This window comes from Roseburia zhanii, from assembly GCF_014287635.1.
Classification (GTDB): domain Bacteria; phylum Bacillota; class Clostridia; order Lachnospirales; family Lachnospiraceae; genus Roseburia_B; species Roseburia_B zhanii.
On sequence record NZ_JACOPH010000005.1, the window covers coordinates 1 to 205,828 of the forward strand.

General features: G+C 40.3%; 174 protein-coding genes, 1 tRNA gene, 1 other RNA gene, 3 pseudogenes and 4 riboswitches. Of the genes and pseudogenes, 21 read left to right on the forward strand and 158 right to left on the reverse strand.

The features are described from left to right. Positions 1-176: 176 nt before the first annotated feature. The 34 genes and pseudogenes from dfrF to H8S17_RS07735 all read right to left on the reverse strand — a co-directional run bounded on the left by dfrF (position 177) and on the right by H8S17_RS07735 (position 44,021). Positions 177-672 (reverse strand): annotated as a pseudogene (gene dfrF / locus H8S17_RS07570) (trimethoprim-resistant dihydrofolate reductase DfrF). Positions 673-1,066: 394 nt separating this feature from the next. Next, the gene (locus H8S17_RS07575) at positions 1,067-1,204 is read right to left on the reverse strand and encodes a helix-turn-helix transcriptional regulator (protein ID WP_456300143.1); all 138 of its coding nucleotides are present in this window, start codon (positions 1,202-1,204) and stop codon (positions 1,067-1,069) included. A gap of 234 nt (positions 1,205-1,438) precedes the next feature. Further along, on the reverse strand, positions 1,439-1,576 hold the full coding sequence (locus H8S17_RS07580) for a Maff2 family mobile element protein (RefSeq protein ID WP_186866828.1): 138 nt from the start codon (positions 1,574-1,576) through the stop codon (positions 1,439-1,441). Between the two features lie 244 nt (positions 1,577-1,820). Further along, a complete protein-coding gene (locus H8S17_RS07585; protein WP_186866829.1) occupies positions 1,821-3,593 on the reverse strand; it encodes a VirD4-like conjugal transfer protein, CD1115 family in 1,773 nt (590 codons plus the stop codon). Further along, positions 3,590-4,066, reverse strand: a complete 477-nt coding sequence (locus tag H8S17_RS07590; RefSeq protein ID WP_186866830.1) for a PcfB family protein — start codon at positions 4,064-4,066, stop codon at positions 3,590-3,592. Before H8S17_RS07590 ends, H8S17_RS07585 begins: the two co-directional genes overlap by 4 nt. Positions 4,067-4,111: 45 nt before the next feature. Then, positions 4,112-4,330 carry a DUF5348 domain-containing protein gene (locus H8S17_RS07595; RefSeq protein ID WP_186866831.1) on the reverse strand — a complete coding sequence of 73 codons (219 nt, stop codon included), beginning with the start codon at positions 4,328-4,330 and terminating at the stop codon, positions 4,112-4,114. Between the two features lie 14 nt (positions 4,331-4,344). After that, a complete protein-coding gene (locus tag H8S17_RS07600; protein WP_186866832.1) occupies positions 4,345-5,259 on the reverse strand; it encodes a DUF6017 domain-containing protein in 915 nt (304 codons plus the stop codon). Positions 5,260-6,172: 913 nt separating this feature from the next. Beyond that, entirely contained in the window at positions 6,173-6,814 is a 642-nt protein-coding gene (locus H8S17_RS07605; RefSeq protein WP_186866833.1) for a hypothetical protein, read from the reverse strand. Positions 6,815-6,936: 122 nt separating this feature from the next. Beyond that, entirely contained in the window at positions 6,937-7,587 is a 651-nt protein-coding gene (locus H8S17_RS07610) for a thiamine diphosphokinase (RefSeq protein ID WP_186866834.1), read from the reverse strand. Positions 7,588-7,597: 10 nt separating this feature from the next. Beyond that, on the reverse strand, positions 7,598-8,251 hold the full coding sequence (gene rpe, locus H8S17_RS07615; RefSeq protein WP_178052279.1) for a ribulose-phosphate 3-epimerase: 654 nt from the start codon (positions 8,249-8,251) through the stop codon (positions 7,598-7,600). 19 nt (positions 8,252-8,270) lie between these two features. Next, on the reverse strand, positions 8,271-9,149 hold the full coding sequence (rsgA, locus tag H8S17_RS07620; RefSeq protein ID WP_186866835.1) for a ribosome small subunit-dependent GTPase A: 879 nt from the start codon (positions 9,147-9,149) through the stop codon (positions 8,271-8,273). A gap of 8 nt (positions 9,150-9,157) precedes the next feature. Next, a complete protein-coding gene (gene pknB / locus H8S17_RS07625) occupies positions 9,158-11,227 on the reverse strand; it encodes a Stk1 family PASTA domain-containing Ser/Thr kinase (protein ID WP_186866836.1) in 2,070 nt (689 codons plus the stop codon). A gap of 30 nt (positions 11,228-11,257) precedes the next feature. Further along, complete coding sequence (locus H8S17_RS07630) at positions 11,258-11,998, reverse strand: Stp1/IreP family PP2C-type Ser/Thr phosphatase (protein WP_178052281.1); 741 nt, start codon at positions 11,996-11,998, stop codon at positions 11,258-11,260. Between the two features lie 9 nt (positions 11,999-12,007). Continuing rightward, the gene (rlmN, locus tag H8S17_RS07635; RefSeq protein WP_186866837.1) at positions 12,008-13,045 is read right to left on the reverse strand and encodes a 23S rRNA (adenine(2503)-C(2))-methyltransferase RlmN; all 1,038 of its coding nucleotides are present in this window, start codon (positions 13,043-13,045) and stop codon (positions 12,008-12,010) included. A gap of 9 nt (positions 13,046-13,054) precedes the next feature. Beyond that, positions 13,055-14,374 carry a 16S rRNA (cytosine(967)-C(5))-methyltransferase RsmB gene (gene rsmB, locus H8S17_RS07640; protein WP_186866838.1) on the reverse strand — a complete coding sequence of 440 codons (1,320 nt, stop codon included), beginning with the start codon at positions 14,372-14,374 and terminating at the stop codon, positions 13,055-13,057. Next, on the reverse strand, positions 14,367-15,083 hold the full coding sequence (locus H8S17_RS07645; protein ID WP_186866839.1) for a zinc metallopeptidase: 717 nt from the start codon (positions 15,081-15,083) through the stop codon (positions 14,367-14,369). Before H8S17_RS07645 ends, rsmB begins: the two co-directional genes overlap by 8 nt. A gap of 13 nt (positions 15,084-15,096) precedes the next feature. Further along, on the reverse strand, positions 15,097-16,032 hold the full coding sequence (fmt, locus tag H8S17_RS07650) for a methionyl-tRNA formyltransferase (protein WP_186866840.1): 936 nt from the start codon (positions 16,030-16,032) through the stop codon (positions 15,097-15,099). 6 nt (positions 16,033-16,038) lie between these two features. After that, positions 16,039-16,512 carry a peptide deformylase gene (gene def / locus H8S17_RS07655; protein WP_178052272.1) on the reverse strand — a complete coding sequence of 158 codons (474 nt, stop codon included), beginning with the start codon at positions 16,510-16,512 and terminating at the stop codon, positions 16,039-16,041. A 52-nt stretch (positions 16,513-16,564) separates the two neighbouring features. Beyond that, positions 16,565-18,799 (reverse strand): replication restart helicase PriA, encoded by a 2,235-nt coding sequence (gene priA / locus H8S17_RS07660; RefSeq protein WP_186866841.1) that lies wholly within the window; start codon positions 18,797-18,799, stop codon positions 16,565-16,567. A gap of 21 nt (positions 18,800-18,820) precedes the next feature. Beyond that, on the reverse strand, positions 18,821-20,290 hold the full coding sequence (locus H8S17_RS07665) for a UDP-N-acetylmuramoyl-L-alanyl-D-glutamate--2,6-diaminopimelate ligase (RefSeq protein ID WP_186866842.1): 1,470 nt from the start codon (positions 20,288-20,290) through the stop codon (positions 18,821-18,823). 291 nt (positions 20,291-20,581) lie between these two features. Next, positions 20,582-26,002 (reverse strand): LamG-like jellyroll fold domain-containing protein, encoded by a 5,421-nt coding sequence (locus tag H8S17_RS07670; RefSeq protein ID WP_186866843.1) that lies wholly within the window; start codon positions 26,000-26,002, stop codon positions 20,582-20,584. A 712-nt stretch (positions 26,003-26,714) separates the two neighbouring features. Further along, positions 26,715-27,055: a transfer-messenger RNA gene (gene ssrA / locus H8S17_RS07675) on the reverse strand. A 96-nt stretch (positions 27,056-27,151) separates the two neighbouring features. Further along, positions 27,152-28,396 carry a right-handed parallel beta-helix repeat-containing protein gene (locus H8S17_RS07680; RefSeq protein ID WP_186866844.1) on the reverse strand — a complete coding sequence of 415 codons (1,245 nt, stop codon included), beginning with the start codon at positions 28,394-28,396 and terminating at the stop codon, positions 27,152-27,154. A 40-nt stretch (positions 28,397-28,436) separates the two neighbouring features. Then, on the reverse strand, positions 28,437-28,904 hold the full coding sequence (gene smpB, locus H8S17_RS07685) for an SsrA-binding protein SmpB (protein WP_186866845.1): 468 nt from the start codon (positions 28,902-28,904) through the stop codon (positions 28,437-28,439). Further along, the gene (rnr, locus tag H8S17_RS07690; protein WP_186866846.1) at positions 28,897-31,047 is read right to left on the reverse strand and encodes a ribonuclease R; all 2,151 of its coding nucleotides are present in this window, start codon (positions 31,045-31,047) and stop codon (positions 28,897-28,899) included. The genes smpB and rnr overlap by 8 nt, the downstream gene beginning before the upstream one ends. Positions 31,048-31,115: 68 nt before the next feature. Beyond that, on the reverse strand, positions 31,116-31,355 hold the full coding sequence (gene secG, locus H8S17_RS07695; protein ID WP_186866847.1) for a preprotein translocase subunit SecG: 240 nt from the start codon (positions 31,353-31,355) through the stop codon (positions 31,116-31,118). Positions 31,356-31,474: 119 nt separating this feature from the next. Beyond that, positions 31,475-32,827: a phosphopyruvate hydratase gene (gene eno, locus H8S17_RS07700; RefSeq protein ID WP_186866848.1), complete on the reverse strand. Its 1,353-nt coding sequence runs from the start codon at positions 32,825-32,827 to the stop codon at positions 31,475-31,477. Between the two features lie 118 nt (positions 32,828-32,945). Beyond that, positions 32,946-33,872, reverse strand: a complete 927-nt coding sequence (gene pfkB, locus H8S17_RS07705; RefSeq protein ID WP_186866849.1) for a 1-phosphofructokinase — start codon at positions 33,870-33,872, stop codon at positions 32,946-32,948. A 4-nt stretch (positions 33,873-33,876) separates the two neighbouring features. After that, positions 33,877-34,623, reverse strand: a complete 747-nt coding sequence (locus tag H8S17_RS07710) for a hypothetical protein (RefSeq protein WP_186866850.1) — start codon at positions 34,621-34,623, stop codon at positions 33,877-33,879. Between the two features lie 20 nt (positions 34,624-34,643). After that, positions 34,644-36,281 (reverse strand): CvpA family protein, encoded by a 1,638-nt coding sequence (locus tag H8S17_RS07715; RefSeq protein ID WP_186866851.1) that lies wholly within the window; start codon positions 36,279-36,281, stop codon positions 34,644-34,646. A 40-nt stretch (positions 36,282-36,321) separates the two neighbouring features. Beyond that, the gene (locus H8S17_RS07720) at positions 36,322-39,021 is read right to left on the reverse strand and encodes a translation factor GTPase family protein (protein ID WP_186866966.1); all 2,700 of its coding nucleotides are present in this window, start codon (positions 39,019-39,021) and stop codon (positions 36,322-36,324) included. 29 nt (positions 39,022-39,050) lie between these two features. Then, a complete protein-coding gene (locus tag H8S17_RS07725) occupies positions 39,051-41,660 on the reverse strand; it encodes a sensor domain-containing protein (RefSeq protein ID WP_243238009.1) in 2,610 nt (869 codons plus the stop codon). 63 nt (positions 41,661-41,723) lie between these two features. Beyond that, a complete protein-coding gene (locus tag H8S17_RS07730; RefSeq protein WP_186866852.1) occupies positions 41,724-43,214 on the reverse strand; it encodes a TRM11 family SAM-dependent methyltransferase in 1,491 nt (496 codons plus the stop codon). Between the two features lie 93 nt (positions 43,215-43,307). Continuing rightward, on the reverse strand, positions 43,308-44,021 hold the full coding sequence (locus H8S17_RS07735; RefSeq protein WP_186866853.1) for a peptidoglycan recognition protein family protein: 714 nt from the start codon (positions 44,019-44,021) through the stop codon (positions 43,308-43,310). Positions 44,022-44,201: 180 nt separating this feature from the next. On the opposite strand from H8S17_RS07735, the gene H8S17_RS07740 reads away from it, so the two are divergent. After that, positions 44,202-44,348 carry a hypothetical protein gene (locus tag H8S17_RS07740; protein WP_178051212.1) on the forward strand — a complete coding sequence of 49 codons (147 nt, stop codon included), beginning with the start codon at positions 44,202-44,204 and terminating at the stop codon, positions 44,346-44,348. Positions 44,349-44,353: 5 nt separating this feature from the next. Here H8S17_RS07740 and H8S17_RS07745 read toward each other — a convergent pair whose 3' ends face one another. The 4 genes from H8S17_RS07745 to H8S17_RS07760 all read right to left on the reverse strand — a co-directional run bounded on the left by H8S17_RS07745 (position 44,354) and on the right by H8S17_RS07760 (position 49,478). Continuing rightward, the gene (locus H8S17_RS07745) at positions 44,354-45,328 is read right to left on the reverse strand and encodes a DHH family phosphoesterase (RefSeq protein ID WP_186866854.1); all 975 of its coding nucleotides are present in this window, start codon (positions 45,326-45,328) and stop codon (positions 44,354-44,356) included. A gap of 74 nt (positions 45,329-45,402) precedes the next feature. Next, a complete protein-coding gene (locus H8S17_RS07750) occupies positions 45,403-47,280 on the reverse strand; it encodes an ABC transporter ATP-binding protein (RefSeq protein ID WP_186866855.1) in 1,878 nt (625 codons plus the stop codon). Continuing rightward, entirely contained in the window at positions 47,280-49,031 is a 1,752-nt protein-coding gene (locus H8S17_RS07755) for an ABC transporter ATP-binding protein (protein WP_186866856.1), read from the reverse strand. The genes H8S17_RS07750 and H8S17_RS07755 overlap by 1 nt, the downstream gene beginning before the upstream one ends. Positions 49,032-49,034: 3 nt before the next feature. Beyond that, positions 49,035-49,478: a MarR family winged helix-turn-helix transcriptional regulator gene (locus H8S17_RS07760; RefSeq protein ID WP_186866857.1), complete on the reverse strand. Its 444-nt coding sequence runs from the start codon at positions 49,476-49,478 to the stop codon at positions 49,035-49,037. Positions 49,479-49,680: 202 nt separating this feature from the next. On the opposite strand from H8S17_RS07760, the gene H8S17_RS07765 reads away from it, so the two are divergent. Beyond that, on the forward strand, positions 49,681-50,058 hold the full coding sequence (locus H8S17_RS07765; protein ID WP_186866858.1) for a metal-dependent transcriptional regulator: 378 nt from the start codon (positions 49,681-49,683) through the stop codon (positions 50,056-50,058). A 128-nt stretch (positions 50,059-50,186) separates the two neighbouring features. On the opposite strand, the gene dapB is transcribed toward H8S17_RS07765, so the two are convergent. From dapB to H8S17_RS07785, 4 genes are all read right to left on the reverse strand, one after another. Further along, a complete protein-coding gene (dapB, locus tag H8S17_RS07770) occupies positions 50,187-50,948 on the reverse strand; it encodes a 4-hydroxy-tetrahydrodipicolinate reductase (RefSeq protein ID WP_186866859.1) in 762 nt (253 codons plus the stop codon). A 73-nt stretch (positions 50,949-51,021) separates the two neighbouring features. Further along, positions 51,022-51,912 (reverse strand): 4-hydroxy-tetrahydrodipicolinate synthase, encoded by an 891-nt coding sequence (gene dapA, locus H8S17_RS07775; RefSeq protein WP_186866860.1) that lies wholly within the window; start codon positions 51,910-51,912, stop codon positions 51,022-51,024. A gap of 109 nt (positions 51,913-52,021) precedes the next feature. Then, a riboswitch (Lysine riboswitch) is annotated at positions 52,022-52,199 on the reverse strand. Between the two features lie 38 nt (positions 52,200-52,237). Then, complete coding sequence (locus H8S17_RS07780; protein WP_186866861.1) at positions 52,238-52,756, reverse strand: cob(I)yrinic acid a,c-diamide adenosyltransferase; 519 nt, start codon at positions 52,754-52,756, stop codon at positions 52,238-52,240. A gap of 161 nt (positions 52,757-52,917) precedes the next feature. Beyond that, positions 52,918-53,544, reverse strand: a complete 627-nt coding sequence (locus tag H8S17_RS07785; protein WP_178050347.1) for a single-stranded DNA-binding protein — start codon at positions 53,542-53,544, stop codon at positions 52,918-52,920. Between the two features lie 305 nt (positions 53,545-53,849). Between H8S17_RS07785 and typA the strand changes: the two genes are divergently transcribed. Further along, positions 53,850-55,679 (forward strand): translational GTPase TypA, encoded by a 1,830-nt coding sequence (typA, locus tag H8S17_RS07790; protein WP_178050346.1) that lies wholly within the window; start codon positions 53,850-53,852, stop codon positions 55,677-55,679. A gap of 93 nt (positions 55,680-55,772) precedes the next feature. Here typA and nifU read toward each other — a convergent pair whose 3' ends face one another. From nifU to H8S17_RS07835, 9 genes are all read right to left on the reverse strand, one after another. After that, the gene (gene nifU, locus H8S17_RS07795) at positions 55,773-56,204 is read right to left on the reverse strand and encodes a Fe-S cluster assembly scaffold protein NifU (protein ID WP_186866862.1); all 432 of its coding nucleotides are present in this window, start codon (positions 56,202-56,204) and stop codon (positions 55,773-55,775) included. Beyond that, positions 56,197-57,387, reverse strand: coding sequence for a cysteine desulfurase NifS (gene nifS, locus H8S17_RS07800; protein ID WP_186866863.1), 1,191 nt, complete (start codon positions 57,385-57,387; stop codon positions 56,197-56,199). The genes nifU and nifS overlap by 8 nt, the downstream gene beginning before the upstream one ends. A 178-nt stretch (positions 57,388-57,565) precedes the next feature. After that, positions 57,566-58,759 (reverse strand): S1C family serine protease, encoded by a 1,194-nt coding sequence (locus tag H8S17_RS07805; protein WP_178050343.1) that lies wholly within the window; start codon positions 58,757-58,759, stop codon positions 57,566-57,568. Positions 58,760-58,901: 142 nt separating this feature from the next. Then, positions 58,902-59,420: an anaerobic ribonucleoside-triphosphate reductase activating protein gene (nrdG, locus tag H8S17_RS07810; RefSeq protein ID WP_178050342.1), complete on the reverse strand. Its 519-nt coding sequence runs from the start codon at positions 59,418-59,420 to the stop codon at positions 58,902-58,904. 12 nt (positions 59,421-59,432) lie between these two features. Further along, on the reverse strand, positions 59,433-61,595 hold the full coding sequence (nrdD, locus tag H8S17_RS07815; RefSeq protein ID WP_186866864.1) for an anaerobic ribonucleoside-triphosphate reductase: 2,163 nt from the start codon (positions 61,593-61,595) through the stop codon (positions 59,433-59,435). A gap of 188 nt (positions 61,596-61,783) precedes the next feature. Beyond that, positions 61,784-63,013 carry a bifunctional folylpolyglutamate synthase/dihydrofolate synthase gene (locus H8S17_RS07820; RefSeq protein WP_186866865.1) on the reverse strand — a complete coding sequence of 410 codons (1,230 nt, stop codon included), beginning with the start codon at positions 63,011-63,013 and terminating at the stop codon, positions 61,784-61,786. Positions 63,014-63,015: 2 nt separating this feature from the next. Further along, the gene (locus H8S17_RS07825; RefSeq protein ID WP_186866866.1) at positions 63,016-63,858 is read right to left on the reverse strand and encodes a DegV family protein; all 843 of its coding nucleotides are present in this window, start codon (positions 63,856-63,858) and stop codon (positions 63,016-63,018) included. 262 nt (positions 63,859-64,120) lie between these two features. Next, on the reverse strand, positions 64,121-65,416 hold the full coding sequence (locus H8S17_RS16930) for a transglutaminase domain-containing protein (protein ID WP_186866867.1): 1,296 nt from the start codon (positions 65,414-65,416) through the stop codon (positions 64,121-64,123). 29 nt (positions 65,417-65,445) lie between these two features. After that, positions 65,446-66,735 carry a M18 family aminopeptidase gene (locus tag H8S17_RS07835; RefSeq protein WP_186866868.1) on the reverse strand — a complete coding sequence of 430 codons (1,290 nt, stop codon included), beginning with the start codon at positions 66,733-66,735 and terminating at the stop codon, positions 65,446-65,448. Between the two features lie 526 nt (positions 66,736-67,261). Between H8S17_RS07835 and H8S17_RS07840 the strand changes: the two genes are divergently transcribed. After that, positions 67,262-67,768, forward strand: coding sequence for a DUF5721 family protein (locus H8S17_RS07840; protein WP_186866869.1), 507 nt, complete (start codon positions 67,262-67,264; stop codon positions 67,766-67,768). Between the two features lie 86 nt (positions 67,769-67,854). After that, positions 67,855-68,058 (forward strand): cold-shock protein, encoded by a 204-nt coding sequence (locus tag H8S17_RS07845; RefSeq protein ID WP_186866870.1) that lies wholly within the window; start codon positions 67,855-67,857, stop codon positions 68,056-68,058. A gap of 183 nt (positions 68,059-68,241) precedes the next feature. On the opposite strand, the gene H8S17_RS07850 is transcribed toward H8S17_RS07845, so the two are convergent. From H8S17_RS07850 to H8S17_RS07860, 3 genes are all read right to left on the reverse strand, one after another. After that, positions 68,242-69,510, reverse strand: coding sequence for a peptidoglycan-binding protein (locus tag H8S17_RS07850; protein WP_186866871.1), 1,269 nt, complete (start codon positions 69,508-69,510; stop codon positions 68,242-68,244). A 276-nt stretch (positions 69,511-69,786) separates the two neighbouring features. Next, a tRNA-Gly gene (locus tag H8S17_RS07855) sits at positions 69,787-69,859 on the reverse strand. 162 nt (positions 69,860-70,021) lie between these two features. Next, positions 70,022-70,615 (reverse strand): HAD family hydrolase, encoded by a 594-nt coding sequence (locus tag H8S17_RS07860; RefSeq protein ID WP_178052121.1) that lies wholly within the window; start codon positions 70,613-70,615, stop codon positions 70,022-70,024. Between the two features lie 309 nt (positions 70,616-70,924). Between H8S17_RS07860 and H8S17_RS07865 the strand changes: the two genes are divergently transcribed. Together H8S17_RS07865 and asnA are read left to right on the forward strand one after the other, a co-directional pair. Then, positions 70,925-71,593, forward strand: a complete 669-nt coding sequence (locus H8S17_RS07865; protein WP_186866872.1) for an alpha/beta fold hydrolase — start codon at positions 70,925-70,927, stop codon at positions 71,591-71,593. 97 nt (positions 71,594-71,690) lie between these two features. Further along, entirely contained in the window at positions 71,691-72,701 is a 1,011-nt protein-coding gene (gene asnA, locus H8S17_RS07870; RefSeq protein WP_186866873.1) for an aspartate--ammonia ligase, read from the forward strand. A 62-nt stretch (positions 72,702-72,763) separates the two neighbouring features. On the opposite strand, the gene H8S17_RS07875 is transcribed toward asnA, so the two are convergent. The 22 genes and pseudogenes from H8S17_RS07875 to H8S17_RS07980 form a co-directional block, all read right to left on the reverse strand. Then, complete coding sequence (locus tag H8S17_RS07875; RefSeq protein WP_186866874.1) at positions 72,764-73,594, reverse strand: deoxyribonuclease IV; 831 nt, start codon at positions 73,592-73,594, stop codon at positions 72,764-72,766. A gap of 42 nt (positions 73,595-73,636) precedes the next feature. Next, on the reverse strand, positions 73,637-74,851 hold the full coding sequence (locus H8S17_RS07880) for an LL-diaminopimelate aminotransferase (RefSeq protein ID WP_186866875.1): 1,215 nt from the start codon (positions 74,849-74,851) through the stop codon (positions 73,637-73,639). A gap of 69 nt (positions 74,852-74,920) precedes the next feature. Continuing rightward, the gene (dapF, locus tag H8S17_RS07885; RefSeq protein ID WP_186866876.1) at positions 74,921-75,754 is read right to left on the reverse strand and encodes a diaminopimelate epimerase; all 834 of its coding nucleotides are present in this window, start codon (positions 75,752-75,754) and stop codon (positions 74,921-74,923) included. Between the two features lie 22 nt (positions 75,755-75,776). Beyond that, positions 75,777-76,322: an ANTAR domain-containing response regulator gene (locus H8S17_RS07890; protein ID WP_186866877.1), complete on the reverse strand. Its 546-nt coding sequence runs from the start codon at positions 76,320-76,322 to the stop codon at positions 75,777-75,779. Positions 76,323-76,336: 14 nt separating this feature from the next. Beyond that, the gene (glnA, locus tag H8S17_RS07895) at positions 76,337-77,668 is read right to left on the reverse strand and encodes a type I glutamate--ammonia ligase (protein WP_186866878.1); all 1,332 of its coding nucleotides are present in this window, start codon (positions 77,666-77,668) and stop codon (positions 76,337-76,339) included. 30 nt (positions 77,669-77,698) lie between these two features. Beyond that, positions 77,699-78,478 carry a phosphoribosylformimino-5-aminoimidazole carboxamide ribotide isomerase gene (gene hisA, locus H8S17_RS07900; protein WP_186866879.1) on the reverse strand — a complete coding sequence of 260 codons (780 nt, stop codon included), beginning with the start codon at positions 78,476-78,478 and terminating at the stop codon, positions 77,699-77,701. Positions 78,479-78,586: 108 nt separating this feature from the next. Next, positions 78,587-83,485 carry an immunoglobulin-like domain-containing protein gene (locus tag H8S17_RS07905; protein WP_186866880.1) on the reverse strand — a complete coding sequence of 1,633 codons (4,899 nt, stop codon included), beginning with the start codon at positions 83,483-83,485 and terminating at the stop codon, positions 78,587-78,589. Positions 83,486-83,674: 189 nt separating this feature from the next. Then, positions 83,675-87,037, reverse strand: a complete 3,363-nt coding sequence (locus H8S17_RS07910; RefSeq protein ID WP_408639440.1) for an ATP-binding protein — start codon at positions 87,035-87,037, stop codon at positions 83,675-83,677. Further along, entirely contained in the window at positions 86,979-87,647 is a 669-nt protein-coding gene (locus H8S17_RS07915; protein WP_186866882.1) for a DUF4194 domain-containing protein, read from the reverse strand. The genes H8S17_RS07910 and H8S17_RS07915 overlap by 59 nt, the downstream gene beginning before the upstream one ends. Beyond that, positions 87,640-89,067, reverse strand: coding sequence for a Wadjet anti-phage system protein JetA family protein (locus H8S17_RS07920; RefSeq protein WP_186866883.1), 1,428 nt, complete (start codon positions 89,065-89,067; stop codon positions 87,640-87,642). The genes H8S17_RS07915 and H8S17_RS07920 overlap by 8 nt, the downstream gene beginning before the upstream one ends. A gap of 384 nt (positions 89,068-89,451) precedes the next feature. Further along, positions 89,452-90,258, reverse strand: coding sequence for a polysaccharide deacetylase family protein (locus H8S17_RS07925; RefSeq protein ID WP_186866884.1), 807 nt, complete (start codon positions 90,256-90,258; stop codon positions 89,452-89,454). Between the two features lie 45 nt (positions 90,259-90,303). Then, the gene (locus tag H8S17_RS07930) at positions 90,304-91,512 is read right to left on the reverse strand and encodes an MFS transporter (RefSeq protein WP_186866885.1); all 1,209 of its coding nucleotides are present in this window, start codon (positions 91,510-91,512) and stop codon (positions 90,304-90,306) included. A 6-nt stretch (positions 91,513-91,518) separates the two neighbouring features. Then, a pseudogene (locus tag H8S17_RS07935) lies at positions 91,519-92,556 on the reverse strand (3-deoxy-7-phosphoheptulonate synthase); the annotation flags it as partial. A gap of 99 nt (positions 92,557-92,655) precedes the next feature. Next, positions 92,656-94,062, reverse strand: a complete 1,407-nt coding sequence (locus H8S17_RS07940) for an amidophosphoribosyltransferase (protein ID WP_178052477.1) — start codon at positions 94,060-94,062, stop codon at positions 92,656-92,658. Between the two features lie 79 nt (positions 94,063-94,141). Beyond that, the gene (locus tag H8S17_RS07945) at positions 94,142-94,330 is read right to left on the reverse strand and encodes a ferredoxin (protein ID WP_178052476.1); all 189 of its coding nucleotides are present in this window, start codon (positions 94,328-94,330) and stop codon (positions 94,142-94,144) included. A 120-nt stretch (positions 94,331-94,450) separates the two neighbouring features. Then, complete coding sequence (locus H8S17_RS07950; protein ID WP_186866886.1) at positions 94,451-95,731, reverse strand: N-acetylmuramoyl-L-alanine amidase; 1,281 nt, start codon at positions 95,729-95,731, stop codon at positions 94,451-94,453. Positions 95,732-95,817: 86 nt separating this feature from the next. Further along, positions 95,818-98,043, reverse strand: coding sequence for a glycoside hydrolase family 2 protein (locus H8S17_RS07955; RefSeq protein WP_186866887.1), 2,226 nt, complete (start codon positions 98,041-98,043; stop codon positions 95,818-95,820). A gap of 272 nt (positions 98,044-98,315) precedes the next feature. After that, positions 98,316-100,799 (reverse strand): immunoglobulin-like domain-containing protein, encoded by a 2,484-nt coding sequence (locus tag H8S17_RS07960; protein ID WP_186866888.1) that lies wholly within the window; start codon positions 100,797-100,799, stop codon positions 98,316-98,318. Between the two features lie 19 nt (positions 100,800-100,818). Then, positions 100,819-103,752 (reverse strand): LamG-like jellyroll fold domain-containing protein, encoded by a 2,934-nt coding sequence (locus H8S17_RS07965; RefSeq protein WP_186866889.1) that lies wholly within the window; start codon positions 103,750-103,752, stop codon positions 100,819-100,821. 16 nt (positions 103,753-103,768) lie between these two features. Beyond that, positions 103,769-106,171 carry a family 43 glycosylhydrolase gene (locus H8S17_RS07970; RefSeq protein ID WP_186866890.1) on the reverse strand — a complete coding sequence of 801 codons (2,403 nt, stop codon included), beginning with the start codon at positions 106,169-106,171 and terminating at the stop codon, positions 103,769-103,771. A gap of 273 nt (positions 106,172-106,444) precedes the next feature. Beyond that, positions 106,445-107,602, reverse strand: a complete 1,158-nt coding sequence (locus tag H8S17_RS07975; RefSeq protein WP_186866891.1) for a sensor histidine kinase — start codon at positions 107,600-107,602, stop codon at positions 106,445-106,447. Next, complete coding sequence (locus tag H8S17_RS07980) at positions 107,599-108,237, reverse strand: response regulator transcription factor (protein WP_243238020.1); 639 nt, start codon at positions 108,235-108,237, stop codon at positions 107,599-107,601. Before H8S17_RS07980 ends, H8S17_RS07975 begins: the two co-directional genes overlap by 4 nt. A 137-nt stretch (positions 108,238-108,374) precedes the next feature. On the opposite strand from H8S17_RS07980, the gene H8S17_RS07985 reads away from it, so the two are divergent. Genes H8S17_RS07985 through H8S17_RS07995 form a run of 3 tightly spaced genes read left to right on the forward strand, consistent with a single transcriptional unit; the run spans position 108,375 to position 110,342 of the window. Beyond that, positions 108,375-108,518 carry a CD1871A family CXXC motif-containing protein gene (locus tag H8S17_RS07985; RefSeq protein WP_186866892.1) on the forward strand — a complete coding sequence of 48 codons (144 nt, stop codon included), beginning with the start codon at positions 108,375-108,377 and terminating at the stop codon, positions 108,516-108,518. Beyond that, on the forward strand, positions 108,511-109,398 hold the full coding sequence (locus H8S17_RS07990; protein ID WP_186866893.1) for a 4Fe-4S binding protein: 888 nt from the start codon (positions 108,511-108,513) through the stop codon (positions 109,396-109,398). The genes H8S17_RS07985 and H8S17_RS07990 overlap by 8 nt, the downstream gene beginning before the upstream one ends. A gap of 47 nt (positions 109,399-109,445) precedes the next feature. Continuing rightward, the gene (locus tag H8S17_RS07995) at positions 109,446-110,342 is read left to right on the forward strand and encodes a TlpA family protein disulfide reductase (RefSeq protein WP_186866894.1); all 897 of its coding nucleotides are present in this window, start codon (positions 109,446-109,448) and stop codon (positions 110,340-110,342) included. A 76-nt stretch (positions 110,343-110,418) separates the two neighbouring features. Here H8S17_RS07995 and H8S17_RS08000 read toward each other — a convergent pair whose 3' ends face one another. The 14 genes from H8S17_RS08000 to H8S17_RS08065 form a co-directional block, all read right to left on the reverse strand. Beyond that, on the reverse strand, positions 110,419-111,282 hold the full coding sequence (locus H8S17_RS08000; protein WP_243238010.1) for a DUF4300 family protein: 864 nt from the start codon (positions 111,280-111,282) through the stop codon (positions 110,419-110,421). Beyond that, on the reverse strand, positions 111,266-111,622 hold the full coding sequence (locus tag H8S17_RS08005) for a hypothetical protein (protein WP_178051929.1): 357 nt from the start codon (positions 111,620-111,622) through the stop codon (positions 111,266-111,268). The genes H8S17_RS08000 and H8S17_RS08005 overlap by 17 nt, the downstream gene beginning before the upstream one ends. 149 nt (positions 111,623-111,771) lie before the next feature. Next, complete coding sequence (locus H8S17_RS08010; RefSeq protein WP_334298758.1) at positions 111,772-112,236, reverse strand: SpoVA/SpoVAEb family sporulation membrane protein; 465 nt, start codon at positions 112,234-112,236, stop codon at positions 111,772-111,774. Between the two features lie 44 nt (positions 112,237-112,280). After that, positions 112,281-112,601 (reverse strand): DUF3837 domain-containing protein, encoded by a 321-nt coding sequence (locus H8S17_RS08015; protein ID WP_186866896.1) that lies wholly within the window; start codon positions 112,599-112,601, stop codon positions 112,281-112,283. Positions 112,602-112,688: 87 nt separating this feature from the next. Further along, positions 112,689-113,117 (reverse strand): stage V sporulation protein AB, encoded by a 429-nt coding sequence (locus H8S17_RS08020; protein WP_178051926.1) that lies wholly within the window; start codon positions 113,115-113,117, stop codon positions 112,689-112,691. Beyond that, complete coding sequence (locus tag H8S17_RS08025) at positions 113,107-113,754, reverse strand: stage V sporulation protein AA (RefSeq protein ID WP_186866897.1); 648 nt, start codon at positions 113,752-113,754, stop codon at positions 113,107-113,109. The genes H8S17_RS08020 and H8S17_RS08025 overlap by 11 nt, the downstream gene beginning before the upstream one ends. After that, a complete protein-coding gene (locus H8S17_RS08030; RefSeq protein WP_178051924.1) occupies positions 113,751-113,906 on the reverse strand; it encodes a hypothetical protein in 156 nt (51 codons plus the stop codon). The genes H8S17_RS08025 and H8S17_RS08030 overlap by 4 nt, the downstream gene beginning before the upstream one ends. Positions 113,907-114,056: 150 nt before the next feature. After that, entirely contained in the window at positions 114,057-114,665 is a 609-nt protein-coding gene (locus H8S17_RS08035) for an ECF transporter S component (protein WP_186866898.1), read from the reverse strand. Between the two features lie 12 nt (positions 114,666-114,677). Beyond that, a complete protein-coding gene (locus H8S17_RS08040) occupies positions 114,678-116,825 on the reverse strand; it encodes a Tex family protein (protein ID WP_186866899.1) in 2,148 nt (715 codons plus the stop codon). Between the two features lie 324 nt (positions 116,826-117,149). After that, positions 117,150-117,380, reverse strand: coding sequence for a hypothetical protein (locus tag H8S17_RS08045; protein ID WP_186866900.1), 231 nt, complete (start codon positions 117,378-117,380; stop codon positions 117,150-117,152). Positions 117,381-117,439: 59 nt separating this feature from the next. After that, entirely contained in the window at positions 117,440-119,833 is a 2,394-nt protein-coding gene (locus H8S17_RS08050) for a fibronectin type III domain-containing protein (RefSeq protein WP_186866901.1), read from the reverse strand. Between the two features lie 163 nt (positions 119,834-119,996). Beyond that, a complete protein-coding gene (locus H8S17_RS08055; RefSeq protein ID WP_243238013.1) occupies positions 119,997-120,359 on the reverse strand; it encodes an ArsR/SmtB family transcription factor in 363 nt (120 codons plus the stop codon). A gap of 72 nt (positions 120,360-120,431) precedes the next feature. Then, complete coding sequence (locus H8S17_RS08060) at positions 120,432-122,300, reverse strand: heavy metal translocating P-type ATPase (protein ID WP_186866902.1); 1,869 nt, start codon at positions 122,298-122,300, stop codon at positions 120,432-120,434. Between the two features lie 27 nt (positions 122,301-122,327). Further along, the gene (locus tag H8S17_RS08065) at positions 122,328-122,546 is read right to left on the reverse strand and encodes a cation transporter (protein ID WP_186866903.1); all 219 of its coding nucleotides are present in this window, start codon (positions 122,544-122,546) and stop codon (positions 122,328-122,330) included. A 419-nt stretch (positions 122,547-122,965) separates the two neighbouring features. On the opposite strand from H8S17_RS08065, the gene H8S17_RS16735 reads away from it, so the two are divergent. Beyond that, on the forward strand, positions 122,966-123,091 hold the full coding sequence (locus tag H8S17_RS16735; protein WP_279287806.1) for a hypothetical protein: 126 nt from the start codon (positions 122,966-122,968) through the stop codon (positions 123,089-123,091). Positions 123,092-123,293: 202 nt separating this feature from the next. Continuing rightward, entirely contained in the window at positions 123,294-123,602 is a 309-nt protein-coding gene (locus H8S17_RS16935; protein ID WP_186866904.1) for a MobA/MobL family protein, read from the forward strand. Between the two features lie 87 nt (positions 123,603-123,689). Here H8S17_RS16935 and H8S17_RS08080 read toward each other — a convergent pair. The 7 genes and pseudogenes from H8S17_RS08080 to H8S17_RS16515 all read right to left on the reverse strand — a co-directional run bounded on the left by H8S17_RS08080 (position 123,690) and on the right by H8S17_RS16515 (position 127,743). Then, positions 123,690-125,001 (reverse strand): annotated as a pseudogene (locus H8S17_RS08080) (MATE family efflux transporter). Between the two features lie 180 nt (positions 125,002-125,181). After that, positions 125,182-125,346, reverse strand: a complete 165-nt coding sequence (locus H8S17_RS08085) for a hypothetical protein (RefSeq protein WP_186866905.1) — start codon at positions 125,344-125,346, stop codon at positions 125,182-125,184. A 46-nt stretch (positions 125,347-125,392) separates the two neighbouring features. Continuing rightward, a complete protein-coding gene (locus tag H8S17_RS08090) occupies positions 125,393-125,815 on the reverse strand; it encodes a PPC domain-containing DNA-binding protein (RefSeq protein WP_186866906.1) in 423 nt (140 codons plus the stop codon). 179 nt (positions 125,816-125,994) lie between these two features. Further along, positions 125,995-126,597: an alpha/beta fold hydrolase gene (locus H8S17_RS08095; RefSeq protein ID WP_005342549.1), complete on the reverse strand. Its 603-nt coding sequence runs from the start codon at positions 126,595-126,597 to the stop codon at positions 125,995-125,997. A gap of 54 nt (positions 126,598-126,651) precedes the next feature. Next, on the reverse strand, positions 126,652-127,074 hold the full coding sequence (locus H8S17_RS08100; protein ID WP_186866907.1) for a hypothetical protein: 423 nt from the start codon (positions 127,072-127,074) through the stop codon (positions 126,652-126,654). Positions 127,075-127,104: 30 nt separating this feature from the next. Next, entirely contained in the window at positions 127,105-127,392 is a 288-nt protein-coding gene (locus tag H8S17_RS08105; protein ID WP_186866908.1) for a hypothetical protein, read from the reverse strand. Between the two features lie 114 nt (positions 127,393-127,506). Continuing rightward, entirely contained in the window at positions 127,507-127,743 is a 237-nt protein-coding gene (locus H8S17_RS16515; RefSeq protein ID WP_243238014.1) for a DUF6061 family protein, read from the reverse strand. 253 nt (positions 127,744-127,996) lie between these two features. On the opposite strand from H8S17_RS16515, the gene H8S17_RS08110 reads away from it, so the two are divergent. After that, entirely contained in the window at positions 127,997-128,647 is a 651-nt protein-coding gene (locus H8S17_RS08110; RefSeq protein ID WP_186866909.1) for a DUF1836 domain-containing protein, read from the forward strand. A 10-nt stretch (positions 128,648-128,657) separates the two neighbouring features. Here the strand turns inward: H8S17_RS08110 and H8S17_RS08115 are convergent, their stop codons facing one another. Further along, the gene (locus H8S17_RS08115) at positions 128,658-128,957 is read right to left on the reverse strand and encodes a YerC/YecD family TrpR-related protein (protein ID WP_178051448.1); all 300 of its coding nucleotides are present in this window, start codon (positions 128,955-128,957) and stop codon (positions 128,658-128,660) included. 277 nt (positions 128,958-129,234) lie between these two features. On the opposite strand from H8S17_RS08115, the gene H8S17_RS08120 reads away from it, so the two are divergent. Further along, positions 129,235-130,203: an ABC transporter substrate-binding protein gene (locus H8S17_RS08120; protein WP_186866968.1), complete on the forward strand. Its 969-nt coding sequence runs from the start codon at positions 129,235-129,237 to the stop codon at positions 130,201-130,203. Positions 130,204-130,285: 82 nt separating this feature from the next. On the opposite strand, the gene H8S17_RS08125 is transcribed toward H8S17_RS08120, so the two are convergent. From H8S17_RS08125 to H8S17_RS08140, 4 genes are read right to left on the reverse strand one after another with little or no spacing between them, the layout of a single operon-like run. Further along, positions 130,286-130,540, reverse strand: a complete 255-nt coding sequence (locus tag H8S17_RS08125; protein ID WP_178051649.1) for an HPr family phosphocarrier protein — start codon at positions 130,538-130,540, stop codon at positions 130,286-130,288. A 45-nt stretch (positions 130,541-130,585) separates the two neighbouring features. Then, complete coding sequence (locus tag H8S17_RS08130) at positions 130,586-131,053, reverse strand: COG2426 family protein (RefSeq protein WP_186866910.1); 468 nt, start codon at positions 131,051-131,053, stop codon at positions 130,586-130,588. A gap of 12 nt (positions 131,054-131,065) precedes the next feature. Continuing rightward, positions 131,066-132,127 (reverse strand): histidinol-phosphate transaminase, encoded by a 1,062-nt coding sequence (hisC, locus tag H8S17_RS08135; RefSeq protein ID WP_186866911.1) that lies wholly within the window; start codon positions 132,125-132,127, stop codon positions 131,066-131,068. A 16-nt stretch (positions 132,128-132,143) separates the two neighbouring features. Continuing rightward, on the reverse strand, positions 132,144-133,334 hold the full coding sequence (locus H8S17_RS08140; protein ID WP_186866912.1) for a pyridoxal phosphate-dependent aminotransferase: 1,191 nt from the start codon (positions 133,332-133,334) through the stop codon (positions 132,144-132,146). 308 nt (positions 133,335-133,642) lie between these two features. Between H8S17_RS08140 and H8S17_RS08145 the strand changes: the two genes are divergently transcribed. Further along, the gene (locus H8S17_RS08145; RefSeq protein ID WP_186866913.1) at positions 133,643-134,098 is read left to right on the forward strand and encodes a DUF2752 domain-containing protein; all 456 of its coding nucleotides are present in this window, start codon (positions 133,643-133,645) and stop codon (positions 134,096-134,098) included. Here the strand turns inward: H8S17_RS08145 and H8S17_RS08150 are convergent. Beyond that, positions 134,095-134,469 carry a hypothetical protein gene (locus H8S17_RS08150; RefSeq protein WP_178051654.1) on the reverse strand — a complete coding sequence of 125 codons (375 nt, stop codon included), beginning with the start codon at positions 134,467-134,469 and terminating at the stop codon, positions 134,095-134,097. The genes H8S17_RS08145 and H8S17_RS08150 overlap by 4 nt on opposite strands. 220 nt (positions 134,470-134,689) lie before the next feature. On the opposite strand from H8S17_RS08150, the gene guaB reads away from it, so the two are divergent. Then, entirely contained in the window at positions 134,690-136,150 is a 1,461-nt protein-coding gene (gene guaB, locus H8S17_RS08155; protein ID WP_186866914.1) for an IMP dehydrogenase, read from the forward strand. Between the two features lie 79 nt (positions 136,151-136,229). Here guaB and H8S17_RS08160 read toward each other — a convergent pair whose 3' ends face one another. The 12 genes from H8S17_RS08160 to H8S17_RS08210 all read right to left on the reverse strand — a co-directional run bounded on the left by H8S17_RS08160 (position 136,230) and on the right by H8S17_RS08210 (position 144,522). Beyond that, the gene (locus tag H8S17_RS08160) at positions 136,230-136,721 is read right to left on the reverse strand and encodes a phosphatase PAP2 family protein (RefSeq protein WP_186866915.1); all 492 of its coding nucleotides are present in this window, start codon (positions 136,719-136,721) and stop codon (positions 136,230-136,232) included. Positions 136,722-136,836: 115 nt separating this feature from the next. Then, positions 136,837-137,193 carry a hypothetical protein gene (locus tag H8S17_RS08165; protein WP_186866916.1) on the reverse strand — a complete coding sequence of 119 codons (357 nt, stop codon included), beginning with the start codon at positions 137,191-137,193 and terminating at the stop codon, positions 136,837-136,839. Positions 137,194-137,297: 104 nt separating this feature from the next. Then, a complete protein-coding gene (spoVAE, locus tag H8S17_RS08170; RefSeq protein ID WP_186866917.1) occupies positions 137,298-137,654 on the reverse strand; it encodes a stage V sporulation protein AE in 357 nt (118 codons plus the stop codon). After that, positions 137,654-138,691, reverse strand: coding sequence for a stage V sporulation protein AD (gene spoVAD / locus H8S17_RS08175; RefSeq protein WP_186866918.1), 1,038 nt, complete (start codon positions 138,689-138,691; stop codon positions 137,654-137,656). Before spoVAD ends, spoVAE begins: the two co-directional genes overlap by 1 nt. An 84-nt stretch (positions 138,692-138,775) precedes the next feature. Continuing rightward, entirely contained in the window at positions 138,776-140,791 is a 2,016-nt protein-coding gene (locus tag H8S17_RS08180; protein WP_186866919.1) for a beta-galactosidase, read from the reverse strand. A 30-nt stretch (positions 140,792-140,821) separates the two neighbouring features. Next, on the reverse strand, positions 140,822-141,244 hold the full coding sequence (locus H8S17_RS08185; protein ID WP_186866920.1) for an EamA family transporter: 423 nt from the start codon (positions 141,242-141,244) through the stop codon (positions 140,822-140,824). 38 nt (positions 141,245-141,282) lie between these two features. Further along, the gene (locus H8S17_RS08190) at positions 141,283-141,516 is read right to left on the reverse strand and encodes a hypothetical protein (protein WP_186866921.1); all 234 of its coding nucleotides are present in this window, start codon (positions 141,514-141,516) and stop codon (positions 141,283-141,285) included. Positions 141,517-141,520: 4 nt separating this feature from the next. After that, entirely contained in the window at positions 141,521-141,796 is a 276-nt protein-coding gene (locus H8S17_RS08195) for a hypothetical protein (protein WP_186866922.1), read from the reverse strand. A gap of 52 nt (positions 141,797-141,848) precedes the next feature. After that, on the reverse strand, positions 141,849-142,076 hold the full coding sequence (locus tag H8S17_RS08200) for a hypothetical protein (RefSeq protein WP_186866923.1): 228 nt from the start codon (positions 142,074-142,076) through the stop codon (positions 141,849-141,851). A gap of 44 nt (positions 142,077-142,120) precedes the next feature. Next, positions 142,121-142,252, reverse strand: a complete 132-nt coding sequence (locus tag H8S17_RS16740) for a hypothetical protein (RefSeq protein ID WP_279287807.1) — start codon at positions 142,250-142,252, stop codon at positions 142,121-142,123. Positions 142,253-142,280: 28 nt separating this feature from the next. After that, a complete protein-coding gene (locus H8S17_RS08205; protein ID WP_186866924.1) occupies positions 142,281-143,228 on the reverse strand; it encodes a hypothetical protein in 948 nt (315 codons plus the stop codon). A gap of 40 nt (positions 143,229-143,268) precedes the next feature. Beyond that, entirely contained in the window at positions 143,269-144,522 is a 1,254-nt protein-coding gene (locus H8S17_RS08210) for an ATP-binding protein (protein ID WP_186866925.1), read from the reverse strand. A 332-nt stretch (positions 144,523-144,854) separates the two neighbouring features. Between H8S17_RS08210 and H8S17_RS08215 the strand changes: the two genes are divergently transcribed. Next, complete coding sequence (locus tag H8S17_RS08215) at positions 144,855-146,084, forward strand: M20 metallopeptidase family protein (protein ID WP_186866926.1); 1,230 nt, start codon at positions 144,855-144,857, stop codon at positions 146,082-146,084. An 84-nt stretch (positions 146,085-146,168) separates the two neighbouring features. Here the strand turns inward: H8S17_RS08215 and H8S17_RS08220 are convergent, their stop codons facing one another. From H8S17_RS08220 to H8S17_RS08230, 3 genes are all read right to left on the reverse strand, one after another. After that, a complete protein-coding gene (locus H8S17_RS08220) occupies positions 146,169-147,236 on the reverse strand; it encodes a branched-chain amino acid aminotransferase (protein ID WP_178050334.1) in 1,068 nt (355 codons plus the stop codon). Between the two features lie 209 nt (positions 147,237-147,445). Continuing rightward, the gene (locus H8S17_RS08225) at positions 147,446-150,025 is read right to left on the reverse strand and encodes a sensor histidine kinase (protein WP_186866927.1); all 2,580 of its coding nucleotides are present in this window, start codon (positions 150,023-150,025) and stop codon (positions 147,446-147,448) included. A 27-nt stretch (positions 150,026-150,052) separates the two neighbouring features. Next, entirely contained in the window at positions 150,053-150,745 is a 693-nt protein-coding gene (locus tag H8S17_RS08230; protein ID WP_186866928.1) for a response regulator transcription factor, read from the reverse strand. Positions 150,746-150,997: 252 nt separating this feature from the next. On the opposite strand from H8S17_RS08230, the gene H8S17_RS08235 reads away from it, so the two are divergent. Further along, a complete protein-coding gene (locus tag H8S17_RS08235) occupies positions 150,998-151,507 on the forward strand; it encodes a flavin reductase (protein ID WP_186866929.1) in 510 nt (169 codons plus the stop codon). Between the two features lie 129 nt (positions 151,508-151,636). Here the strand turns inward: H8S17_RS08235 and ilvN are convergent, their stop codons facing one another. The 5 genes from ilvN to thyA are packed head-to-tail and all read right to left on the reverse strand — an operon-like array spanning position 151,637 to position 156,199. Beyond that, the gene (ilvN, locus tag H8S17_RS08240) at positions 151,637-152,134 is read right to left on the reverse strand and encodes an acetolactate synthase small subunit (protein WP_186866930.1); all 498 of its coding nucleotides are present in this window, start codon (positions 152,132-152,134) and stop codon (positions 151,637-151,639) included. 12 nt (positions 152,135-152,146) lie between these two features. Then, complete coding sequence (gene ilvB, locus H8S17_RS08245; RefSeq protein ID WP_186866931.1) at positions 152,147-153,868, reverse strand: biosynthetic-type acetolactate synthase large subunit; 1,722 nt, start codon at positions 153,866-153,868, stop codon at positions 152,147-152,149. A gap of 15 nt (positions 153,869-153,883) precedes the next feature. Further along, the gene (locus H8S17_RS08250; RefSeq protein WP_186866932.1) at positions 153,884-154,834 is read right to left on the reverse strand and encodes an AEC family transporter; all 951 of its coding nucleotides are present in this window, start codon (positions 154,832-154,834) and stop codon (positions 153,884-153,886) included. A gap of 14 nt (positions 154,835-154,848) precedes the next feature. Continuing rightward, positions 154,849-155,340 carry a dihydrofolate reductase gene (locus tag H8S17_RS08255; RefSeq protein WP_186866933.1) on the reverse strand — a complete coding sequence of 164 codons (492 nt, stop codon included), beginning with the start codon at positions 155,338-155,340 and terminating at the stop codon, positions 154,849-154,851. Between the two features lie 10 nt (positions 155,341-155,350). Then, positions 155,351-156,199, reverse strand: coding sequence for a thymidylate synthase (gene thyA / locus H8S17_RS08260; protein WP_178050326.1), 849 nt, complete (start codon positions 156,197-156,199; stop codon positions 155,351-155,353). A 200-nt stretch (positions 156,200-156,399) separates the two neighbouring features. On the opposite strand from thyA, the gene H8S17_RS08265 reads away from it, so the two are divergent. Continuing rightward, complete coding sequence (locus H8S17_RS08265; RefSeq protein WP_186866934.1) at positions 156,400-156,639, forward strand: hypothetical protein; 240 nt, start codon at positions 156,400-156,402, stop codon at positions 156,637-156,639. A gap of 190 nt (positions 156,640-156,829) precedes the next feature. Here H8S17_RS08265 and H8S17_RS08270 read toward each other — a convergent pair whose 3' ends face one another. From H8S17_RS08270 to H8S17_RS08305, 8 genes are all read right to left on the reverse strand, one after another. After that, positions 156,830-157,444 carry a cytidylate kinase-like family protein gene (locus H8S17_RS08270; RefSeq protein ID WP_178050324.1) on the reverse strand — a complete coding sequence of 205 codons (615 nt, stop codon included), beginning with the start codon at positions 157,442-157,444 and terminating at the stop codon, positions 156,830-156,832. 11 nt (positions 157,445-157,455) lie between these two features. Next, positions 157,456-159,123 carry an amidohydrolase gene (locus H8S17_RS08275; protein WP_186866935.1) on the reverse strand — a complete coding sequence of 556 codons (1,668 nt, stop codon included), beginning with the start codon at positions 159,121-159,123 and terminating at the stop codon, positions 157,456-157,458. Further along, positions 159,120-160,475 carry a Na+/H+ antiporter NhaC family protein gene (locus H8S17_RS08280; protein ID WP_186866936.1) on the reverse strand — a complete coding sequence of 452 codons (1,356 nt, stop codon included), beginning with the start codon at positions 160,473-160,475 and terminating at the stop codon, positions 159,120-159,122. The genes H8S17_RS08275 and H8S17_RS08280 overlap by 4 nt, the downstream gene beginning before the upstream one ends. Before the next feature lie 280 nt (positions 160,476-160,755). Then, the gene (locus H8S17_RS08285) at positions 160,756-161,187 is read right to left on the reverse strand and encodes an FMN-binding protein (RefSeq protein WP_178050401.1); all 432 of its coding nucleotides are present in this window, start codon (positions 161,185-161,187) and stop codon (positions 160,756-160,758) included. Between the two features lie 78 nt (positions 161,188-161,265). Further along, the gene (gene pflA, locus H8S17_RS08290) at positions 161,266-161,997 is read right to left on the reverse strand and encodes a pyruvate formate-lyase-activating protein (protein WP_186866937.1); all 732 of its coding nucleotides are present in this window, start codon (positions 161,995-161,997) and stop codon (positions 161,266-161,268) included. 228 nt (positions 161,998-162,225) lie between these two features. Continuing rightward, positions 162,226-164,454 carry a formate C-acetyltransferase gene (gene pflB, locus H8S17_RS08295; protein WP_186866938.1) on the reverse strand — a complete coding sequence of 743 codons (2,229 nt, stop codon included), beginning with the start codon at positions 164,452-164,454 and terminating at the stop codon, positions 162,226-162,228. Positions 164,455-164,686: 232 nt separating this feature from the next. After that, a riboswitch (ZMP/ZTP riboswitch) is annotated at positions 164,687-164,766 on the reverse strand. Positions 164,767-164,808: 42 nt separating this feature from the next. Continuing rightward, the gene (locus H8S17_RS08300; protein WP_186866939.1) at positions 164,809-165,249 is read right to left on the reverse strand and encodes a hypothetical protein; all 441 of its coding nucleotides are present in this window, start codon (positions 165,247-165,249) and stop codon (positions 164,809-164,811) included. After that, on the reverse strand, positions 165,242-165,694 hold the full coding sequence (locus H8S17_RS08305) for a helix-turn-helix domain-containing protein (protein WP_186866940.1): 453 nt from the start codon (positions 165,692-165,694) through the stop codon (positions 165,242-165,244). The genes H8S17_RS08300 and H8S17_RS08305 overlap by 8 nt, the downstream gene beginning before the upstream one ends. Before the next feature lie 518 nt (positions 165,695-166,212). Between H8S17_RS08305 and H8S17_RS08310 the strand changes: the two genes are divergently transcribed. After that, on the forward strand, positions 166,213-169,815 hold the full coding sequence (locus H8S17_RS08310; RefSeq protein WP_186866941.1) for a leucine-rich repeat protein: 3,603 nt from the start codon (positions 166,213-166,215) through the stop codon (positions 169,813-169,815). A 44-nt stretch (positions 169,816-169,859) separates the two neighbouring features. Here H8S17_RS08310 and H8S17_RS08315 read toward each other — a convergent pair whose 3' ends face one another. The 27 genes from H8S17_RS08315 to H8S17_RS08445 form a co-directional block, all read right to left on the reverse strand. Continuing rightward, on the reverse strand, positions 169,860-171,233 hold the full coding sequence (locus H8S17_RS08315; protein ID WP_186866942.1) for a cobyrinate a,c-diamide synthase: 1,374 nt from the start codon (positions 171,231-171,233) through the stop codon (positions 169,860-169,862). Beyond that, positions 171,223-173,277, reverse strand: coding sequence for a precorrin-6A reductase (gene cobK / locus H8S17_RS08320; RefSeq protein ID WP_186866943.1), 2,055 nt, complete (start codon positions 173,275-173,277; stop codon positions 171,223-171,225). The genes H8S17_RS08315 and cobK overlap by 11 nt, the downstream gene beginning before the upstream one ends. Further along, entirely contained in the window at positions 173,243-174,004 is a 762-nt protein-coding gene (cobJ, locus tag H8S17_RS08325) for a precorrin-3B C(17)-methyltransferase (protein WP_178050393.1), read from the reverse strand. The genes cobK and cobJ overlap by 35 nt, the downstream gene beginning before the upstream one ends. Then, on the reverse strand, positions 173,994-175,031 hold the full coding sequence (locus H8S17_RS08330) for a cobalt-precorrin 5A hydrolase (protein WP_243238015.1): 1,038 nt from the start codon (positions 175,029-175,031) through the stop codon (positions 173,994-173,996). Before H8S17_RS08330 ends, cobJ begins: the two co-directional genes overlap by 11 nt. A 22-nt stretch (positions 175,032-175,053) precedes the next feature. Next, positions 175,054-175,836 carry a precorrin-4 C(11)-methyltransferase gene (gene cobM, locus H8S17_RS08335; protein ID WP_186866945.1) on the reverse strand — a complete coding sequence of 261 codons (783 nt, stop codon included), beginning with the start codon at positions 175,834-175,836 and terminating at the stop codon, positions 175,054-175,056. Next, a complete protein-coding gene (cbiD, locus tag H8S17_RS08340; RefSeq protein WP_186866946.1) occupies positions 175,800-176,930 on the reverse strand; it encodes a cobalt-precorrin-5B (C(1))-methyltransferase CbiD in 1,131 nt (376 codons plus the stop codon). The genes cobM and cbiD overlap by 37 nt, the downstream gene beginning before the upstream one ends. A 27-nt stretch (positions 176,931-176,957) precedes the next feature. Continuing rightward, positions 176,958-177,602, reverse strand: a complete 645-nt coding sequence (locus H8S17_RS08345) for a precorrin-8X methylmutase (RefSeq protein WP_186866947.1) — start codon at positions 177,600-177,602, stop codon at positions 176,958-176,960. Next, positions 177,595-178,626 carry a pyridoxal phosphate-dependent aminotransferase gene (locus tag H8S17_RS08350; protein ID WP_186866948.1) on the reverse strand — a complete coding sequence of 344 codons (1,032 nt, stop codon included), beginning with the start codon at positions 178,624-178,626 and terminating at the stop codon, positions 177,595-177,597. Before H8S17_RS08350 ends, H8S17_RS08345 begins: the two co-directional genes overlap by 8 nt. A gap of 6 nt (positions 178,627-178,632) precedes the next feature. Then, on the reverse strand, positions 178,633-179,619 hold the full coding sequence (gene cbiB / locus H8S17_RS08355) for an adenosylcobinamide-phosphate synthase CbiB (RefSeq protein ID WP_186866949.1): 987 nt from the start codon (positions 179,617-179,619) through the stop codon (positions 178,633-178,635). A 13-nt stretch (positions 179,620-179,632) separates the two neighbouring features. Beyond that, positions 179,633-180,259 (reverse strand): histidine phosphatase family protein, encoded by a 627-nt coding sequence (locus H8S17_RS08360; RefSeq protein ID WP_207723387.1) that lies wholly within the window; start codon positions 180,257-180,259, stop codon positions 179,633-179,635. Beyond that, positions 180,232-180,633 carry a bifunctional adenosylcobinamide kinase/adenosylcobinamide-phosphate guanylyltransferase gene (locus H8S17_RS08365; RefSeq protein WP_186866950.1) on the reverse strand — a complete coding sequence of 134 codons (402 nt, stop codon included), beginning with the start codon at positions 180,631-180,633 and terminating at the stop codon, positions 180,232-180,234. The genes H8S17_RS08360 and H8S17_RS08365 overlap by 28 nt, the downstream gene beginning before the upstream one ends. A gap of 10 nt (positions 180,634-180,643) precedes the next feature. Beyond that, entirely contained in the window at positions 180,644-181,408 is a 765-nt protein-coding gene (locus tag H8S17_RS08370) for an adenosylcobinamide-GDP ribazoletransferase (RefSeq protein ID WP_186866951.1), read from the reverse strand. Position 181,409: 1 nt separating this feature from the next. Beyond that, positions 181,410-181,958 (reverse strand): bifunctional adenosylcobinamide kinase/adenosylcobinamide-phosphate guanylyltransferase, encoded by a 549-nt coding sequence (locus tag H8S17_RS08375; protein ID WP_186866952.1) that lies wholly within the window; start codon positions 181,956-181,958, stop codon positions 181,410-181,412. Between the two features lie 4 nt (positions 181,959-181,962). Beyond that, a complete protein-coding gene (gene cobT / locus H8S17_RS08380; protein WP_186866953.1) occupies positions 181,963-183,054 on the reverse strand; it encodes a nicotinate-nucleotide--dimethylbenzimidazole phosphoribosyltransferase in 1,092 nt (363 codons plus the stop codon). Continuing rightward, on the reverse strand, positions 183,023-184,510 hold the full coding sequence (locus H8S17_RS08385; protein ID WP_186866954.1) for a cobyric acid synthase: 1,488 nt from the start codon (positions 184,508-184,510) through the stop codon (positions 183,023-183,025). The genes cobT and H8S17_RS08385 overlap by 32 nt, the downstream gene beginning before the upstream one ends. Before the next feature lie 12 nt (positions 184,511-184,522). Continuing rightward, on the reverse strand, positions 184,523-185,674 hold the full coding sequence (locus H8S17_RS08390; RefSeq protein ID WP_243238016.1) for an ABC transporter ATP-binding protein: 1,152 nt from the start codon (positions 185,672-185,674) through the stop codon (positions 184,523-184,525). Beyond that, positions 185,632-186,651, reverse strand: a complete 1,020-nt coding sequence (locus H8S17_RS08395; RefSeq protein WP_186866955.1) for a FecCD family ABC transporter permease — start codon at positions 186,649-186,651, stop codon at positions 185,632-185,634. Before H8S17_RS08395 ends, H8S17_RS08390 begins: the two co-directional genes overlap by 43 nt. Before the next feature lie 12 nt (positions 186,652-186,663). After that, complete coding sequence (locus H8S17_RS08400; RefSeq protein ID WP_186866956.1) at positions 186,664-187,845, reverse strand: ABC transporter substrate-binding protein; 1,182 nt, start codon at positions 187,843-187,845, stop codon at positions 186,664-186,666. Between the two features lie 10 nt (positions 187,846-187,855). Beyond that, complete coding sequence (locus H8S17_RS08405) at positions 187,856-188,785, reverse strand: iron transporter (protein WP_186866957.1); 930 nt, start codon at positions 188,783-188,785, stop codon at positions 187,856-187,858. A 23-nt stretch (positions 188,786-188,808) separates the two neighbouring features. Then, entirely contained in the window at positions 188,809-190,050 is a 1,242-nt protein-coding gene (locus tag H8S17_RS08410; RefSeq protein WP_186866958.1) for a sirohydrochlorin cobaltochelatase, read from the reverse strand. A 194-nt stretch (positions 190,051-190,244) separates the two neighbouring features. Further along, a riboswitch (cobalamin riboswitch) is annotated at positions 190,245-190,443 on the reverse strand. 33 nt (positions 190,444-190,476) lie between these two features. Continuing rightward, on the reverse strand, positions 190,477-191,340 hold the full coding sequence (locus H8S17_RS08415) for an energy-coupling factor transporter transmembrane component T (RefSeq protein ID WP_186866959.1): 864 nt from the start codon (positions 191,338-191,340) through the stop codon (positions 190,477-190,479). A 36-nt stretch (positions 191,341-191,376) separates the two neighbouring features. Continuing rightward, positions 191,377-192,015, reverse strand: a complete 639-nt coding sequence (locus H8S17_RS08420; protein ID WP_186866960.1) for an ECF transporter S component — start codon at positions 192,013-192,015, stop codon at positions 191,377-191,379. Then, complete coding sequence (locus tag H8S17_RS08425) at positions 191,997-193,676, reverse strand: ABC transporter ATP-binding protein (RefSeq protein ID WP_186866961.1); 1,680 nt, start codon at positions 193,674-193,676, stop codon at positions 191,997-191,999. The genes H8S17_RS08420 and H8S17_RS08425 overlap by 19 nt, the downstream gene beginning before the upstream one ends. Further along, positions 193,649-194,536 (reverse strand): energy-coupling factor transporter transmembrane component T, encoded by an 888-nt coding sequence (locus H8S17_RS08430; RefSeq protein WP_186866962.1) that lies wholly within the window; start codon positions 194,534-194,536, stop codon positions 193,649-193,651. The genes H8S17_RS08425 and H8S17_RS08430 overlap by 28 nt, the downstream gene beginning before the upstream one ends. 21 nt (positions 194,537-194,557) lie before the next feature. Next, positions 194,558-200,467: a leucine-rich repeat protein gene (locus H8S17_RS08435; RefSeq protein WP_186866963.1), complete on the reverse strand. Its 5,910-nt coding sequence runs from the start codon at positions 200,465-200,467 to the stop codon at positions 194,558-194,560. A 166-nt stretch (positions 200,468-200,633) separates the two neighbouring features. Next, positions 200,634-202,079, reverse strand: coding sequence for a DUF4430 domain-containing protein (locus tag H8S17_RS16520; protein ID WP_243238017.1), 1,446 nt, complete (start codon positions 202,077-202,079; stop codon positions 200,634-200,636). A gap of 170 nt (positions 202,080-202,249) precedes the next feature. Beyond that, a riboswitch (cobalamin riboswitch) is annotated at positions 202,250-202,376 on the reverse strand. A gap of 90 nt (positions 202,377-202,466) precedes the next feature. After that, the gene (locus H8S17_RS08445; RefSeq protein WP_186866964.1) at positions 202,467-203,498 is read right to left on the reverse strand and encodes a helix-turn-helix transcriptional regulator; all 1,032 of its coding nucleotides are present in this window, start codon (positions 203,496-203,498) and stop codon (positions 202,467-202,469) included. Positions 203,499-204,168: 670 nt separating this feature from the next. Here H8S17_RS08445 and H8S17_RS08450 point away from each other — a divergent pair. After that, a complete protein-coding gene (locus H8S17_RS08450) occupies positions 204,169-205,320 on the forward strand; it encodes an RtcB family protein (RefSeq protein ID WP_186866965.1) in 1,152 nt (383 codons plus the stop codon). Positions 205,321-205,828 lie beyond the last annotated feature (508 nt).

Consider the following 205,828-nt stretch of genomic DNA (forward strand, 5'->3'; position numbering starts at 1 on the left):
CTTGTCAGTTGCTGTTACCAACAACATCCCAAGACTCGCTATTATCTGGCTGGCTAGACCTTGGATAAATCGGATTCCCACCGACTTGGTTACACACCCTTAGCTGGGCGCACAACTGGAATTTGTCTTACAACAATTTATATATGCATAAAAAGCAATATATTTATGAAAACACCCTAAATCCAAAATTTACTCAATTCATTTTTTCCTTACATAAAATGTTCTCGTATATTTCACTTCCTCACCAAGTGTTTCCCCTATCAAAACTTCAAAATCATTGATATCAAATTCTGGAAAGAATGTATCTCCATCTTCAATATTTAAATCTACTTCTGTGATATACATTTTATCTACTATTTGCAAAGCTTCCTTAAATAGTCCATATCCACCAGATATGTATACATCTCGTCCTTTAGCCAATAATAATGCATCTTCTAATGATTTAACTGAAACTAAATTATCTCCTTGATACTCTGTTGTGGTGGAAACAACAATATTCATTCTATTAGGCAACGGATGACCGATTTCTTCATAAGACTTTCGCCCCATAATAACCACATTACCCGTTGTTAACTCTCTAAATTGCTTTTGTTCTCCCTTTATTTTCCATGGTATATTACCATTCTTGCCTATAACATTATTCTTTGACCTCGCAACAATCAAACCTATCATCTATTTCATCCTCCATAATATGATGTCGTACCTGTGATTCCATCAAGTGCACCACATCTTAACAAACTCAAAATTATCTCGAACTAACCAGCTCGACAAATTCCTTTTTTGTCTTCATCTGCATTATATCATATTGTTATAAGCATTGCCATTTCTTTTCTGCTTTTGAAAAGTTACTTATCAGCCTATGTTTTGTAAAGGGTGATATTCAGCATTTCTCACGCAACAAGCCCTTGACAAACCATAGACTAATAAGTTTTAAGGTAATCAAGCAGAAATGAAATAGTCTGCTGTTTCACGGCAACAAAAAAGAGATACCAACACACTTATGTAGTATCTCTTAGTCTAGTAGCAATATTCTTTTGTTTGCAAGCAGGTAAACATGGGCTGTTTCTTAATATCTTTTTGTTTGGGAAACACCACTTTCCCATTTTGAAATAGATTGTCTTGAAACATTAAGCTGCTCAGCCAGTTGTTCCTGTGTTAATTCTCTACTTTTGCGTAGTGTTATAAGTTTTTCTGCGAACTCCATATGTGTTCCTCCTTTTGATTTTGTGTATAAATCTTATCAAAATACTCATTTGCACTCTAGCAAGTAAGCTATACAATTACATGACAAACGGTAGAGTTTAAGTGCTTTCTTGTATATCTTGATTGTCATTCTACTTTATATGCCTATTTTAGCATAGAAAAAACGTTTTCTCTATTACTCCATTATTTTACGGAATAGTGGGCTGTCTTTCTTTATTTTAGTTGTGTTACTTTATCACACATGAGCATTTGCACCCGGATTGTCGTTGCCGTAGCCCTCCAAGAGGTTGATAACGCCCCAGATACCAAGACCTGCGCCAAGCGCGATTACCAAAGTCTGTAAAACGTCGATTGCAGAATTGAAAAATGCCATAAATTGTCCTCACTTTCTGCCGCGTTGCGGCTGTAAAAATATGAATTGTCTGATTTTGGGTATGAAAAAAGCCGCCTGTGTCTGATAGGCGGCTGTCCCCGCGTCGCTTCCTTGCTGCTTCGCGACGGTATTCAGTTGTCATTGCCCGCGGCTTCCTGCCACGCCTGCCCCATGAGTAGGGGCGCGTACCATGTAGCCTGTGTTGATATTTCTGATAATTTCCTCCTTTCGGCGTGTCTATGGGTTATTCTAAATCGGCTGCGTCCAGTTCGTAGTAGTCAAATACTTCGTCCGGCTTCACGATAGCAGGGCGGCGTTTGATATGATTTTCCATGTCAAAAGCGTTTTTCGGGTCAGCGTCAGAAAGGTATCTGTAATTGGGGTGCTTCGTTATATCGAATTTGTCCGAAAAGAACGGGCGCACACCGCGTAGCTGTAAGATACATTTTCCACCGTCCATAACGGCGATTTCGTCCTGTGTCATCAGCTCTTTTCCTAATTTCTGATAGTTCAGCCCGTAGGATTTCTGATTGCTGCGGCTTTCGGAAGTGTTGAAGCTGTCAATAGTTTCCTTTCCCAAAAGCTCCGACATTTCCTTTAGCGTAGTTTTCTCCTTGCCGCCCAAGAACAGGGTCGTATCGCAGTTGCCGACTATGGTATCGGCATTGTCCTTGTAAATCGCCTTTAGCTGTGACTGCGACTGCAAAATAATAGAAGCCGATATTTCACGGCTTCGTATGGTGGCAATGAGCTTTTCAAATTTTGGTATCTGCCCGATATTTGCAAACTCGTCAAGCAGGCAGCGCACATGAACGGGAAGCCTGCCGCCGTACACATCATCAGCCTTATCACACAAGAGGTTGAAAAGCTGCGTGTAGAGGATAGACACAACAAAGTTGAACGTATCGTCCGTATCAGAAATGATAACGAACAGTGCCGTTTTGCGGTCGCCTATGGTGTCAAGCTCCATTTCGTCGGTTTCCATTAGTTCACGCAGTTCCCGTATATCAAACGGGGCAAGCCGCGCACCGCAGGAAATGAGGATAGAGCTTCGGGTCTTTCCTGCGGACAGCAGGAATTTCTTATACTGGCGTACTGCAAAATGCTCCGGGTCTTTTTCCTCCAAGTGTTCAAACATGAGGTCAACTGGGCTTTGAAATTCCGGGTCATCCTCGCGGGCTTCCGACGCATTTATCATTTCAAGTAGTGTCGTGAAATTCTTTTCGGCTTCTGGGGCTTCATACCAGATATAGCCGATAAGGGCGCAGTAAAAAAGCCGTTCCGACTTCACCCAGAAATCCTCCCCGGATTTTTCCCCGTCGCCTTTGGTGTTGGCGATAATGGTATTTACCAGTTTCAAAATATCCTTTTCGCTGCGGAGATAGGCAAAGGGATTGTAGCGCATGGATTTCTTGAAGTTAATCGTGTTCAGCACCTTTATCCTGTACCCGCCACGCTGCAAGAGCTTTCCGCACTCCACAAGCACCGTTCCTTTCGGGTCGGTCACAACATAGCTGCTGTGCATTTGCATAAGGTTGGGCTTGACGAAAAAACGGGTCTTTCCGCTGCCGCTTCCTCCAATCACAAGGATATTTTTGTTTCTTGCATACTTTGGCTGCTTCGGTCGGCTGCTCATCATCAGCCGTTCCGTCTGTGTCAGCAATACGTTGTTTGCAAATACCGGGTCAATGTAGGGCTTTATATCCTCGGCGTTGCCCCAACGGGCAGAGCCATATTCTACGCCCTTACGGTATTTCTTTGCGTTCTTGCCTTTGGTGTAGACAATCAGCCGGATAAGGATAGCTCCGGCAATGCCTATCAGCATATCTACCGGGGAAAAGCTCGGCAGGGGCGACGCAAAAGCAGAAGTAAAGCCGTTCCCGATACCTAAGAGCTTGCCGGAAAGGTCTGCGCCGGGGGCAAGCCGTACCGCCTGTGCTGCTTTGTCAAAGAGATACACAAAGAGGATATAGGGCAGATTTGGGATAATCCATTTTTTCAGATTTTGGTTGTTCATCGTTCACGCCCCCTGTCTTTGTTTTTGACCTGTTCCCGCTGCACGTTCAGTGCTGCCGCCTTTTGCCTAAAATCAGACAGCAGCTTTCGGATAGAAGGCTTTTTGTCCTGTGTCAGCTTCTTTGCGGAAAATTCTTGAAAAGCTGCGGTCAGCACGTCCGCGTCCCGTCCTTTGAAAAACACAAGATAGCGGGGCGGGGTTTCCGTTGTGTCCTTTTTCAGCGCAAAGTCGATATGATACTTTTTCGCGGTGCTTTCAAAGGCTTTGATATTTTCCCCTGTGATTTCAATGTTGGAAACGCCTGCGTTCTGCTTCATAAGCTGCTTTAGCGTCTGCTTGCCGTGGGGTGGGCGGTCTGCCTGCTTTTTCATCTGTGAAAGCAGCTTTTTCATAGCCCGTTGCAGCATTTCAGCGGTCAGCTTCCCGGTCTTGATGTAAAGGGCTACGGTTTTCTCGTTTACCTGTTCCTGCATTTCTTCCTCCTTTCATGGGATAGTCGTTTCGGGCAGTCTGCCGCATTAAATCCTTACCCGCAAGCCGTTCAAGTCCTCGGCGCGGATACCTACCAGATACCAGTTTTCGCCGTACTCGATACGGGTCGGCTTCCATTTGCCGCCCGCAAATACTTCCATGCACTCGCCGCAATGCAGACCGCCGTAGTAGTCGGCAAGGTCAAAGCGAATGTCGTAACGGTCGGTCTGCTCGTCAAAAATCAAAGCTCCTGTTTTCTGTGCCATGTGGTAATCCTCCTTTAGATTTTGCCGCTTGCCATATCATGCGACACAAGTGACGTATAGTAATTGCCGATAGTGGACGGAGCATTGAACAACGCCGCCTTTAGATACTGCTTGATATTGCGGATTTTGGTTGTGTTCTCCCGCATACAGTCAAGGACAAAGCGGATATGTTCGCTGTCAAGTTTCATAAATTTGCTTTTTACAAGCTCTGCCGGGTAGTCGTCCCCGGCAACACGGATTGTCTTTCTTCTGGTGCAGACCGTTTCAAGGATAAGGTCAACGATTTCGTCCAACCTGTCCCGGTCAGCCATATCCTGTATGAGAATGTCATAGTCGATATTGTCCTTGATAATTTCCTCATACACGCGGTATGCGTCGTTCCTTTCCGTTCGTTTCTTTTCCGGCGGCTCCGCCGCACCCTCACCGTAAGGCAGGGGATTTAGGGAATGGATAGGAATGGAATGGGTACTTGATAAATCCGTATTTGATTTTTCTTTGTTTGGTAAGTTAGTCTTTGATATATCTTTATTTAATTGCGTTGGATTTTCCGATGTCGGATTACCCGGTATCGGATTTTCCAATATCGGTTTCCCCGGTGTTGGATTTTCCAATCCCGGTGAATGGCTTCCGGGTGACTGCGGCTGCTCATAAATGGTGTATTCAATCGCTGTCATTTTTCCTTTCTCGTCGCGTCCCTGCCGCCTTGTGATATATCCGGCTTTTTCAAGCTCCCATACCGCAGTACGGATAGCGTCGATACTTTCCCGGTTGATGTAGGACAGCCCCGCAAGGGTATAGTCCCAATCCTCCGGCAAGGACAGCATTTGTGATAACAGCCCCTTTGCCTTTAGGGTCAGCTCTTTGTTGCGTAGGTGGTGGTTGCTCATTACGGTATAACCCGTATTGCGCTCCACACGGAAAACAGCCATAGTTTCATCACTCCTTTGCTGCGGATTTGTTACGCAGTAGAACGGCGATTTTGCGGGTACAGGGATAAATCCCTGTCTGCGCCAGAAACGCGCCTACAAAGCCGCTGATAGCAAGGGCTTTTATGCCCCTATTGCGTAACAGTAGGTATAAAAAAAGCGGCGTTCCTGTTCTTCCTGTTTCGGAAGTTAGAAACGCCGCCTGTGCGGTACATTATTCTTATGTTGGGAATGTCAAGTGGTCTTATCCGTAGAACTTTGGAAACGTATTATTTACAGTAAAATTTGCGTTGGACTCTGATTTTCAAAAACCAATCTACGCCCATTTCTACGCCCAAATGACATGAAATTGTGTGATTTTATATGGAGCTTTATGTTTGCACGATTTCAAGAAACCTTGTAACCATGCGGTTTTACGGACTTATATAGGAATATATAGATATATGAAAAAAGGCTAATTTATTACGATACCTAGTTTCATTTTATCTTTTACCTGTCCGAAAATGCCCCTTTTATAAGGGATTTTCACCTTTCTAATTTTTTCTACACAAATTCTGTACACATATTTTCTTATATATCTTTGCTTAGGCATATGCTAAAAGATCTGGCTGTGTACAGTTAATTTTTTATTTTAAGCTGCTCCTTCTGCTGCGTAAGCATGGGAAGTTTTATACAATTTATGATTATATCATAAAGCTAACAGTTTTGAAACCTTAAATATTGTAGCATTATATGACGAATTTAGATATATTTCGTAAAACTTATCCGTCAACTTTAAGATCTGATAATCATTTTCTGGTAAATTTATTCAATTTTCTCCTTGGAAATTAACTACTCGACTGAGTAAAAAGAAACGAGAGACTTTTTAGCCTCTCGTAATCTGCTTCATCAAATACGATGAAGAACATCTCTGCTCTTATTGTTTATATTCAAAAAACAACCTCATATACATCGCGAACTTATCCATAAAATTCATTTCCGTATCTGTCTGAACCTCCACATGACAGGCATCTGAAAAAAACGAATCCATATCGGCATATCCCTCCCCGATCACATTTCCATCGTAATCATACAGATATCTGCCTTTTTCCTCTGCAAGATAATCTTCCCTCGGATTGCCTTCCGCATCTAAAAAGACCATATAATAATCTCTCTCTAATGCATCTGTTTCTATAATACGATCCTGTGCATATCCCAGACAATTATCATCCATGTCATAATATCCATAAGTACTTCCAGAGTTCACACCTTCCATATTATTGATCGGCTCATCGGTGACATATTTGACATAAAACCAGTCCTCTCCATCGACAGATACTGTCCATTTCGTGTCAAAAAAACCACTCTCTATTACATATGCAGCCACTTTATCATCTGCAAGAATATCTCCCTGCTGGTTGACCTCCTCTAAATCACCTTTGACCACAACGCTTGATGCCGTACTTAAAGCTTCTTTTGCGTCCTCTATACTGTCAAACTCGATTGGTGATGCAGTTCTCCCACATCCTGCCAATACAATACATGACAATAAAAGTCCTATACATATCCTCTTTTTCATCTTTCCTCCCTCTTACATCCCATTTCCTATAATCATGCTTTTTATAAGCTTTCAATATGAAATGATTATAAAGGAGTTCTGTTTTTTCTGTCAACTGGCCAAAAGATTAGTATTTTTATCCTTTAATCTCTCGTTTCTAATACTAATAAAACTCCACTTTTAAATGAGATCTCTGCTTTTTCATCTATGATCTCATTACTGATGCCAAGCGAATTATAGCATACCAATGAAAAATCTGTCAGTGGATATTTCATGCCTCTTAATGTCAATCCTGTTACTTCCGGTGTAAACGGGATCAATGAAACATACTTTCCATACTGTTCTTTTCTGCCAATCTCAAATGACTGGTTTTCCATATGTATACGGTTATGGCTGTCTACTAAATACATCTTGATCTGCTCTTTGAAACCGATGCCTAAGAGTTCTATGTTACCTAATACATGATCTAATCTGCTGCCGGTTCCTCCTAAAATGTGAATCTGTGTACATTCTCTGTCAACTGCCTGATAAATGGCGGCTTCTGTATCCGTATCATCTTTTTCCGGTATCAGACGTTTCCATTCAATGCCTTCCTGCTTTTCAAAAAAAAGTAAAATTTCCTGATCTACAGAATCAAAATCTCCCACAATGATATCCGGTTTCATTCCTGCTTCATAAAAAAACTTCATACCGGAATCAACGGCGATCACAAGATCTGGTTGCTGAACCTTGATATACTCCATACAAAATACTGTTTCCGCATATCCTCCTGATACGATCACTGCCTTTTTCATTTATCTGCTCCTATTCTGACATATAAGATAAGAACTGTCTGACATTGTCTTCCACATCTCCATGGAAGATCGCACTTCCGGCAACAACAATATTTGCTCCGGCATCCATGACTTTACCGACATTGTCTAAAGTAACTCCGCCATCCACTTCTATATCTGTTTCTAAGCCCATTTCATTTATCATCTGTTTTAATTCCCATACTTTATCGATCGTACCCGGAATCAGTTTTTGACCTCCAAATCCCGGATTGACCATCATCACAAGAACCATATCGACTTCTTTTAAGACACCTGCAATCTGTTCTACCGGTGTCGAAGGTTTGATCGCTACCCCTGCGATGATCCCTTTTTCCTTGATCTTTTGTATGGTTCTCTCTAAGTTCGTACATGCTTCTGCATGAACTGTAAGCAGATCTGCCCCTGCATCTACAAACTCATTGATATAACGTTCCGGTTCCTGAATCATCAGATGTACATCAAAGATTCTATCTGTCAGCGGACGGATCGATTTCATAACCGGAAATCCCATAGAAATACTTGGTACAAACATACCATCCATAATATCAATATGCACATACTGTGCCCCTGCCCGATCGAGCAGTTCCACCTGACTCCCAAGCTTTGAAAAGTCTGAAGCCAGAATTGATGGTGATAAACAATTCATATCACAGTTCCTCCATACACTAATATCTTCTGTTCTCCCTTAATTCCCCATATAAACTGACATAATTTTCATATCGGTTCGGATGAATCCTGCCCTCTTTTAAGGCTGCTTTGATCCCGCAGTCCGGTTCATGGATATGGCTGCACCCCTGAAACCTGCAGTTTTCCTCATAGGGTAGAAATTCTTCATAATATTTCCACAGATCTTCTGCTGAAAGTCCGGGAATATTTAATGAACTAAATCCCGGTGTATCCATAATATAGGTATTTCCCTCTATATGGATCAGTTCAGAATGTCTGGTCGTGTTTTTTCCCCGTTCGATCTTACGGCTGATATCTCCGGTTTCCATATTTGCATCCGGCTGCAAGAGATTGACCATGGAAGACTTTCCGACACCGGAAGGTCCTGCCACTGCACTTGTCTTATCTTTTAAAAGACTTTTTAACGGTTCAATCCCATGCTGCTTTTTCGTGCTTGTAAAAATAACCGGAAAGCCGCAGTTTTCATATATCTTCTCTATCTGTTCTACTTCTGTTTCCTCTAAGAGATCTGACTTATTAAAGCAGATCGTCACCGGCACTTTCTGATAACGCATCATCACTAAAAATCGGTCTAATAAGTTATAGTTCGGTGTCGGTTTTGCTGCTGCAAAGATCAAAAGTGCCTGATCGATATTCGCAACTGCCGGACGGATCAGTTCATTTTTCCGTGGCAGGATTTCTGACACATTCCCCTTTTTTTCTCCTTCATCCAAAACATCTATGATCACATTATCTCCTACAAGAGGTTTCATCTTCCGGTTACGGAAAACTCCTTTTGCCCTGCATTCATAGACTCCTGATCCGACTACATGTACATAGTAAAAACCTGCGATTCCCTTAATGATCTTTCCCTGCATAATCCTTCCTACTGCTTGGTAAACATGACATTTTCTGTCTGCTCTTTTGAACTTCCGTCTGACAGATACCAGACGATCCTGATAGTTCCGCTGTCAATTTCTTCAATATCAGAAGCTGATATGGTATATGGAAATTTAGAGATCTTAATTCCACTCCAGCTCTGGATCGTTGTTCCATTAGAACCTTTTAATGAAATGTCTGCTGATACGACATCATCATTATCCGGTGCTGTCACTGTTGCCTTACAGGAGTAGTAATTCTTCTTGCTGCCGAGACTGATAACAAGTGTCACACCTGAGCCTTTCTCGACATACTTGCCTGCAGCAACACTCTGGCTGATGACTTTTCCTGCTTCTACGGTATCACTGTTCTCTGAAGTTGTACTTGATACAACAAGACCTGCCTGTGTCAACATGCTTGTTGCTTCTTCCTGTGTCCGGTTATAAACATCCGGTACGGTCACTGCTTCTTTTCCCTGACTGACAACTAAGGTAACAGTGTCGCCTTTTTTGGCTGATGCATTTGCATCTGGTGTCTGGGAAATGACTTTGCCCGATGCAACCGTATCACTGTATGCATAATCACGCTTTGGTGAAAATCCCTGATCGGTCAATGTGTTCATTGCCGCATCACTGTCATATCCTACGACATTTGGTACTTTCACTGTACCTGCACCGCTGCTGATATAGACATTGATCGTCGTATTGACATCTACGGAAGAACCTTCCTCTACGTCCTGTGACATGACCTGACCTTCTTCATAAGTATCTGATGCCTGTGTTCCAGCATTCCAGATGCCAAGTCCTAACTTATGCAGTTCACTTTTTGCTTCTTCATATGTCATGCCTGTTACTTTGATCATTGTAACAGAATCTGCCTTTTTCTTTTCTGTATTGATCACTGTATGCTGTTCTTCGGTATCTGTAACACTGTCTTTTTTGCTCTTTTTTGCACCGCCAAAAATACCTAGTACACTTCCAAGCAGATAAAGAACAAGACATACGATCAAAACGGCTGCAACAATCCCACCGATCGTAATGGCTTTTTCCATCTTCGGATTTAAAAATCCGTCGTTATCATCATCTTCGCCGTCATCCACCGGTTCTTCATATACTTCCCTTCGTTCCGGTCTGTGTTCTTCTTTTGTTTCACTTGGCTGATAGACTCTTGCATTTTTGATCTGACCTACTTCTTCTTCACTGATCACTCTTGTCTTGCCCTGACTGCCATTCGGAATCATTGTAACAAAATCATCATTCGGGCTGATCAATACTTTCTTTAGATCGATCAGAAGATCGCTGATATTTTCATACCGGCGGTCCGGACTTTTCTGTGTACATTTTAGAATGATCTTTTCAAGGCTGACCGGCAGGTCTGGTGCGTAGGCACTCGGTGCGACCATTTCTTCCTGTAAATGCTTGATTGCAACGGCAACTGTTGTATCTCCGTCAAACGGAACACGTCCTGTCACCATTTCATACATAACGATACCTAACGAATAAATATCACTTTTTCCATCTACAAATCCATTCCGTGCCTGTTCTGGTGATGCATAATGCACCGATCCCATTACATCTGCACTGATGGTATTACTAGAAACTGCCCTTGCGATTCCAAAATCAGTAACTTTTGCCTTACCTTCTGTAGAAATTAAGATATTCTGCGGTTTGATATCTCTGTGAATGATATGTTTTGCATGGGCTGCCTCCATGCCCCTGCCTACCTGAATGGCAATACTGACTGCTTCTTTATAGGTCAGTCTGCCTTTTTTCTCGATATAGGTCTTAAGTGTCACTCCCTCTACATATTCCATGACAATATAGTGGAGTCCGGCCTCACTTCCTACATCATATATATTTACAATGTTCGGATGCTCTAAGCTTGCTGCTGACTGTGCTTCTGTACGAAACTTGGTAACAAAATTCACATCCTCACTAAATTCCTGCTTCAATACTTTTATGGCAACAAACCTGCCTAAGATATGGTCTCTTGCCCGATATACGTCTGACATTCCGCCAGCGCCGATCTTTTCCATGATTTCGTAGCGATCTGCTACAAACATTCCTGCTGCTAACATATTATCCTCCATTCTGTGCGTGCACTACCCTTAACCGTTCACTTCATCAGAAAATGGGTCAATGACTACTACTGTTATATTATCCTTCCCGCCATTTGCATTGGCAGCTAAAATCAATCTCTCTGCCTTTTCAGCGGTATCTCTCTGTCCTTTTATAATTGTACGGATCTCACTATCCTCCACCATGTTCGTCAGTCCATCGGAACATAGGAGAATCTCATCTTCATGCTTAAGTTCTGTTTCAAAAAAATCAATCTCTATTTCTTTCGTGGCTCCTACTGCCCTTGTAATGATATTCTTATCGGGATGCTCTCTTGCTGTTTCCTTGTCAAGTTCTCCCCGTCTGACCATTTCTTCCACATAAGAATGATCTCTTGTAATCTGTCTGATCTCTCTGTTTACAAGATATAAGCGGCTGTCACCTACATTTGCAACATAGAGTTTATGATCTAAAACGGATGCTGCGACAACCGTCGTTCCCATTCCCTTCATGGAAATATCTTCTTCGGCTTTTTTAAGTATTTCTTCATTGGCAGCTTTTATTGCTTCTTCTAAAATAGATGCCGGCTGTGTCAAATGGGATGCTTTTGCAAATTTCACCATTGTTTCTACAGTATGCTTCGAAGCATATTCGCCTGCATTATGGCCTCCCATGCCATCAGCAACAATAAAAAGATTCGGCAGATTACCTACCGGCATCTCTGATGTATAAAAATAATCCTGATTCATTTTCCGGTGTATTCCAATATCTGTAATTGAAAATGTTTTCACGTAATCCACCTACCTCTCCATATATCTTTTTCGTAATTGTCCACAGGCACCATCAATATCTCTGCCCATTTCCCTTCTTATAGTAACATTTATCCCATATTTTTCAAGTTCATTTTTGAATGCTGCGACTGCATTCTCATTTGGCTGGGAAAAATCGCGTTCCTTGATCGGATTGACCGGAATTAAGTTTACATGGCAGTTGATGTCTGAAACTAATCCTGCCAATGCACTGGCATCTTCCTTTGTATCGTTGACTCCGGCTACTAAACTATATTCAAATGTGATCCTTCGTTTCGTCTGTTTAAAATAATATCTGCATGCATCTAAAACTTCTGTGATCTGATACTTATTTGCTACAGGCATCAACTGTTTCCGCTTTTCCTGCGAAGAAGCATGCAGGGAAATCGCCAATGTCATCTGTAATTTTTCATCTGCTAACTGTCTGATCTTTGGTACAAGTCCACAGGTTGATACAGTTAAATTCCGCTGGCTGATATTCAGACCATTTTCATCTGTCAAAAGTTCTATAAATTTTAAAAGATTCTCATAATTATCAAGCGGTTCTCCTGTTCCCATCACAACCACGTTAGAAACACGCTCTCCGATATCCCGTTCGATCCGATAGATCTGGTCTAACATTTCAGAAGGTTTCAGCCCTCTGACTAAACCGTCTAAGGTCGATGCACAGAAACGGCAGCCCATACGACAGCCCACCTGTGAGGAAATGCACACGGAATTACCAAATTTATAACGCATGAGTACGCTTTCAATGACATTTCCATCTTCTAACTGAAACAGATATTTTCTCGTACCGTCCTGCTTCGAGATCTGTACATCTACCTGATGCAACGCTGTATAAGTACAGTTATTTTTTAATTTTTCTTTGAATGCATTCGAAAGATTTGACATTTCATCTATAGATGGGGACAATTTCTGATGCATCCACTGATACAACTGCTTTGCACGAAATGGTTTTTCACCTGATTCCGTTACATAAGCAGTCAGTTCTGTTAAATTCATGGATTTGATATCTATTTTTTCTGTCATATTATTTCTCTATTTTCGAATAAATTTTGCCATATAGAATCCATCGCCTTCTCCCGCATCAGGAAAAATCTGACGTTCTAATAACAATGTAAATTCAGGATGGTTTGCTAAAAACCATGCGGTATTTTCTTCATTTTCCATCCGGTCGATCGTACAAGTCGAATATAAAAGCGTGCCGCCATCTTTTACATATTCACAGACAACCGACAAAATCTGCCGCTGTAAGGCTGCAAGGCTTTTCTCTTTTTCCTCTGTCATACGGTAACGGATATCCGGCTTTTTCCGCAGGACACCAAGACCGGAACAGGGAAGGTCTGCGATCACTAAGTCTGCTTTTTTTATGGAGGCTTCATCTAGTATACAGGCATCCATCTGTTTTGCACAGATATTTTTCATGCCGCAGCGGCTGATGTTTTCTTTGATCAGATCCACTTTATATCCGGTCAGATCTCTCGCCTCAACCATACCTTCGCCCTGCATCAGTTCTGCCGCATGAAGGCTCTTGCCTCCGGGAGCACTACAGACATCGATCACATAATCTCCTGCCTTTGGTGCTGCCACATGCGTCACTAACATCGAACTTACATCCTGTACCGTAAAATCTCCCTGCACAAACTCCGGTATTCCTGCTAAATAGTCATATCCTGTCAGATACATCGCATAATCAAAATCCGGATATTCTTTTAATACAACCGGTTCTGCCTGAATTCCCTGCTTACTCAAAGATTCCATCAAGGCTTCTTTCGTGGTCTTTGTCAGATTGATTCGGATCGCCGTACCTTTTTTCGTCTGAAAAGATTCTGCGATCGTTTTCGCTTTATTCAGACCATAATCTTTGCTCCACTGTTTTAACATCCACACCGGTACAGAAGTACGGACAGATATGGCTTCGTATGGATATTTTTTCTCATCGGGATATTCGATCTTCTCTAAATTCCTGCTGATATTCCTTAAGACTCCGTTGACAAAACCTTTCAGATTCCGAAAGCCTTTCCGTTCTGCTAACTTAACCGCTTCATTACATGCTGCCGATGCCGGTACAGAGTCCATATATTTGAGCTGATACACACCCATACGCAAAATGCACCGGATCACCGGTTTCATCTTTTTTACTTTCGTATTGGAAAACTGATCGATGATATAGTCTAGTTCGATCATATTTTCTAACGTGCCTTCACTGACTCTGGTGATAAAACTTCTTTCCTGCTTCGTTAAATACTGGTGCTTTTCTAAAACGGAAGATAATGCAATATGGCTGTATTCTTCTTCTTTCGTTACGGCAAGCAGAATCTCAAGAACTAATTCCCGTATATTGATCCCATCAGTCATCTCTGTTTCTTCCTCCAAATAAGATCACCAGTCGAAGAAGCTGTAAAATAGCCGCTGCCGCACTTGCCACATAAGTAAACGCTGCTGCTTTTAAGACTTTTCTTGTCATCGGAAGTTCCTCGGAATTTAAAATCCCTGTATTTCCTAATATTTTTAATGCCCTTCTTGATGCGTTAAATTCTACCGGAAGCGTCACAAGCTGAAAGATCACTGCAAACGAGAAGCACAAAATTCCTAAATTGATCAGGAGTGTTCCTGTATTACTCGTAAAAAATAGTCCGATCAGAATGAGTGGCCATGAGATCGTTGAACCGAAATTTGCCACCGGAACTAATGCCCCGCGAATCGTAAGTGGTGCATAATTTTTCTGATGCTGGATGGCATGTCCACATTCATGTGCTGCAACACCGACTGCCGCAACAGATGTGGAGCCATAGACACTGTCTGATAAATTGAGTGTCTTATTTCTCGGATCGTAATGATCTGTCAGATTCCCTGATACATGGCGGATAGATACATCATAGATCCCTGCTGAATTTAAAATACGTTCTGCCGCCTGTGCTCCTGTCATATTGCTCATACTGCGATAACGTGAATATTTGCTGTAAGTACTTTTCACTCCTGCAGATGCGATCAGGCAGATTATGGCTCCGATCAGAACCAGAAAATACGTTGGATCCCACCAGCTGTAAAGTCCATATCCATACATAATAATAACCTCCTTACTCCATTGTTAAGATTGTCTGTTCCATAACCTCATATCCCCGTAAAAAGGCTTCAATATCCATCCTCTTTTTTCCTTCTAACTGTACTTCTAACAGGGAAAGTATGCCATCACCTGTCTGTATCTTTAATTCTTTTTTATTCACCATGACCACTTTTCCTGCATCTTTTGCATCTCCACCGGCTTCTACTGCTGCACGCCAGATCTTTAATGTCTTTCCGTTTAATTTTGTATAAGCACTTGGCCATGGATTTAACCCACGGATCAGACGCTCAATCGTAACTGCCGGCTGCATCCAGTCGATATTTCCCATCTGCTTTTTAATCATGCCTACATGGGTTGCCTCTGCTTCATTCTGTTTTGTATAAACAGCAGTTCCATCTTCGATCGCCTGTATCGTATGCACACAGAGTTTTGCTCCCACTTCCGCTAAACGGTCAAACAGACTGCCGCCTGTTTCATCTTCTGCTAATACTACTTCTGCTTTCTCGATCATGTCACCGGTATCTAACCCCGCGTCCATACGCATGGTCGTCACTCCCGAAACTGCATCTCCGTTGATGACTGCCCACTGGATCGGTGCTGCCCCGCGGTATTTCGGAAGCAAAGAAGCATGTACATTGACACAGCCGTACTTTGGCATCTCTAAGATCTCTTTTGGTAAAATCTGTCCAAACGCTGCCACGATCATGATGTCCGGCTGAAATTCTTTTAAATAAGCAATACATTCTGCTTCTCTGATACGGACCGGCTGGTAGACAGGTATATGATGTGCAGCCGCACACTCTTTTACCGGTGGAGCCTGCATGGATTTTCCTCTGCCCTTTGGCTTATCCGGCTGTGTCACTGCAAGCACGACTTCATGTCCGGCTGCAATAACTGCTTCTAATGTTCCTACTGCAAAATCCGGTGTTCCCATAAAAATAACACGCATAAATGTTTATTCCTCCTCGTCATAAGAAACATCGTAGATATCGCCTTCTACAAGTTCTGTATACATATGACCGTCTAAATGATCTAATTCATGGCAGATTGCCCTTGCTAAAAGTTCTGTTCCTTCTACTTCAAATTCTTCCATATTTTCATCGAAAGCCCTTGCAATGACATGATTCGGTCTTGTCACCTGTCCGGCTTTACCCGGAAGACTAAGACAGCCTTCTCCTCCTGTCTGCTCTCCATCGGCTGCAATGATCCTTGGATTGATCATTACAAGCGGGCCTTCTCCGATATCGATCGTAACGATACGTCTTAACACACCGACCTGTGGAGCGGCAAGTCCGACTCCGTTTGCATCATACATGGTTTCTAACATATCATCAATAAGCATCTGTATCTTTGGTGTTACTTCTTTCACTTCCCTGCAAACTTTATTAAGTACAGGATCTCCCTGTAATCTGATTGTTCTAAGTGCCATAGTTTCTCCTTTATCTATCTTTTCAATCCTATTTTTCCTGTTAAAAATGCTTTTACAATCCACTCATCGGATTAAAATCAAAGGTAATATTGACCTTTGTAAAATCTCCTCTTTTCTTCAAAAACAGTTCTATCCGGTCTTTTAGATCTACTAACTGTGCATAGTCATCATGCTTTAAATAGATCACTTTTCGGTAAATGTCATGGATCTTTGAGATCCTGCCGTCTGCCGGTCCTATCATGGTCAGTCCCGGAATCTGTGCCTTTTGGATCAGTGCCGCTATGTAGGCAGCTGTTTTTTCTGACAATTCTTCCTGTTCTGATGTAAATAAGATTGCTGCCATATTTGCAACCGGGGGGTAAGAAAGCATTTTCCGTATTGCCATCTCATGATTATAAAAGGCTTTATAATCCTGCATTTGTGCGGTCTGGATACTGTAATGTTTCGGGGTATATGTCTGTATCACCACTTCTCCTGCTTCATTTCCTCTGCCTGCTCTGCCTGCCGCCTGTGTCAGAAGCTGGAATGTCCGTTCTGCTGCCCGGTAATCATTGACATACAAAGACATATCTGCAGCAAGTATACCGACTAACGTGACATCCGGAAAATCATGTCCTTTCACGATCATCTGCGTACCGATCAAAATATCCGCATCATGACTGGAAAATGCCGATAAGATCTCTTCATAGCTGTTTTTTCCACGAGTGGTATCATAATCCATCCGTAAAATCCTCGCTCTCGGATAACGTTTCCGAATTACCTGCTCTACTTTCTGTGTACCTGCCTTAAAAGAGCCTAAATATTTTGACTTGCATTTCGGACAGGCTTTTACGATATCTTCTTCATAGCCACAGTAATGGCAGACCATTTTCCGGTTCTTATGCAGACTTAACGAAACATCACAGTGCGGGCATTTGATCACATATCCACAGGAACGGCAGGATACAAATCCTGACATTCCACGCCTGTTGATAAAAAGCATGACCTGTTCTTTTTTATATAAGCGGTCTTCTATCAGTGCTTCTAATGTTTCACTTAAGATGGAACGGTTTCCTTTGTATAATTCCTTACGCATATCCACAACTTTGCAGACTGGAAGCTCTCTTTCTGCCACACGCTCTTTCATCTCTAACAGTTGGTATTCACCCTTAAGTGCTTTGTAATAACTGTCAACAGATGGTGTCGCAGATCCTAAGACAACTGATGCTCCTGCCATTCTCGCCCGCTCTATCGCTGTTTCCCTTGCATGATATTTGGGAATGGTTTCACTTTTATAACTGCTCTCGTGTTCTTCATCAATGATGATCAGGCCCAGATTCTGAAATGGTGTAAACAATGCAGATCTAGGACCGATCATGATATCAATCTCTCCATTTTTTGCACGCAGGAACTGATCGTAACGTTCACCTGGTGCCAGTTTGGAATTGATGATCGACACTCGGTCTGCAAATCTTCCATAAAACCGTATCACTGTCTGATACGTCAATGCGATCTCAGGGATCAGAACGATTGCCTGCTGTCCTTTTTCGATCACATCTGCGATCAGTTCCATATAAACTTCTGTTTTTCCACTGCCGGTCACACCATGTAAAAGATATGTCTTATGAATGTCCTCCTGCATATCTTTTCGTATCTCATCGACCACATGCTGCTGTATCTCATTGAGTTTTTTGTGATATCCCCGGTTTTCAATCTGTCCGACCGGATTTCTGTATGCGGCTTCAGATACTACTTTTATCATGCCTGCATCTTCAAAAAAACGGATCACCTTTGCCGAAATATTCAGCCTTTGTGTGATAACTTCATAAGAAATCTCAGGACTTTCTAATATGGCTTCTAATAATCTTTTTCTTGCCTTATAAGTCCCTTTCTGCTGATAAATGGCTAATTCTTTTTCAACCTGTTCTCTATCCGTAGTAAGTACGATCGTCTTCTTTTCTTTATTCTTGATCTTTCGTTTGATCGGAAGTACAGTCTTTAATGCCTGATTCATCGTTCCGCCATAGTTTTTACGCATCCATACAGCCAATGCGATCAACTGTGTTTCCACGATAACAAGGTCTGATGCTACAGAATCGATTTCTTTAAGTTTTTTTTCATCATATTCTGCCTGATCTGTCACTTCTATGACAAATCCGCTGACCATCCGGTTGTTTTTCCCAAATGGAATGTTCACCTGTACTCCCGGATAGATCTGTGCAAACAGTTCTTCCGGTATCCGGTACTGGAATGTACGGTCTAATTTTCCTGTTGATATATCTATAATGATATTGGCATAATATGCCATCTTATCACCGCCTGCTTATACTCATTGTGTCTGTAATTCCTGCAATACTTCTGCAATCAGATTCCTCTCATCCATCGGATATTTTACACCTTTGATCTCCTGATAATCTTCATGCCCTTTTCCCGCTAAAACTATAACGTCCCGCGGTCTGCCATGCTCAATCGCATAACGGATCGCTTCTTTTCTGTCAATGATCTCTACATATTTGCCATCGGTCTTGCTGATACCTGTTTTGATATCATCAATGATCGCCTGCGGATCTTCATATCTTGGATTATCAGATGTGATGATCGTAAAATCTGCCATCTGACCGGATACTTCTCCCATCTCAAACCGTCTTGATCTTGCACGATTGCCGCCACAGCCAAATAAGCATACTAATCTTCCCGGTTCATATTCCCGTAACGTAGAAAGCAGGCTCTTTAAACTCATGGCATTATGTGCATAATCGATCATCAGCGTAAACTCATCGGATACTTTAATCATCTCGATCCTGCCCTTTGTCTTTGCACATTTTAATGCCTTTTTCATTACATCAACTTCCACTTTAAAATGACGGCAGACTGCGATCGCTGTCAGTGAATTATAAACGCTGAACTTGCCCGGAACATCAATCTCTACATCAAAATCTAAAAGTCCCGATACATGATAAGCAACTCCTAAATAGCCCGGTTTATGGATAAGCTGCATATTTTCTGCACGCAGATCGGCTTCTTTGGAAAAACCGAAAGTTTCTACCGTACAGGTATGGTCTTTTAAAATATCCTGATAATGTTTATCGTCTGCATTTAAAATACCGATCTTACACTGTCTGAACAATAAGGATTTACATGCAAGATATTCTTCAAAAGATGCATGTTCATTTGGCCCGATATGATCTGGTTCAATATTCGTAAAGATGCTCATTTCAAAGGTGAATCCTGCTGTTCTGTGCATCATCAGTCCCTGTGATGATACTTCCATGACACAGCAGTCACAGCCGATATCTGCCATTTCCCTGAAATATTTCTGGATCAGATAAGATTCCGGTGTTGTATTTGCAGAAGGAATGACTTTATCACCGATGATCGCTTCAATCGTACCGATCAGTCCTACTTTATATCCGGCTCCTTCTAAGATTGACTTAACCATATAAGTAGTCGTCGTCTTGCCCTTCGTTCCCGTAATTCCGATCACTTTTAACTGTTCTGCCGGATAGTCAAACCACGCTGCGGATAACAACGCCAATGCATAACGTGTATCTGCCACTTTTATCACCGTCACTGTTTCAGGAACATTGACATCCTCTGATACCACAAGCACCGTTGCACCTTTTTGTACCACATCTGCCGCAAAACTATGTCCGTCAACCGTTGTTCCCTTTACGCATACAAACAGGGAATCTGTCGCTGCTTTTCTCGAATCATAGACTAAATCTGTGATCTCTTTGTCCAGACTTCCCTGCACACATTCATATTCTAAACGTTCTAAAAGCTGTTTCAAATTCTTCATTCTATCATACGCCTCTTTTCTTCTGCCGTATTATAGGTATCTAGCATCATTCATTTTATTATATGATAGAATTTCAGATTTTACAATACGAAAAAAGGATTCCAGTCCATGTCGGTCTGGAATCCGTTACAGTTCACACAGCAGACAGACATTTACTGTCTGGCTGCGTAAGAAAGTGATTCAGGTGGTGATTTTTGCTTCGCAAAGCGAACTTTCATACAAAAATCACGAGTTACTGCTCACGGAGTGAACAGTAACTGGAATCCTTTCTTGTTCATTTAAGAAGAACTATTATTTTTTAATTTTGATTTTAATAGCTGCTTTCTTGTTGGTACCATCTGTAGATTTTGCTGTGATCGTTACTGTCTTGCCTGCTCCAGCTTTTGTTGCTTTTACAACACCCTTCTTGTTTACAGTTGCATATTTCTCATTAGATGATGACCATGCTAAAGTTTTATTTACTTTCTTACCGGTTGTAGTAACTTTAGCCTTTACAGTTAACTTCTTACCTGCTTTTACAGTTTTTCGTTTTGCAGTAAGTTTGATCTTCTTAACTGCATTTTTCATAATGGTAACTTTTACATTTGTTGTTACACCGCTGCCATCTGCTGCTGTCACTTTAATTGTAACACTCTTGCCTGCTCCGGCTTTCTTTGTGGTAACAACGCCTTTTTCATTTACAGTTGCATATTTTGTATTGGATGATTCATATGTAACTGCTTTGTTTGCTGCATTTTCCGGTGCAGTTTCCGGTGTGATCGTTACTTTCTTGCCTGCTGCGATCTTGTAACTCTTAGCTGCAACTTTAATGCTGCTTACTTTTACTGATTCTGGTGCAGGTGTCTGGTTCTGGTTGTTGTCACCAGTTGTTGTTCCACCATTTGTGTTGTTATTGTTGTTAGCGTTATTATTGTTGTTATTGTTGTTATTATTGTCAACTGGTTTCTCTGCTTTCTTTAAGCCTGCGGCTGCTGTCTGTAATGCTTCTGTTGCTTTTGTGATATCATCTGCAGATGCATCTGCTGCAATATTCTTAGCTGCCTGTAATGCTTCTGTTAATACTTTCCAGCTGTCTGCTGTGTAATCAGCTTCATTTAAGCCTGCGATCTGTACTTCTGCTTTTGCAATTTCAGCATCTAATACTTCTTTTGCTGCTGCAGCTATAGTTACTAATTTTTCTGTTGCTCCTGTTAAATTCTTAATTGCTCCTGCAACATCTGCTTCTGACGCTTGTGCATCTGCATCTGTTGTTTCTGCTGCTGCTAATGCTTCTTTAAATGCTTTGAAAGATTCTGCTGTGTAATCAGCCTCATTTAATTTTTTTGCTACTGCGATAGCTGCTTTTAAGTCTGTCTTGTCACCAAGTCTTACAAGTGCACTTACTGCATCTTTTAAAGCTTTTTCTGCATCTGCTACATCTTTTTCTGTTGCATCTGCATTCTGGTTTACTGCAGCAGCTGCTGCTAATGCTGTTTTTACATCTGCAAAACTTGCTGTTGTATAAGCTGTTTCATCTAATGCATTTGCTTCATTGATCGCTGCCTGAAGCGCTTTCTTATCACCAAGTTTTTCAAGTCCGTCGATTGCTGCCTGTAAATCTTTTGCAGCTGCCGTGATTGCACTTTCTGCTGAATCTAAATCAGCTGCTACTGTTTTTGCTACTGCCAGTTTTTCTGTTAAAACTTTCCATGATGTTGATGTATATGCACTCTGTGTATAATCTGTTTCAGCTTTTGTGATCAGTGCCTTTAATGCAGACATATCTGCACGTTTTACTAATGCTTCATATGCTGTTGTTAATTTTTCAAGAGCTGCTGCTACTTTCTCATCACTCTTTGGTTGTGCAGACTGTGCATTTGCTTCTTCTAAGGCTGTCTTAAATGCTGCCCATGTAGCAGTTGTATATTCTGCTTCTTTTAATCCTGCTGCTTCGATTTCAGCAATCTTGTTGTTTAATGCTGTTGTATCAATATCATTGCGGACATATACCTTACAAACGATCTTAACTTCTGCTGTTTCGCTGCCCTTTGTAATGGTTGCTGTTAATGTTGCTGTTTTAGCAGCATCGTCTGCGCTTTCAGGTAATGTAACTGCACCTGTTTCTGCATTAATAACAGCTGCATCAGATGACTCCCATGTAACTGTTGCTGCTTCGCTATAGTCCTTACAAGCTTCTGTTGGAAGTGTGATCCTATCTGTTGTTACGTTTAAGGAAACTGTTCCATCATCTGCAACAGTTGCTCCTAATGCATTGATAATGTCAGATTTTGCATCTTTCATCGGAACGGAATCCATGTAGTTGTAAACTGCTTTTACCTGATCTGCTGCAAGTGTTGCATCATATACACGGAAATCCCTGACGCATCCGTTGTAATCCCAGTCACCATTTACTGCATATACACAAGTTCCGATTGTTGCAAGTGTGATCTCTCCTATTTCAGAAACAGACTGTGAAATTGTCTTTGTTCCTACTAATTCGCCATCCTTATATACAGTTAATGTATGTCCATTTAAAACGGCTGTGATATGTACCCATGTTTTAGTAGCAAGTGCTAATTCTGATGATTCGCCTGAAAAACCATCTGGATTTTTCCAGCCTGTCGGATTCATACTAACACGGAAATATCCTGCCGGATCATTTGTATTTACATAGAACTGTTTCATATTATTAACATTTACTTTATTAGGATCTGCCCAGCCCTTTCCATCTGTTCCATTTGAGAAACCGAATACATTAGACTGTTTTCCATCTCTGTCATCATATGCCCAGAAAGAAATTGTCATCTGGTCTTTCTGATTGAATAATTCTGTCGGGATATCAATATAAGATGTAAATTTCGCTGTACCATTAAATTCTGCACCATTTTCTCTGCTGAATGTAACTCCGGTTGCTGTTCCGTCATTTCCATGATCTGTTGCATCTGTTGCATCTGCTGTTAATGGATACCATGCTGCTAATGCACTGTCTAATTCATCAAGAGATTTCAGTGTCAGTTCTTTTGCCATTTCTACGTTTAATGCATCGGTCGCACCCTTTACATCTACAGATGTTGTTGTACTTCCCTCAACCTTTTCTGTATCTGCAACTTTCTGTGCTTCTGCGATCGCATCAGACCATACTTTTAAAGATGCATCTGTATAAATGTTTTCTTTGCGGGCACTTCTTAATTTCTCATTCGCTTCTTCGATTGCTGTCTTTAAACCTGTAAAGTTTACACCGTCTGCTTTCTTAACAGTTACGTCAAAAGTCTTAGTATCTGTATAAGAGCCTGCGGAAATCGTTGCTGTCAATGTTACGTTTGCATCTTCTTCATCAACAGATGGACGAACAACGACACCTTTGTTTGTGATTGCTGCTGTATTCGATGATTCCCATGTTATCTTTGTTCCTAATCCTGCTCCTGCTTCTTCCCCCGTTGCCGGAAGTACAAGATCACTCGTAACAGCTGTCGGATCATAGGATAATGTTGTATCTTTATAAGTAACGGTTAATGCATCTTTTGTCTTTGCAAGCTGTGATTCATATAAGGTAGGATCACAGATTCCTTTTACTTCATCAGCTGTTAAAGCTGTATTGTATACTGCAAATTCATCGTATGCTCCAGCGAAATCAATATCAGACCATGTTGTTTTTCCTAAGTAATTTAAACGGCCACTCAGATCTGATGCATGAACATCTACATCATTACTATAGGCATACTGCACACCATTCACATACATCCATGCTTCATTCGTTGATCCCTTTGTTACAAGAGTAATGTGTGCCCACTCGCCGGTTCCGGTTGCTGTACTTGGATCTGCATTTACTTTTCTGTCTGTAGCAGTTTTATTATTATATTCTGCCCACAGCCCATTATTCTGTCCACCATTTACATCAAAGATTGCAATATGATTTTTTCTGCTTGCTGTATTCCATGATTCATATGTTACATCTGCATGTAATAACATTGCAAACGAATTCTTTCCGGCAAGGTTTGCATCACGTCTTACAAACATAGACACTGTAAAGTCATCCTGTACTTTTCCATCTGTATCTTCTAAAAGATTTTCAGGGAGTTTGATAGATCCTGCATTCTGCTTCTGTCCCGGAATCTGTACTGCATTTCCACTCAAGCCCGGAATCGTTGTTACTGTATCTACTGCTTCTGCTGCACTCTTATGATTTGATGCATCAGCATATCCGCTTGTACCATCTGCTTCATCAAAGGAATAAGACGCTAACAGGTAATCACTTACTTTCTTAACGGTTACAGTAGCCTTTACAGTTACATCTGTACCTGTAAATTTACCTGTTGCTTCAAATGTTCCTGCTTTTGCATATTGATCAGCTGTAATCTCATCCCATGTAACAGCAGTTTTTACATTATCACCTACTGTATATTTAGCAAGTACTTCTGCCGGCAATACAGGTGCGATTCCCTCACGGGTTTCTACTGCAACAGTTTCTGCCTGTTCTGAAACTGCTGATTCTAGATAAACTAATGTAATATCATTTGCATCCGGTGCTCCTAAAGCATCAATTGTCAGAACACTATTGGCAGAGTCTAACACATAGGTTTTTCCATCAGATGTAGTATATACCGCATCTTTCGATGCATCATATGTATAGGAAGTATTAGCTTTCAAAGAATCAATCGTTTTAGTATCAAGCACTGTATCTGTTCCTGAAACGATCCATTTTACCGTTGCGCTGGTTGCCAGTGTAACTTTCTCTGCTACGATTGTTTCTCCATTCACAGCTGCTGTCAATGTAACTGTACTTCCATCTTTTACTTTTACTGTACCATCTGTGTCGATCTTGTCCGGAGCTGAACTCGTCCATGTAATATCCACACCGCCGATACCTGTCAGAAGCTTCAGATTATCAGTTACGCAATCCTTATCGACATCCTTCAGCCCTGCTTCAATCTGAGATATCAAATAAGCTTTCTGTTCTTCATCTGATGCATTTGCCAGATATACAGAAGCTACCTGATCTGAAGTCAGTGCTCCATCATAAACCGTAAAGTCATCAATTAAACCTGAATAATATTCTCCATTACCCCAGTTAGCTTTACCGATCTGAAACGCACTGCTGCTTCCCAGAATATCTGCAAGCAATGGCTCATCTTCCAGTGTCTGTATCTTTGCTCCATCAATATATAATGTAGTAGCATTGTTTTCCATCACAACGGTGACTAATTTCCAGCCTTTCAGAGCATTTGTATAGGTAATTGTCGGTTTTCTTGCTCCGCTATTATTCCATCTCTGTTCTTCTATTCCCGTTGATTTATCAATAATTCCAAGATAACATTCTTTTTTATATGTATTCGATGTATCTTTAGAAATATGATATACCCATCCAGCATTATCTGCTCCTACTTTACTGTAATAAGAAATTGTGATTTCGTCCTTACCTGTAATCGGATTATTGCCATCTGCATCTTTGACGGTCAAGTAGGATGAATTGCTTAAATCCAATGCACCGTCACCTACTTTTTTGTCTGCAGAAGATATTGTTGCATTCGTTCCTCCCGCTAATGCTGCTGTTGCTACATCACCAGCTGATGAGATAGCTGTATCAAAACTCAGATATACCAGTTTATCCGGCAGAACATTTGATGTTGTACTTTCATCTGCAATAACAGACTGTACCGGTATAAGTGTTACTACCATCGCCGCACTCATAACCAGTGAAGCAGCTTTTTTCAAAAACCATTTTCCTTTTCCCATTATTTTTCTCCTTTTTACCTGATTGTATCTTTCTGGCAATCTGCCTTTTCCTCCATTTTCTCTGGCAGCTTACCTGATAAAGCCGTATTTTCCAGCTTATATCCTGCTATCCCCCTCTCCGCACTGTCTATGTGCATAATCAATTTAATTTATTTTACCATTTTTTATCTATTTTATCTATACTTTTTTAGTCTTTTTTATAATTTTTCATAATTAAGGTAAGATTTCTCTTGTTATTATATGAAATTTGCTCATTTTTTACAATAACAAAAAAATCTGCCGATGTATTCCATTTTTCTATACACCGGCAGATATTATATTTTTAGTAAATTTTTACTTGCTGTCTGATTTTTTAATTTTAAGTAAAAAAAAAGCAGCCTTTCGATCGCTGCTTCTTTTAGGAGAAGGTATTTTTACTATGGGGTATAGCAAAAACTATATATAATGTATTGGGGGTTTTTACGAGAATTATAGTACCATAGTTATCTCAATAAGTGTTCACAAATGTTCTAAAATTGTCACTCGTTTTTTGTGCATACTGCACATAAATTTATCATTTCATCCTGGCCACCGCCTCCATGAGTAACATTCTGAACTATTTTAGAATGCATTGCTGCCCACGGAACGCAGAGTGAAAATTATTGGAATAAACAAAAAGCACCTCAGACCATTGATTCCATATACCAGTCAACGATCCTTGGCACTCTTAACAGAATGGACTAGACGAGAATCGAACTCGTGTCCGAAAGAAAATCCCCTGTCCTTCTACGAGCGTAGTTTATCCTTCATCATTCCCTCCACCACTCAGGGACAAACAACCGAGTGATTTTAGTAGCTTCATGTTACGCCCATATGCTCAAAGCTTTGCATAAGTCGTTTCTCACATAGTCGAAGCCTGGATCCTAATGTGTGAGTGCACTAGGTCAGACTGCTGCAACTAGGCAGCGTATGCTAAATTATCTTCAGCGTTTAATTTTAAATCGGTCATTTAACGCATCACCATACGGCTCGCTTCTCCAGCTTCAGTTCCCCCGTCGAAACCTTTACTAGCCCGGATATTTAATTGTACGATCTTACAGACCATATATAAAATAACATATTTTCAATCTTCCATCAACTGTTTTTTGACATGATCATCAGCTTACCCTCTTATTTAAACAAGATATTTCGGATTTTTGACCGACTGACAGCATCATCATATGTGACCGCTTTTCTGCAATTTTTTTTATTTTTAAAAAGATTTCCCTGAAACAGGATTCCATCACACTTCGAAAGAATGATATCATTTTCCGGATTGCCTCTTGAAAAATTATTTTTTATCACTTCACACTGACAGACGACTCCTGTTTTCTCATCATTCGTCCAGCCACCGATACGAAGACCGCAGAGTTGATTATCATATATAATATTTTTTTTGATTTTTATATTCCGCACACAATTACTGTCTGTGTAATAACTGCGCCATTCTTCTGATCCAACTTCAATTCCATAGGGATTTTTATATACTTTGTTACCTTTGACCAATATATCCCTGCCACCATCAATATAGATACCAGCATTTTCCGAAAAAGGACTTTTGCAATTATAAACTGTATTTTGTGTACATTCACAGTTTCTAGGCTGATCTAACAGTGGTTCCCGGCAATATTCTGCATTTCCATAAAAATCTATTCCTATATTGGTATTGTTATATACTTTGTTTTTTTTCACATAAATATATTCACAATTACCGGCAACGGAAATATTTTCTGACCATCCATTGACATTATCATGTACTTTATTATTCAAAATATATATATGATGTATGCTTTTTTTCTGTTTTCCAAGCAATAACACTGCATTTGCTCCACCTTTTGGAGTCAAAGCATTTCCAGGCTGTGTCGTATTGATATTCTTAAATTCACAATTTCTGATCGTTATATGATGTTCACTCTGCTGCATACGTATACCGCATGCATCTTCTGCATCAATATTGCCGATCTGAAGCTTTTCTATCCTGATATAACTGCAGCCATTCATCTGGAATGCTACAGCAGTTGTTTTCTTCGGCTCTGTAATCATGACACGCTCATTTTTATATGCGGAAACTGTGATATGACCACCTTTCTTGTTTCCTGACTTATGAAAAACAAAAGGTCCTTTGTAAGTTCCTTCCCGCAGATAAATAACTGTACCTGCCGATGCCCTGTCCATTGCTTTCTGAAGAGATTTTAATGGATGTTTCCTGTTTCCTGATGCACGGTCATTTCCTTTTTCTGATACGTATATGATCTGTCTGGCAGTCTTTTGGCCTGCATTTGCATCCATAACACTGATATCCGCATAGACCAGAAGCAGAAAACATAGAGCACTTACAATCTTTATCATTTTTCTTATTTTAAAAAATTGCCTCATATACGCACCTGTCCCCCTTTCACATACATTCAAATACTGTTTAATACAGATTCTTCACTTTAAAATCACGTTCGGATTCTCTCCTCTGGTCTTTTTTCGCAATATCCTGCCGTTTATCATATAACTTCTTACCTTTGGCAAGTGCGATCTGTACTTTTACTAAACTTCCTTTGAAATATACTTCTACAGGTACAAGTGTATAACCTTTCTCTGCCATCTTCTGCTGTAATTTTAAGATTTCTTTTTTGTGCATCAGAAGTTTCTTTGGCCTGAGTGGATCTTTATTAAAAATGTTTCCCTTCTCATATGGTGAAATATGCATTCCGTATATGATCACCTCACCGTTTTCAATACGGACAAATGCCTCTTTTACACTGCATTTGCCCATACGAAGGGATTTAACTTCTGTACCATGTAAACTGATCCCTGTTTCATATAATTCTTCTAAGAAATAATCATGTCTTGCTTTTTTATTATTCGCAATTAACTTAATGCCTTCTTTACTCATCTTCATCCCCCTTTTTTGTTTCATCTGCCAGTTCAAAATCAATCGTTCTAAGCAGTGCATCAGTTGCTGTTACTACAACTCTGACTTTCTGTCCCAATTTGTATCTGTGGTTTGTGATCTGTCCCACTAATTCATAAGTACTTTCAGAATAATCGTAATAATCATCTTTTAGAGAAGTGACATGCACCAGACCTTCGATCGTATCCGGAAGTTCCACATAAAATCCCCATGCAGTCACGCCTGAGATCACGCCTTCAAATTCTTCCCCGATGTGGGCAGACATATACTCTACTTTTTTCATTTTTTCGGTTTCACGTTCTGCTTCATCTGCCCGCCGTTCCATATCACTTGCGTGTTTTGCGACTTCCGGCAGGATCTTATCATAATGTGAGATACGTTTGTCATTCATCTTTCCACGCAGACATTCCTTGATGATCCGGTGGATCTGCAGATCCGGATACCTGCGGATCGGCGATGTAAAATGACAATAGTAATTTGTTGCCAGTCCAAAATGTCCGCTGCTGATCGTCGAATATTTTGCCTGTTTCATAGAGCGGAGTGTCAGTCTGCTGATCAACGGTTCTTCTGTGGAGCCTTCGATCTTTTGTAATAATTTCTGTAATTCTTTTGGATGCACTTCATCTTGTCCGATATGGATCGAATATCCGAAATTGTTGATAAATGTCGCTAATTTATGGATCTTTTCACTATCCGGATTATCATGCGTACGATAAACAAACGGTACCTGCTGCCAGAAAAAATCTTCTGCTACTGTTTCATTTGCGATCAGCATAAAATCTTCAATGATCTTCGTTGCTACATTTCTCTCATAAGGTTTGATCTCTACCGGATGTCCTTTATCATCTAATAGGATCTTCGTTTCCGGAAAATCAAAATCGATTGAGCCACGCTGCATTCTTTTTTTTCGAAGTATCGCTGCTAATTCTTTCATCAGTCCAAACATCGGAACAAAATCCTGATATTCTTCGATTGTCTTCTCGTCTTTATCTTCTAAGATCTTTTTTACGGCAGTATAACTCATTCTTCTGTCCACACAGACAACGGTTTCTGCAATCTTATGTCCGACTACTCTGCCTTTTGCATCAATATCCATCATACAGCTTAATGCCAGACGGTCTTCTCCCTGATTCAAAGAACAGATGCCGTTTGAAAGTGTATGCGGCAGCATCGGGATCACCCTGTCTACCAGATAAACACTCGTCCCACGTTCTTTCGCTTCTTCATCTAATGCGCTGTACTCCTGCACATAATTTGTCACATCTGCAATATGCACACCCAGTTTATAGATGTCCCCTTCTTTGCTCAATGTGATCGCATCATCTAAATCTTTTGCATCTTCCCCATCGATCGTAACGGTCAAAAGATCCCTGATATCCATTCTGCCAGCCATATCTGCTGTAGAAACCTCTTTTGCTACACGTTCTGCCTGATTCAACACTTTTGTCGGGAACTCAACCGGAAGTGCAAATGCACGGACTAAAGAGATGATATCTGTTCCCGGATCATTGATATGACCTAGGATCTCTACAACTTTTCCTTCTGGTTTCCGGTCTTTTTTACCATAATCGGTAATCTCTGCGACTACTTTATGTCCACTGACTGCACCCTTAGAACGTTCTCTTGGTACAAATATATCTTTATTGATTTTTGGATCATCCGGTACGACAAAACCAAAATTCTTACTATTCTCATAAGTTCCTACAACCTGTGTGATCCCATGGGAAAGGATCTTTACAACTTTTCCTTCCCTGCGTCTGCCTGTAACAGCTGAACTGACCGTAATCTGTACCACATCTTTATGAAAAGCTCCGCCCGTATCTTCTGCCGGAATAAAAATATCCTCTTCTTCTCCCTCTATAGTAACAAATCCATAGCCTCTCTGATGGCTTGTAAATGTTCCTGTGATATAATTGCCTTCTGCCTTTGTATATTTGCCCTTTTTAGATACTTCGATCTTACCCTCTGCGATCAGTGCATCTAATACTTCCTGTAATTCCTGCCTTTTCTCTTTTGGTACAGAAAGCAGTATCGCCATTTCCCTGATCTTCATCGGTACATATAATTCATCACAGATCAGCTCATATATCATTTTTTTCCGTTTTTCAAATTGTTCTCTATCCATAATTCTCCTATAAACTTACTGAACCAGAAAAAAGGCTGCCGTTTTCACGACAGCCTCTGTTTTCATAATTAAAAACTTCCGATATTCAATATTGCAGCTATCAGCATAAATAAGATTACTAACACTCTGGTAATCTTAACAAGCATACCCTCCATGGAACGTCCTTTATTCTTGCCCCAATAAGTGTCTGCTGCACCAGCTATTGCTCCTAAGCCTGCTGATTTTCCTTCCTGCATCAGAATAATCACTGTCATTGCCAGACATATTAAAATAAATACTACTGTTAAAATCGTTTTTACTACTGCCACGAGTAATCCCTCCTGCAAATCTGTTTATTTATCACATCCGGTAACTATTCTATACTTTCGCAGTTACCACGCTTCACAACTTATACTAGTATAGCATATGCCTGTTTCTTTTTCAACTATTATTTTTTATCTATCCGTATCCCCTGTAAGCTATAGCCTGTGGCTAATTCTTCTTCAATACGGAGTAACTGGTTATACTTTGCAACACGGTCCATCCTGCATGGTGCACCAGTCTTGATCTGTCCACAATTAAGTGCTACTGCAAGATCTGCGATCGTTGTATCTTCAGTTTCGCCGGAACGATGGGAAATAACGGCTGTATATCCTGCACATTTCGCAGTTTCGACCGCTTCCATGGTTTCTGTCAGTGTTCCGATCTGGTTTAATTTGATCAGAATGGAATTTGCACAGCCAAGTCGGATTCCCTGCTTTAACCTTCCGGTATTTGTCACAAACAGATCGTCCCCGACAAGCTGTACTTTTGATCCTAACCGCTGTGTCAGCTTTGCAAATCCTTCCCAGTCTTCTTCGTTCAGACCATCTTCTATCGAAAAGATCGGATATTTACTGCACAGATTTTCATAGAGTCCGATCATATCATCGGAAGTCCGCATCACAATACTTTCCTGTTTGTCTGTTCCCATCTGATGCCGGCGTAATATCTCACTTTCACCCTCAAAATAATACATTCCGGTTTCTTTATCATATAATTCTGATGCTGCCGCATCCATGGCAAATACGATATCTTTGCCACATTCATAGCCGGCTTCTTTGACTGCTTTTGTCAGATACTCAAATACTTCAAATGCATCTTCAAGATCCGGTGCAAAACCGCCCTCATCTCCAACGGCTGTGGATTTTTTATCCTGCTCTAACAGTTTTTTTAAAGCATGATACACTTCGGAACCCATACGGAGTGCTTCTTTAAATGTAGCTGCTCCTGCCGGCATGATCATAAATTCCTGAAAATCCACTGTATTTTTAGCATGTTTTCCGCCATTTAATATATTCATCATCGGCACCGGAAGCCTATGTGCATAGACACCTCCTAAATACCGGTACAATGGCAGATTTAAGGCTTTTGCAGATGCTTTTGCAACCGCTAAAGATACTCCTAAAATTGCATTAGCCCCTAACCGTTTTTTATTCTCTGTTCCGTCTAATTCGATCAGTCTTTCATCTATTTTTTTCTGATTCAGTGCATTTTTTCCGATCAGTTCTTTTGCGATCTTATCATTGATATGGGAAACGGCCTTTTTTACGCCTGCTCCACCATATCGTTTATCTCCATCACGTAATTCAACTGCTTCATATTTTCCGGTAGATGCTCCTGATGGTACGGACGCTCTGCCCACTACAGTCTGTCCCGTTTCATGGCTCTTTACGACTACTTCAGTTTCTACGGTCGGATTACCCCTCGAATCCATGATCTCCCGTCCATATACTTCTACGATTTCCAGATATGCTTTCATGCATGTTCTCCTTTTCGCCTGCCATTGCGTTATCTTTCTTCAATGACTAAACTTACACTTTTTTCTTAGTATTTACCGGAAATCCCAAAATATACGCAGCTATTTTATGTCCTCACTTTTACCCATAAAACTTCTGCAAGATCGCCTCTATTGTTTCACGATCCGGTGGATTGGTTCCTGCTGTTACGACTGCACCTGCGGAAACTGCCATCGCTAACTGTACCATCTTTTGCATAGGCAGTTTCTTTTCCTTGGCATAAACTAATGCTGCTGCCATTGCATCCCCTGCCCCTACGGTGGAATGGACTTCTACCGCTAATGCATTCTGGTATACCAGCTTTTCTTCACCGGCATCAGCAAAGACTGCACCACGACTGCCCTGCGAAACGACAACCGTTTCTATTCCTATATCTGACAGGCGTTTTGTAAGCTGCAGGATCTCCTCTTGCGATAATTCCCTACGGATGCCAAAATATTCTGCTAATTCCGCTTCGTTTGGTTTTATCATATCCGGAACTGCTTTGATTGCTTCGATCAGTGCCCTTCCATCAGCATCAACAAATACTTTTGCACCTTTTTGATGCACTTTTGTTATGATACGTGCATAGATATCCACATCTACACCTTCCGGAATACTGCCGGATAACACAAACCAGACATCCTTCGTGGCATACTGTTCGATCTTTTCTAACAGTTCTTCCACTTTTTCCCTGGCAACTGTCATTCCGGGCTCATTTAATTCTGTTAAAGTGCCGTCTAATTCCATCAATTTGAAATTTGTCCTCGTAATTCCTTCACAGGATATGAAATCGGTCTGTATCTGTTCTGCACTTAAGACATCTAAGATAATATCACTCCCTGCTTTACCTAAAAAACCGGTTGCAATGGAAGTTTCTCCTAACTTTTTCAATGCCTTAGACACGTTGATACCTTTTCCTCCGGCATCTGTCACCGGATATCCGATACGGTTTAATTTTCCCGGACAAAAATGATCGACCTCTACCGTTTTATCGATCGCAGGATTCATCGTTACTGTTATGATCATCTTTTTACTCCTCTGTATAGATCAAATACTGTTTATGGTTCTTATTAAGATAGGATCTGTGGCTCTCTAACTTATCTCTCTGCCGTGGTGTCAATTCTCCTAAGGCTGACAGATATTCATATGCCTGTTTCTTATTCTGATATTCGATCAAAAACATTTTCTTATTATATTCTTCTGCAACTTCCCGTCTGCGTGCTTCATCTGTCTGACCTTTCAGTACCCGAAAAACAATCGTTCCTAATGACCTTGCATCTTCTAACGGATCAAATTCATGCACAAATGTGATCTGACAGATATAAGCATATTTTTCAAGGCTGATATCATATTTCATCGACAGTTCTTTTGGCAGGAATTGGATCGCATCGCAGAATGTCCATGCTAAAAGGCTCTGCGATACAAATTTTTTGAGCAGGTCTTCATCCTGCTTACCAAAAGATATATAATACTCTGGCTGATATTTTTCATGGCAGTCAAATAATTCCTTTGTTACCTGCTCCATTGTCTTTCCCTTTTGCTGCAGCAATCCTTCACTATATCCTATATAATCTAACTGTTCCTGCCAGAGTTTTACCTCATCACTATACCAGATCAGTGCATCATAAGTTCCGATTTCTTTTTCCCCCAGACGATAACTGACTCCGATCGCGATCGGTACATTGTGTCTGCTGATACGCTCATTGCAAAATTCCAGATCAAAATATGCCACGACCGTATCTTGTATTGTATTCTTAAAATCCATTTTTTCTGTCATTTTCCTAATTACCTTTTCCACTATCTGATCGACATGACTGTACAGATCCCGGTTTCTGCCATCTCATATTCAAACGAGATCTTGTCCTGTTCTTTATATTTTACAATATCGACCAATGTTGTGTCTGCTACATTTACATCGAATATCTCGTCAGATTCTTTCAGACAGATATAATAATGGGTATTTCCATCAATCACAACCGGTGCGATCGATGTGATCGTTCCGCTGATACTTTCAAAAACTCCGCTTTCTGCACTTTTGGTAATGCCATTTGTCACTAAAAGTTTCACATATGCTTTTTCACACTCCGCAACGGTATCTCCGATCGCTACCCACTGATATTTCTGCACATTGACCATCGCATATTTTTTAACTAAGCCGGCTCCGTCTTTTAATGCCATAAAATAGGTAGGTTCTCCTGATATATTAAGCAGTAATGGGAATGTTGCCTGATATCCTAAGTTCTGTACCTGACCTTCTGCGGAGGACATTGCCGAATCCTCGATTGCACCCTCTACAGTATAAAACTTTGTTTCCATTGTTCTCTGGTTCATTAACACAAATCCGACATTCGACTGATCTCCGCTGACCGATGTCACACCTGTATATACCCAGACATCATCATCTAAAGCAATATAATTGTAACCGTTTGTCGCCTGCAGACAGTCTTTCTGTCCTAAAATGCTGTTAAAATATCCATGTTTTAGTGTTCCATAATAATCATAAAGCTGTGTCAAAAGTTCTGCAGAGTATACTTTGTCCACCCATGTCGGGATATTGTCAACATTGTATTCCACGCACTCTCCGGTGACAGCATTGCAAAGTACCGCCTTACCGACAGTCTGACCGCCAAATAAACCTATGTTAAATTTTTTCACAGGACATACCCAGTATGGTGTGCCTTCTTCATCGATCTCAAAAAAGATCTGGTCATCAAAAATATAGGTCGGGTAATGGAAACGCAGATGTCTGTAAATGTTCCGGTTAAAATATTCGGATTTTGAATAACGGATCTCATCTGTCAGCTTGACACATTCTGTATCCTGTGTTGCCATATCGATCATAATATATGCCGGTATTCCCTTACCCTGATTGGTCAGCCACTTGATCCCATTTGCATAAACTAATGGTGTGACGCGTACCGGTCTGTCCTTATAATTGATCTGTGTATAATCATTTCCGACTTCAAACTGGGAAACCATATCCACCATACTGCCCATCTTCCGGTTTCCTAATAATTCTGCGGAACTTTTATCTAATAATGGGATCGTATTAAAACTTACTTCTTCAATATCCGATGAAAAATCTCCATCTTCCACTGTAAGCAGTTTCTGGTATTTTGCTGCATTTACGATCGGAGACGACAAGATCGCACCTGCCGCATAAATAACTGCAAGCACTCCGAATAGAATAATCCCTGCTTTTACAAGGTTTAGCTGTTTCCATATTTCTTTAAACTTAAAGCTCTGTCCTTTTTTTAATTCCTTTTTGGATTTTGCTAATGCATATGCTGCGATCAGGACTAACAGAAAAACTAACAGAAACTGCCAGAAGCCCTGTGAATGGATATTAAATGCCGGAAGCGTGATATAGTAATAAATGCCTGTAGCAAGTAATACTGCTAATACGATCAGTATTTTTCTGCCTGTTTTTTTCATAATATTTCCTCTCTTTCATTGTTTGATATTATTGTAACTATTACTCGATATTTTTCAACTGCTCTGCAACTTCTTTGGAAATATCGTCTAACAGGTACTTCCGTCCTGTAGGCGTATCTGTCATATGCTGTTCTTTCATCTGCTCTTTTACAATGCAGATTTCCTCTGCAAATTCCTGTGCAGATAATAACTGACAGCCTGCCCCTCGGATAATGATCTGTTCTAATCCATCTGAAGTTGCAACTGTCACATGATATTTCCTGCCATGCTCATGTGCAAATTTTTCAATATAGGCATCTGCTGTTTCTGCCTCTTTTGTATAGACTACATGAATATTATGATAATCTAAAATCTCTGTTTTATGCCTTGCCACACGATAAGCGTCAAAAACTGCGATCAGTTCACATTTTTTCATTCCCTGATAGTCGCATAAGATATCGAGCAGTCTGCCTCGTGCCCCATCCATATTGACTTTTGACAATTCTTCGAGTTCTTTCCATGCATGGATAATATTATAACCATCCACTAACAGATAGGCATCTTTCCTGTCTTCTTTTTTTGCCGGACGGTATACCATATCTTCTGCTCTTGCAGATACGATACGTTTGCTTGTCTTATACCCTTTCTTTGGGATTGACTTATCACGCTTATTTGCATCAAATGTCTTTGCTAAGATCGCATCTACTTCTTCTACTGCAAGAAATTCCTCTTCGCGATGAGAAGATACCGGATATCGGATCTGATCTGTCTGTTTCTCTGTACCACTCTTTTTTAAAATACTTTCTACATGCATATATTCAGGTACTTTATCCCATTCCACGATAAAACCTGCACCATGTGCACAAAATACTGATCCTGTAGGGTTTAATAAATCTGCCTCCGGATCATATGCTGCTGCCTCTATCACTTCATTTGGATTATGACAGACATCATAACCACCATAGCTTAAAAACAGTTTCCCTTCTCCTGCTGTATAAGCAGTTACTTCTTTTACATATTCTGAAAGTACCGCCACCGGTGCCTTCCCCGTCAAAACAGCCTTTCCTTCCTGTATAAACGGGCCTTCCATTGCAGCGTGCATCAGTTCTAAATCAGTCATTGCCTTTCCGATCGCACTCTCCGGCACCTCTAGGCGGTACTCATAATACGGTTCTAGTAAAACAGAATGTGCACGCATAAGTCCCTGTCTGACTGCCCGATAGGTTGCCTGTCTGAAATCTCCGCCTTCGGTATGTTTCTGGTGTGCCCTTCCTGCAGCTAATGTGATTTTAATATCCGTAACTGCCGCACCGGTAAGTACACCTAAATGCTGTTTTTCTTCTAAATGTGTTAAGATCAGCCTCTGCCAGTTCTTATCTAACACATCTTCACTGCAATTAGTGGTACATACCACTCCGCTTCCCCGTTCTCCCGGTTCTAACAGAAGATGCACTTCTGCATAGTGGCGTAATGGTTCAAAATGTCCGACTCCCTCTACGGTATCTGCGATCGTTTCCTTATATAAAATATGTCCGGTATCAAAAGCCACTTCCACACCAAATCTGTCATAGATCTGTCTTTTTAAAACTTCTGTCTGCACTTCTCCCATCACCTGCAGCAAGATTTCCTGATGTACTTCGTTCCAGACAAGATGAAGCATCGGATCTTCTTCCTCTAACTGCCGTAATTTTAAAAGCATCTGCACCGCATTACACTCTTCCGGCAGAATCATCCGGTAAGTTAACACCGGCTCTAAGATCTGCTCTGTTTCTGTCTGCTCACTTCCTAAGCCTTCCCCTGCATAAGTATTACTTAATCCTGTGACGGCACAGATAGTTCCGGCAGATACCATCGGTACAGTTTCGTATTTTTCTCCTGAATAAATACGGATCTGATTAACTTTTTCTTCCCAGATCTCCCTTTCACCGAGCTGCTCTGTGTTGGCATTACTAAGCAGATCTTTCACGCTAAGACTTCCTCCGGTCACTTTTAAATAAGTCAGCCTGTTGCCATCTGCATCTCTTGCGATCTTAAATACTCTTGCGCCAAATTCTTTTCCATATTCTTTTTCTGCCGTAAATGCAGAAAATCCATGCAGGAATTCTTCCACTCCGGTCAGTTTTAATGCCGAGCCAAAATAGCAGGGAAAGATCTTCCTCTCTTTGATCATGCATTGCATCGTATCTAATGCGATCGTTTCGCTTTCTAGGAACTGTTCTAAAGCCGCCTCATCACACATGGCTGCTTCTTCATAAAATGCCCTGCTGTCTGTATCTGTAAAAGCTATACAATTATCGGAAAGCTGCTGTTTTAATTCAAAAAGGCAATGTGCCGCATCTGTTCCCGGCTGATCCATTTTATTGATAAATAAAAATACCGGAATTTGATATTTTTCTAATAAATGCCACAAAGTTCTGGTATGTCCCTGAATGCCATCTGCACCACTGATCACTAAGATGGCGTAATCTAAGACCTGCAGTGTCCGTTCCATTTCTGCAGAAAAGTCCACATGTCCGGGCGTATCTAATAATGTAACTGTCATTCCATCGAATGTTAAGACTGCCTGCTTGGAAAAAATGGTGATCCCGCGTTCCCTTTCCATCGCATTTGTATCCAGAAAAGCATCCTGCTTATCCACTCTCCCTAAATTTCTGATCATGCCCCCAGTATACAAAAGTCCCTCGGATAGTGTTGTCTTACCTGCATCTACATGTGCAAGCAGACCTGCACATATCTGCTTTACATGTTTATCTTCTGCCATATCTTTCAATGCAAATGCTCCTTTCGGGTTTACACGTATTTCTCTTCAAACAGTTCCGCCTGCATCGGTCTGTCATAATAAAATCCTTGGATCTGCTGAATCCGCATCTTAGAAAGTGCTTCATACTGTTCTTTTGTTTCAACACCTTCTACGCAGACGATCACACCGATCGTTGCTGCTAATTCGGCTACCATTTTTACAAAAGATTCTGAAAATTCATCTTTTCCTATATCAATGATAAAGCAGCGGTCGATCTTGATGATATCTAATGGCATTTCACGGATATGATTTAAGGAAGAATAACCTGTTCCAAAATCATCTAATGCCACACGCACGCCAAGTTGTTTGATCTCTGCTAAGATCTGCTTCATACGTGTCATATCATTGACTGCAAGTCCTTCTGTTACTTCCAATACAAGATTGTGCGGTATGATCCTGTTTTCTTCAACTACCTTTTTGATCTTATCTACAATATCATTCTGCAATAACTGTACGACCGATAAATTGACATTTACCTGATAATCCGGATGTCCCATATCATTCCAGTATTTTAAATGGCGGCAGGCTTCTTCTAAGACAAAATCTCCGATCGGATGTATCAGTCCTAAATATTCTGCTAACGGGATAAATTCTGTCGGTGAGATCAGCCCCATGCCTTCTGATTTCCAACGGATCAAGGCTTCTGCACCCTGACATTCTCCGTCCACGCCCACGATCGGCTGAAAGAAAACCGTAAATTCTTTGCAGGCATCTAATGTGGCACTACGCATTTTATTTTCCAGATCCAGCCGCTTGATCGAGGTCGATTCGATCGTTTCATCATAATATTCGATCCGGTTCTTTCCGGTCTTTTTTGCCTGATACATGGCAATATCCGCTTTGCGTATCAGTTCATCTACCCTGTCACCATCCATCGGGAAGCAGACCACACCCATACTCATTGTACAATAATAATCTCTGCCTTTTAAAAACCATGGCTTCATAAAGATACCGCGGATCTCCTCTAAGATATTTTTTAACATATTGTACTGTGAATGTGTGACAATGATGATAAACTCATCCCCGCCCATACGGTAACAGGTGCTTTCAATCCCCGGTATCCTCTGCAGGTTGTGGGAAACCGCCTGCAAAAGCACATCTCCGTACTGATGTCCAAGTCCATCATTGATATGTTTAAAATCATCAAGGTCAATATATAATAAAGCTCCCTGTCCACCGATCTCTTTCGTCTGTTTTATGAAATGCTGCAAGTCATGTTCACAACGCATACGGTTATAAAGACCTGTCAGGAAATCATTATTCGCCTGACGCTCTACTTTCTGCTGATACAGTTTCTTATCTGTCACTTCGTAAATCGTATAAAGTACAACGGTTCTTCCATCTACCCACTGGATCTTCGAACTGCGTACGTCAAACCAGCGACTGCTGTCTGGTACATAATATTCAGTATAAGCACATCCTCCTTTTAAGATACGCATCAGTTCTTCTTCTTTTTCTTCTGTCGGGAAAAATTCATGGAATGACTGGTTCGCATAGAGAATCTTATTCTCTTTCGGGTCCCATACATAAATCCCACAGCCCACATTTTCTAAGATGGCATCCAAAGAAGCATAGGAACTTGCTAATGAATTCTGGGCAATCCGCTTTGTCAGGACACTCTGGATGATACGTTTGACATCATTTACAAATTTGATCTCATCCATGCTCCAGTTCCGCTTTTCTGACCGCTCACAGAAACTTAAATACATTTCCGTGTGGCCATTTACTTCGATCGGAAGATATATGGCTGCCTGTATAGCTTCTTTTGCAAAGAATTGTTTAAATGCTGCTTTTAAAACAGTATCCGAAGATATCATATAAGGCTTTCCTGTAAAATACGGACAGTCCTCAGCTGCACCGATCTTTTCTTTTTTGATACGTTTGCTTTCTGTATCTTTGGAATTTTCATAAGTACAGATGATCTCAAGAGTATCATCTTCTTTATTTTTCCGGATAAGTTCCGCATCGGTCAAACTTAAATACCCACAGGTTTCCTTTAAGATTTCTTCCACGGTCACAATAAAACTTTCTTCAGATTCTAACATACGGACAATATTTGTCATTGTAAGACTCCGTTTTAGTTCTGTCTCCATGATCCGTTCAGAATCCCTGCTCTTGCGGAATTCTTTCATCAGCATCAGCTCACCTAATTTTGCGGAAAAATACTGTCTTGATATCGTATCTAAAAGCTCTAGGGATTTATAATAATGTTCTTCCGTTGTCGTCATGATACCAGCCGGAATCTCATCGTCTGCCTGCATCTTTTCCCTTAAGAAACCGATCACGATCCATACTGCTTTCGTCTTGTCACTAAGCCTGATAGCAAGTCCACAGACTTTTGCATATGGGCAGTCCGTAGTCTGTTCTAATACATTCTCAATCCCATCCCCTAACAGGCTGTGCCAGAAATCTTCATATCCCTTTGTCCCTAGCTGTTCCCTGATAAATTTCCAGTCTTCTTCTGATCCATATGCCTTTGTCACAGCTTCTTTTGTCTGTCCCATGCATACAGCATATACATGATCTGCGCCGCAGAACGCATCCTGCAGCATCTGCATCATTTCTTTATCTAATATCTCCCCATCATAGTTTTCATTCATATCCATTCCCACCTTTTTTTGCCAATACTGTAACCTTTCAGTACCCTCATAGTTATCCAATACCTATCTATTTCTAAGTCCGATAATATATAAATAAAACTGCTCTTTTTCGATGATCAGATATTCCTGATATAATTTATATTCCGGATGCAGTCTTAATTGTTTTTTGATAAAACCATTTTCGTTCGAATATAAAACCATCACACCGCCCGGTGCTAATATTTCTTTCGATTTATCAAAAAATCTCTTATAAAACAGATCCTGTTCTTCCTTTGTCTTTTTTCCCCGTACAGGAAGATTCGTAATGATCTCATCAAACAGATATTTATGTTTAAAATCCATATAATCCCTGTGGATGAAATTCACCAGAAGTCCTGCCGCATCCGCATTGATCCTCGCTTTTTCGATTGCTTCTCCGAAAATATCAATCCCATAGATCTCTCTTGCTTTTACAAGTTCATTCCGCTCGATCAACATGGTTCCGACACCACAGCAGGGATCCAGAATCTGTGCATTGTCTTTTAAATATGGCTTTGCAAGTTCTACAAGCAATGCTGCCGCTGATGAACGGATAGAAGCGGAAATACTCTCTTTCCGGTAAGCAAACCGCTCCATCGGTATGGTATACATTTTTAAAAATACAAATATTTTCCGGTCTTTATTAAAAAACAGACGGATCTCAAATTCGTATTCATCTTTTGCATTGAGCAGTTTCCTTCCGCTTTCTTCCTCTATAATGGCTGCTGCCCGCTTGATGTAACGGCTACGTTCTTCTAAGGATAGGCCACCTTTGATATCGATCCTGAAATAATATGGTGCCGGTTCTTTATGGGATACCTGTAATATCTGATATAATTTCGACTCTGCAACTGCTTTTGCAAAGGCTTCCGGTCCATCTTCATAGTGGATTTCTTTTTTTAAGGCAATCGGAAATAAAAGTTCCCGGAATGTCCTGATTTTGCAGATTTCCCTTAAATTGTCCACAACCGCTTTTACACCTAAGGAAGTGACTGCTTTTTTATCTGCATGGACTTTCTCTGCTGTCAGATCTGCATATGCCTGATTGGTTGTAAGCAGGATCGTATATTTCTGATCCCATCCGGTAAATGTATGGATAACTTCTTTTCCTTCTTTCCGCAGAATACGTTCTAATACGTGCAGTTCCTCTCGGATATGTTTCTTATCCTGTTCTTCGGCTTCTTTTTCACATAAGGCTTCATACCGTTCCCTCAGTTTCTCTAAATACGGATATGCGTTCGTATCTTCTAGTGCTTTTAGCAATGTTCCTCGTACAAAAAGTGTCTGTTCTTTCTGATATGCTAAAAATAATGCATCTGACAATTCTGTCAGTTCTAAATCCCCGATCAATGCTGCTGTATTTTTACGCACTTTCGCATCTTCTGACATAAGAAGTGGTCTTAACACCTCTCCATCTCCTATCAGATCTGCCGCTCTGCTGTAATTTTCATCTTCTTTGATAGCTGCACGCAGTCCGCTCAACGCTGCCCGTACATCCTTCTGCTGTCTGATCTGTTCAAAAAGTCCGTCTATCATATTCTTCCTTTCTTTCAGCCATATCTTATGTAATTTATTTTACTTTATTTTGTATGCTTTGACAAGATAAGCCTGCAAACCGTAAGCACATGATCACGTTCCGTTTTTTTCAATATAAGCACTGATATCTGCTTTCATCTGCTCCCATGCAGATGGATTTTCCACATAATATTTCGGACAGTCCTTGCCTGTCACATCATAATGCCGGATCACATCATCAATCGTAAGGTCATATCTTCCTATCAGCCATGCCGTAAGATGCAGCAGAGTATCATAAGTTGCATCCGTAAATCTGCCTGTTTCATCCGGTATGCAGCATTCAATGGCTATCGTATCGGCGTTTCTGTCATTCGATGCATAGGCAATTTCATTGCACGGTATGCACTGTACGATCTCGCCATCTATGCCGATCACAAAATGACTGCTCGCAGAAGTTTCCCCTGAAAGACTGAGTCCTTCAAAATAATCTCTGTTCTGTTTTGCTGTTGTCCCCGGATTTGCTGTATAGTGTATCACAATTCCATTGACCTGCTCTAATGCAATCCCCGGTCTTGAATAGGGATTCACTGTCAGAAGATCTACGGTATATTCCGGTGGATCAGCAACTTTTTTCTCATCTTCCACATATTCCTGCACAACAGGTTCTGCTGCTTGTCCTGCCCTGACTGTCTTTACGATCCTTTCGACTGTAATACCGGCGATCAGCACAAGCACTACGACCAATGCCATCCGTATGTACATTCTCTGTTTGTATCTTTTCCGCTTTAATGCGCGGGCGCCTGCCCTTCTTTTGTCTGTGTTATTCATGGGGTATCCTTTTGTATCATGTATCTCTCATTTGCTTATAACTTATCATATCACAAAACTATTTGAATAGTGAAAAAACTACACACAATTTTTCACATTTTTCACATTTTTTACAATCCCATGGTTCTATTTTTTCATTTGCAGCATATAATAAAAGCACCCCCAGAAAGGAGATGCTTTATGATGTCAGCAGAAACAATATTACCTGAAAACGAAATCGCAGGTTATGAAATCCTGCTCGAAGCTTACGCATGTTACTGTAAACAGGCTGAACTTGAACAAAAAACTCCGATATCTTTTCTCAGTTATATTGCCGCACTCTTTTAACGGTATTATAACGTCTTTATTTCTTCCAGAATTCTTTCCTGTGCCACATTTATCAATTCTTCGGCACATCCACTCTTATCCGTAAATGGGATAAATCCTCCAGCCATTGCGGCATGACCGCCTCCGTTACCAAATCCCTTTAATGCCCTGCTGATGATCTTGCCTGCATCATGCACGCCTTCTTCACTTCGGACAGATAATTTGATTCCATTGTGCTGTATCGCATAAACAACAGAAAAATCTACTTCCACTAATGCTAACATAAAATCCGACACACTTGCGATCAGCGCTTCCGGACAATTCTCGCCTGTACTTGTAAAGCTGACCGTTCCATATACTTTGATATTCTCGATCGCTCTTGAATATGCCATCAGATCTTCAAAGTACAATTCACGGTTTTCAAGCATCTGTATCATACCCTGATCACTCATATCATACATCCGGTACAACATTTCCATATCTTTCTTACAGGTTCCTCTCGAAAGCCGGTCTGTATCGCTGCGGATTCCATAACTCAATGCCGTTGCAGTCCTTGTATCCATCGGGATGCTGCTTTCAAAAAAATATTCTGCGATCATCGTCGCACATGCACCATATTCCGGTCTTATATCTGCATATCTGTATTCTGCTTTTTCATAAGTCGGATGATGGTCAATACAGATGATCTCTGTTCCGGTCATATCAATGATGTTCGAATTGCCCTTTTGCGCATCTACTAAAATGACTTCGTCATCTTCTTCTAAATCTGCCTCGATCTTTTCTAAGTTCTCTAAATGTATCTCTAATAATTCGATCAGCTTTAAGGTATTATATCTGTCAATCTTGCCTTTGTAGCAGATAGTTGCGTCAATATTCTTATGGGCTAACAGCTTCTGAAGCCCGAAAGCACTTGAGATAGCATCCGGATCCGGAAAATTGTGCGTCTGTATGTATACATGGCTGCACTTGATATGTGCAATGACTTCATCTATTTTTTTCATTCATAAGCTCCTCTGTATCAAACTAAGCATAAGTGTACTACCTTTTTCTGATTTGCGCAACATTGTTCACCATTCTAATTTCCCGTATAAAGCTGATAATATTTTCCTTTTTCTAAAAGCAGTTGCTCATGTGTGCCTTTTTCAATGATGCATCCATTCTCTAAAACTACGATACAATCACTATTTTTTACTGTGGAAAGTCTGTGTGCGATAACAAATGTCGTTCTGCCTTCCATCAGCTTATCCATACCATCCTGAACGATCTTCTCTGTTCTTGTATCGATCGAACTTGTTGCTTCGTCAAGGATCAGCACCGGTGGATCAGCAACGGCTGCCCTCGCGATCGATAAAAGCTGTCTCTGTCCCTGGCTAAGGCTTGCACCATCTCCATGCAAAACAGTCTGATAGCCATCCGGTAAACGACGGATAAAACTGTCTGCATTCGCAAGTTTTGCGGCTGCAATGACTTCTTCATCGGTCGCATCTAATCTTCCATAACGGATATTTTCCATAACGGTATTCGTAAATAAATGCGTATCCTGTAAAACCATGCCAAGCGAACGTCTTAAATCTTCCTTTTTGATCTTATTGATGTTAATCCCATCATAGCGGACTTTACCATCGGAAATATCATAGAAACGGTTGATCAGGTTTGTGATTGTTGTCTTTCCTGCTCCGGTAGAACCTACAAAGGCAATTTTTTGTCCCGGTTTGGCATAGAGTTTCACATGATGGAGTACGATCTTATCTTCTGTATAGCCAAAATCCACATCATCTAATACTACATCCCCCATCAGACGGATATAGTCTGTTTTACCGGTTTCCTTATGATAATGTTTCCATGCCCAGATTCCGGTACGTTCCTTTGTTTCTACAAGACCTGCCTCTGTTTCTTTGACATTGCAGAGCGCAACATAGCCATCGTCTGTTTCGGTTTCTTCATCTAACAGTTCAAATATTCTTCCTGCTCCGGCTAAAGCCATAATGATACTGTTTACCTGCTGGCTGACCTGATTGATCGGCATATTAAAACTCCTGTTAAACGTTAGAAAACTTGCCAGTCCACCGATTGTAAAACCGGAAACATGATTTAATGCCAATGCTCCACCGACTAAGGCACACAGCACATAACTGATATTTCCGATCTGTGCATTGATCGGACCTAAGATATTTGCATATTTATTTGCCTGATAAGCGCTGTCAAACAGTTCTTCATTTAATTCTTCAAACTTCTGCATACTTTCCTGTTCATGGCAGAATACTTTGACTACTTTCTGTCCTTCCATCATTTCTTCAATGTAGCCGTTGACAGTACCGATATTTTTCTGCTGTGCCACGAAATAGCTTCCACTGAGTCCTGCTGCTTTTTTCGTTGCATACAGCATGATTGCTACCATACATAATGTCACAACCGTAAGCGGTACATTTAACATGATCATGCTGACTAATACCGATACGATCGTGATCGCACTTGATAAAAGCTGCGGCATACTCTGGCTGATCATCTGGCGTAAAGTATCAATATCATTTGTATAAACTGACATGATATTTCCATGGGAATGTGTATCAAAATATCTGATCGGCAGTTTTTCCATATGTGCAAACATATCATCACGGAGCTGGCGTAAAGTTCCCTGTGTGACATTTACCATGATCCGGTTATATGCATAAGTTGCAGCCACTCCGATGGCATAAAATCCGCCTACTTTTATGATCGCATGGATCAGGTTTGAAAAATCGGGGACATCATGCCCGATAAGCGGTATGATATACACATCGATCAATGTCTTTAAAAACATGGTTCCCTGCACATTTGCCAATACGCTGATAAAAATACAGACTACGACTGCAATACAGGATATACGATACTTTTTCATAACATAGGAAAGCAGTCTTTTCAAAAGTTTTCCGGGATTTTCGATCTTCATTTTTCCTCTGACTGGTGCCGGCATTATAACTCACCTCCGTTTTCATCAAAATCACCGCTTCCACCCATCTGTGATCCATAAACATCACGATAGATCTCGTTTGAAGCTAATAATTCTTCATGTGTGCCAAATCCATTGACTTTTCCATCATCCATAACAATGATCTTATCTGCATTCTGGATACTTGAGATTCTCTGTGCGATGATCAGTTTCGTTGTACCAGGAATTTCTTTTGCAAAGGCTTCTCTGATTTTTGCATCAGTTGCTGTATCTACGGCACTGGTGCTGTCATCTAATACCAGGATCTTTGGTTTCTTTAATAGTGCCCTTGCAATACATAAACGCTGTTTCTGACCACCGGAAACATTACTTCCTCCCTGTTCGATATATGTATCGTACTTATCCGGCATCTTCTGGATAAATTCATCTGCACAGGCAAGACGGCAGGCATATTCACATTCTTCCCTTGTTGCATTTTTATCTCCCCAGCGAAGATTTTCTAAGATTGTTCCGCTGAATAAGACATTTTTCTGCAATACGACTGCGACCTCGTTTCTGAGCGTTTCAAGATCATAACCTCTGACATCTTTGCCACCGACTTTCACGCAGCCTTCGGTCACGTCATACAGACGGCTGATCAGATTGACAAGACTCGTCTTTGCACTTCCGGTCCCGCCGATGATCCCGATCGTTTCGCCGGAATGTATCGTAAGGTTAATATCTGTAAGAACTGCCTTTTCTTTTTCTTTCTGATATCCAAAAGACACATGCTCAAATTCAATACTTCCATCCGGTACGACGGTATCTGCATCTTTAGGATTTGTAAGATCAGCTTTTTCATTTAACACTTCTGCAATACGTTCTCCACTTGCAATACTAAGTGTTACCATAACAAATACCATGGAAAGCATCATAAGGCTCATTAAGATATTCATGCAGTATGTCAAAAGACTCATCAGTTCACCTGTAGTCAGTGTACTGCTTACAATCATTTTTGCTCCAAGATAACTGATCCCAAGAATACATGCATAGACGGTGAACTGCATGACCGGTGCATTAAATGCGATCAATGATTCTGCTTTTACAAACATGCGGTATACATTGCTGCTTGCTGCATGAAACCGGCTGGTTTCGTAATCTTCCCTTACAAATGCCTTAACCACGCGGATACCTGTTACATTTTCCTGTACACTCGCATTTAATTCATCATACTTCCGGAATACCGTATCAAAATATTTCATTGTCTTTTTGATGATTGCAAATAAAATCCCACCTAAAAATAAGACAGCCACTAAATAGACGGTTGCTATTTTTGCATTGATAAAATAAGCCATGATCAGTGCACAGATCAGACTTGCCGGTGCACGCATACACATACGCAGGATCATCTGATAAGCATTCTGGATATTCGTGACATCTGTTGTCATTCGTGTTACTAATCCCGCTGTACTGAATTTGTCAATATTGGAAAAGGAAAATGTCTGGATATTTTCATACATGGCATTCCTCAGATTCTTTGCAAATCCTGCAGATGCCTTTGCCCCATATTTTCCACCCATAATACCTGCAAACAGACCGATGGCTGCCATAACGACCATGATCGCTCCCATTTTGTAAATGTGATGGATATCTCCTTTTTCTACACCATTGTCTACGATAGATGCCATAAGTAACGGTATAAATGTTTCCATAATGACTTCTAAGATCATATACGCCGGTGTTTTTAAGGAATCTTTCTTATATTCCTTAATCTGTGCCATAAGTGTCTTTAGCATAAATCATGCCTCCTTCAAATTTGATTTTATTTTATCTAACAATCGGAAAAATTCTTCTTTTTCTTCTTTGGAAAGATCTTTTTCTAACTGCTCATGGAACCGATCGATTTCTGAACGTACCCGTTTCTGCAGCTTACGTGCCTTTTCTGTCAGTTCGATCTTTTTTAACCGTGCATCTTTTTCGATCTGTGTGCGCCGGATATAGCCCCGCTGTTCTAGTCCCTGTAACATGACTGTTGCACTTGACCTTCTGATATTAAACTCCTCCTCGATATCCTTCTGAAAAATATCCTGTGTTTCCTCATGATCCATAATATAGCCCATCATCGCATTCTGTGCACCTGTCAGTCCATCAAATTCCGGTGACGAAAATGTCGTATCTAATTTTCTGCGTATCATATTTGATAAGCATTTGATCTCAAATCCGATTGCTCTCTGCTGCTTCAAAATCGTTCTCCTTCTTTTGTTAGTTTTCTAACTTGTTTGTTAGGTAACTAACAATATTGTACTCAGTTTTCTTAAAAATGCAAGTATTATTTCCGTATTTTTTTCCGATAAGACATGAAGTGAAATATTACTTTCTTTTTAAAAAAACTGTGCTATAATAAATGTAGTATGCGATAAAATAGAATTGAGGGGGCATTATTATATGAATATAAATGAATCTGCTGAAAATTACTTAGAAACTATTCTCGTCTTAAGCAAACGGCTTCCTGTCGTTCGTTCGGTAGATATTGCTGTTGAAATGAATTTCAAAAAATCAAGTATCAGTGTTGCCATGAAAAACCTGCGTGAAAACGGATACATCACAGTCAGTGATGCCGGTTTTATCACTTTAACAGACAAGGGACATGAAATTGCCGACATGATCTATGAACGCCACACATTTCTTTCCGAATGGCTGATGGCTCTTGGCATTTGTGAAGAAACGGCTGTCGAAGATGCCTGCCGTATGGAGCATGTGATCAGTCCTGACAGCTTTGCCGCTATTAAGAAATATGTTGCCGATTCCGGTTTAAAAAAATAACAATAATATTTATCATCAATTAATAAAACAGCCGGTATTGTCAGATGTATCTGATCGATCACATTTCTGACAATACCGGCTGTATTTCTAACATTCGATTCTTAAGATCCTGTATCATGCAGCCAGGTTTAATTTCCTGCTACTACATCCTGCATATCATAATAACCTGCTTTTTTATCCTGAATATATTTTGCAGCTTCTACCGCACCTTTACCAAATACGGCTCTTGAATATGCGGTATGCTTGATCTCGATCACTTCATCTTTTCCGGCAAAAATGATCTCATGCTCTCCGACGATCGTACCGCCGCGGACTGCTGAGATTCCGATCTCATTCTTCTCTCTCTTTTTACGCTCCTTGCTTCTGTCATAAACATATTTGTATGCCTGATCCATGGCATCATTCATTGCATCTGCCAATGCAAGAGCTGTACCGCTTGGTGCATCTAATTTCTGATTATGATGTTTCTCCACGATTTCAATATCATAACCTGCCGGAGCGAATACTTTTACAGCCTGTTTTAACAGATCAAATAAAACATTGATACCCAGTGACATATTTGCTGATTTTAATACCGGAATCTTTTTACTTGCTTCGTCTGCTTTCTTTAACTGTTCTTCACTTAAACCTGTGGTACAAAATACCAGTGGAAGATTCTTCTCTACACAGTAATCTAATACTGCATCTGCTGCTTTTGCATTTGAAAAATCGATCATCACATCTGCATCTACATCACATGCTGTAATATCCGTAAATACCGGGTAGGCATTTTTTCCTTCATCTGCAATATCAATTCCTGCAACGATCTCTGCATCTGCATCTTCACTACAGATACCTGAGATCATCTGTCCCATCTTTCCATTGCATCCATGCATGATTATTCTTGTCATTTTCTTCTCTGCTCCTATTTCTCTTGACTTGTATTTGATATACGAATCACTTGCCTGCTATAAAACTATGCACTTATGCCAACTTGATTCCGTATGCTTTCATGGCTTCTGCTAATTTCTTTGCATTTTCCACGCCCATTTCGCAAAGTGGTGCACGAAGTGAACCAACATTCATTCCCATCAGATTTAATGCTTTTTTCACAGGGATCGGGTTGACTTCTGAAAACAGTGCATCCACTAACGGTTCTGCTTCTAACTGCATTTTTGCTGCACCTGCAATATCTCCTTCAAAGAATTTCATGCACATATCATGTACCTGCTTTGGTGCAACATTTGACCATACGGAGATCACACCGATTGCACCAAGTGACATTAACGGAACAACGATCCCATCTTCACCGGAATACATATCAAGCTTACCATCTGTTAAATACATGGTTCTTGCAGCCTGTGCCACATTACCTGTTGCTTCTTTTAAACCTACGATATTTTCTACATGTTCAAATAAATGTGCTGCTGTTTCCGGTAAAATATTACATCCGGTACGTCCCGGCACATTATACATAATGATCGGAAGTTTGACTGCATCTGCGATCTGTGTGTAATGACCGATCAGACCTGTCTGTGTGGCTTTATTATAATATGGAGTAACAACTAAAAGTCCGTCTGCCCCTGCTTTTTCTGCCTCCTGTGAAAGCTGGATCGCTGTTGCTGTACAGTTAGAACCTGTTCCTGCAACGACCGGTATTCTGTGATTGGTAAATTTGACTGCTGCTTTGATCACATCAAGATGTTCTTCTATGGATAAAGTAGAGCCTTCTCCGGTCGTACCTGCGATCACGATACAATCCGTTCCTTCTTTTACCTGAAAATCGATCAGCTCCTCTAATTTTTCATAATTTACATCCAGATTATCTTTCATTGGGGTTACGATCGCAACACCTGCTCCTTTAAAAATTGACATTTTATTTCCTCCTGTATCTTTTTAGTTTCCTATAAATCTCTAACTCTTTGCATCTATTTCCTGCAAAATAAAACCGGCTCCTTATGTGAGCCGGTCATAGAGTTTCCATTTATACGATAGCGCACCATCTTGCTATGAAGATGACAGTCATACATCTCTTAAATGTATACCCAAGAGAATCCTCACAGGAATGATCCTCTTTCGGCGTTCTCCCCTTTTGCTTATCTTCTTCTGCACCTGCTGCATCCGATAAGTTACTGATGAATCACGCAACCTCTATCCGGTACTTTTATTCACTGTTATATGAAATATAACACTCTGCTATTTAATTGTCAATATCCTTGCCCTGCTTTTCCGGTATCTTTTCCGGTATCAGATGATAAATCTCGTCGATATAAGGACGAAGTTCATCACTTAACACCCAGCCGGTCATGATCAGATCGGTATCGTCTAATCTTGCACCGATCAGTGTTTTTAATTCTTCTGCAGCGATCAATCCATGATCTACCAGTCCTAATACTTCATCTAAGATCACAAGATCACATTCTCCGGTAGTCAGCACTTTCTTTGCAAAATTGATCCCATTTTTAATATTTTTAACTTCTTCTAACTGTTCTTCTTCGGAAAGTTCGCTAAAATATTCTTCTGATTTTTCAAAACGGAAAAACTTGATCTCCGGTTCTAACCGTTTTAAAAACTCCATTTCCTCATCCGATTTTCCTTTTAAAAACTGAATGATAAAAACGGTTTTTCCTTCAGCGGCAGCACGTATTGCCCTTCCTAATGCTGCAGGTGACTTTCCCCTGCCTGCGCCATAATATACCTGTACGCTTCCAGTTGCCATACTAACCTCCCCTGCCTTAAGGCAGTCATCTCTTATCTTCCGTTATACATATATTTCTATCCCCAGATTTCAAATGATAACGATCCAAAATCATTTCCTTAAAATACCAATGCAATTTCGAATAGTTACAAAATACCACAAACTCTAAAAAAAAGCAAATTTTATTCCAAACGCTCTACTTTACTTACAGATACTTCATATGCAACTCTTTTCTCAGTGACTGTTTCAGCGATCTTTTTCACATATTCCCTGCTCTGTATCCTGCCCCAGATCTCTACATGGCTTCCTACTTCAAAACCTGATGCAAATCTCGCATTTCTTCCCCAGCAGATACATGGTATGTAATCTGATTTTCCATAAGAACGGTTGACTGCGATCAGCAGGTCAGCGATTTCCCTTCCAAGCGGTGTTTTCCGGTAGATCGGTTCTTTGCACACATATCCGTCTAAGTAGATCTGATTGCTCTTATACTCTTCTTTTTCTTCTTCCACAAACTCGATCTCTCTTGCAAATACAGAGAGCATCAGACGATTTTTCTTTTCCTCATGTCTGTTATATGAACGGAACTGTCCCGTCACATGTATCATCTGTCCCTCATAATTTTGTGTAGTATCTGCCAGTCTTTCAGAAATCATGATCGGAATGATATCTGCAAAATCACTTAATCGGTTTACAGAAACATCTACCATATAAAAGCCTTCCCCATAGACTTCGTGGCTGTACCGAAAATCAGATATGATAGTTCCTACAATAGATACTTGGTTGTTTTCAAAAATTTTATCTGCCATGAATTTTTCTCCCTTCCTCTTTCCCGGTTTATTTTATCCGGTGAACTGTACATCGATGGCATATCGATCTGTTACACTAATATATTTATGCAAAAGATTTTCTTTTAGAACTCCTCTGCAACGACCACTGCCTATTTTTACCATGTTTATTTTACAAAAATTCGCTTTTTCTGTCGATAAAAATGCGGTTTCTAATTTGCACTTGATAAATGCCCAAAATATGATAAAATAAGTAGTCGGGCTTTTGCCTGTTTTATATCCGGTAACTAAATGATAGTTTTTTATACAGAAAGAAGGATTATTTTATGAAAATGAAAAGAGAGGACGTTCGTAATATCGCGATCATTGCCCACGTTGACCATGGTAAAACGACATTAGTTGATGAACTCTTAAAGCAGAGCGGTGTTTTCCGTGAAAACCAGGAAGTTCAGGAACGTGTCATGGACTCAAACGATATCGAAAGAGAACGTGGTATTACCATTCTTTCTAAAAATACTGCTGTATTTTATAAAGATACAAAGATCAACATCATTGATACTCCGGGACATGCTGACTTCGGCGGCGAAGTAGAACGTGTCTTAAAAATGGTGAATGGTGTTATCCTCGTTGTAGATGCTTTTGAAGGTGTTATGCCACAGACAAAATTCGTATTGATGAAGGCACTCTCCTTAGAGCTGCCGGTTATCGTCTGTGTCAATAAGATCGACAGACCGGAAGCACGTCCAGATGAAGTTGTCGATGAAGTGCTAGAATTATTTATGGATCTCGATGCATCTGATGAACAGTTAGACTGCCCATTTATCTTTGCTTCTGCAAGAAATGGTTATGCGATGAAAGACTTAAATGATCCTAAAACAGATATGATGGACTTATTTGATACGATCGTGGATTATATCCCTGCACCGGAAGGTGATCCTGATGCCGGTACACAGGTTCTGATCAGTACGATCGATTATAATGAATATGTCGGACGTATCGGTGTTGGAAAAGTAGACAATGGCTGTTTAAAAGTCAATCAGGATGCCCTGCTCGTCAACCATCACGAACCTGACAAGCAGCAGAAAGTCCGCATCAGCAAGTTATATGAATACGATGGTTTAAATAAAGTAGAAGTCACGGAAGCTAAGATCGGTTCTATCGTGGCAATTTCCGGTATTGCAGACCTTCACATCGGAGATACGATCTGTTCTCCGGATCATCCAGCTGCGATCCCGTTCCAGAAAATTTCTGAGCCTACACTTTCAATGAACTTTATCGTCAATGACAGCCCGCTTGCCGGACAGGAAGGTAAATATGTCACTTCCCGCCATATCCGCGACAGACTGTTCCGTGAATTAAATACAGATGTCAGCCTTCGTGTAGAAGAAACCGACAGTCCTGACAGTTACAAAGTATCCGGACGTGGAGAACTCCATTTATCTGTCCTGATCGAAAATATGCGTAGGGAAGGTTATGAATTTGCTGTAAGTAAAGCAGAAGTTTTATACCATACAGACGAAAACGGCAAGAAAACAGAACCGATGGAATTAGCATATGTCGATGTTCCAGATGACTTTACAGGTGCTGTTATCTCAAAATTAAGTACACGTAAAGGAAATCTTTTAAATATGAAGAGCATCAGCGGCGGTTATACTCGTCTGGAGTTTAAGATCCCTTCCCGCGGACTGATCGGTTATCGTGGTGAATTTATGACAGATACAAAAGGAAATGGTATCATCAATACGATTTTTGACGGCTATGAACCATACTGTGGTGACATTGCATACCGTAAACAGGGTTCCCTGATCGCATTTGAAAGCGGCGAATCCGTTACTTACGGTCTGTTCTCCGCACAGGATCGTGGTACTTTATTTATCGGACCGGGTGAAAAAGTATATTCCGGTATGGTCATTGGTTCTTCTTCAAGAGCAGAGGATATCGAGATCAATGTCTGCAAGAAAAAACATCTGACAAATACACGTTCTTCTTCTGCTGATGAAGCACTAACCCTTGTTCCACCAAAGGTATTAAGCTTAGAGCAGGCGATCGATTTTATTGATGTAGATGAACTTCTTGAAGTTACACCGGAAAGTCTTCGTATCCGTAAACGTATCTTAGATCCGACACTCCGTAAGAGAGCAAGTTTCAAAAAATAAAGATCTTGATGAAAATAAGGACGATATCCATTTGGTGATATCGTCCTTATCTTTTAATAGTCCATTACTTTTACTGTTACACTAAACAATGATTTATTCAGCATCTACTCTTTCTTCGATATCAGATACCGGTTCTTTTAATCCTTCGATCACGATACCGTTTTTCTTTGCATAATCCCAGAGTGCCGCATGGATTGCTTCTTCTGCAAGCAGGGAACAATGTACTTTTACAGGTGGAAGTCCGTCTAAAGCCTCCATAACTGCTTTATTGGTAACTTCTAATGCCTCCTGAACAGTCTTTCCTTTGACAAGTTCTGTTGCCATGCTGCTGGTTGCGATTGCTGCGCCACAGCCGAAAGTCTTAAATTTTGCTTCCTGAATGATACCGTTATCATCAATATCTAAATACATCCGCATGATGTCACCACATTTTGCATTTCCAACAGTGCCGACACCACTCGGGTCTTCGATTTCTCCAACATTTCTGGGATGATTAAAATGATCCATTACCTTTTCACTATACATTTGCTTTCTCCTTCTTCAAATAGTCTTCGTATAATGGTGACATACTGCGCAGACGCTCAATGATTTTCTTAAGCTCGTCCACTACCTTGTCGATTTCTTCTTTTGTATTCTTCTCTGATAAAGTCAGACGCAGGGAACCATGTGCGATCTCGTGCGGTCTGCCGATGGCAAGCAGTACATGGGAAGGATCAAGAGAACCTGATGTACATGCAGAACCACTAGAACCACAGATACCTGCCTGATCTAATAAGATCAGCATGGATTCACCTTCGATAAAGCGGAAACAAAAATGGATATTGTTTGGCAGACGTTTTGTCCGGTGTCCGCTTAATACTGCAAACGGAATCTCGTTTTCAATACGTGAGATCGCATAGTCACGCAGTTTTGTTTCATATTTAATATTGCTCTCTAAATTTTCTTTTGCAATCTTAGCTGCTGCTGCAAGTCCGACGATTCCCGGTACATTATGTGTGCCGGCACGTTTACCACGTTCCTGTGAACCTCCATGGATAAATGCTCCGATCCTGACATTCTTACGGATATATAAAAATCCGATTCCCTTTGGTCCATGGATCTTATGTCCGCTTGCACTTAACATATCGATCCGCATTTCTTCTACATCGATCGGAATATGCCCAAATGCCTGCACGGCATCTGTATGGAAGAAAATTTCATGTTCTTTGGCAATCTTACCGATCTCTGCGATCGGCTGGATTGTTCCGATCTCATTATTTGCTGACATGATCGAAATTAAGATCGTGTCTTCCCGAATGGATTTCTTTAACTGCTCTAAATCGATCAGACCATTTTCGTCTACATCTAAGTAAGTCACTTCATATCCTCTGCTCTCTAAGTATTCGCAGGTATGCAGAATTGCATGATGTTCGATCTTAGAAGTGATGATATGTTTTCCTTTTTTTGCATAAGTTTCTGCTGTTGCAACAAGTGCCCAGTTGTCAGATTCGCTTCCGCCACCGGTAAAATAGATTTCTTCCGGCTTCGCATTTAACATTTCTGCAATTTCTTCTCTTGCACGTTCTACTTTGTTCTTGCTTTCCTGTGCAAACTGGTATACACTAGAGGGGTTTCCATAATATTCTGTAAAATACGGCTTCATTTCTTCAAAAACTTCCGGATAGACCTGTGTGGTTGCTGCATTGTCTAAATAGATCAGTTTTTCCACGTTTGATTCCTTCTTTCTGTGATAGATTTTATATTTTTCCCATATGTTTTATATGATATATGTTGTAAAGAAAAGGTCTGCCTTTGATTTCGACAGACCTTTTTACTGCTTACCTTTATGACATATCAACAGTAATACTCATCTGTTGCATACAGCTTATCACGCATTTCCTAGTATGTCAATAGGTTTTATTCGTTAATGTTACGGAAATTTGTTTTTCTGTATAAGAACCGCCATCTGCGATCTGTACGGTAACTGTTACAGTATCTCCAACTTTGTATTTATTGATACACTCTTTTAATTCTTCCATGGAACCGACTTCTGTATCATCTACCTTAGTGATAATACTTCCTGTCGTAATACCTGCATTTGCTGCACCGCTGCCATCGACGATCTGTGCTACATAGACACCTTCCGGCATATTGTACTGTTTTGATACATCTTCTGTTACATCAACACCATAAATTCCAAGATAAGGACTTCCGGTTGTCGTTGTCTTTCCATTGGCGATCAGATCCTCTAAGATCGGTTTTGCAGTTGCCATCGGGATCGCAAATCCCATACCTTCCACGCTTGTGTCTGAATATTTCGAAGAATTGATTCCAATGACTTCACCTTTGACATTTAATAATGCACCACCACTGTTTCCCGGATTGATCGCTGCATCTGTCTGGATCAGGCTGTTAGAAATGCTTTCGCCTGTTGTTTCGTCCTGAATCGTAACTTCTCTGCCTAATGCACTGATAACACCGGTCGTAACGGACTGTCCATATCCTAATGCATTACCGATCGCAATGGCTGCTTCACCAACAGCAAGCTGGTCGGAATCACCGATCGTTGCGATCTTTATGGTATTTAATGTATCTTCTGACAGATCAGATAATGCCACCTGTACGACTGAAAGATCATCAGATGGATCTGTACCTCTTACTGTTGCCGATGCTGTTGTTCCATCTGAAAACTGTACAGTCAACGCTGTAGAACCCTCTACAACATGATTATTGGTTGCGACATATAAATAATTATCATCTTTATTTACAAGGATACCGGAACCGCTGCTTTCATTCTCAACGATCTGTCCCTGTCCGAAGAAACTTTGTACTTCCTGCTGTGTCATGCTTGTGATCGCAACGATCGATGGCATTACCTCATCTACCACATCGGATATATCGGAAGAACTTACACTTGCTGCCGTACTCGTCGGCTGTATCTTCGTTACGGCTGTATCAGAACTTTCTGTCTGCGTGCTTTTTGGAAACTGCTGCCCGATAAAGTAACTAGCTCCCGAAAATGCGGTTCCGCCAACCACACCAAATACCAATGCCAATGCTGCACATTTTGTCATCTTCTTAAAAAAACTCTTTTTACTCATAAAAAAACAACTCCTTTCAACTGTTGTTATTATTCTCTTTTTGTAAGTGTTTTGAATAATGATCTCTATCTCATTTACAAGGAGTAGTTTAGTGCTGATTTATGTTCCATTTTTGATAAAATTATGAACAAAGTATGTCTTTTTACATAATTTCTATGATCTCACCTGTTTCCATGAAATGTTTGCAGTCGATCACACGCTGGTTCTTAGAGCCTTTGAATTTCAACATGATGCTGTACTCTTCTTCCACAAATGGACCATCTACAAGCACATCGATCAATGCGAGCATCGCATCGGTATCTTTGGTATGACATGTACCGCCTGCGATCAGGTCACGATCTAATATATATCCTGTATATGCCCAGATATCTTTTCCGGCACATTCTTTTTTGATACGCTCTAAAAAAGGCAGTAACACTGCCTGATTTTCCGGTTCCATCGGATCACCGCCTAATAAAGTAAGTCCTTTGATATAATCCGGTTCTAAAGATGCCATGATTGCATCTTCTACTTCTTTTGTAAATGCTTCTCCATGGGCAAAGTCCCATGTTTCCGGCTGAAAGCAGCCCTTACAGTGGTTTCTGCAGCCGGAAACAAATAAAACTGTACGTACTCCTGTGCCATTTGCAATATCGCAATATTTAATTGCAGAATAATTCATTGTATTCTCCTTTTATAAGTGCAGCACCCGGTCTTTGATCTCCTGCGTACGTCCCTGATTCCAGAACTGTGTGCCAATATATCCACAGGTTCTCCGTGCCACGTTCATTTTATCCTGATCCCTGTTCTTACAGTTCGGGCATTCCCAGACTAATTTACCGCTTTCATCGGTCACGATCACAATTTCTCCATCATAGCCGCATACCTGACAATAATCACTTTTCGTATTTAATTCTGCATACATGATATTGTCATAGATATACTGCATCACCGAAAGTACTGCTTCTATATTATTTGTCATGTTAGGCACTTCCACATAACTGATCGCTCCACCCGGAGATAATTTCTGGAACTGCGATTCAAATTTCAATTTTGTAAATGCATCTATTTTTTCACTGACATGCACATGATAACTGTTGGTGATATAATTCTTATCCGTCACACCCGGAATGATACCAAAGCGTTTCTGCAGGCATTTTGCAAACTTGTATGTTGTGGATTCTAACGGTGTGCCATAAACACTGAATCCGATATTTGTTTCCTGTTTCCATTTTTCACAGGCATCATTTAAACGCTGCATGACTGCAAGCGCAAACGGTGTCGCTTTCGGATCTGTATGGGAAAGTCCTGTCATATAATAAGTACATTCTGATAATCCTGCATAGCCTAAGGATATGGAAGAATATCCATCATACAAAAGTTTGTCGATCGGCTCTCCTTTTTTCAGTCTGCCTAATGCCCCATACTGCCATAAGATCGGTGCAACATCTGAAGCTGTTCCCTTTAAGCGGTTATGGCGGCACATCAGGGCTTTTTTACAGAGTTCTAACCGTTCGTCCATGATCTCCCAGAACTTATCCATATCTCCATTTGAACTGCACGCTGCATCAACGAGATTTAATGTGACCACTCCCTGATTGAATCTTCCATAAAATTTATATTTTCCATTTTCATCTTTATAAAGATTTAAAAAGGAACGGCAGCCCATACATGGATAACAGTTTCCGTCTTTTAACTCTTTCATCACTTTTTCGGAAATATAATCCGGCACCATACGCTTTGCGGTACATTCTGCTGCTAATTTTGTCAGTTCAAAGTATTTGCTGCCTTCTTTGATATTATCTTCTTCTAAGACATAGATCAGTTTCGGGAATGCCGGTGTGATCAGAACGCCTGCTTCATTTTTTACACCATAGATCCTCTGTTTTAAAACTTCTTTGATCACAAGGGCTAAATCTTCTCTTGTCCTGCCTTCCGGTACTTCATTTAAGTACATAAAGACAGTCACAAACGGAGCCTGTCCATTCGTCGTCATCAGCGTGATGACCTGATACTGGATCATCTGTACTCCGCGGGTGATCTCCTCTAATACCCTTGATTCCACAACATGACTCAACTGTTCTTCATTTAATTCAATGCCTGCTAATTCAAATTCTTTTTTCACTTCTCTGCGGAATCTGTGTCTGCTGACATCAACAAATGGTGCTAAATGTGACAGGGAAATGCTCTGTCCACCATACTGGGAACTTGCGATCTGTGCAATGATCTGTGTCGCAATATTACATGCAGTAGAAAAACTGTGCGGTTTTTCGATCATCGTACCGCTGATCACAGTTCCATTCTGCAACATATCCTCAAGATTTACCAGACAGCAGTTATGCATATGCTGTGCAAAATAATCGGAATCATGGAAATGAATGATTCCCTGCTCATGCGCTTCTACTACATCTGGTGGCAGAAGGAAACGGCGCGTGATGTCCTTGCTGACCTCTCCTGCCATATAATCACGCTGTACACTGTTGACTGTCGGGTTTTTATTGGAATTTTCCTGTTTTACTTCTTCATTATCACATTCTAACAGACTTAAGATCTGCTCATCTGTAGAATTTGCCTTACGCACTAAGGCTCTCTCATAACGGTAGGTAATATAATTGCGGGCGACGGTAAATGCCTGCTGCTGCATGATCTCATTTTCTACAAGATCCTGTATTTCCTCTACATTTAATGCACGGTTCATACTGCTGCAGACTTCTTCGACATGCTCAGAAATCTCCTGCATCTGCTCCTCTGATAATTTTTCACTTTCGACTACAGAATTATTCGCTTTTAAAATTGCCTTTTCTATTTTTGAAATATTAAAATCTTCCTCTGTCCCACTTCTTTTTATGATTTTCATAATTGCCTTCCGCACCTCTCTATCTTGTATGGTTCTTTTGTTAAAAGCAAAAAAATTGTACCACATATAGTATATTACGTCAATGTAAAATCTACATATGGTACTTTTTCTTACATTTTCTACAGATTTCACAGATGTCCTGCGAACTCTTTCCATTTCTCTGTTATTATCTGTCAATTTCCATTTTATTATGCCAAATGAAAAAGTTTTCTGATTTCTCCTATAAAATATAAGGAACCAAACGCAACTGTTTTATCTCTGATCTGTAAAAAAGCCTCCTGCATCTGCTCTGTATTTTCTGCAAAAACCCCATAACTTCTGATATATTCCGCTAACGTTTCTCCCTGCAATGCCCTGCCGCTATCCGGTGTGACTGTCGTTACACTTTCTGCTAACGGAAGGATCTCCTTTACCATCTGTTTATAATCTTTATCTGCAAGCACCCCCATAATAAAACGAAACTTTTCATTCGGATATAATTCCTTTAAACTTTCGGCTAATGCATGGACTCCATGACCGTTATGCGCACCATCGATCAACAGGTACGGCTCTTTGCTGATCAGTTCCATCCTGCCATTCCATGTGGCATTTTCTATTCCCTGCGAAATCTGTGCATCGGTAATCTCAAATCCATATATCCGCAAGGCTTCTGCTGCAAAAACAGCAACCATGGCATTTTCTCTCTGGTGCATACCAAGCATACGCATCCGATAACTGCCCTTTCCTTCGTAAGAAAATCCATGGTCAACTGCCTTTATCTTCTCTGCTTCTACAAACTGATAAGAAATCCCAAGTTTACTGCAACAATCTTTTAAAACTTTTTCTGCCGGCTGTTGCTGGCTCTCTGATACCATGAACGTATTTGGTTTTAAGATGCCTGCTTTTTCCGCTGCGATCTGATCTAACGTATCACCTAACACTTCCGTATGGTCATATCCGATCTTCGTGATCACACTGACAAGTGGTGCAGAGATCACATTCGTGGAATCTAATCTGCCGCCAAGCCCCGTTTCTAAGATCACAAGCCGGCAGCCCTGCTCCCTAAAATACAAAAGTGCCATTGCCAGGCAGTAATCAAACATGGTCGGATGCACTTCAAGATCCAGATTTAACAGCATTTCCCCAAGTCTTGCTGCATCTTCTTCTGGTATCTGTCTGCCATCTACCTGTATCCTCTCTGTAAAATCGATCAGATGCGGTGAGGTAAACATTCCTGCCCGGATACCTGCTTCTTTTAAGATTTCACGCAAAAAAGCTGCCGTAGAGCCTTTTCCATTCGTTCCTGCAATATGGATAAACGCAAGATCGTTCTGTGGATTGCCTACAGCAGCCAGTAGCTTCCTGCTGACTACAACGCCCGGCAGACTGCCGAACCTTCTTTTATTTTCAATCGTATGAATAATTTCCTGATATTCCATAACTAAACCGCTATAATTACTCCGCCATCATTTGCATACATACTGCTGATACCGGCGGTATCTGCAATAATGATCTTTTTAAACTTCGTAATCCTTTCAATTTCTTCTTTGACCGATTCTGCACGCATCGGACAATTACAGTGAGAAATTGCTAAAATTCTCTCCCCGCTGTCATCTACTTTAGAAATTGCTTCTTCTACCATTTTCTTTAAAGCTTTATTCATTCCCCTTGCCTGTGCTAACTGGCAGATGGAACCTTCCGGTGTAGATCCCATGACCGGTTTAATATTCAATGCATTTGCAACAAATGCTTTTAAGTTGCTTAACCTGCCATTTTTCCGCAGGGTTTCTAATGTTTCAAGGACAAAATAAGTATGCTGCGTACCAATATATGCCTCTACAACTTCTACAATCTTATCAAATTCCATTCCGGCTTCTTCACATTCCTGTACGCGGATACCGATCAAAGTCTCTCCGATCGATGCAGAGCGGGAATTGAATACATAGATCTGCTTTTTTTCTTTGCCATATTCTTCTTCATAGAGATTTTTTGCAAGAACAGCACTGTTATATGAACCACTTAATTCCTTTGACAAAGTTACTACATAGATATGCTCTGCCTCTCCTTTAAATGCTTCCATATACCGTTCCGGTGAAGGGCAGGAGGATTTCGGGCCAACCGGACTTTCTTTGACTTTTTTTAAAAAATCCTGCTGGTCAAATGTAGCATCATCCACAATACGGTGTCCATTCACTTCCATTTCTAACGGCACAGACTCATAATGTCCGTCTGCTTTTAACTCTTCTGTCAGTTCTCCACAACTATCAATGATAATCTTATACATCTACTACCTCCATATCAGACATCTATGTCAAATATTATTCTTTTCTATTTTATGTAGTATTCATTACCAGATGTATCTTATCACAAATTATCTGTATTGTATAGAGTGAATTGTTATTTTATACTTTTTTAATGACTATTCAGTTACTGTTCAGACGCAAGCTTGACACCGCACTGTCAAGCTATGCACCATAGTGTTAATTATTGTGTGATTACAGCCTCTGTCTCGTAGAGGCATTTTAAATGGGCTGTTAGCGAAATCATTAAGAAAAGTGAAACGTCAGCACATACAGTTCTGTATCTTCCAGATAATATACGGAAGAAATATTTTCACAATAATCTGCTATATGCTCTTTCGTAATAAAATAGTCTAATGCCTGTTCATATAACTCTGCTGCAGAAAATTTAACCGCCACAGCATCTTTCTGAGCATCCCATGCCTCTTTTAAAATGGCTCCGACTGCTTCCGGCTGCCAGTCCGTAAAATAGCTCTGTTCTCTTACAAAATAATTATCTTCCATACTGCTGCATTCCGGCAGCGGAAAACTGACATCTGCTGTATGTGTCCGGCTGATCTCCTCCGAAGTAACTGCTAAATAATTATAATTGACATATTTTGCAGTCTGGCTCGCATCATCTAAATATCTTGAATTGCCCCATGTCGTATCCATATAATAGTAATTTCCATCTAATTTTACCAGATTCCATGCATGGGATTCCCCATTGGCAGTCCCTGTTACGATCACGCTCTCCATACCAAGCATTTTTAACAGATACTGCGTTGCACAGGCATATCCCTGACACACCGTAGCCCGGTTTAAAAACGCACTGATGATATTCTGGTTATTATCCACAGATGAATCATAATCTACATTCTGCACTAAGATCTCAAAAACGTATTTTGCCTTGTCATAATCAGAATCCGTAACTGAAATACCATCTAGCAATTCTTCCGTCGATGCGTCGATCTGTGCCTGCAGTTCCATACGTTTATCATAGTCCATCGTATATTTTGGGGAAAAATCCATACTGATCAGCTTACCCCCTCTGGTATACTGCGTATAAGCATAACCGGAGATCCAGAACAGTCCTCCATAATCTGCACAAACCGCTTTGTATGCCTGTTCTAAGACCTGAATATCTGTCGTGGATACTTCTACTTTTTCTTTTTGTAAAAGTATCGCCGTCAAAACTTCATCATACACCTGCTTCGTCTGTACATCTAATGCCACATAGGCATAATTTTTCGCATAAGGATCACTTCCTTCTATGCCAGATGCCGTATCAGACGTTTCTGTATCTTTTGTTTTAGAATCGGAAGTTTCTTGTGATGCTGTATCTATGGATTCTGTTTCCGACAACTTCGCATCTGAAACATGTCCGGCTTTTTCTGTGTCAGCGTTATCTTCCCCACAGAAAAACTCATCAACAGCTGCCCCCTCCTGTGAGATCTCTGTCCTGATATTTTCATATAGTTCCTTCATCTGACAGCCGGACAACAATAACATGCTGCTGACTGCTGCCAGAAGAAAACAACTTCTCTTTTTATTTATTTTCACAGTTTCCTCCATTTATCAAAAATGTACCATTACTGCATACCATACCATGCCCGAATGCAGGCAGTCAGCGAACCGATATCATTTGTGCCCATCATTTCCCTTGCAGAATGCATCGCGAGTACCGGAATGCCAAGGTCCACTGTCGGCACAGGCAGTAGTGCAGATGCGATTGCGCCTAAGGTACTGCCGCCTGCGATATCAGAACGGTTGACAAATTTCTGGTAAGAGATCCCATTCGCTTCGCAGATCTGTTGTACAATGGCAACTGCTTTGCAATCTGTCGCATAGGACTGGGAAGATGCTTCTTTCAGGCAGAATCCTCCATTTAATACCGGTTGGTTCGTCACATCCATTTTTCCCGGCTGGTTCGGATGCAGTGCATGTGCAACATCTACAGACAATAACATACTCTGATAGAGTGCCGTCTGCACTTCTTTAGCATCTGCTCCTAATGCAGTTACAATCCTGCTTAAAATATCCCTTAACAATAAAGATGCCGCCCCCTGTTTACTGCGGCTGCCGATCTCCTCATGGTCAAAAAAGATTGCAAGATTGATCCCACCAGCACGCCATTCCTGAGTGATCCCCTCTAAAAGAACATAGACAGAAGTCAGATTATCTAATCTCGGACTGCTGATAAATTCTTTTTTGGCACCTGTCAAAACCGGTGTTTCTGCCACATAGACAGTCAATTCATAATCGAGGATATCTTCTGTTTCTACCTGCAATTCTTCTGCAAGCAGTTTTAAGAAAAATTTTTCCTGCTTCATATCTTCCGGTATGCAGGCAAGTACCGGCATCAGATCGATCTGACGGTTCAATTCGATCCCTTTATTGACTTCCCGATTCATATGGATTGCTAAATTCGGTATCACGAGCAGCGGTCTTTGAAAATCTACAAGCCGGATCTTCGGTGCAAATACATCATCGCTTTTTAATGCCACCCTGCCTGCAATGGATAATGGTCTGTCTAACCATGTATTCCAGATGCCGCCTCCATAACATTCTACATTGACTTTTCCATATCCATGCGTCACTACTTCCGGATTCGGTTTGATCTTAAAACATGGAAAATCTGTATGTGCAGCACCGATACGGATCATATCATTCATCTGATACTCCCCGCCGACTGTAAAAGCCGCTAACGTCGTATCGTGATGTCTGATATAATACTTTCCACCCCGCTCTATTTTCCATGCCTGTTTCATGGAAAGCGGAAGAAATCCATTTTCCTTTAAATGTGCTACTGATCTATCTACGACATGGCAGGAAGAAACGCCTGCCGATAAAAATTCAAATAATTGTTCTGTTGTATTCATGTTATGCCTTCTTTCCTGATGATGTTGAGCCCGCGTAACCAGTACATCGTTTCGTAAATAACTATACCGATCATGTAGGATGCGGATTCGAGTGTGCAGGTAAAAAACGCGGGTGTAGCGGGCTACGCCGAGGCTTTTCTACCTGTACGATCAGATTCGCAGGCAAGTGAATGGTGCAGTTATTTCGAAAACGATGTACTAGTATATAACCCCTTCCTCAATTATTCTACTATAATATTTGTATTTTTCAAAGAACCTGTGCTAAAATATATTTCAGTTCACACGTAACTATTCAGAACCCTTTAGAATCATAAAAATTGATACGTCATGCTTGCATGTAAGTAGCAGTTTTTATGATTCGTAAGGTGGCTCGAATAGAGTCACCGCCCCATATATGAACAAAATAGCTGCAAAGCAGCGGTAAAGCACGATTTATCGTGCGGTTTTGCGAATATATGAGAGGGGTTCTGAATAGTTACGTTCACACAACAAATTATGACTGTACAATTCTGAAATGAGGTTTTTTATGATAGCATTAAAACTTACAGATAAAAAAGCTTTTATGAACCAGCTTCTTTGCACAGAAGTATTTGACCACTTTCTTTTAGCAGAAGCAACGGTCACAAAAGATGCCGCTTTTACGATCGACGGACATTTCAATGCCTCTTTTTATTCTGCTGAAGAATTAGAAGATGAGGGACTTGCCGATTGCAAAATACTTCCCTATGCAAGGCTGCGTCCTATCTGTTACCAGCTTATCCGAGGAAAGCACACACCGGTTTCTTTTAAATTCATTTTAATGCTTTCCCCTGAAAATATGGCAAATACGCTTGCACGTTCTGCAAGCGGTTTTACCCCAAATGATATCAAAGGTATCCTTATAAATATCACCTTTCAGAATGGACAGCTTCTTTTAACGACAGGTATCTCTTATGCAGCTTTTTCAACTACCCATACACTTGACCATGAATGGGATGCAATGATCCAAAGATTTCTGCGAAAAAACGAAATATCTTATGAAGAACTTTCATAGATTTGCTTTACTTTTCAAACTCCTTGTGCTATATTGATTTTATGTTGCACGGCAACATAGATTATTTATTTTTTGGAGGTACTATAATGAACAAAGGTACAGTAAAATGGTTCAACAATCAGAAAGGTTACGGCTTCATCTCTGACGAATCCGGTAACGATGTATTCGTTCATTACTCAGGACTTAACATGGACGGCTTCAAATCTTTAGAAGAAGGTGCTGCTGTTGAGTTTGAAGTAGTTGACGGAGCAAAAGGACCACAGGCAACCAACGTAACTGTAGTAAAATAATTTACTACCTAATTAATCAGCAACTTTTCAACGTACCTTTCTCATAATATATAAATTTCGATTTTTTATTAGGATTAAGATAGTGAAACAGGAAATGATTAAAAAAACTGTCACAACATTTGTGGCAGTTTTCTTTTTACTATTTAACTATTCATTTTCCTGTCCGTTTTCATATCAATCTGCTCAATACAATTCTGCGATCCTCGTAACGGCAACATATATTTCCGAGATCTTATACCATGTGGAATAATCAACGACTCCGGTTACCGGAAGTCCAAAGATCGACTGGAAAACTTCTACCGCTTCTTCTGTTGCAGGTCCATAAATACCGTCTGCAGCTATCGTCGGAATTGCCGGATATGCTCTTGAGATCCTTGCTAACTGGCTCTGCATCTGCCTTACTTTTTCCCCTCTTGAACCGAGCGCTAAATCTTCTCTAGGCCATGATGCCGGAATCCCTGCGATCTCATCTGCTTCATTCACATACATATCATTTCCATAGTAATATCTTAAGATCTCGATAAAATTATAGCCCCGGTCACCTAAATTTTTCGACCCCCACTGGCTCATCCAGTTCGGGCAGCTTACCCGCTGGCCATCACAGTATTGTGTTAAGATCGGCTGTTTTACATTTGGTCTGGAAAGATAATTCTGGAAGATCTCATCAACGATCAGAGATATATTTTCAAAAATATTTCTTCCATACACCCATTTATGGTCAAAAGCTGTGGATGAGGTGATCGTAAAATCGTATCCTTTGTTCCGATACCATTCCGTAAAGACACGGTTTAACGTAAATGACATGATCGCCAGAATATTTGCCCGCAACGCTGCATCCGGCCATGTCGCATAAATCTCACTGGAGGCTACATTTTTTATATAATCTTTATAAGTAACATAATAGTCCCTTGCTGTACTATCCGATGGAGCTCCATCATGTACAATAATATATTCAGGCACGACCACTCTGCTCAAAACGATCTCTCCGGATTCTTCTATCGGTTTGATCTCTGACTCTGGAATTTTGGAAGGGAAATCACCAAACAGCGTATTTGCCGGTATCACAATATGATCTACCGGATTTATCCTGGTCTTCTGTGACACCAAACTGACTCTCTGCACAGATGTTTCACCGGGAAGTACTTGTATCCCCGAAACATTTACCGGAATATATCCTTTTGCACTGACCTGTATCGTATATTCTGCATAAGGCTGCTGTTCTGACGGCTCCATGCTGTATTCTAATGGCGGTGTCCGTAATCTTACCTGTTCTGTCTGTCCGGAAGAATTTGTGGAAACTTCTTCGATCGTACTTTGTGGTTCACCTGTATAGGAAATGGTTACTTGTGCATCTTGGATCGGCAGCCTGCCGGATGGCGTTTCCACATTCACCTGCAGACTCCCTTCATCTGTCGTATTATTTTGCAGATATCTGATATTTTGTTTCGGCATAAAAATTCCTTATAAAACTTCTCGGTCATAGTATATGCTGATGATTTCTTTTTTGTACCTGTTTGTTTCTTTTATATATTCAGAAACATAATTTACTATATTGAATTTTCATAATCCTGTAACTCATGATACATACCCTCAATAATCACTTGTGACTTATTCAAACGATATACAAACAGATATCTATGCCTGACATGTCAATAAACAACAACATTATTTCCAATAAAAAATCTCAAAAGCCTTCATCCACAAGACTTTTGAGATTCTCTCTGTTAGAGCGATAGACGGGGCTCGAACCCGCGGTCTCGACCTTGGCAAGGTCGCGCGTTACCAACTACGCCACTATCGCATATCTGAAGTTTTCTCTGTGCTTTTCTGTATCTCTCAAGCACAATACATATATTACATGATGAATTGTGTTTTGTCAACATATTTTTTAAAAAATTTCAAAAATTTTTTCAAATCCATTTTTTTACGATATTTACACCGGAAAACTTCAATTTCTGTTCTTCTATTTTTCTATGTATTCTGCAATCTTATCATAATTGTTTTCAAAGACTACTGCCTGCATTCCTGCCTTTTTTGCTCCTTCTACATTTTCCGGACGGTCATCGATAAACAGACATTCTTCTGCCTGCAGCTGATATTTTTCTAATAGATGCTGGTAGATCCTGATATCCGGTTTTATCATATGTACATCTGCGGACACTAAAATTCCATTAAAAAAATCAAACGGAAGAAATTTGGGAAAATATTCATAAAATTTATCACTGGCATTTGAGAGCACATAGACACCATAGCCGGCAGCTTTTACCTTCCGGCAAAACTCTCTTGCTCCTTCTATGGGTTTTAAACAGATATCCCATGAATAGGAACATTTCTTTAATGCCGGATGCATTTCCTTTGGCACACGTTCTTTTACCAGATCATAACGGTCTGCATCCCTGATCGTTCCCATATCTCCCTGTACCCATTCCGGTCCTTCAAATAATTCCCGTCTGATCGCATCTTTTTCTTCTTCTGATCTGCAGAACTCATTCAGCGGTATCTCAGGATCATAGTCTAACAATACATTTCCCATATCAAATATAATATTTTTCAGCATATTTATGGCACACTCCCTCATTTATCATCTGACTTTTTAACAGCTTTTTTGATCATATCATCTCTATTATACATACTAATCTCTTCTTTTTCCAGTCTGCAAGACCAAATAACCCTGGGATCATGTAAAACTGCAACGTGCATTTTTTTCCTCAATATGGTATGATACGGTTACTGTTCAGACGCAAGCTTGACACTGCGCTGTCAAGCTATGCGCCATAGTGTTAATCATTGCTGGTCACACTGTCAGGTGTAAACAGTAACATGATACAAGCGTACATCCAATAAAAAGAAAGGACTCCTGTCAACTATGTATATGCAATTAAACGGACAAGTCATTTACTATGAAAAAAGCGGAGAAGGTTCCCCTGTGATATTAGTACATGGGAATGGAGAAACACATAAGATATTTGATGTTCTGATCGCAGAACTTTCCAAGAAACACACCGTATATGCCATGGACAGCCGTGGTCATGGGCAGAGCGCTGCTGTAACGGAATTTCACTATTCGGATATGGCTGATGATGTTTTTGAATTTGTACATGCCCTCGATTTAGTAAAACCTGCTTTTTACGGTTTTAGTGACGGCGGCATCATCGGACTTCTCGCAGCATCGAAACACCCAACACTGTTTTCTGCACTTGCCATTAGTGGTGCAAATCTGACACCTTCCGGCGTAAAACTGCCTTTCCGCATCAAAGACCGTCTGCATTATTTTAAAAGTAAAGACCCTCTTTTACATCTGATGCTGACAGAACCTCATATTTCAAAATCAGATCTTGCTAAGATCACGATTCCGGCTTTAGTTCTTGCAGGTGAAAAAGATATGATAAAATTGTCCCAGACACGCCAGATTGCAAAATTTATACCGGATTCCACTTTAAAAATCTTACCTGGCGAAAATCATTTCAGCTATGTGATCAAAAGTCCGAAATTATTTCCGCTGCTTGACGACTTTTTTTCTAAACATTGTTATTGAAAAACCGCTTTGGTATGCTATAATAAATAGGATTGATAGTTGTCTGGCAAATGATCACAGACAGTCACTACGTTAATACATAAGGAGCATATAAATCATGGAAAATTTAATCATTCCGAAAGATTACCATTCCGAACTCAATCTGCATGATACACAGATTGCTATTAAAACTGTTAAGGATTTCTTTCAAAATCTCTTATCCTTGCGCTTAAACCTGACTCGTGTATCTGCACCGCTTTTTGTAGATCCGACTTCCGGTTTAAATGATAATCTAAACGGTGTAGAACGTCCGGTTTCCTTTGGGATCAAGGAACAGAACGAACGTACTGCCGAAGTAGTACATTCACTTGCAAAATGGAAACGTTTTGCTTTAAAAAAATATGGTTTTTCTGTTGGTGAAGGATTGTATACCGATATGAATGCGATCCGCCGCGATGAAGAAACAGACAATATCCACTCTATTTTTGTTGACCAGTGGGATTGGGAAAAAGTTATCCGCAGGGAAGACCGGAATTTAGAATTTTTAAAAGATACGGTACGCACTGTATACAAATGTCTGCGCAAAACAGAAAAATATATGTCTATCCAGTATGATTATATTGAAGAAATCCTTCCACCGGATATTTTCTTTATTACAACAAGTGAACTAGAAGAAATGTTTCCTGACCATACTCCAAAGGAGCGGGAATATTACATTGCAAAGACCAAAGGTGCTGTCTGCATCATGCAGATCGGTGATACTTTAGAAAATGGCAAACCACATGATGGTCGTGCACCGGACTATGATGACTGGGCATTAAATGCTGATATCGTGGTATACTACCCGGTTTTAGACATTGCATTAGAATTATCTTCCATGGGAATCCGTGTAGATAAGAAAGCTTTATTATCCCAGCTTGAAAAAGCCGGCTGTCCGGAACGTGCAGAACTTCCATTCCAGAAAGCAGTCATTAACGAGGAACTTCCATTTACGATCGGCGGTGGTATCGGTCAGTCACGTATCTGTATGTTCTTCTTAAGAAAGGCTCATATCGGAGAAGTCCAGTCTTCTCTCTGGCCGGATGAAATGATGCAGGCTTGTGAAAAGAATGGTATTCCACTGTTATAATGATAAAACATCAAAAAAGAACCGTAACTGTTGTATTTCAGTTACGGTTTTCTTATGATACGTCATTCATGCTGACTTCTTAATAATGCAATTTCTTCCGTCCAGCCTGCATCATCATTTGGAGTTTCTAAAATGACCGGAAGTCCCTGCAATTTCGGGTGATTGATGATCCGCCTCATGGCTTCTGAGCCGATCTGGCCTTTTCCGATCTTTTCATGGCGGTCTTTATGGCTGCCGAGCGGATTCATACTGTCATTCATATGGATCGCTTTTAAATATTCCAGACCGATCACATGATCAAATTGATCTAATACGCCATCCAGATCATTTACAATATCATATCCGGCGTCCCAGACATGACAGGTATCTAAGCAGACACCCATCTTATCTTTTAAAGTTACCCGCTCTAAGATCGCAGCTAGTTCTGCAAACTTACACCCTACTTCCGAGCCTTTTCCAGCCATGGTTTCTAACAATACCGTAGTCGTCTGTTCCGGCAACAGTACTTCGTTAAGCAGATCTGCGATCATGGCAATGCCGGCATCACTTCCCTGCCCTACATGGGAGCCGGGATGAAAATTATAATAATTTCCGGGTGTATATTCCATCCGCTTAAGATCATCTTCCATCATTTCTTTTGCAAAAGAACGTATTTCCTCTTTTGCTGCACAAGCATTCATCGTATAAGGTGCATGTGCGACCAGCCTGCCAAATGCATGTTCCTCTGCGATTTGCAAGAACTTATCCACATCTGTCTGATCGATCTCTTTTGCTTTTCCACCTCTTGGATTTCTGGTAAAAAATGCAAATGTATTCGCACCTAATTTTAGAGCCTGCTTTCCCATGGCTGCATAACCTTTTGCAGCTGAAATATGGCTTCCAATATATAACATATGCTATTCTGTAACTATCTCATATATATAGTTACTTCTCTCCTACAGATTTTTGATTCTCTCTAAAGCTGCTACTGTGTTTTCATAACTTCCGAATGCAGTCAGTCTGAAATAGCCTTCTCCACTTGGTCCGAATCCTGAACCCGGTGTTCCTACAACATTCGCATTTTCAAGCAGATAATCGAAAAATTCCCATGAAGTCATCTGATCCGGTGTCTTTAACCAGATATATGGTGCATTCACACCGCCGAATACAGTATAACCTGCTTTCTGTAAACCTGCTTTGATCGTAGCGGCATTCTTCATATAGTATGCAACCTGATCTTTCAACTGTGCTTTTCCGGCTTCTGAATAAACAGCTTCTCCGGCACGCTGTACGATATAAGGTGCTCCGTTGAATTTGGTTCCATGACGTCTTGCCCACATATCATGTAAAGATACTCCATTGCATTTTAATGCTTTCGGCACTACCGTATATCCTAAACGCACACCTGTGAATCCTGCATTTTTAGAAAAACTCTTTAATTCGATCGCACAAGTCTGTGCACCTTTGCACTCGTAAATGGAATGTGCAACATCTGATTCTGAAATATATGCTTCGTATGCACCGTCATAAATGATCACTGCACCTACTTTATTCGCATAATCTACCCATTCCTGTAACTGGGATTTTGTGATCGTTGTTCCCGTCGGATTATTCGGCAGGCACAGATAGATCATATCCGGTGTTTCCTTTGGAAATTCCGGTACAAAATTATTTTCTGCGGTACATGGCATATAAATGACATTGCTCCACATCTCTGTTTTCGGATCGTAAGTACCGGTTCTTCCTGCCATAACATTAGAATCTACATATACAGGATATACAGGATCGCAGACTGCAATACGGTTATTCTCTGAAAAAATCTCCTGAATATTACCGGAATCACTCTTTGCACCATCTGATACAAAGATCTCATCTGCTTCGATCTCACATCCTCTTGCTTTATAATCGTTTTCTACGATCGCTTTTCTTAAAAATTCATAACCAAGATCCGGTGCATAACCATGAAATGTTTCTGCATGTCCCATTTCATCTACTGCTTTATGCATTGCTTCAATGATAGCCGGTGCGATCGGCTGTGTAACATCACCGATTCCTAAACGGATAATGCTCTTATCCGGATTTGCACTAGAATAAGCTGCTACTTTTTTGGCAATCGTGCTGAATAAATAACTGCCCGGTAATTTTTGATAATTCTCGTTAATCTGAAACATTTTTTTCTCCTTCGATCTATTTTATACTTGTAACCATTCAGTACATTTATCGTACCAGACTGTTACATTTTATACAGTTTCCCCGTCAAATACAATCGTGGCAGGTCCTGTCATAAACACAAGATTCTGTTCTCTGTCCCAGCGGATCTGTAAGTTACCACCTAATAATTCTACTGTGACTTCTTCTTCTGTCAGCCCATTTACAATGGCTGCTACTGCTGTTGCACACGCACCGGTACCACAGGCTAAGGTTTCTCCCGAACCACGTTCCCAGACACGCATACGCAGCGTTTTTTTATCTAATACATTGACAAACTCTGTATTGATCCTGTTTGGAAACTTTTCATGGTTTTCAAATGCAGGTCCGACCGCAGTAAGGTCAAGTTTCCTTACATCTTCTTCCATAAAAGTAATACAGTGCGGATTTCCCATGGATACACATGTCACATCATACGTTTTTCCATTTACCAAAAGCGGCTGTGCGATCACTTCTTTTGTATCTGAAATAACCGGGATCTTGTCTGCCAAAAGTTCCGGTGCTCCCATATTTACCCGCACAAGAGAAACTTTTCCGTTTTCTACAGTCAGATCGATATACTTGATACCGGCTAACGTTTCTATGCTCAAAGATGTTTTATCTGTCAGCCCTCTGTCATAGACATATTTTGCGACACAGCGGATGCCGTTTCCACACATCTCACCTCTTGAACCATCTGCATTATACATTGCCATTTCAAAATCTGCAACCTTTGACGGTTTAATTAAGATCAATCCATCTGAACCTACGCCAAAATGACGGTCACTGATTTTTACTGCCACTTCAGAAGGATTCTCTACGGTTTCTTCAAAGCAATTCACATATACATAATCATTGCCTATTCCATGCATTTTTGTAAATTTCATGCCGTTTCCTCCATTTATAATACTATACTTTCATTAAACTCAAAACCATCTGTGCTGTTTCCACAAGACCTGTTCCATTCTCCATGCTTCGTTTCTGTAAATATCTGTGTGCTTCTTCTTCTGTCATATTATTACGTCCCATCAGCAGTTCCTTTGCATCTTTTAACAGCTGTTTTTCTTCTTTTGTACGCTCTTTTGGAATCTTTTTTGTCTTTTTCTTCCGTCTTATGACCTCGCCGGACATCATGTTCATCGTCTGTATCAGTTCATGTACCTGTAATGGCATCCTAAGACACAAGATATCTTCCCGCTCCCTGCTGTCGCAGACAGTTGCAGATGCGACTAAAAGCATCTCAAACTGTGGCGGCAGATAATCATGGAGTTCTTCATACATCATATCTGCAAACCGGTAGCCACAGACCACGATCCCGCCTGAAAGACTGTTTGCCAGCTGTAACACCTGTGCTCCTGTGGTGCAGACTGCATTGACTTCATAACCGTTTTGCATGAGAATCCGCTTTATATTCTGACCATTTTCTATCTTTGGAAATACAATAATTACATTCATGGCGTTCTACCGGATCAAATTTTATATAAATACTCGTTAATTTCCCATTCAGTTACCTGTTTGCGGTAATTTGCCCATTCCGCTTTTTTCGCTTCTACATATTTCCGGCTGATATGCCCGCCTAATTTTTCCTGAATATAAGTATCCTTTTCAAACTCTGCGATCGCTGCACCTAAATCTTTTGGAAGCGATTCAATACCGAGTTTTTCTTTATCTGACAAACGCATTTCAAATACATTTTCTTTGATCGCTGCCGGCGGCATGATCTGATTGCGGATACCGTCAAGTCCTGCTGCAAGGCATACAGCTAATACCAGATATGGGTTAGCTGCCGGATCAGGACAACGCAGTTCTACTCTTGTACCTGCACCTCTCGAAGCAGGAATACGGATCAGAGGACTTCTGTTTGTTGCTGACCATGCAATGTAGATCGGTGCTTCATAGCCCGGCACTAAACGCTTGTAGGAATTGACGATCGGATTGGTGATCAGTGCCATTCCTTTCATATGCCTGATGATTCCACCGATAAAATAGCAGGCTTCTTTGCTGATACCAAATTCCCCATCAGGATCATCAAAGATATTTCTTCCGTCTTTTGACAGTGACATATTGATATGCATACCGGAACCATTGATACCATATTTAGGTTTCGGCATAAAGCTTGCAAACAAGCCATGACGTTTTGCGATCGTCTTGACTGCTAATTTGAACGTCATGATATTATCGGCTGTCACTAATGCCTCATCATATTTAAAATCGATCTCATGCTGTGCCGGAGCAACCTCATGGTGGGATGCTTCGATCTCATATCCCATATCTTCTAATGTAAGCACCATATCACGTCTTGCATTTTCGCCAAGATCCACAGGTCCCAGATCAAAATAACCAGCCTTTTCATGGCTGATCGTTGTCGGCTGTCCGTCGTCATCGGTATGGAACAGGAAAAACTCACATTCCGGTCCTACATCAAAACGATAACCTAATTTCTCTGCCTCTTTGATCATTTTCTGTAAAATATATCTGGGATCTCCTAAAAACGGTGTATGATCGATCGTACAGATGTCACAGATGATTCTTGCCACTTTTCCCTGCTGCGGCCGCCATGGGAAGATCACAAAAGTATCAGGATCGGGATGTAAATACATATCAGATTCTTCAATCCTTACAAATCCTTCGATGGAAGAACCATCAAACATACATTCATTATTTAGTGCCTTCTCTAACTGACTCGATGTAATGGCTATATTTTTTAAAGTTCCAAACATATCCGTGAACTGCAGACGGATAAATTCTACATCCTCTTCTTCTACCATACGGATAATATCCTGTTTTGTATATCTGCCCATACCTAAAACGCTCCTTTTTTATCATTTTATTTATGATCTCACAAAGTCTAATACCTTCCGGTATTCCATATTTCCGCCAAACAGATCGAGTGCACTTCCTATTGTAACATTTAAGTGATCTTCCCCTTTTTCTTTTAACAGGGCTAAATCCTCAAAACTGCCGACACCTCCGGCATAGGTGACCGGAATCTTACCCCATGTTCCAAGCAGGCTCACCAGTCCGGTTTCAATTCCCGACGCCTTACCTTCTACATCAACTGCATGGATCAGAAATTCATCTGCATAACCCATCAGATGATCTAACAGATCATGCGTGACTTTTTCATCTGTAAACTTCTGCCAGCGGTCTGTTACAATATAATATCCACCATCTTCTTTTTTTCTGCAGCTTAGATCTAAAACCAGATGTTCTCTGCCTACCCGATGCTGTAATTGTTCCAGATTCCGGTAATTTACTCTGCCATCTGAAAAAACATATGAAGTTACGATCACATGGCTTGCACCTTTCTGCAGGAACTCTTCTGCATTATCAGCATGAATCCCTCCACCGACCTGCAATCCGCCCGGATATGCCAAAAGTGCTGCGAATGCCTGTTGTTTTGTAGCTTCATAATACCCGCTGCCAGCCGGATTTAAAAGTATGATGTGTCCGCCGGATATACCGTCTTTCTTATAAAAATCTGCATAAAAGGCTGCATCCTGTGTAGATACAAAATTTTCCTCTGCCTGGTCACCGGCATCTTTTAAACTGCTTCCTACGATCTGTTTCACTTTTCCATTGTGAATATCTATACATGGACGAAATTCCATCTTATGCAACTCCTTCGTATTTTATAAAACGACGAAGTCCGCCCTTAGTCAGAACTTCGTCGTTCAGTATTTAGAATATCACATATGTTATAGAAATGGAAGTAAAATTTATTTCTTAACAGTAACTGTTACAACTTTCTTCTTACCATTGAATGTCTTAACAGTAATCTTTGCTTTACCAGCTTTTACACCGGTAACTTTTCCGGTTGTATCTACTTTTGCAACTTTTTTGTTACTGCTTGTAAATGTGATCTTGTTACTTGCTGTATTCTTCGGAAGCTGTACCTTGATCTTAACACGGTTTCCTTTCTTAACAGTAAGTTTTGTCTTTTTAATGATCACTTTCTTTGGTGCTGCTTTTACTGTGATCTTGCAGGTTGCAGTCTTTCCATCAGCAGTTTTCGCTGTGATGGTTGCTGTTCCTTTCTTCTTAGCTGTTACTTTTCCGTTTGCAGATACAGTTGCTACACTGCTCTTGCTTGTAGAATAAGTAACTGCCTGACCTTTTGCTGCACCTTCAACAGTGGCTTTTAAGTTATATTTTTCTTTGACACCTAATGTTAATGACTTTTTGTCTAACCGGATCGTTGTTTCTGCTGCCGGAGTTTCATTCTGCGTTCCATTTGTATTCTGGTTTCCGTTTGCATTCTGATCCCCATTTCCATTCTGGTTTCTGTCTGTAGTCTGATCTCCAGATGGATCTGGTGTAGGAGTCGGTGTTGGTGTAGGATCTACTGCCTGTTTTGTTTCTACAGTGATCTCTGATTTTAACTCTTTCTTGTTACCATCATCATAAGTGATCGTTGTTGTGATCGTTGCTGTTCCTGCTGCTTTTGCAGTGATCGTACCATTAGATGCTACAGATGCTGTTGCTGATCTGCTGCTTCTGTATTTAATGGATGCAACGCTCATCTTAGCTGCTGCTAATTTTTCATCTAATCCTTCCGGATAATTGATCGTAATCTTTTCTGTATCTCCTGTATATAAAGTTTTAGATGCCGGTGTTACAGTGATGGAATCGATTGCTGTTACAGCTTCTTTTCTTGCTGCTTCTACTGCTGCACCATCTGCAAGTTTTCTGACTGCAAGACCTGCGATCACAGGATCTGCACTGCCGCTCTTTGTAGAGATCAGATGTACTTCTGTTGCATCTGCTACGTTTCTTACATCAAATGTCAATACTGCTTTTACATTTGCGGAAGCATCTACATCTGCTGTTACAAGTTCTGATTTTACAGTTTTACCACTGTCATTTGTATAAGTTGCATAGAAGTTCATACGACGGAAGCTTCCAGCTGACCACCACCACTCGGAGAAGTAGCCGGTTGCTTCGTATGTTCCACTCTCTAATGGAAGGACATATTCACAATCCTGATTTGTTTTTGCCCACCATCCATTTGTATAAATGGAATCTGTTGCGGATGTTCTGTTGCCTACTGCGGAATCTACACCTACGATACCCCAGTTTCCTTTTGTACCATCATATTCCTGATCCGGTACTGTATTACGAAGTGTAACACCATCTACTTTAGATACTTTGTTATAATCCCCAGACTCCGGACGGTCTTTATTCCAGCTTCCTACACCGGAATCGATAAAGTAGATAAGATCAGGTGCAACAACTTCTACTGTTTTCTTAACGGTACGGTTATTCAGGGATGGAATTGTTCCTTCAACTGTAACTGTTCCGGTTTTCTTGAATGCATCGTTTGTTGTTGTCCATGTAACATCTGCTTCATTTGTTTCGCCTGCCATTGTAACTTTTACTTTGGAAGGAAGTTCATATCCTGTCTTTACATAATCAGGAATGCTGTCATCATTGATCGTTGCTGTGCCATATCTGTCCATCAACGCCTGATATTCTGCTGTTGTGATCGGCATTACTGTACCATGACGAGGTATCTGTTTACTTGGTAAGTTTGCATCAAGTTTTGTAAATTCCACATTATCTGCATTTAAATTACTTGTTACGATAGGATAATAACCGCCTGCTCCAAAATTATCTAACAGTAAGCACCACTGCGCCTTTGCATTTTCTCTATCATCAGAGTTAAATCTGAAGCAGCATGGGCCTTCTACCCACTGCTCATTGTATAAGCTTGTAGATTCTACTGGTGTCCATTCCCCTAACATGGATTTTGATTTTTCCATAAATATACGTTTCTGATCACCGTTTTCATTCTTTGTGAAACGATAATATGTACCGTCATCATCACGTACAACGGTTGTATCGATCGTGCTGATTCCATCCATATCGATCCATACTTCCGGCTCTGTAAAGGAATAGAAATCTCTTGTCTTTGCGTAATATATTCTCTGTTTGCTGTAATCATCGTCTTCTACTTTTGATGCCCAGAACAGGATATATTCACCGGTCTTATCATCATAATATGCTTCAGGAGCCCATGTGCAGCCTGCATCGAGATCTGCACTGACTGTTACCATACGCTGATCGCTCCAGTTTACTAAATCTGTAGACTCCCATACCATGATTGCCTGGCTTCCGGCTGTCTGTGCAGCTGACCAGCCTTTTCCGGCGCCGATACATAAGTCCGTTGCGATCAGATAGAATTTATCGCCTTCTGCGGAACGTAAGATGTATGGATCACGAACACCTTTTTCGCCTAATGTTGATTCTAACATCGGCTGTGCGTCATTGATCTCTTCCCAGTTTAATCCGTCACGACTGGTCGCAAAATAGATCTTCTCCTGTCCTGCACCATCACCAACGAAATAAGCCATCATGTAATCTGTAAGATCAGTTTCTTTTACTTCTTGTGCTTTTGGTAATACTGTTACAGTGATTTCTTTCTTAATATCAGCAATACTTTCAATGCTTGCTGTTAATTTGACATCTGTTTTTTCAGCAGGTCGTGTAACAACACCTGCCGGTGTACTGTCATAACCTTCATTTGCTTTTTCTGTTACATCAATGATCTCCGGATGATCAGATTCCCATTTGATCGGTGTTCCATAAGGTGCTGTTGCAGGAAGTGTGATATTTCCGCGGATTGCATCTGCATTTGGAATGGTAATGGATTCTAATGATTCTGCATCTTCACGGAGTGCACTCTCTACTGTGATCTCAATATCATCTTTAAATACTTCTGTTCCCTTATAAGAACCTGTTAATGTGATTGTGATCTTCTTAGCATCTGCTCCTGTATATACATTCTTGCCTTCATCATTGATAACAGTTGTATCAGAAGATTTCCATGTAAGATCGATCTGGTTTTTCTGAGTTGTAAATGTCAGTGGAGAAATAACGTTATCTGTGCTGTCATTGTCTCCAAGCATCAGTTTTTCTACTTCTGTCTTTGTTCTGTTATAAAGATCATTTACTGTAACTGCTGATGGAAAGTTGTTATAATACTCTGACCAGATCTCGTCTTCGCTTAAAGCTTTATCGTATACTTTCACTCCGTATACACCGCCTTTATAGAAGGCATCATTATAAGAAGAACGTCCGATAAATGCTGTTAAGTCTGTTCCAAAATCTGTTGTTGTCTTTGTTTTTTCGTCACTACATACTTCTACACCATTATAGTAACCGGTAATGCTTGTCGGTGTGATCACTGTTGTATATAATGACCATTCATCACTTGTCCACTCACCAGATTCTACTGTTTCTGTATTGTATGGTTTTGATGCATTATCACCATCTGTCCATACAGATTTGAAACATCCATCTTTAGATGGATTTAACAGCCAGTAATTTACCGGCATTGTTGCTGAAGAATCAGCATCAACATATTTTGTCTTTGTTCCAAAGAACATTGCTGCATAATCGCCATCATCGATTTCATCTTTTAACCATGTTGTGATCGTAAGTGTATCTTCTTCCTCGAATAAATCTCCCGGAAGTTCTACATAAGCTGCATCAGATCCTGCTTCGCCACCCGGAAGTGTCAAAAGACCATTTTCTACAACAGCTCCGTTTCCTTTTACAGTTCCATCATAGCCATTTCCACTGATATCTTTTGCGGTAACTGTGGAATCATCTGCTGCAAACTGATAGGATGCGATCAGATTACCTGTATATTTCTTTACAACAGTTACTGTAAAATCTTTTGTTACTGAATTATCTTCATCTGGTGTAACATCAGCTTTTGCGATCGTAGCTGTTAATGTTGCTGTTTTATTTGTTTCTGCTCTTGTGATCACACCAGCATCTGTTACGACTGACGGATCATCAGATTTCCATGTGATCACTGTTCCATGTAAACCTGCAGCCGGTAATGTAATATCATGTTTTAATGTCGTTGGGATCGTTAATGCATCTGCTGCTGCCTGTACCGGATCAGTTTCTTCCGTTACTGTAATTGCAAGGCTTGGTGCATCAGATCCTTCGTTCTGCATAATGAAACCTGAAAGTACAGTCTGGATCCTAAAGATTGCATAGCTGTCATTGTTCTTGATGGCTGCTTTTACCCAGTCTGTAACATCAAATGTTTTCTTTCCAAGGTTATCTGCTGCAATCTGCTCGTTGCTGTATACAGTAGAAGCATAATCATATTGATTGCCTGCTGCAGGATATGTAGATGCTGCATTATCAGAAGTATCACTTTTCATGCCATCGTAATAAGAAGGATCTACCTGAAACAATCCTGCTTTTGTAAATCTCTCCCCGAGGTTTTTATTGACACCTGTTACTGTGATCGTAAGTTCTGCTTTGGTGATCGCATCTGCATCGATCTTGGCTGCTGTTGGTAATGCAAATGCCATACCTGCAACTCGTGCGGAACCAAGATTACCTTCCTGTGAGGAACCTGTTTCACCTGTTACTAACGCTGCTGCTGAATTATTTCCAGATGTTCCACAATTATTTGTGGCAACCAGCACGCCTCCTTTAATATCAGTCTGTGCACCGGATACTACGACTTTACTTACACTGATATTCGTCGTTTTTCCGATTTCTTCTGCTTTTGCTTCCACCGGCGGAAGCAATGTGAGTACCATAGCCAGTGATAAAACCGCTGCTAAGTACCGTTTTACTCTGTGTATCATATTGTACCTCCCTTAATAAATATTTCAGACAACTGCTCTTGTACAGACAATTATCTTCTTATACAATACTCTACCTTCTTTTAGTAAATTTTTCAATTTGTTTTAGTAAATTAGCTTTACCGAAAATCATTTTCGTTATTTTCGTTCAATATCAAGTCGGATTTTTGTGCAATTTTCCTTAAGTGTCTCCTAATCTTCATTTTCCTGCAGTTCAGAAAAATCCGTTTTTTCAAATTCCTGAATGGAAATGCTTTTCTTATTCGGATTTGCATAAACAAAAGTCTTATCCACATTCTCTAAATAATTCTGGATCTTGTCATTTGTTGCACTGATGATCGCCTGAAAACCAAGTCCGCGGATCAGTTCGATACAGCTTGCTACTTTTTCCGCATCCATTTTAGAAAAGGCTTCATCTAAGACAACTAAACGGATGGTCGGTCTTCTCTGTAATTTTGACGGCTGATTGATCTTATATGCCTGTGCAAAACTTGCAAGAAGTGCCACGTACAATGGGTTTTGTCCTTCTCCACCGGAATTTTTCCTGATCATTTTGCTAAGTCCGATGACTAAACGTTCCTCCCCTTCTATGATCTGCTCCATTTCAAAAGAAAGATAGGTACGGTAATCCGCATAACGTTCCATCATAAGCCTTGCTTCTTCCTGTGCTTTTGCATCTGCATCTTCGGGTGGTATGAAAATATGGATCAGTTCATTGATCAGTTTTCCATAACGGTTTTCATGTTCCATGGAAAACAGATTGACCTGATGATCCATCGAAACAGACAGGCTGTCCGGTGAAACCTCTAAAGATTCATCCATAAACATATCATAATATGCACCGTCGCTGCCTTTGCTCTTTGTGATTTTAAACTGGTATCGGTCTTTTCCGAAATTTAAGTTGCGGATGATCCTGTTTAATTCATCCCTTCTTACATATGCCTCTTTGATCGCACTCCGGATCTTATAGACAAAATCTTCTTTGAAATGTCCGATCGCTGCTTTTGCCTGCTCGGTTGCCTTTGCTTCATATTCTAAGATCTTATCACAGGCTAATCCATCTAATAATTCCTGATAATCGTCATTGCTTTCTTCACTTGCGGAAAATTCCCTTGCCGGATGCTGTTTTAAATAGGTACTTCTGACATCTACTAAATGATTCTTTGCCTTTTCTTTTTCCTCTCCTGCCTGCTCTAAATCTGCTGCCACACGAAGGAGCTGTTTTTCATAAGAAATTACTCCTGCCTCTTTTTGATATTGTTCAAAATCTTCCTCTAATGCTTTTGATGATAAAAGTTCATTTTGTTTTTCTATCAAAAGTTCATTCAGTCTTATATTTTCCTGTTTCAGATCACTGACCGCATTTTCCTTATCATGGATCTTCAACTTCCGGTCGTCCATTTCGCCTTCTGTATCCCGCAGTTTCTGCCGTACCTGCTGTAATTCTTCTTTTAAATGATCTACGGCATCTGCGCTGATCTTTGAAAGTCGTTCCTCTATTTTGCGTTTTTGCCCTGCTTTGACTTCTTCCTCACGCAGATCCTGACACAGTTCCATGTATTCTTCGGTTTCCCTGCTCAGATACTCATAGCCTGACAGCCTTCTCGCATCATCGATGACTGCATCATATTCTTCTTTCTCACGATACAGTTCTTCTAAATGTTCCTGCAGTTCTTTTCTCCGCTTCTGCATACTCTTTTCCCCGATAAATGCCTGACGGGTATAACTGTCCGGATTTAACCTGCGAAGCTGGAAATTGCGGTAGAGCATACATTCCGCAGTCACACCGATCTTCTGTTGTCTTAGATTCTCAATCGAATCACATTTGATGACATTCCCTAACAGGAAGTGGATATATGCTTCTACATAGGCTTCTTCTGCAATGATCTCCTCTGCAAGTGCACCTTTTCTTAACGGATAGTTTCCTTCCATCAGCCGTTTGGTATCGACAAGGGAAATATGATAGATTTTTTTTGCATCTAACGATTCGTAGACCTCCATTGCCGCCGCCGTATATTCCGGTGCAACAAGCAGGGAAAGTTTATTCCATCCTAAATATCCCTCGATCGCATTTCTCCATTTTTCATCATGGATATCGATCCTGTCTGCTAAGATATGTACCGGGATCGTCTTTTTATATTTCTCGTATAAACCTCTCTGGATCAACCGCCTTGCTTCTTCAATCTCTCTTGGATATGCTTTTTTGCCCAGACGGAGCTCTGCTAATTCTCCTTCGATGATGTCAATTTCTTTCTTTAGGCTTCTTGCTTCGGCTGCTGCCTCCTGCCTTTGTTTTTCCACATCTTTTTGTACATCGGAAAGATTATGTTTTAAACGTGCGATCTCCTCTCCTGTGATCTTACCGCTTTGGAATTTTTCAATATCCCAGATGACCTGATTCGATGCGATCTCTTCATCTTCCCATTTTCCTAATTCTTCGGAAAGGTATTGGAAACGCTTTCTGCTTCTTTCTAACCGGTGTAAAAATTCTTCTAAGCCCGCAAGTTCTTTTTCTAATTCTGTATATCCGCTTCCTGCAATCTGCCGGTTGATCTCATCGTAACTGCTCTCATATTCCTGCCGTTTTGTTTCTAATTCTAAAAGGCTCTGCTGTAATTTTTCTATATCTTCTTCTTTTGTCTTTACTTTCTCAATGGATTCCTCGATCGATGCTCCTACAGAAAGTATCGACAAGCGTTTTTCCCGATAAGAAAGTGCTTCTTCCTGCTTCTTTTTATTGCAATATTCCTCATAAGCTGCCTTGATCCCATTTAATTCTTCGATCTCCATGCGGGCAGCTTCGATCTTACTGCGCATTCTGCCATAGAGTACAACGCTTTCTTTCATATCTTCCATATGGATATCCTGTTCCATACAGATATATTCTTTTACAAAATCTTCTAACCGGATATTCATGCGGAACGGGATCGCCCGCTTAAATAAACGTGGAAATTTTTCCATATCCAGTCCGCCTAAATACACATCATAAAGATTTCTGCGGAACCGTTCATTATTCGATGTATAAAAATAATCTTCTTTTTCAAAATGATGCTGCAGATAATCTCTCAATTCACTGATCGCCATTGCCCTGCCATCCATGCGGTATTCATTTTCAAACAGACTGCCCCTGTGCCAGAAAAACTGCCGGTTGATCTCATTTGTCGTAGTATCGACATCAAACACGACTCCCACACATTCCGTTTCTTTTGTCTGCGACTGTGTCAGTTCTAACACGATCGTCGTGGAAAAATTGCGGTTTCTCTTATAGGTTGCCTGATTATTTTCACCAATATTGATCATTCCACGCAGATATTCGATCAGATTACGGTCGGAATCATCTGCAGCTGCTTTATTAAAGAAACTTCTTCCGTCTGTATTTGCGTACAATACGATCTGAATTGCATCAATGACTGTCGATTTTCCGCTTCCCGAATGTCCTGTAAAAAAGTTGATACCGGAATTTAGGTGCAGTGTCTTACTATCTATGTAATGCCAGTTATTCAGACAGATCCTCGTGATCGCTTTGAACGCCTGTTTCGCCTGTTCCATCTTCATTTCCTCCATCTGTGGTCTTATCATCTTCCCCGAAATACTGTAATAATTTCAGGATATCCTCACGCATCAATACAACATGGATCGTCGGATAGATCACAATCCTCGTATGTTCATTTATTTCTTCTAATGCATCTAATAATTCGATCATCTGGTATTTTTTCAAAACTGCTAATGCCCGTCTGATCTCGGTGATTGACGAAAGTCCCTTCACCAGACCAAATTCTCCGACTTTTCCATTTAACTGTCCAAATGTTGTCACGATATTTGTACTTGTTGATGCAGCTGCCATCTGTTCATCATAGATCAGTTTCAAAAGCAGTAAGTAGATGGTTGCTAACTTTGGCAGTTTTTCCCCTAAAGTTGCCTCTCCCTGTATGTAGATCGTGCCTAAATCTGTATTCTGATATAATAAAATTCCTGCAATCGCAAAATATTCTTTCAGAAACTCCATGTGTTTCTCACAAAAATAGAAATCCTGATTCAATACCATCCTGCCGGCATGTTTATCATATTTCCGTTCTAAGATATATGTCTGGCGGAAAAGCTGTTGTATCACGCTTTGCAGTTTTTCCTGCTCCTGACCGGATAATTCTTTATAATACTCAAACATTTCGTATGTCCTTTCCTTTATTTCTAACAAAAGCCATCACCGGATAACTGTAACGTCCATCCGTAACTGTTCTTTCTTCGACCATAACTTCAAATGGACTGTTCTTACGCATTGCAAGATCATATGCAAGGATCAGCTTTTCAAATTCTGCGTCACCGGATAAATGCAGATCTTCGGTATAACAGGTATCCCCTGTCATATGTTCCTCTAAAAATGAAATAACTTCTTCCTTACTGAAACGATGCATGATCCGGTTGATCTTTAAGATATCTTCTTTGGATAATTCTTCCTCTGCATCATCAGCCGCTAATTCATCGGTAAACTTTTTTCTTCTCCTGCGTTTAAACAATGGATTTTCACTCAGTATTTCAAATGCTGACAGATTCATATGCCTTGCAATTTCTTCTATTTTTTTCTCATTACCATCGGCATCATCTGATTCCCGCAGCTGGTTCAAAAGTGAGATCAAAAGACCTTTTCTGTCGCTTTCTTCGCTGAGCAGGTAATTTAAACGTGTCACTGTGGCACGAACGTATTTGCTGTGCTCTTTATCCATATTTGCGATCCTATATTCAATATCTTCAAATCCCCGCTCAATCTGGTCGATCAGGTCTAGCACATCTTCACTCCGCTGGTTTTTGTAATAGTTATCTTCTTTTCCATTCTCTTTCGTGTGTTCTCTCCTGGCTGCCTCTTTCTTTCGGATCAGTTCGATCCGTTCATCATCTTCCCTCAGTTCCCTAAGGCAGTGCCTGATATCGGTTTTATAGATATAAAAATTATCACTTGTCTTTAGGATATGATACTTTTTACGCACAACTTCTTCCACATATCCTTCTAAATGTTCTTCTAGCAGCCCTTCATAGGTTGTCCTCTCTAAGAGCCTGCTAAAAAACTTATCCATATTATGAAGCATATCCTGCAATACTTTATTCAGTTTCTTTGTATTGACTAATGCTGTTTTTAACATGGCTGTATTCATTTTTTGATCGTGTGAAAACGAATAGAGTGTTGCATAGACATTCTGTATATAGATGTTAGTATCATCTTCCGGCTCACTGGCTAACTGCTCAAATGCATCGATCATGATGGCTGCATAGTCCGGTATGATGATATTGGTCGTCATGGTTGTATAATCTTCTGCTTTTCTAAGCCATTTTGTCCGCACCAGCCAGTTTAGGATTCGCCTTGGCACGGATTCTGAGGCTTCTTCTTCGGTTTCTAATTCTTCCCTCTCCATCTGGTATCGTCGCCGGCTGCACATATCCAGAAGGATCTGGATACAGGTTTCCCTGCTTAAGAAGTAGTTATTATACTGGTATTCATCCTGTATGGTTAAAAGTGCCTCAATATAGATTTCCCGATTTACGGAACGAAACAGCCCCCAAAAGGAGGCTGGTATGTCATATGTGAATTTCAATTTCTTTTTGTTCTCCTCGTCTGTTTCATGGTTCTGTATTGCTTGTCATGTGTTGGATATTACCGGGTTTAGGACATTAGTATAACGGATTTTGGGGGAAATTACAAATGTTTCTCTATATGTAACGAGCCTGTGTTACTGTTCAGACGCAAGCTTGACACTACGCTGTCAAGCTATGCGCCATAGTGTTAATTATCGTGTGATTACAGCCCCTGCCTCGTAGAGGCATTTTAAATGGGCTGTAATCGTTGCTGGTCACACTGTTAGGTGTGAACAGTAACGAGCCTGTGTCTGTAACTATTTTGGTAAACTACCACAGCATCCGTATCCTGCCTGCAGTTTGTCAAAACCGTAACTTGACACAGGCTTCATAACCCTCACATTCTACGGATTTGCAATCAACTCCTCCAGTGACGCAAACGTATACCCCATATCTTCCCACTTCGTTAAAAGTTCATCTAAAATCTCTCCATTTGTTTTAGAGGTACTATGCAATAATACGATCGCACCGGGATGGATTCTTGGAAGAAGTTTTGCATAGGCTTCTTCTGCTGTCGGCTGATTATCCTGATACCAGTCCACATAAGCAAGGCTCCAGAAAAACGTATGATATCCCAACTCCTTTGCCATCGAAAGATTATCCGTACTATATTTCCCCTGTGGCGGACGATATAATTTGATCATTTCTTCTCCGGTGATCTCTTTGTACAGATTTGCCACATCATCCATTTCTTTTTGGAATGAAGCCATATCACTGATCTTCGACATATCAGGATGGTGATAGGTATGATTTCCTACCAGATGCCCTTCTTTTTGCATACGTTTCACAATTTCCGGTGCTGTTTCCAAAAAATTTCCAACCACAAAAAAAGTTCCTTTTGCATTGTGTTTTTTCAATGCGTCTAAGATTGGTTCTGTATTTCCATTTTCATATCCACAGTCAAATGTAAGATAAATGACTTTCTTTGTCGTGTCTCCAACATAATAAGCATCATACTGTTTTAATTCTTCTGCACTGACATTTCCTGTCGGAGTACTTCCTTCTGCTCCAAATCCTAATCCCCAGTTTTCGGTTTCCTGTGAAACAACATGAGAGCTGCTAAAAACATCGACGATTTTAGCAGCTCCCACGCCCGCCCCATACATCACCAGAAAAAGCAGTACCAGTAATAGTGTTTTTTTATATTTCATAGCTTTACCTAACCAGCTTTTTTCTAAAATATATGAGGATATTCTTTATTGTATTCCTAATGAAGGATTTTCTTTATTCTCAACCACCTTCCGGACTGCCATCAGCCCCGCTAAAAGCAGGATCGGGAACACGCAGGCAAACAGAATGCCCTGTTTCATATTCCCATCTGACAGGGAAGTGACTGTACCGACATAGGTAGGCCCGACGCTGCATCCTACATCTCCTGCAAGTGCAAAGAATGCAAACATCATCGTTCCACCGCCTTTGATACCAGCGGAGCCAAGACTGAATGTTCCCGGCCAGAGGATTCCCACGGATAGTCCGCAGAGTCCGCATCCGATCAGGCTTGGCACCGGAACCGGTGAAAGCGAGATCAGAAGATAACTGCAAAGGCATAGTACCCCGCTTATTTTCATAAAGCGTACCAGATCCATCTTATCACCATATTTACCATAAAAGGCTCTTGAGAGTCCCATCATAATGGCAAAAAACATCGGTCCTGCTAAATCTCCTGCTGTTTTGCTGATGCCAAGTCCCGCCTCTGCAAAGGCTGATGCCCACTGGCTGACTGCCTGCTCACAGGAACCTGCACACAGCATTAACAGCATCAGAAGCCAGAATACTTTATTTTTTAATAATTCCTTAAAGGAAAGTCCCTGCCCTCCTTCTTCGATGATCGGTGCGATCGGCACTTTAAAAAATGCAAGCATATTCAAAAGCGGAACTAATGCCCATAAACAGGCAAGTATTTTCCAGTGCCCGATTCCGACAAAACGGAAAAACATGGTTGATAAAAGCACAACACCTACATGTCCCCAGCAGTAAAACGAATGCAACAGGCTCATTGCTGCTTCTTTATTGTCTGTCGGACATGCCTCAACGATTGGGCTGACAATCACTTCCAACAAGCCGCCGCCTACAGCATAAACGACTACGGAGATCAAAATACCTATAAACGGATCTTTCGTCAGTTCCGGCAGAAATGCCAGCATACAAAGTCCCAACGCTGCCGATGCATGTGCTGATAATGCCGATGCACGATATCCGATCTTATCTACAAATTTTGCTGCTAAAAGATCGATCACTAACTGTATGGAAAAATTAAACGTGATCAAAAATGTGATCTTCGATAATGGAATCCCATACTGTGACTGGAATGTTAAAAATAATAATGGAACAAAATTGTTGACGACTGCCTGTACAATATAGCCGATAAAACAGGCATTGACCGTCTTTTTATAATCTGCTTTCATATATTTTTACCAGAGATCTGCCAGTTCATAGATCAGTTTTTCTGATTTTTCCCATCCTAAACATGGATCTGTGATTGATTTTCCATAGCAGTGTTCACCGACCTTCTGACTTCCATCTTCAATATAACTTTCTACCATAAGTCCTTTGACAAGACGATGGATATCATCAGATACTTTACAGCTATGCATGATATCTTTGCAGATACGGATCTGCTCGATAAATTTTTTACCGGAATTTGAATGGTTCGCATCTACTACAACTGCCGGATTTTTAAGATCATGCTCTCCATACATTTCTAAAAGATTCTGTAAATCTTCATAATGATAGTTTGGAATACTTCTGCCAAATTTATCGACATATCCACGTAAGATCGCATGTGCATAGTCATTTCCTTTTGTCTTGACTTCCCAGCCGCGGTAAATGAATGTATGGCTGCTCTGTGCTGCGATAATGGAGTTCATCATAACGGTGATATCACCTCCGGTCGGATTCTTCATACCTACCGGAATTCCTGTACCACTTGCTGTCAGTCTGTGCTGCTGATCTTCCACAGAACGTGCTCCGATTGCTACATAAGACAACAGATCGGATAAATATCTGTGATTTTCAGGATATAACATTTCATCTGCACAGGTAAATCCTGTTTCTTCTACTGCACGGGTATGCATCTGACGGATGGCAATGATGCCTTTTAACATATCAGATTCCCTCTCTGGATCCGGCTGGTGCAGCATTCCTTTATAACCGACACCGACTGTCCTCGGTTTATTGGTATAAATACGAGGTACGATCAAAATCTTTTCTTCTACCTTTTCCTGTACTTTTTTCAGACGGGAAATATAATCTAACACTGCGTCCTCATTATCTGCGGAACATGGTCCGATGATCAGCAGCAGTTTATCGGAATTACCTTCAAAGATCGCTCTGATTTCTTTGTCTCTTGCATCTTTTATCTGTTTTACTTTCTCACTGACCGGGAACTGTTCTTTGAGTTCCTGCGGTGTAGGAAGTTTTCGTAAAAATTCCATTTCCATTTTTTCATACTCCTCTTTTCTCCGTCACTTTAACGCTTTAAATCGTCAGTGACTATTATGTAGCAAAATGATCCCTCTGTCAAGAGGAATCATTTGATAGTCCGACTTTTATTCTTTTCCGTCCCAGCAATATGTACATAATTTACACTTGTCAATTCCGACAGAATCTAACATATCATCTAACCGGTTAAACCTTAATGATGTAAAATTCAGTTCCTTGCGGATCTCCTCTACCATCTGTTCATACTTCTCTGATTCAGGATCTGCATATTCCTGTAAGATCTCATCTGTTACATTCCCATTTTCCAAACGGTCGATGACTCTCCTTGTGATCAGATCCATTTCAGAGGAAGAACGTGAAAAATTCAGATATTTACAGCCATATAATAATGGTGGACATGCCGGACGGATATGTACTTCTTTTGCTCCGCTCTGGTATAAAAATTCTGTTGTTTCCCGTAACTGCGTACCTCTTACGATAGAATCATCGATCAACAGCAGGCTCTTATCACGGATCAGTTCTTCTACTGCTAACAACTTCATCTTTGCGATCAGATTTCTCTGGCTCTGCACTGTCGGCATAAAGGAACGCGGCCATGTCGGTGTATATTTGATAAATGGTCTGGAAAATGGGATCCCTGACTCATTTGCATAACCGATCGCATGGGCAATACCGGAATCCGGTACCCCGGCTACGATATCCGGTTTTACATGATCTCTCTGTGCCATCTTCTGTCCACAGGTATAACGCATCTGCTCGACACTTGTTCCTTCATAGGCACTTGCGGGATAACCATAATATACCCATAAAAATGTACAGATCTTCATTTCTTTTCCCGGATTGACAAGTGTGACGCAGTTTTTATCTGTCACGACAACAACTTCTCCAGGTCCAAGTTCTTTATAATCAGTATATCCTAAATTTTTATAGGCAAAATTTTCAAAAGACAGACAATAGGCATCTTCTTTTTTGCCGACAACGATCGGTGTGCGTCCGAATTTATCTCTGGCTGCATAGATTCCCTGCTTATTTAACAGCAAGATAGATACAGAACCATCTACCATATCTAATGCATACCGGATACCTTCGATCAGATTTTCTTTCTGATTGATCAATGCTGCGATCAGCTCTGTTGCATTGATATCCCCACCGCTCATTTCAAGGAAATGGGAATGTCCATTTGCAAAAAGCATCTTTGATAATTCTTCCATATTATTGATCTTGCTTACGGTACTTAATGCATAAGTACCATGATGGGAACGTACGATCAACGGCTGTGGTTCAAAATCAGAAATACAGCCGATGCCGAACTTTCCTTTCATTTCCTGCATATCCCTGTCAAATTTCGTACGGAATGGGGCATTTTCTATATTATGGATCGAACGGTTAAATCCATCCTCTCCATATACCACCATTCCGCCTCTCCTCGTACCTAAATGAGAATGATAATCAATTCCAAAAAATAAATCAAATACGCAATCCTCTCTGGATGCTACGCCAAAAAAGCCTCCCATTGTCTAATCCTCACTTTTTCTTTTGATGTATGCCATAGCGGCACCTTTTTTATCATTAGCGGAAATGCAAAAAACAGCTTTACATTTCCGAATGAATCGCCTCTGTCGGACAGCCCTCAATACAGGCTTCTACCGAGTCCTTATTTTCCTCTGTTGTATCTGCGACACTGACTGCCTTTCCATCATCGTCCATTTCAAAGACTTCCGGTTCTGTTGCAATACACAATCCACAGCCAATACAGGCATCCTTATCAACTACTGCTCGCATATAATTCCTCCTAGACATAAAATATTACAGTTCACTATTTTTTGCAAACTGTAATATAAGTCTTTCCAAGATCAGGTATTTTATGCGTTACTTTCCACATGAGATGCAGTCACTGACCTTCTATTTGCTGCCTTTCCACTTGACTTTACTGTAAGAACTATATGTATTTCCATTGATCCCGCTTCCTGCTGCCCGTACTTTATAGTAAGATTTCTTACCTGCTTTGGTATCTTTAAAGGACAAACGGTTCTCCACTACTGCGATCTTCTGGTATTTTCCATCTTGTGCTGTACTCCGGTATATCTCATATCGTTTTGCTCCGCTAACTTCTTTCCATTTGATCTTGACCTGTGAAGATGATAATGTTCCGATCGAAATAATAGGTTTCTTGATCAGCCTTACTTTCTGTGCTTTGCTAAATGATGCTGTCATTTTTTTATTTCCACTCATACAGTAAGGACGCACTTTATAAAAATAAGTCTTACCTGCTTTTACGGATTTATCTGTATAGGCTCCTGCATTACGTTTTTTGATCGCTGCGACCTGCTTATAGCCACTGTATCTTGAAGTACTTCGATAGATCTCATAGCCATTTGCACCATCTACCGTATCCCATTCTATATATGCACTAGAAGAACTCTTTCCGGTCAGTTTTGTGATCTCTGTCTTCTCTAAAGAAGCCGTAGCAGATCCTGTCTTTTTTAAACCATAACAGGCTGCGATCCCTTTTGCATCTGCTATGCCTAACTGCCTTAATGCATAATTGCCTGCCAGATGTTCTTTTGCATCTGATGCATTGGAAATAAATGCATGTTCTACGATAATACCCGGATAGCCTGCTAATTTTGCCCCGCGGATAATTCCATAATAATCTGCGGCAGAACCATCTGAATAGGTATTTCCACTCATGGAATTTAATGTCTTAATCCCTCTGTTCCTAAGTCCTAAATTCACAAGATTTTTCTGGATCGCAGAAGCTAACCTCTGTCCTTTACTTCCACAGAAAGGTCTGTAGTTGGAATTTGGATAATATACTTCTGCTCCTTTTGCATCTGCTGATGGTGCAGAATTGATATGTATGCTGACAAGCACATCTGCTTTAGCTTTCGTAGCTTCTGAAATTCTCCTATTGATACTGATAAAAGAATCATTTGAACGTGTCATATAGACAGAAACGCCATTATATTTTTCTAACTCTGCCTTACAATACTGTGCGATCTTGTAAGTAAGCTGTTTCTCCTGAAGTCCGTTTCCTGTTGCACCTGTATCATAACCGCCATGACCGGCATCAAGTACAACGACTAAATCAGTCTTTGTCTTAGCACTCTCCTCCTGTGCTCCTGAAACGACAAAAATGGCGGTCATAAGCAGAACCGCCATCAATTTTTTCATATATTTCATGATACCCCTCCGCTGTGTTTTCTTAATTCAATCTAATCTATTATAACACTGATATAAATTGACTTCAAGAAAAAGCTCAGGAGTTTTTAATCCGGTTTTTTTATCAGATTTAATTTGTGGTTTAATTCTAAAAATTCTTCTTTGGTCATTGCAGAACCGATTGCTCCAAATGTATTTAACAGGCGGATCAGCGTAAAACTGCCCATCATTTTCATAAGTGCCTCGGTATTTTCAGAGGAAAAATGATCTTGTGACTGCATCAGCCCTAAAAATAATGTTTTTGCTTCTTCTGCTTTCATCAGGTCTTCTATCGTATCATTCAAAGAATAATATCCTTCTTTTTCTGTGATATCAAACCAGTTTAAAACGGCTCCTGTTTCTTTTAACCGATAGCTTTCATCAAATTGATCGACTTTGCAGATCGTTGATGTATCTGTACATGCTCCCGCAGCAGCTTTTAATACGGATGTTCCTTCATTCGGCACATCAAAATAAAAGAAATGTTCGCGGCTTTCCTGCTTGCCAAGACTGTTTCCATTGACAAACAATTCCACTTCCGGCTGATTTGAATAAACCGTTACTTTTGTCACCGGCTCCATGCGGTTGACATAACGTTTTCCACAGATATGCACAAATGGTTTTTCTGACAGCCATGCTTTATATGCATAAAATGCATCTTTTTTATATTTTCTGTCAAAGGTTACGAGTCCTTTATGGTTCTGTCCGTTTTCCCCTCCTTCGTTTCTTGCATCTGCACCAAAATCAAACATATTCCAGACATATGTTGCCCAGAGATATTCTCTGGTAAAAAGCTGTTTAATCAGTTCTTCGTGATAATGTGCCTGATATTCTTCGGTATAATCTCCCTGTTTTGGCTCTGATGTATGCCAGTTTAACGCTTCGCAGCCATACTCACTGACTCCGATCGGGATATCCGGAAATTCTTTATGGAAGTTATCAAACCATGGTCCATTCATGGAAGTATCTCCGCCATACCAGCCAAAATAGTGATTATAGGAAACCACATCCGGTATCTGTATATATGCGTCATGGATATCACACATGGTCACTGCTGCGATCGTTGTCAGCCTTGTCGGATCTAATTTATGTGCCAGTTCATTTAACAGATGGTGATTTTCTAACATATCTTCATCAGACTTTCCCTGCGCCATTGTAATCTCATTTGACAATCCCCAGACCACGATCGATGGATGGTTATAGTTCTGAAGGATCAGTTCTTTCATCTGTGAGACCGTATTTTCCCTGCCGTCTTTCATATGTGCAGAAATATAGGGAATTTCTGCCCAGACTACCATTCCCTTTTCATCACACAGATCATAAAAATACGCATCATGCTGGTAATGTGCCAAACGGATCGTTGTTGCTCCTAATTCACAGATCAGATCCATATCTTCCCTGTGATGCTCTTTTAACAGTGCATTTCCGATCCCCCATCTGTCCTGATGACGGGAAACGCCACGAAGCGGATATGGTTTCCCATTTAATAAAAATCCTTTTTGTGCATCAATCTCAAAAAAACGGCAGCCAAATCTTGTCAAAACCTGATCCACAATTTTTTCTTTTTCTAAAATAGAAACTTCTGCTGTATACAGATACGGATCTTTTCTTCCATTCCATAAATGCACCTTAGGAATCGTAAAAACTGTTTTTGTTTCTGTGACTGGCTGTACCTGTTCTGCAACCATAAGACCTTCCTGATCTTTGATCACATAACGGAGCTTCTGTCCTTCTTTTGCATCTGTGAGAAATACTTCTACTTTGACATCTGCATCATTCCCTTTGATCTCCGATGTCACCATGATACCGGAACTTCCACGGTACATAAGATCAAAATGCGTATCATCTACAGCAATGATATTCACGTCCCGGTACAGTCCGCCATAAAATGTAAAATCTGCATTCTGTGGATATATTGTATCATTCGCCTGATTATCTACGATGACTGCAAGCAGATTTTCTTCTTTTAGTTCTCTAGTCAGATCTACCCGGAATGTAGAATATCCGCCATCGTGATGTGCTAATTTTTTTCCATTCAGATACACATCTGCTGAAGAATTGGCTCCGTTGATCTCTAAATAATATTGTTTCTGTTCCGGCAGATCGATCTTATGGATCTCTTTTAGATAACAGCAACTTCCCCGAAAATAGTCCGCTCCGCCATCCTGTCCATCGATCGCATTCCATGTATGTGGAAGATTGACAATGTACCATTCTTTGGGGATTATATCCGGCATCTTGCTAATACCTTTTTGAAATGCCCATTTGTGATCTATATTGATAACTTCTCTCATTTCCATTCCTCCTGATATATTTTTCTGGATTATTATGCACTTTAATCTGTTCTCATATCATATCTTCTCTGTTTTCTTGCGATTCTATCACGCAGAATGTTTCTGCAACAGAAAATATTATAGGAAAATACGGAAATTTCTGTTAATAATTACATGTATTTCAACAAGTCAGAAATCTTATCCTGCAAGCAGGAATGATTTCTGACCTTTTGACCCTTGTATCAAAAAAACTGTGCAGAATTGCTCTGCACAGTTTTTTACTTTTGTGAAGATTAAACTTCTTTTAATTTCATTGGTTTCTTGAATCCGGCACTGCTCTTTAATGCTTTCTTCACTCTTGTATAATTATCGGAAGATACTTTAAATACTGCTTTCTTGTTGATTCCCTTAAATGCCTGTTTTCCAATGCTCTTAACGTTATCACCAAGTGTGATAGTCTTTAATTTTCTGCATTTATAGAATGCTTTTGCATTGATCTTATCAACAGCAAATGTATAACCTTCGATTTCAACTTCATCAGGGATAACTACAGATTTTGCTTTCTTATTTGTCATTCCTGTTACGGTTACGGTACCGTTTGTTCCATCTGTATTATATTCATCTACTTTTGTGATCTTGTAATTTACTTTACCAACCGTATGTGTAGAATTCACTGCCGGAAGATCTGTTACTGTTTCACCTGCATCAAGAATAACCTCAGCTTCTTTGACCGTATCTGCCGGTATGGAAGGAACAGTCTGTTTCTTATTTGCTAACAGTTTATTTGCGCGTTTTGTAAGATTTGTGATCATAGCTGTTGTAACATCTTCATCTGCACTTAAAGCATCTGCTTTATCTGCTAATGCTTTCATCTGTACGATCACACTGCTGCTGTAATCGGATGTTTCCGCTGCTGCTTTTAATTCAGCTGATTTATCTGTCAGCGCACGTTTGTCGATCTGGATATGTTTGATCGGATGATAATTGTTAACAGTTGTATCTGCATTATAAGTATCTACCAACGCATTATATTCTTCAACAGTGATCGGGATCATACCGCCATGTGTACCGATATCATTGTTTGTTCTTCCGTAAGTACCGGAAGCTGCTTTCTGGATACTATTCGGTTCTGACAGATCAGTTGTCAGATACGGCTCATAACGGACAGTCATATTACCATAGTAGTCGATCATAACACACCACTCATCTCTGTCAATAAACTTAAACATGGTAGCTCCTTCATAAGCTCCCTTGTATTGTTCGATCCCTGTCTGACTGATCTTGGTAAAATGATTACCAACAGAATTATTCTTAAACCACTCATTGACAATTTCTGCTGTCTTGATCTGGTTTGTGTCGCCTGTTAATTTTTCCAGTGCCTTTAAACTGTCATATGCTGTACCATCTAACGTATAGGATGTGATCTTATGCGGTTCAGATGCATCATAATCAACCGATGGATCTAATACGGTCTTTGCTGACTGTAATTCGATATGGTTATTTGTTTCATCTTTTACAAGACGATATAATGTACCATATGGATTCTTGATGCTGCCATCTTCATTTAAGATTGTCTTACCGTTATCATCTTTTTCCGGTACCCAGAGCTGGGAAGTATCAATGTTACCATATCCACTGTTATTAGATTGTCCATTCGGAAGATAGTTTTTATAGAATGGTTCCTGCTCATATAATTTTGTCGGTCCAAATGTAACAAAATCAGATGTTTCATTACAGTAGAGCCTGTCTCTTGCACGTCCGTCATCTGATGTACGTGCTGACCAGTATACTAAATAATTATCTTTTTCCGGATTATAGATTGCTTCCGGTGCCCATGCCATACCACCATTGATAGCAGATGCTACATCAACATAACGTCTGGTCCAGTGTACCCAGTCTTCGGTTTCCCAGATGAATAAATTTGTACTACCTTTACCGATCTGTGTGGTTTCGCCCCAATTACCTAATTTATCATTTTCTTTGACTCCGCCATACTTCTCATCATGTGTATTTAAGTCAGTTGCAAGCAGCCATACTTTATTGGCATCACTTCCATCTGCTTTACAGCCACGGATCAGATATGGATCGCGGACACCCTGATCATCTCCCTCAAACGGATATAATACAGATGCATCTCCGGTAACTGTTTTTGCAAGTTCTGTTTCATCAACTCCACTTGCGATCTCATAGTTGTTCTGGGATACTTTTACAATGTCATCTGCGTAATCCTCTCCTGCAAGGAATGCCGGATTACAGCCATTTAATGCTGTCCAGTTCAATCCGTCTTCACTTAAGAAGAAGTGGATCTGCTGTACATCTTCGTTATTAGCTTTATTTACCGCAAAAGATACATATACATATCCTGCATAGGAATCTTCTGATAAACCTGCCCAGATCGTGAGCGGGAATTCTTTGGTATAAGTTTCTCCATTTGCTTCTACTGTTGCATATAAAGTAAATGTATAATTATCTTCTCCTGCATATGGGCGTGTGATCTTTAATCTCTTGTTGTCTACTACAGATACATACTTAGGATCTGCTTTACCAACACTATATGTGATCTTCTCCCCTGTTACTCCACTGATGGATGTAGGAAGTTTTAAATCTTTTGTCAGCCACTGATTGATCTTAGATGCTTCGATTGTCAAATTCTCATCCACAATATCTGCAAGATCTGTTGCAGCCTGCACTTTCAGGCTGGCAGCCGGCAATGTGCCGACTACCATAGCCAGAGTAAGTGAAGCAGCAAGCAGACTTTTTACAATTCTTTGCTTCATATCTGTCTACCCCCGATTATTATTTTTTGATTGTAATAGTCTTTTTCATTGTGTAATTTCCAACTTTTGCTGTTACAGTTACTTTACCTTTTTTCTTAGCCTTTAAGACACCTTTGCTGCTGATCGTAGCAAGTTTCTTCTTATTTACGGACCATTTTACTTTACCGGAAATTCCTTTGACACTTAATTTCAAGGATTTCTTAACTTTTACAGTGCCTTTACCGGAGATATCACCTACATTTACAGTTACTTTTCTAACTGCTTTTTTGCCATTTACGATCACTGTTGCATATACAGTACCTGTTCCGCCTTTTTTACCTGTAATTGTACCTGTACTTGTAACTGCTACTGCACCTTTTGCACGATAAGTTACTGTTGCACCTGCCGGGGCTGTTACAGTTACCTGTGTAGTCTGGCCTTTTACGATCGTAGCATCTTTTACTGCTGCTGTTACATTGATCACCTGTGGTTCCGGTGTAATGACTTTTCCGGTTGGTGTACCTACAGTTACAACTGTCTGGTATTCCATTTTAAATCCGTCATATTTTGCTGTTACTGTCGTTACAACGGATGCATAACCATCTTTAAGACCTGTTACAACACCGTTTGCATCAATGGCTGCAATATCCGGATTTGCAGATGCATAAGATACGGTTACAGTATCTTTGATGCTGTCCGGAAGCGTAAATACTCTTGCTGTTCCGCCTGCTGCAACTGTTGCTGTCTGTGAATAGCTGCTGCTGTTGATATATTCAAATGGATTTACATAAGCATCAACATATTCTGCTTTATTCATTGCTTTGTTGATCTTTTTAACTGCTTTATCAACATCTGACTGTGTAGCTGCTTTGTCTGCGTCAGCGATGGCTGTCTGTACTGCGGATACAGTATCTGCTGCTACATATGGATTTGAAACTAATGCCTGTGCTTTTTCAATGGTTGCTGTTAATTCCGATTTATCTAATGCTTTTACAGTAAATGTAAAGTCTTTATCTGCTGTTAAAGCACCAGATGTAATCGTAGCTGTTAAAGTTACTGTAGTATCTTCTGCGCCATTTTTTACAATACCTTTTTCAGAGATCACTTCCGGTTTATCAGAAGTCCATGTTACGTTGATCTCATTTAAAGTTGCCGGAAGATTTAAGTTATATTTTACTTCAGATGCAGATGCATTGCTTGAAAGGATATCTGCTACTGTAAGATCTTCTAAGTTCTTTTCAAGTGCTTCCTGATATTTTGGATCTGACAACTGGATCTCTTCATCTGTCATTGCTTTGTCATAGATCTTAAAGGATGCTACTTTACCCTGATAATTCTTATCCGGTGCCCAGCAGGATTTACCAATGTATCCTAAAATACCATTTTCTGTACCCGGTGTTACGACATCATCCATAATACTGTAACCTGACTTTAATTCTGTACCATCATCACCTTTGATCAGCTGACCATTCCAGTATAATTTCACAGTGCCTTTATTGAATACCATATCTACTGTATAATAAGTATCGACTGCCGGCTGGATAGATGTTCCAAATAATTTTTCAGTACCACTGTCTTTGATGCCTGCTCTTAATGTTTTTGATTCAAAATTTGGTGATAAAAACATATAGTTAGTTCCTGAATTCTTTACTTTAGAACCAAGGCAGAATAACCATGCATTGTTACCACATGCTGAACTCTTTGCAAATGTTGTTTCGATTGTAAACTGCTCTTTATCTGTCAGGGAATCCATAATGCTTAATGGAAGTTTGATATAAGAATCATTGCTTGCCATTTTCATAACAGTCTTTCCATCTTCTTCTACGAAACTGATACCGGATTCTCCTTCAACTGCTGCATCATTGCCACGACCGGAAACGTCTTTTAATTTTCCATCTACGATCTGTGTCAAGTCATATTCAGCTGCGATGCCTTCTTTGAGATTATCGCTGCTTTCAACAGTAACTGTTGTATCTTTTGTTAATGTTGTAGCACCTACTTTTACAGATGTTGTAATTGTTGTTTCACCAACACCTACACCAGTTACTGTTCCATTATCTACAGTTGCAACGTCTTCATTCTTTGATTGGTAAGAAATCGTTGCATTCTCTGCTGCGACTGCAGATGGTAATGTAACTGTAATTGTTCTCTTTTCTTTCTGGAACATCGTCAGTTCATCTGTTACTGTAAATCCTTCCTCTTTGAAAACAGTTTCTTCATCTTTTCCATCATATAAGTAACGTACTTGTGTTGCTGTTAATGATCTGTTATATACAGATACATCATCCATCTGACCAGTAAACAGATCATCCCAATTGTTTACACCAAGATCGATTGCTGCGTTTTCTCCATTCATGATATCAGGAGCGGCAGCTGTTCCTACCAAATTACCATTCAGATACATGGATAGCGTACCTGCGGTCTGTGATAATGTAACCATTGACCACTCTCCTGATGGAATTGTCATATTTCCTAATGTTTTCCATGCAAATTTGTTATTCACTTTATCATTAGCCCATACTTTACATGCATTTGTACCGCCATCTCCAGATATAGCAGTCCATAATTCTGGTGTATGGTATCCTAATGCTATCACCGGCATATTATTAGCAATTGTTCCATCTGGTTTTACCCAGCAGGATACTGTATATTCTGTTCCAATGTTCTTCTCTGCTAATTCCAGTCCATAACTGCCAAGCTGCACTGCTTTATCATCTGTATCACTTGTAATCGCTGCATTTCTGCCCGCTACATAAGTAATATCACCAGAATATGCACCATACTTTTTGGCATATGCTTTTGCTGTTGCACCTTCCTTACTGGAAAGCGTACCATCGAATGTATAGGTAGCTACCGGTGTCGGCATGGATTCTCCTACTGTTGCTGCATTTGCTGTCATGAAATCTCCTGTAAATACAGAAGTAGTAATGATCGCAGATGCAAGTAAACCACTTACAATTTTTTTACATTTCATTCTTCATTTCCCCCTCTTAAATTTCTTTGATCTTCATTGTTTTCTTTGCAAATCCTGTGTTACTCTTTAATGCTTTTTTGACTTTTGTATATGCATCCGAAGATACTTTAAAGGTTGCTTTTCTATGAATGCCTTTGAATGCATTCTTGCCAATGCTCTTTACATTGTCACCGATCGTAATGGTTTTTAATTTTTTGCAGTTATAGAATGCTTTGCTTTCAATCTTATTAACTGCAAAAGAATATCCATTGATCTCTACTTCATCAGGAATGGTCACTTTCTTTGCTTTTTTATTAGTGATCCCTGTAACGCTTACGGTTCCGTTTGTACCGTCTGCATTGCTTTCATCTACTTTTGTGACTTTATATTTTACTCCGCCTGCTGTTGCAGTATCACCTGCTTCCGGAAGATCTTCCATAGCTGCTTCTTCGCCTGTGATCACGATATCAGCCTGTACCGGTGTTTCTGTCTTCTGTTCTGTTGTATAAACAGTGACCGGAACATCATAAGTCTTTGTCACACCTTTGTCTGTATAGCTGATCGTCAGTGTCTTTGTTCCTGCAGTTGTCATATTGATCGCAGATGCATTTGTTGTAAATCCATCTGTTTTCCACTGTGTTGTACCATCTTCATAAGTCACTTTCAAGCGGATATCGTTTGTACTTAATGCAGAACCTGCTTTATAAGCACGGGTTGTCTTCTGTGCTGCGATAGAGACTACATTTTCTTTTGATGCGATCTCAAATACGCATTCATCAGAATCATAATAATCTACAAGTACTAACTTTCCATCTTCCACTGCCATATAATTTCTCGGATAAGCAACGCTTTCAAATGTAACGCCTTTACCATTGTATCCTGATAATGTACGGAAAGTCATATTCTTAGAATCAGCTGTGATCCCATTTGCATCTGATTTGGTATCATTATTATGGTCACGGGATAAAACGACTTTTTTTCCTGCTCCGGTAGCTTTCAGATACATACCCGGTTTGTTATAAGATTCAATTGAAACATAAGCATCTTCATTCTTATCGCTCTTACCTTCTTCAATCTCCCATAATGCATCTGCTTTTGCAGCATCTTCACTTGCTGTAACTGCTACATTTACTTTCGGATAATTATATTCTTTATCCGGATCACCGATGCTGTTATTGAATTTTGTATGTGCAAGCGGTGTAGATGTTGAATCTAAGATCTGGTTTGCTGTTCCGCTGATTCCGGTAGAAGTTTCCTGAATATACTCAATGGAACCATCTTCGTTAAACTGCATTTCCTCAATACAGATCACACGACGGTAACCGCTTCCACCCGGAAGGGAACCATTATGATAAATAAAATATGTTTTTCCTTCAAAATCAAAGACTGCCGGATGGTTCGTATTGGATGTTGCTGTCGGCTCCATCAGATGTCCGTAGCCTTCTTTTCCGCCACCATACACCCATTTGCTGTCATTTCCAAATGTATCCGGGCTGCAGGTAGCGTATGCCATTTCCTCACGCCAGTGTGACGCAAAGAATACATAAAAATCTCCATAATAATTGCCATCTGCATCCTGACGGCGGTATAACCATGGTGCTTCTGTATAGTCCACACCATCAATCTTCTCGATGCCGCTGATATTCTGATACCAGATATCTGCATTTACACCCTGTGTGATCTTTCCATCACCATTCTGATCCTTAATGGAAAGCATATCATCTGTCAGTTCACACATCCACAAGTTTGAATTTCCCCACATCATATAGATGTGTTCTTCTCCGTTTTCATCTGTATCGTACCAGAGAGTCGGATCGATATCTTCCCATCCAAAGGATGCTTTTCTTCCATATAAAGCACCTGCTGTTGTGATCTCTCCTGTGTCTGGATTCTTTACTTCACATGTCGATGTATTTGTCACTGTTTCATGGAAATAAGGCTCAGCCTGTGGTACAAACGGTCCTGTCGGGCTGTCTGCAACTGCAACACCGACTTCTTTTCCGTAACTTCCTTTGTTTTCTGCACAATAAAGCATATAATATTTACCATTATGCTTTGTGACCTGTGCTGCCCATGCACTTCCGTTGTCTGACCATGCAACATCTGCCATATCCATAACAACGCCTTCGTATTTCCACTCTTTTAAATCCTGTGTGGAATAGCAAAGGTAATCCGGCATCGTATAGCCGCCTCCGCTGCTGGTGTCGTCATGTCCGACATACAGATATACGGTATCCCCGTCGACTAAAATATTCGGGTCACCCGCATAGGTAATCTCGCCATTTTCATTAAATCCGGCGATAGGATTTCCAAGTGTACTCTTATCAAGTACGATCTCGGTTGGTTCCGCTGCTGCGGATACTGTCTGTGGTGGCAGGATCACAGTGCTCATCAACATAGCTGCTGCTAATATGCCTGACAGTAGTTTCTTTTTGTTCATTTTGTGTACCCCTTTCTTAAGTGTTACAAAAAGCTCCCTTTTATACATATTTTCATATTGTTCACAAAAAAATACAATTCAGTAACTTCTCCATTTTGTTGATAATTTTATTTTCACTTTTAGATACATAATTTTTTTGCACTATTTTATGAATTATGTTAAATTTTGTACGATTTTACTAAAAACATATTATTTTTAGCTTTTTTACTGTATATTTTTTATTACAAACGATATGAAAAGGGGGTACTGAACCGGTAAAATCCCTAATACCATTTAAATTGACCGTTGAGCGAAGACTACCTCAAAAACCGTTCCTCCTGCAGGGTTTGACCTGATCGTAATGCTGCCATCATGCACTCTCACAATTTCACGGACAAGAGCAAGTCCGAGCCCTACGCCGCCAAGTTCGCGGCTTCTGGATTTATCCACACGAAAAAATGGATCAAACACCCTCTCCCTTAACTCTTCCGGAATTCCGCTTCCCGTATCCTCTACCGACAGATAAATACGCTTTTCTTTCTGATATACGGTTACTGTAACTAATCCGCCCTCATGATTATATTTTATGGCATTCTCAACCAGATTATATACAAGCCTGTAAATAAGGATATCACTTCCTGTCATGGTGACATCCCCACATTTTCCACTGAGTTTGATTTTGTTTTTCTGTGCAAGAGGTTCTAAATCTGCTAAAGCCTCTTCCACAATGGCATCCATGATAATCCTGTCATCTCTCCCTAATGTCTCAAGTTCACTCATATCAAGAAGTGCCTTTACCATCCTGCTTAATTTATCATTTTGTTCCGTGATCATCCTGATCGTCTGTAATGTGTCTTCATCATTTCCCGGATGCCCGGTAGAATTGTACAGATCAAGCTGCACCTGCATTAATGCTAATGGAGTGCGAAGCTCATGTGCTGCATTTGCAGTAAACTGTCTCTGTATCTCAAATGCATCCGACAGTCGTTCAAGCATCTTATTATATGAAATACTAAGCTGGTTCAGTTCCTTAACGTTATTTTCCTCTATTCGTGAATCAGACAGATTTTGAGCCTGCACTTCTTCAATTTTATCTGAGAACTCCCTGATCGGTCTGAGTGCATGCCCACTTATAAAATAGGCAGCAACTCCACCTAAAAGTGCCAGTAAAACCGAAATTATCAAACTGTTTCTTTTGTAGTCAGCCTTATTATTGTACACCTGGACTGAAAACTCATTTGTAAACTCATCCCACTTATCATCCGGAATGCTGATATATATTGCATCGGATCCGTTCACATCATCATCTCCCTGAGACTCTACAGCATCCTGCAGGGAATCAATGTAATACACACCGTTTTGATAGACAAACATAGTCAGGCATCCGCATATCACGACAATACACAATGCAGTTATACATGTAATCCTCCACTGCAGCGACATTCTTCTCATCTGTCAGACTCCTCCCGTATTTGATAGCCTTCTCCCACTTTGTTCAGAATGGGGTCGTAGCCAAGTTTCGACTTAAGCTTTCTTCTAAGCGAAGACATATGTACCCTGACTGCTCCACTAAAACTGTCTGCCGAAGCATCCCATACATGCTCTATCAGTTCCTCCTGGCTTACCGGTCTTCCCAGATTGATCAGTAAATATTCCAAAATGCCATTTTCTTTTCTTGTCAGTGGAACAACTTCTTCCTTTGCATATGCCTCACGTTTCATCGTATCAAACTTTATTTCTCCACATTCCAGACAGACGTCCTTCTGCACAAATTTCCTTCTTGTCAGACTTCTGATACGTGCCTCAAGCTCCTGCAGATGAAATGGTTTTTCCATATAATCATTCGCTCCTGCATCCAGCCCTTCCACCTTATCTGCGACCTGTCCTCTTGCAGATAATATGATCACTTTAGTCTCATCATTGTACCGCCTGAGTTCCTTAAGGATCTCCATCCCATCCATGCCCGGCAGGTTCAGATCCAAAACAACCAGATCATAATCCTCTGACAGAATGCATTCAAGAGCTTCTTCCCCGTCATAACAGGTATCTACCTCATACCCTGCAGCATACAGGCTTTTTGCAACCATGTCACATATTTGTTTTTCATCCTCAACAATTAATAATCTCAAAATTTTCCCCCTGTTTCTTAACAATAATTTTACAACATATATTGTATAATACCTGTATCAGCTGGTCAATAATACAACAGAAAAGGAGCATCCATATGTTAAAATGTAAAAAAACATATCAAATTGTCCTGCTCATCCTGGGTATCACCATGATAAGCTATGGTGCAGTCAGAGGTGAGGCGGCTGCCGTGCTTGGCAAAGCAATAAAATTATGTCTGGAGTGTGTCGGAATTGGATAAGAAAAAGAATATGCTATCAAAAAAAACAGCAAAACTACGTGGTTGGATACAGGCTGCAGCAACACTGCTGACTAATATCCATATTCCTAATTTATTTCAGGGTAAAATATATCAGGGAAATGCTAAAACCGTATGCGTACCCGGACTAAACTGTTATTCCTGTCCTGCCGCAGCAGGAGCATGTCCCATAGGTGCCTTTCAGGCAGTGATCGGATCATCCAAATTTAAATTTTCATACTACATAACCGGATTTTTTATCTTATTCGGTGTGACACTCGGAAGATTTATATGTGGTTTCTTGTGCCCATTTGGATGGTTTCAGGATCTGCTTCATAAGATCCCGGGAAAGAAATTTTCCACAGCCAGGCTAAAACCGCTTAGATATCTGAAATATATCATTCTTATTGTTTTCGTTATACTTCTACCGATGCTGGCCACGAACTCCATAGGAATGGGAGATCCGTTCTTCTGTAAATATATTTGTCCACAAGGTGTTTTAGAGGGTGCTATACCACTCTCTATCGGAAATGCTGCTATCCGTTCGGCTCTGGGAAAGCTTTTTTCTTTCAAATGTATTATTTTAATTTCAGTAGTTGTTCTAAGTATTTTATTTTACAGGCCATTCTGTAAATGGATCTGTCCTCTTGGAGCAGTCTACTCATTATTTAATAAGGTCAGCCTTCTCAATATTACAGTTGATAACAGTAAATGTGTCGGATGTGGCAAATGTTCCGAAGTATGTAAGATGGATGTCGATGTGCGCAAGACCCCGGATCATCCGGAATGCATACGGTGCGGAGCCTGTATAAAGGCTTGTCCAAAGGATGCAGTCTGCTATCAGTTTATGGGAAGATCCTGTCAAAAGCAGGACAACCGATAACATTTTAACTTATTACATAATCATTATTTTAAAAGGAGCGATTACTTATGAAAACAAAATTATCATTTATTTCTATTCTTACACTTTGTATAACATTATCACTTACAGCATGCGGCGGAAAACAAACTGCCGCAACAGATCCTAAGGATACGCAGACTACAACCGCCACAGAGGCATCTGATTCCAGACTGGATGATTTATATCAGCAGGAAAATCAGCTTTTTGCAGACCACGCTGATGCATGGAACAAGGTGTTTGCCATGATGGATAAAAGTGATGCTGATCCAAACGGAAATTATGCTGATTATCTTGCTGATACTGTAGAATCAAACAAAACTTCATTTACAGATGATGAACTGAAAACACTCACTGAGGATATTGAGAGTATACGAAAAATCGATGAAGAGATAGCAGAGATTGAACAGAAAAACTCATTATCAGACAACAGCAGCCAGAAAGATAATTCCGAATCCGCATCTGTATTCAGCAATTTTTCCGGTCAGGATTTTGACGGTAATACGGTAGACAGCAGCCTTTTTTCCGGTAATGCAGTAACAGTCGTCAATTTCTGGTTCACCGGATGCAAGCCTTGTGTTGCTGAGTTATCCAAGCTTAACGAATTAAATGATACGATCAGATCAATGGGCGGAGAAGTAATCGGCATCAACACAGAAACTTTCGATGAAAATAAAGATGCTATAAAAGAAGCTGCCTCCGTTCTCGAAAGCCAGGGAGCAAAATACCGCAATATTTCCATTGACTCCTCCTCCGCTGCCGGTAAATATGCCTCAGAAATCATGGCATTCCCTACAACGATATTAGTTGATAGAAACGGTAATATCGTAGGTGACCCAATGCTCGGTGGGATTGATAATAAGGATAATTACGACGCTCTGATGGAGCAGATCCAGTCCGTGATTGCTGCCGACAGCACAAATAAATAAACTGTATATAAAAAAGCTCCTGTGCACTGCACAGAGAGCTTTTTTTGCTGCAACAGCGTAATACTCTTACAGCCTGTCAATGATTCTTTTTTAATGTTCCAACATATTCTCCGTTATTATATACAAATGGTCCGGCTTCTCCTTCTTCTCCAAAATACTCAGACCGCTGCGAAAGGATACTTAGCAATTCATCCATATTATGCACCTTTACTGCCTGATATGGCTGTTCAAATGCAATCTTTTCTACAAAAAGATAATAGTCACTGTACTTTATCAGTAAACCGGTATGTCCTACAAAAATAACATCAGAATCCGGATCATATATCGCTATGCTAAGAAGTGATATCCTGTCACTATCTATTTGGAATCCGTACTGCTCCCAGCTATCAGAAAATGTCCTTTCAGGATGTTTATCATCTGTAACACTCTTTTCTCCATATAGTGTAGTAAACATATCCTTATTCCGCTTTATGATCTCATATCTGTCTGCATTGTCTATCGCTTCTGTATCAAACATTAAATACGTGCCGCTATAACCGGCTTCTGTTGTTTGTGCCCAAAGGAGTCCATCCAACAGGAGAAAAGCTGTCATTCTGCAGTCGGCATCTGAATAGTCATGCTTTGTTTCCCAGCCATCCATACATTTACCGATATCTGCTTTCATCTTCTCCGGATCTGACCAGCTATCCTTTAGTTCTGCATTCTTCCCTGCAGAGTCTGCAAAATCAGCCACCCATTCCTGAAATATATCCACATTCGAAACACCTGCTGAACGAAGTTCTTTGCAGATTTCTGTAATCGTATTGTTTCCTCCCATATAAGTTGCAACCGGCAGTTTCTGTTTCTTCAGTGATCCTGCGCATCCACCCAGCATCATAGAAGAACAAAACACACATGCAGCTAATACAATAACTGCATATCTTTTATTTTGTCTTTTCAACAGATATGACCTCTCCATTAAATGGATCTACTTCAGAAATTGTTCCTGTATATTTTACAGTCACAGTATCTCCGTTGCTGACATCTTCTAATCCATCCGGCTTTTCTTCAAATGTAAAACTATATGGCGTATCCTTATCGTCCGTGATAACAAACTGGAAGTCCTTAATCTCGTCAATTGTTCCAGTCATCTCCTTTTCTGTTTTAGCATCTTCCTTCTCAGGTGCTTCGGTGACACTTGTTGTAACATTCTCCTGGGCTGTATCTTTATTTCCACAACCTCCGAGCAATCCGGCACCAATCATCATACTCATTACTATCGTGATCATTTTCTTTTTCATTTTCATTTTCCTTCTTTCATTTAATTTAGTACTCTCTTGTACTTTGTTCAGAATACCTCACTGCTTATCCCATGTAAATAGCATAACAGCAAACTTAAAGAAATCTTTATTTTTTCATAAGATGTGTTTCCTTTTACCTGAAACTTCACCTAAAAGATCCCGGATATCCGAAGCAGCCAGTAAATGATCCCCAGCACCCACGAGCTAAAAATACCATATAATATCACAGGTCCTGCGATCGTAAAGATCTTACAGCCTATTCCAAAGACCTGTCCTTCTTTCTTAAATTCGATGGAAGGTGCCGCTACTGAATTTGCAAAGCCGGTGATCGGCACAAGTGCTCCTGCGCCTCCGAAAACAGCGATCTTCGGATATATATTAAATCCTGTCAGAAGGACGCTTAAAAGTACCAGTATCAGACTGCACCAGCTCCCTGAAGTATCTTTATCCAGTCCGATATTCGCACAATAGGATAAAATCCCCTGTCCGATCACGCAGATGATCCCGCCTGTCAAAAATGCTTTTGCCATATTTTTCGGCAGGGAATGGGTAGGCGTGACTTCTTTTACATATTCATTGTACGCCTTCTGTTCCTCTAATTTCTGTTTATCGATATTCTTTTTTTCCGCCAATGGTTTTCCCTCTCTTCCTATATATATCAAGATACCAGAAACATATGCTCTTCGCGAAGCCCCCATAAAAGCAATTCTTTCATCTGCTCATCATATTCTTCTAATGCTTCATAGTTTGAAAGCATTTTTACCAGATATTTTTCTTTTTCATCTTCTCCTGAAAACGTCTTTAATTCCGGTGCGATCTTTTCTGCTAATTCCTGCGGTTTTATATCTTCTTCGATACCGATTCCACAGATCTTTCCAAACAGGCCTGCTGCATAATAAAACTCATAATTTCCGAGTAACACCGATGCCTGCATATTACATTTTATGATCACACTCTGCCTTGCGATTGAAGTTACCATATCCTTATCCCTCTTTTGTCCTGTCAAAAATCTGATTTTATGCCCTTTATTGTACTCTGCCTGCCATTTTCCGTCAAATACATATTTTTAGGAGTTTCCCATCCGATGATAAAAATAATAAATCCCACCTGCTGCCTTTCCTGCTGCCATTGCTGTGATCACCCATGCCATACCTGTTTTTAAGTTCATGCGGCGGAACATGATCGGAAATACATCCATGATCTCTGCTAATGCCATGACAAGACAGCCTACCTGTATGCCGCAGCACAACCCATATAATATGAGAAACGGACTTCCTAACGGAATCCTTAAATCTGTAAATACCGTAACGATATTTCCAAAGATCCCACCCGCAATGATCATATTTTCATACCGGATCACCTGATCTGCGGTATTGCTCTTGCCGATGATCCTCGGCATGATCCGAAGTGTGACAACTAAGGCAAATGTTCCGGCTGATACGGCAAGTCCACTGGTCAGTCCGGTCAGTCCTAATAACAAATGCTTACTCCACATCGATTTCTTTTCCCCCTCTTGAAGCATTTTCAATAAAGGTCATATCTACATCCTGTTCATATTTCCGAAGCTGTACCTGGATCGGAGTCGGGTCCGGTGTGATCTTCTTTTTGCCAAAATGATTAAAAAAGACCATGATGCCAATCGCAAGTCCGATGCAGTAACTGACCTCTAACTCTGTCATGCCATCGGATTTTACTCCGGTCACCTGATAATAAAACGTTTTAAATAATTCCGTGATCCCGATATCATTATTAAATGACATGATCGTAAATGCTGCCCCGAAAAATATCAATACACAAAGTACGATAATTTTTACGTTTATCCAGCCTCTTTTGGGACTTTCTTTGGTATATTCTATGATAAAATCTTTTTCACCCTGATTTTCCACTTCTGCATGCGGATAGTCTTTTTGGATCAGCGAAATAATCTCTAATATCGAAAAGATCTTTCTCTGTATCTTTTTGTCCGTCTTAGATTCCGGCAGAAAGCTGTATACTTTTTTCTGTTTTAACTGTCGTACCATGGCTTCATTTGAACTTGTGATCGATGCAATATCCGAAAGTGTTACATTCCGGTCATGTACTAAGACGTTCTGATCGATCTTTATATAAATCGTTTCGTCGTTTGCACTCATGCCACTTCACCTCTGGTCATTTCATTTAAGACAAATGTCCCATCTTCCGGCTGGGTATTCTGATTTTTCGTAAAACTGTAATACCAGATACCAAAACCTATGGCAATTCCAATGACTACAAACAGACAGACTCTGTAAATCTTCCGGTTCATACGACTCACTTCCTTTTCCGATTGTTTTTGTAATACTTATGCTTGCAATTTTCAAATTTCAATGTGAGTAGTATGCATCTTTTTCTAAAAAGTATGCAAAATAAAAAAAGACCGCGAAAGAATTTCTTCTCCCATGATCTTTTTTTGTACTTATCTCTGTTTCCCTTTTAAAACCGGTGAAATATGTTTATAGATCAAAAATGTGATGACCACACTGATCATTCCCTTTAGAAATGTAAATGGCATATTAAATACGATCAGACATTCTAACAGACCATTGACTCCCGGAAAGATTGCCTGATACATAGCAATGATCTCATCCATCGGCAAAAACGCCGTATAAAACGGATACATCACAAAATAATTCGATACCACACTGATCAGTGCCATCAGAACCGCTCCGGTCAATGATCCGATGATCGCTGTTTTTCTGCTCTTTTTTCTCTTATAAATAAATCCTGCCGGTAATACAAAGGCAGCTCCTAATACAAAATTGGAAAGTTCCCCTACTCCGCCTGTCGTTGTGATCAGAACATGAAGGAGATTTTTTACCAGACACACCAGCACTCCGCACAGCGGTCCCATTGAAAATGCTCCGATCAATGCCGGAAGCTCTGATAGATCAAGTTTTACAAATGCCGGCATAAATGGCACTGAGAACTCAAAAAACATTAAAATAAATGCTACAGCTGACAACATGGCTGTTACTGCCATATAACGTATATTCACAGGCTTTTGTATTGTATGCTCGTTCATCATATCTTCCTTTCTTTATCCGTTCAGTTTCATCGTAAGCTGGATCCTCTGCTTTTTCAGATCAACACTCATTACTTTGACTTCCACAATATCTCCAACACTGACAACTTCTAACGGATGCTTGATATATTTATCACTCATCTGTGAAATATGGACCAGTCCGTCCTGATGTACACCGATATCGACAAATGCCCCAAAGTCAATGACATTACGCACTGTTCCTTTTAAAACCATTCCCGGTGTTAAATCTTTCATTTCTAATACATCGCTGCGCAGGATCGGTTTTGGCATATCTTCTCTTGGGTCTCTTGCAGGCTTTTCTAATTCTTTTACGATATCTTCTAACGTCAGCTCCCCTACTTCAAGTTCTGCTGCAAGTTTCTTCATATCCGTGATCTTTTTTGAAATACCTTTTAAATTTCCCTCTCTGATATCTGCCGGTATATAACCGGTCTTTTCTAACAGACGTTCGGCTGCATCGTAACTTTCCGGGTGGACGCTTGTAGCATCTAACGGATTTTTTCCATCTGTGATCCGCATAAAACCTGCACACTGTTCATAGGCTTTCGGTCCTAATTTTGCCACTTTTAAAAGCTGGGAACGGGAAGTAAACCTGCCGTTTTCTTCACGGTATGCCACAATATTTTTTGCAATAGCCTTGCTGATACCGGAAATATATTCTAACAGGGATGCTGATGCCGTATTTAAGTCCACACCTACTTTATTTACGCAGTCCTCAACGACACCGCCTAATGCTTCGCCTAACTTCTTCTGGTTCATATCATGCTGGTACTGACCGACACCGATCGATTTTGGATCGATCTTTACTAATTCTGCCAATGGATCCTGCAAACGTCGTGCGATCGATGCTGCGCTTCGCTGTCCGACATCAAAATTCGGGAATTCTTCGGTAGCAAGTTTACTTGCCGAATATACCGACGCTCCGGCTTCATTGACAATCACGTACTGTACTTTCTGCGGGATTTCCTTTAACAGATCCACGATAACCATTTCTGATTCCCTTGATGCCGTACCATTTCCGACGGAAATCAGGGTGATGTTATATTTCTCGATCAGACGTTTTAAGATCTTTTTTGATTCTTCTACCTTATTCTGCGGTGCAGTCGGAAAGATTACAACGGTATCTAAGACTTTTCCGGTCGCATCGACAACTGCTAATTTACATCCTGTCCGAAAAGCCGGATCCCAGCCAAGCACTGTCTGGTTTACGATCGGAGGCTGCATCAGTAACTGTTCTAAATTCTTGCCAAATACCTTGATCGCACCATCTTCCGCTTTTTCTGTCAGATCATTGCGGATCTCACGCTCGATCGCCGGAGCGATCAGACGTTTATAACTGTCTGCGATCACATCTTTTAATACCGGCGTTGTATAAGGGTTGTCCCTGCTTATGACTTTCTTTTCTAAATAACGGAGAATATCTTCTTCCGGTGCTTCGATCTTAACCGTCAGGATCTTTTCTGCTTCTCCACGGTTTAATGCCAGCACACGATGTCCGGCTAATTTTGCCAATGCATCATCAAATTCATAATACATTTCATAAACAGATTCTGCTTCTTTATCTTTTGCCGTAGATGTGATCCTGCCTTTTTTCATGGTCAGTGTACGGATATACATTCTGTAATCTGCTTCATCGGAAATAAATTCTGCAATGATATCTTTTGCCCCTTCAATGGCTTCTTCTGCTGTATTGACTTCTTTTTCTGCATTGATATATTCTTCTGCTGTCACTTCAAGCGGCTGGTCTGTCATCTGCAAAGAAATGATATTTGCAAGCGGCTCTAAACCTTTTTCTTTTGCAATGGTTGCTCTTGTCCTGCGCTTTGGACGGTATGGACGATAGAGATCGTCTACCACTACCATGGTTTCGGCTGCTAAGATCTGCGCCTTTAAGTCCTCTGTCAGTTTGCCTTGTTCTTCTATACTGTTTATTACCTGTTCTTTTTTCTCCTCTAAATTTCTCAGGTAATTTAATCTGTCATATAAATTACGGAGTACTTCATCGTTCAATGCTCCGGTTGCTTCTTTTCTGTATCTTGCGATAAATGGGATCGTATTTCCCTCATCGATCAACTTTACAGCTGCTTCTGCCTGCTGCTTTTTTATTCCTAATTCTTCTGCAAGTACTGCAATGATCTCCATATACTTCTTCCCTTCTGTGCTTCTGCTTCATATGGGACTTATTATAGCGAATTTACAGGGAGGCTTCAAGTGTTTCTTTTGTTGACTGCATCGACTTCATTGAGCCTGTGTCCCACTACTTTATCGGAAACTGTCATAGCGGTATACGTAATGTTATGTTATATTACGCAGTTCAAAAGTGATACCGCTTTCGTGCATATGTCACCATCTGACTAGATACACACAAAAGCTGTTTAGTAAAAATGATCGTTAAGATGTGAACATTCTCCGATAATCTACTTACATATATGATGGCACGGTTAAGGAACATCAATGGCTCAATCCTTAAATTTCATCAACAAATTTCCAGACATATGTAAAAAATGAAATCCTTAAGCGTACATTGTCTGTGTCCTTCACTGTGTACCTCAAGCCTGTCGTAAACTCATCTGCATTTCTGTGAATGATCACTGACCGGTCTAACACATCATAAAGATGCAGTCCTGCGTCATAAAAAGCAGGAGCATCCAAACTGCCGCGATCCGGCAGTCCGAATACTTCTGCTTCTATTAACAATCCTCCTGATGGAACCTGATAAAAATAAACCATTCCCCGTAATGACGGATAGATAAGCATTATTTTGTTTTCACTTTAACAGTTTTGCTCCATGAAGATGCGATCTTTTTCGTTTTTCCATTTACCTTTACATTCTTATAAGTACGAATACGAACATAATAAGTTTTCTTTGCAGCACAGCCTGTAATTTTCTTCTTGGTAGTGTTCTTGCTCTTTACAGTTACTGTCTTTGCCTTGGAAAAATTCTTTTTTGTTCCATACTGGATCTGATAACCACTAATCTGCTTTTTCTGCTTCTTCCATTTAACAGTAAATGCTTTTTTCTGACCACTCTTTGCTGTCAATTTTGTACCCTTTGGCACAATCTCAAATGTGAGTTCTTTTGTACCGGTATATTTGCCCTTTAATGTAACACAAACCGTATACTGACCGATACTCTTTCTGTTGCCTGTATAAGTCACTTCATAATCTGTGCCTTCCTGTAATACAGTTCCGTTGCTGTCTTTTACAATAACAGCAGGTGTTTTCACTTTTCCATTGTAAGTATAAGAGATCTGTGAAAGTGCGATCTCTGAAACCATTGGAATTGTTGCGGTTGATAATTCTTTTCCGCAGACAGCACAGGAAGTTACACTTGTTCCTGTTTCTGTAGTCACTGTTTTCTCTGTATGTGCTGCTTTATCTAAGATTGCTCCACATTCGCAGGTTCTCCAATGATTCGTTCCATCGGTATGCCAGCCTGTTGCATCTGGTTTATGTGTCGTTTTATCTAAAATTTCTCCACATTCGCAGGTTTTCCAATGATTCGTTCCATCGGTATGCCAGCCTGTTGCATCTGCTGTATGTACTGTATTTTTGGCTATTACTGTATCAGCTAATGTAATTTCCTGTGATCCTGCTTCATCTTTAAAATATTTCTTGCAGATCTGACATGTCCAGTAAGCAATATTTCCTTCTGTCAAATGTGTCGCTTCTTTTGCTTCTGTTTTTTCTAATATATGATCCTTCTTTTTGATCACTGTCACATCTGTTTTATTCTCACAGCGTTTACAGTGATGGGACTGACTTCCTTCTTCTGTACAAGAAGCTTCTTTATCTACTGTCCATTCTGTTTCATACTCATGTCCGCCATAATAATTTTCGCAGACATCCGCAAGAAGTTCACTACTTTCTTTTCCTTTAATATCATTACTGCCTTCTTTTTCGATAGCACCAACTGCACTTAAGGCTGAATTTTTCGTTTTATCATAATAACAGGATTCTGTTGTACCACTGACATCATAGCCAACAAATCCACCTGCTGCGGCATATTCATTAGAACCGGTCACTGTGCCGGCTGCATAACAGTTCTTGATATTGCTATTTTCATTAGTTCCAACAAAACCTCCTGCCTTAGCTTTGTTAACTGTCAACTTTCCAGTGACATCTCCTAATGCTACACTATCTGTGATCTTAGTTTTTCCTAAAAGATATCCACCAAAACCGCCGACATTCCAATCACCTGCTTCAACATTTCCTGATGCGATACATTTCTCAAATGTACTGCCTTCATCTGCTCCTGTAAAGCCACCAGCACTCCATCCGGTATCCACTACCGATGCTGCTGCTTTATTATTTGTAAAGGTACTTGAATTAGAATATCCTACAAAACCTCCACCACAATATCCTTCACACATAACAGAACCTGCTGCCTGATTATTGCTTATAGTACTGCCCCATATATAACCTGCAAAACCTCCACTACAGGATGATCCTGTTACATCAACATCTGCTACACAGTTTGTTATCTTACCATAATTTGACATTCCTATCAAACCTCCGGCATACATTTTAGAATCTACCTTTCCATAGCATTTGCAATTTTCTATTGCCAAATAGTTGGCATTACTGCCACCGTTTATTGAGATCGATCCTATCAAAACACCTGCACCGTAGTGAGCCTCTGATTCATTTGTTTCATTTCCAGCATATACTTCCGCATCTTTAATGATAATATTTTTCAATACCGTTTCATTCGTGGAGGCTACCGCAACACCAAACAGACCAGCAAAACAATTATTACCACGTTCATCTACATACAATCCTGTGACTGTATGACCTTTGCCATCAAAATAACCCTGAAATGGTTTTGCAGCTTGATCTCCATAACCGATCGGTGTCCATGTCTTTCCACTCAGGTCAATATCATTTTTCAGTTCAAAATACTCACCACAATGATACTTATTATCATCCGGCACACCACTGTTTACATCTACTGCCAGTTTTGCAAGCTGTTCTGCCGTGGCGATCTGATAAGGATCATCTTTCGTACCAGTACCACTTTCAAACGACTCTGCTACATAATCTGACCATTTTTTGCTTTCTTCTTCGGTAGTTTCTGCCTTAGCTGTCATCGGTATCATCCCTATGACCAGCCCCAAAGACAGAAGTACGCTTAATACTCTCTTCTTCATTTTTTAATCTCCTTTGCGAATTTTATACCTAATTTATGATCATAAGCATTATAGCACAAAAAATTTTCTTTTCAAATTCTATACAGCAAAAAAAGTTACAATTCACAGATACCTGCAAACTGTAACTTTTTCAACTGTTGCCACTATTCTTTATAACTACTGATTACCCTTCTTCAATATGTTCCCTGCCCTGTGCGATCACAGTACGCACATGCTCATCTGCCAGAGAATAGAAAATAGATTTTCCTTCCCTGCGGCTTTTTACTAATTTATTCTGTTTTAAGATCCGAAGCTGATGTGAGATCGCTGACTGCGTCATATTCAAGACTGCTGCCAGATCGCATACACATACCTCTGCTTCAAATAAAACAAACAGGATACGGATCCGTGTAGAATCTCCAAATACTTTAAACAGTTCAGCCAGATCATATAATTCTGTTTCCTCCGGCATGGTTTCATTGACGATCCTTAACAGATCCTCATGCACCTCCTGTTTTTCACAACACATTTTTTCATCTTTTTCCATATCTTCACCCTCTTATAACTTAACGATTCCATAAGTATTGCATAGCCTGTATTTCATTTTTTATTCTGCCTGCTACAGTTTCTTTACAAATAAAGCACGGATCGCATTTAATACCGCAATGACCATAACTCCTACGTCTGCAAAGATTGCCAGCCACATATTTGCGATCCCAAGTGCACCTAACGCCAGACATATGATCTTAATGCCGATCGCGAAATAGATATTTTCATAAACGATACGGATACATTTTCTGGAGATACGGATTGCTTTTGCAATCTTTAACGGGTCATCGTCCATCAAAACGATATCAGCAGCTTCAATCGCTGCATCAGATCCTAATGCACCCATTGCAATTCCGATATCTGCCCTTGATAATACCGGTGCATCGTTAATTCCATCTCCGACGAAAGCAAGTTTTTCTTTTTCACCTTTTTTGCTCAAAAGTTCTTCTACCTTAGATACTTTATCTGCCGGAAGCAGTTCACTGTAAACATCTGTGATCCCTAATTCTCCTGCGACCTGTTTTGCAACCGTATCTGCATCACCGGTCAGCATGACTGCTTTTTTCACACCGGAACGTTTTAATTCTGCAACTGCTTCCTTTGCATGTGGTTTCAGGCGGTCAGAGATCAAAATATGTCCTGCATACTTACCTTCTATCGCCACATGGACAACGGTTCCTACATGGCTGCACTCTGTATACTCGATGTTCAATCGTTTCATCAGTTTGACATTACCAACTGCGACTTCTTTTCCATCCACTTTTACAACTACGCCGTTACCGCTGATCTCTTCCACATCGGATACTCTGTTCTTATCAATTTCTTTCCCATATGCTTTTTTCAAACTGATACTGATCGGATGGGAAGAATACGCTTCTGCTAATGCCGCATATTCTAATACCTTTTCGTTTTCTATCGTATTGTGGTGGATCCCATTGACCTCAAATACGCCCTGTGTCATTGTACCTGTCTTATCAAATACGACATACTTTGTATTTGCAAGTGTTTCTAAATAGTTAGAACCTTTGACTAATACACCTTCACGGCTTGCCCCACCGATTCCGGCAAAGAAACTTAATGGAATACTGATCACAAGTGCACACGGACAACTGATGACTAAAAAGGTAAGTGCACGGTAGATCCATTCTCCCCAGTTTGCCGCTGCACCTAAAAATAACAGATTGACAACCGGCGGTATGATTGCTAATGCCAGTGCCCCATAGCAGACTGCCGGTGTATAATATTTTGCAAATTTGGAAATAAAATTCTCAGAGCGTGATTTCTTTGAACTGGAATTTTCTACTAAATCTAAGATTTTAGAAACGGTAGATTCTCCAAATTCTCTTGTTGTACGGATTCTCAGCACACCCGTCATGTTGATGCAGCCACTGATCACGTCATCTTCCTCTTTTACTTCTCTTGGAAGACTCTCACCTGTTAAAGCACTGGTATTTAATGTAGATGTTCCTTCTACGATCACACCATCGATCGGAACTTTTTCACCCGGACGTACCATAATGATACTTCCGATTTCCACTTCATCAGGATCGACTTTTTCTACCTGACCATTGCGTTCCACATTTGCATAATCAGGACGGATATCCATCAATTCACTGATATTCTTACGGCTCTTACCGACTGCATAACTCTGGAACAGTTCACCGATCTGATAGAACAGCATAACAGCTGTACCTTCCTTATAATCACCTAATGCGATTGCTCCTACGGTTGCAACTGCCATCAGGAAATTCTCATCAAAGATCTGACGGTTCATAATACCTTTGAATGCCTTCTTTAAAATATCATATCCAATGATCAGATATGGGATCATAAATAATGCAAATTTTAAATACGGATTCACTGATATTTGGGAAAATACAACTAAAAGCACCGCTGCTGCTATAATCCTTACAAGCACTTTCTTCTGTTTTTTATTCATGTGCCGCCACCTCGCTTATTCATCAGATCAAAGATAGATCTCACAATCATCTTCTACCTTTTTACAATTCTTCAATACGTCCTGCATAACTGCCTTTGGATTGCTGCCTTCTTCAAATTCTACATTCATCTTCAATGTCATAAAGTTTACGGTCGCATCCTTTACGCCTGCTGTATTCTTTGCAGCGTCCTCCATTTTGTTTGCACAGTTTGCACAGTCTACCTCGATTTTGTATGTCTTTTTCATAGTCTTGTTCTCCTTTCGATTCTTCACGTTATCATATGAACATTTATTCATATGTTTGTTTTTATTATAGCATCTATTTTATGGATGTCAAGCAGTTTTTATGATTTTTTGCTCTCTTGACTTACTATTTTTAATCACTTTATGTTATACTTAACTACGCAGTCGGAGGACGTGTTCTCATTCGTTCCGAGCCTTACGGAAAGGATGATGATTATGGTACTCTATTTCTGAACCCACCTTTTCTTTTTCGGGCAATGCCTGATATTCCCGCGCTATGGATGGCACACTTTCTTCTTTATAGCGGATAATATAATCCCATCCATTATCCGTACAGATTTGTATCACTTTCCTGCTGACATACAATATATCCGTTGTTATTACAATTGGCTCTGAAGCTATGCTGCATACAAGCAATTTGTATGGGTAAATCAACCAAAACCTATGAAGGAAGAATACAGGAGAAGGATTTAAGGATCGAGAAGCTTGCACAGGAGCTGAAGCGTTATGAGACACAAAAGAAGCAGCTGGAGAAACGGAAAAAGTAGGAAGCTAATGGCAAATTTTTCTCCAAAGCAATGCAAAAAGGTCCGGATACGGACATGAAAAGAGAGGAATGTGGGGAGTCGGGAGTTTCCTGATTCCCTTCTCTTATTTATGAGAGGGGCTCACTTATAGACAGGCAGAGCCTGTCTCTTTCGCGCGCTCTGCGAGGCAAATATGCATCATACACGAAGGAGGATATGCACTATGGCAATTTATCATTGCAGTATTAAGATCATCGGCAGGAGCGATGGAAAATCGGCAGTTGCTTCTTCTGCCTACCGCTCCGGCGAAAAGCTCATGGATGACCGCACCGGTCTTATCCATGATTTTACAAAAAAACGTGGTGTGGTATTCAAGGAAGTTTCTCTTGACTTATGTATTGTCAACGTAACTTTGGCATTGATTGCCGTAAAGTATATTCCAATGGATATCAATGTAATGAGTTGGTGGATTGGCTTTTCTGTGATGCTAAATCTTTTGTATCATAGTTATTGTAATAATAATGGCTATTAAGGCATAAAAATGCTCACGCAGGCAAATGTAAATCTGCTTGTATGAGTATAATAAAACAGGGTTTTAGTTGAATGAGCCTGTTAATTTTTAAGCCAAAGTATCCTTAGGCCAGGATTTTCTTAGTGCCACATAAGAAATGACAAAGTTTGCAAGCCAGCCTGCCGGTACAGCAAGCCAAACAAAGGCAATATCGAAACGGGGCGCAAAAATCAATGCTACGGACAAACGAATTGTAAGGTTAACCATATTTGCAATTAAAAACGGTCGCATATTTCCGATTCCACGAAGAACACCGTCTGTTACCAATTTAATGCCCAAAAGTATGAAAAAGCAGCCAATCCATTTCATATAATCACCGGACACTTGATACGCTAATTCCGTTCCGTCTTTTCCTAAGAAAAGTGAAGAAATTTGTGTGTGCATTGTTTCAATAACTATAAAGGCAAGAACGGCAAAGCATGCATCCAACAGTAATGCGGCTGATTTTTCCGGCACCGAGATTTTGCGAAACAAATGGCGACACGGCATTTCCGATGGATACAAATATCAGTGAAAAAACATTTTCAACTCTCATCGTTGCCGCATATCCTGCGAGTGCTTGCGTGCCAAACGGATTTACAACCGCTTGCACAATCATCATACCGATTGATACGGTTGATTGTTGAAGGATAGACGGAACGGCGATTTTAAGCATTGTACGCAGTTCTTTTTTGTCAAACCAATGAAACAAACTTGCATATTTTCGCATACGGTAAAGAAAAATCAAAAGCGAAAGTACGGCTGAAATACCTTGTGCAATAAGAGTGGCAAAAGCTGCACTGAATACTCCGAGTTTAAGACCTCCCACCATCAAAAGGTCCATAATGATATTCAAAACAGACGAAAATATTAAAAGCCATAACGGGATTTTTGATTCACCGATTGAAGTGAACATGGTTGACAGAATATTATACATAAATAAAAATGGAAAGCCAACAAAATAGATACGTAAGTACAGCACCGCATCTTTCATTATATCCGCAGGCGTTTGCAGTATGCTCATCATCCAATGAGAAGTGCAAAATCCAAAAACACCGAGAAATACGCTTAAAAGCAAAAAACTTATTAAAGAAGTAGAAACGATTGTTTTCATCTTCCCGTAATCCTGAGCACCAAAATAACGGCTTACAAGTACACCTGCGCCTACACCTGCACCGAGTGCTATGCAAATAAAAACATTCGTAAGTGCGGCACAGGCACCGACGGCCGCAAGCGCAGATGAGCCTACAAATTGACCGACGATGATTGAATCAGCCATATTGTAAACTTGTTGAAAAAAGCTGCCTAAAATCATAGGCATTGCAAAAACAGTCAACGCTTTTAGGGGTGGGTCTGTTATTAAATATTCGTCCTTTGTCATTTTTATATTCTCCTGAACTTTGCTTGAATTATTTCTGTATAAGTTTGACTGAAATCACATCAAAAAACAATTATATTATAAAAAAGCCGAACAAGCTGCTACTATCTCAGTCTGCACCCTGTTCGGCTTTTGCTTTTTACTGAACAATCTCTCCCTAAACAAACGTTAAAATTATATCGTTTACTTGCTTTTCTTCTCTTTGCTGCGTCTCACTAATGCGATAAATAGTTCAATGACTCCGCCACATAGCCATATGATACCTAACGCAATATTTTCTGCCCAGAACCAAAACGGTGACATAACAATCCATGTAATCGCTAAAATAAAAATACCCTTGCTTCTCATGATTTCCCTCCTGAAACTCCCGATTCTTCACATGCGTTCAACGCATCTAATCAAACTTAAATACATTAAGCCCTGTTTCTTCATCATAAATTCTGTCAACTTTTCCATCAATGACCGTAATTACCATCTCACAGGTTGCACTCACGACAGCTCTGTTCAGATGCCCTCCAAACGCTTCACCTTTCTCATTTCCGACACTCATATGAAGATGCGCATAATATTCTCCATCCATTGTATTGATCGTACCTGTCAGTGATGCAATTTCATAATACCCTTTAAAACTGTTTGAGTAATATTTCTTCTCATCTGTCTTATATACTCCGATTGTGAAATCATTGATAGCTCCAAGAGCATTGATACTGGCAAGCTTTATATTCTCATTTATAGCAATTGCTTTCAGTTGCTCTAAAACCTCCTCCCCTTTGTCAATTCTCGCTATTATTACATTATCAAATTTTCTGTATTCCATTTTGTTTCTCCCATCTGTTAGTATCTTATTACTGCCTGTATTTTTTTCAAGAAATTCCGATTGTTGCTTACATTATACTTCGTCCATCTCTCTAAGGACAGTGGGATGTTGTGATGAAAGTGAGAGAGATCGCTTACCTGTCAGACAATTTATCTTACTATATTTTTTGCACGATAAATTTACTGATTTAATATCTCTGCAATCGTGTTTGGTGCATATTTATTGAGTTCATGTCCTGCATTTGGAACGATGTGCAAAGTAGCTTGGGGTAGCAATTCTTTTAGTCTTTTAGAAGCCTTTAGATTGGCAGTATCCTTTTTGCCACACAAAATTGTTACTGGACAACGAATATTATTTAATTGCAAAGTAAAATCCAATGACCGCATAGAGTGAGCCAATTTTATGGTGCTGCTTTTTGATAGTCCCATACTTTCAAAAACCTTGTTTGGCATACAACGGAAGATAAGATTTTGAAAATCTATCAGTAAACTTGGAACTTTATATTGTGCGCCAATCAAAACCAGCGAATCCACTTTTTCCTCATGTCGAATAGCAAAATCAATCGCAAGAAGCGCACCTAACGAAAGACCGCAGATACGAAGCGGCTCTTTTACTTCTGAATACCTCTGTTCTAAATCACCCAAAATCTGCGAATAGGATATTTCATCTTCTGTTGAAGAAAAAAGTTCTGGGCAATCGACATCAGAAATTGATAGTTGTTGGACTACTTCTTTCCAGTCCTGTGCCGTTTGTCCCAACCCATGTAAAAAAACAGTTTTCATTAAACGCCTCCTAAGCTCAAGATAACCATCAATGCACAAACAAACTTGAATTTCTTAAATTCGATATATCATATCACCTATATTCCAAATTCTCATGATTCCAAAAAGCGAATCGTTCTCTGCTTGCCAAATGTATCCCTGAAATGTTATATCATATCCGCAATATCCCTCTGTAACGATTTCAAATTCTGCATTAGGGTATAGCTTCTTAAATTCATCAAAAGATAATTCTTTACCAGAAAAAGATTTCACTTCGTTATACCCGTATGGAGCGTTAAATACCATAATATTGCACTCTTCTTTATCAATATTTGTAAATTCAATGATTCCCTTATACCACTTTTCTTCATTATCAGTATATTGAAATATTCGATCCATATTTAAGGATAATTTATCTTCATTAATTTCAATCTGTAATATTCTGCTATCATGTAAGCTAAATGAAATATTACTTTTTCGGTCTCTAATATAATCCATATCCTTAATCTCCGTAAATTCTGATTCTGCTTATTTGTTTTTTGCTTTGGCTAATGCAACAAGATTGAGAATCATTGTAATGGAAACCAATGCGACAGAAGCAATCAAAACCGCACGAATAGTATCTTCAATAGCGGCATAATCACCAAGAAACACTCTGCTATTTATCTCAAATAATTGAAATACAAGAGAAATTGCACATAGTCCAAAGCTTACCAAGGTATTTTTATGGGATGTATATGCTTTCGGTGTTGCAATCGCCAAGCCTGCAAACAGCCAAGCACACGCACCTAAAATAAGGCTTCCAATGTTCAGCATACAACCACTCCTTTGTCAAATTCTAATTTGATAGTCTCTTGAACAAGGCTACCATATGAGTAATTTTACCATATATTCATCCATAAGGCATCTAAAATTTTCACGATTGATTTATCACACATCTAAACAATCTTCCGCATTCACCCAATCTTGCATCTCACCCGTCAAAGCCAACCTGGCATACCCTATAGAGTTGTCAATGGCAAGAGCATTTAATGCACACTGAGAATTAGGCGTGGTCTTCAATCCATCCTCTGCCTTATTACAGTCAATTCGTAAAAACATATTATCAAAAGCGGTTATATCAATGCTATTGCAATGTTGATTATATGTAGCATATATAAATCTCATTGCTTATCAATATGGACTTCCCCCCTATACTGATAGCTGAACGCATCGATGACACTGTGGAAATGGTCAACCGGATTTATGGTCATCTGTACCCCAGCAGACACAGAGAAGTAGCCGATCAGTTAGAAAAACTGATTTTCTAGTACCAAATTAGTACCAAAAAAGGCTTATTCACGAAAAATATCCCGATGAATAAGCCTTTTTCCTTGTCATATAGTTTTAAATACTATATAATGTATTCCGAGGTGATAAAATGTCAAACGATATCCATGAATTTTTAAGAGAAGTACTTGATAAACTTCAGAAAATTGATTATGTAAAACCGGAGGAATTACCAAACATTGATTTATATATGGATCAGGTCACTACTTTTATGGACTCCCAGTTAGCTTCTACCAAACGGCACGAAGATGATAAGATTCTGACAAAGACAATGATCAACAATTATGCAAAGAACAATCTTCTTCCACCGCCAGCGAAAAAGAAATATTCCAAAGAGCATATCTTAGCACTTTTATTTATCTACTATTTTAAAAGCCTGCTAAGTATCAGCGATATCCAGAATATTCTAAATCCGATCACGGATAAATATTTCGGCAACACAGACGGGCTTTCTTTACAGGATATTTATAATGAAGTATTCGGTTTAGAACATGAAGAGATCCAGCATATTTTAAAAGATCTTGCAAAGAAATATAAGACAAGCTTAAAGACATTTAAGGATGTTCCGGAAGATGAAGCAGAACCATTACATAAGTTTGCTTTTATCTGTATGTTAAGTTTTGATGTCTATATCAAAAAAATGATCATTGAGCAGACGATCGATAAACTCGCTGCTTCTTCTGATACCACAAAGAAATCAAAAAGAACTTCTTCGAAAACAATGCATAAAGAAAAGGAATAGGCAAACCTGCCTATTCCTTTTCTTTATGTTCTAACCGTTCAAATACCATATCATATCCATCATTTCCATAATTTAAGGAACGGTTCACCCTGCTGATCGTTGCTGTTGATGCCCCTGTTTTTTCCGCAATGTCTAAGTAGGTCTTTTGTTCCCTTAACATATGTGCTACTTCGAATCGCTGGGACAGGGAAAGCAGTTCATTTACCGTACAGACATCTTCAAAAAATGTATAACACTCCTCTTTATCTTTAAGACTTAATATCGCATCAAACAAATGATCCACTTCTTCGGTTCTTATTTTTTTGCTCATGCCCAATCTCCTTTTTATATCTTCTGTAACAATCTGATCTCTTTCAGGTTACAACGTTTTTCTCTTTTAATTTTAGCACATTAAAGCATGGACGTAAACAGGAAAATATCCTGCAGCATGATGATAAATTTTAAAGATAAATTTTAGCACATTTTTCCCATGTATTCATATAGTATTCTATAATCTGTTTTTTAGGGAGGATATTCCATTGTCATTTCATATTCATTTTTATAAGCGTAAAGTATCTGTGCTTATTGCTGTTGCACTCTGCATCTCTATGCTTGCAGGGTGTACCGTTTCCAAAGAAAAAGATGCCGTTTCAAATGGCGAAGGTGAAAAAGTTGTCTTAAACGAGGTCGCACATTCTATTTTCTATGCACCTATGTACGCAGCGATTGAAAATGGTTATTTTAAAGATTCGGGTATTGACTTAGAACTTGTGACCGGATTTGGTGCTGACAAAACCATGACGGCTGTGATCTCCGGTGAAGCAGACATCGGTTTCATGGGTCCGGAAACAACGGTCTATGCTTATAATGAAGGTTCTGCCGATGTCGTCAAAAACTTTGCACAGCTTACCCAGCGTGCCGGAAACTTTCTGATCGCAAGGGAGCAGGTCGAAAACTTTTCATGGAGTGACTTAAAAGGAAAAACTGTTCTTGGCGGCAGGGCAGGTGGTATGCCGGAAATGGTATTTGAATTTGTTTTAAAGAAAAATAATATCAATCCTGCCGCAGACCTTACGATCAACCAGAATATTGATTTTGGTTCTACTGCTGCTGCATTTTCAGGCGGACAGGGAGATTATACGGTTGAATTTGAGCCGAGTGCGACTGCCCTTGAATCCGAAGGCGCCGGCTTTGTTGTGGCTTCTTTAGGTGTCGATTCCGGCTATGTTCCGTATACTGCTTTTTCTGCAAAAGAAAGTTATATCAATGAGAACTCTGATCTGATCTGTGCTTTTACAAGTGCCCTGCAAAAAGGTATGGAATATGTCAACAGCCATGACAGCACAGAAATTGCAAAAGTGATCGCACCACAGTTTCCTGATACAGATGAATCAGTGATCGCAGCGATCGTTGAACGCTACCATGCACAGGATACATGGAAAACAGACCTCATTTTTACCGAAGATGCTTATACACTCCTGTTAGATATCTTAGAAGAAGCCGGTCAGTTAAGTGACAGACCTGCATATGAAGATCTGATCACAACAGAATTTGCCAATAAAGCAGCAAAAAAATAAATCATAGCCTAAAAACCGCCGGAACCGGTCATTTTGTCACCTGTTCCGACGGTTTCTTATTGTCCGCTAGGAATCACTGTTTTTAACATTCATATGCCACATCCATATATGTAAATTCTTGTAATTCTGCCACGATTTCATCTAAAATATCTCCGTCTGCCTGAATATGCAGCATCATCGGACGCTGTAATGACAGGCTGTACAAACCTAACAATGATTTTGCATCAACATAATTATGTCCGACTTCAATATCAAAATCACATTCATATTTTGTGATCTTTTTGTTGAAACGCATAATATCCTGTGTAGAACGTAGTTGAATCTTCATATCTTTCATAATATACCTGCTCTCCTTCTCTGCAAACCTGCAGTTTATACTCTCTTACATAAATAATCCGACACCTGCCACACTGACAAGCAACATAATGATCCCTGCAAGAAGAACCCCTAACATAACAGCCAAAATACTGGATTTAAAATCCATGTCTAAAATACTTGCTGCTAATGTGCCTGTCCATGCACCTGTTCCCGGAAGCGGAATCCCTACAAATAACAACAGTGCCAAAAATAATCCTCTTCCAGCTTTCGCCTGCAGTTTCTGTCCACCCTTTTCGCCTTTTTCCAAACAAAATGTAAAGAACTTTCCGATGACCAGCTTATCTGCGCCCCACTCTAATACTTTTCGTGCAAACAGATAAATTATCGGAACCGGCAGCATATTTCCAAGAATACAGACCATGTAAGACGGTATCAATGGAAGTGAAAGAATCTGTGATACCGGAATTGCTCCTCGCAGTTCAATCAGCGGAACCATGGAAATAAAGAAAATATACAAATACTTTTTTAACATCTGTTTCTCCTATCATCTGGTGATATACTGTTTCAAAACGGCAAACAATTTTTCCATCTCATCCCTTGTACCAATCGTGATACGCAGATATTCTGAGATCCTCTCCGGTTTTTTGAAATGTCTGACATAAATATCTGCCTTTCGGAGCATCTCAAATAATTCCTCTGCCGGATAGTCTTTATGTCTGACAAATACAAAATTACTCATGGAATCTTCAAAGCAGAAGCCAAGAGCAGTAAACTGTTCTTTTGCCCACTCTCTGGTATCTATGATCTTCTGCGTACATGTCCTGAAATATTCCTTGTCGCAGATCGCTGCTACACCTGCTGCGATCGCTGTCTGGTTCATCGTATAAGAATTAAAAGAATATTTACAGTCATTGATATATCGGATAAGTTTCTCATTTCCAAGCAGATAACCGATACGCATACCTGCCATGGAACGGGACTTGCTAAAAGTCTGCGCAATCAACAGATTATCATACTTTTTCAGTAAAGGCAATGCAGAAACTCCTCCAAAATCAATATATGCTTCATCTACGATAATTATGACATCAGGATTTGCTTTTATGATATCTTCGATTTCATCTAACGGTTTTAACACACCTGTCGGTGCATTCGGATTTGGAAATACGATACCACCATTTTCTTTTTTGTAATCATCCGCACAGATCTTAAAATTTTCATCTAATGGCTGTACCTCATATGGTATCCGTAACAGATTTGCCCATACATCATAAAATGAATAGGTAATGTCTGGAAATAAGATCGGCTTATCGGAATTAAAACAGGTCAAAAACGCCATTGCCAGCACATCATCTGATCCTACGCCGACAAACACCTGACTGCTCTTTAGTCCATAAAATCCTGCGATTGCATCCACTAATTTTCCTGCTGTCGGATCAGGATAACGGCGGAGCAGATCCATATCCATATGCTGTAATGCTGCAACCACACCCGGTGCCGGTGGATATGGATTTTCATTTGTATTTAATTTGATAATGTCCTTTTTCTGCGGCTGTTCTCCTGGTACATACGGAACAACCTTACGAATGTTATTTTCCCATGCCTGCATATTTTTGTATTTCTCCTTATCCTAAGCCATACTCTTTTGCTAATTTTGCAAAAGCGTCCAATGAACGGACAACTTTTTCATTGGAAATGCAGTATGCCAGACGGACATAACCGCCACAGCCAAACGCACTTCCCTTTACTAAGATCAGATTATATTTCTTTGCTGTTTTTACAAATTCTTCTTCATTTGCTATCGGTGATCTCATCCAGAGATAAAATGCTCCCTGCGGTTTTACACAGGTAAATCCAAGTTTTGTCAGACCTTCGTATAATACTTTCCGGTTCTTGTCATAAAATGCAAGGTCTGTTTTTTCATGTACACAGCAGGCAACGGCTTTCTGCATCAGGGACGGTGCATTGACAAATCCAAGTGTCCTGTTTGCAACTTCGATGCCGGCTAACATGGTTTGTGCATCTGTTACTTCATCGGGTACGACTACATAACCGATCCGTTCTCCCGGTAAGGATAATGATTTACTAAAGGAATATCCAACGATCGTATTATGATAATATTTTGTCAGGAAATCTTCTTGTACTCCATCATAGACTAATTCACGATATGGTTCATCTGAGATCAGATAAATTTCTTTCTTCAGTTCTTTTTCTTTGCTATTTAAGATCTCTCCCATTTTCTGCATTGTTTCTTTGGAATAGATCACACCTGTCGGATTGTTCGGTGTATTGACGATCACGGCTTTTGTCTTTTCTGTGATCGCTGCCTCAAATGCTGCAAGATCCGGCTGGAATGTATCATAATCCGGTGCAACTGCGACGATCTTTGCATCAAAATTCGCTGCATAACTCTTATATTCACCAAAGAACGGAGCAAATACGATCACTTCATCTTCCGGATCTAAGATCGTTTTAAAAACAATATTTAAACCGCCCGCTGCTCCTACTGTCATAACGACATTGTTCCATGTGAAGTTTGTTGCAAACCTGCTGTTAAGATTTTCTGCGATGGCTGCTCTTACATCTTCATAGCCTGAATTTGACATATATCCGTTTAATGTTATCGGATCTTCCTTATCGATCAGCTCTTTGACTGCCCGGTTAAAAGATGCTGGCGGTGGTGTAGCCGGATTTCCAAGGCTGAAATCAAAAACATTTTCTGCACCGACTTTTTCTGCTAATTCTTTTCCTTCTACGAACATGGCACGGATAGCAGAACTGCCCGCTAATGCTGCCTGTATCTTTTTTGAAAGCATGTTATTCCTTCTTTCTCTATTATGTATGAACTTTAGCTGGCATAACTATGTGATACCTTTCATAGTTACACATTAACGTACTAACTTATAATGTACTATATTTGATTCCGCTTGTAAACTATAACTTCCATTGAATTTTCGTAGTGAATTTCCGCAGTTTTATCCACAGAAGCATCCTGATCCTTGTACTGTTATACCGCCTTATCAGTCTTTCAAAATTTGACAGACCAATGGCATTATCAGGATAAATATGATAAAGTAGACAACGTACTGAAAATAGATTTTTGTCTTTGCAGCAGGTGTAAAATATGAAAACAGATAAAAGAACACAGTTAGAACATCAGTTATATATCACAGGACTCTGCCTTCCATGTGTAGGAATTATCATATGGATCTTATGGCAGGATCTGCCGGATGTTATTGTACACAGACAGCAGCTGCCATGCATATTTCATGCAGTTACGGGACTGTATTGTCCCGGATGTGGTGGAACACGGGCAGCTGCGGCTTTTTTTAAAGGAAAATGGCTGCTGTCTTTTTGCTATCATCCGGTCGTCATCTATGGATGTTTTGTATATTTCTGGTATATGTTATCACATACGATAGAATGGGTATCCCAGCAGAACCTGCGAATAGGTATGCGTTATCGGGAGATTTACCTCTGGCTTGCATTAGTGATCGTAGTCATCAATGCAGCGGTCAAGAATATCGCCCTTGTGGCATATCATATAGATTTATTGAAATTATTAGATGGGATTTCCTAATAAGGAACTCCCATCATCTGATACAGTTCCTCGATACTGTCAACACCATAGAAATTTAAGGATTCCTGCATAAAACCGTCGAAACCGCCATAAGTTTTCAAAACATAGAGAAACAGTCCGATATACAGCAGGAGCGTAAAGGCAAGCCCAAGGCTGCTTAAAACAAGCCCGATCTTACCGGATGTATTCATTGTCAGGGAACCACCTTTTGATAAAAGGGCAAATATAATGCCTAACGAGGCACAGACAACAGCAAAATAAATACATCCGCAGGTTAAAAGAGCAAGCGTTCCTAAGATCAAAGAAGCAAGCGCCATGTTCTGGGAATGCGTATTCTGATAAGGTGTCTGCCCATCTGGTTGATAATCCATAAAGACCTCCTCATAATAAATAAAAGCACATGTCAGTTCAACAGATACCATCCGCAAAGCTGCATCTGCCGGCTGAACTGTTTTGAATGTATTTTACCATTTATGTTTATCAAATACAATATGGGAATTTCTTGACACTTTCTTTTTTTCTTGTTAAAATTGTTTAATTAAAGCACTTCAGTACTACTTAATAAGAAAAAAGAAAGCGAGGATTTCAAAAATGGGTACAATTATCGGCGAAGGAATTACTTTTGACGACGTGTTATTAGTTCCACAATATTCGGAAGTAACACCGAATATGATTGATCTGACCACCCATCTGACAAAAAAAATCAAATTAAATATTCCTATGATGAGTGCCAGCATGGATACCGTTACCGAACACAGAATGGCGATTGCCATGGCAAGACAGGGCGGTATTGGTATTATCCACAAAAATATGTCTATTGAGGCGCAGGCTGATGAGGTCGATAAGGTAAAACGTTCTGAAAACGGAGTTATTACAGACCCATTTTCACTAAATCCAGAACATACACTGCAGGATGCGGAGGATCTGATGCGTAAGTTCCGTATCTCCGGTGTTCCGATTGTAGAAAAAGGAAGCAAGAAATTAGTCGGCATCATTACCAACCGTGATCTGAAATTTGAAAAAGATTTCTCTAAAAAGATCAGTGAGTCCATGACTACAGAAGGACTGATCACTGCTCCGACAGGTATCTCTTTAGAAGATGCAAAAGAGATCCTTGCAAAAGCCAGAAAAGAAAAACTTCCTTTAGTAGATGAGAATTATAACTTAAAAGGACTGATCACGATCAAGGATATTGAAAAACAGATCAAATATCCATTATCTGCAAAAGATGATCAGGGACGTTTACTCTGTGGTGCAGGTGTCGGTATCACACACAATATGATGGAACGTGTAGATGCTTTAGTAAAAGCACATGTAGATGTGATCGTATTAGATTCCGCACATGGCCATTCTAAGAATATCATTGTTGCTTTAAAACAGGTCAAAGAAAAATATCCTGATCTTCAGGTGATTGCCGGAAATGTTGCAACTGCTGACGCTACAAGAGATCTGATCAAAGCCGGTGCAGATGCTGTCAAAGTTGGTATCGGACCGGGATCTATCTGTACAACACGTATCGTTGCCGGTATCGGTGTTCCACAGATGACTGCTGTTATGGATTGTTACGAAGCTGCCAAAGAATCTGGTATTCCGATCATTGCTGACGGCGGTATCAAATACTCCGGTGACATGACAAAGGCATTAGCCGGTGGTGCAAATGTATGTATGATGGGAAGTATCTTTGCAGGCTGTGATGAAGCACCGGGTACTTTTGAATTATATCAGGGAAGAAAATACAAAGTTTACCGTGGTATGGGATCTATCGCTGCCATGGAGAACGGAAGCAAAGACCGTTACTTCCAGGAAGATGCCAAGAAATTAGTTCCGGAAGGTGTAGAAGGACGTGTTGCTTACAAGGGCAGCGTTGAAGATACGATTTTCCAGTTAATCGGTGGTATCCGTTCCGGTATGGGTTACTGTGGATGTCCTACGATCACAGAACTTCACGACAGAGCAAAATTTGTAAAAATTACTGCTGCTTCTTTAAAAGAAAGTCATCCGCATGACATTCATATCACAAAAGAGGCTCCAAACTATTCGATTGATGAATAATCACTGTCTGGTACAGATAAAAAACAGAGAGTCAGTCACTTTTCATGGTGACTGGCTCTCTGTTTTTTTGGTAAAACTTCTATATAATGTAATACATCATCCCGCATAAAATCCCGGTCACTGCTCCTGCGACCACATCTTTTGGAAAATGTACCCCACCGACCACTCTGATATATGCCATTGCGATTCCCATGATTCCGATCACAATACCTATGGGCTTTGCTATGTAAAAAAATGTCATGCCTATGATAAAAATAGAAAATACATGGCGGCTCGGAAACGATCTTCCTTTTGTATCTTTTTCGATCAACGGCTCAATATCTAATAGTTCATATGGCCTTGGTGCCGTATAACATCTGCGGAATACAGATACTATTACAAAAGAAACCGCCGGAACCAAAATCGTCTGCATCAGTTTTTGGTTATTTCCTGTAAAAAGAAGATAACCTAACAGAATGGGATAGGCAAGAAAGACAATTCCTGTCATACATTTATCTGCTGTTATAATGATCTTTTTTCCTTTTGTATTGCGATATGGCGATGACCAATACTCATACTGTTGTTTTGTCATAAACGTTCTCCTGATTGATTAGATTTTATAATAAAAAAATTTCTTTCCATTAAATTTAAAAAGTAGTTACAGTCCACAGAATCTCCTGCGAACTGTAACTGAAACTTTCTGCTCCTTATTTTGCAGCTGCATTATTGTCATTTGCATTATCTGTAGTATTTGCTGTATTGCCATTGTTCTCTGTCATATCATCGACCGCATTTTCTACATCATTGCCAATGTCCTCTGCTCCGTCTAAAACTGCATCACCGGTATCTTCTACTGCATCTACGGCATCATCCACAACACCATTTCCGTTGCCTGTGTTATTTGTGCTGCCCGTATTGTCTGTTCTGTTATTATCTGCAGCTGATTCCGTATTCACGCTGTTCTGGTTATTATCTGTTCCATTATCATCTGTACCACACGCTGCCAGCCCTGACAGACATACACACATCATGCCGCACAGCAATAATTTTTTTGGCTTTAACATGGTAATTGTTCTCCTTTCCTGTCCGTATGAATATCCATACTTACCACTCCAAGGATAGTCTGTGCAACTTTTTATTTTTCTATGCAGAACGATCCAGATACCATTTATGATTTCATTTTTGGCTCAAAAATAAGACTTGCCAAATATCCAAATACCAGAGCTGCACAGATGCCTGCGGCACTTGCTTTAAAACCGCCCATAAACGCACCGAGAAGCCCTTCTTCTTCTACTGCTTCTTTGACACCTTTCCATAGGGTATTGCCAAAACCCAGCAGCGGTACGGACGCTCCAGCTCCAGCGTAATCGATCAAAGGCTGGTAAATCCCTACTGCTCCCAATACGGCACCGGTGCATACTAACAGCACCATGATCCTGCCCGGTAACATTTTTGTTTTTTCCATTAAGATCTGTGTCAGTGCACAGATCACACCGCCAACCCAGAAAGCATTGATATAATCCATTACTGCACCTCCTTATCCACATGCTCTAACACAACACCATGTGCGATTCCGGGCACATTCTGTCCTTCATTAAAGCTGACAGTCGATAATAATGCCCCTGTCGGTACAAATAAAATCCTCTTTAAACTTCCTTCTTCTAACATCGGCAGATAATGTGCACTTAATGTAACCGCCGCACAGCCGCAGCCGGAACCACCAGAACCGGTATCCTGTTCTTCTTTATCAAATATCAAAATCCCGCAGTCTTCATGCACCTTTGAAATATCGATCTTTTGTTTTTGCAATAAATTGATCAAAATCTCCTGTCCCACATATCCTAAATCCCCGGTCACGATCTTATCATAATCTTTCGGACTCCGCCCGAAATCTTCTAAATTCTGTGCGATCAGATCTGCCGCTGCCGGAGCCATGGCTGCACCCATATTCATAGAATCTTTGACTCCCATATCGACGATCTTACCGGTCGTGATGCCGGAAACTCTTACATTTCCCCTTTTGCCGGACAATAGAAAGGCTCCGCTCCCTGTGACTGTCCAGGTAGCTGATACCGGTCTTTGATTCGCATATTCCAAGGGATAGCGAAACTGTTTCTCTGCACTCGCAAAATGGCTCGAAGTAAGGGCTGCCACTGTTTTTGCATAGCCTGCCCCTACACACATAGATGCTAATGAAATGGATTCTCCTGCAGTAGAACATGCTCCATATAAGCCAAATAACGGGATCTCATAATCCATCAGTCCAAATGAAGTTGCGATATTCTGTCCTAACAGATCACCTGCAAATAAATATCTGACATTTTCCGGTTCTACATCTGCTTTTCCTAATGCTAATGCCAAGGCTTCTTTTTGTAATGTACTTTCTGCCATTTCCCAGTTGTCTTCACCAAATCTGTCATTATCGCAGATCATATCAAAAGCACCGCCTAACGGTCCTTCGCCTTCTTTTTTTCCTACAACAGATGCGGAAGAAATGATATATACATCTTTCGGAAAAGTGAGGCTCTGTTCTCCAATATAATAAGTATCTTTTCCCGACATGATAAAATTCTCCTGTTACTATTTTTTACAGATAGTATGCCGGTTTTTTTATAAATTATGCGAAACGGGCCAATAACAAAAATGTTATAAATTTTTCTTTAAAATCTGTACTTCATAAGGAGATATTCTGCCTGCTGTTTCTCCTTTTATCATGTGATATTCCGTATCTGGAAGTTCGTATTCCCTGCTCTCATTTGAATGATTCAATATAAACAGATACCTTGATGTTTCATTTTCCCTTGTCATAAATTCGACTTCTGTCACTTTATTTGCAAGGGCAGAGATCTCTGCCTGCTTACAGATATCCTCCATGAGTGCCTGCATCAGTTCTTCTTTCGGTTCTGTTCCTATATAATAGCAGATACCTTTTCCATAAGGATGTGCCGTCACACATGGCTCTCCTGCATAAAATTCACTTGCATAAGATGCCATCGTTTTCGTATGTTCAGAAACCAGCTGCATCAGATCACTCCAGACTACACCTTTGTATACCTGATCCTGATAATTGATCTCCACTTCTGTATCCCACAGGCAGTCATAATCTAAGACCTCGATACCTGCGATCTCACTAAGCCTTCCCGGAAGTTCACGGTCAGTCATACACAGATTATGTTCATCTTTCACACCTGTACGCATGGTTAAAACTAAATGTCCGCCATTTTTTACATAGGAAATATATTTTTCTTCTAATTCTGGATTCATCAGATACTGTAATGGTGCAACGAGCAGTCTGTATTTTGCGAAATCACCGCTCTCCTGCACAAAATCTACCGGAATATTCTGCTCATAAAATGCCTGATAGTATTTTTGTACCTGATGGATATAATTCAGGTCCTTATGATGCGGCTGTATCGTAAATGCATAGTCCTGATCAAATGAAAATACGATTCCGACCTCTGTTTTTGGCATACTTCCTTTGATTTCTTCCATGATTGGACTCATAGTCTGGATCATATCTTTTAATTCTGCATAACGCCTGCCCGGATTTCCGCTATGTGGCAGGATTCCATGCCAGTACTGCTCCGTTCCCATTGCACAGGTTCTCCACCGGAAAAATACAACTGCATCTGCCCCATGTGCAACTGACTGCAGTGCCCAAAGTGACAGTTGTCCCGGTGCCGGTGCCCTGCCCATGACTTCCCAGCCGGTAATGCCTGACTGCTGTTCCATGATCCAGAATGGCATATTTTTATAACTTCTGACAACATCTAACGTTGCCGCTAATACATGATTTTTTTCATGTGGTGTTTCCTCTAAATAAAATCCCTGCGGATACTGGTCATGCGCAACGAAATCTAAGATCTCACTGAGTTTATAATAATCCACTTTATCTGCAAATCCCATATAATTATGTGTTACAAACTGATCTTTGGCATATTTACGGATAATATCTGCCTGTTCTTTTGCAAAATCCACGATCAGATCTGAACAGAAACGTTTCCAGTCTAACATTGCAGACGGATTTTCTCCTGTCACTGTAATGCGTGGTGTATGAATTTCTGAAAAATTATTATATTCCTGACTCCAGAATGCCGTTCCCCATGCTGCGTTTAACTGGTCTGTCGTATGATATTTTTCACGCAGCCATGTCTGGAAACGGTTCTTACAGTGATCGCAGGTGCATAGATCCTGATGACTGTTTCCAAGCTCGTTATCCACCTGCCAGCCGATGATATTTTCATTCTCCCCATACTGTTTTGCTAAATTTGTGACCATCTTTCGGATATAGGAGCGATAGGTTGGATTCGACTGGCAGTCATGGTGTCTTCCGCCAAATCCGCGCACCCGTCCTTCTCTGTCGATTGGAAGGATATCGGGATGTTTTTGTATCATCCATGCCGGCGGTGCCGCACTTGGTGTACCGAGTATCGTTTTGATCCCATAGTCTGCCAGCAATGAAATTACATCATCTAACCATGTAAAATCATAGCGTCCTTCCTCCGGTTCTAATTTATGCCATGAAAATTCTGCCATACGGACAACCTGCATGCCCATGTCCTGCATCAGTTTTGCATCGGTTTCCCATCGTTCCCGTTCCCAATGCTCCGGATAATAATCTACTCCGAAATGGATGTTTTGTGCCTGTCTGGTTTTTGTCATCTGTTTTTCCTCCTTCTCATAGGTATGTACTTACCGGTTGATAAAATAAATTCCTGCTATACAAAGGATCACACCGACTACTTTACTTGGTGTAACTGCCTCATGGTAAAGAACCGCTCCTACAACAACAAGTGCTGCTGCTAAAAAAACACTCTGCACAGTAGATGCCGTACTAACTGCCCATCCTGCTTTATAAGCATATATAAATCCCACTTCAAGTCCTACCACCGATACCCCTAACATAATCGTGGCAAAATTTATTTTACGAAATTCTGTGATCAGGCTTTCTCCTTTAAACAATGTAAAAAATATAATTGCTGAACACAGCGCACCTACCAGATATGTGATCACCATGGATGCCATTGTATTCATATCCTTTGGAATTGATTTTGCACAGATCTGATATACAACATTTGAAAATACGATCAGTGCTATTGGCCAGATGTATTCCATTTTATTTCCTCCTGTCAGTATTTCTTACAGAATATTTTTTAAAAATTTATTTCGCAATTCCGGATATATCCACATTTACAGGTTATAGTTGTCCGTTCGCCTCCCGGTGTTGTATAAATCTCTGGATGTTCTTGACATTTTGGGCATATTACGCTTACCTTCCCGTATGTATACTGCTCTAGTCTGGCTTGATTTGCTAATTCAATTGATTCTTCTGTTATCTCAAAATACATTTCTTGCTCCGTCTGATTAACCATAAATTCTTCTTTCATCAATTCATCCACTTTTATTACACTGTTTTTTTTTTTTGAATTTTTCGACTTCTTCTTCCATCTTCTTCAACTGTTGAATCATTTCCTGTATCTGGTCAATAATCTCCATGAGCAGTTTACCGTTGATATTTTCTAGTCCGGCCATTTTGTAATACTGATTTAATTCCTCAAAATTTTTCTGCACATTCTGAATCTTCTTTTCTAATATCTTTCCAGTTTCATCTACATTTTGTAAAGTTATGTCTTCACTTAACTGTAGCTTTTTCTCCGTCAGTTGCATTTATTTTCCTCCTCAAGTTTCTATATCATGTTCTGAAGTGAACCAACCCCTTTTAACCTTTCTTCCATACCGTCTTAGAACCAAATCCTGCCTTTTTAAACAGCTTTTTGTATGCCTTATACCTGCTCTTTGGCACGGTTATCTTTGCCTTACTGCCGATCGAAGTAACCTTATAGGTCTTTCCACGGTATTTTACTGTTGCCGGAATGATCAAAATAATATTCGAAAGTATTGCTTTTAGTAGGTTTTCTGTTGCACGTTTAGTTATTCTCCACCACATCCTTCGGCTCAAGCTCAAACGCTGCAATATCCGTCATATACATATCATAAGAAATCCACCACATGATCCGCTGTTGTCATATCAGGTACATAGTAAGTCACACCATCGTAAGTCTTGTAGTCCATGTATTTGTCAGTTTTGATCTTATAAGCAGTTGTTACAGAACCATATTTCATGAATTTCTTAAATACCACATTTTATATATTACTTTTTACCAAATAGCTTATACCAAAAACTTGATTTTATCTTTGTATTTTCTTGCTCTAACATCTTGAATTTCATATCAAGATTAGATAACTTATTCTTATACGAGTTAATATCTCTGTCAAGCAGTTGTATACGTTCTCTTAGCCCTTTATTCTCATCAATAGCCTGTCCATATAACTTCTTAATCTGATACAGTTCAGCTAATACCTTTTCCTTTTCTCGCTTTTCATCCTCGTATAGCTTTGTACTAAAATATTTCCTAGATATAGAATCTACTAATAATTTGCCATAAATATACCCAGCATTTTCACCTTCTAATTTTTCCGTTATTTCGACAATCTGCTTTTCTTCATCTTCTGCATCACTAAAGTTTTCTCTTATTCGCCACTTGCTAACTGTAAATTCAAAACACGAAAGTCCTTTCTGCTTCATTTGACTTATCTTTCGACTATCTACCGGATGAGTATCATTGACTTCAATTGCAAGTTGACCTTCCCATTTTTCTACATAAATGGACGGTTCTGCTCTCTTGAAATGCACAAGTAAATCTACAATACGTTTACTTCCATCATCCATAATAACAGTTTCTTCCCGTAGTATTTCGTCAGGATATATAGTTAATGCTTCACCCTTCCATCTAATTTCAAGTCGCTTAATTCTAGAAATACATTCTTTAAAAAATTCATGTCTATAGGATTCTTCACTTCCTTCTCCTTTATGTGCAAAATCTGCATTATAATACCGAAAATAACTGTTCTGAACTATACCATTTTTTCCTGTTTGAAAAACCATCCTCACTTTATTTTCTGGTTTTTTACAGATACTATATATATTATCCTTGTATATTTCCCAAAGTTTTGGACGATTTTTTTTCCAATCCAAAGCATCCCAAATGGTAATTCTTTTATACTTTCCATCTATTAGCAAATCTGCTCTTCTCTTCAAAAATAGTCATCTCCTTATCCTGTCAGTATAATTTTCCATCCTAAAACTCCAGACTATCTGCATGGAGCAGAAAATATTTCATACCCATGAACACGAACCCTTCCTCATTTCTCCAAGGCTTTTTCGTTCCATTCACGATAACAATTTTCTTAAATGAATCCGGAATATTTCGGAATGAATTAAGTTCCTGCGTCTGCTTTTCCTCAGAGGTCATATCATAAGCCACTTGAATGTAATATCTCTGACTGCCCTGGTTCACTATAAAATCAACCTCTAACTGCTTATGAACCCTCTTCCCCTCACTATTTTTTGCAAATACATCCACAATACCAACATCCACATTGTAACCACGCACAAGCAGTTCATTATAAACAATGTTCTCCATAATATGCGTCGGTTCCTGCTGTCTGAAATTCAATCTGGCATTTCTAAGTCCAACATCCGAAAAATAGTATTTCAGATTTGCTCCTACATATTTTCTCCCCTTAATATCATACCGATTTGCTTTAGAAATCAAAAATGCCTCTGCCAAATAATCAATATGGTTAGATATCGTTTTGTTGCTATAATGGATTCCCTGTTCACTTTTAAAGGTATTTGATATTTTGGTCGGATTGGTAGGTGCTCCAATGGCAGACGCTAGTATATCTACTAAAGTTCCGATTTCATCAACATTTTGAATCCTGTTACGCTCTACTACATCCTTGATATAAACATTGGTAAAAATATTTTTAAGATACTCAGCCTTTTGGCGTTCCACAGAGAATTGTGCCACTTGTGGTAAACCACCGTATGTCATATATTCCTCCCATGCATCATCATAATCTCCATCAAAATCCGCATAGAACTCTGCAAAGGACAACGGATAAATTCTGATTTCATCTCCTCTGCCTCTAAATTCGGTTACAATATCGCTGGATAAAAACTTAGAATTACTGCCGGTTACATACACATCAACATTACTGATACGAAGTAAACTGTTCAGCACTTCCTCAAATCGTGGCATAAACTGTACTTCATCCAAAAGAAGATAATACTTCTGGTCATCTTTCATCCGCTCTTTAATATGCTGATAACACTTCTTTGGATCTCTCAGCTCCTCATTTTCGATGCCATCCAATGCAATCTCAATGATATGGTCATTATCTACACCACTCTCCAATAAGTATTTCTTAAACAACACAAATAACAGGAAGGATTTTCCGCATCTCCTGATTCCCGTGATAACCTTAATCATTCCGTTATCTTTTCTTATTTTTAACTGTTCAAGGTATGAATCTCTCTTAATCTCCATAATGAAGCTCCTTGTTTTTGTGCGTTGCACTGATTTTGGTAATATTATTTTACCACTGAATTATTTTCACTTCAATATTCATTACTATTTTTTGTGCATTTACACTTTTTTATGTAGTAGCCATGCAAAAAGGTCTTATTCTTAGAACTTTTACACATTTCAATAACTTTTGACGAGGTTTAGAAATCACTTTATGATCGCATAATATTGTAACAAAATCAAAAATACTATATTCTATAATAAAGTATAAAATCAATATATCGAAAATCTGACCAGCATGACTCAAGCCAGGCAGATTCCGAGAATACATTAGTGAAAGAAGGAGGATATCCATGAATCCAGAAGAACTTTTAAAAGAAGCATCTAATATGCAGGAGGAACTGACGAAAAACCGTCGTTACCTGCACACACACCCAGAAACAGGTTTTGACCTTACAGAAACAAAAGCCTATGTAAAAAGAGAACTGACAGACATGGGCTATACCCCAATCGACTGTGGAAAGGCTGGTCTTACTGCTCTTGCCAGTGGCAAAAAAAGCGGCAGGGTATTTTTACTGCGTGCAGACATGGATGCACTTCCGATCCGGGAAGAAGCTGATGTTGATTTTCCATCAGAGAATGGTAATATGCATGCCTGTGGACATGATATGCACACTTCCATGTTATTAGGTGCTGCAAAACTCTTAAAACAGCATGAAGATGAGATCCATGGAACCATCAAACTGATGTTTCAGCCGGCAGAAGAAATCTTTGCCGGTTCTAAAGATATGATTGATGCCGGCGTTTTAAAAAATCCTGATGTCGATGCCGCTCTTATGATCCATGTCATGGCAGGGCTTCCGATGCCTTCCGGTACAGTGATCGTCTGTGATGGCGGTATCAGTGCACCTGCTGCCGACTATTTTACTATCCGTATCCAGGGCAAAGGCTGTCATGGTTCCATGCCAAATAACGGTATCGATCCGATCAATGCTGCTGCACATATCATCACTGCACTTCAGGAGATCCATGCAAGAGAACTTGCACTTTCCGATGAAGCAGTTTTAACTTTCGGTACCATTCATGGCGGTGCTGCTGAAAATGTCATACCGGACTTTGTAGAACTAGGCGGTACGATCCGTACTTATGATGAAGATGTCCGCAGCTTTTTAAAGAAACGGATGACAGAAATCTCACAGGGGATCGCAGCAACTTTCCGTGCTTCTGCAAAAGTTTCATTCGGTACAGGCTGTCCGACTTTAAAAAATGACTATGAGCTGTCTTCTTGTATTTCAACCTATATGACGGAACTCTTAGGCAAAGAAAAAGCATTTACTGCCGGTGCATTATCTGCCCTCTCAGGTGAGAAAAAGGCTCCGAAAACTGCCGGATCAGAAGATTTTGCTTATATCAGTCAGGAAGTGCCTTCCATTATGTTAGCACTTGCTGCCGGAAATCCATCGGAAGGTTACTGTTTCCCTCAGCATCATCCAAAGGTAAAATTTGATGAAACTGCACTCTCCTATGGAACTGCCATCTATGCTTATGCGGCTCTCCGTTATCTTGCTGATCACAACGTATAAATTCAGTATCAAAAAGACAGTGTAAATAGCATTTTGCCATCTACACTGTCTTTCTACTTTTATGACATCTATAATCTTATCTTATTATGCATTGATATCTACTGTCCAGCCGTATTTATCTTCTACATCGCCCCACTGGATTCCTGTCAGATAATCATATAATTTCTGTGTTAATTTACCAATCTCAAAGTTATTTACTTTTACGATATCATCTTTGTAAACAAATTCACCAACCGGTGAGATAACTGCTGCTGTACCTGTACCGAATGCTTCTTCTAATGTACCGTCATGTCCGGCTTTCATCAGGTCATCTACAGCAAGATGTGTTTCGTTTACTTTATATCCCCAATCTTTTAAGATATGGATAATAGAATCTCTCGTAACACCCGGAAGTACAGTTCCTTCGATCGGTGCTGTATAAATCTCTCCGCCGATCTTAAACATGATATTCATGGTTCCTACTTCCTCTACATATTTTCTATGTACACCATCTAACCAGAGTACCTGTGTACATCCCATCTTCTCTGCTTTTACCTGTCCTAAGATAGAACCTGCATAGTTACCACCGCATTTTGTAAATCCTGTACCACCCTGTACGGCACGTACTAATTCATCTTCTACTAAGATCTTAACCGGATTGATTCCTTCTGCATAATATGCACCAACCGGACAGCAGATAACCATAAATTTATATTTGCTTGCCATATGTACGCCTAATGCTGACTCTGTTGCAAACATGAATGGACGGATATAAAGAGATGTTCCCGGTTCTGATGGTACCCAGTCCTTTTCTACTTTTACTAATTCTTTTACTGCTTCAACGAACATATCCTCTGGGAATGCCGGCATACAAAGTCTTTCATTTGACTTGATCATACGTCTTGCATTCATTTCCGGACGGAATAACTGGATCTTACCGGATTTTGTACGGTATGCTTTCATTCCTTCAAATGTTTCCTGTGCATAATGCAATGTCACACATGCTGGGTCTAAGCTAATCGGCTCATGCGGAACGATCCTTGCATCGATCCATCCATCTTCCTTTGTCCAATCCATGACAAACATGTAATCTGTCATATATTTTCCAAATCCAAGATTCTTCTGATCCGGTTTTTCCTTTAACTGTTCTCTTTTTACAAATCTGATATCCATAACTTTTACCTCCGATGTGCCTCATGTCCGTTTCTTTCGGACTTTTTGGATTTCTTTTTCATTTTCTGAAAACCATTATTATACTTTTTTTTCTCAATGTCAAGATTATTCCAAAGGCTTATATGTGCTATAACTACACATTATGGAAAGTCGCATTTGTTCAAACTACATGTTATACTTGTAGTATCTTTACTACATATGCATCTGCACTAATCGACACTTTCAAAGAAACTGTCCTGCTCTCCCGTCAATGGGAATGTCAGGATCACTTTAAACAGATCTCCGTCAACAATAAGTTCAAATCTGCCCTGCATCAGTTCTGTCAGGCTCTTTGCAATGGAGATTCCCAGTCCGTTTCCTTCGGTATTTCTTGAACTGTCGCCTCTGACAAACCGCTCCATCAATGCTTCACTGTCAATATTTAAAGCATATTTTGAAATATTCCTGAAAATAATTTTTCCATTTGTACCATCATTTTCTATATTGACATATGCTCTTGTTGATGCTTGTGCATATTTACAGATATTATTCATCAGATTATCAAAGATCCGCCATAAATGCCTTGGATCTGCCTGAATATATAAAGGTTCCTTACTGTCCTGCACGATCAGTTCGATCTGACCTGCTTTTAATTTTTCTTCAAATTCTCCGATTGTCTGTGTCAGCATGACTTTTGCATCACAACGTTCATATGCAACTGCAAGATTTCCGGTAGATGCTTTTGACGCTTCGATCAGATCCTCGATCAGTTTTTTTAATCGTGCGGACTGCCGGTGTAATACTTCTAGATATTCCTGTACTGTTGTATTATCGATATCTTCTTTTTCTAACAGATCAACATAATTGATGATCGAAGTCAGCGGTGTCTTGATATCATGCGATACATTTGTGATCAGTTCTGTCTTAAAACGCTCACTTTTCATCCGCTCTGCTACAGCCATTCCAATCCCTTCCTGAATACTGTTCAGATCTTCTCCATGCTCCTTAAAATCCCAAAACATACGGCTTGTATCGATCTTGCTGTCTACTTCCCCTTTTGCGATCTTTTTTGCCCCTTCTATTAAACGGTTTAACTGCAAAAGACAGATCGTGATAAATCCATAGACTGCCACTTTTTCCACAAACCAGAGGAATAACTGTGTATCAGGACTGTAACTGCTTGCTACCAGCCCGAAAATTTCCAAAACTGCCAGGATTCCCATGACAAGCCATGCTTTCCATAGAAACGGAAGTGCCTGTGACAGACTATTTCCCATTTTTTTCAAGCTGCCTAAGATACGGAGAAGCCATTTTTTACACCAGCTTAAGATTCTATAAATCAGTGTATTTCTCCACCATTTTCCCAATTTCAAGCGGACAGACACACTATACAAAAATGAAAATCCTGATATTTCCATAAGAAGGATTGCAAAGAATCCCAGTAAAATTACAAACCGCACCGGCAGTCCATAAGCTGCTTCTGAAATAAGGATGCCACACATACAAAAAGCTGTAAATACGATACCTATATACAGATCAAGCGGTATCTTATCCATCTTTCCTTCCACGATCCCGCCAGTTCCCGTTCTATGTCCTGCTCCGATCATCATCACAGCTAAAGATGCAAAAAATACTACCATACTGACAGCTAAGACCACATACATTCCATAACGCATGGCAAATGCAAAATCTACGACTGCTGTTAATTCTACAAAGAAATCCTGATCAAACCAGCCTGTGATTTTTCCGAACAGTCCTTGATTAAAAAAACTGCCTGTTGTTTCTAGCGGCTCATTTACATAAGAAAGTACATAGTACGGTTTTGTGTCCGGAAATTCATACTCATATGTAAGGATCTCACCATTCTGCACCTCATACTCTACATATGTGCTATCATCGTCTGCATACATCTCTGTGCCATAACTTTCCACTGTTGCTGCTTCATCAACGCTTTCTGTCGCACTTTCTTCTGCAACCGCATCTGCTGTCACACTGATATCATCTTCATATACAGATAAAATTTCCATTCCCATCTGTTCTAACTCATTTGAAGTGAGCACATTGATATCAGAAAGATAATATGTCATGCCATCAATCTGGATCATCTTACTGCCGTCTTTCCATGTATAGTTATCACCACTCTTTACCAGTTCTCCTGACAGGTCAATGTTTTTTTCAGTACCGGTTTCATCAGAAATAAACACCTCTCCTAACTGTCCATAGAATTTTCCATTGGCAAGATAAAATATTTTATCCAAATTTCTGACATAATAACAGGCTTCGATCGGGTATGCCTTCTGCTTATAAGATTTTCCATTATTATAAATATAACTGTAACCAAAATAGCTTTTCGAAGATATATAACTCGTATCCTGTCCCATATTGCAGGAATAAATATACAGCATATCTTCGCTGACCGGTTTATCAAAATTACAGACTTCATAAACATTTGTATCATTCAGGTCGATGTCTTTGATACTGTCTGTCTGGATCACCCCGTACCGGAAATTCGTCTTTTCAAGTTCTTTCATTGCAAAATCGTCCTGATACTCTGTCATTGCCCAGATTGAATATTTCTGCTGTGCGGTCTGATAGACTTCCTGCATGACTTCTTCTTTTGTCTGCTCATAAACATCCATATCTTCTATAACAAGAACAGCCAATAAAGAACCTGCCATGACATGAAGGGATAATACACATAAGATCATTGCTGTGATCCTTGCCCATTTTTTATAACACCATAACTGTTTTTCCTTCGGTTTTTCTTTCTTTCGTTCTGTTTTTTCTGTTTTATCATGAAATAGTTTCATCACACATGCCTCCCGTATGCTGCATTTTTATTTCTCGTCCTCGATCTTATATCCTCTGCCCCATACAACTTTTAAATAACGTGGATTTGCCGGATCATACTCTAATTTTTCCCGCAGATGCCGGATATGCACAGCGACGGTATTTTCTGTTCCATATGCTACATCTTTCCAGACTTTCTGATAGATCTGCGCTGGTGAAAATACCTGTCCCCTATGCTCTAAAAGCAGTTTCAAAATATCATATTCTGTACGTGTCAATGCTACCGGTTCTCCATCAAGTGTAACTTCTTTGGACTTATCATCTAATTCGATCCCGCCGATAGTTAAAATATCATTCTTTGGCTTTCCACCGCCAAGCATCATATAACGTCTGAGCTGCGACTTGACTCTTGCCTGCAATTCCACCGGATTAAACGGTTTTGTAATATAATCATCTGCTCCTACCGTAAGTCCTAAAACTTTATCTGTGTCCTCACTTTTTGCAGTCAAAAGGATCACCGGTACGTTGCTGATCTCCCTGATCTTGACCATTGCGGTAATCCCATCCATAACAGGCATCATAATATCCATGAGCACCAAATGGATCTCCTGCCCTGCAGTCAGTGCTACGGCCTCTTTTCCGTTATATGCTTCTAGTACCTCATATCCTTCACTCTCTAAATAAATACGAAGTGCTGATACGATATCTTTTTCATCATCACATACTAATATACGATACATAAACTTCCTCCACTTTGATTATAATCAATAACTGTATTGTAGCGGATTATTTATGAATTTAAAAGGATTCAATTCTTTAAGATTTGTTTAACTTTAGAATCCTATATTCTTTTCTAAGGTTGACCTGACTGCATTTATACGCTATTGTAATATTATGATACAAAAAACAGCAGATCAGCACTCTTATCAACATACAGAATAAGAGTTTTAACCTGCAATCCTACCCACAAAAAATACAAAGGAGCAAAACATATGCATACATTTCAACCTTACCCTATTGACATGCTTGAATTAAACCCTTTTACAAGAATTGGTACTGACTGGGCTGTTTTATCCGCCGGAAAAGGAGAGAAAATAAACGCTATGACCGTAAGCTGGGGTGGTCTTGGTGTCCTATGGGGAAAAAATGTCGGTTTTATCTTTGTCAGGGATTCCCGCTATACCAAAGAATTTATCGATCATGGCGATACTTTTTCGCTTACTTTCTTCCCAAAGGATTTTCATAAGACACCGTTAAAATATTTAGGATCCGTTTCCGGACGTGATGAAAATAAGATTGCTGCTGCACATCTTGGCATTGATTATGCAGATGGCATTCCATATATTGACGATGGAAATTTTGTCATCACTTTCCGTAAGTTATCTACAACGCGGATTACTGCAGATGATTTTATCGATCCGACTATTGATGATACTTTTTATAAAGATAAAGATTATCATACGATGTATGTTGGAGAGATCCTTCAGGTGCTTGCCAGATAGATATGCAAAGACGATTTTCTTTTTTTAGTCAAAACTATATTTAGCTATAAAAAAAGCCGACCTCCAACCGTTAGATTTTTGATCTGACATTTGGAGGTCGGTACTATTCTGAATTATTTCTGAATCATTTTACCTGCAGGACGTACTGATCGATTCAATTGCAACCGCTCCGCCCCGTACCACTTCAATCGTCTTAAACTTACTCTTAAGCAGTGCGATCAATTCATTATTCCTGCGTTCTGTCAGTTTACACTCTAAGAGCACACTGTCTTTTCCGATATCCGCAACCTGCACATTAAATACCTGTGCGATCTGGAATACTTCCTCTTTATCCGCAGTTGTACAGTGCAGTACCTTCGCAAATAAGATCTCTTTCATATGTACCGGCACATTGGTAAGATCGATCACCTTAATGACCTCAACCATACGGTTAAGCTGTTTTTTGATCTGTTCAAATGTGATATCATCACTGGTTACACAGATTGTCATACGGGACACTGTTTCATCTTCCGTTGTTCCAACTGTAAGACTTTGCAGATTATATGATTTTCCGGAAAAAAGTCCGGAAACTTTTGCTAATACACCTACCTGATTTTCTACATAGAGTGCGATCCATCTGTTTTTCATATCCCATTCCTCCTACTTCAATATCATTTCGCTCATAGGATTACCGCTTTTTACCATAGGAAGTACGATCTCATCACTGGCAATGATAAACTCAATAATCGTCGGCGCATCTGTGTATGTCTTTGCTTCTTGTAATGCTGCTGTTATCTCTGATTCCTCTGTTACACGGATTGCATGTGCTCCATAAGTCTTTGCAAACTGCATAAAATCCGGTACATACGGCGGGCACGCTTCATTTGGTCCTTTACAGTTTACCGGACAGCTCTGTCTGCGTCTTAAACAGGTTGCCTCATAACGTTTTCCGTAAAATAACTGCTGCATCTGACGCACCATGCCTAAATACTGGTTATTTAAAAGGCAGATGATCACCGGTGCACCTTCTGTCACTGCAGTTGCCATCTCCTGCATATTCATCTGGAATCCGCCATCCCCCGTGATACAGATAACCGGTTTGTCCGGATTGCCGATCTTTGCACCGATCGCAGCCGGAAAACCGAATCCCATCGTACCTAATCCACCGGAAGTAATGAATTTCTTTGTACCGCCAAACTCCAAATACTGGGTTGCCCACATCTGATGCTGTCCTACATCTGTTGCGATCACAGCCGAATCGAACTCCTGATTGATCGCCTCCATGATCATCTGTGGTGTCATGCCTTTATCCCTGCGCATCTCTAATGGATTCTCTGCATCCCATGCACGGATCTTCTCGATCCACTGTTTTGTTTTTTTCGGTTCTGCCCATTCTAATAATTTTTCCAAAGCTACTTTGGCATCTGCTACGATCGGTACATCTACGACTACATTTCTGGAAATAGATGCCGTATCGATATCAATATGTACGATCTTGGCATTTGGGGCAAATTCATTCAGATCACCGGTGATACGGTCATTAAACCGTGTTCCGATAGAAAAGAGGACATCACATTCAGATACCGCTTTGTTCGACGCATATTTTCCATGCATACCGCAGTTTCCAACATAATAAGGGCTATCCGGCGGCATAGAGCCTTTTCCCATGATGGTCGTAACTACCGGCACTTTCATTTTTTCTGCAAACTGCTGTAATAGTTCTTCTGCGTTTCCGATACGCACACCGCCTCCGGCTAAAATAAGCGGCTGCTGTGCTGATTTCAAAAGCTTGTATGCCTTTTTCAACTGTCCGACATGAACACCTTCGTTCGGCTTATATCCGCGGATATTGACACTCTTTGGATAATCACTATCTCCGGACTGTACCTGAATATCCTTCGGCAGATCGACGATGACCGGTCCCGGTTTACCGGTCTGTGCGATATGAAAAGCCATCTTAATGATCTTTCCTAAATCTTTTCTGTCACGTACCGTCACTCCGTACTTTGTCACACTTCTTGTCATTCCAACAATATCTACTTCCTGAAATGCATCATTTCCGATCAGATTTAACGGCACCTGTCCGGTAAAACATACGAGTGGAATATTATCATAATGTGCATCTGCAAGACCTGTGATCGTATTTGTTGCTCCCGGCCCGCTTGTCACTAAGCAGACACCGACTTTTCCTGTGGATTTTGCATATCCTTCTGCTTCATGTATCAAAGCCTGTTCATGGCGTGGCAGAACTAAACGGATGTCTTCCTGTTTGTATAATTCATCCATCAGATCTGTTACCATACCGCCCGGATATCCAAATATCGTATCAACGCCTTCTTCTAATAAGGCTCTTACAAATAATTTTCTTCCTGTTATATCCATTACAATGTCTGCCTCCTATATCAATCCTAATGTCTTTAATATAAAGATCCATCCTGTTAAAGTAAATGCTGCAAGTAACGTGGTCATGACTACAATGCTGGCTGTCAGATCTCCGTCATTGTGCATATTTTTCGCCATAATATAGCAGCTTGGCGTTGTAGGTGCTGCAAGCATGATCAAAATTGCGATGATCTTCTCTCCGGTAAATCCCATTTTTGCTGCGATCGGGATAAACACAGCCGTCTGCCCGATCAGCTTGATAAATGCTGCCACAAGTGTCGGTTTCATTTTTGCTAAGGCTTCTTTTCCCTTAAATCCTGCTCCCATTGCCACAAGTGCTAACGGTGTTGCCAACTTTGCCACGTTTGCAAGTGTCTTATCGATCATAACCGGAAAATCTAATTTTAACAAAGATGCCGCCATACCGAGTACAATGGCTATGATGATCGGGTTCTTTACGATATTGACTGCTGCCTGTCTGATCTTTGAGGTATCTTTTTCCCCTTCTTCCTGTGTGCCTTCAAATGTCAGCACGATCACAGAATAGATATTATATAAAGGAACGGCTCCGATGATCATAAGCGGTCCCATGACGGAACTTCCATAAATATTATCAATAAATGCAAGCCCCATCACTGCAGCACTGCTCCGAAAAGATGCCTGCACAAATGCTCCACGCATACTTTTATCTTTCATAAAAAGTTTTGTAAATGCCCAGATGCCAAAGAAACAGATGGAACTTACGATTGCACAGAACAGCACGTATCTTAGATCAAATGTTCCATAGATATCTACCGAGGACAAGTCAACAAACAACATCACCGGCAGAGTTACTTTAAAATTAAATCTATTTGCCACAGTCACGAAATTATCATTTAACATGCCCTGCCGTTTTAATATATATCCTAATACCATGACTAAAAAGATCGGGACTGTCACATTCAGACTGAATATAAAATTTTCCATGTTCTCCTCTTTTGCTATTTTACTTTCTGATATTTTAAGAAATAAAACTCCAGATCAAAATAGGTCTGTTCCTCACTGTCTGCAACGATCTCCCAGTCCGGGTTTTCATCGAGATTCGGGAAAAATGCATCTGCTTCATAAGCATAATCGATCTTCGTGATATGTGCAGTATCACATGCATCTAATAACAACCGGTACACACTTTCTCCACCGATCACATAGATATCTTCGCTGTTATATTTTTGAAGTTCTTCTTCTAATTCTTCTTTGGAATGTACGATCACTGCGTCTTTGACCTGATAAGAGTAATCTGTGGTAAGCACGATATTCACGCGGTTCTTTAAAGGAAGTCCGTTTGGAAAACTCTCTAATGTCTTTCTGCCCATGACGACGACTTTTCCTGTGGTCGTTTCCCGGAAAAATTTCATATCCGCCGGTATGCTGACTAATAAGCCGTTATCTTTACCGATCGCCCAGTTTTTATCGACTGCTGCTATTAAATTCATAATATCCTCCTTAAACCGCTACCGGAATATTTTTGATCTGCGGTCCTGTCACATAATCTTCTAAACGTACATCATCCGGTGTAAACTGATAAAAATCCTTAATCTTTGGATTTAAGTAAAACTTCGGTGCCGGATGCTGTTCTCTTGTGATGAGTTCTTCCACTAACGGGATATGTCTGTCATAAATATGTGCATCTGCGATCACATGTACAAATTCTCCCACCTGCATATCACAAACCTGTGCTAACATATGCATAAGGACTGCATACTGGCAGACATTCCAGTTATTTGCGGTTAAGATATCCTGTGAACGCTGGTTTAAAATACCATTTAATGTCAGTTTATCTTCGCCTTTTTCCTGTGTCACATTAAAGGTCATGCTGTAAGCACATGGATAGAGATTCATCTCATGCAGATCTTCATGCACGTAAATATTAGTCATAATTCTACGACTAAACGGATTATTTTTCAAGTCATAGATCACTCGGTCTACCTGATCCATCATGCCCTCTTTATACTGATGTTTCACGCCCATCTGATATCCATAGGCTTTCCCGATCGAACCGTTTTCATCTGCCCATTCATCCCAGACATGGCTGTTTAGATCATGGATATTATTGGACTTTCTCTGCCAGATCCAGAGCATTTCATCGGTACAGCTTTTGATCGCTGTCTTACGCAGTGTCAGTGCCGGAAATTCCTTTCTTAGATCGTACCGGTTTACCACTGCAAATTTCTTGATCGTATAAGCACTGCTGCCATCTTCCCACTTCGGACGTACTTTCTCGCCCTCTGTGCTCATACCGTTTTCTAATATATCTTTACACATTTCTACAAATACTTTATCTGCGTAACTCATAGAAACCTCCTCTTTCCGCTCATAAATGTTCTTATATCATGCGAACTGTACCTTTTATTGTACAAAATTTTCAGCAGAAACGCAATGCCTGAAATCTCTGTTTTACTTTCTGCTGAATATGTTGTATAATAGATGAAAATGTTGTAACTAGACAGGTATTGAATAGTTATGGAAAATGTTGGTAAGGAGATAGCAAAAACATGAGTCAGGAAAAAGTAGAACGTTATAAAAAAGAAAAAGCAAACCGTAAACAAACCATGAAAAAAGACAAAGCAAAATCCATCGCTGCACGTACAGCAGGTGTGATCGTCTGCATTGCCTTAATTGGCTGGATTGGTTATTCAGGATATTCAAAATGGGAAGCAAAACAGCCTGCAAAAACAACGACAGTATCTACCGATGCTCTTTCAGGCTACTTAGATGAACTTTCTACAGAGTAATTACGATCCGATACGATTTTTTATATGCCAATACGATCAGCCGGCAGCGGCATACAGAAAAAAAGCTTCTGTTTTACGGAATCCACTTTCGTAAAACAAAAGCTTTTTTCATACAATGAAACAAAATAAACCCGGCTTTGTGCAATCTGCCAATCCAAAAACCTGAAGCCGCCTATTGACATCCGGATCCTTACAAACGGAATCGCCGTTTGACTGCCTCCACTAAATAATCAGCCGTTCCTTCAATTCCAAGCAGTGTACTGTCGATCATAATGTCCTTATGGTTTTTATCATCCGGCAGGTATCCCGCAAAATTCATATGATAAGAATCTCTCGCCTCATCTACGGCTACGATCATCTTACGTGCTTCGTTAATATCCATTTTCAGATCTTCCACACAATGCTGTACACGTACTTCATATGGTGCATAGATATAAATATGGATCACATTTTCCATCTCACTTAACGTAAAATCAGAACACCGTCCTACAATGATACAGCTTTCTTTTTCAGCTAAAAACTGGATGATATTCTGCTGTGCTTCAAAGATCTTATCCTGTGTAGAACTGATTCCTTTTCCTAATGGAAACATCATTCTCGAAAATGGGTTCGCCACGACCTTTTTTGCACTTTCTTCTTCTTCATCGACAACAGAAACCGGCAGGTTTAATTTTTTTGCTGCCTGATCTACGATGTCCCTGTCATAATATTCGATCCCTAATTTTTCACTCATCTTTTTTGCGATCGGTCTTCCAAGACTTCCGAACTGTCTGGTGATCGTCACAACATATTTCGTTTTTTCCATTTTGTTCCTCCTTAAACTGCATAGATCTCTTTTCCTTCAAAGATATTGACCACTACTTTTGTATCTTCAATCTGCTCCGTTGGTATTTCAAAGAGATTATCGCTTAAAACAATCAGATTTGCCAGTTTTCCTTCTTCTAATGTTCCCATTTCTTTGTCTGCATGATATACCTTTGCCGCTCCGGTCGTATATGCCTTGAGTGCCTCTGCCATTTCTAAGGTTTCCCATGGGTTGTGGCAGACCACATTTCCTGCATCATCTCTCCTTGTGACTGCGGCATAGATCGTCTTAAACGGATCGATCGTCACTACAGGGAAATCGGTTCCGATCGCAATTTCCCCACCTGCACGATGGATCGTTCTGACCGGCCACTCATACTCACAGCGTTCTGCGCCGATACGGAAAATCTTATCATTATTAGACAAAGTCACATGATACGGCTGCATGGATGGGATCACGCGGAGTTTTGCAAAACGGCCAATATCTGCCGGATGGATATTTTCAATATGTTCGATCGTATTAAAAAGTCCTTTCTCACCATTTATTTTAACGGATTCTTCATATATATCAAGTGCCATTCGCACTGATCCGTCTGCAATACAGTGTAAACGTACCTGTATTCCGGCTTTATTTGCCGCAATGATCTCCTGCTGCATTTTTTCTTTTGGCCAGAGTGGCAAGCCCTCACCGCAGGTTTCCGGTTTATCTGTATATGGCTCCAGCAAAAGACCTGTATAGGTTTCTGTGACTCCATCAATAAATCCTTTTAATCCTGCAATATGAAAATGTGGAGAATCATAATGCTCTTTCATTTTAAAATAAGGTGAAAATTCTGTATATCCGAATAATTTTGTATAAGCATAGACATGTGCGGCAAGTCCTTCTTCTTCATCGATCTCTTTTAACAGATCATAGCTTTCATAAGTCGCATCCACATAATCATTTGCAAACATTTCACTGACTGCACTGATTCCATAGCTGCTTAATACTTTCTGGAAGTTTCGATGGATCTTTAATAATTCCTCTTTTGTAAAATCCATAAATTTTTCATTTGCCGGCTCACATGCTGCCGGTTCCATCAACAGTCCGCTCAATTCTCCATTTTCAAAAGTTCCGATGATCCCATTCGGAAAATCCGGATCCGGCTTGATCTCTGCCTCCTCTAAAGCTTTTGTATTCATCCAGAAACTGTGGCAGTCTGCACATTGTAAATACACCGGTATATCCGGCAGTATGGCATCTAAGCTTCGCTTGTCCGGCAATGGTGCATTATCCCAGTTTCCTACAAACCAGCCGGTTCCACGGATACGTTTCAGATCAGGGTGTGCATCTGCAAACGCTTTTATCATCTCTACACATTCTTCCTGTGACTTACATTCCCCTAAAGTATCGCAGACATAATCACTTGCCGTTACCGCTCCTGAAAATACATGGGTATGTGCATCCATAAAGGATGGTAAGATCAGTTTATCCCCATAATCTTTTAATGGATATGCCTGATATTCTTCGCTTTCTGCTGCATCCCATGGCAGGATCTTCTCTATTTTTTTATCCTCGATCATAATTGTCTTTGGTTCCGGTTTATCGCTGACTGCATCAAATACCTGTCTGCTTCTTACTATATATTTCATATCTTCACCATTCCTTTGTTCTGCTGCTGTATAAACCGTAACGATCACATCACCGCTCCACAGATGATAAATCCTATAATAGATGCCACGGCTGCGATAATGACATATGGAAGCTGTGACATGGCATGTTCAATATTATCGATACCGGCACTTGTGGACGAAAGAAGTGTCGCATCTGTATAAAAGCAGGCATGGCTTCCGAATGCACCACCGGAAATGATTGCTGCCATGATCAGGATTGGATTTGCTCCGATGACTGCACCAAGCGGAAATACGATCGGTGCTACAACTGCACTCATGCCCCATAAGGAACCTGTACAGAATGTAAGTGCTGCAACTAAGACAAATGCCATTGCAGGGAATAAAGTCCCCTTTAAGAGTGGCTGCATCACCTGAATGATAAAGTCTGTCATTTCAAGGCTTTCTGTTGTTTTCTGTAATACAAAAGCGATCATAAGCAGTGTCAGGATCGGAAGCATATCTGCAAATCCTTTGATGATAAGATTGAAAAATTCATCTAATGTCACTACTTTTGTCGGAAGATAAAGCACAAAACAGATCAAAAGCGCCACGATCACTGCCAGTAACAGATTACCGGTTACCACTGCGATCGCTACTAATGCGATCATCGGAATTAAGAAGTTCCAGATATTTCCTTCTTCTTCAAATCCTTTTCTTTCTTCGTGGTTATACTTTCTGCTGGCATCGCTGTACACTTTTCCGGTTTCTGCGACACGTTTATAAGCAGCTTTCATACTTCCTAATTTTGGCATGATACCTAATGAAAACAGCAGAACGATCAATAAGGTGATGATCGGATAAAAGCAAAACGGAATTGCATGGATATATGCCTGAATACCGGTTGCATAGCCTAAGGCTTTTACGCTTTCTTCTTCCTCAAACAGACTTGCGTAAAATACTGCCCATGTGGAAAACGGAAGCAATACACACACCGGAGCACCGGTTGCATCTAACATATAAGCTAAAGTTTCCCTTGGTATCTTCCGCTTGTCATATACACCTTTCATGCAGACACCGATGGATAACACATTCAGATAATCATCCACAAAGATCAGCACACCTAAGATAAAGGAAGCTAATAATGTCCGTTTTTCGTTGGTACAGATCTTAGAGATCACTTTTGAAAAACCAAACGTTCCTTTTGATGCCTGCAGCAGTGCGATCAGACTGCCAAACAGTCCACAGACTAAAACGATCCAGACATTATCTGCAAATACCTCCTGCAAGATCGTACACCACTGTACTAAGAAATCTTTTCCATATAGTACAAGTGTCGCTAACAATGACCCCCCAATTAAAAACTCCACACATCTTCTTGTGGTGATCGCACCAACGATGACCACTAAGATGATCAGTACTGCAATAAGACCATGTGACATATCCGGCTCCTTTCCATGCAAAAAAGGGCATACATTCTCCTGTATGCCCCTTTGCACCTTTTTCTTTCTGTAATTTTTTCATGCTAAAGATAAGAGTCAGCATTCGTAACTATGAAACTGTTAAATAGTTAAGAATAAAAAATGCGTATATACTACTTCTATAGTATATACGCCATCGTATCTGTCTTCTTATCTTCTTTAATTGCTACTATCTTACTACAATTTATTGCTATTTTCAATAATACTTTTTAAGTATATTCGTAATTAAAATTACGCCTGATCACTCCACTTCTGCTTTCGTCAATGCATCATTTACTGCATTTAACAGTACCATCGATGTGTACTGGTTATCCTTGTCATAAGAAATATTTTCTGTTGACTGCTTGGTGATGATCTGATCTGCTAAACTTTCGGCAGCCGGCTGCATCAGTGGATACATAGCTGATACAGTTTCATCTAAATTGACTAATGAGATGGATCTGATCCTGCTCTCATCTACTACCACCTGTACATCCATCGTACTGTCATTTAACTGTACCGTAGACGTATATACTCCGGCAACATACGTCATGGTTTCTACCGCTTTTTCTTTCTGCTTTGGAAGAAACATACATATCAACAGCAGTATCAGCAGTATTCCAAGTCCTGCAAATATCAATGTATATATCATCTCTTTCATATGAAGAACTACGATCTTCGTCTTGGCACTCAACTTGCTTCCTCCGATTCCCCTGATTACTAAAGTTTATGATGCAGGAGAAGATTTATGCCAAAATGATAGCAATTCTGTTTATTTCCACGCAGCACACACGATCTCATAGGCAGCTTTTGCTTCTGCTTTTGACATCTGCGGTGTATCTTTGAGTGGATAGTCGATCCCTAGATTTTCATACTTTGGAACTGCTAATGCATGATAAGGCAGCAGTTCTAATTTTTCTACATTCGGAAGTGTCTTTAAATATCTTCCTAATGCTTCAAGTTCTTCTCTTTGATCTGTAATTCCCGGCACAGATACATGGCGTATCCACACTGGGATATTGTGTTCTTTCAAAAATCCCGCAAAGGCAAAGACTGCCTTGTTAGAATGTCCTGTCAGTTTCTGATGTTCTGTATCTTCTATATGTTTGATATCTAACATGACAAGATCTGTCACTTTGACTAATTCTAAAAATTTCTCCATTTTATCAGGATCATTTTGATCAAACAGGATTCCTGATGTATCTAAACAGGTATGGATTCCCTTTTCTTTTGCTTTTTGAAATAATTCTAATAAAAAATCGATCTGAAGCAACGGCTCTCCACCGGTGGCTGTGATCCCACCAGTGGTATAAAAAACACGGTTGCGTTCATATTTTTCTAAAATTTCATCTGCCTCTGTCTGTGTACCGTCTTTCATCTGCCATGTGTCCGGATTGTGGCAATACAGACACCGCATCGGACACCCCTGAAAAAATACAACAAAGCGGACACCCGGACCATCTACGGTGCCAAAAGTTTCGAGTGAATGAATATATCCTGACATAAGATCCTCCTTTTTGTGCCCGCTTGTATACTCATGTGGTTTTAACCTTTTGAACCTTACATGATACCTGCGGATTGCTCCGTGCTCCGCACTCCCACAATCCTTCCCAATATTCGCATATCGTGGGATTCTCATTCCACTTTTATGCTCATATTGGGGCGGTTCAAGAAGGTTTCTAACCACATATGGGCAAGCTCATGTGGTTAAAACCTTTTGAACCTGGTATCATTACATCCTTTCATGGAATGTACGGGCAATAACTTCATCCTGCTGCTCTTTTGTAAGTTTGATAAAGTTTACAGCATAACCGGATACACGGATTGTAAGCTGTGGGTAAAGCTCCGGATGTTTCTGTGCATCTAATAAAGTATCTTTATTTAAAACGTTGACATTTAAATGATGTCCACCTTTAGCTACATAACCATCTAATAATGCGATTAAGTTCTTCTCTGCATCTTCGGTATCTTTTCCGAGTGCATCCGGCACGATCGTAAAGGTATTTGAGATACCATCCTGTGAATCCATAAATGGAAGTTTTGCAACAGATGCTAACGATGCTACTGCACCATTGGTATCCCGTCCATGCATCGGGTTTGCGCCCGGTGCAAATGCTACACCACGCTTTCTGCCGTCCGGTGTAGATCCTGTATTCTTACCATAAGATACATTAGAAGTAATCGTAAGAATAGATGTTGTAGGAACACCGCCACGGTATGTATGGTTTCCTTTAATATAGGAAATAAACGTATGAAGTACATCCTGTGCTAAGGAATCTACACGGTCATCATCATTACCATATTTTGGGAAATCTCCTTCAATCTCAAAATCAATGGCAATCCCATTCTCGTCACGGATCGGTTTTACTTTTGCATATTTAATAGCAGAAAGTGAATCTGCAACAACACTCATTCCTGCAATTCCTGTTGCAAACCAGCGTTTTACCTGTTTGTCATGTAATGCCATCTGTATCTTCTCATAGGAATATTTATCATGCATATAATGAATGATATTTAAAGCATTGACATATACACTTGCTAACCATTTCATCATATCCTTATATTTATCCCAGACTTCGTCAAAATCTAAATATTCTGATGTGATTGGACGGTATTTCGGACCTACCTGTTTGCCGCTCATCTCATCCACACCGCCGTTGATCGCATAAAGCAGGCACTTTGCAAGGTTTGCCCTTGCTCCAAAGAACTGCATTTCCTTACCGATCCTCATGGAAGATACACAACACGCAATACCGTAATCATCACCATGTACCACACGCATGATATCATCATTTTCATACTGGATCGCAGAATGTTTGATGGAAATTTCAGAGCAGAACTTTTTAAAGTTATCCGGCAGTTTTACAGACCAGAGTACCGTCATGTTTGGTTCCGGTGCTGCACCGATATTATTTAAAGTATTTAAGTAACGGTAAGACATCTTTGTTACCATGCTTCTGCCATCTACACCAATACCACCGATGGACTCTGTTACCCATGTAGGATCTCCGGCAAAAATGGAATTGTATTCCGGTGTTCTTGCAAACTTGATGCAGCGGAGTTTCATAACGAACTGGTCAATGATCTCCTGAATGTCTTTTTCTGTAAATGTACCTTCTGCAAGATCACGCTCTGCGTAAATATCTAAGAATGTAGAAGTACGTCCAAGACTCATTGCCGCACCGTTCTGTTCTTTGACTGCTGCTAAATATGCAAAGTAAACAGCCTGTGCTGCCTCTAATACATTCGTTGCAGGTTTTGAAATATCGCAGCCATAGATCTCTGCTAATTTCTTTAACATTTCTAAGGCACGGATCTGTTCGGATAATTCTTCTCTTTCACGGATAACATCTGAATACATGATGATCCTTGTGGAATCTTTTTGTGCCTTTTTATCTTCGATCAGACGGTCTACACCATAAAGTGCTACCCTTCTGTAATCTCCGATGATACGTCCCCGTCCGTATGCATCCGGAAGTCCTGTGATGATATGGGCACTTCTGCACGCACGCATCTCCGGTGTATACGCATCAAACACACCTGCGTTATGTGTTTTTCTATGGGTTGTGAAATATTCGACTACTTCCGGATCTACCTGATAGTCATTGTCTTCACACGCTTTGACCGCCATACGGATTCCACCGTATACCTGTAAGGCACGTTTAAATGGCTTGTCTGTCTGGAAGCCTACGATCTTTTCTTTATCTTTATTCAAATATCCCGGTCCATGGGAGGTAATGGTTGAAACCACTTTTGTGTCCATATCCAATACTCCGCCGGCTTCTCTCTCCTGTTTTGACAGTTCTAATACCTGATCCCATAAATCTAAGGTATCCTGTGTCGGTCCCTCTAAGAATGTATCATCCCCATCATATGGATGATAGTTTAATTGGATAAAATCTCTGACGTTTACTTCTTTTTCCCAGGCTCCTCCATGAAAGCCTCTCCATGCATTCTGCATTTCTTTACCTCCTGATTCAAAATATGTTAGTTTGCTCTAGCTGTAGTTAGTTTATTCTAACCAGCATGTTTTGTCAAGAGTTCCTCATGTACCGAATTTCATACATACGTATCTGCAATTTGTCTGCAGACACCCGGATACTGTTTCCTTATCCCCGGAACATATCAAATCCTGCTTCGTTATATGGACATTCTTTTGGATATTTCATATAACAAAAAACCGGCACATCCGGACTCCTCGCCCAGACGGTCGGCATTCATATCGTTATACTTCATGTGGTTTACTCCACTTCCGTCAGTCATATAACTGTTATCAGTAAAACACGGATTTTAAAAATTGTCAACCATTTTTTCTTCATCCCTGCGGTATGCTCTCATACTGCATCATATAGTCCACATCATCCACTGAATAATAGATAATACGTTCTTTCGCTGCCTGCGACATACCGAGTTTTTCTGCCTGTTCCCTGACCCAGCGGTAATCGACATTTCCATGCATACGCTTCTCTGCTTCCTGATTCTCTTTTTTCAGTTCCGATACTGCGATCTTAAGATCTGCAATATGTTCTTCCTTCTCTCTTGCCTGCATGGCAAGCGTGACCATACCGATACACAGGCTGATCATCATAATTCCTGCCACAGAAAGCAGTACCATATATTTTTTGGCCAGAGCAATCTGTTCTTTATGTTCTAAATACTGCTCTAAGCGCAACTGCTCCTGCCGCTCCTTTTTACGGCTGTATTCCATTAAGCACTCTGCTACAAACAGGGCACTGTTATTGTCTAAACTACTCAAACCTTCTCATCCTCGCTGTCATTTCTTCTAACTGCCTGATACCGCCACGCATGGCAATCCTGAAGATCCCCTTATCTTCGATCACTTCTGTCACTGTCACAAATCCCGTTTCCTGATCCTGACAGATCTTCTGCCATTTTTCCTGACAGGCTTCTAATTCTTTCTGGTCTGTATATGGAATCGTCACCATCAGACAGCCTTCTGCTTCTGTCTGTGATCCTTCCTGCAGGAATGCAGAAGCGACATCTTCTATGTGCACAACCTTCTGCCCTCCTGTATCTACCTCCGAAAACAGCCGGTTAATATCTTCTTCCGTAAAACGCCATTGGACACCGATCTTTCTGCCCTGCAATGTGCCATCTTTCAGATAATTACGGATAGTTCTGCTCGTAAGACCTGTCAATTCTGCCACATCTGCTACGGTATACAATTTCTGTTCTAGCATTCTGGCATCCTCCCATTTTTTCATTATATTTCATTTATTTTCCTATGTAAATACTTAATTTATATTTTTTACATATTTCTTCTTTTATTTACACTCATTTTCATTTATTTTGTATATATTTCATTTAATCACATTCTTTTTCACAAATTTTCATATTACAAAAAACGAAACCATAGGGAACGTTCAGCTAACGCCATTCGCAAAACTATTACTGAAAATTCTAACTTTTTGGCTAGTTGACTTCGGAAAATTGCATCTTTTATAATAAATTTATACAAGGGTCAAGAAATCAGAAATCGTTCCTGCTTGCAGGATAAGATTTCTGACTTGTTGACCCGCTCACACATGAGGAAGTAGCGATTTCCTTTTGGAAATCGGCGGATTCCGAATGTGTGTAGAATTGCGGGAGTTGCACAGCAACGGAGCAATTCGTGTATCAAATGCGGGGCAAAATACCTTTTGACCCGCATATCATAGGGGCAACTCATTAAAATAAAATATAGAAAAGGAGAAAGATTATGACAAATCTGAAAAAGAAAGCATGGCTATTTCTGGCACTGTTTGCCTTATTGACACTGCTTCCACTGTCTGCTGCCAAAGTGAAAGCAGACGAGAAATCACCCGCTGCAAGCGGCACTTTAGGGAAAACAAAGGTCACTTATACCTTCGACGAAGAAAGCGGTACACTGACCTTGTCCGGCACCGGATATACCCCAACGTATTCCGGCAATGATACCCCGTTCTATCAATGCACAACGATCAAGCATATTGTGATCGAAGAAGGTGTCACAAGCTTACGTCAATGGCTCTTTTATGAACTTACCGGTGTGGAAAGCGTATCCATTCCATCTACCGTTACCTCGATTGACCGTGATGCATTTGCAGGTACATCTGTAATCGGGGACGGCTTTACGATCTCTGCTGACAATACAGAGTTTACAAGTGTAGACGGCTCTTTATTTAATAAGAACAAGACCATCTTGTATAAATATGCTGATAAAGATGCTTCTGTATATGAAGATTATACGATTCCGTCTGGTGTCACTATGATCTATGGCAATGCATTTTGTTCTGAAACTACGCTTGGCACTTTGACTTTAACTGGTAAAGCATTACAATTAAATGAATATGCACTCAGCGAACCACAGATCAAACATCTGGTGCTTGGGGAAGGTGTCACTTTTTTAGCTGCCAAAAACAAACTGTCAGCTGCAACACTTTTAGATACTGAGATTACGATTCCGGCATCATTAAAAGAATTACAGAATAGTGGCAGCAATCTTTTTGAAAATACCAAATTTGAAAACATCCATGTAGCCGACAACCACCCGAATTATTATGAAATCGACGGTGTTGTGATTGACCGAAATACAAACGAACTTGTATTTTATCCACGCGGCAGAAAAGATACTTCTTATACAACCCCTGACAAGGTATCTTCCATTGCAAAATATGCCATCCAGAATGACAATCTGAAATCCGTTACGTTATCATATAATGTAGAAAAATTAAATTCCACAGCTATTTACGGTTCTTCTATTGAAACATATACCGTTCTCAATCCATTTATGGAATGTGCAGACACAGTCTTTGGGATCAATAATAAACTGCCAAGCTTAAAAGAGATCCGTACTTACAAAAATTCGACACTGACTGCTTATATTTATCTAAAAGACATTAATTTCATTAACAAACTGTCTTATCTGCCGGATTGTGAAACACACACGATCGACGCAGACAGACATATCGATCCTACCTGTACGGAAAATGGAAAGGATCTCTGCCACATCTGTGGTACACAGATCGAGAATCCTGCCCTTGAGCCTTTAGGACATGACTATGTTACAACGATCGTAGAGCCTACCTGTGCTTCTAAAGGATTTACGCTCCATTCCTGTTCGCGTGGGGACAGTGTCTATGCAGATAACGAAACAGAAATGCTTTCAGAACATGTCATGGAAGATGCTGATATGGCAGACTATGACAGCAGCACAAATGAAGAAATCCACTCCTGTAAGTATCGCCGTTCGGTAGAAATTCCGATTGCCCAGATACTTCCGGAATCAGCACATCCTTATGATAATAACCTTGACACCACTTATGAACTGTCCTATCCGGGAGCAAAGAAGATCAAGATCAAATTTGATGATAAGTCAATCCTCGCTCCATATGACAGGATAAAGTTCTATAAGAACTCCGTTTCAAATGCAAACCTCTTACAGTCCATAGGTCCCGGTAATCATTACGATCAGGAATTTACATTTGAAACTGACCATCTGATCATAAACCTGACTTCAGATGCAAAAGATACCAATTATGGATTTAAGGTCATTTCCGCAACTGCAATCACAGATGGCTGTGGATATATTGAACGTAAGAAACATACGGCACACTTAGAAACAGCAATAGATGGCACTCCGTCTACCTGTACCACGAAGGGTGAAACAAAATACATGTGTATCATCTGTGCCGCAACATGGACAACGGAAGATGAACTTGCACCACACGTTCCAAGACCAAGTTATCGTGTAGAACCAACCTGTACAAAAGATGGTTATGATAAATGTACCTACTGTGAAGCCATCATCCCAAATCCTGATTTAGGAAAGCTGGGACACGACTACACAGATACCGTTGCAGCACCGACCTGTTTTTCGGAAGGTTATACCCTGCACAGATGTAAACGCTGTCATCTTGCTTATAAGGATAACATTACTCCAAAAACCGCATCGCATACATTCGGTGATGTCTACTATGATACAGCCACGAAGGAAGAAGTCAGGGAATGTACAGCCGGACATGCATCACAGACATTCACTGAAAACCTTCCTGAATCTGTACATCCTTTTAAAGATACATCAACGGAATATTATGAGGTCTCCTGTCCCGGTGCCACTAAAATAGAAATCGCATTTGATGAAACAACTGATCTTAAATCTGAGATCAGCACAGGTGCCATACATGTTTATGATACAAATGAAGATGTTGCAAATTATTTAGAATTTTTACAAAATGACATTCCTTCAAAGACAAGAACCTATGATACTGACAATGTACTTCTGAAAGTAAATTATTCGGCAGGATGCTATGGTTTTAAAATCAAATCCGTAACTGCTTATTATGAGCCATGTAACCATACAGAACGGACACCACATACCGAACATACCGAAATTGTGAAAAATGATACAGATTCTACCTGTCAGACTAAAGGAAAAACAACCTATTTCTGCACCCTGTGTAATCAGACAACCAGAATTGTTGAAAAAGAACTTGCAGACCACAGTTATTTAGGCGGTAAATGCAGATGGTGTGATGAAGAACATCATGTTGGCGGTTTTTCCAACATCAATGTCGATGAATTTGGTATCTTAACCTGGGATGCAGTAGATAATGCGGATTTTTATAGCGTCTTTCTGCGTGACAAAGAAGCTACCGACAAGTCTTATCAGATGATCACCAGTCGTCTGGCACAGACACGCTTTGATCTTTCTTCCTTTATAGAAGATGGCAAAACTTACTACATCGGACTTTGGGGAATGAGTGAAACTTATGATGATGATGTAGATAGTATTCCATTTGAATTTACTTATCATGCGCACAAACATGATTTTAGCGGTAACAAACAATTCTGTACCTGTGGTGCCAAAAATCCTGACTATGTCGATCCATCCACCACACCAGTGACACCTTCCGAGCCTCCCACACCGTCGAAGCCATCACAGGGTACAACCGGTACTCCTGCACCGGTAACACCAGCTCCGTCACAGACAACGGAAGGAACGGATACCACACAGACACCAGCTAATTCCGAAACACCGCAGAATACGGTAACCGCACCAAAAGCGACGTCCATCAAGTCGGTAAAAGGTAAGAAAAAATCTGTGCTGATCAAATGGAAAAAGGTCAAAGATGCAAACGGATATGAAATCCAGCTTGCTACAGATAAAAAATTTAAAAAGAATAAAAAGACCATAACGATCAAAAAGCAGACAACACGTACAACCGCAAAGAAATTAAAAGCAAAGAAAAAATACTTTGTACGCATCCGTACTTATAAGGTTGTAAATGGTAAAAAAACTTATGCTTCATGGTCAAAAGTGAAAACTGTGAGAACAAAATAATGAAAATGATAAGAGCTGATCACCATAAAAAGTGATCAGCTCTCTTATTTCTGCCTATATTCTATGGTTTTTTCTACAAAACGCTTTGCAAATAGTGGGTTAGAAGGATAGTAAAGATGTGGAAATCCCATCCAGTGATCCTTTCCTGCGATCACACAGGGATAACTTCTGCCTGTAACCGGTTTTATGGCAGTACAGTCATTACCATTTTTTTCACTGTCATAATAATGAAATTCATGTCCCCGTATCCGTTCTCCTTCCCCTAAAAAATGATTGCCGGATTCCTGTATTTCGATATATCCAAAACGAACTAATTTTCCGGTATCATAACAATCTGCTAAAACTGCTCCGACCATAGGATAGGAATGGTCATCCTGAGTCCGGATTGCTTTATGCAGATACATAAAACCACCACACTCTGCAACAACCGGCATACCATCTTCTATCTTTTTCCGTATATCCTCTCGCATTGCTGTATTTTTACTGAGTTCTGCTGCATATAATTCAGGATAGCCGCCCACTAACAATATCCCGCTGCACCCATAGGGTAATGCCTGATCGTGGATTGGTGAAAAATATGCTATCTTTGCACCATATTCCTGTAATAACCGAAGATTATCCTCATAGAAAAAACAAAACGCTTCATCTTTTGCCACAGCAATCACAGGGGCATCTTCTGTGGGGGTCTTTTTTGGGCTCTCATCTAAAACCTTTTCACAGGAAAGATCTGCTGCAGCTTTTGCTATTTCCATGATCTGCTTTATAGAAACTGTCATCTGAATTTCTTCTGACACTTCCTTTAGTTTTTCTTTGATATCTTCCATTTCAGTTGGCATTTTAAGTCCTAAATGTCTGCTTTCTATCTGAAACTGCCGTTTATCCGGAAAATATCCTACAACAGCAATGTCTAATTCTTTCTCGATCAAAGGCCTGAGCATTTCATAATATCCCTTAGACATCCGGTTTAAGATCACACCTTTGATCAGATGTTCACTATCATATGCTAAAAATCCACCGATCAATGGAATGACAGAACGCCCCATTCCCTTTGCATCTATCACTAAGATAACCGGAGTCTTTGTCACTTTTGCCAGATGATAAGACGATCCTTCCTCTCTTACACCGGAAAGTCCGTCAAAAAGTCCCATAACGCCTTCTAAAACTGCAATATCAGCTTTGCCTGCACTCTTTTCAAAACTCTTTTTTGTTTTTTCTTCTCCTGTAAAAAAAGTATCCAGATTTTTAGATGGAATACCGATCACCTTGCGATGAAACATGGGATCGATGTAATCAGGTCCACACTTAAAAGATATGACCTTCTGTCCCATATCTTTAAATGTCTGTAATAATGCACATGTCATGATCGTTTTTCCGCTTCCGCTTTTCGGTGCAGCGATCATCAACCGGTTAATTTTCATCCTGCATCACCTCTCTAAATGAAAATGAACAGATCCAGACAGGATTTTCTGCCTGCATCAGATGGTAGTTTCCAAGATGTCTGCTCCTGCTAACCTGCATCAGGATCACATCTTCCTCTCTGACCGGAAACAGGGATAAAACCTCTTTCATTTCACAGATAGTTTCCATGCTGACCGCATTGAGCACGATCCGCATATGTGGATTTTTCTGATACAAAACAGTTAAAATCTCTTTTAACTTTTCACCACTCCCACCGATAAATGCATGGGTAGGTACCGGAAGTTTTAAAAGTCCCTCCGGTGCTTCTGCTCTGATGATCTGTATATTTTCGAGTTCTGCTTTTTTCTGATTCTTTTCAATCAGATTGGCTGCCTCTGCCTTCTTTTCGATAGCAAATACACTGACACTTGAAGATAGTCCTGCTATCTCAACTGCAATCGATCCTGTTCCACTTCCAATATCATATACGACTGCATTCTGATGTAATTTCAGCTTACAGATGCTGACATCCCTGACTTCTTCTTTTGTCATAGGCACCCGCTCCCTGATAAATTCTGCATCTGCCTTTCCATGTGTCAGCCGTTTTTCTTCTGCCTCTGGATTTTGGATCAGACAGGTATAGAGTCCTTCTTTTGATATTGCAGTACATTCTTCAGGAGTCAGTGTAAGTATCTGCTGATCAGGATAAGATAAGTGGTAGCCTGCTGTCACTATACATTGTTCTAAACCGGCATTAACTAATAACTGACCTAATGCCCTGACATCCGATGCTCCTGACATTAACAAAAACAGTTTCTTTTCATGCCGGATCTTCTGTGTAAGATTCCTTATTTTTTTCCCATGTATACTGCATATGGCAGCATCCTGATAACTTTCTCCGATACAGGCAGCTAAATAAGCAACCGACGAAATACCTGACAGTATACGGACAGATGCATACAACCGCTTTGCATCAATCTCTGTCTGTAATGCCTGATATAATTTCTGACACCCACTGTAAAAACCACTATCACCGGAAAAAAGCACAACTATTTTTCTGCTTTCTCCCATCCACTCTTTTCCCTGCATCTGTTTTAAATAGGGAATGATCTGATCTGCTGTATACAAAGGCTTTTTTTCGATTCGTGCCTGATATCCTGCGATCATCCTCTCTGCCCCTAATAATACATCCGCACTTTCTATTGCCTGTCTCACTTCTTCAGTAAGGTTCTCCCTGCTTCCCATGCCTACACCGGCAAGTATCACTTCAAACGGTCTGTTCCATCTGATCTCTTTTTCACAGATCTCCTCTAACCGTTTAGAGACTTCCCAAAAAGAATATCCTTCTTCTTCTCTCTCCTGGCCGATCACAAATGTCAATATTCCGGCTCTTTTTGCCGCTTCTGTTTTTTCTTTATAACCACCGGCTCTGCCGCTTCTTTTCGTCACAAGACACTTGATCTGGTATTGTCTTATCATGGCTTCATTCATCTCTGTGGTAAATGGTCCCTGCAATGCCAGTATCTGTTTTCCTGCGATCCCATGCTCCATACAGATACTAAGGCTCTCCATTCCCGGTAATATGCGCACATAAAGCCTGTGTTTCAATGCTTCATCTGATGCATAGACTGCTAATTCCTTACTTCCGGTCGTAAGAAGGATATTCCCTTCTACCTGTTCTAATGCCTTTGCGCAGGATTTGTGATCCTCAAATGTAACGATCTGACCGTTTCTGCCATCGCAGTCTTTTTCATCTACTTCTCTCTTTAAACGCAGATACGGGATCCTGGTGTCTTTCATGCTCTCCTTAATATTTTCCGTCACAACGGCTGCGTAAGGATGTGTGGCATCTACAACAGCTGCAAAATCATGCTCTGCTAAAAACTTCTGCATCTCTTTTTGATCCATTCTCCCCTGATGAACCGTTCTATAAGGATGCTCTCCTAAAACAATCTCTCCATATTCCGTCGCAACACATACGGTATGTGCAATGCCTGCTTCTGCTAAACATTCCGATAATTTTCTTCCTTCAGTTGTTCCTGCAAATATCAGTATTTCTTTCAATTTGATACCCTCTCTTTGTCAGCAGTTTTCCATTGACAATACTTGAATTTGAATTGCCGATAAATACTGTTGTAAACATATTTACTTCTGTTTCCCTTAATTCTTTTAATGTACAGGTTACTGCTTTTGTACCTTCCCTGCCAATGTTTTCCACGTAACCACAAGCACGCTCCTCCTCGATCACCTGTAACAGAATATCACAGGCTCTCATCAGATAATCTTTTCTCTTATGGCTTGATGGATTGTAAATAGCAATGACAAAATCCCCCTCTGCTGCAGCGATCAGACGTTTTTTTATCTTTTCCCATGGTGTCAGCAGGTCACTTAAACTGATAACACAAAAATCATGGTTTAACGGTGCTCCTAACACAGCCGCCCCGCTGCACGCTGCTGTAATTCCGGGAATCACTGTAAGTTCTATATCAGGATATTCCCTGTTTAATTCATACATTAAAGAAGCTAGTCCATAGATCCCTGCATCACCACTACAGATCAAGGCTACCTGTTTTCCCTTTGCCGCTTCTTCAAAACACAGTCTGCACCGTTTTGTTTCCTGCTTCATCGGAGTGGTCATCATTTCTTTCTCTGCAAACCGCTCCCCTAATAGTTTGATATAGACCGTATAACCGATAATGACATCGGATGCTTCTAATGCTTCTAGTGCTTCTACTGTCATCATTTCTTCTTTCCCCGGTCCCATTCCTATAATATAGATCCTATTCTTCACTAAAAGACACCTTCCATTCTCTTTTTGAAATTGCGATCGTCATTCCATTTTCTGCATGTTTCCCTAAAATGATCTTTCCGTCCATTCCGCAAGCTGCAAGAGCTGCCCGTTCACATACATTATCAACACCGACCTGTTCTTTTACAAAATCAGATACATGAAATTCCCCTTTTACTTCCTGTAATTGTGCTGATGAAAACGTATAAAACGGGATTCGTTTCTTCCTGCTAAAACTAAGAAATCCTTCCTCGTTTTTCTTCTGCTCTATTGATGCTAATGCTACTATCTGTTCTTCATCGATCCCTGCCATTTTTATGGTTCTATGGATCAGTTCTTCTATCGCATCTGCTTCTTTTCCTTTTTTGCAGCCCATTCCAATGATATATTCTTTTGGTCTTAACAAAAGCAATGCATCTGTTTCTGTTTTGTCAGCTGTGATCAGGACATCTGCTGTCTGTACCGGTGGATATGGGATGAACCGAATACCAGACGGACATTCAGATGGATCTGAAAGATGTCCTGCCTCTACAGATATTGTAATTTCCCTGCCTGCTAATACTTTTGCAGATATCTTTGCGATCCCGTCTTTATTGACAACATGAAGACCGTTTCTCTTTGCAAATAAATCCACAGCAAATTTCCGGTTAATATCTGTTGCCGTTGTGATCACAGGAACCGCACCTATCTTTTCTGCTATCCGACAGGCAGTTTCATTTGCACCGCCCATGTGACCGGAAAGTATGGGAATGATATACCTTCCCTTCTCATCTGCCACAAGCACCGGACTATCCTTCCGTTTATCCGTTATACATGGTGCAACTGCCCTGACTGCGATTCCACATGCGCCTATAAACAGCAGGGTATGATGTGCCTGCATCTGCTTTTTTGTCCATTCCCCGATACGCTCCTCTACGAACTCCACCGGAAAGAAAGACTCTGTGCTTTGGATATATGAACACTTTGCAGCAACCGCAATATCTTCTGATCCCATATCACAGGCACATGTTTGTGCGATTTTCTGTGCCAATTGTAACCCCTGCTCCGTAAAACTAATGATTCTTAGTCCCATACTCTGTTTCCTTTGCCTGTCTGTATTCTGTTGAAAAATCCGGTGCATACAATCTCGACTTATGATAATGCAGATGTGCGATCGCATCTCCCACTAATACGATGGCAGTCTTTGTGATCCCATGCTCTGCTGCCGTTTTCTGTAAAGTTTCTATCGTACAGACATATGCCTGCTCCTCTTTCCATGTCGCTTTGTAAACAAGTGCTGCCGGTGTTTCTTTTCTATATCCTCCTGCGATCAGTTTTTCACTTAATTCTGCTAACATTCCTGTACTTAAATAGACTGCCATTGATGCCTGATGCATGGCAAAACTTTCGATACTTTCCTTCGGGGGAACTTTTGTCTTTCCCTCCATTCTTGTAATGATCAATGACTGTGAGATTCCCGGCAGTGTATATTCTAAATTCAAGGACGCCGCCGCACCAAAACAGGCACTCACTCCCGGACAGCTCTCATATTCGATGCCCGCTGTATCCAGTGCATCCATCTGTTCTCTAATGGCACCATAAATACTCGGATCACCTGTATGTAATCTGACAAGCATTTTTCCTTCTGCCTGTGCCTGCTTCATCACTTCGATCACTTCATCTAATGTCATCTTTGCACTGTTATATATTTCACATTCCGCTTTTGCATACTCTAATAGTTCTGCGTTCACTAAAGAGCCTGCATAGATGATCACATCGGCATCTTCAAGCAGTCTCATTCCCCTGACTGTGATCAGATCTACGGCTCCTGTTCCTGCACCAACAAAGTAAACCATTCAAAAACCTCCTTACTTTTTGCTAATTCTCCAAATTCATTCGAATACATGATACAATCGATCTTCATCTTTCCATTTGCACGTTTATCCAGATAATAACAAATCCGCTCCATTGCCTGATCCATGACCTGTTTTTGCTTTCCACATTCTTTTAAAATGCGTACAGCTTCTTCTGTCGTCACACATTCTAAGATCCTGCATACCTGCTCTGTTTCTACACCATTTTGAATGGCAAAGGCAGCTAATAATTCCATTCTGCAGTCCCCTTCCCTGGAATGTGTATTCATAATACCACCTGCCACTTTGATCAATTTACCGATATGTCCGGTAAAGAGCATTTTCTGAAATCCCAATTCTACTGCCATATCAATCGTGGCGCCCACAAAATTACTGCATTTAACACTTTTATCTAAATCATAGCCATATGTTTTTTTCATAAAGTCCAATCCATAATTACCGGGAGAAACCGCCACATGATCATATCCTTGTGCCCTTCTCTGTTTTAATTCCACCCGGATCGTATCTAAGATTGCCTGATTGCTCATAGGTTCCACGATCCCGCTCGTTCCAAGAATCGAAATTCCGCCTATGATGCCAAGTCTGGGATTGAATGTCTGTTCTGCAAGCTGTATGCCATCCGGCACCATGATCTCAACGTTTAGATTTCCCTGATAATCCAAAAGTTTACATACCTGCAATACCTCTTTCGTGATCATTTCCCTCGGTACATGGTTGATCGCCGCATTGCCGACCGGCTGGTCTAAACCGGGTTTTGTCACGCGCCCTACTCCGATTCCACCATCAATGAATACTTCCGGGCTTGCCTGCTTTGTAAGGATATCTTCTCCCTCAAAAGAAACTTTTGCATAGATCAACGCTCCTGTTGTGATATCAGGATCATCTCCCCCGTCCTTTTCTACTGCACAGCTTACTTCATGTTCACTTCGCCTGATATCTAAAATCTTAGCAGTAAACGTTATGCCCTTTGGAGTTTCTATTGTAATCGATGTTTTATTTCTGCCGCTTAAGAGCATATATGCTGCTGCTTTTGCCGCTGCTGCTGCACAGCTCCCCGTTGTAAAACCATACCGCATCCGTTTCATCCTCTTATCTTTTTAAAATTACTGATGATTTCTTGTCAGTTCATAGATCAAAGCATTACAAATTGCTGCCGCAATATTGCTTCCACCCTTTCTTCCCCGATTGACAATATATGGGAGCTCTGTTTCCATGATCAGTTCTTTTGCTGCTTCTACATTTACAAATCCAACCGGAACACCGATGACAAATGCCGGTTTCCACTGTTTAGTCTGCATCATGTTATAGAGCTGTATCAAAGCTGTCGGTGCATTGCCAATCGCAAAGATCACAGGTTTTTCTATTTCAGATGCCATCTCCATACTCACGGTGGCTCTGGTACAGCCCCTTTCCTTTGCCAGTTTTGCTACGGTTTCATCTGCCATATAACAGTGTACTTCTCCACCAAAACGGGAAAGAGCCTTTTTATTGATACCTGAAAATGCCATATTTGTATCTGTTACGATATCTGCACCATTTACGATCAGTTCCTTTGCGATTGCCACTGCATCTTTTGAAAATGTAAGCGTTTTTGTATATTCAAAATCCGCACTGGTATGGATCACTCTTTTCGTGATCATCGCCTCATCTTCCGGCAGTATCACACCCATATGATCTAATTCTTCTGAAATGATCTCAAAACTTCTCTTTTCAATTTCTTCCGGAAGCAATTGTTCTATTCTATTCATTACATTCACCTATCGCTTTCAATAATCTCTGATTGTCTTTATGGCTCTTTATGGCAATCCGGTAATATCCTTCTGTCAGACCTTTAAAATTTCTGCAGTCCCGGATCAAAATGCCTTGTGTTAATAAATATGCATACAATGGTTTCTTCGTATAGATCAGGATAAAATCTGCCTCCCCTGCAAATACCATGATCCCCATTGCACGCAACTCTTTTATAAGATATTCTCTTTCATCCTTAAGATACTTTATGGTTTCCTCTATATACCCATGCTCTTTCACACATGCGATCCCTGCTTTTTGTGCAAATGTGGAAAGATTCCATTCCGGCAGATGTCTTTTGATCTTTTCTAAAAGGAGGGGATCGCTGCCGATCAGATAGCCAAGTCTTACTCCCGGAATTGCATAGATCTTTGTAAATGCCCGGACGATCAGAAGATGTTCATATTCCTTACTTTCAGAGATTATAGAACATTCCCCTTCGCAAAATTCAATAAAACATTCATCTAAGACCACCGTGATGTTTTTCTCTCTGCAATGTTCTAACAAACACCTTAAATACGTCTGATCTAACTTCTTTCCAGTAGGATTGTTCGGATTTCCAAGGATCAGAAGATCGATCTTTTCATTTAAAGCTTCTAAGAGGCCTTCCTGTGGTAAAAAATCATTTTCTTGTTTTAGGAAAAAATAGATCACTTCACTTCCGACTGCTTTTGCGGCATATTCATAACCATAAAAGGACGGAGCTAAGATCATGGTTTTCTTTGGTCTTAATGCGTGGACGGCTGCCATAAATAATTCAGAAGCCCCATTGCCAAACAGCAGCTGCTCCTGTGGGATCAACAGTGTACTGCTTACGGCTTCTTTTAACGCCTGTGCTTCTATATCAGGATATTTATCACAGCTTTCGACTGCCTTATATAATGCGGCTTTCACGCTTTTAGGAATACCCGACGGATTGATATTTACAGAAAAATCAAGATCTATCCGGTTTCTGTAAATATCACCACCATGTACGTTCTTCACTGACGATCACTTCCCTTCTAAAAATACCATGACTGCTATCATAATTCCCAGACAGATGATCTCACAGAGCCATGCGGAAAGATACATCAGTTTGTTGATCCGCCTGATATCTTCATACTCCACTTTTCGAATGGCATCTCCGATATATGGTTTTTTTACAACTTTTCCAAAATAACTGGCATCTCCTGCTAATTGCAGTCCCAATGCACCTGCACATACCGATTCTGTCTGTGCAGAATTAGGACTTGCATGATTCCCATGATCTCTTTGATATATTTGATAAGCTGCTTTTCCGTCAAACTGCTTTCCACCGAGAAATGCTGCAGTTATCATCAGATAAGCACTGATCCTTGCCGGCAGATAGTTAACGATATCATCTAACTTCGCTGCCGCCCTGCCAAAATACAGATATGTTTCGTTTTTATATCCTACCATGGAATCCATAGTATTGACTGCTTTATAAAAAAATCCCAGAACAGGGCCGCCGACCGCTGTATAGAGCATCGGTGCAATGACACCATCGGACGTATTCTCTGCTACTGTTTCGATCGCTGCTTTTGCTACTCCTTCTTCATCTAAGACTTGCGTATCTCTCCCTACGATCATCGATACTGTCTGCCTTGCTTTCTCTATCCCTTCGGTTTTTAATGCCTGATATACCTTCATGCTTTCTACTTTCAGACATTTTACAGCTAAGATCTGATAGGTCATAATGCTTTCTACGAAAACCCCGGCATACGGATGAATACTATATGCCACCAGCAGGATCGCCATTGTCACACCAACAGTGAATATAAGTACTATAACCACCAGATAGATCCCATGCCTTAATTCTGTCTTTTTATTTTTTTGTTTTTCTGTTAAATGCAGCTTTTTTTCCAGACTTAAGATCAGATGTCCGATCAGGCGGATCGGGTGAAAAAGCCAGTAGGGATCGCCTAACAGCAGATCTAACAGATATCCCAGAAAAAAAGCAGTTATATGATATTTCATGGATATTCTCCTTCTATAATTCTCTTAAATCCTCAAAGTGGATATGCTTCCCATCACAGCACAGTTTACAGCAATATCCTTTTCCATTTGCAGTCTGGTGATCAAAATACTCTCCTCCATAAAAACTGCTCAGTAAAGCCATGATCGTTCCACCATGCACGATCATTCCTATGACTACATATTTCATATCTGCTGATCTTACAGTCTTTGAAAGTTCTTTACACATTGCATATAATCCCTGCTTCGAGCGTTTTATAAAGGTTGCCCTGCTTTCTCCATTTGGAAACGGCAGCGTTCCATTACTGTCGATCCACTTCTGGTATCTCCTGTCTTCCTGTAAATCCTGATAATTTTTTCCTTCAAAATCTCCAAAATCCATTTCCCGCCAATCCGGTACAATAACTGGTTGAATATCAGGATACAAGATCTCTGCTGTCTGTATGCATCGCTTCATCGGACTTGCAAATAACTTGTCAATCATCGGATATGTTCCGTTATTTTTTTCTTTTTGCAGTATTGTAATACCCTGTACACTTAAGGACTCATCTGTATTTCCTAAATACCGGTGTTCTTCATTTGCCTTCGTTGCTCCATGACGGATCATGATCAGTTCTATTTGATTCTCTGACCAATCCCACATATGACACGCACCACCTTATCTGCTCTTTTTGCTGCCATTACAAGTATCCTTCCCGTTCTCTCCCTGTACTCTCTCTCAAAGGCATCCATCGGCACGATCCCGTTTCCGATCTCATCACTGATAATGACCAGATCCTCAAACCTCTGATCCAAAAAATCCATGATCTCACTTTCCGGATCTTCTCCCTGCCGTATCCGCTCTTTTACCCAGCAGTGAAAATGATCAAGAATGACCACCTTATTTTCTGTGGCAATCTTTTCTAATGTACCCAAAGCAAGACTTGCCCCATCATAGACCTGATAAGCGTTCTTGTCATAATTATTTAAAACATAATTTAATTTTCCTTGTGAATATCCACCGATCACTAATTCCATATTTCTTCCTCTATCTTACTATTTCTAAAACTGCTGCCATTACCATCATACACCCTTCAGCGACCAGCACAAAATATCCGGCTGTATCTCCGGTAATTCCGCCTAGTTCCTTTTTCGTCCTGCCATAATAATAGAGAAACGCACCGCCTGCCGCTGCCGCTGTTAAGATTCCTGCTATCAATGACTGCCACAGCATAAATAAAAGACATCCTGTTCCCTGTAAATATAAAGCAGCTTTTACGATATTTTTCTGTGCTTTACTGGCAAACAGATATAACAGTCCATTTTCTTTTGCAGATGGAAAAGAAACCACCGCAATCCCGCTTAAAACTCTTGCAAGCATAAATCCGGCACACACGATCTTTAGGATCTCCCTGCTTTTGATCTCTGAAAAAGCCCCTGCATAGACTAGCCCATAAATCCCTAAAGTGATCACTGCAAATGCACCGATATGGGAATCTTTAAGGATATTTAATTTTTGTTCCTTTTCCTGATAGGAATGAAATGCATCCATGGTGTCCATAAATCCATCGACATGAAATCCACCTGTGATCATAAGTGGTATCGCCATTCCGATCAGTGTATAACAGACCATTCCAACTGCAAACTTCTCACAGACGATCTGCCAGAGGTATACACAGCCTCCGATCACCGCTCCTACCCATGGGAAAAAACAAAGCATATATTTCATTTCTTCATCTTTCCATGCAAACTGTGGCATGGGAATTTTAGAATACATGGAAAATGCAATGATCATAGATTTTATTATCCGCATATTACATCCCTTCCTTTAAAATGACCGGAATCCCCACAACAACTTCAATGACCTGATCGGCAATCTCAGATAACCGCTCATTGATGCATCCTAATATTTTGATATATTCCATTGTTGCATCGTCATAGACAGTTCCGTCTTCAAATACATTATTGGTAACGATCACAAGATGCCTGACTTCATTTTTCAACTGTCTGATACCATCTGTGATCTTGTCCATGATCATATGACGATCTTGTATCGTTTCATCAGAAAACATTTCATTTGCGAGAAGATTTGACATACATTCTAACAAAACGGTTCTCTTAGACGGATCTTTGATATCCATTTTTTCAATGGCATTCTCCACATTGCAAGGCTGTTCGATGGTCTTAAAATTCTTGCCGCTCCGCATATTCTTATGACGCTCTATTCTCTGTTTCCCTTCCTCATCAAATACCTGCATGGTTGCAATATAATATTTTTTGCAGTTCTTTGAAATCTTTGTAATACAATCTTCTGCATATGAAGATTTTCCACTTCCGCTGCCACCTGTGATCATGATCATCATAACATTAAAACCTCTGATACTGTTCTATCTGGATATCCGAAAATACAACTCTGCTGTTGTAGACATTCATTGCCATATCAAGCAGCCCAAACATCATAACTGCTCCTGTCCCTTCTCCTAATGCCAGATTGCCATCAATGACAGGTTCCATTTTTAATTCTTTTAAAAGCAGGCTGACCGCAGGTTCTTTTCCCTTGTGTGACGGGAGCAGGTATGCCCTTGTTCCCGGAAGTATCTTCTCTGCCACAAGTGCTGCTGCCATACTGATCACTCCATCAAGCACAATGGGCACATGATAAATGGCTCCACCCATACAGACACCGGCTAATCCGGCAATATCGAATCCTCCTACCGTCTTTAATACCGTAAGTGCATCTGCACGATAAAGATCATAGTTGCGGATCGCCTCTGTAATGACATGCTGTTTTCGCAAAAGTCCTCCATCACTCAGACCGGCTCCCCTTCCGGTGACTTCATCTGCTTTGCACTGTAATAATGCGGCTGTTACTGCACTGCTTGTTGTAGTATTTCCAATTCCCATTTCACCTGTTGCAAGAATCTTTATCCCTTTCTCTTTACAGCAATATACAAGATCTATACCGGCTGTGATCGCACGGATTGTTTCTTCTTCTGTCATTGCAGGCTCTTTTTTAAAATTTTTAGTACCGCATCTTATCTTTCGATCGAGCACTCCTTTGATCTTCTCTTTGCTGGCGATCCCAATATCCACAGGAATCGTTTCTACTCCGGCTGTTTCTGCCATTCTGCCAACCGAAGACTGCTTTTTTCCCATAGATTTTGCAACTGCAAGTGTCACCTCCTGCCCTGACTGGCTGATGCCTTCTTCTACAATACCATTGTCGGCACACATGATGATCACAGCTTTCTTTGAAATATCGATCTGATCTGTATGCATGATCGCTCCAATCTGGGCGGTTAATGTTTCAAATTTTCCCATGCCGTCGATCGGCTTTGCGATCTGATCCCAATTACGATACACCATTTCTTCTGATTTTTCATCAGGACTGTTGATGGAAATTCTTTCTAATTCTTCTCTTGTATAGTTATTCCAAGTGAGCTTCTCTAAGCATTCCATAGATCTCCTCCATATCCAGATACCGTCGCAGTGTATCGGCTAACTTGTCATACTGCTTTTCTTTGAACACCTGATAATCCTCAAATACGCCGTCTTTTATCCTGATCCCCTTTTTTTCTGCAAGGATCTTTACTATTCTATATGCAATATTTCCATGGTCAAATAGTCCATGTACATAGGAACCATAGACATTTTTTCCATTTTCGGATATGACATTTTCACACACGTTCTGAACTGAATTATTTAGCATATAAGAAGTCTGTCCCATATGGATCTCATATCCTTGATATTCACATTCAAAAAGTTCATGGAAACATCCTTTTAACATTCCTATCTTGCCCTTTGTCTGGCATCGTTTTTTCTCACTCTGTAATACTGTTACCACAGGCAGCAGTTCCATGCCACGGATCTTTCCCCCTTCTTCCACCTGATAGGGATCTGATATTTCATATCCTGACATCTGATAGCCGCCACAGATACCAAAAACCGGTATATCCTCTGCCATACGTTTGATGACTGCTTCTAAGCCATTCTGACGCATCCACTTTAAATCTCCCATGGTATTTTTACTCCCCGGAAGAAAGATCATATCCGGATGATGCAGTTCACTGATTGAAGTTACATATCGTACAGTGACTTCCGGCATCTGTTCAAACACATTAAAATCCGTAAAGTTTGATATCCTCGGATAGTGAATGACTGCTATATCGATCAGCCCTTCCTCTTTCTGATCAAATCTTTCGGTCAGACTGTCTTCATCTTCTAAAGCTAATTCCATATAAGGGACGACTCCGACTACCGGAACATTTCCCTTCTCATAAAGCATCTTGACGCCCGGATCTAAAATGGATTTATCTCCACGGAATTTATTGATGATAAGTCCTTTTACACGTTCTCTTTCGCTATCTTCTAACAGCATCAGCGTACCTAAAAGCTGTGCAAAGACACCGCCTCTGTCAATATCTCCGACTAAAAGAACCGGTGCATCTACCATTTCTGCCAATCCCATATTGACAATATCATTTTCTTTTAAATTGATCTCTGCCGGACTGCCCGCACCTTCGATCACAATGATATCCGCATATTCCTCTAATTTACGAAATGCTCTCTTAATATCCGGGATCAGTTGTTTTTTATAAGCAAAATATTCTCTAGCGCTCATATTGCCAAGGACTTCTCCATTGACGATCACTTGCGATCCTGTATGATTCGTAGGCTTTAGCAGAATGGGATTCATGCAGACCATAGGTGCAATCCCTGCTGCCTCTGCCTGCATAACCTGCGCCCTTCCCATTTCTAACCCTTCAGTTGTGATAAAAGAATTTAATGCCATATTCTGCGATTTAAAAGGTGCTGTGCGGCAGCCGTCCTGTTTAAAGATCCTGCATAAGCCGGCTGCTATTAGACTTTTGCCTGCATTTGACATTGTTCCCTGTACCATGATCACTTTTGCCATTTGTTAAGCCTCTCATTCATTCTGGTAAGATAATTCTATCTGTTTTTTACACTGTTTCGCATATTCAAACAACTCCTGGTTTGCACTTTCAAATGTTCCAAAAGAATCTTTTGTACAGATCACGTTATCACATGTCTGTAATCTCTGCTTTGCCAGCTCTAACTGCCTGTCTGTGACCGGTTCAAAAGATTCTGCACAGATCACCTCTGTGGCCAGTGCCTTTGCCGCCGGATAATCTAAGTCGTTTTGAAAAAGGATTCCTGTCGCAAACGGTATCCCATTCCGCTGCAGCCTGCGATATACATTCCTGCCTGTTCCGCCTCCGGCGATCACAAATACCTCTGCATCCCCCTTTATGGCTGGAAGTTCCATATTTCCATTGATCTCATCATAGCTGCCGGAGGAAAGTGAAAATAATTCTGCTATATATCCCGGCACAAATATTTCTTCCGGTTTTCCAAAGCGGTCTACATATCTCCCATTCACACAAAGAATCTTATCAGACACTTTTTCTGCTAATTCTAATTCGTGAAGTGACATGATCACCGTTAATCCCTTTTTCTTTCTCATCTCCTGTAAAACAGATAAAAATTCCAGCTTATACCGGATATCTAAATAGGACGTTGGTTCGTCTAATATGATGATCTCCGGTTCCTGTGCGATCGCACGGGCAAGCATGACCCGCTGTCTCTGCCCATCACTGATACGGTTAAAATCCTGATCTTTGATAGCTGTCACATGTACTGATTCCATTGCTTCTTTTACTACCTGATGATCTTTTGGGGAAAGAATACCAAATCTTCCTGTATATGGATACCTTCCCGTTGCAACTACATCTTCACAAGTCATCATCTCACTGCGGAGTTTTTCTGTGAATACTACCGCCAGATTTTTTGACAGTTCCTGACCAGACATGGTTTCCATCTGTTTTTCATCTATATAAACAGTTCCACATATCAGTGCAAGTTCTCTTGCAATACTTTTTAGAATGGTTGATTTTCCGGCACCATTCGGGCCGATCAGTGTTAAGATTTCTCCTTTTTGTAAGGCAATCTCTATATTTTCGATCAATGGGTGTTTCTGATAACCCACACTCATTTTTTCCGCCCTGAAATAATACTTCATGCTGCCATTTTCTCCCTGTTTCTTCTTACCATGATCCATATGACTACCGGTGCCCCAAAGATTGCCGTAACTGTACTGATACTAAGTTCTGTCGGTGCAGATAGTGTTCTCGCCAGCAGATCACAGAACAGACAGAACACGCTCCCACCTAAAAAACAGGCAGGTATCATCAGAATAGGTTTTGCCGTTCCTAAAAGATTCCTGATCAAATGGGGAACTGCGATCCCTACAAAGGAGATTGGCCCTGCAAATGCAACAATACATGCTGATAAAATACTCGATAAGACAACGAGTGCCATACGAAGCAGGCGGATATTTACCCCCATGTTCTGTGCATAAGATTCTCCTGACTGATATGCACTTAACGGTTTTGCTAACAGAAATATGATAATGCCTGTGACTGCAACGACTCCTGTCATAACAGCAACATGATCCCATGTCATACCGGAAAAGCTGCCCTTAGACCAGTTATGCAGATTTACGATCTCTGCATCACTTGCAAAGTTTACGATCAATTCCGTAACTGCCGAACAGATATAGCCGATCATCACTCCGGCAACGACTAACATTGACATATTATTTACCTTATGTGACATCACAAGTACAAAGCCCATAGAGAGCATTGCCCCTATAAAAGCTGCTAAGATCAATATAGCAGAACTGACTGTAAAAGCCCTTCCCATCAGAAATACCATAACCAAAGCAACAACCATCTTTGCTCCGGAAGAAATCCCCAGTACAAAAGGTCCTGCTATCGGATTATGAAAAAATGTCTGTAACAGATAGCCTGCAAGGGCTAATGCTCCGCCTAAAACAAGTGCAGCCACGGCTCTTGGCATCCGGATATCCCACAGAATCCGCTCATTTTGAATGGCATATCCCTGTATGGATGCTAAAATATCCTCTAACGGTATGGCTACAGTTCCTATACATACATTTAATACAATAAATATCAGTGTACCAGCCAGCAATAGACAAAAAGCCAGCAGATATCTGATTTTTTTATCACATTTCATACTGTTCCTCCACTACTTCAACCGGAAAAGGTATCTCATCTGTTCTTCGCTTTCCCCCTGAAGCATTTCATGCATATCTTCGATCAGATAACCGATCGACATGGACTGCTGGTACATATCATTTGTCGTGCACCAGACATTTCCTTTTTGCACCGCCTTAAAATCACTTAGTACCGAACACTTACTGATCAGTTCATCTATGGATTTCACTCCACCATCAATCGAGCTGTTATAAATGATATAATCTGCATCTTTTGCCCGGTCATAAAATTCCTCTATCTGCATATTCATGGTAGAGCGGTGTGTTTCTGCATCATCAGGATCATCAAAAATATACTTGCCGCCTGCAAGTTCGATCATTTTGGGAATATAATCCGAAGTTCTGCGCACCTGTACTAAGCCATTGGAAGTAATAAAGAAAAATGCCACTGTCTTATCCGTTTTCTCTGCCGCAGTTACTTTTTCTAAGATTGCTGTCTGCTCCTTGAAAATCTCATCTGCTTTCTGTTCTTTATCTACCAGTGCCCCAAAAAACTTCACCCATTCTACACGCCCTAACGGATGCGATTCGTAACTGGAATATTCTGTCATTACAGGAATCCCAAAATCCTCTAACATTTCAATGACTTCCGGTGAATGTGTGATCATCGTATTTTCAATCGCCATAGAACAATTTTGTGAAACGATCAGCTCATAATCCGGTTTATCATATTTTCCTGCATATAAGATATCCCCCTTCTGCATAGCTTCCTGGGCATCTTTTACATACCAGTTTTCTGCCTTCTGCCCTGAAAACCGTATCGTATCTAATGCTTCTAACTTGCTGAAAATATCCATGACAGATGATGATACCAGATACAGATCTTTGACCGGCTGTTTTAGTATGATCGTACCTTCTTCTATATTTTCCGGTACTTCTTTATCCTCCGGTACTAAAAGGATCTTTGTACCATCCGTAATTTTTAACAGCTTATAGCCGCCTTTATAATAATCTATGGAAAAATTTTTGGCATACAAAAGACCGGCACTTCTTTCATATACAAGACCATCTGCCTGCTCTGTCTGTTCACTGCTTTCCGATCCAGCCATCACATCTGTCTTTGAATCGGAAGAAGGACTGCCACAGCCGCACAGCCAAAGCAGTCCTATCAAAAATAAACAGCATATTGTTGTTATCTTTTTTCTTCCTGACATTATCTTCCTCTTATTCTACAGCTTTGATCGTATCTGATAAAAATGTAATCTTATATTCAATCTCATGCGGCTTACTCATTGCCACAGTATCTCCGATCACATCCATTGGTTCATCGAATGCCAAAACAGGGATTTCAAAAACTGAACCTCCCTCGGTACTGAGTGGAAGATATTTTTCTCCTCCTACGATCATATAATCATAATTTTCACTGCTCCACTGAACAGTTGCTGTCACATTTCCATCTGCCACATTAATCGTTGCCGGAGATAAGATCTGTGCCTTTCCGCTTCCGCCTTCAAAAGTAAGTTCTACGGTATAGCTGCCATCTTCTAATCCATCGGCTGCACCTGCCTGCGTCTGTTCGTCACTGACCGGCTGCGGATCAGAGACTGTGACCTTATGGTCGTACCATTTTCCTTTTGTTCCAATCAATGCCAGATCAAACTCCTGATCGATCGCAGGAACCGGAACATCAAATCCATATACTTCTTCTGTCAGGCCATCACTATATGTAACGGTATCTTCCGTCGGCATCAGAAGCTCTGCTCCTTCTTTTGCTGCATCCTCTGCAAGTCCGCAGTATAGATTTAAGATCTTTTTAGAAGCAAGAGAAATATGTATGGTCATCTCTCCGTTTTCAACGGTCAGCGTTCCTTTTCCCTCACAGGCTTCACTGACGTGAAACATGGAACTGTCTGTCTGAAACTCTGCTGTATATACTCCATCAGCTAAGACTGCTGTATCTTCTGTGTCCTGCTCTGTTGTATCAGCTTCCATGCTTTCCGTTGTACCGATCGTTTCTGTATTTACAGCATTTTCTACAACGGCTGACTGATCTGCCGTTTTAGAATCCTGTTTTGTGCCATTTGAAGCACATCCTCCAAACCAAATACACGCCAGTACGACTGCACCAGCAGTTATGATCCGATTTTTTTTCATGTCTTATATTACCTTCCTTGCTATTACTCATTGATTGCATTTGTTGTGTGCTGAACATAGATCTGCTGGATCGCATCCACAGAACCAAGACCATGGATCTGGGTATCTACACTCTCGAAGTTACCGGATGCTTTAAACATGCTTACCCATGAATCATCATCTTCGCCAGCCATATCATTGTTTGCATGGTCACCGGCTACAACCATCAACGGACGAAGTACGATCTTTGTATAACCGGCATCAGCAGCCGCTTTGATAACAGCTTCGCAGGCTGTATCTTCCGGTTCTCCTTCTACAGTTCCGATAAATACATTATCATAACCAAGTTCTTTCATCTGTGACTGCATCTGGCTGTAAGATACCTTTGCCACATGAGCCGTTCCGTGTCCCATAAATACATAAGCTGTTTTATCTTCTTTTGCAGCATCTAAGCTGTCATATCCGGAATCTTTGACTGCCTCTGCTGTAAGCGTTTCTGCTACTGCTTTTTTATCATCATTGATCACAGTTGCATCGGATCCAACTTCACCAAGCAGCGGTTCTGCTATTTTTACGGTTTCAAATTTATCTTTGTAATTATCAACAGTTTCCATCAGTTCATCATATTCTGCACCGTGCATCAGATGTGTCGGCTGAATCACCAGATTCTTCACTCCGTTAGATACTGCACGGTCTAATGCCTGATCTACGTTATCAATCTTTTCTCCATCACGCGCCTGTACATGGTTGATAATGATCTGTGCTGTAAAAGCTCTTCTTACTGACCAGTCAGGAAATGCTTCCTGAATTGCGTCTTCAATGCCTTTGACATCAGCCACACGGCTGTCGTTAAAAGATGTACCAAAGCTGACAACTAAGATCTCATTGTCACCGATCTCATCCTGATTACGCGGATCATCTAAAGAAGCATCTCCTGTATCTCTGCCAAAATAATCCGGATCAGCATTTTCGCCTTCTACTAATTCTTTCTGTGCATCGGTAAGTGCATTCCATGCAGCTTTTGCCTCCTCGCACTGTGCATCGGTATCATCTGTTCTCTCCTGTACATAAATCGCATCGATCAATGATGCCACTTTATCTGCAGCTGCCTGATCTGCATCTTCTGTTTCTGTTTCAGCTAATGCTTCTTCTGCCTCTGTCGCATCCTGCTTTACAGTTTCTTCTACAGTATCTTTTGTGGTTTCTGTCTGACTGTTTCCGCATCCTGTCATACCTACTGTGCCAATTAAGGCTGCCATCAATAATGCTACTGCTCTTTTCTTCATATTATCCTCATTTCCGCAGTTTCCTGCTAATTTTTTATCAAATATGCAGTCCTGCAAAAACGATTCCAGACGATATCACTGTTTTTTGGGGGGATATATTCTTATGCACAAAAAATAAACCCTATCCAGATTATAGACAAAGGGTTTGTACTCTTAACACGTACAACCTTTTTACTCGTGGTTTGAAACAATCGTTTCTGTACAGCAAACAGGCAGGTCTCCCGGCTTATAGATCAACGCATCTGCCGCCTTCCCAGTTTCCCAGTGGCATTTTTGCATCTGCTCCCTAATTACGGTGACGAGTTCGTACAGGATTCGCACCTGTTTCCCTTTTCACCGGAACCAATCATCATATACTCTGATTCTTCCGACACCTGTTCACTACATATTTAATTTCTCATAAAATACCATATTCCAACATTTTTTTCAACTATAATATTTGCAGTTACATTGTTCTAGCCCCACCGGCAGGCACAAAAATCCCACATAACAGATATAAAATACCACTGACAACGGTGTGACCGGATTCATCACGATCACCGGATCATAATAAATCGTTGTCTGTTCAAACATAACAGCCATAAAAAGGATCGTAAGCATCGCTGCCATTGCGACCACTAGGCTTCTGTCCCGATTGTCAAAGCGGTAGATTGCAAATGCACTTCGTCCTTTTAGGGAATATCCCCTGCATTTCATAGCGGCTGCCTTCTCCATGGCATCTTCGATCGTCCATGTGATCAGAATGGATAGCACTCCTGCTGTATGACTTAGCCGCTCAAAGGCATTTCCCTGACGTATGCCTTTATAGATGCCTTCTCTTGCCGTTTCTATCTTTTTTGCCTGCTGTATGATCTGCGGCACACTCCGAAACAGGATGGAAACATACAAAGACAGTTTTGGTGAGATGCGTCCGAGCAGAAATACGATCTTATCTGTCGTCACTAAAACATACAGGCAGCTCCCCCACATCAAAACTGTGATCAGACGGCAGCCGGTCACCATGCCATAGGCAAATGCTTCAAGTGTGATCTGATTTCCAATAAAATTCGTCTTTAATCCGGTCACGCCAAAATGATGATAAGATGCGTAATAGATGGCATAAGCTGCCATGGCTGCTAAAAGCAGCAGATCACATACGGCTGCTTTTTTCCCACGCAGATACACAGAATAGATAACTGCCGTCACAAAAGAGATCAGGACATAGATGGGATGGTCAAAATAGATCGTCATTAGAAAAACTGCTGTAAAATACAGCAGTTCGATTGCCGGATGATAATTATCAAATCTCATGTTGTCCCCTTTCGTAAAGAATCCGTATCTGTCTGTTTACCTTTCATTCATAATGCCATACTTTTGTTTCATACGGTTTAATTTTTCTAACAACGGACGGCAAAATAAAAGTAACGTGATAAATGTTGCCGCCCCATGGATCGCATTGACCGGAAGTCCTGAGAGATAGACTGCTCCTGCTGTTTCTTTGGTAATGACATTTGCCATCATAAATAAACTGCCGGTATCAAGGATCGGACCTACGATCAACAACACCACAAAGAAACCATAGACAGCTGTCAAAAGCACCTGCGGCATCGTATGGATCTCCCGCTTTTTTAAGAAACCTGCACAGACTCCGGCTATTCCATAAGCAAACATCTGCCATGGTGTCCATGGTCCCTGTCCGAAGATGAAATTGCTGACAAATGCACTGATGACTCCGACAAAAAAACCTGCCCCGCTGCCAAATGCGATCCCGCAGATCATAATGATGCCTGTGATCGGTTTAAAATGCGGCACCATAGCAAATGCTGCCCTTGATACCACGGCAACGGCACTTAATACTGCAAGCGTCACAAAATCCTTCACTGTCGGTTTTTGCTTTTCGTATTGCAGGAAAAAAATTCCTGTCGCAGCTAAGATCACAAGCGTACTGACAATATAATAATGACTGTTTATAAGTTCTTTTGACATAATTCAATCACCTCACCATCGGTTACTGCATTTTCAAAAATGTGCCGGCTCATCCGGTTTGCTGCTGTTGTATAAAAACTGTTTTTCGAGAAGAAATTCCTCGGTGTATTCGTTGTCAATATCGTTCCATCAAAAAACATGCTGACGGTATCTGCATATTTTGCACAAAATTCCACATCATGGGATACCAGTATTATAGTAATTCCCTGATTGTTTAATTCTTTTAAAATATCTGCAAACTGCTTTTTAAAAATTGCATCCATGCCCTTTGTCGGTTCATCTAAGAGCAAGATCTTCGGTTGGGTAAGCAGCACTTTTGCCAATGCCGCTCTCTGCTGTTCCCCTCCTGAACTATCATATGGATGCTTTTCTAACAGTTCTGTGATCTGACAGAGTTTCGCAATGCGGGTGATCTCATCTTCCCTGTCTTTTTTGTTTTTTCCGGTGGTCATTTCCTCTAAATCTTCTCTTACCGTTTTCTTTACAAAAAGACTCAATGGATCTTGTGGCAGCATGGCAAGGTTTCCGGAAAATAATTCTCCCTTGCAGTATTTCTCCATGCGTTTTCCAAAGATCTTTACTTTTCCACTGTAAGGACGGCAGATACCACAGATACTCTTTAACAATGTCGATTTTCCGGTTCCGTTTCCACCGACGATCGCAAAAAGTGTTCCCTTTTCCACACGAAATGATACGCCTTTTAAGATATCCGGTGCATTTTTTTCATAACGCATATAGAGTTCTTTTACTTCTACTGCCGGATCTTTGATCTCATCTTCCTCATAAGGTGCTTCTGCTTCATATGCACTGACTTTTAATGTTCTGTCTGCAAAGAATGTATCTAACCATTCTGCACCTTCCCGAACGGTAAGCGGTGCTGAATTTTTCTGTTCTTCTACTCCATAATACACTAATAACGGCGTCGGGAGTGCCGCAAGCATTTCATGGTTTCCTTCTTTTAGAAATGCCCCGACCGCTCTTGGTGTATCGACTGCTGCGATCTTTCCCTTTTCCATGACAACCACCTGATCTGAGGCATAAAAAATATCTTCTAACCGGTGTTCTGTAATGATCACTGTTGTACGCAGTTCACGATTGATTTTTTTTACCGTGTTTAAAAAATCCGCCGCTGCGATCGGATCTAACTGGCTTGTCGGTTCATCTAAGATCAATACCTCCGGCTGCATTGCCATCACAGATGCAAGATTTAAAAGCTGTTTCTGCCCACCGGATAATTCCGATACGTTTTTATAAAACCAGTGTTCAATGCCAAAATAACTTGCCATCTCTGCTACCCGGAGCCGGATCGTTTTCTGGTCGTATCCTAAACTCTCTAACCCGAATGCAAGTTCATGCCATACTTTATCTGTTACGATCTGGCTGTCCGGATTCTGCATCACATAACCGATCTTTGAGGACTGCTCCCTAAGATCCGCCTCCTGTAATGGTCTGCCGCAAAATAAGATCTCACCGGATAATGTTCCATGCGGTGTCAGAACACTTTTTAACAGACGGAGCAATGTCGTCTTTCCACTTCCACTTGCCCCACAGACTGTTACATATTCTCCCTGCCTGATCTCTAAATTGATATGCTCTAGTGCCGGTCTGTCCGTAGTGTCCGGATATGCAAATGTTACATCCTGTATCTTAAAATGAACCATCTTATTTCCTCCATTACATAAGCTGCTGTCGGGATTGCTAAAAATGCGGCATAACCGATCAGTCCTGCCATACGATAGCCGTCCGATAAGTCTGCGATCTCTAATACCGGCAGATAACTGACAAATGCACCGCCTTTGATCATACAATACACGATCAGTACGATATCTGCAAGCATAGCAAAAAGCAGACACTTCTCTTTGCCTCTCCACTTATAAATACAAAAAGAAGTTCTGCTTCCACTTCCATATCCGCGGCTTAACATCGCAGATGATGTGACCATGCCGCCTTCTAATGCCCATGAAGTGAGTGCTGATACTAACAGCATACCATCTTCTGTGCGTTCTTTTAAAGTTCCATTTTCTGCTGATTTTCCGATTCCTTTTCTCGCATCCGCAATCTTTTTTAAATGTCTGCCATATAGCGGAAGGAACCGTAAAACCATAGTAAGTACCATGGATACGGCTGGCAGCAGCCTGCTAAAGCAGTATAGAAATTTATCACTCGTCATCGTGATCTGGTAAGATGCAAACCATGTCAACACTGTGACAAACATCGCTGCCATTGCCATTCCATAGCATAGTGCCTCTAAGGTATAATGCCTTCCTGCCATGTACGTAAATAATACATGGCTGCCGGAAGGATTAAATACCGGATTTAAGACGGATAGCAGCAGAAACACAAGCAGCATACCCGATAGAAATCTTCTTTTTTCTTTTGCCACTGTCATATAACAGCTGATAGAAAATATGATCGAGCAGGCTAAAAATGCCGGATGCATAAATAACATTCCAGACAGGACTGTCCCAATATAAAATATCAGATGTATCACCGGATGATACTGCCAAAAAATATGTTTCATAACTGCTAATCTTTCTTTGTTTTATTTTGTGATCTTTGCTTTTTTATTTAAGCCTTTGTTCTTTAATAACTTCTTATAACCTGCCAGTTTCTTTGCCGGAACTTTTACTGCTGCATTGGCTTTGATTCCCTTGAATGCATTTTTACCGACTTTCTTTAATCCGGTAGAAGAAATGGTGATCTTCTTTAATTTCTTACAATTACGAAATGCCTCTGCACCGATCGTTTTTACATTCTTGCCGATCTTTACCGTTGTAAGTTTTGCTTTGCCTTTTAATGCCTTGTTTGCAACAGCAGTTATTTTATAAGTTGTCTTATGATAGGAAACCGTTGCCGGAATCGTCACCGACTTCGCAGATTTTGATGTAATCCCCACAAAGCTTACGGTATCTTTGCCGGTTACTTTATAGCGGTATCCTTTTACCTTAAATACAGTACCTTTTGCAAGTGCTGCTGTTATGTTATCTTTCAGTTCCGTATCCTGTGTCGTATCGTTTTGCTTCGTATCATCCTGTTTTGTATCAGTCTGATCTGTCTTAGGTATATCTGTCACGGTAGGATTCTGCTCTCTGAGCGTAACATCACTCATGTTATAAAGGGAAGTATTTCCTGCTTTCATTCTTGCATATGCAGTTAATGCATAATATCCCTGCTCTGTTGCCATACCATCGACATTGCCTGATGCAGTATGCTTAAATCCGCCTTCTGCTGCTGCAAAGGAAACTAAGGAATGTAATACAGAGTTACCATTTTTTACAAATCTTGCATCTGTATCTGCATCAATACCAAGTGCACTTAAAGCTGTAACCACCTGTGCTGCTGACTCGCAGGTAACTTCAGATGCTCCAACCGGTGCAAATCCTCCGTTTGCTGCCTGCATACCAGATAATGTATCAAGTGCTGTATCAACTGCTGCTTTTACTTTTTCATTTGTCGTATAATATGGTGCTAACGCTGTGACAGCCATTGCTGTCATATCTGCATCTGCGGTATCACCGCTGACTTTATATCCACCGTCTGCACACTTAGCACTTAAAATATAATCGATCAATGCTTCTCTTGTCACATTTCCGGATGGTGTATAAGCATGTGAATCTAATGCGATCAATGCCCAGATTGGTCCATTGATCCCCTGTTTTTTCAGGTAATCCATATCGGATAAACCATTTAACAGATTATAACCGGCTACATTTGTTACATTATAGCCTGCGGCTGTCAGTCCAAGGATCACTCTTGAATTATCTGTTGATTTTGAACTGTGGAGCCGGCTTGCTGCATTGATATTAGCTTTGACATAGTTATATACATTTGTATAGTAAGCTTCCGGTACGCTTCTGCCGCCTCGTGCAAGTGAAAGCACCATCCACTCTCCGCCAACAGATGATACTGCCGGTGCTGTTGTCTTAGCAAGATTCTCTAAATAATTTCCTGTTGCCTGATAAACTGCGGTAATATCGGTCGGTGTCGGTTTTAAATCTTCGTCCCCGTCATCACCTTTTTCTGCTTCTTCTAATTTTGCATAATTTGTAACTAACGCTTTCTGTGTATCTGACAGATAATTGTAGATTGTTCTTGCTACGGTTACTGCTTCTGCTTTTGCATCTCCTGCCTGATCGATCGCATCAATGAAACTTTCTGCTTCTGCCACATAAGCAGCATCCGCATCTGCATCACCTGTGATATTTATGAAAACAGAGATTGTATCTGTATCAAAACTTCCATCATACAATGCATATTTCGAATACAGACGGATCAGTGAACCATCTTTGATATTGATCTCCTGCATCGGACGATACTTGATCTCCTCACCATCGACAAAGCATCTCATTTTTGCGGAATAATTTTCCATCAATGCTTCTAATGCGATCTTCGCAGTTCCTGCTTTTAAGGTATACGTATAATTTACGGTTTCTGTATCAAATTCAGGTGCTAGTGTTCCATAGTCTTCTAAGAAGGAAAGTCCTGTGATCTCTGCACTTGCCTTGGACCAGTCATTTCCGATGTCTGCGCCCCACTGACAATTATACTGCCATTTGATCACATCACCATCTTCTACGGTAAACTTACTTGCTCCCTGATCCATAAACCAGTTATTAAAGCTTATCATCCAGCCGGATTTTTCTCCCGCATCAAATTCTCCTAAGGATTCATAATAAACATCGTCAATCGTAAAGTTCTTAATTGCTTTTAAGTAGAATCCATCTTCTACCGCACCTGTATATTCACTGTCGATATTCAATGCATTTAACAGACGAAGGGTTACCTGTGGAATATTTTCTCCCTGTTTAAATGGTACTTTGACAGATTTGATAAACGTACCTAATGGATTGCGGTAAATCTCTTCCATACTAGCGTTATCCTCTCGGATGCCGTTATCTGCAAAACTGATATTGACATAGCCTGCAGTTTCAGCTTCTGTGATATCTGTAAATGTCAGATCACTTGTATCGATGCAGCCTGTCTTTTCTTTATTTTCATTTAATTCTACTACTGCAATATAAGGTTCTGCCTCACCACTCTGTGCGATGATACGGAACATTTTCTTCTCCGGAACTTCATCAAAGGTAAGTTTGGTTCCATAATAATCATCAATATAAACATTCGTTCCTTCCGGAACATCTACATTGACTGTGATCTTCTCACCTTTATCATAAGATGCGCTAAATACCTGATCTTTTGTTTTCTGTACTTCTGCACCGTTTACCTGAATGGATGCCGGTGCTTCTGTTTTTCCTACTGCTGCTTTGGCCTGATCGCTGGTTCTGCATACAGTTGCAACTTCGGTAGATTTTTCCCCGATCGCTCCTGCATAGATGTTAGAAGCGGTTGTAACTTTAATATAAGAGATCTCATCTAATTCTACAGGCATTCCATTTTCATCAACTGCCCAGTCAAGATCAAATGCATCTCCAAGAGAACCATGTTCCCCGGTATATGGGTTGGCTGCTGTACCGTCTTTCTGGTTATATGGTACTTTGTTGACATCGACATAACCAAATGCCGGATATAATGCAGATGCACTGCCGTATGCATCTTTACCTGTACTTCCTAAGCACAGACCACTGACGGTCATTGTACTCTGGTTTTCTTCATTCCAGCTAAAGAATGGATAATTTTTCGCAAGCGGATAATTGTAATTTATGCCTGACCTTCCATCACTGGCTGTCCATGAAGAAGCCCCTGTACCGGTCTTTGTATAAGTCATGGAATAATTCCAGTCGGCTGCATCGGTATAATGCATGGAACCAGCTAAGGCATACCATTTTTTACCATCTTTGGAGACTAAGACATTTCCCGGTTCACTTGCTCCTGCTCCACCAAAAGAGTTTCCATAAACAGTAAAGTCAATACCATATGGGTTTTTGTCATCATTTTTGATCGGTGTATCATACTGATAAACGATATAACCGCCAAAGTTACCAAGTGAAACAATCGTTGGATTTTTAACGATCGTACGCTCCGGTTCATTTCCGTAATTGCCTAAATTTGTATACTGGGAACCAAGACACAGATACTCGGTGATACGGTCTGGCATAATATCCTTTGTTCCTAGTTCTTTTAATGTAAACGTATAGGCACTGACACCTGTTTCTTCCGGGTTCTCCTCACTGACGGTTTCTAAATTGATCGTAACTGTAGAACCGCTTACTTCTTTTGTATAGACATTATTTCCGCTTTCATCCTGTTTCTCTGCGGTCAGTTTATTATCTGCGCTGACGCTTCCATAATATACATTGATACCTGCCGGTACGGTAAAAGTCATGGTATCGGATGTCTGTCCGCTTGGAAGGATCACTTTGTTGGAATATACATCCGGATCAAATCCCGGTTTATAAAATTCGCCGGCTGCAAATTCTGCGGAAAGGATCTGTGCATCGATCCCTAATGGTGATATGGTTTCTGCTGTGACCGTATACGTCGTTTCCGGTGTTTCAAATGGATCTTCACCTGCTGCTTTCTTTGCAACATATGTTTTTTCAGAAACAACTTCAATCGTAAATACGGTTTCACCATCTTCATCTAACTGCAATGGTGTGGTTGCCCAGTTATGTACAAGATCTACCGGATTTTCTCCATTCGTGAGTACCCTTGCAAACTGGTTCGTATTCAGAAATGTTCCCATGAATGTGATCGTGCTGGTACGTTTTCCGTATAAATAGGTCTTATAATTATTTCTACTCGTGGTAAATCCAGACCATTTATAAAAAGAGCCATCTTCTTCTAATGCAAATAGAGTACCCTCTTTTGCATTGTTATAGGTCGGATATGTGATTGCTGTTGTCCCATTTGGATATACTGACAGAGCTCTAAACGTATTTGTCGTATAATATGGTCTTGTGACATTGAATGTATAAGTTGTCACATTTGTTTCATCTGCTTTATCAGAAACTGCGATCGTGATTTTATTTGGACCTGTCATATAAGCATTGCTGATATTGACTTTCTTTCCATTGACAAGTTCCATGGTCTGATAATCGCCGCCGCTAACCTGATATGATAATACTGCTTTGACATTTGTATCATCAAATGTTGGTATAAAATACAGATTGGTCGTACTGATATTATTTTCTTTGATCTGCATATCATACTCTAACTTCGCTGAATGGAATGCAGATACCTTAGAAAACCATTCATCCCCTTCAAAAACATTATAATTTTCAAAAGAGATCTCATCTAAATATGCTTTGCCTTCTTTTTTTACCTGAACATACAGACCTCCGGCAAGCGGATTTTCTTCTGTAGACAAAGAAGACTCTGCCTTGATATAGACACTTCCCTCTTTTTTAGCCGTTAAAACCCCCTTGTCATCAATAGAAGCAATCTCATCATCAGAACTTGTCCATGTAAAAGTTTCATCTGTTCCTGTGCTTTCTGCAACCATCTGATATGTGGTTTCTTTTCCATCTTTTAAGATCACTGAATCACTATCTGTATCTTTGATGGAAACAGCAACACCACTAACCGTAATGGAAAATTCACAGCTAAGTTCCGGTGCACTTTTATAAGCTGCTGTCACCTTCGTTGTTCCAAGCTTCTTAGGTGTTACCTTGATACCTGTTCCGTTTCCGGATGCAATATCTGCAATAGACGGATCTTCTAATGTATAGTTAAAACTGCTTCCATACCAGCAGTTAAATACCTCATTGACTGCTACCGGATTTCTAAGATCTGCATTTTCAGCTAATGCAACGATAAAATTATCTGTTGTGGCTGCCGGTTTTTCAGGATAAATTGTCAGATTCAGACTAACAATGTATTCACTTCCATATTTACCATAGATATTGACATTATATAATGTATCTTCCGGCCGTCTGATCGTAACCTCTCCATCTTCCGTTATCGTTACAGCTGCCTTTGCTGCCACAGATGCAGATCCGGATAACTCATAAGTCAGCTTCTGATCGATCTGTGGCTCGAAGTTCATCGGAAGTGAAAATGTATCTTCTTCCTTACTGCAAACATAGATATAATCAGACTTATTTGCATACAGACCATCCACTTTTGATACATCCACAGATGGCTTCACACCATAACAGATCAGTGTCATAACCGGTGAATCTGCTTTTCCGTCATTGGCTGCGATCGTATATACCCATTTTCCCGGTTCTTTAATCTCAACCCGAAAGCTTTCACTATCAGATGTTACTACTTCACCATCTTTTTTGACGGTATAAGTCAGTGTATCTCCATCTTCATCTGTAAAATAATCAGATGGTTTAAAATACAAATAAGAGGAACTTCCGGTTCCATAATTTGCCTTCATAAAGATCTTCTCTGCTTCGCCTTTTAAGGCTGGTGCATGATTTTCCGCAGTTTCTTCATTTGAAGATGCATCTTCTGCTGCGTCTGCTGTTACCGGAACGGTTGTCCCAGCTAAAAGCAATGCCAGTAAAAAGGCTATGATCCTTTTACTTATCTTTCCTTTTTTCATTTCTTTTCCTTTCTTTTTCTAATTTCGCAATTATTCAAAACCCCACCCATATATGGGGCGGCAGCTCTATTCGAGCCACCTTACGAATCATAAAAACTGCTACTTACATGCAAGCATGAAGTATCAATTTTTGTGATTCTAAAGGGTTCTGAATAGTTACAAGATGTCAATATGTTCCTCCCCCGACATCTGCCCCTAGTCCGTTACAGGTATAGCAGAAAACGATCTCATCATTTTCCTTTACCTTATAACTCGAACAGCCATAATTCGGAAACCAGCCATTCACTTTATACATCCAGCCGGATTCACTTCCACAGTCAAACTCATAAAGCTGATGGATTCCTTCCACATAGTAACTTTCATAAATAGGCGTATACGAATACTCCAACTGGATATCCGCTAAATCACAGGCTCGCTTTAACACATCAAATACAGAGTCACCGTCTTTCATCTCCACTTTTGAAACCGCTAAGACCGTGCCATCCGCCGGAACATATCCTTCTTTCCCGGCAGTAAGTGCTTTCATATTGTTTAAGATCGTATCACAGCGGATCTCGATCGTACAATAAGTCTTTGCCTCCTGTTCTTCCGTTGGCGTTGGTGCCGGCGGTGTCGTACTTTCAGTTTCTTCCGGTGTATCCGGCTTCTGCGGCTTTTGAGACTCCTGTGTTTTTTTTTGCTGCTTCGTATCTTCCTGTGACGTTGTTCCTGCCTGTTTTGTTTCGGATTCCTTTTCCTCTGTTTCTGTTTGTGCTTTTGTTTTAGTTTCTGTATCCAAATCTGTGGTCTTTGTCTTTCTTTTTATAGAAAAATCAGACGCAGACTTCTTTTCCCTGGTTTCGGTTTCCTCAGATGCTTCTTCCTCGTTTTGCTCAGAGGTATTATCTGCTAAGATTTTCGCCTGCTGTGCTTTGACTTTATCATTTTCCCGTTTCTGCTTTACCATATCGATATCTTCTTTTGAAAAGCAGAATCCATCTCCTGTAAGCAAAAGCAGTCTTCCCATTTCAAAATCATTTAAAGCAACTGCCTGCATACGGATAACTTCCGTTTCCTGACTTTTATCCGATTTTTGTATCACAGATAACTGTTCCCCTGCTGCAACCGTATATTCTTCCTGCAAGCCATCCACTGAAACTTTTCCATAATATACGCAGATACTCAAAGAGCCTTTCTGTACAGACGCTGACCATACAGCTTCTTTTGCATGAACTATAGCTTTTTGGAGTATTACATCCACTCCCTGCCCGCTTGTCCTGTCATCTGCAAATACTTCTCCGCCTGTGATCTGAAAAACTGCGGGTTCTTCTTTCTTTACAGCAAGTGAAGTGTCATTTGCCAGCCATAAAAAGGGCTGCCCATCTTTTGAGATCTCTGCTGTTGATGTACTATTCGTGGAAAGTATATCCTGCTTTTGTATGTCATTATCCTGTTTAATCTGATAGGCAAGTCCTTTCCGCTCTACGGTGACAATTCCCGTTTTCTGACTGACCACAAACGACTCATTTTTATGAAACCAGCCTTTGATATATCCAGTTGCGAAAATACCGCCTAATATGATCAATGCTATTATGAGAAGCATTCCCAAATTTTGCAGTTTTCTTTTCTTCATACTTCCTCCGTTCCTTTTCTGTAAGTGATTATCCCTCCGTTTCTTTGGAAACATCAGTAAAACCGTATTCCATGAAGCAGAAAAATCCCCAGTATGATACTCTGGAGATTTTTGCACACAAAAAACAAAAATATTACCCCTGAAATATTTCCTGATTTTCAGATTAGAGAAAATATCCTGGCTCAGAAATGGCTTTCTTAGATGATCCTTCCCATATTCCTCATACAGTGAATCATCTGCCTTTTTATATTTCTTACAGTAGCAAGGGTGCTGCTACGGATTCTAACCGTATTCCTTCCTTCTAACCTGCTTTCCTTTTTAGTTGTTGTGCCATGTATATAGCAATAAAATTTTAGTGATTGTGCGGGGATATGTCAAGAAAGAAATTTACTGCTCAGATTCTATGTATCTTTCTAGCATCTGTTCTAACTGCGCTTTCATCTGTGTTCTTAACTTTGCCGGTTTTAATACTTCGATACGGCTTCCCTGACTCAGCAGCCACATAACAATTCCCGTACCATATACTTCTGCCTCGATCAGATAGGCATCTTCTAACTCCTTTTTCACTTCTGCCGTAGGCAGCCGGTCAAGTACAGGTTCCGGGTTTTTTCCATAAAATTTCATCTGTACATGCATCAGTTCACCAGCATACATAAACTGGATACGCTTACGGAAATCTCCCTCCTGAAACCTGTTTACATAAGAAATCTTAAATTTTTCTTCTAAAGACCTGTACTCTATAATTCTGTCTAAACGGAAGATTGCCGGATAATCATATTTCCATACATAATTTCCTTTATCATCTTTTTCCACAATATAGGCATTCAGATAGAAATAATATTCCGAAAAAAGCACTGCTACCGGTTCTATGATCCTCGTGACCAGCTCATTTTCCGAAGCAGTCTTTGTATAACTGATCTCCATTAAATTACATGCTGCGATATTTTCTCCAAGATCCCACAATTTATCTTCGATCAGAGATTTGTGATGAAGCTCTACATAATGAAATTTTTCGTTTGCGATCAGATCACAGACAAGATTCTTATCTTTTAACGGTGCACACCCTTCCACCATTTTATCTAAAATTCCACTTAATTCCTGTTTTGAAAACGCCCTGCTCTCTAAAAGGATTTTTACAACAGCTAAAATTTCACTGTTTGACATTTCAGAAGCTTCTGCCCCTTTTAATACATAGCCATTTTTCTTCCGGCTGTATTTAATTTCCCGCACATCTCCTCCTGCACAGGCGTTTCTGTTCGAAAAGAAGGTATTGACCGCATCCATATCCCGCTGGATCGTACGGTCAGAAACACAATAACGCTGTGCTTCTTCCTGTTTGTTAATGACTTTTCCCTCACATAAACGTGTATATAGATCAAGTGTACGAAGTACACCATTTTCTTTTTGTTTATCAGACATATAGAAACTCCTTTTTTGACCTTGTATCATCATATTATGATGTATCCAGATTTCTCCATTGCCATGCAATTTTAACTATCCTCATCATTATAAGAATATCGTATGCACCCTGTTCTGTAAAGATTTGATTTTTTTTAATTTTTTCTTGCGAAACTGTCATGATATGTCACTTTCGTCCGATATACTAGGTACATCGTTTCGCAAATAACTATACCAATCACGTAGGATGTGGATTCGAGTGTGCAGGTATAAAAACGCAAGCGTAGCGGGCTACGCCGAGGCTTTTCTACCTGTACGATCGGATTCGCAGGCAAGTGAATGGTGTAGTTATTTCGAAAACGATGTACCGGGTACATCAGTCAGCACAACGAACCTCAGAGCAAGAAACTATAGGTTCCATGCAAGCACTTGATATACGTGCTATACTGGATTTCAAATGTAACAAAGAAACGTATTCACTCAGAAAGGAGGCCATTATCATGACAAAGAACAACAGAACAAACAACAGTAACTTAATAGCCAGAGGTATGGTGATCCTTCCTTCTATTTGTATATAACAGGTATATTCTGCCCAATTCAAATAAGGACTTCATAGGATTTCTGATACCTTAAGCTTTGACCATAGAGGTGCTGTTTTTATGCCCTCGCAGCAACAGAAAAGGAAATGATTATGAAGACGATCAAAGGAGCATATACATCTGCTCAGATTTTTACCACAAAAAATAAAGAAACCGCAATCGATCCGTATGCCATCTCACAGCTTCAGATGATCTGTGATCAGGAAAGTTCTAAGGGATGCCGTATTCGTGTTATGCCGGACGTTCATCCTGGTAAAGTTGGAACAATCGGATTAACAATGACAATCGGCGAAAAAATCCTTCCTAACCTCATAGGCATTGATATCGGCTGCGGTATGACACTTGCACAGATCAAAGGAAAAAAACTAGAATATCAAAAACTCGATACTGTCATCAGAGACTCTGTTCCTTCCGGATTTGGTATCCGTGCAAAAGTACACAGGTTTGCAGATGAGTTTGATTTTGATGCATTAAGATGCGCAAATCATATTCACACAGATAAAGCACGCTTAAGCCTTGGCAGTCTGGGATCTGGAAACCATTTCATTGAAGCAGACAAAGATGTGAATGGAAATCTCTATATTGTTATCCATACAGGAAGCCGTCACCTGGGCAAAGAAGTAACGGAACACTACTTAAACGAAGGTCAGAAATATCTAAAAGCAAAAGGAATCAAAGTTCCTTATGAACTTACCTGGCTTGAAGGAGAACTTATGAATGCTTACCTTCATGATCTTCAAATAGTCCAACAATTTGCTTCTCTTAACAGGCGAATCATCTTAGACGAACTTGTCAAAGGAATGAAATGGAAGGTAATTGATTCCTATGAATGTATTCACAACTATGTGGATGCTTCCAAAGAAACCAGAAGCACGTTTGGTTCTGCCATGCTTCGTAAGGGCGCTATCTCCGCAAAGAAAAAGGAACAAGTGATCATTCCTATCAATATGCGTGATGGGATCATTCTTGGAACCGGACTTCGTAATACCAAATGGAACTGCTCTGCCCCTCATGGATCAGGCAGGATCATGAAACGCGAAGATGTAAAGAATAGCTTTACAGTATCTTCATTTAAGTCAGAAATGAAAGGCATCTATACAAGCTGCATTGGAAAGGACACTTTAGATGAAGCCCCTTTTGCATACAGACCCATGGATGAAATAGCCGAAGTCATTTCTGACACAGTTACTATTAATAAAATCATCAGACCGGTATATAACTTCAAAGCCGGAGAATCGAGGTAATCATGAGTAAATATAGAGAAACACCTTGTAAATACTACTTAAGCTATGGCGAATGTTCAAAAGGACGTAATGCTTCGCACAAAGGCTACTGCCAGCATTGTGATAAATACTGCCCTCGTGCTAAGGTTCGCTATCTCAACAAAAAGAAATTATATAACGATAAGCAGCGTAGTAAATATACTGCCTGATACAGAAAGATAGAGAGTTAATATATGAAAAACGCAGGTGAACATCCTTGAATGTTACCTGCGTTATCTATACGCTCTTTTAAATTATCATCTTCTTCTGCCATTCCCAGGAATTTCACTTTCATACTCGCACCTCCTTTTTATTCCTTCTCAAACTAGGCAAATGTGATCGTCAATATAATTTCTTTTAACATACTTATCCCTCCCATAATAATCTTTGTTTTTCTCTTGTTAACTCGCTTTTTCTCATATTTTCATTTCTTCATAGAGATATTTTCTAAGTCTATGTCATTCCCCTTGGCCATAAATCATGGATATTC

Bases quoted from the DNA above. Each gene is read 5' to 3' on its own strand.
- H8S17_RS07865 (WP_186866872.1), top strand. From the start codon at position 70,925: ATGTATATGCAATTAAACGGACAAGTCATTTACTATGAAAAAAGCGGA.
- H8S17_RS07670 (WP_186866843.1), bottom strand. From the start codon at position 26,002: ATGGGAAAAGGAAAATGGTTTTTGAAAAAAGCTGCTTCACTGGTTATG.
- H8S17_RS08160 (WP_186866915.1), bottom strand. From the start codon at position 136,721: ATGACAAAACAACAGTATGAGTATTGGTCATCGCCATATCGCAATACA.
- H8S17_RS08445 (WP_186866964.1), bottom strand. From the start codon at position 203,498: ATGTCTGATAAACAAAAAGAAAATGGTGTACTTCGTACACTTGATCTA.
- rpe (WP_178052279.1), bottom strand. From the start codon at position 8,251: ATGAATTGTTTATCACCATCAATTCTGGCTTCAGACTTTTCAAAGCTT.
- H8S17_RS07975 (WP_186866891.1), bottom strand. From the start codon at position 107,602: ATGAGAAGAATGTCGCTGCAGTGGAGGATTACATGTATAACTGCATTG.
- H8S17_RS08400 (WP_186866956.1), bottom strand. From the start codon at position 187,845: ATGTCAGGAAGAAAAAAGATAACAACAATATGCTGTTTATTTTTGATA.
- H8S17_RS07845 (WP_186866870.1), top strand. From the start codon at position 67,855: ATGAACAAAGGTACAGTAAAATGGTTCAACAATCAGAAAGGTTACGGC.
- H8S17_RS08425 (WP_186866961.1), bottom strand. From the start codon at position 193,676: ATGGTTCATTTTAAGATACAGGATGTAACATTTGCATATCCGGACACT.
- dapA (WP_186866860.1), bottom strand. From the start codon at position 51,912: ATGTCAATTTTTAAAGGAGCAGGTGTTGCGATCGTAACCCCAATGAAA.
- H8S17_RS07995 (WP_186866894.1), top strand. From the start codon at position 109,446: ATGAAAACAAAATTATCATTTATTTCTATTCTTACACTTTGTATAACA.
- H8S17_RS07860 (WP_178052121.1), bottom strand. From the start codon at position 70,615: ATGCTGAAAAATATTATATTTGATATGGGAAATGTATTGTTAGACTAT.
- H8S17_RS08085 (WP_186866905.1), bottom strand. From the start codon at position 125,346: ATGAGAAGCAAGGGTATTTTTATTTTAGCGATTACATGGATTGTTATG.
- H8S17_RS08390 (WP_243238016.1), bottom strand. From the start codon at position 185,674: ATGGATCATGGTAAGAAGAAACAGGGAGAAAATGGCAGCATGAAGTAT.
- H8S17_RS07910 (WP_408639440.1), bottom strand. From the start codon at position 87,037: ATGAAGATGGAACAGGCGAAACAGGCGTTCAAAGCGATCACGAGGATC.
- rlmN (WP_186866837.1), bottom strand. From the start codon at position 13,045: ATGACAGAAAAAATAGATATCAAATCCATGAATTTAACAGAACTGACT.
- H8S17_RS16935 (WP_186866904.1), top strand. From the start codon at position 123,294: ATGGCAATTTATCATTGCAGTATTAAGATCATCGGCAGGAGCGATGGA.
- ilvB (WP_186866931.1), bottom strand. From the start codon at position 153,868: ATGGATATAACAGGAAGAAAATTATTTGTAAGAGCCTTATTAGAAGAA.
- H8S17_RS08305 (WP_186866940.1), bottom strand. From the start codon at position 165,694: ATGCTAGAACAGAAATTGTATACCGTAGCAGATGTGGCAGAATTGACA.
- nifU (WP_186866862.1), bottom strand. From the start codon at position 56,204: ATGTATAGTGAAAAGGTAATGGATCATTTTAATCATCCCAGAAATGTT.
- H8S17_RS08265 (WP_186866934.1), top strand. From the start codon at position 156,400: ATGAGTCAGGAAAAAGTAGAACGTTATAAAAAAGAAAAAGCAAACCGT.
- H8S17_RS07985 (WP_186866892.1), top strand. From the start codon at position 108,375: ATGTTAAAATGTAAAAAAACATATCAAATTGTCCTGCTCATCCTGGGT.
- H8S17_RS08090 (WP_186866906.1), bottom strand. From the start codon at position 125,815: ATGGAATACAGAAAATTTGATAATGTAATAATAGCGAGAATTGACAAA.
- H8S17_RS08005 (WP_178051929.1), bottom strand. From the start codon at position 111,622: ATGAAAAAGAAAATGATCACGATAGTAATGAGTATGATGATTGGTGCC.
- H8S17_RS08370 (WP_186866951.1), bottom strand. From the start codon at position 181,408: ATGCGGATAATAAAATCTATGATCATTGCATTTTCCATGTATTCTAAA.
- hisA (WP_186866879.1), bottom strand. From the start codon at position 78,478: ATGGAATTTCGTCCATGTATAGATATTCACAATGGAAAAGTGAAACAG.
- H8S17_RS07980 (WP_243238020.1), bottom strand. From the start codon at position 108,237: ATGGTTGCAAAAAGCCTGTATGCTGCAGGGTATGAGGTAGATACCTGT.
- dapF (WP_186866876.1), bottom strand. From the start codon at position 75,754: ATGAAATTTACAAAAATGCATGGAATAGGCAATGATTATGTATATGTG.
- H8S17_RS16515 (WP_243238014.1), bottom strand. From the start codon at position 127,743: ATGAGATTTATATATGCTACATATAATCAACATTGCAATAGCATTGAT.
- H8S17_RS07780 (WP_186866861.1), bottom strand. From the start codon at position 52,756: ATGGCAACTGGAAGCGTACAGGTATATTATGGCGCAGGCAGGGGAAAG.
- H8S17_RS08385 (WP_186866954.1), bottom strand. From the start codon at position 184,510: ATGGCAAAAGTGATCATGGTACAGGGAACAATGTCAAATGCAGGCAAA.
- H8S17_RS07805 (WP_178050343.1), bottom strand. From the start codon at position 58,759: ATGAGTAAAAAGAGTTTTTTTAAGAAGATGACAAAATGTGCAGCATTG.
- H8S17_RS08210 (WP_186866925.1), bottom strand. From the start codon at position 144,522: ATGGAGATTAAGAGAGATTCATACCTTGAACAGTTAAAAATAAGAAAA.
- H8S17_RS08185 (WP_186866920.1), bottom strand. From the start codon at position 141,244: ATGGAATACATCTGGCCAATAGCACTGATCGTATTTTCAAATGTTGTA.
- H8S17_RS07880 (WP_186866875.1), bottom strand. From the start codon at position 74,851: ATGTTTCAGATTAACGAGAATTATCAAAAATTACCGGGCAGTTATTTA.
- cbiB (WP_186866949.1), bottom strand. From the start codon at position 179,619: ATGAAATATCATATAACTGCTTTTTTTCTGGGATATCTGTTAGATCTG.
- H8S17_RS08110 (WP_186866909.1), top strand. From the start codon at position 127,997: ATGTCAAACGATATCCATGAATTTTTAAGAGAAGTACTTGATAAACTT.
- dapB (WP_186866859.1), bottom strand. From the start codon at position 50,948: ATGACAAGAATAATCATGCATGGATGCAATGGAAAGATGGGACAGATG.
- H8S17_RS07710 (WP_186866850.1), bottom strand. From the start codon at position 34,623: ATGACAGAAAAAATGGATTTTAAGAATACAATACAAGATACGGTCGTG.
- H8S17_RS08215 (WP_186866926.1), top strand. From the start codon at position 144,855: ATGAATCCAGAAGAACTTTTAAAAGAAGCATCTAATATGCAGGAGGAA.
- H8S17_RS07970 (WP_186866890.1), bottom strand. From the start codon at position 106,171: ATGAACAAAAAGAAACTACTGTCAGGCATATTAGCAGCAGCTATGTTG.
- H8S17_RS08410 (WP_186866958.1), bottom strand. From the start codon at position 190,050: ATGAAGAAAAGAGCAGTAGCATTATTGATGGCAGCCTTAATTGGCACA.
- asnA (WP_186866873.1), top strand. From the start codon at position 71,691: ATGGAAAATTTAATCATTCCGAAAGATTACCATTCCGAACTCAATCTG.
- H8S17_RS07765 (WP_186866858.1), top strand. From the start codon at position 49,681: ATGAATATAAATGAATCTGCTGAAAATTACTTAGAAACTATTCTCGTC.
- H8S17_RS07720 (WP_186866966.1), bottom strand. From the start codon at position 39,021: ATGGCAGAAGATAAACATGTAAAGCAGATATGTGCAGGTCTGCTTGCA.
- H8S17_RS07965 (WP_186866889.1), bottom strand. From the start codon at position 103,752: ATGAAATGTAAAAAAATTGTAAGTGGTTTACTTGCATCTGCGATCATT.
- H8S17_RS08125 (WP_178051649.1), bottom strand. From the start codon at position 130,540: ATGAAAGATATGAAGATTCAACTACGTTCTACACAGGATATTATGCGT.
- H8S17_RS08200 (WP_186866923.1), bottom strand. From the start codon at position 142,076: ATGTGGTGGAGAATAACTAAACGTGCAACAGAAAACCTACTAAAAGCA.
- H8S17_RS08100 (WP_186866907.1), bottom strand. From the start codon at position 127,074: ATGGATTATATTAGAGACCGAAAAAGTAATATTTCATTTAGCTTACAT.
- H8S17_RS07915 (WP_186866882.1), bottom strand. From the start codon at position 87,647: ATGTTTGAGTATTATAAAGAATTATCCGGTCAGGAGCAGGAAAAACTG.
- H8S17_RS07960 (WP_186866888.1), bottom strand. From the start codon at position 100,799: ATGAAGCAAAGAATTGTAAAAAGTCTGCTTGCTGCTTCACTTACTCTG.
- H8S17_RS07610 (WP_186866834.1), bottom strand. From the start codon at position 7,587: ATGAAAAAGGCAGTGATCGTATCAGGAGGATATGCGGAAACAGTATTT.
- rnr (WP_186866846.1), bottom strand. From the start codon at position 31,047: ATGGATAGAGAACAATTTGAAAAACGGAAAAAAATGATATATGAGCTG.
- H8S17_RS08025 (WP_186866897.1), bottom strand. From the start codon at position 113,754: ATGAGTGCAAACGACGAAACGATTTATATAAAGATCGATCAGAACGTC.
- H8S17_RS07940 (WP_178052477.1), bottom strand. From the start codon at position 94,062: ATGGGAGGCTTTTTTGGCGTAGCATCCAGAGAGGATTGCGTATTTGAT.
- H8S17_RS08015 (WP_186866896.1), bottom strand. From the start codon at position 112,601: ATGGTAACTTCAATCGCAAGGCAGAGTGTGATCATAAAATGTAATATG.
- ilvN (WP_186866930.1), bottom strand. From the start codon at position 152,134: ATGAAAAACAGATGGATCGCACTCTATGTAGAAAATCAGGTAGGTGTA.
- H8S17_RS08450 (WP_186866965.1), top strand. From the start codon at position 204,169: ATGAAGACGATCAAAGGAGCATATACATCTGCTCAGATTTTTACCACA.
- thyA (WP_178050326.1), bottom strand. From the start codon at position 156,199: ATGAGTTACGCAGATAAAGTATTTGTAGAAATGTGTAAAGATATATTA.
- H8S17_RS07645 (WP_186866839.1), bottom strand. From the start codon at position 15,083: ATGTATGGATATGGACTTTACAGCTGGTGGGATCCAACGTATTTTCTG.
- H8S17_RS08060 (WP_186866902.1), bottom strand. From the start codon at position 122,300: ATGAATAAAAAACAGAAGAAAGTGCTTGTAAGGATTATAGCAGCAGCG.
- H8S17_RS07575 (WP_456300143.1), bottom strand. From the start codon at position 1,204: ATGGAGTTCGCAGAAAAACTTATAACACTACGCAAAAGTAGAGAATTA.
- H8S17_RS08315 (WP_186866942.1), bottom strand. From the start codon at position 171,233: ATGAAAATTAACCGGTTGATGATCGCTGCACCGAAAAGCGGAAGCGGA.
- H8S17_RS08310 (WP_186866941.1), top strand. From the start codon at position 166,213: ATGACAAATCTGAAAAAGAAAGCATGGCTATTTCTGGCACTGTTTGCC.
- cobT (WP_186866953.1), bottom strand. From the start codon at position 183,054: ATGGAATGCTTAGAGAAGCTCACTTGGAATAACTATACAAGAGAAGAA.
- H8S17_RS08220 (WP_178050334.1), bottom strand. From the start codon at position 147,236: ATGGATATCAGATTTGTAAAAAGAGAACAGTTAAAGGAAAAACCGGAT.
- H8S17_RS08375 (WP_186866952.1), bottom strand. From the start codon at position 181,958: ATGATGATCATGATCACAGGTGGCAGCGGAAGTGGAAAATCTTCATAT.
- pknB (WP_186866836.1), bottom strand. From the start codon at position 11,227: ATGTTAGCAGCAGGAATGTTTGTAGCAGATCGCTACGAAATCATGGAA.
- H8S17_RS08140 (WP_186866912.1), bottom strand. From the start codon at position 133,334: ATGCTTTCAAAAAAGATACAGGCAGCATTAGCGGGCAGTTCTGCTATC.
- H8S17_RS16740 (WP_279287807.1), bottom strand. From the start codon at position 142,252: ATGAAATATGGTTCTGTAACAACTGCTTATAAGATCAAAACTGACAAA.
- H8S17_RS07850 (WP_186866871.1), bottom strand. From the start codon at position 69,510: ATGCCGAAACAAAATATCAGATATCTGCAAAATAATACGACAGATGAA.
- H8S17_RS07825 (WP_186866866.1), bottom strand. From the start codon at position 63,858: ATGTATAAGATTATCATTGATAGTTGTGGAGAACTGACAGAAGAGTTA.
- H8S17_RS07875 (WP_186866874.1), bottom strand. From the start codon at position 73,594: ATGTTATATATTGGAAGCCATATTTCAGCTGCAAAAGGTTATGCAGCC.
- H8S17_RS07595 (WP_186866831.1), bottom strand. From the start codon at position 4,330: ATGGCACAGAAAACAGGAGCTTTGATTTTTGACGAGCAGACCGACCGT.
- hisC (WP_186866911.1), bottom strand. From the start codon at position 132,127: ATGCAGGCATGGGAAAATAACATTCGTAAGGTTGTTCCGTATGTACCA.
- H8S17_RS08105 (WP_186866908.1), bottom strand. From the start codon at position 127,392: ATGCTGAACATTGGAAGCCTTATTTTAGGTGCGTGTGCTTGGCTGTTT.
- H8S17_RS07925 (WP_186866884.1), bottom strand. From the start codon at position 90,258: ATGAAATATAAAAAAACACTATTACTGGTACTGCTTTTTCTGGTGATG.
- H8S17_RS07585 (WP_186866829.1), bottom strand. From the start codon at position 3,593: ATGAACAACCAAAATCTGAAAAAATGGATTATCCCAAATCTGCCCTAT.
- pfkB (WP_186866849.1), bottom strand. From the start codon at position 33,872: ATGATCATAACAGTAACGATGAATCCTGCGATCGATAAAACGGTAGAG.
- H8S17_RS07580 (WP_186866828.1), bottom strand. From the start codon at position 1,576: ATGGCATTTTTCAATTCTGCAATCGACGTTTTACAGACTTTGGTAATC.
- H8S17_RS07785 (WP_178050347.1), bottom strand. From the start codon at position 53,544: ATGGCAGATAAAATTTTTGAAAACAACCAAGTATCTATTGTAGGAACT.
- H8S17_RS07840 (WP_186866869.1), top strand. From the start codon at position 67,262: ATGATAGCATTAAAACTTACAGATAAAAAAGCTTTTATGAACCAGCTT.
- H8S17_RS07750 (WP_186866855.1), bottom strand. From the start codon at position 47,280: ATGCCGGCACCAGTCAGAGGAAAAATGAAGATCGAAAATCCCGGAAAA.
- cobM (WP_186866945.1), bottom strand. From the start codon at position 175,836: ATGGTTTACTTTGTTGGTGCAGGAACAGGAGCCGTAGATCTGATCACA.
- H8S17_RS08415 (WP_186866959.1), bottom strand. From the start codon at position 191,340: ATGAGATTTGATAATTATCATCCGGCAATCGAACTGCTGTATTTTACA.
- H8S17_RS07835 (WP_186866868.1), bottom strand. From the start codon at position 66,735: ATGAATACAACAGAACAATTATTTGAATTTTTATCGGCAGGCGTTTCT.
- H8S17_RS07605 (WP_186866833.1), bottom strand. From the start codon at position 6,814: ATGAAAAAGAGGATATGTATAGGACTTTTATTGTCATGTATTGTATTG.
- cbiD (WP_186866946.1), bottom strand. From the start codon at position 176,930: ATGCGGTATGGTTTTACAACGGGGAGCTGTGCAGCAGCAGCGGCAAAA.
- H8S17_RS08040 (WP_186866899.1), bottom strand. From the start codon at position 116,825: ATGGAGATCATTGCAGTACTTGCAGAAGAATTAGGAATAAAAAAGCAG.
- H8S17_RS08120 (WP_186866968.1), top strand. From the start codon at position 129,235: ATGCTTGCAGGGTGTACCGTTTCCAAAGAAAAAGATGCCGTTTCAAAT.
- H8S17_RS16735 (WP_279287806.1), top strand. From the start codon at position 122,966: ATGGGTAAATCAACCAAAACCTATGAAGGAAGAATACAGGAGAAGGAT.
- H8S17_RS16520 (WP_243238017.1), bottom strand. From the start codon at position 202,079: ATGAAGAAAAGAAAACTGCAAAATTTGGGAATGCTTCTCATAATAGCA.
- H8S17_RS07820 (WP_186866865.1), bottom strand. From the start codon at position 63,013: ATGGAATATCAGGAAATTATTCATACGATTGAAAATAAAAGAAGGTTC.
- pflA (WP_186866937.1), bottom strand. From the start codon at position 161,997: ATGTCAGGATATATTCATTCACTCGAAACTTTTGGCACCGTAGATGGT.
- spoVAE (WP_186866917.1), bottom strand. From the start codon at position 137,654: ATGGATTATATCAATGCTTTCTGGGTTGGCGGTGTGATCTGTGCACTG.
- H8S17_RS08115 (WP_178051448.1), bottom strand. From the start codon at position 128,957: ATGAGCAAAAAAATAAGAACCGAAGAAGTGGATCATTTGTTTGATGCG.
- H8S17_RS07680 (WP_186866844.1), bottom strand. From the start codon at position 28,396: ATGAGGCAATTTTTTAAAATAAGAAAAATGATAAAGATTGTAAGTGCT.
- guaB (WP_186866914.1), top strand. From the start codon at position 134,690: ATGGGTACAATTATCGGCGAAGGAATTACTTTTGACGACGTGTTATTA.
- typA (WP_178050346.1), top strand. From the start codon at position 53,850: ATGAAAATGAAAAGAGAGGACGTTCGTAATATCGCGATCATTGCCCAC.
- H8S17_RS08345 (WP_186866947.1), bottom strand. From the start codon at position 177,602: ATGAATAGAATAGAACAATTGCTTCCGGAAGAAATTGAAAAGAGAAGT.
- H8S17_RS08420 (WP_186866960.1), bottom strand. From the start codon at position 192,015: ATGTCAAAAGAACTTATAAACAGTCATTATTATATTGTCAGTACGCTT.
- H8S17_RS07755 (WP_186866856.1), bottom strand. From the start codon at position 49,031: ATGCTAAAGACACTTATGGCACAGATTAAGGAATATAAGAAAGATTCC.
- H8S17_RS08255 (WP_186866933.1), bottom strand. From the start codon at position 155,340: ATGAATTTAATAGCAGCAGTCGATAAAAACTGGGCGATCGGTAAAGAT.
- H8S17_RS08035 (WP_186866898.1), bottom strand. From the start codon at position 114,665: ATGATGAACGAGCATACAATACAAAAGCCTGTGAATATACGTTATATG.
- H8S17_RS08280 (WP_186866936.1), bottom strand. From the start codon at position 160,475: ATGTCACATGGTCTTATTGCAGTACTGATCATCTTAGTGGTCATCGTT.
- H8S17_RS08235 (WP_186866929.1), top strand. From the start codon at position 150,998: ATGCATACATTTCAACCTTACCCTATTGACATGCTTGAATTAAACCCT.
- H8S17_RS08360 (WP_207723387.1), bottom strand. From the start codon at position 180,259: ATGTGGGATTGGTCAGAGAATCAAATAGAACTGATCATGATCCGTCAT.
- H8S17_RS08145 (WP_186866913.1), top strand. From the start codon at position 133,643: ATGAAAACAGATAAAAGAACACAGTTAGAACATCAGTTATATATCACA.
- glnA (WP_186866878.1), bottom strand. From the start codon at position 77,668: ATGGGCAGATATACAAAACAGGATATTATCCGTATGGTAGAAGAAGAG.
- rsgA (WP_186866835.1), bottom strand. From the start codon at position 9,149: ATGCAGGGAAAGATCATTAAGGGAATCGCAGGTTTTTACTATGTACAT.
- H8S17_RS07955 (WP_186866887.1), bottom strand. From the start codon at position 98,043: ATGAGAGAAGTTATCAATATAGATCACAAATGGGCATTTCAAAAAGGT.
- H8S17_RS08055 (WP_243238013.1), bottom strand. From the start codon at position 120,359: ATGGAAAAAGATGAAAAAATGTGTTGTGAAAAACAGGAGGTGCATGAG.
- H8S17_RS08395 (WP_186866955.1), bottom strand. From the start codon at position 186,651: ATGAAATGTGATAAAAAAATCAGATATCTGCTGGCTTTTTGTCTATTG.
- H8S17_RS07725 (WP_243238009.1), bottom strand. From the start codon at position 41,660: ATGAATGAAAACTATGATGGGGAGATATTAGATAAAGAAATGATGCAG.
- H8S17_RS07715 (WP_186866851.1), bottom strand. From the start codon at position 36,281: ATGAAAAAAACAGGCAGAAAAATACTGATCGTATTAGCAGTATTACTT.
- H8S17_RS07735 (WP_186866853.1), bottom strand. From the start codon at position 44,021: ATGAATAACACAGACAAAAGAAGGGCAGGCGCCCGCGCATTAAAGCGG.
- H8S17_RS07890 (WP_186866877.1), bottom strand. From the start codon at position 76,322: ATGAATGTAATTATTGTATTTCCAAAGATAGAAAATGGTCAGAATATA.
- H8S17_RS07930 (WP_186866885.1), bottom strand. From the start codon at position 91,512: ATGAAAGCAGATTATAAAAAGACGGTCAATGCCTGTTTTATCGGCTAT.
- H8S17_RS08435 (WP_186866963.1), bottom strand. From the start codon at position 200,467: ATGAAAAAAGGAAAGATAAGTAAAAGGATCATAGCCTTTTTACTGGCA.
- H8S17_RS08270 (WP_178050324.1), bottom strand. From the start codon at position 157,444: ATGGAAAAAACGAAATATGTTGTGACGATCACCAGACAGTTCGGAAGT.
- H8S17_RS07905 (WP_186866880.1), bottom strand. From the start codon at position 83,485: ATGATACACAGAGTAAAACGGTACTTAGCAGCGGTTTTATCACTGGCT.
- H8S17_RS07950 (WP_186866886.1), bottom strand. From the start codon at position 95,731: ATGAAATATATGAAAAAATTGATGGCGGTTCTGCTTATGACCGCCATT.
- H8S17_RS08430 (WP_186866962.1), bottom strand. From the start codon at position 194,536: ATGAAACATATTTTTTGGCAGTATCATCCGGTGATACATCTGATATTT.
- H8S17_RS08020 (WP_178051926.1), bottom strand. From the start codon at position 113,117: ATGTGGAGTAAGCATTTGTTATTAGGACTGACCGGACTGACCAGTGGA.
- nrdG (WP_178050342.1), bottom strand. From the start codon at position 59,420: ATGAATTATTCTGCAATTAAATATTGCGATATTGCAAATGGCACAGGA.
- H8S17_RS08030 (WP_178051924.1), bottom strand. From the start codon at position 113,906: ATGAACCGGAAGATTTACAGAGTCTGTCTGTTTGTAGTCATTGGAATT.
- H8S17_RS07745 (WP_186866854.1), bottom strand. From the start codon at position 45,328: ATGAAAAAAATAGATGAAGTCATTGCACATATCAAGTGCAGCCATGTA.
- H8S17_RS08225 (WP_186866927.1), bottom strand. From the start codon at position 150,025: ATGAAACTATTTCATGATAAAACAGAAAAAACAGAACGAAAGAAAGAA.
- H8S17_RS07945 (WP_178052476.1), bottom strand. From the start codon at position 94,330: ATGCGAGCAGTAGTTGATAAGGATGCCTGTATTGGCTGTGGATTGTGT.
- H8S17_RS08180 (WP_186866919.1), bottom strand. From the start codon at position 140,791: ATGACAAAAACCAGACAGGCACAAAACATCCATTTCGGAGTAGATTAT.
- H8S17_RS07730 (WP_186866852.1), bottom strand. From the start codon at position 43,214: ATGATAGACGGACTTTTTGAACAGATCAGACAGCAGAAGGATGTACGG.
- spoVAD (WP_186866918.1), bottom strand. From the start codon at position 138,691: ATGTCGGGAAAAGATACTTATTATATTGGAGAACAGAGCCTCACTTTT.
- H8S17_RS08065 (WP_186866903.1), bottom strand. From the start codon at position 122,546: ATGAAAAAGACATACAAAATCGAGGTAGACTGTGCAAACTGTGCAAAC.
- H8S17_RS08150 (WP_178051654.1), bottom strand. From the start codon at position 134,469: ATGGATTATCAACCAGATGGGCAGACACCTTATCAGAATACGCATTCC.
- priA (WP_186866841.1), bottom strand. From the start codon at position 18,799: ATGGCATATTATGCCAATATCATTATAGATATATCAACAGGAAAATTA.
- fmt (WP_186866840.1), bottom strand. From the start codon at position 16,032: ATGCGTGTTATTTTTATGGGAACACCGGATTTTGCAGTAGGAACATTA.
- H8S17_RS07600 (WP_186866832.1), bottom strand. From the start codon at position 5,259: ATGGCTGTTTTCCGTGTGGAGCGCAATACGGGTTATACCGTAATGAGC.
- H8S17_RS07740 (WP_178051212.1), top strand. From the start codon at position 44,202: ATGATGTCAGCAGAAACAATATTACCTGAAAACGAAATCGCAGGTTAT.
- def (WP_178052272.1), bottom strand. From the start codon at position 16,512: ATGGCACTTAGAACAATCAGATTACAGGGAGATCCTGTACTTAATAAA.
- eno (WP_186866848.1), bottom strand. From the start codon at position 32,827: ATGAAAGCATATCTGGAAATCGTAGAAGTATATGGACGGGAGATCATG.
- H8S17_RS08365 (WP_186866950.1), bottom strand. From the start codon at position 180,633: ATGGAATTAGTGATCGGTGGATATTCACAAGGAAAATTAAATTATGTT.
- H8S17_RS08405 (WP_186866957.1), bottom strand. From the start codon at position 188,785: ATGAAAAAAAATCGGATCATAACTGCTGGTGCAGTCGTACTGGCGTGT.
- smpB (WP_186866845.1), bottom strand. From the start codon at position 28,904: ATGAGTAAAGAAGGCATTAAGTTAATTGCGAATAATAAAAAAGCAAGA.
- H8S17_RS08195 (WP_186866922.1), bottom strand. From the start codon at position 141,796: ATGCAACTGACGGAGAAAAAGCTACAGTTAAGTGAAGACATAACTTTA.
- pflB (WP_186866938.1), bottom strand. From the start codon at position 164,454: ATGCAGAATGCATGGAGAGGCTTTCATGGAGGAGCCTGGGAAAAAGAA.
- H8S17_RS08190 (WP_186866921.1), bottom strand. From the start codon at position 141,516: ATGAAAGAAGAATTTATGGTTAATCAGACGGAGCAAGAAATGTATTTT.
- rsmB (WP_186866838.1), bottom strand. From the start codon at position 14,374: ATGACTGATGGGATCAATATACGGGAATTAGTTCTTGAGATTCTGCTT.
- H8S17_RS08095 (WP_005342549.1), bottom strand. From the start codon at position 126,597: ATGAAAACTGTTTTTTTACATGGGTTGGGACAAACGGCACAGGACTGG.
- nrdD (WP_186866864.1), bottom strand. From the start codon at position 61,595: ATGAAAATCATAAAAAGAAGTGGGACAGAGGAAGATTTTAATATTTCA.
- H8S17_RS08050 (WP_186866901.1), bottom strand. From the start codon at position 119,833: ATGAAGAAGAGAGTATTAAGCGTACTTCTGTCTTTGGGGCTGGTCATA.
- H8S17_RS07590 (WP_186866830.1), bottom strand. From the start codon at position 4,066: ATGCAGGAACAGGTAAACGAGAAAACCGTAGCCCTTTACATCAAGACC.
- H8S17_RS08165 (WP_186866916.1), bottom strand. From the start codon at position 137,193: ATGTTAAAGCCAAAAAAATTATTGCTGTGCGGCATGATGTGTGTATGT.
- H8S17_RS08130 (WP_186866910.1), bottom strand. From the start codon at position 131,053: ATGTTAAAAAAGTATTTGTATATTTTCTTTATTTCCATGGTTCCGCTG.
- H8S17_RS08230 (WP_186866928.1), bottom strand. From the start codon at position 150,745: ATGTATCGTATATTAGTATGTGATGATGAAAAAGATATCGTATCAGCA.
- H8S17_RS08250 (WP_186866932.1), bottom strand. From the start codon at position 154,834: ATGGAAAATTTTATATTCAGTCTGAATGTGACAGTCCCGATCTTTTTA.
- H8S17_RS07665 (WP_186866842.1), bottom strand. From the start codon at position 20,290: ATGAAGAATTTGAAACAGCTTTTAGAACGTTTAGAATATGAATGTGTG.